The organism is Luteimonas notoginsengisoli, assembly GCF_042648885.1.
GTDB classification, from domain to species: domain Bacteria; phylum Pseudomonadota; class Gammaproteobacteria; order Xanthomonadales; family Xanthomonadaceae; genus Luteimonas; species Luteimonas notoginsengisoli.
Map to the genome: position 1 here is coordinate 887,604 of NZ_JBHRYF010000001.1, position 225,191 is coordinate 1,112,794.

Sequence of the window (225,191 nt, forward strand, 5' to 3'; positions counted from 1 at the left end):
GGCGGCCGGTGGGGTCGTTGTGCCAGATGTAGTACTGCAGGTCGAGGCTGCGCCCGGCCTTGCGCGCCGACAGCGCGCGCGAGGCGAAGGCGTCCAGTCCGTCGGGGATCAGGATGATGCCGGTCTTGCCGCCGTGCTTCGCCACCAGCGGCGCAAGCTCGCGATCCAGCGCGGTCTGCGCCGGCTGCACGGGCAGCGCGTGGCTCGGCGCGCCCACCGCGGGCGGGGTCAGGTGGTCGGCGAGCAGCCAGCCGCTGAGCACCATCAGCACCAGGGCGAACAGCCCCCACGCGAAGATGCGTCTGATTCGTGTCATCGGCCCGCCCCTGTCCAGTGACGTCCATTGTAGAAGCGCGACGGTGGCGTGGGGGTGGAGGCGGCCGTCGGCCTTTCCTTGCATCCGGCGCACGGCATCCGCGCCTGGAGGGGGCAGGGTGCCGGCCGCGCCGGGCCGGCGGCTTTGCCGCGCCGGTCGCGGTTTTCGCGACCCTGGCCGGGCATGCTCGCTGCATCGCATCGCCGCCTGTCCTCACAGGCCCGATGCCGCCGTTCCCCTTGTCGGAGGAAAGACGATGGCCATGAGCAAGCGCAAGCGGGCAAGGACCGCGCCGATGACCGGGCCGGACCGGGAGCCACCGCCGCGCGCACGCCCGCGGCTGCTCGATGCGCGCCCCGATACCGCGGACTTCCGCGACCGCATGTTCGAACCGACCCTGGTCGACGTGCCCACGCACGTGCCGCTGTCGCGCTTCATCGCGCTGGAAGTGCCGGTGCTCGACCAGGGCGACGACGGCGCCTGCACCGCGTTCGGCCTGGCCTCCGTCGCCCATACGCTGCTGCGCACGCGCGGCTCGGGCGTCGACGCCACCCGCGTCAGCACGCGCATGTTCTACGACATGGCGCGGCGCTACGACGAGTGGCGCGGCGAGAGCTACTCCGGCTCCAGCTGCCGCGGTGCGATGAAGGGCTGGCACAAGCACGGCGTGTGCTCCGAAGCCGCCTGGCCCTACACCCCGGGCATCGCGCTCGAGCCCTACACCGACGAACGCGCGCGCGATGCCCTGCGCCATCCCCTCGGCGCCTACTTCCGCGTCAACCACAAGGATCTCGTCGCGATGCACGCGGCGTTCGCCGAGGTCGGCGTGCTGTACGCGTCGTGCGCGGTGCACGAAGGCTGGATCGATCCGCCGGCGAGCGGCCGGATCGCGTGGCGACAGCAGCCGACGATCGGCTACCACGCCTTCGCCATCGTCGCCTACGACGGCGAGGGGTTCTGGTTCCAGAACTCCTGGGGCACGAAGTGGGGCCAGGGCGGCATCGGCTGGGTCAGCTACGACGAGTGGCTCGAACGCGGCACCGACGTCTGGGTGGCGCGGCTCGCGGTGCCGGTGCAGCTGCTGCGCGCGCAGTCGGCGGCGGTCAGCAACTCCTCGATCGGGCGGCAGTCGGTGGGCTATTCGCAGGCCGACCTGCGCCCGCACGTGATCAGCCTGGGCAACGACGGCCGCCTGCGCGACAGCGGTCGCTTCGGCAGCACCGTCGAGGACGTGCGCAACATCATCCGCAACGACATGCGCGAGGCCACCCGCGGCTGGAAGAAGAAGCGCATCCTGCTCTACGCGCACGGCGGACTGGTGTCGGAGGACAGCGCCATCCAGCGCGTGGCCGACTACCGCGAAACCTTGCTCGCGCAGCAGATCTACCCCCTGTGCTTCATCTGGAAGACCGACTTCTGGACCACGCTCGGCAACATCCTCCGGGACGCGGCGCGCCCGCGCAGCGAAGGCCTGATCGAGAAGGCCAAGGACCTGCTGCTCGACCGCCTCGACGACACCCTCGAACCGCTGGCCCGCAACATCGGCGGCAAGGCGCTGTGGGACGAGATGAAGGAGAACGCGCTGCTCGCCACCACCGCGGTCGCGCGCGGCACCGACGGCAAGCTGGTCGAATGCGGCGGCGCGGCGCAAGTCGCGCGGCTGCTCGACGAGTGGGCCGGCCAGGACCCGTCGGTGGAGCTGCACGTGGCCGGCCACAGCGCCGGTTCGATCCTGATGGCGCCGCTGGTGCAGCTGCTCACCTCGCGCGGCCAGATCACCGGCGGCCCGGCGCGCGGCATGCTCGGCATGGACGCCAGGCTCGCCAGCATCAACCTGTGGGCGCCGGCGGTCAGCATGGAGATGTTCCTGATGAGCTACGTGCCGGCGATCGAGTCCGGCAAGGTCGACCGCGCCTGCCTGTTCACCCTGACCGACAAGGCCGAGCAGGACGACAGCTGCGTCGGCATCTATCACAAGTCATTGCTGTACATGGTCGCGCACGCCTTCGAGGACCAGGCACGCAGCTGGATCGACCGGCGCCTGTCGCAGGGCACCCCGATCGCCGGCATGGCGCGCTTCATCGCCGCAAAGACCGCCGCCGACCAGGCCTACGGCTACGAACGCGTACACAAGCTGCTCAAGGCCGGCCGCCTGGACTGGGTGCAGTCGCCCACGGCCGGCGAGCCGGCCGGTTCGCCCAACGGCGCCGACGCCACCACCCACGGCGGCTTCGACGACGACCGCGCCACCCTGGAAGCCACCATCGCGCGCGTCCTCGGCAAGCGCGGCAGCGCGCCCGTGCAGTTCGATCTCCACCACTCCGAAGCCGGCATGCGCGCCCGCCGCGAAGCCCTCTGCCGCGCGCTGGAGGCCTGAGTGCGGGCTCGTCGACGAGCGTCGACACCCGCGCCGCAGAGGTGTCGGGATGTGCAGGGCAGTGCAGGGGAGGTCAGGGCAGGGCAGGGCAGTGCAGTGCGGGTCGGAATCAGTGGAATCGTCACACTGCCCGACAGCGTTCGCTGAACCAGCGGAGCGGCCAAAATCTTCAGATGCGTCCGGACGTCGCGGATTCCGCCGCTCCTGCATCGCCACATCCCTCGTGGGAGCGGTTTCAGCCGCGAGCTCTTGCCCGGGTTCCCCCGCCGCGTCGCAAAAACCTTCCAATCCCCGTTGCCACGCAAGACGAACGACAACCGCAACCCGTAGGAGCGGCGGAAGCCGCGAAGCCTTCCCGAAAGGCCGGCAGGTCGCAACGTCCGCCCCTCCCGCATACCCACCCCAACTTGTAGGAGCGGCTTCAGCCGCGAGCTTTTGGTCCGGCCCCGACGCCACGCCCAAACGCTCGCGGCTGAAGCCGCTCCCACAACCAGCGGCACGCCAACCCCCAAACAGGCGCTCCAGCCCCCCACGGTACAATCGCCCCATCCGTATTTTCCGTGGAGCGCGCCATGAGCACGCCAGCCGCCAACGCCCTCGAAGGCGCCAATCCTTCCGCCCAGCCGGACGCCACCCCGCTGCGCTTCGTCACCGCCGCCAGCCTGTTCGACGGCCACGACGCCGCCATCAACATCATGCGGCGCCTGATCCAGTCGCAGGGCGCCGAGGTCATCCACCTCGGCCACAACCGCTCGGTCGAGGACGTGGTCCGCGCCGCCCTGCAGGAAGACGCCGACGCCATCGCCCTGTCGAGCTACCAGGGCGGCCACGTCGAGTACATGAAGTACATGGTCGACATGCTCCGCGAGCGCGGCGCCAGCCACATCCGCGTGGTCGGCGGCGGTGGCGGCACCATCACGCCAGAAGAGATCCGCGAACTCGAAGCCTACGGCGTCGAGCGCATCTACCACCCCAACGACGGCATGAAGCTGGGCCTGGTGGAGATGATCGAGGACGTCGTCGAGCGCGTGTCCAGGGCGCGCGACGCGCGGACGCGGCAGATCGACGCCGAATCCCTCGCCGGCGCCACCAGGCCCGCGCTCGACGACGAGATCGGCATCGGCCGCATCCTCTCGGCGATCGAGGACGGCGACTTCTCCGACTCCGAACTCGCCATGCTCCGCAAGCAGTGGCAGTCCCCCGTGTCCCAGCCGCCGGTGATCGGCATCACCGGCACCGGCGGCGCCGGCAAGTCGTCGGTCACCGACGAACTGCTCAACCGCTTCCTCGCCAGCTTCCCGCGGATGCGCATCGCGGTGATCTCGGTCGACCCCACCCGCCGCCGCACCGGCGGCGCGCTGCTGGGCGACCGCATCCGCATGAACTCGCTGCGGTCCCACCGCGTCTACATGCGCTCCATGGCCACCCGCCGCCAGCACGCCGCCACGAACGTGGTGCTCAACGACGGCATTGGCTTCCTCAAGAGCCTCGGCTACGACCTGGTGATCGTCGAGACTGCCGGCATCGGCCAGTCCGACTCGGAGATCGTCGACCTGGTCGACTTCCCGATGTACGTCATGACCAGCGACTACGGCGCCGCCAGCCAGCTCGAGAAGATCGACATGATCGACTTCGCCGAGCTGATCGTGCTCAACAAGTACGACAAGCGCGGCGCGGAAGATGCATTGAGGGACATCCGCAAGCAGTGGAAGCGCAACCGCGTCGCCTTCAAGACCGCCGACGAAGACGTCCCCGTCTATCCCACCATCGCCAGCCAGTTCAACGATCCCGGCATCAGCTGGATGTTCGTCAACCTGTGCCGGCTGCTGCGGGAGAAGCTCCACCTGGGTCCCGATGCCCCTGATGGTGCCCTTGTGGGAGCGGCTTCAGCCGCGAGCTCTTCCCCACAGGCCACGCAGGATCAAAAGCTCGCGGCTGAAGCCGCTCCCACAAGAGCGGCGGGCGCGACCATCGACTGGACCCCCGCCCTCGACACCTCCCTCAAGGAACCCCGCGCCACCGTCCTCATCCCCGGCGCCCGCATCCGCTACCTCGCCGAGATCGCCGAACAGGGCCGCGCCATCAACGCCTCCATCGAAAAGCAGGCCGAAGCCGCCGACCGCGCCCAGGCCTTCTGGCAGGCCCTGCACGAACTCGGCGACGACAAGCTCCCCAGGCAGCTCGACCTCTACCACGCCGACGACCTCACCCCCGCAGCAACCCTTGTAGGAGCGGCTTCAGCCGCGAGCTCTCCCGCCCGTGTAGGAGCGGCGGAAGCCGCGACCTCTCCCAGCACCGGCAAGGGCATCGCGGCTCCCGCCGCTCCTGCGGAAGCCCAAGCGGTCGACCGCTCCCTGCTGACCCTCCGCCAGCGCTACAACGACGCCCTCCAGTCCCTGACTGCGGAAAGCCTCAAGCTCCTCCGCGACTGGCCGCAGCGCCTCAAATCCATCACCGACGACACCACCGCCTACGAAGTCCGCGGCAAGCAGATCAAGGTCGACAACTACCGCGAATCGCTCAGCCACCAGAAAGTTCCCAAGATCGCCGCCCCCACCTACAAGTCCTGGGGCGAACTGCTCACCTTCCTCGGCAAGGAAAACCTGCCCGGCAGCTACCCCTACACCGGCGGCGTCTACCCCTACCGCCGCACCGGCGAAGACCCGATCCGCATGTTCGCCGGCGAAGGCACGCCCGAGCGCACCAACCGCCGCTTCCACTACCTGTCCGTCGGCCAGCCGGCCGCGCGCCTGTCCACCGCCTTCGACTCCGTCACCCTGTATGGCGAAGATCCCGCGCCGCGCCCGGACATCTACGGCAAGATCGGCAACTCCGGCGTCAACATCCCCACGCTCGACGACATGAAGAAGCTGTACTCCGGCTTCGACCTGTGCGCGCCCACCACCAGCGTGTCGATGACCATCAACGGCCCCGCGCCGATGATCCTGGCGATGTTCATGAACTGCGCCATCGACCAGCAGGTCGAGAAATACCTCAAGGCCGACGACGCCCGCTGGGCGCAGGCGCAGAAGAAGATCGAAAAGTTCTTCGAAGGCCGCGAGCGCCCGCAGTACCACGGCGACCTCCCACCCAGCAACGACGGCCTCGGCCTCGGCCTGCTCGGCATCACCGGCGACCAGGTCGTCGACGCCGACACCTACGCCCGCATCAAGGCCGAGACGCTCAAGACCGTGCGCGGCACCGTGCAGGCCGACATCCTCAAGGAAGACCAGGCCCAGAACACCTGCATCTTCAGCACCGAGTTCGCGCTGCGGATGATGGGCGACATCCAGCAGTACTTCGTCGACTTTGGGGTGCGCAACTTCTACTCGGTGTCGATCTCCGGCTACCACATCGCCGAGGCCGGGGCGAACCCGATCAGCCAGCTCGCCTTCACCCTCAGCAACGGCTTCACCATCGTCGAGTACTACCTCGCGCGCGGGATGAAGATCGACGACTTCGCGCCCAACCTGTCGTTCTTCTTCTCCAACGGCATGGACCCCGAGTACACCGTCATCGGCCGCGTCGCCCGCCGCATCTGGGCCCGCGCCATGCGCGAGCGCTACGGCGCCAACGAACGGTCGCAGATGATGAAGTACCACATCCAGACCAGCGGCCGCTCCCTGCACGCGCAGGAGATCCAGTTCAACGACATCCGCACCACGTTGCAGGCCCTGTACGCCCTGTTCGACAACTGCAACAGCCTGCACACCAACGCCTACGACGAGGCCATCACCACGCCGACCGAGGAAAGCGTGCGCCGCGCCGTCGCCATCCAGATGATCATCAACAAGGAACTCGGCCTCAACTTCGTCGAGAACCCCTGGCAGGGCAGCTTCGCCGTCGAGTACCTCACCGACATGGTCGAGGAAGCCGTCTACAAGGAGTTCGAGGCCATCAGCGACCGGGGTGGGGTGCTTGGGGCGATGGACACCATGTACCAGCGTGGGAAGATCCAGGAAGAGTCGATGTACTACGAGCACAAGAAGCATGACGGCTCGCTGCCGCTGGTGGGCGTCAATACCTTCCTGCCGAAGGAGCATGCGGGCGAGATCGCTACCGAGATCGAGCTGATCCGGAGTACGGAAGGGGAGAAGGGGCAGCAGATCGAGAACGTGACGCGGTGGCAGCAGTCACGCAACGCGCTGGCGCCGAAAGGCGAGACGTCGCACGGGCATCTGGCGGATGCCGACGAAGAGATGTCGATGGTTCATGACGGGCATGGGCTGGGGTACCTTCAGAACACGGCGCGGGAGCGGAAGAACGTGTTCGAGGCGCTGATGGAGGCGGTGAAGACGCATAGCTTGGGTCAAATCAGCCACGCCCTCTACGACGTGGGCGGAGAATATCGCCGCAACATGTAGGTCGATTTAGAAGCGCATACGGGCAAACAATAGATGATGGGTCATGCGTGGATGGAAGAAGCTTCGTCGAGCGAGTTGTGGGGTATTTTCAAGCCGTCTGTAGTTAGAGAGCTATCTCGTGCGGAAGGGGGGGGCGAGACGCGCTCCTATCTGAAGCGTCTGCTCCTTCAGCATGGTGGGCCAAAGAGCGCGCGTGTGTCAGACGTGTATGAAACAGCTTTTGCTCACCTCTCCAGGAATCAGCCTGCCGAGTACTTCTATAAGAACGCGGTGCTGCAGCGAAATGTGCTAAGTCGTTATGGGAGTAAGCGGTCGCGCGTATTCTTTGAGTTTCGGGCGGGTACTTCCAAGCTGGATGCATTGATTGCGCGAGACTCCATGCACGCCTACGAAATTAAGACAGAGCGTGATCATTTCAGGCGTCTTCCAACACAAATTTCTGACTACCAACAGCGTTTTGCTCACGTATGGATCCTTTCCAGTGAAAAGCAGGCTGCGAGACTGGAGGGGCAAGTTTCATCGGCGGTGGGGCTTGCTTACATGTCGAGCCGACGTACATTCGAGATAGTTAGGGAGGCCTCGAGAAACACAGCCGGGCTGCGCGCTGCCGCGATCCTTGAATGCCTTCGTCGCAACGAGTACTTAAAGGTTCTCGAAGAGTTCGGGTTCTCCGGGTTAGGCCTTCCAAATACCGCGGTCTTTAGGGAGGCGATGAAGTTCTCTAGTACTTTGGATCCAGAGCAGGTCCATGAGGCTACGCTCGAGAGGTTGAAGGACCGCCCCAATGCGTTATCCGTCTCCGCGCTGGCGAAGCTGCCGTTGTATATCCGAGCGGCGGCGGTTGCTGCGCGCTGTGATGACGAAGATGTTCAAGTATTGTTGAAGAATCTTGCGTGCAAGGTCTACCAAAAGGAGAGGGCGTGAACTACTTTCCATTCTTTCGCGGTAAGCAGTTTGAACTGATCTGCATCAGAGAGAACGGTGGCCTCATCGCGCGGCAGGGGTTTACCCCCATCATCGAGCCTGTGAAGGAGGGTGCGAACGGGTTGGTACGCACGATAGAGGCGCTCAAGCGTGAGCAAGCAGGATTTCTTATTGTGGCCAACCCATCCGTAGGTCATCACGCGCCTTCGCTGCCAGATGAATTTGCCGCGCAGGTGAACGATGCAATTTCTGACTACGCACAAGGGGGCTGGATTTACCAGCTTCAAGAGGCTGATGATCTGCTGGCTGTTCGAAGTTGGCTGCAGAATTGGCCTGACTTGGCAATCCTGCATCATGGGACGATGGCGGCTAAAGACGTTGTTGAAGTGGTGACAAATCAGCAAGGACCAGATCGTAAGCATCTCTTCTTAGTTGATAAGTGCAGCCTTCGATACCGTGGCGCGTTCTCGTCGCGCCATAAGGTATTGCTCGAAGATGGTTTCAAGAAGACAAAGAACGCAGATTACCCGGACGTAGAAGTCTTTTCTGAATTGCCGGTCACGTATCAAGATCAAGGCGCGAATGGATTTGGTGATTACTTGATTGTCGGTAGTGAGTACTCGGATGGGGGCGGTGCTGCTTACGCTGTAGCGATCCATATCACCTATGCGGATCATGAGGACGATGGCGTTATCTATGTCAGGCATTTCAAGTCAGACACTAATGACACTCCTACAGATCCCGCAGGGAAGTTTCAGGAGGCTCTGGAAAAACTGATCGAGTACTGCGCGCAGCCCGGGTCAAAGATACCCGAGACAGAGGCGATTAGAGAGTTTCAGCGCCTGCATCAGCACGGCCACTTTCCAGGGCTTGGTTATGTCAAGAAGTTGAGCATGCAGCATCACCTTGAAATTATGGGGAGGTGATATGTGCTGCCCGAACTGCTTTGATGATGATTTCCTTTGTGGCTTCATTAGTGTTAATGCTGAGCGCGAAGCAGACTGCCCCTACTGCGGTAGTAGAGATGTCCCGGTTATTTCTGCGGTTCGCTTAGCGCCTTACTTTGAGCAGGTTTTAGACGGCTACGCCGTTAAAGTCGATGGTCGCCACATCTGGGAGCTATGGGCACAAGATTGGGGGATTTTTTCTGAGCGCGCGAAGGCGCAGCAAATCTCAGAAGCTGTGCTTGGGGGCCTTGCCGCAGCCACGTACGTAGCGCGAGAAAGCGCTCTTGCTCCTTCTAGTGAGATATGGGGTGATCTTCGAAAGGAGCTGCAGGAAGAGAACAGATTCTTCCCGAAGAACGCTCCCGACAAAGAATTGTTCCGAGTTCTCATGGAGAACTTGGTATGCTCAGAGCTTCCTGCTGAGTTCTATCGGGCTAGATTGATGAAAGGCGTGGTGCCGTTGCCGCTCGATGAAATGGGTGCGCCGCCTGCCGAGATTGCATCCGACGGGAGAGCCAATCCAATCGGTATCCGTTATCTGTACTTGGCAGACGATTTGGATACGGCTATTGCCGAAGTTAAACCCTCAAAGGGAGCCCTCGTATCACTGGCCACTTTCAGAGTGATTGCAGGAAGGCCGCTGGAGTTGATCGACCTAACAGATCCCTGGCTAACTATCTCTCCATTCCGAGTTTCCTCGTCGTCAATCGCTGATGTGCGTGCGTCAATGTCGTTCCTAAAGGCCTTGGGTGAAGAACTCAGCGTGCCAACGCAGCCGCATCGTGCAACGCGTGACTACCTGGCTAGTCAGTACCTATGTGAGCTAATCAAAGTTTCGGGCTACGACGGCGTTATTTACAAGAGTTCACTGGCAAATGGAAGGAACTTTGCTTTCTTTGATGTCTGTGCTTGCGAAGCCTATGGTAGCGTCGCGGTTCATAAGGTTGTTGAGGTTGAGGTGACCGCGCAGCTTATTTAGCCAATCAAAGGGGACGGAGGTAATTAAGCGGCGCTTCCCTACGCGGCTTTGAGTGGTTGCCCGAGGGTCAAGGCGTTGGCAAGCGGGCAGGGTGGGGTCGGCCCGATCCGGAGCTTGTCGATGCCCCGCCGGAAACGGGGTCAGGTTCACTTACCCGTCGGGTCCGGTCCCCGCCGCGGGCGATGGGCCGGCCGAGCGGAGGCGAGAGCTAATGGGGTCAGGTTCACTTAATTCTATCGGGGAATCGGGGGAGCTATGCGCTGGTTACTGGTGATCTTGTTGGCTGCTGCAGCGGGAGGCGTGGTTGCCGACAGCGAGCGGCAACTTGGTGCAAGAGGGGATCTGCGCGCATCACCGATGCCTCGAAGCATCGTTTCGTTGGACGCCGTCCGTGACTCAACGACGGCGGAGCAACTGCCAGTCGTCGACGAGCGCGGTCGGCGCGAATCAATCGAGGCCTTGAGCTTGCCTCCTGTCGGAATGCGGGCAATCACCTGGAAGATGGCAGCGCGTCCAGCCATTCGCCCGGTCACGTATGGGTGGGCGATCGGTTATGAGATGCAGGAGTTTCCAGGTGCAGTTGCTGCCGGTGATGTTACCGGCGATCAGTTGCTCGACATCGTGGTGACAACGGCTAGTGGCGTTGATGGGGCCTGGGGCACGGGCCTGTGGGGAACCTGCAGCATCTCCGTCTTCAGCCGCAATGCCAGCGGCACCCTCGAGTTGGTGGCGAACTATCCGCTGGCTGCGGAATGCAGGCCTGATTTCGGCGGCATTGCGCTGGGGGACTTGAATCGCGACGGGGTAATGGACGTGGCTGCCGCAACCAACGACGGCATCGCGGTGCTCGCATCCGACGGACAGGGGAATCTGAAGGTCGAGTATTCGCGCGTTGGCCGGGAGATGAATCAACTCGGTGTGATGGATGTCGATCGAGATGGAAACCTGGATGTGATCGGCATCGGTTGGGGGAGTGCCAACGGTTCAAGCATTCAGGCGACGACAATTTATTACGGCGATGGCGCGGGTGGAATTTCCGAATCCGCGGCGATGCCGTCACCGCAGCGTGGCTATAACGATCTGGCGATTGGCGACGTTGATTCCGATGGGATACCCGATCTGATCATTGCCTCAGGTGCAGATTTCGATTTTTGGGTGATTCGCCACAATGGCGTCGACGGCTTCCTGCCACCACAGCCCTATCCGAGGCCCGGCGGGATCTGGGGCACGTATTCAGTCGCCGTGGGAGACATGAATTTCGACGGGCGGAAGGATGTGATCGTCAATACCTACGCCAACAATCCGAATGCGGGCGTCTGGGTATATGCGCAAGAAGCGGACGGGAGGCTTGCTCCCCCTGCGCAGCTTGCCACCCTAGATCTTCCGGGCGAACTGGTGATTGCCGACCTCAACGGCGATCGCAGGGACGACCTGACGGTGCTGCATGCGGGCTATGACGCCGTGGGGAGCTACGTGCAGCTCGCATCTGGTGGTCTTGCCGCAGAGGTGCTGGACGAGGATCTGGCCATCCCCGATGAGATCAATCCACAGGGAATGGTCGTGGTCGACGTGACTGGCGACCGGTGCCCGGATGTGGTGTTTGGCAGGCATGACTACGGATTGATTGTCATGCCACGCGAGCAATGTGACGTCTGGTCGGCAAGAACAGGTGGGCGCTTGCCGGCTTTGCGGCACAGATAAGCACAACGGCGGAAACGGGGTCAGGTTCACTTATCGCGAATCAAAGGCAATCAAAGGGGACGGAGGTAATTAAGCGGCAGTTCCCTACGCGGACTTGAGTGGTTGCCCGAGGGTCAAGGCGTTGGCAAGCGGGCAGGGTGGGTACACCCGATCCGGAACTTGTCGATGCCCCGCCAACCCCGCCTTGAGCTTCCCGGCGTGCCGATGCACGTCACCCAGCGCGGTGTGAATCGCTGCGCGATCTTCCTGGACGACACCGACCGCCATCACTACCGTCGCCTGCTGCGCGCAGCCTGTCATGTCTATGACGTCCGGGTGCATGCCTTCGTGCTCATGGACAATCATGTGCATCTTCTGGTGTCGTCGTGTGTGGCGGGCGCGGTTTCGAAGATGATGCGAGGCGCGGGCCAGGCGTATGTGCAAGCGTTCAACGCCCGGCATGGGCGATGCGGCACCTTGTGGCAGGGCCGATTCAAGTCGTGCCTGGTCGATAGCGAGCGGTATCTGCTCACCGTGCTGCGCTATATCGAGTTGAACCCGGTGCGCGCGGCGATGGTGGCGTTGCCGGAGGACTACCGCTGGTCGAGCGTGCACACGCATCTGGGCATGGCGAACGATCCGCTTCTGACGCCGCATCCGGTCTACATGGGGCTGGGTGACGATCCGGACTCCCGTGCAGCCGTCTATCGATCCTGGCTGCGGAGCGCAATGGATGACGAGGCGCTGGCGAGCGTGAGGCGACATCTCGCGCAGGAGCGGGTTCTGGGCGACCTGCGGTTCCAGGCGATGGTGGAGAAGGCGCTCAATCGCCCGGTCATCTGCCGTCCGCGGGGGCGTCCCGCGATCGCGAAGAACCAGATGGGTTAATTACCTCCGTCCCCTTTGAGTCCCCCTTTGAGTCCTTTGAGTCGCTTGATGAGGCGCTGTGCGGGCGCCATTTTTGCGCGAAACTAACCCCATGAGCCCTCTGCGCCTCTCATTTCTCGCCGGCGGCGGCGAGGCAGGCAAACGAATGCGGTCCATGGACTGGAGCGCGACGCCCCTGGGGCCGACGGCGCGCTGGCCCGCTGCGCTGCGCACGGTCGTGGGGCTGATGCTGGCTTCCAACCAGCCGATGTACATCGCCTGGGGCCCGGAGCGCTCCTTCCTCTACAACGACCATTACGCGCCGATCCTGGGGGACAAGCATCCGGCCGCGCTGGGCCGCGACCTGCTGGTGGACGTGTGGCCCGAGATCCGCGAGCAGCTGGCGCCGCTGGTCGAGGCGACATGGAGCGGTGAGCCGGTGCAGGTGCCACGCATGGAGCTGGCACTCAACCGCAATGGCCGCGTCGAGGAAACGCATTTTTCGTTCTTCTTCGCCCCGATCCGCGAGGAGAACGGCACCGTCGGCGGGCTCTTCGGTTCCTGCAACGAGATCACCGAGCAGGTGATGGGCGAGCGTCGCCTCGCGCTCGGTATGGAGCGCCATCTGCAGGTGCTTTCCAACATGGACGAGGGCTTCGTCGTGATGGATCGCGAGTTCCGGGTGCTGGAGGTCAACGCGCAGACGGAGCGCCTGCTCGGGCGCCCGCGCGACGCACTGGTCGGCCGGGTGATCTGGGAGCTATATCCCGATACGCGCGATGCCGAGATCGGGCGCGTGTACCGGCAGGTGCTGGCCGATGGCCAGCCCGCATCGCTGGAATACCTGCATGCCGAACCGGATGGCGAGCGGATTTGGTTCGAGGTGCGCGCGTTTCCCACCGGGGAAGGGATCGCGGTCCTGTTCCGCGACATCACTGGCCGGCGGCGGGATGCGGCGCAGGCGGCGTTGGCGTCCGAGCGCGTGCAACTCGCACTGGATGCCGGCGCGATCGTTGGCACGTGGATCTGGTCAATCACCGATGACCGCCTGATCGGCGACGAGCGCTTCGCCCGCCTGTTCGGGCTTGATCCACGGCAGTGCGAGGCAGGCATGGCGCTGTCGACCGCGATGCAGCCGATCCATCCCGACGACGTGGCGCGGGTGGAGGCCGCGATCGAGGCCGCACTGGCGGGCGAAGGCGGCCGCTACCAATGCGAATACCGCGTGCGCACGCACGGGGGAAGCTACACGTGGGTGGAGGCGAACGGCCGCGTGGAACGGGATGCGACGGGCCGGCCGGTGCGATTCCCCGGCGTGCTGCGCGACCACTCGGAACGCCGCCGGGCCGAACGCGATCGCGATCGCGCAACGGCGCTGCTGCGCAGCTTCGTCGAGGCGGTGCCTGGCGTGGTCTACGCCAAGGATTCGGAGGGCCGGCTGATCCTGGGCAACCGTGGCGTCGCCGAACTGCTGGGCGTGCCGCAGGACGTGTACCTGGGGCGCACCGATCGCGAACTGCTGGCCGATGCCGCGCAGGCCGAGGCGGTGATGCGCAATGACCGCCGCATCATGGAAAGCGGCGTTGCCGAACAGATCGAGGAAGAGATCCGGCTGGCGGACGGCACCCCTGCCTGGTGGTGGTCGCACAAGGCACCGATGTTCGAGAACGGCGAGGTGGTCGGGCTGATCGGCGCATCGGTGGACATCACCGACCGCAAGCGGATCGAAGGCTCGTTGCGCCTGTCCGAGCAGCGCAATGCGCTCGCGCTGGACGTGGCGCAGCTCGGTACGTGGACCTACGTCCCGCGCACCCGGGCGCTGACCATGGACGCCCGCACGCGGCAGATCGCCGAGGTCCACCCCGGGCGCGAGGACCTGACCCTCGACCACCTCGCACGTCGCACGCATCCAGACGACTGGCCGTCCGTGCAGGCCGCGTTGCAGGCTGCGATTTCGCCCGACGGCGATGGCCAGTTCGCGCAGGAATTCCGGTTGGTGCTGCCCGATGAACGCGTGGCCTGGGTGCTGGGCCGCGGCCAACTCGTCGGCACGACCATGATCGGGACCGTGCTCGACGTGACCGAACGCCGCCGCATGATCGAAACCCTCGAGCAGGGCGACCGGCGCAAGGACGAGTTCCTGGCGATGCTGGCGCACGAGCTGCGCAACCCGCTCGCGCCGATCGGCACCGCCGCGCAGCTGCTGCGGCTGGCGCCGGGCGACCAGCGCGCGGTGGCCAGGTCGGCGGACATCATCGCGCGCCAGGTCGCGCACATGACCCAGATGGTCGACGACCTGCTCGACGTGTCGCGGGTGACCCGGGGTCTGGTGCAGGTCGACCGGGCGCCGGTGGACGTGGGCGAGGTCGCCGCTGCGGCCGTCGAGCAGGCCGAGCCGTTCCTGCAGTCGCGCCAGCACCGCTTGCTCTTCGATCCGGTGCCGGACGGCACGCTGGTGATCGGTGACCGGCATCGCCTGGTCCAGGTGGTGTCCAACCTGCTGAACAACGCGGCCAAGTACACGCCCTCGGGCGGGACGATCAGGTTGTCGGTGGAGGGTTCCGCGGACACCGTGGACATCCGCGTGACGGACAACGGCATCGGCATGGACGCGGGCCTGATACCGCATGTCTTCGACCTGTTCACCCAGGGCGAGCGCACGCCGGATCGCGCGCAAGGCGGCCTCGGCATCGGTCTGGCGCTGGTGCGCAGCATCGTGCAACTCCATGGCGGGCGGGTTTCTGCCAGCAGTGGCGGCAGCGGGCAGGGGAGCACCTTCGTGGCGACCCTGCCGCGGGTGTGCGCTCCGGCGGCGCCCGCGCAACCGACGCTCCCGGCCGGAGGCGAAGCGCGCCGCAGGAACGTGCTGGTGGTCGACGACAATGTCGACGCGGCCACCATGCTGGCCGCGGTGCTGCGGCTACTCGGCCACCACGTCACCATCGCCACCGACGGTTACGAGGCCCTTGCCAGGGCGGCCGAGCGCACGGACTGGCACGCCTTCATCCTCGACATCGGCATGCCCGACATGACCGGGCATGAGCTAGCCCAGCGCCTGCGCGAGGCCATCGGCCCGCATCCGGCACGCTTCATCGCGCTGAGCGGCTACGGGCGGGCCAGCGACGAGGCGACGTCCAGGCAGGCAGGGTTCGACCATCACCTGGTGAAGCCCGCCGATGTCGCCGAGTTGCACGCGATCCTGGCCAACGCCTGAAGTGCATGGCCCCCGCGTCGAATGCCATGGTCAGGACACTCGCTGAAGCGTCGATGCCTGCGGTAGCTCGGCTGCTGGCCAACAACCCGCGGCACCAGGAAATGTTTGGCGAAGGCTTGCTGCTCGAGCCGTTGCCGGAACCGGCATTCACTGGCCTGCTGCGGCGGCAGATGCGCATCGGCACCGTGCCGGGTGCGTACGACAACGGATGAGCCTGATCGGCGTGGGCGTTGGCGTCGCGCCGATAAGGATTGACGAGGGGAAATTCGCCTCGCCCCGTTGGCTCCGGCGCCGTAGTTCTATGGCGATGAGCAGGATGTGGAGAGGGCGGCCCATGGGATCACCGGCCGTCCACGTACTCCAACCTCAGCTGAACGCGCACCGCGGGCTCAGGCCAGAACGCCGCTATATTCCGAACTCCCCCGAAAAAGGAGAGCTGGCATGTCCCTGTCCAAACAGCACGTGGCGACTGCGCGCACACTCGGCCTGGCGCTCGTCGTCGGTCTCGGCCTCGGCGCCTGCGCCACTTACGATGACGATTTCGCGCGGGTCAACTCGCGCCTCGACCAGCTCGACACGCGAGTGCAGGGCGCGGCCCAGAGCGCCGAATCGGCCAACCAGTCGGCGCAGCAGGCCAACCAGCGGCTCGACCAGCTGGAAGGCCGCGTCCAGCAGCTCGAAACGGCGCCGGGCCGCAAGCCGCGCGGATAGCGGCTCTTCCCCTCGGCGACGAACGCCCTCAAGCGGGACCGGTGACCCATGCTGTCACCGGTCCCGGTTTCACCGGATTTGACTGAGGAACCAACCATCCGTACCTGCACGCATCCCACGATCCGGGCGGTTTCCCTCTCGCTGGCGCTGGCGTTCTCGAGCATCGGCGTGGCCAGCCCCAAGGATGCCGCCGCGCCGCCGGTCTCCGCCGTCGACCAGCTTCCGCCTGGCCAGGAGGTCTCGGACACGGTGATCGAACTCGCAGGCTGGGTGGTCGCCGCCAAGGACAGCCACGGTTATCCATTCGCGGTCATGGACAAGGCCGCCGCGCAGATCCTGGTGTTCGGGGGCGACGGCCGGCTTCGCGGCGCGGCGCCCGGGTTGTTTGGTTCGGCGGTCGGCGATCATTCCGCGCCCGGGGTTGCAGGACTCGCGCTTCGCGAGATCCCGGGCCGGGATCGCACGACGCCGGCCGGACGCTTCGTGGGCGGTTTCGGCCCGTCGATCGACGCCGGACGCGTGCTGTGGGTGGATTACGATTCCGCTGTCTCCATCCACCCGACCGCGACCGGCGTCCCCGCCGAGCGGCGCGTCGAGCGCCTGGCCTCGCCTTCGCCCGACGACAACCGCATCACCCACGGTTGCATCAACGTCTCGCCCGAGTTCTACGAACAGGTCGTCCGTCCGACCTTCGAGCGGGGCGGCGTGTTCTACATCCTGCCGGACAAGGCGTCGATCGCGGAGACGTTCCCGGAGTTCTCGCGAAAGTAGGGAACGCAGGGATCAGACCCGGCTTTCTCGGTCGAATCAAAGGGTGGAAGCGACCCACCTCAGTCCTCTATCGCGGGATATCGCAACGCGACCGTGTGCGCGAACCGCATTCTGGTCGAATCGTGGTGGACTTCCCGGCCGGCAGGAAGTCCGCACATTTGCCAATGGTGTGAAAACGCGAACGTCAAAGCGCCTGGACTCGTCCGTTCCGTCCATCCACCAGCCGGGCAGGGCGATCGCGGGGATGACGGGGATTTCGCAGCCAGGGGACCCGTCCCCAACGGGACTTGCGTACCTCGCCGGGACTGTGCGCATCTTGCGCCACCCTTCCGGCCCGGGATTTTTCCGATGCGTCCTCGCCTCCACCCGCTGGTTCTGGCTCTCCTTCTGGCGTCGCCATTCGCCGCATCCCTTGCCCACGCCGCCGACGGGCAGGCGGCAGCGACTGCCGAAACGGTGGCGGACACGCCGTCCGGGACGCCACGCGGCACCACCTTCATCCTGCCCGGCGGCTGGACCCAGCGCGTGCAGGACAATGGCGTGCTGCTGATGCCGCCTGAAGGCGACGGCTCGCGGCTGATCATCCTGGACGCGAAGGCGGCCACGGCTGACGAGGCGGTGGCCGAAGCCTGGGCCGTCCTCGGCATGACCCCGAAACTGATGGTGGCCACCGACGCCGCCGCCAGGGATGGCTGGGAAGCCCGGCGCTTCTACGATTACGACGTGGCCGCGAATGCAAAGCGCGCCGTGGGCGCCAGCGCCTACCGCAAGGGCAAGGCCTGGACTGTCGTGGCGGTCGACGTGGACCAGGCGATCGCCGAGAAGCGCGGCTCGCAATTCGGAAAGATCTCCCAGCGCCTGCAGCCGGCGGGCTATCAGCGCGAGAGCTTCGCCGGGCGCAGCGCGCACAAGCTGGACGACGCGCGCCTGCAGCAGGTCGCGTCCTTCGTCGAGGCGATGCGCCAGGACTACGACGTGCCCGGCGTGGCCATCGGTATCGTCCAGGACGGCAAGGTGGTGATGTCGCGCGGCTTCGGCGTGCGCCAGCTGGGCAAGCCCGACAAGGTCGACGGCGACACCCGCTTCATGATCGCCTCCAACACCAAGGCGCTGACCACGCTGATGCTGGCCAAGCTGGTGGATGCCGGCAAGCTGGACTGGAACGCGCGCGCCGAGGACGTGTACCCGGGCTTCAAACTGGGCGATGCGGCGACCACCGACCAGGTGCTGGTCAAGCACCTGATCTGCGCCTGTACCGGCGTTCCGCGCCAGGATTTCGAGTGGCTGTTCGAAGGTGAGAAGCAGACGCCCGGAACGGTCATGGCCACGCTGGGCACCATGCAGCCAACGAGCGGCTTCGGCGAGCTGTTCCAATACTCCAACCCGATGGCCGCCGCGGCCGGTTACATCGGCGGCCAGGTCGCCTATCCCGGCACCGAACTCGGCGCCGGTTACGACAAGGCGATGCAGTCGCTGGTGTTCGATCCGCTGGGCATGCAGGACACCACCTTCGACTACGCCAAGGCGCAGACCGGCGACTATGCCGCGCCGCATGGCTACGACATCGGCCACGAAGTGGAAGTGATGGGCATGGACCTGAACAACACCATCGTCGCCTCGCGCCCGGCCGGCGCCGCATGGAGCACGGTCGACGACCTGCTCAAGTACGTGCAGATGGAAATCGACGGCGGTGTCCTGCCGGACGGCAAGCGTTACATCGGCGAGGCCGCGTTGATGCAGCGGCGCGAGCCGCAGATCGCGCTGGGCGTGGAGCGCAACTACGCGATGGCGCTGATGGTGGACAAGAGCGACGGCGTCACCGTGATCGACCACGGCGGCGACATGGGGGGCTTCCACTCCAACATGATGTGGTGGCCGGACCAGAAGGTCGGCGCGGTGATCCTGACCAATGCCGATGAAGGCGTGAACCTGCGTGGCCCGTTCAAGCGCCGGCTGATGGAGCTGATGTTCGATGGCGAACCGCAGGCCGAGGCCGCGGCCAAGGCCGGGGCCAAGGCCAACCGCGAGGGCTTCGACGCCTTCGTCAAGCTGCTGCAGCATCCGGCGGACGCCAAGGGCCTGGAGAGCCTGGCGCCGCGCTACCACAACGATGCCCTGGGCGAGCTTGCGGTCACCCGCAAGGACGGCAGGGCCTGGTTCGATGTCGGCGCCTTCAGTTCGGAAGTGGCGACGATGCCGCAGCCCGACGGCAGCCTGGCTTTCGTGACCATCGACCCGGTCGCGCTCGGCTTCCTGTTCGTGCGTGCGGAAAAGGACGGCGTGCGCAGGCTGGTCGTGCGCGATGGCCAGCATGAGTATGTGTTCGATGAGGTGAAGTAAGGCGGGCGCAGGCCGCTATCCTCTGCGTTTGGGTCTGGACTTCACCATGCACGCATCACAACAGCCGATGTCACCCATCGGCAAGCTCTTCGCAGTCACGGCATTGATCGAAGCTTTCACCTGGGCGGGGCTGCTGGTCGGGATGTACCTCAAGTACGGCAGCGGCACGACCGACTTGGGCGTGTGGCTGTTCGGCCGCCTGCATGGGGCCGCGTTCCTGCTGTACATCTTGGTTGCCTTCGTTGCGGGTGCCCGGTTGCGATGGCCGATGTGGGCGCTGCTGCTGGCGGTGCTGGCCGCGATCCCGCCGCTGGTGACGTTGCCGCTCGAACTCTGGTTTCGCCGCCGCGGGCTGTTGTCGGCAACAGGGGTCTGATAGAACGGCTCGCAGAGCGGAACCCGCGAGGCGGATTCCGCTCGATGCCGGTTGCTGAGAACATCGCTCGACCCTGCGTGCGTGCGCCTTCGGTGGTTCCGCTCCGCGCCTGCTCAGCCGAAAGCTACCGCCAGCAGGGCCACGAAGCCAAGCACCGCCAGCACAGCGTGGCCAGCAAGCAGGCCGGCCGGCAGCAGGCGCCGGGGCCAGGCGTAGCCCAGGTTGAGCACCGTGCCGCCGGCGGCGGCCAGCACCAGCAGGCCCAGCGCCACCCACGCCAACGTGGGCACCGGCGCGCTGAGCGATGCATAGGCCAGCAGCGTCAGCCCGGCCGCGGCCAGCAGGCCGTGCGCCATCGCCAGCCAGTTGGGCGGATTGCGCTTGCCGAACAGCCGCACCGCGGCCATCACCAGCCCGCCCAGGGCGGCCACCACGAACAGCCACGCGGACGTCTGCAACATGACGATCGGTTCCATTTCCATCTCCCTCGGCGGCGGGTGCCGCCCGGCGATCGTGGGCGCGCGCGCGTGAGTCGGGCGTATGCGTCTTCCGACCGGTCCGCGCGGAACCGGGCGCACACGCAGGGGGCGCCGGCGTTGCACGCGCAACATTCTCGACGCACGGTACGGCGAGTAAACCGATGGCACCCTTCTTTCGAATCGCGCGGTGATAGCGTGCGACACCTTCCTTGTTGTCGGATCTTGCATGTCCAGCGCTGCGCCTCACCGCCTGATCCGTCACGGCCTTGCGATCGGGCTGCTCGCGAGCGCACTCCACCTGGGGTGGGAGTACACGCACGGCGGCGTCGCCAGCCACCATCTGCTGGCGCGCGCCGACATGCCCGCGGTGTCGAACTGGTGGGGGCTGATCGTCTTGCCCTTGCTGGGATGGGCGGCATCGCGCAGCGCGCTTGGCCGCGCAGCTCGCCATGACGCCGCGCGCCGCTCGACTGCCGCCTTCTTCGGCGCCTTGATCGTAGGGCTTGCGCTGTCGCTGTCGTTCGCCGCCGGCCTGGAATCCGCGGCGTCCGCGATCTTCCTGGCGGCGCTGGGGATCGGCGTGTTCCTGCCGACCTATCGCGCCGAGTACCTGTTCGGCTTCGTGCTCGGCATGACGTTCGTGCTCGGTTCGGTGCTGCCCATGATGTTCGCGCTGGTGGGCGCAGCCATTTCGGCGGCGGCGCATTTCATGGTGCAGCCGGTGATCGCGCGATTGTGGAAAGTTGTGCGCGCCTGACGCGCGCATCGCGCTCCCCTAGCGCTGCGCGCGTTGCGGCGCCGACGGGCTGCCACGCGATGGGGCCACGATGCAGGAGAGGTGCAGGGCCGTTGATTGGACCGCCCGCCGCACCATCCCCGATCCCGTGCCCTCCAGCCTATGCGCAGCGCAGTCGCTGGCGGGACCCGGAATCCGTCTACGGCTCCGGGGCGAGTGACGACCTCCAGCCCGATCGGGTGGTCGATCCGCGCTGGCGGTAGTATCGGCACGCCGCACCAGCGGGCCTGGTCGCCCGCATTCCCGCCGCCTACCGAAGGAAACATCGATGAAGCGATTGATTGCGCTGGCTGCCGCCGTCCTCGTGGCCTGCCCGGTGGCGGCGCAGGTGCCCACCGGGAAGATGGGCGAGCTGCGTCCGGACCAGCAGCAGTTCTTCGAGCTGTACAAGGAGCTGGTGGAAACCGACACCACGGTCAGCCATGGCAACTGCACCCAGGCCGCCGGGCAGATCGCGACGCGGCTCAAGGCCGCGGGCTTCCCCGATAACCAGCTCACCCTGTTCTCGGTCCCCGAGCATCCGAAGGAGGGCGGGATCGTCGCGGTGTATCCCGGCACTTCGACCACGCTCGAGCCGATGCTGCTGCTGGCGCACATCGACGTGGTGGAAGCCAAGCGCGACGACTGGGAGCGCGACCCGTTCAAGCTGGTCGAAGAGAACGGCTACTACTACGCCCGCGGCATCGCCGACGACAAGATGATGGCGGCGACCTGGGCCGACGCGCTGATCCGCTTCCAGCAGGCAGGCTACAAGCCGGCGCGCACCATCAAGATGGCGCTGACCTGCGGCGAGGAGACCGACACGGCGTTCAACGGCGCCCAGTACCTCGCCAACAACAGGCGCGAACTGATCGATGCGGCGTTCGCGCTCAACGAAGGCGGCGGCGGCGACACCGATGGCAAAGGCCACCTCACCGCGCAGTCGATCCAGGTCGGCGAGAAGATCTACCAGGATTACAAGCTGGTCGCCACCAACCCGGGCGGGCACAGCTCGCAGCCGGTGCGCGACAACGCGATCTATGGGATGTCCGAGGCGCTGCTGAAGATCCGCGAGCACGAGTTTCCCGCCGAGTTCAACGACACGACCCGGGTTTACTTCGAGCGCGCGGGCGCCGCGCGCAGCGACGCCATGGGCGCGGCGATGGTGGCGTTGGCGAAGGATCCGGGCGATGCCGAAGCCGCCGCGGTCGTCAACACCGACAAGGGGCTGCATTCGATGCTGCGCACGACCTGCGTGGCGACCATGATCGACGGCGGCCATGCGGTGAACGCGCTGCCGCAGCGGGTGGAGGCCAACGTCAACTGCCGTCTCTTCCCCGGCCACACGCCGGCGGAGATCCAGGACCAGCTGGCCGGCGTCATCGGCGACCCGGGCATCTCGATTGAACAAGCGCGCAAGGACAAGCCGCTTGCAGAGACCCCGCCACTCGATCCGGCGATCATCGGCCCGATGGAAACGCGCAGTGCGAAATACTTCCCCGGCGTGCCCGTGATCCCCTCGATGTCGACGGGCGCAACCGACGGGCTCTACCTGTCCGCGGTGGGCATCCCGACCTACGGCGTACCGGGCATGTGGGGCGATCCCGACGGCAACGGCGCCCACGGCCTCAACGAACGCCTCGAGGTCCGCGCGGTGTACGTGGGCCGCGATTACCTGTTCGACCTGGTCAAGGCGCTGGCGAAGTAAGGCAGCGTTCGCAGACGAATGCCGGTGACAGGCCCGGATGGGCCAGATGCCGGTGCCCATTCCCGGGCAACCTGTAGTGGCCGGGGTTTCCCAGAAGATGCGCGGATGCCGGTTGACGCTCGCGGGAACAATCGCCGCACGGTCGTGGAGTACGAACGCTCCGCGCGCGAATACTTCGCCACGGTGGCAGGCAGGCCGTCGGCCAGTGCCGAAGCGCTTCGGCGTCTGGCCGCGGAGGTGGTGCCCGGCACGCGCGTGCTGGAGATCGGTTCGGGGCCCGGCTGGGATGCCGATGCCCTCGAAGCCCTGGGCATCGACGTGCACCGCACGGACGTGACCGCTGCCTTCTGCGCGCTCCAGGCCGAACGTGGCAAGCGCTGCGATTGCCTCGACCTGCTGTCGGACCCGATCGACGGGCGCTATGGCGGCGCGATGATGCTGTGCGTGCTGCAGCATTTCGAACGCGACCAGCTCTGCGGGGCGCTGCGGAAGCTGGCGACGGCGCTCGACGCGGGCGGCCCGCTGCTGCTGATGTATCCCGAAGGCGATGGCGACGTCTGGGAGCAGGGCGCCGATGGCGACTACCGGGTGATGCAATGGGCACCGGCTGCATTCGACGCGGAGCTCGCGCGGGCCGCGTTCACGCTGGGCTGGGAGCACGCCGCCGAAGGGCGGGGTGGATCATGGCGCACCGTGCTGGCGCGAAAACAGTCGGATGGGTAGGACGGAGCCCCGAAGCGAATTCCGCCAGGTATGTGGAAATCTTCATGGCAGCCCGGTCGCATGCGCTTCGGAATCGCCGTCGACGGTCTGTCCGGCCGGTGTGATCGCAGTCGCCAGGGACGCGTGCGCAGTCTAAGTGGAAATCGGACCGCGCTGTCCGCTGTGCACGTGCAGGATGTTCCCGTCGGGGTCCTTGAACCAGATCGCCGCGAAGCCGCCGCGCCTGTGTATGCCATGCTCGATGTCCATGCCCGGTTCGGGGTACTCCTCCAGCGCCACGCCGCGGCTGCGCAGCGTCGCGGCGATGGCCTCCACGTCGTCGCCGCCTGCCCAGGCCACGGCGTTGCCCGTGCTCGGTCGCAGACCCTCGGATCGATAGACCACCAGCGCGGTGTCGCCGGTCCTGTACTCGAGCACCCCATCCATGCCCTCGCCGTTCGGCTCGAGCCCCAACGTGTGGCCATAGAAACGCCGTGCGCGCTCGAGGTCGCTGATCGCGACGATGGCGCTTGAGCTCTTGTCCTTCAGCATGGGCTTTCCGGGATGTCGTCGCACCGCGCGCGTGCGGCGCTGGCGGGCCTGCGACCCTGCGCCGGCCAGCGTTGGGACTGCGTCAAGCAGGCGTTAACGTCGCGGGCGAACGTCTCAATTGGCGATCACGTACGAGTCAACTCGCCGACAAGCCATCCGTGCAGCGGATCGCGCAGCATGCCGGCGCGCTGCTGACATCGCCGGCCCGGGTTCGCTTCCCGGCATGCCAAGCGAGCGGCTTGACGCGGCTTGAACGCGGGCGTGGCACCCTGCGCGCCACCGTCCGCATGCGAGGAAGCCGTGCCATGAAGATCGTGACCAGCCTGAGTTTCCGCGGACAGTGCCGCGAGGCGTTCGAGTTCTACGCGAAGGTGCTGGGCGGCGAGGTCACCGCGGCCCATCCCTATGGCGACGGTCCGCCCGGCATGCTGGTCGACCCGAAGTACAAGGACTGGCTGATGCATTGCTGGCTGCAGGTCGGCGACCAGGCGCTGATGGGCGCGGATATGGACGAGCAGTGGGCGCCCAACATCGCCAAGCCCAGGAACGGCTTCGACGTCACCCTGCATACCGAAGATCCTGCGCAGGCCCGACGCTGGTTCGATGCGCTGGCAGAGGGAGGCACCGTGGTCATGGCGTTCGGCGAAACGTTCTGGTCGCCGGGCTACGGCAGCGTCGTCGACCGGTTCGGGGTGCCGTGGATGGTGAACACGGCGGGCAAATGACGCCGCGCCCGATGCACCTGGTGCAGCTGTTCCTGCCGTTGCACGACAACGCGGGCGCCGCGTTTCCGCGGCAGATGTTCGGCGCGGTCCGCAAGGAGTTGACCGAAGCCTTCGGTGGCGTCACCGCGTACCAGCGTGCGCCCGCGACCGGGCTTTGGGAGGACGACGACGCCACGGTGCAACGCGACGAACTGGTGCTCTTCGAAGCCATGGTCGAGGCGCTGGACCGCGACTGGTGGCGGCGCTATGCCGGCGAACTCGCCGCGCGGTTCCGGCAGGAGGAAATCCTGGTGCGGGCCCTGCCGTGCGAACGGCTGTAGCGCTGGAAAGCCGGACCTGCGCTGGGCCCGGAGGCGACGTTGCGCCCAGCCCGTGGCAAGACCGGACTCAGGACTTCGCAGCGTCGCCGGGCGCCTTGGTTTCGCGCGCCGCTGCGTGCTTGCTGCCGGCGTCCACCACCACCCGGTTGCGGCCTTCGCGCTTGGCTTGGTACATCGCCAGGTCCGCGCGTCGCTGCCAGCTGCCCGCGGATTCGCCAGGGCAATAGCTCGCGAGGCCGACCGACATGGTCACGACGCGCTCGCCGCAGCGCACTTCGGACTCCACCCGACTACGCAGCGTCTCGGCGATGCGCCGCAGTACGGTCGTGTCGGCCCCGGGCACCAGCAGCCCGAACTCCTCGCCGCCGAGGCGGAAGAAGCGGTCCTGCTTGCGGGTGTGGCGACGCACCAGTTCGGCGACCTGCACCAGGACCCGGTCGCCGGCTTCATGGCCGAAGCTGTCGTTGATCGCCTTGAAGTGGTCCAGGTCGAAGACGAGCAGCCCCACGGGCGCCCGCTCGCGTTCGCTGTCGGCCATCGCGGCCTTGAGTTCGGCCGCCATGTTGCGGCGATTGCTGGCGCCGGTGAGCGGGTCGTGCGCCGCCACGGCCTCGAGCTGGGTGCGCTGGCTTTCGCTGCGCCAGGCGAAGACGTAGGCGAACAGGCTGACCTCCACCGTCGTCACGGAGAACATGGCCTTGTGCAGCAGCGTGGCGAGCACGGAGTCGAGCATGGCGACCGAACCGATCACCAATGCCGAGAGCACCGCGGCATGGAGGCGCGGCACGAGCAGGAAATTGGCCAGCAGTACCGGGTAGACCCACAGCACGCCCGCCAGTCCCCCCAGGTAGGCGACCAGTACGCAGCCGATCGAGCACATCGCCGCCATCAGCAGCGCGGTGCGCTCGGACCTGCCGGTGCGCCAGGCGCGCAGGACCCCGAAGCCGATCGTGGTGACGATCGCCAGATCCAGGATGCCGATCAGCCGCTGCCCCGCTGCGAAGCGATAGATCGCGAACGGCGTCACGCCGATCACCACGAAGGCGCCGAAGGCGACGATCAGCGCCATCTTGAAGTCGGCGTCTTTCAGATTGCCCCGCATTGGAATCCCGCCAGTTGTCCGTCCGGCTTCGGAATGGATCCGGAAGGCCCGGGGCCTCACGGAGTGGATGCGTCGCGCCAACATGAAAGCGACGAGCCGCAGAGTCGGGGGCGACTGCGAGGGTGGTTGCCGGAAGGGTTAACGGCGCCAGCGGAGATAGCTTTAGCCCGTTTGCCAAACGGTTCAGCCTGTCAGGTCAAGGGCGGTGCCCCGGCTGCGACGGCGGGCCAGACGCGGTGGGGTGCCGCCAGGCTTGTTGTGCTTCGCAATCGTGACCGCACAGGCCCGCGGGGCTCCGCAACGAGGCGTCGACGGGGGCAGGACGCGCGCGCCTGCATCGTATGGACCCGCCCACGGCAGGCAAGCGTTTCGAGCCGCCCCCCATGCCCGGGGGCCGCCGCCCACGGCCCGGCGCGCAAGCGGTTAGGATCGCGCCACACCCTTGCTGGAGCGCGCCGCATGCATCCGTCCGTCGATCGCCGTCGTTCCACGATTCCCGCCGCGCTGCTGTGCCTGCTGCTCGGCGTGCCGCTGCTGGCCTCCGCCGCAGACGCCGACATGGCCGCGATCGAGCGCGCCGTGGCCGCGCAGCACGACGCCTCGCTCAAGCGCCTGCAGGACTGGATCGCCCTGCCGTCGATTGCCGCCGAGGACCTCAACTCGCGCGAAGGCGCCGACTACATGGCCGCGCTCGCCAGGGACGCGGGATTCCAGCAGGTCGCGGTGCTCGATACCGACGGCAAGCCCGGCGTGTTCGCCACCCTCGATGCCGGCGCGGCCACGACCGTGGGCCTGTATTTCATGTACGACGTGAAGCAGTTCGACCCGGCCGAATGGAGCTCGCCGCCGCTCGAATCCAGGCTCGTCGACAAGCCGGGCCTAGGCAAGGTGCTGATGGGGCGCGGCGCGGTGAACCAGAAGGGCCCGCAGTCGGCCCTGCTCGCCGCGCTGCACGCGATCAAGGCCGCTGGCCAGCAGATGCCGGTGAACCTGGTGCTGGTGGCCGAAGGCGAGGAGGAAATCGGCTCGCCGCACATCGGCCAACTGGTGCACCGCCCGGAAGTCGAAGCCGCGCTGCGCGACACGGTCGGCGTGTTCATGCCGGCCGCCTCGCAGGACGCCGAAGGCAACGTCACCATCAGCCTCGGCGCCAAGGGTGTGATCGAGCTGGAGCTGGTCGCCAGCGGCGAGAAGTGGGGGCGCGGGCCAAAGAAGGACGTGCATTCCTCGCTCAAGGCCATGGTCGACAGCCCGGCGTGGCGGCTGGTCAAGGCCCTCGACACGCTGGTCTCCGACGACGGCAACACCATCACCATCGACGGCTACCCGAAGGCGCCGCCGATCAGCGCCGAACACAAGGCGATGATCGCCGCCGCCACCCGCGTGCGCAGCGAGGCCAAAAGCAAGCAGTTGCTGGGCGTGGAGCGCTGGATCGACGACCTCCCTTGGCAGCAGGCGAACGAGCGCCTCGTCTCACAGCCCACGGTCAACATCGAAGGCCTGGTGGCCGGCTACACCGGTCCGGGCGGCAAGACGGTGCTGCCCGGCCGCGCCGTGGCCAAGCTGGACCTGCGCCTCGTGCCGGGCATGAAGCGCGACGATGCGGTCGCCGCGCTCAAGGCACACCTGGCCAAGCGCGGCTACGGCGACATCGAGGTCAACGTCAGCGGCGGCTACGACGGCACACAGACCCCCGCCGATGCACCGTTGATCCACGCGCAGCGCGCGGTGCTCGAACGCCGTGGCATCAAGCCGCTGCTGTGGCCGCGCAACGCCGGCTCGTATCCGGGCTTCGTCTTCACCGATCCGCCGCTGGGCCTGGCCTCCGGACACTTCGGACTGGGCAACGGCGGCGGCGCGCACGCCCCCGACGAGTACTACCTGATCGAATCCAGCAACCCCGCGGTCGAAGGCTACGACGGCGCGGTGATGTCGTTCGTGGAATACCTGTACGAACTCGGCAAGTAGCACTTCGGTCGCCGTTCGTTCGCGGGACAGGAGAACGCACGCAAGGCGCTCACGGAATCAGGCTGGGTTCCGGGGCGCCACTTCCGTGCCCGGGGTTGTCGCTGCGGCCGGCGCGCGACGCGCTCACTCCATCTCCGGATTCCGCATCGGCCGAACCCTGGCCAGGTCGGTGCCCGATTCGATCGCCTGGTGCCGATTCTCCTGGCAGCAATGCGTCGGCGCGGGCCGGACGGCCATCTGTGCGGTACGCACGCGCGGACGCAGGGCTCATCGGAAGGCGAGCTTGGCGCCGCCGCGGCCGGGGCGACAACATCGTGGCCGGCCTCGCTGGCCATGCGACGCCTACAGGAGCCTTCGCAGCGCCGTCGACGTCCTGGTTGGGCCGGCCCGCCGCGTCGGTTAACGTGTCCGCCATCCCATGCGAGGAGCACCACGATGCGCGATGCCTGGTCCCGGCGCGATGTGCTGGCCGCGATGGCGGCAGGCACCGCCTGCACGCTGATGCCCACGAGGCTGCCCGCGCGCGCCGCGCCGGAGGCAACGGCAGGCGGCATGGCGCTGCGTGACGTGCTGCTGGTCGACGGCAGCGGCCAGTCCGGCCGACACACTGACGTGCTGGTGCGCGGCGACCGCATCGAGCGCATCGGCCGCGTTTCGGACGCGGACGCAAAGGGCCTGCGCATCGTCGACGGGGGCGGCCGCGTGCTGGCGCCGGGCTTCATCGACCTGCACACGCACGGCAACCCGCTCGAGGACGCGTACACACAATTCCTGGCGATGGGCGTGACCACCATCGTGCTGGGCCAGGACGGCGGCAGTGCGTCGCTGCCCGGCGCCGATCACGCCGCCGACAGCCTGCCGTCGTGGATGGATGCCGTCGCGCGTGCCACGCCGGACGTCAACGTCGCCACGCTGTCCGGCCACGGCACGCTGCGCCGCCGCGCCGGCATCGACGACGGCACGCGCCGGCCCAGCGCCGCCCAGCTGGCGCGGATGCAGGCGATCCTCGGGCACGACCTGCAGGCGGGCGCATTCGGCCTGTCCACCGGGCTGGAGTACGTGCCCGGCCGCTACGCGGACATGCGCGAACTCGCGGGCCTCGGCCCGGTGATCGCCCACTTCGACGCCGTGGCGATGAGCCACATGCGCTCCGAGGATGCCGACGACGTGCGCGATTCGATCCGCGAACTCGTCGCCGCCAGCGGCCCGGCGCGCGCGCACGTCTCGCACCTGAAGATGGTCTACGGCAAGGGCGCAGCCGCCGCCGAAGAACTGCTCGCCTTCCTGCAGTCGCTGCGCACGCCCACCCAGCCGCTCACCGCCGACGCCTATCCCTACGAGGCCAGCTACACGGGCGTGGCGATCGTGTTTCCGGAATGGGCGCTGCCGCCCACCGACTACCCCACCGTGCTGCAGACGCGCCGCGAGGAGCTGCGTGCCTACCTGCAGCAGCGCATGGAGAAGCGCAACGGCCCCGACGCGCTGCTGTTCGGCACCGGCCCGCACGCCGGCAAGACGCTGAAGCAGGTGGCGGCCGAGCAGGGCAAGCCGTTCGCCGACGCGCTGCTCGACATCGGCCCCGGCGGCGGCCAGGCCGCCCACTTCGTCATGGACCGCGCGCTGCAGGACCGCCTGCTGCTCGACCCGCACGTGGCCCTGTGCACGGACGGCTCGCCCGGCGGCAGCCACCCGCGCTCGGCCGGCACCTACGCCAAGTGGATCGAGGAGTTCGTGGTCAGCCAGCCACGCGTGAAGCTGGAGGAAGCCGTGCGCAAGGCGACCTCATATCCCGCCTCGATCCTGCGCCTGCCCGACCGCGGCACGATTCGCGAGGGCGCGAAGGCCGACCTGGTGCTGTTCGATCCGGCCAGGGTGCATGCGAAGGCGGACTATGTGCATCCGACCCTGCAGGCCGAAGGCTTCGACCTGGTGGTGGTGAATGGGCAGGCGGCGTTCGAGGGTGGCGAGGCTGTTCAGCGGGCAGGACGGCTTTTGCGACGAGGTGGTTGAAGCTCGCAGGGCGGAACCCGCGAAGCGGATTCTGCAAGATGTCCGGACGTTGCCGATATCGCTCGGTCCTGCACACGCGGCGAGCTCGGCGGTTACGCCCTATCGGCCTAATTCAGTCGTTGGCGTCACGGCCTGGGAGGCCCGGGCCGCCGACGATGCACGCAGAAGACCAAGAACTGGGTCAGGGTCACTTTTCGATCGCCAATGCAGCAACAAGGCTGGAATGGAGAGGTCGTAACCTGATGCGTCGCTGTCGAGAGCCAAGTTGCGCAAGGGTTTTTCCTCAGCTATGGCCAGAGAAGTGTCAGATCCGCTTTGGATCCCAATCAGGCAGGGCTGTCGTTTCGACCGTCTTTCCCTGATGCTGCGCCGTGGGGACGAATACGTCGTCGTGCAGTGTAAGCATTGGAATGCTTTCCAGGTCACGCATACCGACGTGCACCAGCTGCTCGGCATCATGGTCAACGAGAGCGCGACCGGCGCCATCCTGGTCAGCAGCGGCGAGTTCACGCGCTACGCGCGGGAGTCGGCTGCAAAGCTTGGGCATGTGTGGCTTATCGATTGAGATGAGTTGCGGCGCATGGTTGGTCCGATTGCGGAGTCAGAGGCGCCGCGTCGGGCTGTGGCGACATCCCGGCCAACGGGTGATTCGCTCGCGACAGTCGTTGGCGAACGCCTGCTTTCGGCGGCCGAAGACAGGATCCGAGGGCGCCGACGGGAAGGATCACCATATGAGCTGATGCTGCGCTTGTTCTTTGCCTTGATCGCCCTGGCAGTGCTATGGGCTTTTGTCCAAGGTATGTTGAAGGCGGTGTCCACAGCGCTGGTACGCCCGATTGCCACGAAGCGTGCGCCCGCGCCTGAGTTGTCTCCCGGGCTGCCGAAGCCGTCAGTCGCTCCATACCAACCGCGCACGCAGGCGACATCTGAGCCGGGACCGTTGATGCGCGAGCGCTCCGAGGCGGAACGGCGTGAGGCCAAGCGCCAAGCCGATGAAGCGGCCAAAGTTATTGAGGCGTCGACGCCTGAGATGTAGGCCGACGGTGGGACAAGATGGGCGAGGTGACGTGGCCCCGCGCATTTGGAGGCCTTCGGTCGGGCAATGAGCGCTGCGTGTGGAAGCTTGCGAAGGCAGCCGACACGGGGACGCTCCGTGGATTGCTTGTCGGAATCTCCGTCAACTTTTCGCGGAAACATCCACCCGGCCAACGTGCAGCCGCGAACTCCCGTCTGGCAGCTGGCTAGGGCAGCCTGGCGCCCACCTTTTACACCCCCGGCTTGGGCACGCGCACCACGTCGCGGATCCCGCGCAGGGGCTCGGGATCGGTGAGCCCGTCGCCGGCGCGGCGCGGCGTGTCGACGCGCGCTGCGGTGCGCTCGGCGGCGTCGCTGAGCACCACGATGCTGATCCGCCGGTTGACCGGATTGTCGGGGTCAGCCTTGTACAGCGGCACCGAGGAGGCCAGGCCGACGACGCGCGCCAGCCTGCCGTCGGACAGTCCGCCGGCGACCAGCGCGCGCCGCGCGGCGTTGGCGCGCTCGGTGGACAGCTCCCAGTTGCCGTAGCCGTCCGCCGCGCCATAGGGACGGGTGTCGGTGTGGCCGGAAATGGCGACGCGGTTGTCGACCCGCTCCAGGTACTGCGCCAGCTCCTCCAGGATGTTGCAGGTGTAGTCGCGCAATCGCGGCGACCCGAGATCGAACATCGGGCGATTGTCGGCATCGACGATCTGGATACGCAGCCCTTCGGGCGTGATGTCGATCAGCAGCTGGTCCTTGAACGGTGCCAGCGCCTGGCTGCTGGCGATGGCCTTTTCGAGCGCGCGCTTGAGGTCCTCCAGCTGGCGGCGGTCGCGCTGGTCGGCTTCGCGCTGCGCGGCATCCTCGGTGGCGGGGCCTGCCTTCTGCGCGCCCGCACCGGGGGGATTGCGCACGTTGTCGAACATCCGAATGGGCATGTCGCCGGCGCCGCCCGGCCCGTTGCGCCCGGGCGCCATGGTCGCCGACTTGCCTTCCACTGCGCTCGGATTCTTGAAGTAGTCGGCAATGCCGCCGAGCTGCTCGGCCGACATCGTCGCCACCAGCCACATCACCATGAAGAACGCCATCAGCGCGGTCACGAAATCCGCATAGGCGACCTTCCAGGCGCCGCCATGGTGCGGGGCGGCGCCGCCGCGTTTCTTGCGGACGATGATGATCGGCTGTCTGTCGGCTTCGCTGGCCATGGCACACTCAGCCCTTGGCGGCGCGCAGGTCGGCTTCCAGGTCCTGGAAGCTGGGACGCACGTGCGAGAACAGGAGCTTGCGCGCGAACTCGATCGCCACCGCCGGCGCGTAGCCGCGCACCGACGCGACCAGCGCCATCTTCACCACCTCGAATGCCTTGCCGTCCTCGTGCGCGCGGTTTTCCATCGCCGTGGAGATGGGGCCGACGAAGCCGTAGGCGATCAGGATGCCGAGGAAGGTGCCGACCAGCGCCGACGCCACCTTCTCGCCGATCTCCGAGGGCGCCGCGCTGCCGACGATCGACATCGTGGTGATGATGCCCAGTACCGCGGCGACGATGCCGAATCCGGGCAGGGCGTCGGCGACGCGCTGCACCGAGTGACCTGGTTCCAGCGCCTCGTGATGGTGGGTTTCCAGCTCGTATTCGAGCAGCGATTCGAGCTCGTGCGGGCTCATGCTGCCGCTCACCATCAGCCTCAGGCAGTCGGTGATGAAGTCGAGCATGTGGTGGTCGGCCAGGACCTTGGGATAGCGCTGGAAGACCGCGCTGTCCTGCGGATTGTCGACGTGCTGTTCGATCGCGATCACGCCTTCGCGGCGCATCTTCACCAGCAGTTCGTAGACCAGCTTCAGCAGGTCCACATAATCCGCGCGCGCGTACTTGGGCCCCTTCAGCAGACCCTTGATCGCGCCCATGGCGCGCTTCATGACCTTGGGCGGCGTGGCGATGACGTAGGCGCCCAGCGCGCTGCCGCAGATCACGATCACCTCGTTGAGGTGCCACAGCGCAAGCAGCTTGCCGCCGACCATGACGAAGCCGCCTAGCACGCTGGCGAGGACGACGAGGCCGCCGATGATGAGGTACATGGGTGATGAACCGGGGAGAGAGGCTGGATGTGTTAGCGGCAAGCCGCGCGCTTCCTGTAGCGCGGCTTCCGGTGGCCCGGGTCTTGCACGGAGATCGTGGTTCGCGCGGCCTCCAGGTCGCGTCTTTTGCTGCTCACGATGTCTTGACCGCAGACGCCCGTCGCGCGTGATGATGCGCCTGGCTGTGTTCAGCCCGTCGCGGCCGGCGGCAGCAGCTCGACGATCCGCGGCGCGAGGCGGACGCCGTCGATGCGCAGTTCGCCGGCGCTGACCGGAAGCCGGAAGCGCCGGCGCCCGGCGCTGCCCGGGTTGATGTAGAGCACGCCCGCGCGCTCCTCGACCAGCGGCCGGTGCGAATGGCCGGACACCACGACGTCGATGCCGCGCGCCGAGGGATCGAGGTCCAGCTGCCTGCTGTCGTGCACCACGAACAGGCGCACGCCGCCGAGCTGCACCTCCAGCGTTTCCGGCAGCGCGCCCGCCCAGTCGCCCGTGTCGACGTTGCCGCGGATGGCGTGCAGCGGCGCGATCGCCGCGAGTTCGGCCAGCACCCGCGCATCGCCCACGTCTCCCGCATGCACGAGGTGGTCGCAGCCCTGCAGGAACGCCGCGGCCTCGGGCCGCAGCAGGCCGTGGGTGTCGGAGATCAGGCCGATGCGCATGGCTTCACCGTGGCGCATGCGGGCGCGGACCGCAACATGGCGAGCCGATCGTCCGCGGTGGGCAGGCAGCCCGTCGGGAATCCGGGCCGCTTTCCATCCAGGCCCGCAGGCGCGGCCAGGCGTGGCGACAGCTGCCTGCGATCAGCCAACGCCAGCCTTGGCGAGGGCGAGAAAAACCGCCAGCACGACGATCCAGTAAACCAGCATCATGCCCAGCTGGATGGCGATGGCTCGGATCGCCGACCAGAGGCGTGATCCCGCGAAGAACGTGGCCATCATCCACGCCGCATAGCCGATCGAGAGCACGCCTCCCGCGACGCTGTGCAGCGACAGCGCGGTCTGTGCTTCGACGCCGGCCCACTCCACCATGAAGCGCAGCGGCATCAGCGCCGTCATGATCACCAGCTGCGCGGCGAAGAGATAGGTGTTGAGGATCAGGTGCTCCGCCAGCGTCCTGCCCGCGCGCGGCCATGACGCGCGGGTGGCGAACATCATCAGCGGCAGGACAAGGGCGAACAGTGCCGTCTGGTAACGCGAGAAGAATGTCGTGAAGTCGGATCCGCTAACCCCGAAGGTGGCGAGCGATTGCTCCAATCCCCGGGCGTTCATCTCGTCGACCCCGCCTACGCTGGCAGCGGCGAAGTACAACACCAGCGTCGCCAGGAACAGGCGCAGCGGCCGCGTGATGCGCGCATCGTGCCCCTCCAGGCAGCGTCCCACCGTGGCGCCGGGCGCCGTCAGCAGGGAGCGCACCGTGTATGGCAGGCCGCGATCGAAGCCGCTGAACTCCCGCGTTGCCTCGCGCAGCAGTCCCCCTAGCGTGGGCTTCTGGATTTCCGTGGGTGCTGGCATGCCTGGCATCGCGTGTCGTGGGCTGCGGGGAGGATGCCATAGACCAGTGACGCCGCAGCGTGGGCGTTGGCTCCCAAAAGGGAAGGGCGGTGAATCTCGGAGAGCCGTGCCAAGCGCCAGGCCGGGACGCTCGCCCGAGCGTTGGTTCCGCCACGTTGAAGCAGGGCATGGACCACTACGGTCATCCAAACCCTGTCGATCGTTCGCCGGGTCTTCGACGCTCCGGTCGGCGGACGATGGCGCTATCCTCTGCGCGGGGACAACAGGGGAAGACCATGGCCGCATCGATCCGGGAGGCGCTCGCCTGCGCTGCGTTGCTTTTCGTCTGCCTGGCAGCCGCCGCCAACGATGACCTGCCGCGAGCGCTTGCCCCCGACCAGGAAGCACGCGCCATTGCCGCTGCCGAGGCCACGGGCCGCGCCATCTTCGAACACGATCGCGCCGCCGCAGTGGCCACCGATGTCGCCTTGGCGCAGCGCGCCTTCAAACGCGACCGCCGCGTGCGGGGTTGGTTGACCGAAGCCACGGAGGACGGCATCGCCGTCACCTTCATCGACCAGACCCCGAGCGCCATCTATCGGGTGCTGGTGTCGCCGGCCGGCAAGCCGGGTCCGCTGCTCGCGCTGGAAGCGCCCGAACCGCTGAGCGCCCTGGAAGCCGACGCCGCCGCGGCCCGCGCCGCCGCGTTGGCGGCTCCGATGCAGCCCTGCTCGAAACACTACAACGCCGTGGTGCTTCCCTCCGAGGCCGGGGCGGGCAGCGGCTGGATCGTCTATCTGCTGCCGGGAACCACCCGCCATGACGCCGTGCCCATCGGAGGAACGTACCGCATCGAAGTGCGGGGAGGCGCAGTCGTGTCGCAGCGTGCCTTCACTCGCAGTTGCATCGCGCTGAATCGGGGGCCGAAGGTTGGCGCCATGATGATCACCCACCTGCTCGACGCGGTGCCCACTGAAGCGCACGTGTACTGGAGTCTATGGGCCGACACGCCGATGTACGTGAGCACGCCACCCGCTGACGGCCTGTGGGCCATCGAGAGCGGCGCCATCCGGAAAATCGAGAGCGGGGACGAAGACTAGCTTTGAACGGTGCGAGTGCGGGGAACCGTGGCGCCCGCGCGCAACGGCATCGTCCGGAGCGGCAGACGGTCCAACACGTACGCTGCGTCCCGCCGTTGCGCACCGGCCGGTCCCGGGCGCGCTTCGGCAAGGAGGGCTGAGCGGTTTCGACGGGTCCAATGCGACGCGACCGCGTGGGCCGTGCCTGTGCGCTGGCGGCGTCGGGTGAGCGCCTGTCGGCCCTCGGCGCATCCAGACCATTCCGGTCGGGATCCTGTCGAAAGGAAGCCCCGCTTACGCGACGATGCTCGCGCTGCACGAGCGCGACCCACGTGAGCGATGCGACCAATCTGCCTCCGCGCGCATCCATGACAGGTCGAACCCATGGGGATGCCCGTGCGAAGGTGCCTGGAAGTCCTGTTTGCCTGCTTGCTCCTGCCCCTGCTGCCTCTCGTCGCGCACGCACGCGACGACACTTGGCTGCTCACCGTCGACCGATGGGGCAATGCCGAGTACCGGACATTGAGCATGTCGGAAGCCGGTACGCCGCTGGCAGGCGCGTTCGGCGGGCAGGCGATCCACGGCAGCCGCGAGGGCCGGCGGCTGGCGTTCACCGTGGGAGATCCGGGGTCCGGCGGCTACCGGTTCGAAGGCCTCGTGGAGGGCGGGGCACTGCTCGGCCGCATCGAATATCCCGATCCCAACGACCCGGCCGCGCGCGTCTGGCACGCGGCGCGCGGCCGCCTGCTGCAGCCGCCGCCGCCAAGCGCCAGCCAGCAACGGTTCGTGCCGGAAAATTTCTCGAACGTGTTCACGGCCGACGCCGACCCCGTGCTGGTGATCCGCCCCGGCGAAGTGGTGGCCACGTCCACGGTCGATTCCGGCGGCGTGGACCTGCATGGCAAGACGCGCGCGCTGTATGGCAACCCGCAGACCGGGCCATTCTTCGTCTGGGGCGCACGACCGGGTGACGTGCTGGCGGTGCGCATCCGCCGCCTGCGCCTCAATCGCGACTTCGCCGACAGCCTGGACGGTTTCGCCGCGCGCACGATGAGCGCCGGCATGGCCGCGCGCATGCGCGGCCTCGGCAATCGCGTGCGCTGGCGCCTGGACCGCGATGCGGGAATGGCCATGCTCGAAGACGCGCCGGCGGCGCTGAGCGACTACGCCGTGCCGGTGCGGCCGATGCTGGGCGGCCTCGGGGTGGCGCCGGATTTCGGTTTCGCGCCGTTCTCGGCCGGCGACAGCGGACGCTTCGGCGGCAACATGGATTACAACGGAATCGTGGAAGGCGCGACGGTCTACCTGCCGGTATTCCAGCCCGGCGCGCTGCTTTATCTCGGCGACGGACACGCGCTGCAGGGCGACGGCGAAACCACGCAGTGGGCGCTGGAAACATCGCTGGACGTGGAGTTCGTGGTCGACGTGCTGCCGCCGGCGCCGCTGGCCACGCCGCGAGTCGAGTCGGACGACGCCATGGCCACGCTGGGGCAGGCGGGATCGCTGGACGAGGCCGTGCGCCTGGCCACGGCCGGCATGGTGCAGTGGCTGGCGCAGGCATACGGATTGGACGACCGTGAAAGCTCGCTGGTGATCGGCACCGCGGCGGAGCTGCGCATCGCCACCCTGGCAGGGCGCAACGCCGGCGTGGTCCTGCGCGTGCCGAAGGTTCGACTGGATGCGCTTGACAGACAGGACGCGGCAGCCGCTCGCGGGACTGCCGGCGATCCGGGTTGAGAGCCGCCCTTGGCCGCCCACGCGCGGCCATGGCGATGACCGTGCCTGGACTGGCCCGGCCGCACGGCGAGTGTTCGCCGAAACCTTGCCTGTCCTCCCCGGGGCTTCGACCGATTGGGCGTAGCCGCTAAAGCCGCTCCCGGCATCGGACGATACGTACGTCGCCGAACCCGCAGCCGCGGGAATCGTTCCGTAGCGCGACTTGCAGTGGCCTTGTGACTTGGATGGGAGAGGCCTGCGCGGCCATTTCTCCGCGCAGGCCGGATGCCGGTCCATTGCGTCGATGTCATCATTCCCCGGCGCCATGACGATACCGACACGCCGCCCCGACCGCGGAGATTTCCGTGAACGCAACGACGCCGTTCGCCGACCTGGAAGTCGGCTATGACATTCCCGCGCTGCCGGGCATGGACGCCGCGCAGATCCAGACGCCGTGCCTGGTCCTCGACCTCGACGCGCTGGAGCGCAACGTCAGGAAGATGGGCGACTACGCGAAAGCGCACGGCGTGCGCCACCGCAGCCACGGCAAGATGCACCGGTCGATCGACGTGCAGAAGCTGCAGGAACGCCTGGGCGGCGCGGTTGGCGTCTGCTGCCAGAAGGTATCGGAGGCCGAGGTGTTCGCGCGTGCCGGCATTCGGGACATCCTGGTGTCGAACCAGGTGCGCGATCCGCAGAAGATCGACAGGCTCGCGCGCCTGCCGCGCCACGGCGCGCGCGTGAGCGTATGCGTGGACGAGCTGTCGAACGTGGCCGAACTCTCGGACGCGGCGCAACGGCAGGGCTCGACGCTGGAGTGCCTCGTGGAGATCGACTGCGGCGCGGGCCGCTGCGGGGTGGCCACCGGCAGCGAGGCCGTCGCGATCGCCCGGGCCATCGACGCCGCGCCGGGCCTCGGTTTCGCGGGCATCCAGGCCTACCAGGGCGCCATGCAGCACCTGGAACGCTACGAGGACCGCAAAGCCACACTCGACTTGGCCGTCGATCTGGTCAAGGCGATCGTCTAAGACCTGCACGCGGCCGGGCTGGCACCCGGGCTCGTGACCGGTGCAGGCACGGGCTCCTATCGTTTCGAATCAAATTCGGGCGTCTACAACGAACTGCAGTGCGGCAGCTACGCCTTCATGGATGCGGACTACGGGCGCATCCGCGACGAAGACGGCCAGCGCATCGACCAGGGCGAATGGGAGAACGCACTGTTCGTCCTCACCTCGGTGATGAGCCGCGCGCGGCCCGGCCAGGCGGTCTGCGACGCCGGCCTCAAGGTGCTATCGCTCGACAGCGGCCTGCCGGTCGTCCACGGCCGCGACGACGTCGCATACGTCAGCGCATCGGACGAACACGGGGTCATCGACGACCGCCACGGCGTGCTGCGCATCAACGAAAAGCTCAGGCTCGTTCCCGGGCACTGCGATCCCACCTGCAACCTGCACGACTGGTACGTCGGCGTGCGCAACGGCCAGGTGGAGGTGGTCTGGCCGGTGTCGGCGCGCGGGAAAAGCTACTGACGTTCCGCCCGGCTACGCGTCCTCTTGCGGCGTTCCCTGCGCGGGATCCGCCGCGCGGTAGGCCGGATACTCGGCGTCGTGCAGGTGCCGCAGCGCCTGCTGCATGTCGGCCGGCAGGCGGTCGTAGTCGAGGATCACCTTGTCGTCGTGGACGTCGCGCACGGCGTCGGCCGCGATGACGAAGTCGCCGCCGTTCTCGACGTTGACGACCAGGTGCGCCGAGCCCTTGATATCGCGTACCGCACCGGCGGCAGCGCGTCCTTCTCCGAGGAACACCATGAAGCCGGGTTCGATGGCCTGGGGCATGGGCGCGGTCTCCTTCGTGGGGAGTGGCAGCATCGACGCGCGGCGGTGACCACGCGGTGAATCCACATCGCAATCCCGAGCGCAGCGGCTGATCGCGCGCCGCGAAATCCGCGGCGGTCAGACGCCCGTGCGGACCTCGATGCCGAGCGCCGGCGCGATCGCCCGCATGGCCTCGTCGTCGCGGCTCAGGGTGATCCAGCCGGCGGTGGTTTCGGTGCCGGTCTCCCACAGCCACAGCGTGTAGCCGTGGGCGCGCAGCGCGTCGTAGGCGGTGCGGATGAGCGCGGTGGTGTCCGCGGCGGCGAGGAACTCGTCGTCGGTCGGATCCTCCACGCCCCAGTCGAGCTCCAGGTTCCAGCGCGAGACCAGTTCGGTGATGGCTTCCACCAGCGCGGCCGCGTCGTCGTCGTGCGCCTGGAATCCCGACTTCCAGTCGATGATGTCCTTGAGCACCCACGCCGGCTCGAACTCGTCCTCGTCCGCATCCGCCGTCGCATCCTGGTACTGGCCGAACTGCTGCAGCGCGGTCTCCTCGTCGCCCGGATTCACCAGCAGCAGCAGCTGCCACACCAGTTGCTCGGTGCCGGCGTCCTCGTCGATCGCGCCCTCGGCATCGAAGTCGTGGGCGGCGTTGGCGAAGTTGTCGTCGGCGTCGTATTCGGTGTCGGGCGCGTGCATGTCGTGGCCGGGCAGGGCGTGGACGGCAAGGATAAGCCGCGGGTCAGGCTGTCGCCGCCTGCAGCGCGGCGGCCAGCGCGGCGTCGCCGCTCACCAGGTCCTGCCAGCGCAGTTCGGTGCCCTTGCGATGGCCCTTGAGCACCAGCCGCAGGCCCTCGGGGTCGATCGTCAGGGTGTAGGTGTCGTCGCCGACCTGGAGTTCGCGGCGGATCGGCTTGTCGAGTCTGGTCATGGTCGGCTCCTGGGTCGAGAACCGGGACACTACGCCACCGGCGTGCGCTGCGCGTCAGCAAGCGGCTGCTGGCGATGCGTGTTTTGTGCTGCGAAGAACTGCCCTGCGGCCGGGTTCAGGCGCCCGGCAGCGGCAGCCGGACCACGAACTCGGCGCCCGTGCCCAGGCCGTTGCTGCGCGCCTGCACGCTGCCGCCGTGCAGTTCGACGATGTTCTTCACCAGGGCCAGGCCGATGCCCAGGCCCGTGCACTCCATGTCGCTGGCGGGGGCCTGGCTGAACATCTCGAAGATCGAAACCAGCATCCCGGGCTCGATGCCGACGCCTTCGTCCTCGATCCGCACGACCACGTTCGGGGTTTCGACCGAGGCCTTGATCCAGATCCGGTGCCCGTCGCGGGTAAACTTGATGGCATTGCCGAGCAGGTTGACGAACACCTGCTGCAGGCGCTGCGGATCGCCTTCGAAGACGATCGGCTGGCCAGGTGGCAGCAGGCGCTCGATCCGGCGGTCGGGGCGGCCTGCGCGTTCGAGCGCCGCCTCGCAGGCGGCATCGAGCACTTCCTCCAGCCGCAGGCGTTCGATGCGCAGCGCCAGCTTGCCGGTGGCCACGCGGCTCGCCTGGTCGAGATCCTCGACCAGGCGCGAGATGGCGTCGAGGCTGTCGCGCATCGCGTTCAGGTGCGCCTGCAGCTGGGGCTCGCGGGTATCGCGCTCGATCATGTCGGTGTAGAGGTAGGCCACCGACAGGGGATTCCTGACCTCGTGCGACAGGGTCGCGAGCGCGGCGATGCGCGCCTTCTCCGCGGTCTCGAGCGCTTCCACGCGGTTGCCCAGCGTGCGGAGGCGCATCTTCACGTCGGTCTGGCTGCGGAACACCTTCAGCGCGCCCGCGTTCCTGCCGTCGGCATCGCTCAGCAGCACCGTCCTGCCGGTTGCCCAGAACAGGGACCCGTCCGCGCGCATCATCCAGCGGTCGTCCTCGGAGGCGCCGCGGCTGGCGGCCACCGCGGCTTCATGCTCGGGAATGCCGAGCTCCCGATCCTCCGGGGTGAAGTAGCGATGCACGGGCTGGCCGATGATGTCCTCCTGCGGGGTGGCGAGGATTTCCGCCGCCGCGGGATTGGCCCACTGCACCGTCAGATCGGGGGCGAGAAGCAGCATGGCGTGGTCGATCGTCTGCTCGGCGAAGGCGCAGACGCATTCACGCACGGCCTGCACGTCGACCGCGTCGCCGGGCCTGGGGGGCGTTGCGCCCTGCGAGATCGGTACGGGCGTCACCGGTGGCCTCCCGCAAAGATGCCGACTATCTGCGGAGCGATGTCGAACCCGGGTGAGCGGGCCGTTCCATGCGCAGCCGATGAGTTCGCGTGACGCGGGTCGGCTCGCGGGCGGATCGGCAATGCGGCGTGCGAGCCTCAGCGCCCTCGTCCCGCGCGGTGACGCCACGCTGACGCGACCGCTGTTGTAGTGGCCGCCCCTGGAAGGCGCGCTTCGCGCACGGTGACGTCCTGGCCAGTGCTTCCGACCTGGTGGTATCGACCCCCGACGGCCTGTACTGCGCCGCGGGCGATTTCCACATCGATCCGTGGCGACCGGTGCCCAGGGCGGTGATCACCCACGGCCACGGCGATCATGCGCGCATGGGCATGGGCTGCTACCACGTGGTCGACGCCGGCCTGCCGATCCTGCGGTGGCGGCTGGGCGAACAGGACTACCGCGCGCACGCGCACGCCGAGCGTTTCGCCATCGGCGAGGCGATGGTGTCGTTCCATCCGGCAGGCCACGTGCTCGGCTCCACCCAGGTGCGCATCGAAGCGCGCGGGGAAACCTGGGTGGTTTCGGGCGACTACAAGCGCGATCCCGATCCGACCTGCCTGCCGTTCGAGGTGGTGCCCTGCGACGTGTTCGTCACCGAAGCGACCTTCGGCCTGCCCGTGTATCGCTGGCCCGCCGCGCGCGAGGTCGCCCGCGACATCGTCGCCTGGCGCGAGGAGTGCGCGGCCAACGGCGAGACCGCGCTGCTGTACTGCTACGCGCTGGGCAAGGCGCAGCGGATCCTCGCCGAACTGGGGGCGCTGACCGACCGGCCGGCGTGGGTGCACGGTGCGATCGACGCGGGCGTGCAGGTGTATCGCGCGGCCGGCGTGGCGATGCTGGACACCCGCCGCGTCGCGGACGAGCCGCGCGGGGCCGACTTGGCGGGCGAGCTGGTCATCGCGCCACCCTCGGCGGCCGGCAGTCCCTGGGTGCGCCGGTTCCGGCGCGCGCAGCAGGGCTTCGCGTCGGGCTGGATGCGCCTGCGTGGGAACCGCCGCCGGCGCAACCTCGACCGCGGTTTCGTGGTTTCCGACCATGCCGACTGGCCCTCGCTGCTGCACACGGTGCACGAGACCGGCGCGCGCCGGATCATCGCCACGCATGGCGATACCGAGGCCCTGGTCCGCGTGCTGCGCGAGTCGGGCCTGGATGCGGGCGTGTTCAACACCGGCTACGGCGAGGAGGATTGATGCGCCGCTTCGCCGCGCTCTACGAGCGCCTGGACCGCAGCACCGCCACCGGCGACAAGCGGGCGGCGCTGGTCGACTACTTCCGCGACGCGCCCCCGCACGACGCGGCGTGGGCGCTGTGGCTGCTGGCCGGCGGCAAGGTCGGCGGGGCGAAGGCGCGCATCGCCACGACCACCGAACTGCGGACCTGGATCGCCGAGGAGAGCGGCAACCCCGACTGGCTGGTGGAGGCCAGCCATCACGCCGTCGGCGACCTGGCCGAGACGCTGGCGCTGCTGCTCGATGATCCCCCCGAAAGATCCGAACAGGGCGATGCCGGCGAAGACATCGGACTGGCCGACTGGATCGAACGGCGCCTCGTGCCGGTGGCCAACGCGGATGCCGACACGCGCCGCGCCGTGGTGGTGTCGGCGTGGCGCAGCCTGCGCTTCCGCGAACGGCTGGTCTTCAACAAGCTGCTGACCGGCGCGCTGCGCGTGGGCGTGTCGTCGGGGCTGGTGCAGAAGGCGCTGGCCGACCTGTCGGGCGTGGACGTGGCGCGGATCGCGCAGCGCATGCTGGGGCGGTGGACGCCGACTGCCGGCTTCCTCCAGGACCTGCTGGCAAACGAGGACAGGCCGGGCGACGCGGCGTTGCCGTATCCCTTCTTCCTCGCCTCGCCGCTGGAATCCGCTCCGGACGCGCTCGGCGCGATCGACGACTGGCTGCTGGAGTGGAAGTGGGACGGCATCCGCCTGCAGCTGATCCGGCGCGCTGGCGACATCGCCCTGTGGTCGCGCGGCGAGGAGCGCATGGATGGACGCTTTCCCGAGATCGAATCCGCGGCCGCGCGCCTGCCGCGCGATGCGGTGATCGATGGCGAACTGCTGGCCTGGCAGGAAGGCGACCCTGCGCCGCTGCCGTTCTCGTCGTTGCAGACGCGGATCCAGCGCCTGAAACCCGGCCCCAAGACCCTCGCCGCCGCGCCGGCGCGCGTGCTCGCCTACGACCTGCTGGAGCTCGACGGCGAGGACCTGCGGGAGCAGCCACTGGCGCAGCGCAGGCGGCTGCTGGCGGAATTGATCGAGGCCGCGGACCAGCCGCAACTGCGATTGTCGTCGCGGGTGGAAGCGGACGACTGGGCGGCCGCGGCGGCCGTGCGCGACGAGGCGCGCGCACGCGGCGTCGAAGGCCTGATGCTCAAGCGCCGCGAATCGCCCTATCGGCACGGGCGCAAGCGCGGCGACTGGTGGAAGTGGAAGGTCGATCCGCTGACCGTGGATGCGGTGCTGCTGTACGCGCAATCGGGCTCCGGCCGGCGCAGCACGCTGTACACCGACTACACCTTCGCGCTGTGGGAAGGCGACGCGTTGGTGCCGGTGGCCAAGGCGTACTCGGGCCTGGACGACAGGCAGATCCTGCAGCTCGACCGCTGGATCCGCGAACACACGCTGGAACGCTTCGGCCCGGTGCGCGCGGTTGTGCCGGAGCAGGTGTTCGAGCTCGGGTTCGAGGGCGTCAACCTGTCGCGGCGGCACAAGTCGGGGGTAGCGGTGCGGTTCCCGCGGATCCTGCGCTGGCGCACCGACAAGCCGGCCGCGGAGGCCGACCGGGTGGACGCGCTGCGGGCGCTGGCGCGGTGAGCCCGGCGTCGGCTCGCGTGGCGGCGGACGCGCCGCTGCTGGCGTGGTTTGCCGCGCAGGGCTGGAAGCCCGCGCCGTTCCAGCGCGAAGCCTGGCGGCGCTGGCGGGCGGGGGAGTCGGGCCTGCTGGTCACGCCGACCGGCAGCGGCAAGACGCTGGCGGCCCTTGGCGGCCCGCTGCTGCAGGCCCTGGCGCTCGGCGACCGGCCCGCGCCCCGGCGCACGCCGGCGGGCGCCCCTTCGCGGCTGAAGCTGCTCTGGATCACGCCGCTGCGCGCGCTGGCCACCGATACGGTGCGCGCGATGCAGGTCCCGATCGATGGACTCGCGGTGCCGTGGACCGTGGCGATGCGCACCGGCGACGCCAGCGCGCGCGACCGCCGGCTCGCGCGCAAGGGACTGAGCGACGTGCTGGTCACCACGCCCGAATCGTTCGCGCTGATGCTGTCGTATCCCGATGCGGCCGGACTGCTCGCCAACGTGCGCGGCGTGGTGGTCGACGAATGGCACGAGCTGCTCGGCAACAAGCGCGGCGTGCTGCTGCAGCTGTGCCTGGCGCGGCTGCGCGCCATCGCGCCCGCCGCCCCCGTGTGGGGACTGTCGGCGACCCTGGGCAACCTCGGCGAGGCGCGCGACGTACTGCTGCCGCACGCGCCGGGCGCCGCGATCGTCTCGGCGCCGCGGCGCCGGCGGATGGTCCTGCACACCTTGCTGCCGACGCACGGCGAGCGTTTTCCCTGGGCCGGCCACCTCGGGCTGTCGCAGCTGTCGCGGGTGGCGGAGGTGCTGCAGCGGGCGCGGTCGAGCCTGCTGTTCACCAACACCCGCTCGCAGGCGGAGCTGTGGCACCGCGCGCTGCAGTCGGTGTGGCTGGACGACCCGGCAACGCTCGCGCTGCACCACGGCTCGCTCGACGCGTCGCTGCGCGCGGCGGCGGAGGCAGGGCTGCGCGACGGCAGCGTGCGCTGCGTGGTCGCCACCTCGAGCCTCGACCTGGGCGTCGATTTCCCGGCCGTCGACCAGGTGCTGCAGGTCGGCAGCCCGAAGGGCATGGCGCGCCTGCTGCAGCGCGGCGGGCGTGCGCGCCACCGGCCGGGGGAGGCGGGCGAGGTGTTCTGCGTGCCGACCCATGCGCTGGAACTGGCCGAATACGCCGCCGCGCGCGTGGCGCTGGCACACGGCCTGGTCGAGGCGCGCCCGCCGCCGCGGCTGTCGCTGGACGTGCTGGCGCAGCACTGCGTGACGCTGGCGCTCGGCGGCGGGTTCGCGCCCGATGCGCTGCTGACCGAAGTGCGCGGCACGCACGCTTTCGCAGAGCTGTCGCTGGCGGCCTGGCGGGCGGTGCTCGACTTCATCGAGCGCGGTGGCAGCGCGCTGGAACACTATCCGGACTTCCGCCGCGTGGTCCGCGACGACGACGGCATGCTGCGCGTGCACGATCGGCGCATCGCGTTCCGCCACCGGCTGTCGATCGGCACCATCACCAGCGATGGCAGCGTGCAGGTGCGATTCCTCAAGGGCGGCTACCTGGGCAGCGTCGAGGAGGCGTTCGTCGGCCGGCTCAAGCCGCGCGAACGCTTCCAGTTCGCGGGGCGCACGCTGGAGCTGGTGCAGCTGCGCGACATGACCGCCTACGTGCGCCTCGCCAGCAAGCCCGATGGCCGGGTGCCGCGCTGGCAGGGCGGGCGCATGCCGCTGTCGAGCGAACTGGGCGCGCAGGTGGAGGCGATCCTGTCCGAACCGCCGGCAAGCGCGGAGATGCAGGCGCTTTCCCCGCTGCTCGACCTGCAGGCGCGGCTGTCGGCGCTGCCCACGCCGGAGACGCTGCTGGTCGAGGCGGTGAAGACGCGACAGGGCTGGCATGTCTTCCTGTTCCCGTTCGCCGGGCGCGCCGTCCACGAAGGCATGGCGGCGCTGCTGGCGCTGCGCTGGGCGCGCGACGCGCCCAATACCTTCGGCTGGACTGTCAACGACTACGGCCTGGTGCTGACCGCGCAGCGCCAGGCGTGGCCGGATGCCGTGCTGCTGTCGCGGCTGCTGTCGCCGGAGGGCTTGCTGGACGACCTGCACGCGGGCCTCAACCTGGCCGAACTCGCGCGCCGGCAGTTCCGCGAGATCGCGCGCGTGGCCGGCCTCTTGCCGCCATCGCTGCCCGGCCGCGCGGCGCGTTCGCTGCGCCAGCTGCAGGCGTCCAGCGGATTGCTGTTCGACGTGCTCAAACGCCACGATCCCGGGCACGTGCTGCTCGCGCAGGCGGAGCGGGAAGTGTTCGAGGCGCAGCTGGAAGTGCGCGCGCTGGACGAGGCCTTGCATCGCTGCCGCAGCCGCGTGATGGACCTGCACCGCCCCGCGAGCCTGACGCCGCTGGCGTTCCCGCTGTGGGCCGACGCGATCCGCGGCCAGCTCAGCAGCGAGGACTGGCGCACGCGGGTGGCGCGCGCGGCGCTGCAACTGGAGAAGCGCCATGCCCGAGCGGCTTGACCTGCTGCTCGCGGGAGAACCGATGCAGGCGCTCGCCGATCGCGCGCTGTTCTGGCCCGCGCGCCGCCGCCTGCTGCTGGCCGACCTGCACCTGGGCAAGGGAAACATCCTGCGCGCGGCGGGCATCGCGGTGCCCAGCGGCGGTACCGGTCAGGACCTTGCCCGGCTGGATGCGCTGCTGCGGCACACGGGCGCCCGCTCGCTCTGGATCCTCGGGGATTTCCTGCACGGTGCCCGCCACGCAGGCGTCGACGCGGCCTGGCGCGCGTTGCGCGACGCGCATCCGGACGTGGAGGTCGCAGTGGTCGCCGGCAACCATGATCGCGCGCTGGCGCCAGCCGCGTTCGGGCTCGCGTCGCTGCCGGAAGACGTGCGCGATGGGCCGTTCCGGTTCCGTCATGCGCCCCTGCGCAGGCGCCAATCCAATGGTGGGCACGTGGTGTGCGGGCACCTGCATCCGGTCGTGCGTGTGCCCGGACTGCCGGGGCGCCTGCCGGCGTTCCAGCTGGAAGCCGGGCAGACCGTGCTGCCCGCGTTCTCGATGTTCACGGGCGGCGCCGAGGCCGCGAGGGACGGCGGCTGGATCGCGTGCGTGCACGGCCACCTGCTCGCGCACGCGCCCGGCTGAGATTCGCGGGAAGGCTGTCGGCCGCTTGAAGGCCAGGATGGATTTCCCGTGCGGTCGTCCGGCAATGCAGTCGACGCCGAAGTCCTGGCCGGGCACTGCGAGGCATGGACCCGGAGGTCGCTCGATCGCAGCGGAGCCGCAGCGCGTGTGCCCGCTGTCCTGGCGGTCGCGCGATCCGCCCGGCCGGCACGGTCACGTCGCGCGCATGCGCACGGGGGCATCCTTGGGTCCTGCGGCAGATGCCGCGTTCCAATCAACAGGAGGTTCCATGAGCAGCGCGCTTCGCAACAAGACGGTCGCCATCCTTGCCACCGACGGGTTTGAGCAGGTCGAGCTGACCGAGCCGAAACAGGCCGTCGAGCAGGCCGGGGCGACGACCCGGCTGCTGTCGATCAAGGACGGCGAGATCCAGGGCATGCACCACGACCGGAAGGGTGACCGCCTCAAGGTCGATGGCCTGGTCGCCGACGCGAACGTCGACGACTTCGATGCCCTGATCCTGCCCGGCGGCGTGGCCAACCCCGATGCCTTGCGCATGGACGAGGCCGCAGTGGCGTTCGTCCGGGATTTCTACCGCAGCGGCAAGCCCATCGGCGTCATCTGCCATGGGCCGTGGATCATGATCGAGGCCGACGTCGTGCGCGGCCGTCGCATGACCAGCTGGCCCAGCGTGCGCACCGACCTGCGCAATGCCGGCGCCGAGGTCGTCGACGAGGAGGTGGTCACCGACAAGGGGATCGTCTCCAGCCGCAAGCCCGATGACCTGCCGGCGTTCTGCAGGAAGATCGTCGAGGAGTTCGCCGAAGGCCGCCATGCGTCGCGCACCTGACGCGGGACACGCGGCCCTGGCGCCGCTGTTTGTTATCGGAGACTGCATATGGCACTGATCCACTCGATTCTCATGGGCGCGGTTGGCGGAATGCGCGCGGTGACGCCGCTGGCCGCCGTTGCGAACGCCGCGCGGGACGGCCTGCTGCCGCGCGGCAACGGCGCGCCACGCTGGCTGGCCAGCGGTGTCGCATCGGCCGCGACCGGCGCGCTGGCGCTGGCGGAAATGGCCGGCGACAAGATGAAGAGCGCGCCGGACCGCGTCGTGCTTCCCGGGCTGCTGGCCCGCTGCGCGACCGGCGCGATCGCGGGCGCCGCGCTGGCGCCGGTGCGGCAGCGCCGGACCGCGGCACTGCTGGGCGCGGCGGCGGCGATCGTGTCGTCCCACGTCACCTTCCGGATGCGGATGTACGCGCTGCGTCGCTACGGCCAGACGCCCACCGGCGTGGTCGAGGACGCGATCGCCGCGGCCGGCGCGGCGATGGTCATCGCGGGAGTGGCAAACGCGGCCGGCACATCGGTGGGCCGCGCTCGCTTGCGCCGCGCTTGACGGTGATTGCAACAGGCTTTTGCGTGCGATGCCGTGACGCGCGGTTAGCATGCCGATTGCGGCCGCTGCGGCGGCGATGCGCCACGGAGGCGACAGGCACGCGTTGAGCAGCATGTTCCACTCGCTCAGGAGCTACAACTACCGGCTCTGGGCCGCGGGCGCGCTGGTGTCCAACGTGGGCACGTGGATGCAGCGCATCGGCCAGGATTGGCTGGTGCTGACCGTGCTGACCGATCACAGCGCCACCGCGGTCGGCACGGTAATGGCGCTGCAGTTCGGGCCGCCGCTGGTGCTGTTGCCGCTGACCGGCTTCGCCGCGGACCACATGGATCGGCGCAAGCTGCTGCTCTACAGCCAGGCCGCCGCGGGGCTGCTGGCGCTGGGCCTGGGCTTGTTGACGTTGTCCGGCGCGGTCCAGCTCTGGCACGTGTACGGCTTTGCGTTGTTGCTGGGCTGCGTGACCGCGTTCGACGCGCCGGCGCGACAGGCGTTCGTGTCGGACCTGGTGAGCGATGACGACCTGGCGAACGCGGTGGCGCTGAACTCGGCCTCGTTCAACGCGGCGCGGATGATCGGGCCCGCGGTGGCGGGCCTGCTGATCGCGGCGGTCGGCGAGGGCTGGCTGTTCGTGATCAACGCGGGGTCGTATGCGGCGGTGCTGGGCTCGCTGTGGTTCCTGCGGGTGCGCGAGCTGCATACCGAGGCGTTGCCCGAACGCACCCGCGGCAGCCTGCTGGCCGGGTTCCGCTACGTGTGGCAGCGGCCCGACCTGGTCGCGGTGCTGGTGATGCTGCTCCTGCTCGGGACGTTCGGCTTCAACTTCGCGATCTTCATCTCGACCATGTCGGTCACGGTCTTCCACGGCGACGCGAGCCAGTACGGCTTGCTGACCTCGGCGATGGCCGCGGGGACCATGAGCGGCGCGCTGCTGTCGGCCCGTCGCCCGGTGCCGGGCATGGTGCTGATGGCGGTCTCGGCGGCGGGCTTCGGCGTCAGCGTGGCCGTGGCGGCGGTGATGCCCGGGCCGGTGCCGTTCGCGATCGTGCTGTTCTTCGTCGGCCTGGCGGCGCTCACCTTCATGACCGCCAGCAACTCGATGATGCAGCTCACCACCGAGCGCGCGATGCGCGGCCGGGTGCTGGCGCTGCGCATCGCGGTGGTCATGGGCGGCACGCCGCTCGGCGCGCCGCTGGTGGGGTGGGTGGTGGATCGTTTCGGCGCGCGCTGGGCGCTGGGCGTCGGGGCGCTGTCGGGCATTGCCGCCACCGCGGTGGCGGTCGCGTACCTGGTGCGCCACCGCGGCCTGCGCGTGTCGCGCGATGCCGGGCGGCTGCGCCTGGAACTGCAGGCCGCGCCGGCGGACGAGACCGATGTGCGGGTCGCGGCGGGCGAGCGTGTCACCTGACGGGGCGCGGCGCCCGGGTCTTGACTCGAGGTGGCGGGATGACACCAAGACCGCACGCGCGGACTGTCAGTTGAAGGCGCTTCCGACGACGTCCTCGCCGGGGCGGCTGAAGTGGTCCTGCAGGTACTTCTCGCCCTCGTCGCAGAACAGGGTGACCACGGTGGCGAAGTCCGGGTGCTGCTCGCGCACGCGCCGCGCCGCCACCAGGTGCGCGCCCGAGCTTGGGCCGCAGAGCAGGCCGTGCCCGCGCGCCAGTCGTCGCATCTCGGCAATGGCTTCCTCGCTGGACACCGACAGCGTCGCGTCCACCAGTTCCGAATGCCGGGCGAAGATGCCCGGAACGAAGCCGTCCGAGATGCCCTCGATGTGGTGCGTGCTGATCTCGCCGCACAGGATCGTCTGCGACTCCGACGGTTCCATCGCGAACAGCCGCACGCCGGGATTGACCGCCCGGAACGCCTGGCCGACGCCGATCAGCGTGCCGCCCGTGCCCACGCCCATCACCAGCGCGTCCGGCACGCGGCCCTGCAGCTGCGCCAGGATTTCCGGCCCCAGGATCTCCCGGTTCTCCTCGACGTTGAACTCGGACTCGAACTGGCGCGGCGCGAAATATCCGGGCTGCTCGCCCAGGCGACGCGCCTCGTCGAGCGCGCCGTTGACGTGGAAATGCCCGACGAACCTGACCTCCGCGCCATACGCGCGCGAAATCGCCACGCGCTCGTTCGACAGTCCTTCGGGCATGACCACGAGCATCCGGTAGCCCTTCACCGCCGCCACCATGGACAGCGCGTTGCCGGTGTTGCCACTGGTCGCCTCCACGATCGTGCCGCCGGTCTTCAGCAGGCCCTGCTGCTCGGCCTTCTCGACCATGTACCAGGCAATGCGCGCCTTGATCGAACCGGAGGGATTCATGAACTCGAGCTTGGCGAACACGCCGTCGATCTCCAGCAGCGGGGTGTCGCCGATGGCGTCGAGGATCGAACGCGAAATGCCGGAATAGCGCATCGTCAGCTCACCCTGGCGGTACCGAGCGTCCAGCCCGGGGCGTCGCTGGCCGGAAAGCTCTGATCGCCTTCCATGTCGATCAACGCATCGTCGCCAACGGCGCCGGTGTCGCGTTCAGGGATTTCCAGCAGGCCTTTCGGCCACATCGGGTTGGCTTGCGCCGGCTGCGGGCGGATCGAGGTTGCGTTCATTGCGGGCTCCTGCGGATTGCGCAGGTCCATAGATACGCCATCCCCGGCCGACGCTCCAGCGGGAAAGCCGGTGCGCTTGAGCCAGGTCAAGCCTGGCTCGAAGCCGCCGTGCGCCCGCGCCTCCCGGCCGTCTACGCGCCTGCGCAGGTCGGTTCCCGTCACCGACACGGCCGCTGGACCGCGTGGTGCAGGCCCCGCTCCGGCCAGTGCATCGTCGGCCGCGCCGGGCCCGTTCCACCAGCACCGGTAGACTGGGATCACTTCCGAGCGACTCCCTGAACGATGATCAACAACGACGTCCTGCGCAGCATCCGCTACATGCTCGACCTGAGCGACAACAAGGTCGTCGAGATCGCAGGCCTCGCCGATCCGGCGTTTGTGCTCGGCAAGGACGAGGTGCGCGCGTTCCTGCTCAAGGAAGAGGATCCGGAGTACCAGGCCTGCAGCGACGCCGTGCTCGCGCATTTCCTCGACGGACTCATCGTCCACCGCCGCGGCCGGGACGAACGCCTTCCGTCGCGGCCGGTGGAGAAGCGCATCAGCAACAACGTGGTGCTGAAGAAGCTGCGGGTCGCGTTCGAGCTCAAGGACGTGGACATGCACGAGGTGTTCGCGGCCGCGGGATTCCCGGTGTCCAGGCCGGAGCTGTCGGCGCTGTTCCGCCAGCCCGGGCACAAGAACTTTCGCCCCTGCGGCGACCAGCTGCTGCGCAATTTCCTGAGGGGCTTGACGCTGCGCGTGCGCGGAGCCTGAGGCAAGAAGGTGGCCGAAGGCGATACCGAAGCGGCTACGCGATCCGATGCGACCGCTTCGCTTCTTTCAACGCGTCCCGCAGTCCTTGCCGTTGTTCAGAAGCGCTCGCCGACCGGCAGGTAGCGCCACATCCCGACCGGCATCTTGGCCAGCGGCACCTTGCCGATGCGGATGCGCCGGATCGCCACCACCTCCAGCCCGACCTGCGCGCACATGTCGCGCAGTTGCCCGCCCTGGACGCCCTTGAGCGCGAAGCGCAGGCGGATCTCGTTCTGCCAGCTGACCTTGCACGGTGGCAGGGCGCGGCCTGCGTAATGCAGGCCGTGGTTGAGCTTGCGCAGGCCGTACGGCGCGATCTCGCCGCTGACCTCGACCACGAACTCCTGCTCGATCTCGTCGCGGTCTTCGGTCAGCCGGCGCCAGACGCGCCCGTCCTGGGTGAACACCATCAGGCCGCTGGCCTCGACATCGAGTGGCACCAGCGGCGTCAGGCGATGGAAGTGGCGCTCCAGCAGGCGCACGCCGGAGGGATCGTCGGGCCAGCGCGAGTCGGGTTGCACCAAACCCGCCGCGGCCCTGCGGCCGCTGATCGCATCGAAACCCACGGGCTTGTGCAGCAGCACCGTAGCCGGTTCGACGGCCTCCAGCTGCGCGGCGGGATCGAGCGCGACGACTTCAACCGACACCGGATGCGCCGGGTCCTCCACCACGCGCCCGTCGACCGCCACCCAGCCACCCTTGACGTACTGCTCGGCCTCGATGCGTGAGCACCGGGCGAGATCGGCGACGCGTTTCGCAAGTCGAACCGGATCGGACATGGGCCACGCCGGGAATCAGGGCCCGCAGTGTACCGAAGGCCAAAAATCATCGGTGCGGCGAGCGTCTCAGCGGGACAGGCGGCGCAGCGGTTGGGCGTTCGTGGCGAACGTGCGACGTAGCGACGGCGCGCCAGCGACGGCAGCGGATCCCTGCTTCCTCCGCGAAGGCGGGGGAGGGCCGGAAAGGCAAGCCTTCGGCAGCACGTCAGTCGCGGCACCAGCGTGCGAGCGAACCGCCTGACGGCACAGTCCGTGGCCGCCCCTACATCACCGCTGATCAAGCTCGTAGTGGATCAGCACCACGCACTGCGACGCGAACAGCATCTTCGATCCGAGCGAAATCTTCCGTGCGCCCAGGCGCTCCAGGCTGTGGAAGGTCTTCTTCGGCATCGGGATGTGGTCCGTCAGCAGGAAGCAGGGATTGCCCTCGAACGCCTGCTCGCGCATCGGCGTGCCCTTCTTGTCCATCACGAACAGCGGGTGGTCGGCGGCGAGTTCCTGCACCAGCCGCTCGAAGCTCGACGTGCGCACCGTGACTCCGGGCTCCACCGGCCGCGTTTCGTCCTTGCCCATCCCCCGCGAGGCGTCGAGCGCCTTGGCAACCTTGCCCAGCAGGGCGCGTTCGTCGAAGCCGCCGATGTCGTGCATCGAGTTGGCGTCGAAGCGGATCGTGCGCGAGAAATCCGCGGTGCTCTCCAGCACCAGGTACATCGTGACGTCGGAGCGATGCGACTGCGCCACGAACACCGCGTTCATCAGCGCATGCGCCAGGATCTCGACATGGGCTTCCGTGCCGATGGAATCGAGCAGCTTCCGGCTGTCGGTGGGCGCAGCCCGCGCTCTCAGTACGAAGGTTCGCATGGGTGTCCTGGCCGTGGGTGCGATGTGGGGGAGCGCGGGGCAATTGTCCCCGAAATGGGCGTTGCGACGCATCTGATCCGGATCCCTGCATCCGAGGGCGCGGCCTCGGGTCCTGCGTGCCGGGCGATGGACTGCGGGTTTCGCGCCATTCGATCACGACCACGCGCCTGATTTCAGGCGGTTGCGCGAGCGCATGCATCGCGAAGATCCGGCCGGACAGCTGCACGCACCAGAGCTCCGGCGTGATGTCACGAGTCGATCATGCCGCCGATGCCAACATGACCGCATGACACGAACGCATGATGCAAACCCATGGTTTTCCGAAGCGCCGCGCCTGGTTGCGGTGCGCGAATCCGAGGATTGGGACCTCATCGTCGGCCATGGCCCGGTCATCGCAACCGCGATCCACGACGGCCACCGCATGCGCCCCTCGCTGATCCCGCACCTGGCGATCAGCGAGCAGGAGCGGCGCCGGGACGAGGATCCGCTGACGGGCATGCTGACGTCCGCGGGCGACGTGCGCCTGCGGGTGCGGAGCTCGCGCTTCCAGGTCGACCTCAACCGTCCGCGCGACAAGGCGCTGTCCGACGACCCCGCCGACACTTGGGGCATCCGCTTCTGGAACGGTCGCCTGCCCGACGAAGAACTCGCCCTGGCGCACGCAGAGCACGACCGCTTCTACGCGATGGTCACCGAACTGATCGATGCGCAGGTCGCGCGCTGGGGCAGCGCGCTGCTGATCGACATCCACAGCTACAACCATCGTCGCGACGGCGCCGAAGCCGAGCCTGCCGACCCGGACGGCAATCCCGACATCGAGCTGGGCATCACCACGCTCGACCCGGATCGATGGGGCGACACGGCACGACGGTTCGCCGAAGCGCTCCGCCGCACCTGCGTCCTCGGCCGGCCGCCGGACGTTCGCGCCAACGTGCGCTATCCCACCGGCGGCCATTTTCCCGAATGGGTGTACGCCAACTGGGGCGACAAGGTGTGCACCATCTCGCCCGAGTACAAGAAGATCCACATGGACGAGTGGACCGGCCAGGTCGACATCCAGGCGCTGGAGGACTTCAGGAACGGCATGGAGCGCGCGGTGGCCGAGGTCCGCGGCGACTTCCTGCCGTGACCGGACGCCCCGTCGCCTGCAGGCCATTGCCGCCGGTGGCCGCCGCCGTGGACGAGGCGTTGCTGCGCCTGGACGCCGAAATCGACTGGCTGCTGGCGCTCAATCCGGTCGATGGCGATCGCCTCTGGGCCGCGTTCGACGCCAGTGGCCGCAAATCTCTGCCGCCGCTGCGCTACCTGGACCGTCCGCTGGACCTGGCCGCCGCGCGCGAGCGCCTGCTGGCCCTGCCGGTGGACCGGATCGAGTCCCCGCTGCTGTCGGCCCTGCTCGGCGAGAAGCAGCGCGAGCTCGAGCGCCAGGTCGAGCTGGTCCGGCTGCGAGGCACCGACGGTTTCATCAAAGCCAGCCTCGACCTGTTCGGCGAGGTGCCGCCCGCACTGCTCGGGCTCGCGCACGAGATCCTTGAAACCGTCGGCCCGGGCGTGGCGCTGGAGGCCGACGCGGGCATCGACGAGGTGCTCGAAGCGGCGCAACGGGAGTTCGACTGGTACCGGCAGCGCTGTCCTGGCTTCGTCTGCGAGATCGTGGTCAGCGACGACCTCAATTCGCTGATGATGGTGTCGCACGGCAGGTTCTACATCGATGCCGGCATCCGCGTGCCGCGCGCGCGCATCGAGCCGCTGCTGCAGCATGAGATCGGCACCCACATCGTGACCCGCCACAACGGCAGCCGGCAGGCGCTGCGGCAACTCGAAGCCGGGCTGGCGCACTACGATCCGCTGCAGGAAGGACTGGGCGTGCTGGCCGAGTACCTCAGCGGCTTCCTGCCCGGCGAGCGGCTGCGGATGCTCGCCGCGCGTGTCGTGGCGGTGGACATGGCGATGCACCGCCATGAGGCCGCCGCGATCTTCGAACGGCTCCACGAGGCCCACGGCCTGCCCACCGACGACGCGTTCGACGTCACCGTGCGCGCGCTGCGCGGCGGCGGCCTCAGCAAGGACGCGGTGTACCTGCGCGGACTGCGCGACCTGGTGCACTACCTGCGCGAGGGCGGCGATTTCGCGATGCTGTTCGTCGGCAAGTTCGCGCTGTCGCACCGCGTGGTGCTGGACCAGCTGATCGCGGAGGGCTGGGTCACCGCGCCCGAAGTGCTGCCGCGCTACTACGCAAGGCTCGCCGAGAACGACCGGCTCGACGAGTGCCGCACGCTGTCGGTCGTCGATCTCTACCACGAGGAACCCGAGGCATGACACCTCCCAGCAACAAGGCCAGTGCGGGCCGCAAGCCGAATCCCGGCGCCAAGCCGCGGGCGAAGAAGGGCGAAGGCCCGGATGCGCGTCCGATCAGGCTCGCGTTCGTGGTCAACGACGTGGCCACCGAGAAGAACAACTACACCACGATCCGCCTGGCGCGCGTGGCGATCAATCGCGGCCACGAGGTCGCGCTGGTCGGGCTCGACGGGTTCATGTACCACGCCAGCGGCAGCGTGCGCGCGCGCGCCAGCGTGCCGCGGCACAGGACCTACGCCGACGACGACGCCCTGCTCGAGGACCTGCAGGCCGACGACGCGGAGCGGAAATGGATCGACGTCGACCAGCTGGACGTGCTGATGCTGCGCAGCGACCCGGCCGAGGAGGCCGAGGACCGGCCCTGGGCATCCAACAGCGGGCTGCTGTTCGCACAGCTCGCGGCGCTGCGGCACGTCATCGTGCTCAACGATCCGGTGCACCTGACCGACGCGGCCAACAAGACCTATTTCCAGCACTTCCCGGAGCGGGTGCGGCCGGTGACCTGCATCACCCTCGACGCCGATGAGATCCGCGCCTTCATCGCCGAACACGAAGGCTACGGGGTGATCAAGCCGCTGCAGGGCTCGGGCGGTCAGAGCGTGTTCGTGATCACCCCGGATAGCGAGGGCAACCTCAACCAGATGATCGACGCGGTGACCCGCGACGGCTACGCGATCGTGCAGGAGTACCTGCCGGAGGCCGCGAACGGCGACCTGCGCCTGCTGATGCTCAACGGCCGTCCGCTGCGCGTGGAAGGCTGCTACGCCTGCATCCGGCGCTACAACGACAGCGGCGACGCGCGCAGCAACATCACCGCCGGCGGCAAGTACGAGATGGCGGTGCCCGACGAGAACGCCCTGCTGCTGGCCGAGATCGTCGGTCCCAAGCTCATCCGCGACGGCATGTACTTCGCCGGCCTGGACATCGCCGGCGACAAGATGATGGAGATCAACGTCGATACGCCCGGGGGCATCAACATGGTCGACGACCTGACCGGCATCGGCTTCAGCGAGGTCATCATCGACGACCTCGAGCGCAAGGTGCGGCTGCGCGACCAGTACGAAGGCACGCTGACCAACACGGAGCTGGCGATGATGTAGGTCGCGGGCGTCGCGTTCGGGAATGCCTTGGCGCAGCCAACGGCACAGGAGTCGTGATCGCGACTTCCAGCAGACGGGCGTTGGCCGCGCGGAGCGAGGGCCAGCACGGCGCCAGACTCGAGCAGCGAGCAGAACGCATGGGGCCCTTCGCGCGTTCGGCGCCGTGCGCTGTCGTCCTGGAGGCGGTCGCCGATGGCGTGGTGACCAACTCGTAGTGGCGGCAACTTGCGTGTGTTCACGGGAGGCATCCCCTGGAACGGCGCGTCCGCGCAGGAGGTGCCGCAGCCGCGCATGTTACGCGCCCGCTGACGAGGGTTTCACGCGCGTTCAATCCGCGAACTGTTGTGCTGGTCACCAGACTTCCATCCGGCTTGGCAGGAGAATCTCGTGCTGACACAGATCATCAAGTTCGGCGCGCTCGGGGGCGTGGGGTACGCCGCATGGCGGGCATTCAGGCGCCGGCAGCCGCCGTCGTTCTTCGCCCAGGCGCTGCAGACCGGCGCGACCGAAGTGGAAGCGGCACGTTCGGGGCAGCTGCGCGGCGCCAGCGCTGCGTTGCGCGGCTTCGCGCTGGAACTCGAGCGTGAACACGAACGGCGCAACGAGCGGCTCGTCGAAGCCTCCGGCCTGGAAATCCCGCCGCCAGGCGCGCGACAGCGGGCGACCCTGCGCAGCCTCGACCTGCACCAGGGCGCCGCCCATGACCGTGCCTGGTTGCGGCACATGAGGCGCAGCCATCGCGAGGCCATCGCGCTGTACGAGCGTGAGGTGGTTCAGGACGGCCCGGGCGCGGTGGTGGCCGTCGCGGCGCTACCGGCACTGCGCGAGCACGCACGCAGGATCGAGGAGCTGCGACGGGAGCGGGCGCAACCCGTTGGGATGCACGGAGAGCGCTGGCCTCGGCGCGACGAGCCGGCAAGCGCGACGTGGAGCGTGGCGGGCAACGAAGCGGAAGCGGGAGCGCGCGGCTGAGGCCCGTGCCGCGCAGCCGACGCGGATTGAATGACCGTGTGACGACGCGTCGCAGGGCGCCCGCGAAGCTGCGCAACTGAACGGTTCCCCGCGGCGTACACGCCGGTTTCCGGGTCGCGTAGTTAGCGTGGTGGCGGGATCGAACCGATTCCGCCAAACAACGAGCCGCTCACCCGATGAAATCCAGTCAGCAACGCTGCCCCCACGCGTTCGATCCTCCTGCCGCACCCGCGTCCCTGGCACTGGGCGCTGAATCGATCAGTGCGCGGTTCATAGACTTCGTGCGGGAGGACACCTTCCCCTGCGTGGGCGCCAAGGGCGCGCTGGCGCGGGACAACATCGAAGCGCATGAGTTCGGGCGTCTTGGCGACCGCGCCAACGACGCGCCGATGCTCGATGCGCTGGGCGACTTTGCCGCGCGGCTGGACGAGGTCGACGGCAGCGATCTCTCGATGCATTCGTTCGTCGCGCTGTTCGACGGTCCGCGCGATACCGACGAATTGCGCTTCGAGGCGCTGCTGTGGTCGCAGCTGCAGCGGCTTCACGACCTCGACGTGCGTCGTGGCACCCCCTGGGCGCAGGACGTCGACAGCGATCCGCGCAACCCGCGCTTCAGCCTGAGCCTGGCGGGTCATCCTTTCTTCGTGATCGGCCTGCATCCGGGCGCGTCGCGGCTGGCGCGCCGGTTCGCCTGGCCGGCGCTGGTGTTCAACTCGCACCGGCAGTTCGAGCGGCTGCGCGCCGACGGACGCTACGCGAAGATGCAGGCGGCCACGCGCGGGCGCGACGTCGCGCTGCAGGGCTCGATCAATCCCAACCTGTCCGATTTCGGCAACTCCGCCGAGGCCAGGCAGTACAGCGGCCGCGCGGTGGACGCGGAGTGGACGTGCCCGTTCCGGGCCAGGAGCCGGCGTTGAGCGCCACGGTCGAGATGCAGCGCATTCCACCGTGCTCGGGCCGCTCGGTGGAGCTCGAAGCGGGCGACCAGCTGGTCGTCATGGATCCGATGGGACAGCAGGTCAGCGACCTCACGGCATTCTCCCGCGAGGACCTCGACGAATACCTGTCTTCCGGTCGCTCGATCGATTACGCGTCGAAACTGTGGCTGAGCACCGGCGACGTGCTGTATTCCAATCGCAGCCGACCGATGTTCACCATCCTCGAAGACACCTGCGGCCGTCACGACTTCACCCTGACGCCGTGCTCGAAGCGGATGTTCGAACTCCTTTACGGCGAGGCCGAAGGGCGCCCCGGGTGCGAGGGCAACCTCGCGGCGGCGCTCGCGTCGTACGGGCTCGGCGTCGACCGGATCCCGGTTGCGTTCAACATCTTCATGCATGTTTCGGTCGACGCCGCCTCCGGCGCCATTGCCGTGCTGCCGCCGCTGAGCCGGGCCGGCGACTTCATCCGCCTGCGTGCCGAGATGCCGCTGGTGGTCGCGATGACGGCGTGCTCGGCCGGGCAGTCCAACAATTTCAGCTACAAGCCGATCGACTTCCGCGTCGAGCGCGCGTCCTGACCTCGCGCCAATGCATGTCTCCGCAGCGGACGGGCGACCCCTCACGCAGCGGAGACCGCCGGCCTGCGAGGCTGGGCGCGTTTCCCACGGGAGCCTTCCGATGCCCGATGCCACGCAGCTGACCGGCGAAGTTTCCAACAGCAAGGTCGCGGCCGTGTTCGCGAGCCAGACCGAGGCGAGACGCGTGGCGGCCGCGCTGACCGAGGCGCTGTCGCTGGACGCCGCGCAGGTGCAGGTCATCGCCCCGGGCGAGCCGCATCCGGGTCGCAAGCTTGAGCCCGAGCCGCGCGGCATCTGGCGCACGATCGTGCTTGCGCACCTCAAGCTCGGCGCGGCGGGCGCGGTGGCCGGGCTGCTGCTCTTCGCGGTGTTGCTGGCCGCCGGCGTGCCTTTCATTGCCAGCTCGCCGATCGCGGCCGCGCTGGTGCTCCTGTTCTTCGGCACGGTCGCCGGACTGTTGCTCGGCGGACTGGTGGCGCTGCGGCCCGACCATGACCGCTACGTGCTTGCGGCGCGTGATGCGATGTCCGAAGGCAACAGCACGGTGGTGGTGCATGCCTTCAGTGCCGGGCAGCGCGATCAGGCGGTCGAATTCCTGCGCAGCCAGGGCGGGGAAGTGACTGCCACGCTGTGACCGCAGCTGCGGGCCGCGTCGGTCGACGCCTGCGAAGCGCCATCAACCTGGTTCATTGCCATGAGGGGGCCGCATGAGTTCGTTGCCGAGGAAGAAACAGATGCTTGGCCTGTTCGGCTGGCTGGCGGTGGTCGTTGCCGCGGCTGCGATCGGCAGCGCCGCATCGATCCGCGCCGGCTCTTTTTACGCGCAGCTCGCCAGGCCGGACTGGGCGCCACCGTCGGAGATCTTTGGGCCGGTCTGGTCCGTGCTGTACGCACTGATGGGACTCGCCGCGTGGCTGGTATGGCGCGTCGATGGCTGGCGGCGGGCGCGCGTCGCGCTCGTCCTGTTCTGCGTCCAGTTGGTCCTCAATGCGTTGTGGAGCTGGCTGTTCTTCGGCTGGCACCTGGGCGCTGCGGCATTCGTCGACATCATCGTGCTGTGGGTGCTGGTCGCCGCGACGCTCGTGGCGTTCTGGCGGGTGCGGCCCCTGGCCGGCGGCCTGCTTGTTCCGTACCTGCTGTGGGTCGGATTCGCGGCGGCGCTGAACTGGTCGGTGTGGCAGCTCAATCCGCGCTGGCTGGGCTAGCCGAAGCCGGCGTTTCCACTCGTTTGGAGCGCCCGGTCCTCGGGGTCGCTCAGTGGACGGGCGGTGCGGGATTCCGTGGATCCACGTCGCCTGCCAGCGTCCAGACGACATCGCGACCCTGCGGATCGTGGCTGAGGTGGAAATACGCGGGCATGTCAGGCGCCAGGATCCTGCGTTCGCCGCCCGCGAATGCGCCGGGGGGATCGAACGGCACGATGTACAGGCCGGACGCGTCGATGCCGCGCCGGGCGCGCGTGCCTCCCAGGTCGCCGATGCCGGTGATGGTGCCGCCGCGTTCAAGCAGTGGCCGTTCGAATTCGATCAGCAGGTCCACTTTCGCCGGTGGCTGCCCGGGCAGCGCCAGGGTGCCACCGCTGATGCGCAGGTCCGGCCAGACGCTGCCGTTCTCGGGCAGTTCCTCGTAGCGTGCGCGCGGCAGGCCCGCATGCGAGCCGGTGGCGATCGCGTCCAGCGCACCGACCAGGGCGAGGAAGTTGAGCTTGCGCAGGCGCTGCTTCTGCCGGTCGCCTTCGATGCCGCCCGATTCGATGAGCACCGTGGACACGCCGGCCTTGGACGTCAGGTCGCCGAACGCGCGCGGGTTGAACGTGTCGTCCCACTTGGCGATGTGCCCGGCAATGTAGGGCTCGAGCACCGCGCGGATCGCCACGGCGACTTCGATCGCCCGCGCGCGGGTGGGGTTCACGTCGCGCGCTTCGTTGAACGCCGGCGCAAGCAGGGCAATGGCGGTGCCCCGGTCGGAATTCCCCGCCCGGTAGCCCGGCTGCTGGTCGTGCAGGTTGAAGCCGAACGCGGGCTTCAGGCGTTCGCGCAGGTCATGCAGCGCGCGGGCTTCGGGCGAGGCCAGGGCGCGCGCATCGCGGTTGATGTCGATGCCCTGCGCGTTGCGGCGCTGGAAGCGCGCGGCGCCATCGGGATTCATCACCGGCAGTAAGTGCAGGGTAGTGCCTGCGCGCAGGCGTTTCACCAGCGGATGCCCGGGATGCTCGCCCAGGAAGCGGAACAGGTCGGCCAGCGCCATCGAGGCGGTGCTTTCATCGCCGTGCATCTGCGACCAGAGCAGCACGCGCGTGTCGCCGTCGCCCCACGACACGTGGCGCAGCGGCCGGCCCTCGGCGCTGCGGCCCACCTGCTCGACGTGGAAACCGCGTGCCCGGGTCGCCAGCGGGCCGGCGACGTCCCACCAGTGCTCGGGCTGGAAGGCGCGGTCTTCGAGCCCAGCCACCCGGATGCGCTGGTCGTAGAGCGCGTCGAGGTCCTGCAGCCAGGCCGGAGGAGATGGCATGGCGTCGACCGTGGCGGGGCTGGGAGCGGCGCGGGGCTCGCTGGCTTGCGACATGGCCGGCAACAGCAGCGGCAGCAACAGCAGGGACAGCATCAGCGCGCGAGGCATGGCGTGGCCTCCTGAGGGCACACCGCATGCTCTGGGGTGGCCAGTACGTTGTCAAACCTGCTCCGGCGTGCGGCGAACCGTGTTTGCGACTGTGGTCGCCCTGCGGTTCTCGGCGACGTTCCTGCAAGGGTGGCTCGTCGCGTCCGCGCTTCTGCGCTCCTGCTTCTGCGCGATCCTTGTCATTCGTGCGTGCCGCATGCCTTTTCAGCGTTCGATCGTGGTGTCCGGTCGTGCCCCCGGCGCTCGCGCAGGCGGCGCGCGCGTGCGTTCCGCATCGCGCGACCATGCGCTAGGCTGGCCGCTCCGCATTGCAGGCATCGACATGCACAGGCGTGATTTCATCGGAGGCACCGCGCTGGCGTCCCTGCTGCCGCTGGTCGGCGGCGCCCGCGACGCGGCGGCCGCCCCCGCGCGGCAGCGGCTGCTGCCGCCGGCGCTGAACCCGGGTGACACCGTCGCGCTGGTGAGCCCGTCTTCGGCGACGGACGAACGACTGGGCCTGCAGCTCGCCGAAGAAGCCATGCAGGCGCTCGGCTTCGAGGTGAAGACCGGCCGGCACTACGCGGCCCGCTACGGCTCGCTTGCCGGCTCCGACGCGCAGCGTGCCGGGGACCTCAACGCGATGTTCGGGGACAGCTCGGTCAAGGCCATCATCTGTGTCCGCGGTGGTTCGGGCGCGGCGCGGCTGCTGCCGCTGCTCGATTACGACGCGATCCGCGCCAATCCCAAGGTGTTGCTCGGCTACTCCGACATCACGGCGCTGCACAACGGGCTCCTCGCGCAGGCCGGGCTGGTGACGTTCCACGGCCCCATCGGCGCCGGCAGCTGGAACCGCTTCAACGTCGACCAGTTCAGGCGCGTGTTCTTCCAGCGCGAACTGATGCAGTACCGCAACGTGGTCGAGGCCGGCGACGAACTGGTCCCGCGCAAGCACCGCGCGCTCACCATCACCGGCGGCAAGGCGCGCGGCGAACTGGTCGGGGGCAACCTGTCGGTGCTGGTGGCGCTGGCAGGCTCACCCTATCTGCCGGATTTCGCCGGCAAGATCCTGTTCCTCGAGGACGTGTCGGAGGCGCCATACCGCATCGACCGCATGCTCACCACGCTGAAACTGATGGGCGCGCTGGACGCCATCGCCGGATTCGTGTTCGGCGAATGCACCGACTGTGATCCCGGCGAAGGCTACGGTTCGCTGACGCTGGACCAGATCTTCGACGACCACATCAAGCCGCTGGGCATCCCGGCCTACCGCGGTGCGATGATCGGGCACATCCGCGAGCAGTTCATCGTGCCGGTCGGCGGCAAGGTGGAACTGGATGCCGACGCGGGCAGCTTCCGCATGCTGGAACCCGTGTTCCAGGGTTGAGCAGGGGAGTGCGGGAGGCGAAGCGGCTTCCGCGATCGCTGCCGGCGTGACGGCCGAACGTGCCGCGCTTGCCGCCATGCACCATTGGCGCCGAACTGCCCGCCGGCACGCCACCGGTCAACCACGACGAGAATTTTTCCTAGTGGGCGCGCGCACGGCGTGCCTGCGCGGCACCTAGAATGCCGGCAGGGGATCTCGCGGGGGCGGCGCGACACGGCAGGACTTTCCTCTGCCAGCGCCATCCCTGGTACACGCGCGGCCGCAGTCGCCGCGGGATCGATCGCAATCAGGACAGGGGACAACATGAAGAAGACCAGACCGGTGGCCACCGTGGCCGCCGTGGTCACGCTTGCCGCCATGGCATCCGTCGCCCACGCGCAGACCAAGCCGGTACAGGGCTGGCAGCCGCCGCAGCATGAGCCGGATCCGGCCAAGCGTGTGCCCGAGGCGCGGCAGACGGTGGACGGCGCAGGCTCGCCGCAGCCGTACGCGCAGCCGCAGGCCGTGCAGCCGCAGGCCGTGCAACCGCAGGCCTACGACGCCGAGCAGTCCGCGCCCGCGCGCTACGAAGACGGCCGCGGCGGCTTCTTCGTCGGCGTGCAGGGTGGCAAGGGGTGGGTGTACGAAGACGTCGACCAGTCCGCACTCGCGGTCAACGCCGGCTACCGCTGGCAGGCGGGCGCGGTGTCGCTGATCGGCGTCGAAGTGGCAACCGGCCGGCTCGACAGCACCACGGACGACGGCTGGTCTTACGAGAAGGTCGAGTACGGCAGCGTCGGCGTCAATGCGCGCTTCAACTTCGGCCGTAACAGCCCCGTGTACGGCCTGGTGCGCGCGGGCTACTGGTCGGCCGACAGCGACGCCGGCATGGAGGTCGACGGCGGCTATTTCGGCCTCGGCCTGGGCGCGGACATCAACCGCCATTTCAACCTGAGCCTGGTCTACACCAACTACGTCTACTTCGAGGACTACTACTGGGAAGGCGACGACTTCTATTACGACATCAATCGCGCCGACACGCTGATGTTCGGCGCCGAAGTGCGGTTCTAAGGCGGTGGCGGGCCCGGTGACGGGCCCGCTTCCAGCGCAGATGCCGGAGCCGTCGCTGGCCGCGTGCGAAATGCAGCCGCCTGCGCATTCAGTCACGCTCGCCCGCCCGATCGCAAACGTTCCTATGTTAATGTCCGGCTGCCGCGACGGCCGGGGAGAGCGTGATGGCCGCCGAGGCGATTGCCGTACAAACACTGCGCCGCCGCCCGCAAACCGCGGGCGTGCGGTGACCGATGCCGGGTTGGTTTCCAAGGGGAACGTGACGTGTCGAAACTGCTTGAACTGATGAGGAAGCTCGGCAGCGATGCCGGATTGGCGGCGGAATACGGAACCGATCCGGAGGGCGTGCTGAACCGCGCCGGCGTATCCGACGAGGAGCGCAGGGCGATGCTGGAGAGCGATTACGCGGCGGTCGGCAAGCTCACCGGGCTGTCCGAGGGGCAATACGCCACCAATCACACCATCAAGGCCTACGACAAGTAGTCGTCGCTCGCTATCGACAGGCGCATGCGCATGTTCCGGCCGCTCGCGAGCGCATTGCTGTGGCTGGCGTTCGCCTGCGCGCCGGCGTTCGCCGTCGATGCACCGCCCGCGGACGCCGCGGTCCTGGAAGCGAAGGTCCGGGAGATCGAGCGTCTCGCGGTCACCGCGCACTGGAGCAAGTCCGACGCGGCGATCGAGGCGCTGGAGCAGCAGGCCAGCGCGCTCACGCCGCTGCAGCGGCACCGCATCGATTTCGTCCGCCTCCGCAACCGCGCCCTTGCCGGTGACCAGCCCGCGGCGCTGAAGGGCCTGGCCGATCTGCTGAAGCAGGACCTGCCGGTGCCGCTGCGGGTGCGCGTCTACACCACCGCCACCGGCGTCGCAGCCAACCTCGAAGACTGGCCGCTGGCGTTCGCATGGCTCAACGAGGGCCTGAAGTACCTGCACGACAGCCCCGCCGAATCGGCCAGGCTGCTCGGCGCCGCGAGCTACCTGCACACGCTGGTCGGCGAGACCGGCCGCGCGCGCGAGCTGGCGCTGCAGGCGCTGGACAACGTCAAGCAGGGTAATGACCCGCGCGCGCTGTGCCTGGCCCTGAGCGACGTCGCGCTGGCCGAGGACCACGCCGGCCATTTCAGCGAGGCGGAGAAATGGCGCCACCGGCAGATCGACGCCTGCGTCCGCGCCGCCGATCCGATCTTCATCGCCAACGGCAAGTACGGCGTCGGCAAGATGGCGGCGGCCCAAGGGCACCACGACGAGGCGCTGAAGTGGGGACGCGAAGCGCTGGCGGAGTTCGAGCAGGTGGGCTTCGCGGTCGGCGCATACAGCGCCCGGCTGGTGATTGCCGAGAGCCTGATCGCCTCCAACCGCCAGCTTGATGAAGCCCAGGCGATGCTGACCGACACCCTGCGCTACTACCGGCAACAGAAATCGGACCTGGCGATTGCCGAGACCGAGCGGCTGCTGGCCCGACTGGCCGAGAAGCGCGGCGACATCGGCAAGGCGCTGTTGCACACCAAGCAGGCGATGGCGGTGTCGGAAGCGGCCGAAGTCCAGGCCCGCGAGCGCCGTCTGGCCTACCTGCAGGTGCAGTTCGACACCCGGCTGAAGGAACAGCAGATCGCGCTGCTCGAAGCCGAGAAGCAGGTCGCCGCCCTGCAGGTCACCGCGACCAAGCGCTGGCAGTGGCTGCTGGGACTTGGCATGGCAGGGCTGCTGGTCACCGCGATCCTGCTGTCGGTGCTGCTGCGCCGGTCGTTCCGCCAGCGCCGCCGCTATCGCTGGCTGTCCGAGCACGACAGCCTGACCCGGCTGTTCAACTACCAGCAGGTGCGCAAGCTGGGCGAGGCCGCGTTCGCGCGCGCCCGCGACACCGGGCGGCCGTTCACCGCCATCGTGGCCGACATCGACCTGTTCAAGCAGGTCAACGATCGCTACGGCCACGCCGCCGGCGACGAGGCACTGTGTTCGCTCGGCGCATGGATCAGTGAAGCAGTCGGCGACAATGGCATCGCCGGGCGCAGCGGCGGCGACGAATTCACCATCCTGCTCGAGGCCGACGCGGCGGAAGCCGAGGCGACGATGCAGCGCCTGCGCGCGCGGATGGAACCGATCACCGTGTTCGGGCAGACGTTCCGCATCAACATCAGTTCCGGCGTCTGCCAGGCCGGCGGCGAGGCGGCCACGCTGGAGCAGCTGGTCCACGAAGCGGACCAGGCGCTGTACCGGGCCAAGCATGAGGGCCGCGACCGCGTAGTGCGCGCGGGCGAGGGCGCGGCCACGCTGGTCCCGGCCGCGGGCCTGGTGGTGGTGGGCAGCGGAATCCAGTTCGGACGCCACGCCAGCGAGCGCTGCCTGTCGGAAATCCGCGAGGCCGAGGTGGTGTTCTGCCTGGCCGATCCGTTCGCGCTGGCGATGATCCACGACCTGCGCCCCGACGTGGTCAACCTCGGCGTGCACTACGCGCCGGGCAAGGACCGGCGCGACACCTACCGCGACATGGACGCGGCGATCATGGCGCAGCTGCGCGCCGGCAAGCAGGTCTGCGCGGTGTTCTACGGCCATCCGGGCGTGTTCGCCGACGTGCCGCACGAAGTAATGCGCAAGGCCCGCGCGGAAGGCATCCCGGCGCGCATGGAGCCGGGGATTTCCGCCGAGGCCTGCCTGTACGCCGACCTTGGCATCGATCCCGGGCACCGCGGCGTGCAATCGATGGAGGCGACCCATTTCCTCGTCTACGACCGCCGCCCCGATACCGCCGGCCTGGTGCTGCTGTGGCAGGTGGCGCTGTCGGGCGACCTGTCCTGCACCCGCCTGCATGCCGAACCCGAAGGCGTGCAGGCGCTGGTGGACCGATTGCTGCGCTGGTACCCGGCCGACCACGAAGTGATCCTCTACGAGGCCGCGCGGCTGCCGATCGAAACTCCGCGCGCCGACCGTCTCGCGCTGCGCGACCTGGCCGCCGCGCGCTACGAGGAATACACCACGCTGGTGATCCCGCCGCTGGAAGGGCCGGGCGGCAAGCCGGGCGTCGAGCAGGACCAGCTGCCCGGTTCCTGAAGCCGTGCGCTCACCGCGACTGCGGTGCAGACAACCTATTCCCGCCCTTGTCTGTCCCGCCTGCGAGGGCGCATGCGACCGCCCGTTTCGCTGGGCTTTCATTCGGGCGAAAACCGCAGCGGCGTTAGACTGCGCGGATGGATATGGCGAATAGCGCGCATGGCGAATTCAAGGTGCCCGGCGGCAAGCTGGTGGTGGTCGACCTTGCCGTGGTCGACGGACGGATGACCGCCGTGCAGGTCAGCGGGGATTTCTTCCTGGAACCGGCCAGCGCGCTGGCGACCATCGACGCCGCGCTCGAAGGCCAGCCCATCGACTCCGGCGAGGCCGCGCTGGCCGCCGCGGTGCGCGCGGCGCTGGGACCCGGGCCACAGCTGTTCGGCATCACGCCCGAAGGCGTCGCGATCGCCGTGCGCCGCGCGCTCGATGCGATCGGTCCGTGCCGCCCTGTAGGCGACATCGCGTGAGCCGCAGCGACTGGCACGACCACGCCTGGCACCTGGTGCACGCCGAGCCGCAGGCGCCCGCGCTGCACATGGCGCTGGACGACGTGATGCTCGACGACGTGTCCGCCGGGCGCCGGCCACCCACGCTGCGGATCTGGGAATGGGCCGGCCCGGCGGTGGTGATGGGCCGCTTCCAGTCGCTGCGCAACGAGGTCGACGCGCAGGCTGCGCAGCGCCTCGGCATCGAGGTGGTGCGACGGATCAGCGGCGGCGGCGCGATGTTCATCGAGCCGGGCAACACCATCACGTACTCGATCGTCGCGCCGGTGTCGCTGGTCGACGGCATGACGTTCGAGCAGGCGTACGCCTTCATGGACCAGTGGGTGATCGCGGCGCTCGACACGCTGGGGATCAAGGCGTGGTACCAGCCGCTGAACGACATCACCTCCAGCGCCGGCAAGATCGCCGGCGCCGCGCAGGCGCGGCGTGGCGGGGCCGTGCTCCACCACGTCACCATGGCCTACGACATCGACGCGGTGCGGATGCTCGAGGTGCTGCGCGTGGGCCGCGAGAAACTGTCCGACAAGGGCACGGCCAGCGCGCAGAAGCGCGTGGATCCGCTGCGCCGGCAGACCGGCCTGCCGCGCGCCGCGGTGATCGAACGCATGATCGAGACCTTTCGCGACCGCCACGGCGGACTGGTCGCCGACGTGCTGCGCCCGGACGAGCTCGAGCGCGCGCAGGTGCTGGTGCGCGAGCGGTTCGCCACGCCCGAATGGACCGCCTTGTTGCCCTGAGCGGCGCGGCGCCCGCGGGCTAACGCGGCGGCGACAGCGATCTGGTTAGCCTGCCGGTGCAATCCCGCGCCCGGCATCGCTCCGGCGCGGCATCCCGTTCCAGGCCAGGAGTACCGCCGTGACCGCTACCGTCGACCGAATGCTTGGCAGGGCGATCCATCCGTTCCACGCATTCCTGCTGGCCGCGTCCGTGCCGCTGTTCCTGGGCGCGCTGCTCAGCGACATCACCTACGCCCGCAGCTACCAGATCCAGTGGAGCAACTTCGCGTCCTGGCTGCTCGCGGGCGCACTGGTGTTCGCCGGCTGCGCCCTGCTGTGGGCGGTGATCGAGCTGTTCCGCGGCGAGCGGCGCGGCGGTCGCCCGCTGCTTGACGCGCTGCTCCTGCTGGCGACGTGGGTGCTGGGTTTCATTGATGCCCTGGTCCACGCCCGCGATGCCTGGGCGATCATGCCCGCGGCCGTGGTGCTCTCGGTGATCGTCACCGTGCTCGCCTGCGCGGCGACATGGGTCGGTCTGTCCAGGTTTCGCATCGGAGGTGCGGCATGAAACGCACGAACGCGTGCATGGTCGTCGCGCTGTCGGGGCTGCTCAGTGCATGCGGCGGCGGGGATCCCGATGCGACGCAGTACGGTGCCGATCCCAGGCTCCCGGACCAGCAGCGCGGACTGCTGCCCGACATGACGATTGCCAAGCCGGCGCAGTGGGGCGACCGCGTGCCGACCGTGCCGCAGGGCTACTCGATCGCGGCCATCGCCACCGATCTCGCGATCCCGCGCCAGACCCTGGTGCTGCCCAACGGCGACATCCTGGTCGCCGAAGGCCGCGGCGGCGGCGCCGCGAGCCTGAAACCGAAGGACGTCATCGCCGGCCGCATCAAGGCCAAGGGCAACACCTCGGTCAAGAGCGGCAATCGCCTGACGCTGCTGCGCGACGCCGACGGCGACGGCACCTACGAGCTCAGGACAGTCTTCGCCGCGGACCTCAACGCGCCCTACGGGCTCGCACTGGTCGACGGCAGCCTGTACGTCGCCAACCAGGATGCGCTGGTGCGGTTCGAGTACCGCGATGGCCAGACCAGGGCCAGCGGCGCGCCGGTCACCGTCACCGAACTGCCGTCGGCCATCAACCATCACTGGACCAAGTCTCTGGCGGCAAGCCCGGACGGCCGCTTCCTCTACGTCGGCATCGGCTCCAACAGCAACATCACCGAGCGCGGCATGGTGGCCGAGGTCGACCGTGCGCGCGTGTGGCAGGTGGATGCCGCGAGCGGCGCGCACAAGGTCTATGCCACCGGCCTGCGCAATCCGACCGCGCTCGCCACCCAGCCGGGCACGGGCGTGCTGTGGGCGGTGGTCAACGAGCGCGACGAGCTCGGCCCGAACCTCGTCCCGGATTACCTCACCTCGGTCCGCGGAGGCGGCTTCTACGGCTGGCCGTACAGCTACTGGGGCCAGAATGTCGATCCGCGCGTGATGCCGCAGGATCCCGAAAAGGTGGCGGCCGCCATCCCCCCGGACTACAGCCTGGGATCGCACGTCGCGCCCCTCGGGCTGGCCTTTTCGGCACCGGCGATGGGAGCGCGGTTCGCGGCAGGCGCGTTCGTCGGCGAGCACGGCAGCTGGAACCGCAAGGAGCCGGTCGGCTACAAGGTGGTCTTCGTACCGTTCAGCAACGGCCGCCCGTCCGGGCCGCCGGTGGACTTCGTGTCCGGTTTCCGCGGCGATGACGGCAGGACGCGCGGGCGGCCCGTCGGCGTGACCGTGGATCCGCGCGGTGCCCTCATCGTCGCCGATGACCTGGCCAACACCATCTGGCGGGTGACGCCCACGCAATAGCTGCGGGCGCGCTTCGCCGCCATCGTGATCGCTGATGCCAGGGCCGCCTGAAGCGCCGGCGGAGCGGGGCATTCAACCGGCCGGCGATGCTTCCGCGGCCGGGCGCGCGCGCTCCGCGCAGGGTGCTGCGCGGCTGGCCGTTGCCGCGTCGCCGTGCGCCAGGACTTCCTCCACCGCGCTGAACGCCGAACATCCGCCCAGTCGCTCATCCGGCATGCCGGTGGCGAACCACACCACCCCGGTGCCGCGGTCGCGATCGAGCCACAGGCCCGACTGCAGGCCGTAGGCAGACCCCGAGTGGCCGACGCGCGCCACGCCGTCGCCGAACGGATCGTCGCGGCAGCCTTCCACCGGCGTCGCCAGCGTCTGCATCGCCATCCCGTAGCGACAGAAGAAGCCGCCGTCGAGGTCGCCGACGTCCTCCTCGAAGGTGACTCCTTGCCCCGGCGCGTACTGCCACTGCGGAGCGGCCAGTGCGCGGACCGATGCCGGCGCGAGCAGGCGCACGCCGTCGATTTCGCCATCTCCCAGCAACATCCGCCCGATCCGCGCCAGCCCGTTGGCCGAGATCCGCAATCCGCCCTGTGGCGAGAACAGCGCGCCGTTGTCGCCGGCGTGCCAGCGCGCCAAGTCGCAATCGCCATCCACGGACGGTGTCACCGGGCAATCGGGCCGTTCGCCGCGCAGGTCGTCCTTTGCCGGTGCGCCCTCGCCGTCGTAGATCACCACGGCGCGCGCAATGGCGCCCTGGCTGCAGGTGTCCCAGTTGAAGCAGGCCGCGACACTGAGCGGTTGCAGCACCAGGCGCGCCATCAGCCGGTCGAAGCGTTCGCCGGTGGCGCGTTCCATCGCCTGCGCCACCAGCGGGAAGTTGAGATTGGCGTAGCGGAAGTAGGTGCCTGGCGCGTGCGCCGCGTCCCACGCGCGCGGGTCGTCGAGGATTCCGCGCACCTGGCCACCCAGCGGGATCTGCCAGTAGCCGGCCGCGTCGGTCAGGCTGGAGCGGTGCGAGAGCAGCAGGCGCAGCGTGATCGGCGTGTCGGGGAACGCCGGATTGCGCAGCGGGAAGCCGAGCAGCGTGCCGACGTCCGTATCCAGGTCGAGCTTGCCGGCCTCGACCAGCCGCATCACCCCGATCGCGGTCACCAGCTTGGAAATCGAGGCGACCCGCACCGGATCGCCGGCGCTGACGCGGCGCCCCGTCGCCTTGTCGGCCAGGCCGTGGACGCTGGTGGCGGTCACGCCGTCGCGGTCGAACGCGACGCGCACGACGGCGACGGGTTCGGCGGCCTGCGCAAAGGGCAGGGCGAGCAGCAGCGAAGCGAGCAGGAAGAGTCGGGTCATGGTCGGCATCGTAACGGCAACGCGTGCCAGAATGGCGCATGAAAACCCCTCATTCCCTGCAGGCGCTGATCGACGACGGTGTCATCGACGAGGTCGTGCGCCCGCTCAAGAGCGGCAAGGAGGCGGCCGTGTACGTGGTGCGTGGCGGCGGCGAGGTGCTTTGCGCGAAGGTCTACAAGGACATGGCGCAGCGCAGCTTCCAGCAGCGCGTGCAGTACCAGGAAGGGCGCAAGGTGCGCGGCAGCCGCGAGGCACGCGCGATCGGCAAGGCGACCCGCTACGGCCGCCGGCAGCAGGAAGAAGCCTGGAAGAACACCGAGGTCGAAGCGCTGTACCAGCTGCGCGACGCCGGCGTACGCGTGCCCGAGCCCCACGGTTTCCACCACGGCGTGCTGGTGATGGAAATGGTGACCGACGCGGACGGCTTCGCCGCCCCGCGCCTGGGCGAGTACGCGCCAACGCCGGAGCAGGCACGCAGCTTCCACGCGGAACTCGTGCGCCAGGTCGTGCGGATGCTGTGCAGCGGACTGATCCACGGCGACCTGTCGCCGTACAACGTGCTGGTGGACGCCGACGGACCCGTGCTGATCGACTTCCCGCAGGTGGTCAGCGCGGCTGGCAACAACGCCGCGCGGCAGATGTTGCTGCGCGACGTCAACAACCTCACCGCCTACCTCGGGCGCTGGGCGCCGGAACTGCTGGACACCTGGTACGGCGAGGAGATGTGGGCGCTGTTCGAGGCCGGCACGCTGCAGCCCGACACGGTGCTCACGGGCGTCTTCGAGCACGACGAACACGTGGCCGACGTTGGCGACGTGCGGGCGGCAATCGAGGAGGCCCGGCAGGAAGCGCTGATCCGCCAGCAGGGTCGCGAGGCGGCCGACGCCGAGTAAGCGCCCTCGCAGCGGTTTCGGCCGCGCTTTTCGGCTTCACCCAGGCAACGATGGGGAGCACCGGAACCCCGACGCCGCACTCGCGACTTTGCGGGTCAGCCCGTCCGCTTGGCAATCTGGTTGTCGTCGAGCCGCGCCGCCGTCAGCAACGCTGCCGCTTCATCCCGCTGTCGCGATCGGTCAGGATCTGGCCGTCGTCGGACAGGTTGAAGCGATAGGTGGCCTCGCGCGTCTTCCCTTCGCCGGTGAGCTCGGCGGTAATGGTCAGCGCGTTGCGGCCACTTTCGACCGCGACGATCGCGCCCGAGCTCTCATGGAACTTGATGCGCCAGGCGCCGATGGTGAGACGGCTTTCGTGCGCCGGCGAGTTGCACGCGCGGGTGTCGGTTGCGTATTCGCCCTGGAACTGCGCGGGTACGGTCGTTCGCGCGGGCTCTGAGTCCGAGCTTGCTGCGTCCGGCGTCGAGGTCGCGGTTGCCGGTGAGTCGGTCGATGGCGCATCGGCGGCGTCGTCGTGCGGCGCAGCGCAACCGGCGGCCAGAAGCGCAACGAGCGCGATGGTGGAAAGGCGCATCGGATTCTCCGTCTCGTGCGAAATCGTGCTGCCACGGTTGCCGAACCCGCGTGAGCGCAAGGTAGACGGCGCGTGCTGATGGTGCTGCCTGCTCGATTTCGGCACGGTCCACTCGCGGGCGAGGAGCGACTCCCCGCAGGCGGAATGCCGTCAGGCCGGGATGGCGGATGCTGGCCGCCGGACATTATTCTGCGGATACGAGCCGGGGGCTCGACCAACCGAGGGCCAACCATGGCAAAGATCACCGGTATTGGCGGCGTGTTCCTCAAATGCAGGGGCGACAGCGCCGCGCTCGCGCGCTGGTACCAGGAGCACCTGGGCCTGAGGCTGGAGGACTTCGGTGGCGCCGTCCTGCGGTGGCCGGAGGACAAGGGCGAAGACCAGGGCGTGACCGTATGGCATCTGGCCGACAGGGACAGCCAATGGTTCAGCCCCAGCGATTCGTCCTTCATGATCAATTACCGCGTCGACGACCTCGACGAGCTGCTCGAGCAACTGCGCGCGGGCAACGTCGCCATCATCGGCGGCCCGGAATCGCATGAGAACGGAAAATTCGCCTGGGTCATGGATCCGGACGGTAACAAGGTCGAGCTGTGGGAGCCGATGGCCCGGGACGGAAGCAACAAGGGAGCCTGAGCTTCCCATCGGGCCGTTGAGCTGGTTCGATACGCGGCAGGTGTGCTGCCTGGAGGCGTGCGAAGACGTTTGCCGGTAGCCGTGCGGCTCCAGGCGATCTGCGTGGGGTCAGCCGGGCCGAAAAGAGTCCTTCGCGCGCGGAAAAAATGGGCGCACTGCGTCGAATAAGGCTGAGAATGCGGCGGCAGGCATCTGCGCTGCGCGCCAAAGCGGAAAAGGCGAGTCGGACCGGACCGCTAGCGCACGATCGACGCGGCGTCCGTTGGCCGTGCATCCGGCGCCCGGATCGGATTGCCGTCGCCATCCACGACCAACCGCGCCCGTTTGCCTTGGTGGTAGAAGCTCGCGCGATACAGGCCGGCATCGTCGCCGATGCCGAGCTCGCACAGCACGGTGATCTTGCCGTGCTCCATCAACTGCCTGAAATCGGCGAGGGCCAGCCCCAGTTCACCTGCAACGAGCGCGCCGTCGATCTCGACGGCGCGCGATGGATTGAGGTCGATGGCGATGGGCTTGCCCATGCCGATGGCCCCAAGAACCTTACTCGACCGAAATCGTGCCCTTCATGAGCGCGGAGTGACCCGGGAAGCTGCAGAAGAATTCGTACGGGCCGCCATCCTTGATCTTGCTGACCGGGAAGCTCACCGAGGTGGACTGCCCGCCGCCGATCAGGTCGGTGTGGGCGATGACGCGCGCGTCGTCCGCCTTGACGTAGGCAGCGGCTGCGCCGGCGCCCATGCCGTCGGCCGCGACCGCCTGCATGTCGGCCGCCTTGGTGATCACGACGTTGTGGCCCATCGCGGCCACCGGCATCGTCCCGGTGTGCTTCAGGGTGATCTTGAATTCGCTGCACGACGCCGGAACGACGATCGACCCGACGTTGTACTGCATCGCGTCGGTGCCTTCGATCTCGGTGGCGCAGTTGGCGACGACCGCGGCCGGCTTGTCGCTGCCCGGCGCAGTCGCGGCGGGCGCGGCAGCGTCGGCGGGTGCCGTCGTGTCCTCGGGGGCGGTCGGCGCGGTTTCGACCGGGGCGGTTGCTTCCGGCGCGGGCTCGCTGGCGGCAGGCGCGGCCGCAGTGTCGGCCGAGGTGTCAGGTGCCTTGTCGCCGCAGGCGACGAGCGCGAATGCGCAGGCGGTGGCGAGGAGGGCGATGCGGGTGTTCATGGTGGAGTTCCTGGGTGTGTGTTCGCCGCGCATTATTCGCCATCGGGGCGGTCGGTGTCGTGAAATCCGCGTTTTGCGCGCGTGAGAATCGCAATCGCTTGACCGGCGTCAAGCCGGATCCCGGAGGCGGCTTGCATCATGGATTGCCGGCCGATGCCGGGACCATTCTCCCTGAGGAATCCGACATGCAGTTCGAACTGTCCACCTGCCACCACGACACCACCCAGCTTGCGGCCGCGCTGCACGCGCTCGATCCGAATGTGCGTGTCGTGCTCGATGCGGCGCACGGACACCTGGAAGTGATCTCCACCGCCACCGCCGTGCAGGTGCAGGACGTTTTGCGCGACATCGGTTGCGCGGCCCAGCCGCTGGAGCAGGACGTGCATATCAGTGGCGGAAGCACGTGCTGCGGGCAGTGTTCCTGACGTCGCACGCGCGTCGCTTCAGCGTTTCCGCGCGCTGGACCTTCCTTCGACGGTTCGGCGCACTCCAACCTGCACCCGAAAGGCAGATGCTGTCGCAGACCCCGCGTTTCGCTTCGCCGCAGGCAGGTCGACCCGCTCCTGCGTGATGCCGTGTAACGTGGATTTCGCGGAAGGCGAAGGTCCCTGACTTTCGCCGCTCCCGCAGCCGCGATGACGAGCCGGCGTCGGCCGAGTCGTGCATGGCGACCAGAACCGGCTTCACTCGCCCATGGACGGCGTCGAGCGCAGCAGTGCGGCGAACGCATCCGCTGTCATCGGCCGGGCGATCCCGAAGCCCTGGCCTGCGTCGCAGCCGGCCTCGGCCAGCCAGCGCTGGGTGGCGGCGTCCTCGATGCCTTCGGCGGCGACCGTCGCGCCCAGTTCGTGGGCCAGTCCGATGGTCGCGGTGACGATGGCCTGGTCCGAGCGCGAAGTAAGCAACGCGACCACGAACGAACGATCGATCTTCAGCTCGTCGGGGGCAAGTCGCCGCAGGTTCACCAGCGACGAATGCCCGGCGCCGAAGTCGTCCACGGAGATGCGGATGCCGTGCGCGCGCAGGCGCGGCAGGGCCTCGGCGACGCGTTCGGGCTCGCGCATCACGTCGGTCTCGGTGATCTCGAGGATCAACGCGGCGCCGTCGCCCGCACAGGCGTCGATGATCGCGTCCACCAGCTGCGCATCGGCCAGGTCATTGGCCGAAACGTTGACCGACAGGTGCAGCGGCGGCTCGACCCGCGGCCAGTGCCGTCGCTGCGCCAGGCCGCAACGCACCAGGTGCAGGGTCATCGCCGCGATGTCACCCGAACGCTCCGCCACCGGCACGAACGCATCGGGCGCCAGCGGCCCGCGGCGGGGATGGTGCCAACGCACCAGCAGTTCGGCTCCCAGCCAGCGGCCGGTGCGCAGGTCGACCTGCGGCTGGAGCATGAAGCCGAGCCGGTCGGCGGCGATGGCGTCGCGCAGTTGGGACATCAGCGCGTGCTCGTCGCCGACAGCCGCGAATGCGAGCCTGGCCGGCCGCGTTCTCCGCCGCCAGGCGTAGGTGCCGAGGCCAACCGCGAACAGTCCCGCCAGCCCGCCTGCCAGCAGCGGCCAGCGCCGCGGCCGATGCGGGTTGAGGTTGCCGATCCATTCGACGTACAGGTCGTTCTGCACGCCGTCAGCGCGCAGGCGTTCGAGCGACGCGTCGATCCGCGCCACCAGGTCGGCACGCCCACGCCGCGCCGCGAACACGTACTTGCGTTCCAGCAGCGGCGGGCTTAGCGCGATCACGTTGTCGAGCTCGAACTGGTGGATCGCGTAATAGCCGATGCCGACCGGTGCCAGCGCGTAGTCGGCATCGCCGCGCGCCACGGCGACCAGGGTGCCGGACTCGCTGGGAAGTTCGAGCAGCGTCACGCCGTGCGCGGCCTGGGCACGCATCGCCTCGGCGGCCAGGCTGGCGCGCTGCACCGCCACGCGTACATTGGCGAGCCCCTCGATCGATTCCAGCCTTGCCTGCTGACGGGTGCCGAACAGCGCGTGGTGGCGGATCAGGATCGGCTGGGTGAACAGGTAATGCTGTTCGCGTTCGGCCGACCAGAACATTGGCACGAGGTCGATTTCGCCGCGTGCCAGGCGGTCAAGCGCGACTTCCCATTCACCGAGTTCGAAGCGCGGCTCGAGGCCGAGGTCGGCTGCCACCGCGCGCGCCAGCGCGACGTCGAAGCCGTCGGCGCGGCCGTCTTCGTCGAGGAACTGGTAGGGCGGGTAGTGCGCGTCGCCGCCGATCCGCAGCGTGCCCGGCGCGCTGTCTCCCGCGAAGGCAGGCGCGGCCAGCAGCATCGACAGGGACATCGCCAATGCCAGCACCGTGAGCCACCACCGCGGGCGGCGCGGGCGCGCGCCGTGGCGCTGGTCCAGCACCCTCCCCAGGGGCTTCATGGCCTGCCATCCGCTTGGACGAGGACCCTGTTTAGCACGCCAGCGGCAGGGATGCTCGCCGGGCACCGGGCGGAGGCTGTGCTTGATGCCTTTCCGCCAAGCAGGAGCGGCTTCAGCCGCGAGCTCCTCCCGGCAGGTCGAGCCGGAGGTCCGCGCCCATGTCGCTGGACGGCGCTTCTGGCCCTGTGCCCTTCAAGCGCTAGCGCACCACCGGGTAGCCATGCCGCTCCATGATCCCGAGCACCTCGTCGAGCGGGAGCGCCGCGGCTTCGTGGCCATCGCGGCCGGTCATGGTGTCGGCATGGAACAGTGAATTGAGGATCGCCTCTTCGGTAGCCTCGATGGCGGCCATGAACAGCGGCGACATTGCGTCGTTGCGCAGCACGGCGACCTGGCGCAGCGGGCTGTCCGAATCGTGCGCGATGCGCACCCCGGGGTTGGCGGAAAACGCGATCACGTAATCGCCGCTGCCGTTCGACGCGATGCCGCCGGTGCGCGCCAGCCCGAGCATGGCGCGCTTGGCCAGTCGCTCGAGGTTGCGTGCGTCCAGCGGCGCGTCGGTGGCCACCACGATCATGCAGGAGCCGTCGGGCGAATCGTTGAGTTCGTCGCTCAGGTAGTGCTTGCCCAGGGTCTTGCCGATCGGCACGCCGTCCACGCTCAGCACGCCACCGAAGTTGGTCTGGACCAGCACTCCCACGGTGTGGCCGCCCAGCGTGGCAGGGAGCTTCCGCGACGCGGTGCCGATGCCGCCCTTGAAGCCGAACGCCATGGTGCCGGTCCCGGCGCCGACGTTGCCCTGGTGGACTTTGCCGCCGGCCGCCGAGCGGATCGCCTCCAGCACGTCGGCGCGGGTGACGTGGCGGCCGCGGATGTCATTGAGGTAGCTGTCGTTGGTTTCGCCGACCACGGGATTGACCGACTGAACGTCGGCGTTTTCGGGGAACGAGAAGGCGTGGTCGATCAGCGCGTCGGCGGCAACCGGCACACCCAGCGTGTTGGTCAGCACGATCGGCGTTTCGATGTTGCCCAGTTCCTGGACCTGCGTGGACCCGGCCAGCTTGCCGAAGCCATTGCCCACGTACACCGCGGCCGGCACCTTGTGCCGGAACAGGTTCCCCGCATGCGGCAGTACGACGGTAACCCCGGTGCGCACGCTGTCGCCGCGGACCAGCGTCTTTTGCCCCACCTCGACGCCAGGCACGTCGGTGATCGCGTTCCATTGTCCCGGCTGCAGCACGCCAGTCGCGATGCCGTGGTCGCGCAGGTTCCTGTGCTGCGCGTCCGCGGGCACGCAGGCGCACAGCAGGAGGGTGACGGCGAGCAGGCGAGGGAACATGCGGTGGCTCCGTGGCGGCGTGGTCGCTCCGCGATGGCGGAGACGGTGGTGGGCGCGCGCGTTGGCAGCGTCGCGCGCCCGGGGTCAGTTCTCCAGCAGCGGCTTGCGCGGCAGCCGCTCGTCGCGCATGGCGGCGTGGTACGCGAAGGACGCGACGATGGCCGCCGCCTGCTTCAGGTCTTCGGGTTCGATGTGGTCCCAGGTGTCCAGGTTGCTGTGGTGGACGTTGCTGAAATAGTCCAGCCGGTCCTGGATGAACTGGAAGCCCGGCAAGCCCACGCGATCGAACGAGACGTGGTCGGTGCTGCCGGTATTGCGGCTGGCCACGGTGGTGGCGCCCACGTCGTGGAACGGCGCGAGCCACGCCTCGAAGATCGGCATCGCCGCCAGGTTCTCCTGCGCATGGATGCCGCGGAAGCGCCCCGAACCGTTGTCCATGTTGAAGTAAGCCGAGAAGCGGTCGTAGTCGCGGGTTTTCTGCAGGGCGCCGGTGGATTCGCGCAGCGATGCCGGCAACGCCTTCTGCGCCGGATCCGTGGGCTCGGGATAGGCAGCGAAATGCCGGGCCACGTAGGCCTGGGACCCGATCAGGCCCTGTTCCTCGCCGCTCCACAGCGCCACGCGGATCGTGCGATGGGGCCTGGCGCCCACTGCCTTGAGGATGCGCATGGCTTCCATCATCACCGCCACGCCCGCGGCGTTGTCGGCCGCGCCGGTGCCCGCGTGCCAGGAATCCATGTGCGCGCCCAGCATCACGATTTCGCCGGCCTTGGCGCCGTGGCCCGGGATCTCGGCCAGGGTGTTGTAGCCGGGCTGGTCGGCCTCGTCGGTGAAACGCGCCTGCACGTCCACCCGCAGGCGCACCGGCTGCTTGCGCTCGACCGCGCGCACCAGCGGGTTGTAGTGCTCGGCGGCCATCGCCAGCTCCGGCACGCCGATCGGTTCGCCCGCTTTGCGCGAACCGCCACCGCCGACGCGGATGATGCCGTTGTCCCAGCCGCTGATGCTCAGCGCGGCCAGCGCGCCCTCGGCGGCGAAGAAAGCGTTGGTGGCCTTGGCCAGCGCCCTGCGCTCGCCGAACTCCTTGATTCGCTTCGCACGGTCCTTCGTCTGGTCCTTGGGCACGGCGAAGGTCTGCAGTTCGGCCAGGCCGGTGTCGTCGTGGCGTTCCGAATCGGGCTCGCTGCCGCGCTTGTATTCGCGCGCCTCGTCCAGCAGCAGGATCTTGCCGGCCAGCTTGCCTTTGTACTGGTCGAGGTCGCCTATCGCCTTGATCGTCACCCGCATCGCCTCGCCCTCGACCGGGCCAGGCGTGCCGGGCGTCCACGCCTTGGGCAGCGCGTGCAGCGGCAGCGCGCGCGGGCTGAGCATCTCCACGCTGGCGTTGCTGAATTCCCAGCCGCGGCCGAAGTCGTCGAAGGCCTCGTCGTGGACGTTGGCCAGGCCCCATTCGGTGAACTTGCCGCGGGTCCAGGCGTTGGCCCTGGCCATCTGCGGGGAGTTGGTCAGGCGCGGACCGATGGTTTCGGTGAGCTGGCTGAAGGTTTCCATCACCTGTGAACGATGGAAGGCCTCCTGGCGGATGCGGTTGACCATGTCCAGGTCCACCGGCTCCGCGGCCGCGGCCATGCCGCTGATCCCCATGCACACCAGCAACAGGCAGCGCTTGATCACCGTGTCCCCCTCGGATGGTCGCTCGACGCGAAGCCACCGAGTGTAGCGAGCCGCTTCGCCGAACTCACCGCCTTGTGTCTGGTAGCGGCTTTGCTGTGTGCAGGAATGCCGGGCGCGACGCCGCGCGGCGGCGCGGCGATAATGACTTCCTCTGTCCTGCACAACCGCGGAGAACGACACCATGACGACAGCCGGCCTTGAACCGATCGGGACGCCGCGTCAGCCGTGGGGCGACGCGGAAAGGGCGCAGTGGCGGGCGCGCCAGGTCCGCAGGCGCAGCCATGTGCAGGACGTGGCCGGCGCGATCGAGGCGCTGCGCGAGCGCTTCGACGTGGAGCAGTACGGCGAACTGGACTACGCGCCCGATGGCCGCTATCCGCTGCTCGCGGTCCGCAGCCGGAACTGGGACGACGCGCTGCCCTGCATGCTGGTGACAGGTGGGGTGCACGGCTACGAAACCAGCGGCGTGCGCGGCGCGCTGCAGTTCCTCGATGCGCATGCCGCGCGCTATGCGGGGCGCGCGAACCTGCTGGTCGTGCCCTGCGTGAGCCCGTGGGCCTACGAGCGCGTCCAGCGCTGGAACCCCGAAGCGCTCGATCCCAACCGCTCGTTCCGCGACGGCAGCCGGGCAGGGGAGTCGGCGGCGCTGATGCAGCTGGTCGCGCCGCTGCGCGGGCGCTTCCTGATGCACATCGACCTGCACGAAACCACCGACAGCGACGAGTCCGAGTTCCGGCCGGCACTGGCCGCGCGCGACGGCAAGGCGTTCGAGCCCGGCGGCATCCCCGACGGCTTCTACCTCGTCGACGACAGCGCCAATCCGCAGCCTGCGTTCCAGCAGGCGATCATCGATGCGGTAGCGCAGGTGACGCACATCGCGCCGGCCGATGCCGATGGCACGATCATCGGCTCGCCGGTTGTCGCGCCGGGCGTGATCGAATACGCGCTCGGTCCGCTGGCGCTGTGCGCGGGGATCACCGGCGCCCGTTTCACGACCACCACCGAGGTCTATCCCGACAGCCCGCGGGCAACGCCGGAGCAGTGCGATGCCGCGCAGGTGGCGGCGGTATGCGCGGCGATCGATTTCGCGCTGGAGCATGCCGGGGACGCGCGCGGGCCGGCGTGAGTCGGCCAGGCTGGAGGCGTGCGGACCGCGCGCCTCCGGGTCGCCGCGAGGGGCGGCATGCGGGTCGTGCAGGACGTCGGGCCGATGCCAAGGCGCCGAGTGACCCGCCAACAAATGCGGGGAGCGGCGAGCCGACGGCTTCCAAGTTCGTACGATCATTGAACGCCTGCGTGAATCCGCAGCAGGCGTGAGTAGTGCTGGGTCGCGCGTCAGCCTGCCGCCGCGGCCTTCGTGTTCGTATCGGCGGCCGCGGTCTTGCGCTTGGCGCCGGCCTTGGGGGCGTCGGCCTTGGCGGGGCTCGCGTCGTCCTTGGTCGTCGCGGCCTTGCGCGAGGTGGTGACATTCACGTGCATCCGCAGCGGCGTGGTGCCCAGCACTTCGACGCGGCCACCCTGTTTGCGGAAGGCCTGGAGATCGTCGGCGATGGTTTCGCTGGTCATGCTGCGGCTCTGATCCTTCGCCTTGCTCTGGCGGGCGAACAGGTGCGAGGTGCTGGTGGGGGCGATGACAGCTTTGTCGGGCTTGCTGGGCATGGTGTCTCCTTTGTGGTGTTCGCCATGGCGAGCGCGTGCGCTTGCGGGCGGTGTGCGACGGCGGCCTGGGCTGCCGTCACGGCCATGGCTCCTCGCCCAGCGGCGCAACACACACGCTATGAAGCCCCGCAGGGGCGCGGTGGCGTCGGGTAGAGCGAGGAGTGGATGTATCTTACGCAAACACCAATGAACAGGATGTTATTTTCGCCGAAATGCGGTGAAATTCTGCGATTTAGCGCCTTTCCGCGAATCTGGGCCGTCACCGATGACGAGCGCTGGCGCCTTGCGATGCCCACGAGCGCATTCAGGGATCCGCGGGCTCGGCGTAGCCGGATCCGCGTTGCGCTCGGGGGACACAGGCTCGGTGGCCGGCTGTCCCAAATGCGCGACCATGGTGAGGGTCGACCGGAGCCGGGCGCCCGTATCGCGGGCCTCCGCAGGTCGCCTGAAACCGGGTCGTCCGACAGCTGCCGCCATTTGGCTCGACCCTTGGCCGCAGCGCATTGCCCGGTACGCGAAGCGATGCGCTCTGCCGGCCTCGCGGACCGCGCTACTTTTCGAGCGCGTCCAGGGCCTGCAGCGATTCGGCCACGTGCCGGTTGGGGTTGAGCTCCGAATAGGCGTGCACGATCTCGCCCGAGGGCGCGATCACGTACGAAGTGCGGTTCGACCACCCCGGCTTCTGCTGCAGCACTGCGTCATACCGCGCCGCGATCTTCGCGCCTTCGTCCGCGGCCACCGGGAACTTGCCGCCGCAGTGTTCGGTTTCCTTTGAGAAATCGGCCAGCTGGTCGACGTTGCCGGCCGTGACGCCGATCACCGTAGCCCGGTGGGCCCGGAACTTTTCGATCGCCTGCGAGAACAGGGCTGCTTCGAGGTTGCAGCCGGGCGTGTGGGCGGCAGGGAAGAAATAGACCACGACCGGCCCCTTGGCCAGCGCTTCGGCGAGCTTGAAGGTGAAGGGCTCGCCGGCGAGATAGGCCGGCGTGGTGAAGTCGGGGGCCTGCGTGCCGGGCTTGAGCGCGGCAAAGGCGGGCGCGGCGGCCAGCGCAATGGCGCCGGCGAGGGCGAGCACGGCGAGGGTGGCGAATTTCAGGGGATTCATGGCTGCTCCTGTTGGCGCGGGTTTTATACACCCGCGGCCGTTACCCAAGGGTTGTACGAGGCGCGGGGCCGGCGTATTCGCGGCCGCCCAGACGCGCCGCGCCGCGATCGCGAGCGTTCTTGACCGGCGTCAGCGCCCCGCCAGGCGCGTCGGCCTAGGGTGCGGACTCCATATCCGGGGAGGCTGGGGCATGTCATTCGATGTCGTGGTGGTGGGTGCGGGTCCGGCGGGTCTGTGTTTCGCGCGTTCACTGGCCGGCAGCGGCCTGCGCGTCGCCCTGGTCGAACGGCAGGAGGAGGCTCTGCTGGCCGACCCGGCCGACGACGGGCGCGAAATCGCGGTGACGCACCGCTCGCGACAGCTGTTGCAGCGGCTCGGAATATGGGATCGCATCGACGCGCGCGACATTGGCACGCTGCGCGAGGCGCTGGTGCTCGATGGGGCCAGCCGCGACGGCCTGATCTTCAGCCCGGCGCTGGCGGGCGCGCAGCAGCTGGGCTGGCTGCTGTCCAACCATGCGATCCGCCGCGCGGCCTTCGCCGAAGTGGCCGCGCTGCCGGACGTCTGCCTGTTCGCCGGCGCGCGGGTGGCGTCGGTGCGCATGGAGGCCGCGGGCGCGGTCATCTCGCTGGACGGCGGCGAGACCCTGCGCGCGCAGCTGGTGGTCGCCGCCGACAGCCGCTTCTCGGAAACGCGCCGCGCCGCCGGCATCGGCGCGAACATGCATGACTTCGGCAAGACCATGCTGGTGCTGCGCATGCGGCACGAGGCCGCCCACGCGCAGACCGCGTGGGAATGGTTCGCGGCGGGCCAGACGCTCGCGCTGCTGCCGCTGCACGATCCCCACACATCCTCGGTGGTGCTGACGCTGCCGCCGCGCCGGATGCAGGCGCTGCTGGCGCAGGACGATGCGGCGCTGGGCCTGGACATGGCCAAGCGGTTCATGAACCGCCTGGGTGCAATGGAAGTGGCCGGGCCGCGCTGTGCCTACCCGCTGGTGGGGGTATACGCGCATCGCTTCGCCGCCGAGCGGTTCGCGCTGGTCGGCGATGCCGCGGTCGGCATGCATCCGGTGACCGCGCACGGCTTCAATTTCGGGCTGCTCGGGCAGGACGCCCTGGCGAGCGGCCTGCGATCCGCTCTGGCGCGGGGCGCGCCGATCTGGAGCCCGGCGCTGTTGCGCAGCTACGAGCGCCGCCACCGTGCGGCGACGCTGCCGCTGTACGTGGCGACCCAGCTGCTGGCGGGGCTGTACACCGACGACCGCCTGCCGGCGCGCGCGCTTCGCAAGCTGGCGCTGAGCGCCGGCGCGCACGTGCCGCCACTGCGGCGCATGGTGGTGGAAGGGTTGACCGCCGCCAACGACGACAGGCGACAGGCGCGGAAACGCGCGGGACGCTAGCGCCGCCGGAGCACGCCGCCGGACGCGACGACGGCCGGCCGCGAGCGGCCGGAGCGGATCCACGCGCGGGGCGGCGCGGCGCCGCTAGGAGTCATGAGAACGGCGCCAGAGCGGCGCCGGGTTCATTCGGAAGCCGGTAGCCCGGGCGAATCGCCGGTTTTCGCGGTCTGGGCCGCCTCGCGCGCTTCGCGCTTGCGTGCGTCCTTCTCGTCCTGCTTCTTCTTCTTGGCGATTTCGCGCTGTCGCTTCTCGAACGAATAGTTGGGCTTGGCCAATGGATTGCCTCGTTGCGGGGTGGGGCCATTGTACGGGTAGCCGGGAAATCGCTCCGGCGCCACTGGCAAGGCCGGTGGTTCCTAGCCGCCCAAGCCGGACGCGCGGCACGCCGCCGCTTGATCCCGACGTGTGGCCCGACTCGAGGCGCTTGTTCAGCGTTGCCTAGGGCAGCCCCCAATTGCGTCGCGCCTGGATCGCCGGCAAGGTCGACCGAGCCTGACTCCAGGCCGGCCGTCATGGCCGTCGACACGAGGAACGGAAAGCAATGGTCGTGATGATGCGCGATGGCGGGGGCTCGGTCCCGCAACAGCCGACGGTTCCACCGCCGCCACCAACGCCTGCCAACCTCGGCCGGGCCGACGCGCAGGCCGCCAATGCTTCGGTCGCCGCGATGACGCCGCAGCAGCAGGCGCAGCTGACGGGCGATGTCCAGGCCCTGCCGGTGGCCGAGCGCAACGAGCTCATCAACCAGCTCGCCACGGTGCTGGAGCCGGCGCAGCTGCGGCAGCTCGAGCCGGTGTTCGGCAGCGACGTCGTGCGCGAAGCGGTGGAGACGCGTGCCGGCGTGGTGGTGCGCGAGGAGTACGCGGCGCTGACCGGGTCCGGCGCGCCGTCGTCGAGGCCCGCGCAGCGATCCGGGCTGGACGACGGCGAACAGGCATCGCGGGCGCAGGAAGACTACGCGGACAACGTCGCCAACTCGGGCATCCTCGCAACGCTGCAGCTGTCCGACCTGATGCTCGAACATGCCGGCGACCCCGCCTACCTGTCCGAACTGGTGCGGTTGGCGAAGGATGACGGCACCCTGGGCGCGGTGGTCGATGCGCCCTATGGCGGGCTCTACCAGAAGGAAGGCGACACCTACACCTGGGATACGCCTGGCAACGATGGCGACGCGCGGCGCGAGGTCTTCGCCACCGCGATCGCCACGGCCATCGATCGCGGTGCGATCAGCGAAACCGACCTGCGCGCCCTGGCCGTGGACAGCGGAGGCTGGCAGGACGTGGCCGGGCGCATCGACGTGGCGCAGGTGGGCGCGACGGACACGACGCGGGCCACCGCCACCTCGCTCGACGACCTGCTCGGTGCGCAGGACGGCGCGCAGGAGGACGTTGACCGCCTCGACGAAGACCTGGGTGGTCTGCTTGCGCAGGCCGGGCCGATGACGCCGGAGCAGCAGGCGGCGTTCATCGAGGCGTTCCGCAACGATCCCGAACACAAGCCGACTTACGACACGCTGATCGAAAGCAGCCAGGCGCTGTCGGACTACATGTCGACGCATCGCAACGAGGTGCTCGACGCGGCCGTCCGCGATCCGGCGGTCGCAGGCCAGGTCAACGAGGCCATCGCCACCCTGGCCCGCAACGGCCACGGCGTCGAGGCGATGACGCTGCTGGCGCAGATCCAGCGGGTCCCCGATTCGGCGCTGGCCGGCGTGTTCGCCGGCTTCGACCTGTCCGGCGAGGTGCTGACCGACGCCGCTTCGTCGGCGATGTCCGAACTGCTGGCCGCCAACGACGGCAGCGTGAGCCAGGCACAGGCGCAGTTCACTACCCTGATGTCCGCGTTCGGGCAGGGCGTCCCGGCGTGGGGCGGCTACAAGGACTTCAGCGACGGGCAGAAGCTGCTCAACGATCTGGCCGGCGGCAACTACAGCGCGCTCGATCGCTACAAGCTGCAGTGGGACAGCTCGAGCCCGCTCTTCCGCGCCTTCGCCGCGGCGGGCGTGGTCGCCGGCGCGGTGTCGGCGGCCAATGCCGGCAACAGCGAGGAATACCTGCTTGCGATCGGCGGGCTGGCGCAGTCGGGCGAGAACGGCGCGCGGCTGCTGGCCGGTGCAATGGACGCGCTTGCCGAAAGCGGCCGCCTGGCGCAGTACTCGGGTACGTTCGCCGGTGCCGCCGGTTTCGCCGCGCGTCTGGCGCCTGCGCTGGGCCTGATCGCCAGCAGCGCTTCACTGGTCAACAGCATCCAGGAAGCATCCGACGGCAACGTCGGCTACGCCATCGCCGCGTTCGGCGACGTGCTCGGCGTGCTCGGCAGCGCGCTGGAGTTCACGCCGGTGGCGCCGGCCGGTTTCATCGTGTCGGGCATCGGCGCGATCATTTCCGGCGTCGGCTCGTTCGTCGGCGAACTCATCAACGGCAACGAACGCCGCGAGCAGATCGAGGGATACCTGGTCGAGGCCGGGGTGGATCCGCAGATCGCCGACGAGATGGCCAGCCGCGGTTCGGACCTGTTCGACATGGCCGAAACCCTGGACATGTCGGCCGAGGACATCCAGGCGCTGCTGGTGGCGCATCCCGAGGTCGCGCTGTCGGCCGGGCACGTGGGCATCATCACCCGCGCCGCCGAGGCCTGCGGCCTGCAGGGCAGCGAGGTGTTGGGCTTCGTCGACAAGTTGGCCGGCGACAACGCCGATTTCGCGTGGGACCTGTTCGGGATCGTCTCGGCCCTGCCCACGTCCGACACGCAGGCGCAGGCGTTCCTGCGCAGCTACATCGAGAACAACTACGACTCCGCCATCGAATACGCGCAGGCGCAGTCGCCGGAGCTGTTCGGCGCGGCCGCGGAGGAACGCGAGGCCGCGGTGCGCGACTACGAGAGCGACGGGTTCACGCCGAGCTACGCGCTCGCGCTGGGCAATCGCCTGATCGACAACACAGACCCGGCGTATCGCGCCGAGATGATCGGCCGGCTGGCCGCGGACGGCCGGCTGGAGGTGTTCGCGGAGGAACTCGGACCGTACGGCGGGGACTGGGCGGAGGCGTCGCGCGCGGCCATTTCCGACGCGGTCGCGGCCGGGACGATCACGCAGGAACAGGCGGACGCGGCGCTCGGGCATTTCTGATGCGCGGCGGGTGAGGGTGGCGCCGCCGCGCGGCGGGGAGCCGTCGCGATCAGTCGCGATCGGGCGCGCCGAGCGGGAACAGGCTCCGGTAAGGCCGTGCTTCGTCGACCGCGCGCGCAAACGAGGGGCGTGCCAGCAGCCGCTTGCGGTAGGCGATCACGTTGCCGAACGCCGCGTCGATGCGATGCGTCCAGTCGGCATAAAACAGAAACGGTGCGGCGCCGCAGTCGGCAAGGCTGAAGCGGTCGCCCGCCGCCCACTCGCGGCCCGCCATCACGCGGTCGAGCCAGCGGTAGGCGATGTCGAGCATCGCCCTCGCGTCCTCCACGCCGCGGATATCGCGCTCGGCCTCAGGCCGCAGGCTGTCGAACACGATCTTCTGCTGCGGGGTGGACACGTAGTTGTCGAAGAAGCGATCCATGGCCCGCACGTCGAGCGCGGCGCGCGGATCCTGCGGAACCAGGGTCACCGGCCCCGGATGGTGCAGGCCGAGGTGCTCGATGATGATGCTGGCCTCGGGGATGCTCCGGCCAGCATCGACCAGCACGGGGAATTTCCGCAGCGGCCACAGCGCGGCGAACTCGGCCAGCACCTGCGGGTGCTCCGCGGACAGCAGGCGGCATTCGAAGGGCGTGTCGTTTTCGTAGAGGGCCACCAGAACTTTCTGGCAGTAGGAGGAGAAGGGGTGGGCGTAGAGCCGCAGGGGCTGGGCGCTTTGGGTCATGGCGTGGCTCCGGTTGCGACGGCGCGGGCAGCGCCGCCTCTCGATCCATCGACGAACCGAAAGCGCGGGAATCGACATCGATACTGGCAACATCGGCGTCCGCACGCTCGGCGAATGCGGGCCTCTGGCGGCATCGCGGATGTCGCGGCAGGCGTGAGCATGGACGGAAGGCCGCGACCGGTCGCGCGCACGGTCGTCGTTTAACCGTCAACCAACGCCATCGCGTGCACCATCGGATTGCATCACAGGGGCAAGAGATGACCTATCGGCTCTACTACTGGCCCGGCATCCAGGGGCGCGGCGAGTTCGTCCGCCTGCTGCTGGAGGAAGCCGGCGCGGCATACATCGACGTCGGCAACGACGAGGAAGCGGGCGGGCTGGAAGCGGTGCAGGCGCTGCTGGCCGCGCCCGATGCGGTACATCCGCCGTTCGCGCCGCCGGTGCTGGTCAGTGGCAAGGTCGTGGTGGCGCAGGTGGCCGCGATCCTGCAGTTCCTCGGCCCGCGGCTCGGCCTGGTGGCCTGCGACGCCAACGCCGCGCTGTGGACGCACCAGCTGCAGCTGACCATCGCCGACATCGTCGCCGAGGCGCACGACACGCACCATCCGGTGGATGGCGGCGACTGGTACCGCAACCAGAAGCCGGAGGCGCTGCGGCGCGCGCGGGCGTTCCGCGAGGCGCGGATGCCGAAATTCCTGGGCTGGTTCGAGCAGGTGCTGGCGCGCAACCCCAAAGGACCGGAGCATCTGGTCGGCGCCCGGCTGTCGTACGCGGACCTGTCGCTGTTCCAGCTGGTGGAAGGGCTGCGTTACGCCTTTCCGAGGGCGATGGGCGGACTGGAGCGCGACATTCCCGGCGTCATCGCGCTGGCCCAGCGCGTCGCCGCGCGGCCGAAGGTGTCTGCCTACCTCGCTTCACCGCGACGCCTGCCGTTCAACGAGGAAGGAATCTTCCGCCACTATCCGGAGCTTGATGGCTGAGTGCCGGGGTCAGCGCGCCGCTTCGCACGTGCCGTCGCGCACCGGGGCCGTGGCAGACGGGTCGGCGCCATCGTCGCGGATCGGCGTGGCCACGCGGTTACGGCCCGCGTCCTTGGCGTTGTAGAGCGCGGTGTCGGCCGCGACCATCCAGCGGCGCAGCGACATGCCGGCGCTTGCCGTGGCGACGCCCAGGCTTACTGTGCAGTGCAGGCCGGGCGCGGCGACGAACGACAGTGCGCCGACCTGGCGGCGGATCGATTCGGCGATCGCCAGCGCCCGCGGCTCGTCGACTTCCAGCGCCAGCGCGAATTCATCGCCGCCGTAGCGCACGGCGTGGCCGTGGTCGCCGATGCAGTCGCGCAGCACGGCGGCGACCCCGCGCAGCACGTCGTCGCCCACGGCATGCCCGCGCCCGTCGTTGGCGGCCTTGAAACTGTCGATGTCGACCATGACAAGCGTGGCCGGGCCGAGCCCCGTGTGCCGCCGCTCCAGCACGCGCTGCGCGTGTTCTTCCCATTGGCGGCGGTTGTCGAGCCCCGTCAGCGGATCGGTGCGGCTGAGTTCGTCCAGGCGCTGGTTCTGGTAATGCACGCGACGCACGAGGCGATAGCCGTTGAGGCTGACCGCGACCGTGTGGATGAGCAGGATCGGCATGCAGGCGATGATCACCGGCATGCTGGTCGCCGGTGCGAACGCGAATCCGGTCAGCACGCCGCCGAGCACGATGGCCCCGAGCATCCCCGGCAGCGACCTCAGCCACAGGCCGCGGATGCCGGTATTGATCTTGTCGACCACGGCGAGCGTCGCGATCAGCGCGCTGGGCAGCAGGTTGAAGTGCATCAGCGGCACCCACAGGCCGGCGATGGCGGAATCGATCAGCAGGTTCTGGCGCTCGGTGCGGTCCGGATCGCGGCTGCGCCACGAACGCCACAGCGCCAGCTGCGGCCACAGCAGGCCGGTGAACAGCAGCAGGACCCACGAAGCGATGCTGTCCTGCTGCTGCGCGAGCACGACGCCGACCGGCAGCGACGACAGCGCCATGCCGAGGATGCGGAAGGGATACACCGTGCGATACAGCGGCTGGCGGGGCCGGCGAAGGCTGCGTGGCGCACTGCTGTGGTCTTGTGGATTCCCGCTGGCCCGCGTCATGCAGGTCACGCCCCGAATTGCAGTCCGGCCATCATAGCCATGCGACGGCTCCGCTGCCGGGCGCCCGGCCGGGAATATTTCCTGTGCTGGCAAGCCGGCTGACGGACGGACACGCACGGGATCGGTCGGGGACTTGACCCGGATCAGCGACGCCACGCGCGGGCTTCCGCACGATAGGGAGCATCACCGGAGGCCTTCCATGGAATTCCATGTCCAGTTGAATGCGGCGCGCCCCGACCTCGACAGGTTCGACGACGCCATCCGCGACGTCGACCCCGCCGCGGTGTTCGACGTCGATGCGAGCGGAGCGGTGCTGCGCGTGGCCGCGGCGGTGCAGGCCTCGGAGCTGGTCGCGCTGCTGGCGCAAGCCGGGTATCCGGTCGCCGCCGCGCAGGTCAGGCAGCTGCCGTCGATCTGCTGCGGGGGTTGCAGCGGCTGAGGGCCATCGCGACGGGCTCCGCTTCCGTCGAGGGCTACTGCGTGGGCACGATCGGCGGTGCAGGGGGCGCAGCGCTGGCGGGGAGGCGCCCCAGATCGAGGCCGCCGCTGTCGCGGTGCAGCCGTCGCAGCCGTTCGCCGAGCAGGGTGACGTTCGCTTCGATCGCGGCCAGCCTGGCCTGCTGTTGCGTGGGCAGCAGTGAGCGCGCTTCGCTACGCAGGCGTTGGTCGTGTTCGCGCAGCTGCTCCGCCCGGCGCACAGCTTGCGTTGCCAGCGTTTCGCGCTCCGCGCGCTGCGGCAGTCCGTAGCCGTCGGACAGCAGCTGCGCCGGATGGCTGAACACCCCTTCGAGCGCCAATATCGCGCGCAGCCGTGCGCGCGCCGCGTCGCCAGCTTCATTTCCGTTCCGGTCGCGATCGCCTGTCGCGTGGCGTCCCAGCAGGCGCTTGAGCGCGTCGCGCGCCCGCAGTTCCTCGCGGCGCTGCGCGGCCTGTTCCAGCAGCAGCAGCGCGGCGCTCGTGCGCAGGTCACCGCGCTCGAGCCAGGGCGCGCGGTCGGCGGGGGGCAGGTCGAGCCAGCCCTCGACGCTGGGCTGGGGCAGTCGCAGTGCACCCCGGGCGACGTCGAACATCGCCTGGTAGTGCGCGTTGGCCGAGGCGAAGCGATAGCCCAGGCGCAGGGCGGCGTCCGGATCGTCCAGGACCGACGCATCGGCGACGCCGGCGCGCTCGAGTCGTCGCAGCAGGCTGGTCGGGGTGATGCTGGAAAGAGGCTGCGCGGCAAGCCGCGGGATGCCGTCGTGCAGCAGTTTCCAGGTCTCCACCGCGCAATTGTTGGTGAGGAAGTAGTAGCGGCCGTCGTAGCTCCAGTGCACGCGCGCGGCGCGTTCGAGCAATGCGGCGATCTCGTCCTCGCTCAACCGCAGGGGAATCGACTGCAGGCCGCGCAGCTGCACCTTCGTGTATTCGTCCACCACCTGCTGCAGCGGCAGCAAGAACAGCCGCGACGGATACGAGCCGGTCAGGCCACGCCAGCTCGACACCTGCACGTCGTCCACGAAGGCGCGGAACGAGAGCACCCGATGGTAATGCAGGTCGAGCCGGCACTCCGGTCCGCGCGGTCGCTCCGGGGCGCACACCACCAGGCGCAGCATGCCGTGGCCCCAGCGGCTCATCGCCTCGTCGTTGCCTTCGGCCAGCAGGTAGTCGACCGCGTAAACGCGTGCTGGGTCGAGTTCGAGCAGCGGCTTCTGGCCCGCGTCGGCATCCGGCTGCAGGTAGGGCAGGCCGGCTGCGCAATCGGCGTGTGGCGGGGCGTCGCCGAAACGGTCGGCGAAGTAGCGGTACAGCGCCGGCCGGCGACAGGCATAGGCCGGGTCGAGCACGAAATACTCCAGGTTCACCGCGACGAATTCGGCGGGGCTTTCGAGCTCATATCGGTCCGGGCTGCGGTCGGTGAATGCATTGCGCGAGGTGCGCAGCCCGAGCCGCAGCGGGGCGACTTGCCAACCCGCCAGGTCGAGCAGTCGCGGATCGCGCGACATACGCCCAGCCGGCGAACGGTCGAGGAAGTGCGCGAGCTCGTGGACGACGGCCGCCAGCGCCGCGCGGGTCGCCGGATCGTCGCCGGCGGCATCGGCGGGCCGCGCCATCCAGTCGTCGAGCAGGGCGCGGCGCAGCAGCAACCGGTCGCCGCGCGCGCGACCGTGGACGGCAGGCGGAAGGTCCTGGCGCCATTCGACCGGGATGCGGCGGTCGACCGCTTCGATCCAGGCGCGAGGCAGGCGCCCCAACGCGCCATCGATCACCTGCCGCGAGGCGATTGCCTGCTCCGGCGACAGCGCGTCGTCCTGGAGGTCGAGCCGCAGGGAAGCCTGCGACGGCAGTGCGCAGGCAAGCAGGCTGGCTGCCCACCAGCGCAGCGGGGGCCGGCGTTGCCGGGTCCGCGGTCGCGATGCGCTTGGATGGGTTGCGAGGATTCGGACAGCAAGCGCCGGCGGCGCCATGGCTTACCGGGCCAGGATGGCCTGCGCGAGTTCCATGTCGCTGGCCTGGCGCGCCGCGGCGCTGTCTTCGCGCAGGTGCTGCATCGCCGCTTCAAGCACTACGCCGCGGATGCGACCGTCGCTGGCAACGAAGCCTGCCGCATCGTCGCGCGCCTGGAGCACGATCTTGTCGTCGCCGGACGAACTGCCGGAAGAGCCGGAAGACCCCGCCGACGAAGCCCCGGCCGAGCTGCCGGCGAAGCTGCCCGCCACGGCCGGCGCGATGGAAAACGCCGCCAGGGCGCAGAGCAGGAGCAGTCGGTTCATGGTTCGGAATCCCGGAATAGGCGCGGGAATAGTACCGGCCCTGCGCAGCCCGTGCACGATCGACGGGAGCTTGAAATCGTTCATCGCCGCTTCGATATGGTGGAACTCCCCTCGAATGGGCATGCAGGAGGCGACATGGCAACCGGTTGGGCAGGCGACGGCGCAGTGCAGGACCAGATCGATGCCACCGTCAAGGACGCGATCAAGCGGGTGCGCAGCCAGCTGTCGCAGGGGCCGGGGCTGAGCCACTGCGAGGAATGCGATGCGGCCATTCCGGAGGCGCGGCGCAAGGCCGTGCCCGGCGTGCGTCTGTGCGTGGCTTGCCAGGAGGCGCGTGACGCCGAAAACAGCGCCGCCGCCAGCGGCTACAACCGTCGCGGCAGCAAGGACAGCCAGCTGCGCTGAAGCGCTGCGGCACGATCGATCCTGGAGCAGGCATGCCGCCGCTGTCGCCACCGATCAATGCAGACCCGCGCCCCATCGCGCCGGAGAAACCCTTCCCCTGCGATTGCTGCGAAAGCGGCTGCGATCGCTGCGTGTTCGAGATCTATGCCGAGGAGATGGCCGGATACGAGCAGCGGCTGGCCGCTTGGCGGGAACGCAACCCGGGGGTCGATCCGAAATAGGTGCGAAGGGTGTTGTCATCGCGTCGACGATCTCGCCGGGCAAATCGCACGGCCGCTGTCATTGGTGTCGCGAACCTGGGTATCACAGCGTGCGGGTCGGGTTTTATTCAAAGCCCGCAAGGCCGGCCGCGCCTCACCCCGCAGCGGGCTCGTCCACCTTCTTGAGCACACGGGTCACGCCCAGCACTTCCACGTGGCCTCCGGCCTTCTCGAAATCCGCCAGGTCGGCGGAGATCCGGTCGCTGGTCAGGCGCTTCTGCATGTTGCCGTCCGCGGCGTCGCGTGGGGTGCGGCGGATGCGCGCCTTGGGATCTTGCTTGGGGGTGGCCATGCCGAATGCCTGCTCCGGTAGAGATGCGCGCTGGATGCGCCATGTGGAAACGCGTCGTGGTTCCGCTGCCGAAGGGCGCGCTCGACCGCTCGATCCTGCGCGCGGCTGCGTTACCGAGGTGTTATTCGTCCCGAAGCGTGAGCGGGATTCCACGCAGCATCTGGTCGCGGTAATTGGCGCGTTCGTCGCGGCAGTAGGGGCTGCCCATGGCGAACTTGCGGCAGATGGCCGGACGCTGTTCGTAGATCGAGCAGCACATGCGGCCGTGGTCGACGGCGACGCACCAGCCTTCTTCGTCGCGCGCCATTACTTCCAGTCCATGCGACGTATGCGTGGTGAGGTGGCGCGGGATGCTGTCTTCCGGCATCACCACCACCGTCAGGCGGCAGCAGACCGCATCGCAGCTGGTGCACGACACCGACGGGTCGACGCTTTCCGCGTAGGCATCTTCGGAGACGAGCGGGAACGCGGTCACGTTGCGCTCCGCGCGTGGGCAGCGGCGGTCCGCGAGTAGCTGAGCAGTCGTCCGCGGTACGGCGGCAAGTCGTCGGCGTTCATCCGGCAACGCTGTTCGGCAAGCACATAGCCCTGCGTCGTCAGCGCGCGCGTGAACGGTGCGCTGTTGCCGCGTCCCGGGTCGGTGATCAACACCTCTGACACGCTGTGCGCGTGCCGCGGCAGCAGCGCCGAGAGACGCACGGCGTGGTCGCGTTCGTAGAGGATGTCGCTGCCGATGATCAGGTCGAAGCGGCCGAGGGTTTCGTTCGGCGTATCCCAGCGCAGCGTGCGGTAGGGCACTGCGGGCATATCGTTCAGCGCGGCATTGTAGGACAGGAACGCTTCGGCCAGCGGATGGTAGTCGCTGGCGACGACGTCCGCGCCGCGATGCCGCAGTACCAGGCTGGCAAGTCCCAGCCCGCAGCCCAGTTCCAAGACGCGTTTGCCCGCGACATCGTGCGTGGCCATCGCTTCGGCCAGCAGCCGGCCGGCGGGCCAGACGTGGCCAAACAGGCTCCATTGGGCCGACGAGATGCCGAGCCTTTGGGCGTTGTGGTCGGGATCGGCGAACTGCTGGAGGTCCACGAGCGACCGGATGCGGTAGTCGTGGTCGCCGAGACGGAGGGTGCGGATATGGGTGTCATAGCCCGGCATGGGCGCTCCCGGACAAGCGTCATCCCCGCAAGGGGATGCGGACGCGGAGAAAGGAGCGAGACGGCGACGGGAATCGGTCGGGCGCAGCGCGCGAAACAACCTGGAACCGCAACCATGCTACCCCATCGGCCTGAAGGCGGCTTGACCGCTGCGTGCAGCGTGCGATGAGAGCTGCGCATCGCGAGGTGAATGCGCGACAGCTGGGCACGCGATGAACACGCATCGTGCGCAGCTTTCGCTGGCGGCGTTGCTGCCGCTCTCTGCGATCACGCCCGGCATCGCCGCTTGCGCGGGCTTTGCCTCGCTCGCCTAAGATGGAGTGACAGCGCCCATTCCCCGCAGCCATGCCGCACGCGACTCCCCTGGTCCTCCCCGAGACCCAGCTAGCCGAACTGGCGACCGCGTACGCCACGCCGCCGCGGGCGTACCACGACTTCGGCCACGTGCGCGAAGTGCTCCGCCACCATGCCGATGTCGCCTCAGGTCCGGGCTGGGCGCAGCCGGAGGAAACCCGCCTGGCCGTGCTCTACCACGACGCGATCTACGAAGCGGGTCGCAGCGACAATGAAACGCGCTCGGCGGAGATGGCCGTTGCCGCGATCGCGCGCTGGCTGCCCGCGGCCGGCATCGACGCCGCACGCGTCGCCGAGCTGATCGAGCTCACCGCCCGACATGGCGAGCTCGTTCCCGAAGCCTTCGGGAGCGGCGCCATCGCCGCTGACACCCGCCATTTCCTCGACTGCGACATGGCGATCCTCGGCGCCGAACCCGACGTGTTCGACGCCTACGATCGCGCCATCGCCGCGGAGTACCGCGGCAAGGTGCCGTCGTGGCTGTTCCGGCTCAACCGCCGTCGTTTCCTCAAGTCCGTGCTCGGCAAGCCGCGGATCTATCTCAGCGCGTACTTCCACGAACGCTACGACGCGCGGGCACGCGCCAACCTTCGTCGCGCCGTCAACGAGAAGCGCTGACGATGCTCGGCGAACCCGACGTCGACTTGCACACGTCGCGCCTGCACCTGCGCGCCCTTTCGTCGTCCGATGAGCTGTTGTATTGCGGCCTCTACACCGATCCGCATGTGATGCGCCACGTCGCCGCACCGTTGTCGCCCGAGGCCGCAAAACGCGCATTCAGCGCCGTGCTGGAGCAACTCGCTGCCGATCCGCCCAAGGCGCGCTACTGGGTCTTGGGTTCGCATGAGGGGCTGGGCGACCTGGGCCTGATGGCCTGGGTGCCGGATCCGGGCGACGCGGGGTCGGCTGAGGTTGGCGTGGTGCTGGCAGCGCCTGCCGCGTGCCGGGGCTATGCCGCCGAAGCCATCGCCGCGCTGGCCAACGCGGTCTTCTCCTGGCCTGCCGCGCGCCGGCTGTGGACACGCCACGCCCGCGACAACGGGCCTGCGGTCGGCCTGATGCGAAAACTCGGCTTCCTGCCCCTGGTCGCCGATGGCCCGTCGTCGGAACTGCGCTGGCACCTGGAGCGGGACGCGTGGCTGGATCGGTGCGCGCCGGCTTTTGCATCCCACCCGGGCAACTGCTAGATTCCAGCCGGTTACCGGGGGACGGTATGGCGGCAGGGAAGGGAAGCTTGTCCTGCGTGGGCGTGGGCATGATGCTCGGCGCCCATATCGGCCCGCGCGCGCGCGCCACCATCGAGCAGGCCGACGTCGTGTTCGGCGCGGTCTCCGATCCGCTGGTCGAACTGTGGCTGCAGCAGATGCACGGCGACGTGCGCAGCCTGCAGCCGTATTACGCGGAAGGGAAATCCAGGCACGACACCTATCGCGAGATGATCGAGGCGATGCTGGCCGAGGTGCGTGCCGGCCGGCAGGTCTGTGGCGCGTTCTACGGTCATCCCGGGGTGTTTGCGCGCGTGCCGCACAAGGCCATCGCGCAGGCGCGCGCCGAGGGATTCGAGGCGCACATGGAGCCCGGGGTGTCTGCCGAGGACTGCCTGTACGCGGATCTGGGGATCGATCCGGGCGATGTCGGCTGCCAGCACTACGAGGCCAGCCAGTTCCTCTTCTATCGTCGCCGCGTCGACCCGTCCGCGTACCTGGTGCTCTGGCAGGTGGGCGTGGTGGGCGATCGCACGGTGACGCGCTTCAACACCGGGCCGGCCTACCGCCGGCTGCTGGTCGAGCGCCTTGCCGAGGACTATCCCGCCGGACACGTCGTGACCCTCTATGAGGCCGCGACGGTGGCGATTGCTGCACCACGGATGGAACAACTGCCGCTGTCGCGACTGGCAGAGGCCGACTTGCGCATGCAAACCACGATGGTGGTCCCGCCGGCCGTCGCACTGCGGCGGGACGAAGCGATGATGGAGAAGATCCGCCGCCTGGACGATGGAGTCCAGGCCCGGGTCGAACGCGCCCGGACAGGAGAAGAAGATGCTGCATCCGATGACCACGTCGACACGCCGCGGGGTGATGCCGCCATCCCGCCGCACCTGCCATCCCGCGCGGCAGCCGACCGGCATGCCGGAGACCATTCGATCGCTTGAGCAGTTGGGCCGGGCCCCGGTCCTCCTGCGGATCCCGGGGGAGAGGGCCCAGGCTTCCGGCGCTGCTGCACCGGCGTCCCCGGCGCTTGTGCGTGAGGTGGAGGCGTTGCGCCATTCCGAAGGCGCGCCTGGACCGATGCGTTGCCTGATCGCCACGCCCGATTGATCCGTTTCGCCAAGCGTTCCACCACCACGAGGGGAAAGATCCATGACCGAAGCAATCAGCTTTCTGGAGAAGCTGGGTTCGAATCCGGCACTCGTTCGCCCGGGATTCGCCGCCCAGGAGGATGCGCTGGACGCGCTGGCTTGCCGGAAACAGCAGCGCGCGCTGCTCGATCGGGACGTGCAGGCGTTGACCGTGCTCCTGGAAGGTCGCGCCAGCATGGCCATGGCGATCGCAACGCCGGACAACGGCGATGAACCGCAGCAAGCGCCGGAGCGCCATGGCGACGAGCCTGCGGAACCCGAAGAGTTCCCACCGGAAAGAAACAGGCCCGACTAGGTCCTGGCTGGAGGACGCATGTTCGCATCCAGATGCTGCGCGGTACTGGTGATGCTCCTGCTTGGCCTGTCGACGGCCAATGCAGCGCAGCGGACCGACTTCGCCCAGGCCTTGCGGGAAGCCGATGCGATCCGGACGTCCGATGCCGCGCGATTCAGCGCGCTGGTCCTCGAACTGAAGACTGTCGAAGAAGAAGCCACCCCCGCGCAGCGCCAGTACCTGCAGCTGCTGGAAGCGTATCGATTGCTCGCACGCGGCCAAGTCTCTGACAGCGTGGGCGTGCTCGACAAGCTCCTGGGCAGCAAGGACATGGAGATTGCCCTGCGCGTGCGGGCTAGCGCTCTGCTCGTCAATACGTATGCGCTGTCGCGCGACTTCACTGCCGGCCTGAAGCAGATCGATCGCACCACGGCCCTGCTCGACCAGGTGAAGGACAAGGCGATCCGCCACCAGGCGATGATCGCGGCCGCGATCCTCTACAACCAGGTCGGGCAGTTCGGCCTGGGGATGCGGAATGCGGAAGCCGTCCAGGAGGACGAACCGGGCAGTCGTTTCCTCTGCATGGCGGCGCAGCTCAAGACGGAAGCCTCCCTGGGGCTGGACAAGACGCTTCCCGACGAGGACTACAACAAGGCCATCCACCTGTGCGAGTCGATCGGCGAACCGATCATGGCCAACCTCACGCGGAGCTACCTGGCCAAGAAGTGGTTTTCCGAAGGCAAGCCAAACGCCGCGATCGAACTGCTGGAAGAGCACCTGGGCGAAGTCGAGGCCACCCGCTATCCCTACCTGATCGGGGAATTCAATTCCCTGATCGCCAAGTTCCGCCTGGCTGGCGGCGACCTGGCCCTGGCCGAGCGCCACGCGCATGCCGCGATCAAGCAGGGCATCGGGTTTCCCAGCACCAAGCCGCTGGTCACCGCTTACCGGGTGCTCTATTCGATTGCCGAAATCCAGGAGAAGCCCTACGACGCGCTGATGTACTACAAGCGCTACGCCGAGGCCGACAAGATCTACCTGGACGAGGTCAAGGCCCGGGAAATGGCCTACCAGCTGGTGCAGCACGAGACGCAGGCGCAGGCCCAGGAAATCGAACTGCTCAACAAGCAGAACGAGGTGCTGCAGTTGCAGCAGCGCGTGAACGAGCAGAAGGCCCAGTCCTCGCGCTTGCTGATCCTGCTCCTGGTCGTGCTGGTCGGTTCGATCAGCTACTGGGCGTTCAAGACCAAGCGCGTGCAGATGTCGCTCAAGCGGATGGCCGAGACCGATGCGCTGACCAGCATCTGCAATCGCCACCATTTCAACCAGCAGTCCACGCACACGCTGGCGCATGCGGCGCGCCAGGGCGAGGATGTCGCGCTGGTGATGTTCGACCTCGACCACTTCAAGTCGATCAACGACCGCTTCGGGCACGATACCGGCGACTGGGTGCTGAAGCGCGTCTCCGAACACTGCCTGGCGTTCTGCCGGCGGGTGGACCACCTGGGACGGATCGGCGGCGAGGAATTCGCGATCCTGCTGTCCGGCTGCGACCTGCGCGGGGCCAAACGCGTCGCCGACGACTGCCGCGTGCGCATCGCGAGCATCGACACCCAGCCCAGCGGCCACAGTTTCCTCATCACCGCCAGTTTCGGCGTGACTGCGTCCTCGTTGTCCGGTTACGACCTGGCCAAGCTGCTCTCGCACGCCGACAAGGCGCTGTACCGCTCCAAGCGCGAGGGCCGGAACCGGGTGTCGACCTTCGATGGCGACGTGCAGCCCTGGACGCAGCTGCAGGTGGTGGCGGCGGGTGATCCGACGGCACACGGAATGGCGACGCCCGAGGTGGCGTCGGATCGACCCTTTCGAAACCTGATCTCCTGATCCCTCCGCGCTGCGATCCTGCCGTCGTCGCGCCCGCCTCGCGGGCGGTGCCGGCGCTATAGAATGGCGCATGGCCAAATTGCTCCTGAACCTGCGCCACGTGTCCGACGACGAGGCAGCGGACGTGCGCGCATTCCTCGAGGCGAATGCGATCGCCTTCTACGAGACCCAACCCAGCCGCTGGGGGATTTCGAACGGCGGCATCTGGGTGGAAGACAACGGCCAGATCGCCGAGGCCAAGCGGCTGATGGCCGATTACCAGAAGCAGCGCCAGGCCCGTGTCCGTGCCGAGCGCGAGCAGGCGGTGCGCGATGGCAGCGCCGAGACCTTCGCCGACATCGTCCGCGAACAGCCGCTGCGGGTGCTGCTGACGTTGCTGGCGATCGTGTTCCTGCTGGCGCTGGTCGCCCTGCCGGTCTGGCTGCTGCACCATTGAGCGGCGCACGGCAAGCCGGGGCTCGCCCGGGTGGGCACCTACTCCATGCGCTGACATAGTCCACGGCCGCATCGCCCGGCAGCGCCGGCGCTGCGCAGCGACGACAGTTGCGATCGGTCGCCGTGGCGGCCCCGTCGCTCCCGCGGTAGTGGCGAAACGAGCCGGCTAACGCCGGATGAACATTCCATGCTTAAGATGACGGGTCTTTTGCCGTCGTGTTCCGGGGATCGAGATCCATGCGTTGTTCCAGTTCCGGTAGCCGCCTTGCGCTGCCATTGTTCGCGGCGGCCGCGCTCCTGCTCGCGGGCTGCTCGCGCAGCGAGCCCGCGTCCACGCCCACCGTCCAGCCGGAGGCGAACACCGCGCCGGCGCCGCCGGCGATCCCGCAGCACGATCCGGCCAGCGCGCCGGTCGAACGCGCGGCTCCGCCGACCCTGCAGGCGGTCGCGCTGGGCGAGTTCGCGGCCAGCAATCCCGCGGCGGAATCGGCCACCGGCACGTTGACCATCGCCGATGGCGAAATCGTCGGCTCGAATGGCGCCAAGTTCACCACCGAGCGCGTGGCCCTGGTCAACGGCGACGACCAGTACACCGCCGGCGCGCGCTTCGCCGACGCGATGATGATCGAGCCGCGCCAGCAGGTGGAGCTGCGTCACGTGGTCGAGGAAACGCCGCCCACCGACGCATCCGGCAACGCCTTCTGCGGCACGCTCAAGACCGGCCACCTGGCGATCGCCAAGGTCATGGACGGCGATGTGGAACAGGTGAAAGTGCTGGCGTTGAGCGGGCAGGGGTTGCCGGCGGCATCGGCGACCGACGTCTCCGCCTGCGCGATGGCGGAATACCGCTCCTTGCCGAAGCAATGACGAAGTGCGCCGGCGCGTGCCGGCGCTTCGCACCGTGACTGCGAATCGCGTGGACGGCCTGGCGGCCAGCCGCCTGCAGCTTCCCGCCGGCCCCTGGGCGACGTTGATCGATGGCCTGTGCGCGCGCTTTCCGGCGGTATCGCGCGAGCAGTGGCATACGCGCTTCGAGCGCGGTCACGTGCAGGACCGCGAAGGCAACCCGCTGCAGCCGATGCAGCCATATCGCGTCGGCCTGGAAGTTCGCTACTTCCGTGAAGTGGTGGACGAAGCGCCGATCCCGTTCCGCGAAGCGGTGCTGCACGCCGACGACGATCTCTGGGTGGTCGACAAGCCGCACTTCCTGCCGGTGGTGCCGGCCGGGCGCCATGTGGCCGAAACGCTGCTGGCGCGCCTGCGGATCGCGTCGGGCAATGCCGACCTGGTGCCGCTGCACCGCATCGACCGCGCTACCGCGGGGCTGGTGCTGTTCTCGGCGCGTCGCGAAACGCGGGCGCGCTACCAGGCGCTGTTCCGCGATCGCGCGATCGGCAAGGTGTACGAAGCGCTGGCACCGGGGCTGCCGGCGCTCGCGTTCCCTGTCATCCGCCGATCGCGGCTCGTGCCTGGCGAGCCCTTCTTCCGCATGCGCGAAGCCGACGGTGAGGCGAACAGCGAGACGCGCGTCGACGTCATCGCGCGCGGCGGCGACCACTGGCGGTACCGGCTGCAGCCCGTGACCGGCAGGAAGCACCAGTTGCGGGTGCACATGGCCGCGCTGGGGGCGCCGATCGCCAATGACACGGTCTATCCGGACCTGGGGATGAACGTCGATCCGCTCGACTATTCGCGTCCGCTGAAACTGCTGGCGCGCCAGCTGTCGTTCGTCGACCCGTTGACCGGACTGCGGCGCGAATTCACCAGCGGGCTTGAGCTCTGAGGCACGGCGCAGGCGATGCATCGCCGTGCACATCGCCGCGAGGCGCTGTCACGTCGTGGCGATTCGCGTGCCCCGCGCAAGCCACGCCACCGCGCCTGCTCCCGCGCGCTTGCCGCTGGCGAAGCAGGCGGTGAGCAAATAGCCGCCGGTCGGCGCTTCCCAGTCGAGCATTTCACCGGCGCAGAACGTGCCCTCCGGCACCGCATGGGCGCGCGGCGCCAGCATCAGCGCGTCATCGAGCGCTTCGAGCCGCACCCCGCCGGCGCTGCTGATCGCCTCGGCGATCGGGCGGGGCGCAGCCAGGACCAGCGGCAATCGCTTGATCGTGGCCGCCAGCGTCGCGGGCTCTTCCATCGCATCGCGGTCGAGCACTTCGCGCAGGAGGCCCGATTTCACGCCGGACAATCCGGCCTGGCGCCGGATGTGTTCAGCGAGGCTGCGGCCGAGCCTTGGCCTGGACAGGGCATCGCGCAGCCGCGCCTGGCCGCGGCCGGGCGCCAGGTCGAGATGGAGCAGGGCGTGGCCGTCGCGCGCGATGGCGTCGCGCAGGTCGGCCGACAGCGCATAGACCAGGCTGCCTTCAATGCCGGTCTGCGTCACCACGCACTCGCCCTGCCGCGTGTGCTCCTGGCCGGCCGCATCGTGCCAATGGGCGATCACCGGCTTCAGCGGCGCGCCGGCATGGCGCTGGGCGAAATGCTCGCTCCAGCCGCTGTCGAAGCCGCAGTTGGCCGGGCGCAGCGGCGCCACATCCACGCCGCGATCGCGCAGCACCTCCTGCCACGCGCCATCCGAGCCGAGCTGTGGCCAGCTGCCGCCGCCGAGCGCGAGCACGCTGGCCCCCGCGTGCATGGTGCGCTCGCCTTCGGGTGTGGCGAAGCGCAGCGCGCCGCGGTCATCCCAGCCCAGCCAGCGATGCTGGACGTGGAAGCGTACGCCCTGGTCGCGCAGGTGGCGCACCCAGCCGCGGAGCAGCGGCGCGGCCTTCAGGTCGGACGGGAACACCCGCCCCGAACTTCCGACGAAGGTCTCCACCCCAAGTCCACGTGCCCATGCACGCACGGCGTCGGCATCGAAGTCGCGCAGCCAGGCCGCGACCTCGCGTTCGCGCTCGCGGTAGCGATGCGCAAACATCGGCATCGGCTCGGAATGGGTGAGGTTGAGCCCGCCCTTGCCGGCAATCAGCACCTTGCGGCCGACCGAGCCCTTGGCGTCGAACAGGTCGACTTCCACCCCGGAGGCCCGCGCGACCTCGGCGGCCATCAGTCCGGCCGGGCCGCCGCCGACCACGGCAAGCGTGCTCACGCGACTTCCCCCGCCGCATGGCCCGACGCCCACGCCCACTGGAAGTTGTAGCCGCCGAGCCAGCCGGTGACGTCGACCACTTCGCCGATGAAGTACAGCCCGGGCACCAGCCTGGACGCCATCGAGCTGGACGACAGCTCGCGCGTGTCGACGCCGCCCAGGGTAACCTCGGCGGTGCGATACCCCTCGGTGCCGCTGGCCGTGATCGGCCAGTGGTGCAGCTGGGCGGCGACGTCGCGCAGCTCGGGATCGTTGTACTGGCGCATCGGGCGATTGGAAAACCACGCCTCGCACAGGCGCTGGGCAAATCGCTTCGGGAGCTGCTCGGACAGTACGGTCTTGAGCTCCGCGGCCGGTCGCGACGCGCGCTGCTCGCGCAGGAAGGCCTCGGCGTCCAGCGATGGCAGCAGGTCCAGGCGCAATGCGTCGCCGGGCTGCCAGTACGAGGACACCTGCAGGATCGACGGCCCGCTCAGGCCACGGTGGGTGATCAGCATGAAGTTGCGGAACGACTGGCCGTTGCTCGTCGCCTCGATCGGCAGCGATACGCCGCTGAGGTCCTGCAGGCGCTCGGAATGAACGCCGCTGAGCGTGAGTGGCACCAGCCCGGCGCGCGTGGGCAGTACCGTGTGACCGAACTGCCGCGCCAACTGGTAGCCAGAACCGCTGGCGCCCATGCTCGGAATCGAAAGCCCGCCGCTGGCCACCACCAGCGACGCCGCGGTGAACGGTCCGCGCGCGGTGCGCAGGGCGAATCCGCCTCCGTCCTGGGCGCGCACGTCCTCGATGCTGCAGCCCGCTTCGATGCGCACCCCGGCCGCCTCGCATTCGTCGAGCAACATGCGCACGATCTGCTTCGAGGACCCGTCGCACAACAGCTGGCCAAGCTCCTTCTCGTGGTAGGCGATGCCGTGGCGCTCGACCATGGCGATGAAATCCGCGGGCGTGTAGCGCGCCAGCGCCGACTTGCAGTAATGCGGATTGGCGGACAGGAAATTCGCCGGCGTGGCGCCCGTATTGGTGAAGTTGCAGCGTCCGCCGCCGGACATCAGGATCTTCTTGCCGACCTTGTTGGCGTGCTCGACCACCAGCACCCGCCGCCCGCGGCGCCCGGCGGTGGAGGCGCACATCAGCCCGGCCGCGCCTGCGCCGATCACGACGACGTCGAAGGCTTCCGCCATCGCGTTCAGTGCGCGCGCGCGGCGGGCGCCATGCGCACGCTGGATTCCACGGTCAGCGCGACGCCTTCGCCGTAAAGCTCGAACTGGCCGTCCTGCACCATGCACTGCAGGCGCATCGTGCGGTTGGCGAGCGCGCCCAGCGCCGCGACCGTGGCGCTGCCGATGTCGAGCACGGTGAGGTTGCCGATGCGGGCCAGCGCGCCGCGGTGCTTGTCCCACCAGATGTCCGAGCCGCGTCCGCCGTAGTTGACCACCACCACCTCGCGTGCGCGGCCGCAGGCCTTGCGGATGCGCGCCTCGTCGGGCTGGCCGAGGTCGATCCACAGGTCGATCTCGCCGCTGAGCGACCTGCGCCACAGGTCCGGTTCGTCGTCGCTGGACAGGCCGCGGCCGAATTCGAGCGCATCGTCGGCGTACAGCGCGAACGCCAGCAGCCGCACCATCAGGCGCTCCTCGGTTTCGGAAGGATGCTGGGCCAGGGTCAGCGCATGGGTGGCGTAGTAGTGCCGGTCCATGTCGCTGATCTGCAGTTCGGCCTTGTAGATGGTGGATTTGAGTGCCATGCGACCCGTGCGAGGCGATTGCCGGCGCCTAGTGTAGGCGTCCGCCGCCGCGGGCGTTGGCGGGGAGACGCGCTCCGCTCGCTGCGGGCGTGCGTGGAGGTTCGGGACCACGGCCGCGCATTCCGTAGAATGCGGCCATGCTCACCAACATCGCCGCCTATCACTTTGTCGCCATCGAAGAGCCGGAAGCGCTCGCCGCCCGCCTGCGGGCGTGGGCCGAAGCCGGCGCCCTGCTCGGCACCGTGCTGGTGGCGGGCGAGGGCATCAACCTGTTCCTCGCCGGGCCGCCGGCCGGCATCGAGGGGTTCCTGGCGCAGGTGCGCGCCGACCCGCGCTTCGCCGAACTGCAGGTGAAATACAGCCGCAGCGTCGCGCAGCCGTTCGCGCGGCTGAAGGTGAAGGTGAAGCAGGAAATCATCAGCTTTCGCCGCGACGACGCCTCGCCGCTGCGCGGACGTGCGCCCGCGGTGCAGCCCGCCGATCTCGCACGCTGGATCGCGCAGGGCCACGACGACGACGGCCGACGGCTGTTGCTGCTCGACACGCGCAACCGCGAAGAGGTGGGGCATGGCACGTTCGCCGGTGCGCTGGCATTGCCGATCGACAACTTCACCGAGTTGCCCGATGCGCTCGCGCCGCATCGCGAAACACTCGCCGACGCCACCGTGGTGAGCTTCTGCACCGGCGGCATCCGCTGCGAGAAGGCCGCGCTGTGGATGCAGGCCGAAGGCATGGACAACGTGCTGCAGCTCGACGGCGGGATCCTGGGCTATTTCGAGCAGGTCGGCGGCCGGGGCTTCGATGGCCGCTGCTTCGTGTTCGACGCGCGTATCGCGCTCGATCCGGCGCTGCAGCCGCTGGTCGACGTCGGCATCGAGGAGGCGGCATGAGCTGGCTTGCGCTGCTGCTGGTGCCGCTGGCGCTGTACCTGGCCTACAAGCTGGTCAGCGTGGCGCTGAAGCTGGCCCTGGCGGTGGCGGTGCTGGTTGCCGTCTACTGGTGGGCTGCCCCGTACATGGGCTGGCCCACGGTGCCGGACCTGTTCCACGTCTTCGGCCCGGATCTCGAGGGCCGCCGCATCGAAGAGCTGGCTGATCCCGCACGGCTGGCCAAGGAGGCGACCGGCAAGGTCGTCGAGGGCGTGGTGGACGAGGTCGTCGCGCGCAGCGGGGGCGAGCGAGCCGCATCCGGGGAGCCGCCGGCGGCCGAGCCGGAATTGCCCGCGCCGTCGACGGCGGAGCCGGCAATGCCTCCTGCGCAGGAATCGTCGACGGAGGATGCCGGCACGCCGGACAGGCCCTGATCTCGACTCGTCAATCCGACGCGTCCTGCAGGGATCGCCATTCCCAAGCGCCGGTGAGGTGGCGGGGTGAGCTACTCGAGGCGGCGGGGAATCAACGCGGCGGTCGCTTCGGTCCCGGGCGGCGCGCGGCCTGCGGTTTGGCGCGTGGCTTGCCCGCGAACGGGCGCTTGCCGTGCGGCGGCGGGGCCCCGGTGTCCGCGGCGTCGGCGCGGCGCATCTTCAGCGACTGGCCGGAGACGTAGACGCGCTTGAGGTGTTCGAGCAGCTCGCGCGGCATGCCTTCGGGCAGGTCGACCAGGCTGTAGTCGTCGCGGATGTCGATGCGGCCGATGTAGCGGCTTTCCAGGTCCGCCTCGTTGGCGATCGCGCCGACGATGTTGCCCGGCTGCACGCCGTGGACATGTCCCACTTCGATGCGGAAGGTCTCCATCGGGAAATCGTCGCCGCCGCGCGACGGGCGCGGCGCGGGTTCGCGGCGCGGTGCGTCGTCGTCGAAGAACGCCGCTTCGGCGGCATTCGCGGGCGGGCGGGGCGCATGGGTGTCCTGCACGTGGCGTTCCCCTTCGTGGATGCGTGCGGGGCCCGCATTGGGCGGCTGCCCTTGCGCGTCGTTGCCGCGGAAGCCGGAAGCACCTTCCGAGGGCCGACCATCCGCAGGCCGCCGCGCCGGATGCGCGGACGTTGCCGGGTTCGCGTTCGACCAGCCCTCGGCCTGTCGAGAGTCGCGGGGATGGCGCTGGGGCGCGCGATCCTCGCGATGCCGCGGCGCACGATTGTCGCGATGGTGCGCGCGGTCCGCGGGGCGGTCCCCGCGTTCGTGCCCGCGCTCGTGCCCGCGTTGCGCGGGGGCCTCCCACCGCGGCCTGTCCGGCGGCGCCTGCAGCAGCAGCGGCGTCTTGCCCTGCACCAGCTGCGCCAGCGCAGCGGCGATCTCCACCGCCGGCACGTTGTGCTCGCGTTCGTAGCGCTCGACCAGCTCGCGGAACAGGGGCAGGTCGCTGCTCTCCAGGGCGACGTCGATCCGGTCGAGGAACTTGGCGACCCGCTGTTCGTTGACCGCCTCCACGCTGGGCAGCGCCATCTGCTCGATCGGCTGCCGGGTGGCGCGCTCGATCGCGCGCAGCATGCCGCGCTCGCGCGGGGCAACGAACAGGATCGCCTCGCCGCTGCGTCCGGCGCGGCCGGTGCGGCCGATGCGATGGACGTAGCTCTCGGTGTCGTAGGGGATGTCGTAGTTGAGGACGTGGCTGACCCGGTCCACGTCGAGGCCGCGCGCCGCCACGTCGGTGGCCACCAGGACGTCGAGCTGGCCGTCCTTGAGCCGCTGGATGGTGCGCTCGCGGATCTTCTGATCGACATCGCCGTTGATCGCGGCTGCCGACAGCCCGCGCGCGGCGAGTTTTTCCGCCAGTTCCTCGGTCCCGAGCTTGGTGCGGGCGAACACGATCATCGCGTCGAAGGGCTCGGCCTCGAGGATGCGCGTGAGCGCGTCCAGCTTGTTGACCCCGCTGACCATCCAGTAGCGCTGGCGGATGTTGCGCGCGGTGGACGTCGCCGACTTGATCGCGATCTCCACCGGGTCCTTGAGGTAGGTCTGGGCGATGCGCTTGATCTGCACCGGCATCGTGGCCGAGAACAGCGCCACCTGGCGGGTCTCGGGGGTCTTCTTCAGCACCGTCTCGACGTCGTCGATGAAGCCCATGCGCAGCATCTCGTCGGCTTCGTCCAGCACCAGGCAACGCAGCTCCGACAGGTCCAGCGAGCCGCGGCTGAGATGGTCGATCACCCGGCCCGGCGTGCCGACGACGACGTGCACGCCGCGGCGCAGCGCGCTCAGCTGCGGGCCGTAGCCCTGGCCGCCATAGATCGGCAGGACCGAGAACCCCGGAATGTGCGCGGCGTACTTCTGGAACGCTTCGGCAACCTGGATCGCCAGCTCGCGGGTCGGCGCCAGGACCAGGGCCTGCGGCTTGCCGGCCTGCGCAACGGCCTGGGCCAGGATCGGCAGCGCGAACGCCGCGGTCTTGCCGGTGCCGGTCTGGGCCTGGCCGAGCACGTCGCGCCCGGCCAGCAGCGGCGGGATGGTGGCGGCCTGGATCGGCGAGGGCGACTCATAGCCAACCGCCGAGAGCGCCTGCAGCAGCGTGTCGGGCAGGCCCAGGTCGGTGAATTTGGGGCCCGGGGCGGGCGTGGCGTCGGCGCTGGTCATGGGAGTCTCGGGGTTCGATGCTGTGGGGACGCGCCGGCGGGCCCGGCTCCAGAGGGAGCAGGCGAGCGGGAAGGCGGTCGAAGGAGGACGCGGGGCGTTCGGGATCGACGCGCCTGCCGGCGCAGGCGCAAGTGTGCAGTTTAACTGGACAAGGGCTCGTCAACGGCCGACCGCCTGCTGCGGGGCCCGCCAACGAGCGCCGCAGCCGCGCCCCGTTGGCGTATCGACCGTCGCCACACGCTTTTGCGACCGGCCTCGATCGCAGGAGCGCCGCGGGGGCAGGGTGGGGCGTTGACGGGTCCCGGCACGCGACCGAATAAGCTGATGGCATGACCCTGCCTGCGCTGCGCTTCGACAACGCCTTCCTGCGAGAACTTCCGGGTGACTCCGACGCGGGACCGGGCGTGCGCCAGGTCCACGGCGCGCTGTGGTCGCGGGTGGATCCGGAACCGGTCGCCGCGCCCCGGCTGCTGGCGTATTCGCGCAACATGGCGCAGCGGCTGGGTTTCGGGGTCGCGGACCTGGCTTCTTCGGACTTCGCGTCGGTGTTCGGCGGCAATGCGCTGTTGCCGGGCATGGCGCCGTACGCGTCCAACTATGGCGGCCACCAGTTCGGGCACTGGGCCGGGCAGCTGGGCGACGGCCGCGCGATCACGCTGGGCGAAGTGCTCGATGCCGACGGCGCGCGCCACGAGCTGCAGCTCAAGGGCGCCGGCCCGACGCCGTATTCGCGCCGCGCGGACGGTCGCGCGGTGCTGCGCTCTTCGATCCGAGAATTCCTCTGCAGCGAGGCGATGCACCACCTCGGCGTACCGACCACGCGCGCGCTGTCGCTGGTGGTGACTGGCGACCAGGTGGTGCGGGACATGTTCTACGACGGCCATCCGCGCGCGGAGCAGGGCGCCGTGGTGTGCCGGGTCGCGCCGTCGTTCCTGCGCTTTGGCAGCTTCGAGCTGCCGGCTTCGCGCGGCGACGCGGGGCTGTTGCGGCAGCTGGCGGAGTTCTGCGTGTGGCGTGATTTCCCCGAGCTGCTGCCCGGACCGTCCGGCGCCCCGCTCGCCGAGATGCGTGCAGTCGGGGCATTCACCGAAACGCTGTTCGGCGACTGGTTCGCGCGGGTCTGCGAGCGGACCGCGGCGACGGTGGCGCACTGGATGCGCGTGGGGTTCGTCCACGGCGTGCTCAACACCGACAACATGTCGATCCTGGGCCTGACCATCGATTACGGCCCCTACGGCTGGATCGACGCCTACGACCCCGAATGGACCCCCAACACCACCGATGCCCAGGGCCGGCGCTACCGCTTCGGCTGGCAGCCGCAGGTGGCCCACTGGAACCTGGCGCGGCTGGCGCAGGCACTGTCGCCGCTGTTTGCAGGTTCGGAGCGCCTGCAGGATGGGCTGGACCTGTACGCGGCCGCCTACGCGCACCACGAGCGCGACAACACCGCGCGCAAGCTGGGCCTGGCCGAATGCCGCGACGCGGATGTCGATCTGATGCGCGCGCTGCAGGCGCTGATGCAGGACGTGGAGATCGACATGACGCTGTGGTTCCGTGCGCTGGCCGACGTCGATGCGGATGCGCCGTCGCTCGCCCCCATGGACAGCGCCTTCTACGACGCGGCGAAGCGGGAGGCCTCCGAAGCTGCGCTCACGGACTGGCTGCTGCGCTATGCCGCGCGGCTGCGCGACGACCCGCTTTCGCCACAGGCAAGGCGCGAGCGCATGCACGCCGCAAACCCGCGATACGTGCTGCGCAACTACCTGGCGCAGCAGGCGATCGACCGGGCGGAGCAGGGCGATGCCGGCGGCGTTGTCGAACTGCTCGAGGTCATGCAGCGGCCCTACGACGACCAGCCCGGCCGCGAGGCTTTCGCACGGAAGCGCCCGGACTGGGCGCGCGACCGTGCCGGCTGTTCAATGCTGTCGTGCAGTTCGTAGCCGGAATACCTGCGAGGCGTTGGCCGATCATGGGCCGTGATGGGTTGCCCAGCGCTCCAGCCCAGGCGATCAGCTCTTCTCCTGCTTGCGGGAGAAGGTCTCCCTGGGAACGGGCGATGCCGCGCCAGCCCAGCCAAGCAGCGCGGGGCGGAGCGTTGAAGGCGTTTCGGCGCGTGCAACTGTTGGCCGGGCTTCGCAACGGCTGGCTGACGCTCTTCCGGGAAAGACAGCAAAGGCAGCTCACTTCGTTCGCGCCCTCATCCGCCTTCGGCACCTTCTCCCGGAGGCGGGAGAAGGCCTGCCTCAGGCAGCTGCCGTCGACGCTTTTACCGAGCACTTCCCCAACATCAATCCCCAATCCGAAAGAAAGCCGGCTCAATGGCCGGCTTTCTTTTCCTTCTTCGCCGCGCGCTTTTCCTTCAGCGTCTTCTCCGGCTTCTTCTTGTCTTCCTTCTTCTTGTCCAGGCTCTTGGCCATGGCGATCTCCGCTGGTGGGTGGTCGACGCCGGGCAAATGTACGCCGCCGCGCGCCGCTAGCATAGGGCTTGGCGGCGCTGGCCATTACACTATGCGCATGCCCCTGATCTCCCTGAATGCCGTCGATTACAGCGTCGGCGGCCCCCTGTTGCTTGAACACGTCGACCTGGCCATCGAAGCCGGCGAGCGAATTGCCCTGATCGGTCGCAACGGCGCCGGCAAGTCCACCCTGCTGCGCCTGCTCGACGGTGAAATCAAACCCGACGATGGCGAAGTCCGCCGCGAGGGCGGGGTGCGCGTGGCGCGCCTGGAACAGGAGGTGCCCGCCGGCGCGGAAGGCAGCGTGTTCGACGTCGTGGCAGCGGGACTGGGCGGGCTTGGCGCCGACCTGGCCGAATTCCACCGCCTTGCCCACGCCGAGGACATCGACATGGCCGCACTGGCGGCGGTCCAGGGCCGGATCGAGGCGGCCGACGGCTGGCGGCTCGACCAGCGCGTGGTGGAAACCCTGACCCGGCTCGAACTCGACGGCGATGCGGCCTTCGCGCGCCTGTCCGGCGGCATGAAGCGGCGCGTGCTGCTGGCGCGCGCGCTGGTGTCGGCGCCCGACGTGCTGCTGCTCGACGAACCGACCAACCACCTCGACATCGCCGCGATCGACTGGCTGGAAGGCTTCCTAAAGGGCTGGGCCGGCGCGCTGGTGTTCATCACCCACGATCGCCGCTTCCTGCGTGCCCTGGCGACCCGGATCGTCGAGATCGATCGCGGCCAGGTCACCAGCTGGCCGGGCGACTGGGACAACTACCTGCGCCGCAAGGAGGAGCGGCTCAACGCCGAGGCGCAGGAAAACGCGCGCTTCGACAAGATGCTCGCGCAGGAGGAAGTCTGGATCCGCCAGGGCATCAAGGCCCGTCGCACCCGCGACGAAGGCCGCGTGCGCAGGCTCGAGGCGATGCGGGTCGAGCGCGCGCAGCGCCGCGAGCAGACCGGCAACGTGCGCATGGACACCGCGCAGGCCGGCGCCTCGGGCAAGAAGGTCATCGAGGCCAAGGCGGTGTCGTTTTCGTTCGGCGATCGCGCGCTGGTGCGCGATTTTTCCACCACCATCATGCGCGGCGACCGCATCGGCCTGATCGGCGCCAACGGCAGCGGCAAGACCACCCTGCTCAAGCTGCTGCTGGGCGAGCTGCAGCCGCAGGCGGGCGAGATCCGCGTCGGCACGCAGCTGCAGATCGCCTATTTCGACCAGTACCGCGCCACCCTGCGCGAGGACTGGAACGCGCTGGAGAACGTGGCCGAGGGCCTGGAATTCGTCGAGGTCGGCGGCAAGCGCAAGCACGTGATCGGCTACCTGCAGGATTTCCTGTTCACGCCCGAGCGCGCGCGGGCGCCGATCACCCGGCTGTCGGGCGGCGAGCGCAACCGCCTGCTGCTGGCGAAACTGTTCGCGCAGCCGTCCAACCTGCTGGTGATGGACGAACCGACCAACGATCTCGACGTCGAGACGCTGGAGCTGCTGGAAGAGCTGCTGGCCGAGTACCCCGGCACGCTGCTGCTGGTCAGCCACGACCGCGACTTCATCGACAACGTCGTGACCTCGACCCTGGTGATGCAGGATGGCGGGGAGGGACGCATCGGTGAATATGTCGGCGGATACAGCGACTGGGTCCGCCAGGGCCAGTGGCGGACGCGCCAGGACCAGGGCGCCGGACAGTCGCCGGGGGATCCGTCGGGCGCCACTGCGGCAAAGCCACCCGCGCCGGACGCCATCGCGGTGCCCGCCAGCGACAAGCGCAAGCTCGGCTACAAGGAAGCGCGCGAGCTGGAGCAGTTCCCGGCGCTCATCGAGGCGCTGGAAACGCGAATCGCCGCGCTGACCGCGGCGATGAACGAGCCGGCCTTCTACCAGCGCGACAGCGCGGCGATCAACGCCCACAACGCGGCGGTGGCCGAGGCGCAGGCCGAACTCGACGCAGCCTACGCGCGCTGGGAGGCGCTGGAAGGCTAGCTCGAACCGCCAGCACGCCCACCTGCGCATGGCCAGCTGGCCCGCGTTGCGAAGGGCATCCACGCAGGCACGCGTTGCACCTGGAACGGCCGCCCTGCGACCATCGACGAACACGCCGGCGCTGTCGGCGCCGGAGACGCCATGATCACCGTCCACCACCTCGAGAACTCCCGTTCGCAGCGCGTGCTGTGGCTGCTGGAGGAACTCGGCCTCGAGTACGAGGTCATTCGGTACCAGCGAGACCCGAAGACACTGCTGGCGCCGCCGGCGCTGCGCGCGATCCATCCGCTGGGCAAGTCGCCGGTGGTGGTGGACGACGGCGACGTGCTGGCCGAGTCCGGCGCGATCATCGAAACCCTGGTCGAGCGCCACGACGCCGCGCATGCGCTGGCGCCGCCGCCCGGCAGCCGCGAGCGCCTGCGCTGGCGCTACTGGCTGCATTACGCCGAAGGCTCGGCGATGCCGCCGCTGCTGCTGTCGCTGGTGTTCGCGCGCGTGGCAAGGGCGCCGATGCCGTTCTTCGCCCGCCCGGTCGCGCGTGGGATCGCCGCGAAGGCCATGGCCGGCTTCATCAGGCCGCAGCTCAAGCTCCACGCCGATTACCTCGAGGCGGAGCTGGCCAAGGGCGACTGGTTTTGCGGATCGCGATTCAGCGCGGCCGACGTGCAGATGAGCTTCCCGGTCGAAGCGCTGGCCACTCGATTTGGTATTGATGGCTTTCCGCGATTGCACGACTGGCTGCAGCGCTGCCACGCCCGCCCCGCCTGGCAGCGCGCATTGGCGCGTGGTGGCCCGTACGAATTGCTGGGCTGATCGCTCCGGCTCGCCGGCGTTCACGCGAGCCGCGCGTGCTTCGTGTTCCCGTATCCCCACTCGACAGACGTGCAAGCGCGCTGCATGCGTCTGCACGCTTGGTCGAGGCCGGATGCTGCATGGAGGCCAGAAACGGGCTGAACGCTGGCCTGCAGCCTAGTGCAGCGTGACGAAGCGCGGGGTTGCCGTACCTTGGGCGCAGGTATGCTCGCGCCCTTGAACAACGCTCACAGGGGCAACGACCACGTATGGGCTTCGTCGAATCCCAGCTGACCAATTCGGGGGACCGGAAGTTCATTGGCCGGACCCTTCGGCTGCGCGCGCTCGGACTCGCCGTGGGCGCGCCCGCGGTCGCTTCGGTCCTGTACGAGATCCACGCGCCGACGTGGGCCTGGATCCTGCTGGCGGTTCATACGCTTTTGTGGCCGTACCTGGCCTGGTGGCGGGCGCGACGCAGCAGCGATCCACGCGGAAAGGAGTTCGGCCACCTGATCTTCGACTCCGCGATGGGCGGTGCGTGGATCGCGATCATGGAGTTCAACCTGGTCCCCAGTGCGTTGCTGGTGACGATGCTCACGATCGACAAGATCAGCGCGGCCGGCTGGCGTTTCACTGCGCGCACCGTCCCGGCGCAGGCGATCACCTGCATCGTCGTGTCGGCGCTGCTGGGCTTTCCCGTCCGCCTCGAGAGCAGCATGTTCGTCATCGTCGCGTCGCTGCCGTGCATGTTCGTCTATCCGTTGGCGCTCAGCACGATGACCTTCGCGCTGGGCTATCGCGTGTCGCTGCAGAACCGCCAGCTTCAGCGGCTGAATCGAAGCGATGCGCTCACGGACCTGCCCAACCGGCGCCACTGGGACGAAGCCGCGGCCAGCGAACTCGCGCGCTACCTGCGCTCGCGGCGTCCGGCGGTGGTGATGATGATCGACGTCGACAATTTCAAGAAGGTCAACGACGGCTACGGGCACGCAGTGGGCGACGAGGTCCTGCGCTGCGTGTCCGCTGCGTTGCAGTCATCCCTGCGCGAAATCGATACCCCGGCACGCTATGGCGGCGACGAATTCGCGGTGCTTCTGACCGAAACCGACATCCGCGGCGCCCGTGAGATCGCCGAACGCATCCGCATGCGCTTCCTGGAACTGCGCGGCGAGGCCGCCGCTGCGCAGCGCTGCACGCTGAGCATCGGCCTGGCCGCAGCCGAGCGCGTGATGGTCGGCGTGGACGACTGGGTGCGGCGCGCGGACGCCGCCATGTATGGCGCCAAGACCGCTGGCGGCGACCGGGTCAACGTGGCCTGAGTCGCGGCCAGCGCGTTGTCCCGCGTGCCGGCTTTCCAGTTGGAGCCGGTTGGATGGTCCGGGCGACGCACCTCACGCCGGCAGCCTGATCGGTTTGCATGCGCGCGTTGAAACTCCACGGCGACGACCATCGCTGACCGGCGAAAGGCTGACCGGGCGACGTCAGGGGTGAGCGGCTACTTCGGGCGACCGGGATTCGAGTCGTGGGACGTCGCGCGAGCGCTTATTCCGGTCCCGTGCTTCGCCGGTTCCGCGAACCGGAACTTGACCAGGACGCCGTAGTGGTCGGACGCGAGGGTGCCCTCGGCGTCCGGGTCGTCGAGGATGACCCGCGCCTGCAGTGGCACGAACGCCTCGCGCTGCAGCAGCACCTGGTCGATGTGCCGCGGCGGGTATTGCGCGAGATCCAGGGTGGCGTGCGCGCGGTCACCCGGTGCCATGCCCGGGTGCATCGCGGCATACGCATCGAGGAAGTCGCCGAGCAGCGGCTGCAGCTCCGGCGCATCCATCGACGCGTTGAGGTCTCCGGCCAGCACTGATGGCGCATCGCCGGCGGTGCGGGCGATGTAGGCCAGCGCATCGCGCACCTGGGTGGCGCGGATCGCGCCGCCCTGTTCGGTCCAGTGCAGATGGGTGTCGTAGACGTTGACCTGGCGCCCGTCGACGGCGACGCGGACGCGGACGATGCTGCGGAAGTCGTCCAGCGGCAAGAGCGCCTTCCAGTCGTGGGCGAGGATCGGGTGGCGGCTGAGGATCGCGTTGCCGAAGCGCTGCGGCCTGGAATCCGCATCGACCGAGGCGAACACGTACTCGTAGCCCAGCGCTTCGGCGAGCGTGCGGGCCTGGTTGGGCAAGCCGTCGCGCTGCAACACCTCCTGCAACGCGATCACGTCCGGGCGCAGCTCGCGCAGGCGGGCGACGATCAGCTTTTCGCGCTTTGGCCAGTCACCCTTGTCGTGCCAGAGGTTGAGGGTGACCAGGGTGAGTTCCGGCGCGGCCGCGTCGGCGCGTGTCTTCGGGCCGGCGGACGTGGCGCAGGCGGCCAGCAGGAGCAGGAGCGCTGGCGCAAGCAAGCGTGCGAGGGAAGGAGCGGAGAAGACGTGCATGGAAGCCTCCGGGCCACGCGTTCGGCAGCAGGCCCGATTGTCGCGCAAGGCGTGGAACGCGGTGTCGGCCGGCGGGGTGCAGCAGAAAACGAAGCAGAGGCCCCGGCAGGAAACGCACGCACCGAGCGCAGGCGGTCGCCATGGAGGCGTCGACGGTGGGCCCGAGCTTCGAGCCCCACCGTATGCACGGGAGCGGCTTCAGCGGCGGGCCCTATCCCGCGCTGGAGCCGTCCTGCAGGAGCTCGCGGCTGAAGCCGCTCCCACGAGTGTCAGGATCTCAGGCGCGATTTCTCCCCCACTCCGGCCAGCCGCGCCTCAATGCGTTGCCGGCACCCTGGCGGTCCGCAGCACCGGATACAGGTTGTAGCGCTCGTCCCATGACGGATGCAGGCGGTAGAAGAAGTCGAGCCGCGCGCGCGGGTTGGCGGCGAAGTCGGCGTCGTCCCGCAGCTTCTGCTCGAAGCGCGCCCGCAGCGCCGGATCCTTGGCCAGCATCGCGCGCGCGACCTCCTCGGCCACGTAGGGCTCCATGTATTCCTTGCGCTCGAAGGCGTTGTTGAATTCGCCCCAGGCCGCCAGGGCGTCGGGCGCCTGCGGCTCCAGCAGCGCCATCACCAGGCGCGCCTTGGGCTGGGCGATCGGCACGAACAGCGCGCCGGCGGCGACGTCCCGTGTTTCGGGCTTCCAGGCGCCTTCCAGCGCCAGCCGCTGGTGGCCTTCGACCGAGGTCGCGTCGAACGTGGCCTGCCCAGCACGAAACGCCTCGACTTTCGCCGCCGGCAGGGCCGCATCCAGCCTGCGGAAGTCGACGCCATGCTGCGCCAGCTTCGCCCCGACCCACGCCGCGTGCGCGGCGGGCACGAGGTAGCCGCCCTTCGGCGCCGCGACGCTGCGTCCGGGCACGATCTCGTCGCGCAGCGGCAACCTCCACAGCTGCGGCGTGTTCTCGTCGTAGTGCGTCATCAGCGTGCCGGAAATGTCCGACAGCGTGCGGGTGTAGGCGTAGCCGAGGAAATCGACCGTGCGCACCTTGTCGGTCGCCTTCCAGTCCAGCGCCACCGGCTTGCCGCCCAGCTTCGTCGCGCGCCCGTCCGCCGCGTGCGCATCGCGCAGCCAGTCGCTGCCGTGTCGCGCGATCTGGTCGAGCACGGCGACGATCGTGTCGCGGGTGATCTTCACCCGGACCGGATATTCCTTCCACGAATGGGTTTCGACCAGCAGGCCGAACCGGTTGCGCAGCTGGAAATAACCGTGCGAGAAGCGCGGCGGTGCGACGCCGTCGACGAAGCCGGATGCCGGATCGTCCTCGACCACGAACGACGGGTAGAACGTCAGCGGGTGCGCGCCCTGCGCCGCGACCGCGTCGACGAGGGCACCGCGCAGTGCGAGGCCATCCTTGCGCAGCTGCATGTCGCCGGCGTGCACCGGCTCGATCTGGTAGGAGACGTCGTGGCGGAACTTGGCGCCGTCGGTCACGTGCAGGTCGACGTAGAGCAGCGGGTCCCAGGCCTGCACCAGCGCCAGCATGGCCTGCATTTCGGGCGCATCGGCTTTCAGGTAGTCGCGGTTGAGGTTGTAGTTCTGCGCGGTCGTGCGCCAGCCCATTTCCTCCGGGCCGCGCTGGTTGGGACGGTTCCAGCGACCGAAGCGTTCGTGGCCGTCGATGTTGAACACCGGTACGAACAGCAGCACTTGCCGCTCCAGCGCGCCGGGCGCGGCTTCGCCATCGAGCACCTGGCGCAGCGCGAGGAAGCCGGCATCCTTGCCGTCGGATTCGCCGGCGTGGATGCCGCCCTGGACCAGCAGCACCGGGATGTCCTTCGCGCGTGCCTGTTCCGGGGTGAACGCGCCGCTGCGGGTGGCCACCAGCGCCTTCATCGGCCGGCCTTCGGGCGTAGTGCCGAAATCGACGCAGCGCACCGCATCCGGATGGCGCTGCGCGAACGCGTCGCACAGGCGGATCACCTCGTCGTAGCGGCCGGTGCGGGCGAAATCCGAACGCTCCGATACCGTATCCAGCGGCGTGTCCTGCGCGTGCGCCGCCGGCGCAAGCAGGGCGAGGGCAAGGAGCAGGGCGACGGAGCACGGCAGCAGGCGCATGTTCGGGACCAGGTCGGGCGGAACGTGGATGATGCCGCAATGCAGCCCCGCCGGCAGCGCTTTTCCCGGCTTGGCGAGTGGAATGTCGGGATTGGCGCTGCCGGACGACGCTTTGCGGATCGAGCCCGAAGCCTTCCATAATCCGGCGGCCACTTCCGACGGAGCCCAGGCATGCACACGCTCTACTACTCACCGGGCGCCGCCAGCATGGTGGTGCATTGGCTGCTGCTGGAACTCGGCATCGCCCACGAGCTGTCGCTGGTCGACTTCGAATCGCGCGCGCAGAAGTCCCCGGCCTACCTCGCGCTCAACCCCTGCGGCGTGGTGCCGACGCTGGTGATCGATGGGCGTCCGCATACCGAGGCGGCGGCGCTGCTGGTGCATCTGGCCGACACGCACCCGGCCGCGCGGCTGTCGCCACCGGTCGATGCGCCGCGGCGCATGGAGTTCCTTGGGTGGATGTTCCACCTGGCCAACGTGGTGCAGCCCCTGTTCCGGATGTGGTGGTATCCGCACGAGCCGGCGGGCGGCGACTGCGAGGAAGCGGTCCACGCCGCCACGCGCGCGCGCATCGAAGCCGAGTGGGCGCTGCTCGATGCCCATCTCGGAAGACAGGGGCCTTACCTGCTCGGCGAGTACCCCTGCGCCGCCGATTTCTACCTGACCATGCTGATGCGCTGGTCGCGCAACATGCCGAAGCCGGCCACGGCGTGGCCGCATCTGGAGGCGCTGGCCGGCCGCATGAAGGCCTTGCCCTCGTTCCGCGCGCTGTACGAGCGCGAGGGCCTGGCGGAGTGGGCATGAGGCGCGCGCGCCGGCGGGGCGGCACCATCGGTTAGGCTTGCCCCTTGCCCAAACCAAGAATCCCGGATGACCTCACCCGCCGCGGCCACCGCCCGCCCGAAACTGCCCCGGCAGATCCCGTACATCATCGGCAACGAAGGCTGCGAGCGCTTCAGCTTCTACGGGATGCGCAACATCCTGGTGCCGTTCCTGATCAGCAGCCTGCTGCTGGCCTACCTGCCCGAGTCCGAGCGCGGCGGCGCGGCGAAGGACATCTTCCACACCTTCGTCATCGGCGTGTATTTCTTCCCGCTGCTGGGCGGCTGGATCTCCGACCGCTTCTTCGGCAAGTACAACACCGTGCTGTGGCTGTCGCTGGTGTATTGCGCCGGCCACGCCTGCCTCGCGCTGTTCGAGGACAGCCGCACGGGCTTCTATGCCGGACTGTTCCTGATCGCGCTGGGCTCCGGCGGCATCAAGCCGCTGGTGTCCGCGTTCGTCGGCGACCAGTTCGACCGTACCAACAAGAGCCTGGCCAAGATCGTCTACGACGCCTTCTACTGGACGATCAACCTCGGTTCGTTCTTCGCCTCGCTGCTGATGCCGATTTTCCTGCGCGAATACGGGCCGAGCGTGGCCTTCGGCATCCCGGGCGTGCTGATGCTCATCGCCACGATCATCTTCTGGAGCGGGCGCAAGAAGTACGTGCACGTGCCGCCGGCGCCGGCGGACCCGCATTCGTTCCTGCGGGTGGCGCGCACGGCGCTGTTCGCGCACGCGCCGGGGCAGGGCAGGGCCGGGCTGGTGGTGTTCGCGGTCGGCGCGGCGCTGGCCGTGGCGGCATTGGCCTGGCTGGTCCGCGACGACTTCGTGATCGCGGTCCTGCTGGCGTTGGGCCTGCTGCTGGCGTTCGGCGGCCTGGGCGCGTCGATGCAGCTTGATCGTGCCCGCGGCGTGCATCCGCAGCACGCCATCGAAGGCGTGCGCGCGGTGCTGCGGATCCTGATCGTGTTCGCGCTGGTCACGCCGTTTTGGTCGCTGTTCGACCAGAAGGCCTCTACCTGGGTCATCCAGGGCGGGGCGATGACGATGCCGCACGACCAGTGGTGGTGGCCGAGCTGGCTGGTCAAGGCGCCGGCGCAGATGCAGGCGTTGAACCCGCTGCTGGTGATGCTGCTGATCCCGTTCAACAACCTGGTGCTGTTCCCGGCGCTGCGGCGGATGGGGCTGGAGATCACGTCGCTGCGGCGGATGGGCGCGGGCATCGCGTTCTCCGGGTTGGCGTGGATCGTCGCGGGCATGATCCAGCTGGCGATCGATGGCGGCGATGCGGTCTCGATCGCATGGCAGATCGCGCCGTACGCGCTGCTGACCCTGGGCGAGGTGCTGGTGTCGGCGACCGGGCTCGAATTCGCCTACAGCCAGGCGCCGCCGTCGATGAAGGGCACTATCATGAGCTTCTGGCTGCTGTCGGTGTCGTACGGCAACCTGTGGGTGCTGATCACCAACGCCGCGGTGCGCAACGAGGCTGTCACCACGCAGATCGCGGGCACCGGCCTGACCGAGAACGCGTTCCTGATGTTCTTCTTCGCCGTGTTCGCGCTGCTCACCGCGCTGGTGTTCGCACTGTACGCCAGGCGCTACCCGATGCAGGACAACTACCGGACCGCCTGATGACCCTCTCGATCACCCTCGTCATCGTCGTCGCGACCTGCCTGGTCTCGTGGTTTGCGTTCAACAACCGGCAACTGCTCGATCGCCTGATCCTGTGGCCGCCCGCGGTCGACAGGTCGAAGCAGTACGACCGGCTGGTCACGCACGGCTTCATCCATGCCGACCTCGGCCACCTGCTGTTCAACATGATCACGCTGTTCTTCTTCGGCCGGCCGGTCGAGCAGGTGATGGTCGAGCGGATCGGCGCGGTTGGCTTCGTGCTGTTCTACCTGTCGGCGATCGTGGTCGCGATCCTGCCCACGTACCTGAAGCACCGGCATGACGCGCAGTACCGGAGCCTCGGCGCCTCGGGCGCGGTGTCGGCGGTGCTGTTCGCCTTCATCCTGATGGCGCCCTGGACCGGGATCTACATCTTCTTCATCCCGATTCCGATCCCCGCGATCCTCTATGCCGTGTTCTACGTCGGCTACAGCATCTGGATGGACCGGCGCGGGACCGACAACGTCAACCACAGCGCCCATCTCTGGGGCGCAGGCTATGGCGTGCTGTTCGCGCTGGTGATGGAGCCCGGATTGCTGGCGCACTTCCTGTCCGAGCTGGCCAATCCGACCTTCGGCTAGCGTCGCCGGCTTTCGGATCAGGCGGCGGCGGTCTGGACCTGGATCGCCCCGACCCGATGCACGGCTTGGGCGCCGCCGCCGTAGGCCTGTTCCAGCCGCCCGTAGATCATCGAATCGAGCTGGCTGTATTCGCAGTTGTCGGTGTCGCCGTTGCGGGCCAGCTCGAACAGCCGGGTGACCGCCTCGTGTTCCGCGTTCTCACTCTGGTCGTACATGTCGATTTCCTCCCCCTGTTGTCCAGAAGGAAGCAGCAAGCGTGCCAATCGCCTGGCCTGCAGCCGCCGCGGCCGGCACATGACGCAGGGTGTCAGCAATCCGCGTAGTGCGGCCGCTGAATGACAACCCGAGGCGCGCCGTCCCGCTCACCTAGCGTGAATGAGCCGGGTGATATGCCTTGGGAATCGACCATCCGAAACCCGAGACGGAGGAAACATGGCGACCACCAGGCGCACAGCGAAGCGGACCAAGGCAGCGGGCGACCAGACCGACGGCGGAAACCGCCGGACCCCGGCGGCGAAGACGACGCCGATCCGCACCGGCCCGGCCCGACAGGGCATGCGCAAGGCCGAGAAGAAGTCGGCGGCGAAGAACGTCGGCGATCGCCAGGTCGTCGGTCGCGGTGGCAGGACGCCGCGCGGCGTCGATCCGGCGGGCAAGGCCGGGTCGAAGAGGATCGCAGCAAAGAAGGCGGGGGCGAAGAAAGCCGCAGCGAAGACCGCCGGGACCAGGAAGGCCGCAACCAAGAAGGCCTCGAAGAACACTGTGACGAAGAAGGCTGTGACGAAGAAGGCTGCTGCGAAGAAGGCGTCCACGAAGAAGACCGCGACCGCGAAGGTCGCCACCAGAAGGGCTGCCACCGGGAAAACCGCGGCAAAGAAGGCCACGGCCCGAAAGGCCGCCACCACGAAAGCAGCGACCAGGAAGTCCCCGGCCACAAAGGCCGCCAGGACGAAGAGCGCAGCCGGCAAGGCAACGACCAGAAAGGCGGTCGCGAAGCAGTCGACGGGCGGGCGCGCGGCCAAAAAGGCTGTGGCGAAGACTGCGCCCCGTCGGACGCCAGCGAAAAAGACGGCCGCGGACCAGTCCGCCGCAAGACCTTCCGCGAAGAAGACCCTCAAGAAGGCCGCGGCCGCATCGGCCCCCGGGAAGCGCGCCGGCAAGGTCGCGAAGCGGCCGGCGGGCACGGCATCCGCCACGACCGCGCGCAAGGGCGCCGCCGAGCGGCCGCAACGCGCGACGGGCAGGAAGAAGGCGCCAGGCATCACGCCCGAGCAGGCGCTGGAAAACACCCGCAAGCTGCTCGAGGCCAAGCAGGAACACGACCGCCAGACACCGGCCTGGCAGCAGCTCGACGGCAGCCATGCCGCTACCGTGCACGACGGCTACCAGTCTGACGAAGCGGCGGCCAAGGCCACCGAGCTGCATGCCGCCGAGAGCCGATTGCAGGGAACCCAGGGCAGCATCAGCACGCAGGACCGGCATAACCAGGGCAAACGAGACAGCCGCTGAGCGGCAACAGGAGCCACGTGTTGAATACCGACGCCATCCGCCAAGACGAAGGCCGCAAGCGATTCACGGTGGAAGAGGAGGGCAGCGAAGCCTTCGTCGAGTACGCACGCGAGGGCGATGTGCTCGTGATCGTCCATACCATCGTGCCAAAGGAGATGGGAGGGCGCGGCATCGCGGGCCGGCTGGTGGAAGCCGCGCTCCAGCATGCCCGGGAGCACGGTTTGAAGGTGCGCCCGGACTGCTCGTACGCCGAGGCGTACCTGCGCAAGCATCCCGAGCACGCCGGTCTGCTGGCGCCGGCATGAGCCGGCGCCGTTGCCTCCGCCTGCGACGGAGGGCGTGGGGCGGATTTAATTCCTCGACGGCGACGTCGCCGCGTCACCGGCACCGGGTGCAATGGTCTGGCCCCTGACCGGCTCGCCGCGTTCGACGGCTTCACCATCGGCGATGTAGTGCTCGAAGAACGCGGGCAGACCGTTGCCCTGGCCGAATTCCGGCGCGTCCTGCAGATGGAAGTGCAGATGCGGTTCGCTGGTATTGCCGCTGTTGCCGCAACGACCGAGCTCCTGCCCCGCGACCACGCGCTGTCCCGCCTTCACCGCGACGCTGCCCTGGCGCAGGTGGGCGAGCATGGCGTATTCGCCGTTTCCAAGGTCGAGCATGACGTGATTGCCGGCGATCGCTTTCGTGTTGCGCGTGCCAATCGCTTGGTCGGGCAGCCCGTCGACCGCTTCGAGCACGGTGCCGTCGGCTGGCGCGAGGATCTTCTCGTTCCAGCAGTAGTAGTCCTCGAGCGCTTGGCCGTCGCCGCGGTGGCTGCTGTCGCCGACGACCTTGAGCAGGTCGTAGGCGAAGCGCTGGCCGGGCGTGGCAGCGTGGTAGTTCTGCGCGATGTCGTGGCCACCCCAGACGACGTACCAATGGCCGTCGAACGGCAACCGCAGGCGCGTCCTGGTCTGGTAATCCAGATAGGGCGAAGGCGCGGCCTCAGGCGTCGCCCCGGGCTTGGCTTGGACCGAGAAGCCGGCCACCTGGCCGGTGTCGTCCATGGCCCACTGCATCAGGATCGGCGTCGGCAGCCTGCTCCAGCGGGCGGTGCGCAGGTAGACGTGCGCGCCCGGTTCGGCGGCGGTGGATGATTCATCGATCACCGCCTGTTCCTCGCCCAGGTCGCGCGTGACCTGCGCGCGGAAGTCGGCGAGCGCCACCGCATTGCCCAGGGCCGCTTGCATCTGCGGCGACATGCGCGCCCAGACTGCGTCGGTCTCGCCCTGCAGGAACAGCCGCGACAGCTCGCGCCCGGCCTGCATCGCGGGTTCGTCCTGCGGTACGGCGTCCGTGGTGACGGCGGGCGGGTCGGATTGCGAATGGCCGGGCATCGAGACCGCGGCCAGCAGCACGGCGAGGCCGGCGGACAGGATATGGGTGGACATCAGCAAGTCTCCTCAGTTGTCTGGATCGGGGGCGGAATGAATCAGGGCCGCGATCTGCAGGCGGTAGCGCTGCAGCGCTTCGCGGCCAGCGTCGGTGATGGCGACGCGCGTCAGGGGCCGCTTGCCGCGGAAGCTCTTGTCGACCGCGACCAGTCCGCCAGCTTCCAGCTTCGACAGATGGCTCGACAGGTTGCCTTTGCTGAGCCGGCACACGGTTTCGAGGAAGCCGAACTCGACCAGCTCCGCGCTGCCGAGCACGGTCAGGATGGCCAGCCGCGCCGGCTCGTGGACCAGCCGGTCGAGGGCGAGGACCGCGTCGATGGCGTCCTGCGTGTCGCTTTTCATGCGGAGCGGCCGGGCGTGCGGCCGGGGTCGCTCAGGCCGAGTTCGTCGCGCAGCTGGAGGTAATCGCGATGCTCACGCCAGCCGGTGGTGACCGCGATCGCGGCATAGATCGCGGCGATCAGGATCCAGTACCACGGGTAATGCAGGCCCACGATCACGACCGCGGCCTGGCAGACCAGCAGCACGCCGACCAGGAAATCGCCGACCGACCAGAACCAGCGCGCGGCGACCAGCGGCATCGCCGCCACGATCGCGATGTAGGCGATTCCCGGCCACTGCCAGGCGCGGGTGCCCGCGGTCCACGCAACGCCGGCGATGATCAGCAGCGACATCGCCGCCAGGTACGCCACCATCCAGCGGCGCATGCGGCGCTGCTTGTCCGACAGCCGCTCGCGCGCCGCCCCCGCGCGCTGGTAATAGAAGGCGCGCAGCAACTCCTTCGACAGCAGCCACGCGAGCGGCGCGCCGACCAGCAGGTAGCGCAGGGCAGGGGTCAGTTCGACGGTCGCGCCGACCACGAACGTGGCCAGGCAGAGCACGCCCCCGATCACCAGGCTCAGGCCGCCGGCGCTGCGCGAGTAGCGGGCATAACGGCTGGTGTTCTCGGCGAGGCGGGACAGGTCGGCGGCGTCTTGCATGGCGGTGGCTCGGTGGAAGTTGCAAACAGGTTTGCACTGCAAACCTGACGTGTCAAGCCTTCGCGGCATCGATTCGGAGGGAAGGACCGGGTCGCCCGTGCCGCGACGCGGCCAATCTGCGAGACTGCGCGCCCGCCGCCTTGCCCGATTCGATGCGACTCAACAAGCACATCAGCGACACCGGTTTCTGCTCGCGCCGCGAGGCCGATCGGTTGATCGGCGAGGGCCGCGTCACCGTCAATGGCCAGCGCGCGCGGGTCGGGGCCGAGGTCGGCGAGGGCGACGAGGTGAAGGTCGACGGCCAGGCGCTGCGCGCGCGCAGCGCGGCCAAGGGCCAGCGCCGGCACGTCTACATCGCGCTCAACAAGCCTGTCGGCATCACCTGCACCACCGAGTCCGCCGTGCAGGGCAACATCGTCGACTTCGTCGGCCACGAGCAGCGGATCTTCCCGATCGGCCGCCTGGACAAGGATTCGGAGGGGCTGATCCTGCTGACCAGCAACGGCGACATCGTCAACGCCATCCTGCGGGCGGAAAACAAGCTGGAGAAGGAATACCTGGTGGCGGTGAACCATCCGGTGACCGACGAATTCCTGCGCGGCATGGCCCGCGGCGTGCCGGTCCACGGCCAGACGACGTTGCCCTGCAAGACCGGCAAGCTCGGCAAGTTCGGCTTCCGGGTGGTGCTGGTGCAGGGGTTGAACCGCCAGATCCGGCTGATGGCCGCGCACTTCAAATTCCGGGTCAAGCAGCTGGTGCGGGTCCGGATAGGGAGCGTGAAGCTGGGGCGCCTGAAGCCCGGCCAATGGCGGAATCTCAGCGACGCCGAGCTGCAAGGCCTGTTGCCCCGGCGGGAGGACTGGTAGCCCGCGATGGCGGTTCGTCGGACAGGGCAGGAGTTCCGTTCCCTGGCGGCGAGACGGGTGCCGGAACCCGCCGCCAGCGCTGATTCCGCGTCCGCGTCGGGCCGCCGGGATGGCCCCCGCCGACCCCGGTCAACCTCGGGTAAACCCCATTCACACTTCTGGCCAAAAGTGCGGTAAGGTGCGCGCACTGTTCAAAGCCGGGATCACGGTACATCGTGGTTTCGATGCGGTAGATCTGCCGATCCGCTCCATCGCTTCGCGTTACCCCTTGCTGACACAGTCGCGGATCCGCCTGAAACGGACCGTGTATCCCCAAAAAAACTGTTTCAAGGAGTAACACATCATGTCCGATCGTCAGACCGGTACCGTCAAGTGGTTCAACGACGCCAAGGGCTTCGGCTTCATCACCCCGGAAAGCGGCCAGGACCTGTTCGTCCATTTCCGCTCGATCCAGGGCAGCGGCTTCAAGTCGCTGCAGGAAGGCCAGAAGGTCTCGTTCAAGGTCGTGCAGGGCCAGAAGGGCCTGCAGGCCGACGAAGTGCAGGCCCTGTAAGCCAGCACCAAGTCAGTCGCAACACCAGAGCCCCGGGCGGAAACGCCCGGGGCTTTTTCGTATGCGGCACGAAGTCCGCGCCAGGCGAATGGGGCGGTGCATCGCGCGCGTCCATCCCGGCGTCACATCACGGCTCCTAGACTCCGGTTTTCCGGGTAGCCCGGCGCCACATCCACGGGGAACGATTGCCATGAAGCGTTTGTCGACCTGCTGCCTGCTGCTCCTGCTCGCCGCCTGCCAGCGCGAGGCGGACGCGCCCCGGTCGCCTTCCCCGGAAACGCCCGCGACGCCGGCGGCAGAAGCACCGGCTGCCAAGCCGGAAGGCCAGGTCGAACTTGCCGACAGGATCGAGCGCGATCAGCGCTACCTCATCGGCATCAGCTATCCACCCAACATCAACCAGTATCCGGGCCTGGCGGCAGAACTGCAGCGCTATTCGCAAGCCGCGGTCGACGAGCTGATGCAGGCGGTCGACGGGCTGGGCGGCGAAAAGCCGACCGCGCCGTACGACCTTTCCCTCGCCTTCGACATGCTGGCCGAGACCCCGCAGATCGTCGCCGTCGCGGCCACCGGCAGCAGCTATACCGGCGGCGCGCACGGCAATCCGCTGGTCGCGCGCTTCGTCTGGTTGCCACAGCGCAAGGAGCTGCTGCGGCCCGATCGCCTGATCACCGGCAGCGCCGGATGGCAGGCCGTGTCCGACGCGGTGCGGGAACAGCTGCACGCGGCGCTGTCGCAGCGGATCGATGGCGACGACACGGAACCGGCAGAGCGCGCGGAACTGCTCAAGTCCGGGCTCAAGATGATCGATGAAGGCACAGCGCCGGATGCCGGCAACTTCGCCCAGTTCGAACCGGTGCTCGACGCGACGGGCCACGTCACCGCGCTGCGTTTCGTGTTCCCTCCCTACCAGGTGGGGCCGTACTCCGACGGCGTGCAGACCGCCGAAGTGCCCGCCGGCCTGTTGCTCCCGCACGTGGCCCAGCCCTACCGCGGAATATTCGCCGCCCCGGCCGCCTAGCGCGCGGCGTGCGCCCCCGCCACGCTGTGTTGCACCGGTTGTCGTGACGCGGCACCGACGGCGACGGTAATCTTGGGCCAAGGCTTTCCGGACAGAGAGGCATGTCCGCAACGCATCCATTCCGCGATCGATTGCAAGCCCTGCTGGCCGACGCCGACGTCCGCATCGACGGCGACCGCGACTGGGACATGCAGGTCCACGATCCGCACCTGCCGGCGCGGCTGGTGGCCGGGGGCTCGCTCAAGCTCGGCGAGAGCTACATGGACGGCTGGTGGGACGCGCGGTCGCTCGATGGCCTGCTCTTCCACTTGCTCGACGCCCGCATCGAGGAGCGAGCCCCGAGCCCGGCCGACATCAAGGACGCGCTGCGCGCGCGGCTGTTCAACCTGCAGGCCGGCCGTCGCAGCTACGAAGTGGGCAAGCGCCACTATGACCTGGGCAACGATCTCTACCGCGCGATGCTCGGCAAGCGCCTGGTCTACAGCTGCGGCTACTGGCGCCAGGCCGACGACCTCGACCACGCGCAGGAAGCCAAGCTCGACCTGATCTGCCGCAAGCTCGGATTGCGCGAGGGCATGCGCGTGCTCGACATCGGCTGCGGCTGGGGCGAGGCGCTGAAGTTCGCGGCCGAGCGCTACGGCGTCAGCGGCGTGGGCATCACCATTTCCCGCGAACAGGCGGTGTTCGCGCGCGACCTGTGCGCCGGGCTGCCGGTCGAGATCCGCGTGCAGGACTATCGCGAGGTCGACGAGCGCTTCGACCGGGTCCTGTCGGTGGGCATGTTCGAGCACGTCGGCTTTCGCAATTACCGCCGCTTCTTCGAGGTCGCGCGGCGCTGCCTGGGCGACGACGGCCTGTTCCTGCTGCACTGCATCGGCAACAACAGGTCGGTGACGCACACGGACCCGTGGATCGCGAAGTACATCTTCCCCAACTCGATGCTGCCGTCGGCGGCGCAGATCGCCGCCGCCACCGAGGGTCTGTTCGTGACCGAGGACTGGCACAACTTCGGCGCCGACTATGACCGCACCCTGCAGGCCTGGCGGGCCAACATCGAACCTGCCTGGGATACGCTGCCGGCGCATTACGATGAGCGCTTCCGGCGCATGTGGCGCTACTACCTGGCCGCGTCGATGGCCAGCTTCCGGGCGCGCCGGATCCAGCTCTGGCAACTGGTGCTGTCTCCGCGCGGCGTGCCGGGCGGATACATCGCGCCGCGCTGAAGCGGCGCATCGTGCAAAGCCGGTCGCCGTCGACCCGCGCGCCGGCTTTGCGTCGCACGCCGCGTTTGCGGATCATCCCACGCAGTTCGCAGTTCGCAGTCGCCAGTCACCGGCCCACCTCCACAACACGGAAAACACCCATGCGCCATTCCGACATCGCGCTCGCCATCATCGGCGGCACCGGCGTGTACCAGTTCGCCGGCCTGCAGGACATCGAGCCCCACCAGCCGGTGACGCGCTACGGCGCGCTGTCCGGACCAGTGCGCGTGGGTACGCTGGCGGGCCAGCGCGTGGCGTTCCTCGCGCGCCACGGCGAAGGCCATTCGGTGCCGCCGCACCGGATCAACTACCGGGCCAACCTCGCGGCACTGCAGGCGCTGGGCGCAACGCGCGTCCTCGCGCTCAACACCGTCGGCGGGATCACCGAGCGTTTCGGTCCGCGGGTGCTGGCGTGCCCCGACCAGCTGATCGACTACACCTGGGGCCGGATCTCCACGCTGAGCGAGGAAGAGGGCACCGAAGTGCTGCACGTCGATTTCGGCGAGCCGTACGCGCCAACGCTGCGCGCGCGCGTGATCGAAGCGGCGCGCGCCGCCGGCGTTGGCCTGGTCGATGGCGGTTGCTACGGCGCCACCCAGGGACCGCGGCTGGAGACCCGCGCCGAGATCGCGCGCATGCGCCGCGACGGCTGCGATCTCGTCGGCATGACCGGCATGCCCGAGGCCGGACTCGCCCGCGAATTCGGCCTCGAGTACGCCTGTCTGGCCATCGTCGCCAACTGGGCGGCGGGCGCGGGGCCGGTGGTGGACGAGGTGATCACGCTGGAGGAAGTGCTCGCCAACGTCGCGGCGGCCTCGTCCGGGCTGCCGGCCCTGGTCACGGAAATGCTGTCGGGGTGATTGCAACCATCGGGCTTGCTTTGCATACTCGCGCCGTGTGCCCAGGGGACCGCAAGGGGGCGCACGCACATCGCATCCAGACGAGGTAGGGAGAGTCATGCAATACGGCACAGTGAAATGGTTCAACGACGCCAAGGGTTTCGGCTTCATCGCACCCGAGGACGGCAGCGCGGATGTTTTCGTGCACTTCTCGGCGATCGAATCCAAGGGCTTCCGCAGCCTGCAGGAAGGCCAGCGCGTCAGCTATGAGGTCACGCAGGGTCCGAAGGGCGCACAGGCCGCTGGCGTACAGCCGGTCGAAGCCTGATCCACGCGTACCGCGAGTTTTGAACCCCGCCCCGTGGCGGGGTTTTTTTCGCCCGGCGTGCGCGTTGCCGATGGCTCGTCACGCTGACGCCATGGCTCTGCAAGGACCGCTGCATTGACGCCGCGACACATCGCCATCGTCGGTTACGGCACCGCCGGCCAGGCGGCCGCGGTACTGCTGTCGCGCGACGGGCACCGGGTCGAGGTGTTCGAACAGGCACCTCAGCCGGGCCCGGTCGGTGCGGGTTTCCTGCTGCAGCCGACCGGGCTGCAGGTGCTGTGGTCGATGGGCCTGCTGGATGCGGCGCTCGCGCATGGCGCGCCGGTGCGTCGCCTGTATGGCGAAACGCCCAGCGGGCGCGGGGTGATGGACATGCGCTACTCCGGGCTGGATGCGCGACTGCGTGGGCTGGGCATGCAGCGCGGGGCGCTGTTCACGCTGCTCGCCCAGGCATGGCCCGGTTTCGACTCGATGCATCGCGGGACCCGGATCGCGGCGATCGATGGCGGCACGCATCGCATCCGCGACGCGGAAGGCCGCTGGCACGGGCGGTTCGACATGATCATCGTGGCCGACGGCTCGGCCTCCGCCCTGCGCAGCCAAGTAGCGGTCTCGGGCCTCGATCGGCCGTATCCCTGGGGCGCGCTGTGGTGTCTGGTCCCGCGCGGCGACTGGCCGTGGCGGGACGAACTGCGCCAGCGCTACGTCGCGGCCCGGCGCATGATCGGGCTGTTGCCGGTCGGCACGCGCCCGGGGGATGACACGCCGCGCCTGAGCTTCTTCTGGAGCATGCGCACCGCCGAATTCGACGCATGGCGGACGGGCGGGATGGCGGCGTGGCGCGACGAGGTCCGGGCAATCTGGCCCGAAGCGCTCGATCTGCTGGGAGAAGCGTCGGAAACTACCTTGGCGCGCGCCAGCTATCGCGACGCGGTGCCGCGGCGCTGGCATCGGGGGCGCGTCGTGCTGCTCGGAGACGCGGCGCACGCGATGAGTCCGCAGCTGGGGCAGGGCGTCAACATGGCGTTGATGGACGCGCTGTCGTTGCGCGATGCGCTGCGGTCCCATGACGATATCGAAGCCGCACTGGCAGTCTACGAGCGCGAGCGCCGTCGCCATGTCCGCGTCTACCAGTTCTGGAGCCGCTGGCTGACGCCGCTGTTCCAGTCCGACCGCGACCTGGTCGCACGCCTGCGCGACGCCGCGTTCCTGCCGATGGGCCGAATGCCCGGCGGCCGTGGCCACATGCTGCGCGTGCTGAGCGGCACGCAGCATGGCCTGTTCGGCCGGCTGGGCCTGCAGGGGGGATTCATCGAGGCACTGGCGGCAGGCGAAGAGGCCTGACTGCGCGGGTGCATCAATTGGGCCAGAATCGGGCCTCGCATCGAGGGCGCCGCCATGGAGCGTTTCAGGACCCACACGGTCGACAATCAGCCGCCTGAGTTCGGCCCGCGCGATCTGTGGCGGGACGACGTCGCGCTGCGCGAAGCCGTGGCGCGCGAGGGTGGTGGAGCGCACGCCGATCGCATCGCGCGCTACGGCGTGCTCGCCGGTGGCGAGCTGTACGCACTGTCATTCGACGCCCATCGCGACCGGCCGCGCCTGCGCAGCCACGACCGCCTCGGGCACCGCATCGACAGCGTCGAGTTCCATCCCAGCTACCACCGCATCATGGCCGCGGCGGTCGACCAGGGGGTGGCCGGCCTGTCGTGGGCCGACGCCGCGCCGGGCGCGCACGTCGCGCGCGCGGCGCTGTGCTACCTGCACAACCAGGCCGAGCCGGGCACCAGCTGCCCGCTCACCATGACCCATGCCGCGGTGCCGGCGCTGCGGCACGCGCCGGCATTGCGCGAATGGGCGGACAAGGTCGCCGCCTGCCGCTACGACCCGCGCGACGTCGCCATCGGCGACAAGCCCGGCGTGACCCTGGGCATGGGCATGACCGAGAAGCAGGGCGGCAGCGACGTGCGCGCCAACACCACGACCGCCACGCCGCTTGGCGGCATTGGCGACGAATACGCGCTGGTCGGGCACAAGTGGTTCTTCTCGGCGCCCATGTCCGATGGCTTCCTGGTGCTCGCGCAGGCGCCCGGCGGACTGAGCTGCTTCCTGTTGCCGCGACGGCTCCCGGACGGGGCGAAGAACGCCTTCGCGCTGATGCGCCTGAAGGACAAGCTCGGCGACTGGAGCAATGCCTCGGCCGAGGTCGAGTTCATGGAGGCCCGTGCGTGGCGCATCGGCGATGAGGGGCGCGGCATCGCCACGATCCTGCAGATGGTGATGCTGACGCGCCTGGACTGCATGCTCGGCTCGGCGGCGCAGATGCGCATGGCATTGGCGCAGGCGCTGCACCACACGGCCCATCGGATCGCCTTCGGCAAGCGGCTCATCGAGCAGCCGCTGATGCGCAACGTGCTGGCCGACCTGGCACTCGAATCGGAGGCCGCGCTGGTGCTTTCGATGCGGGTGGCGCGCGCGGTCGATGCATCGCCGGGCGACCCGCGCGAAGCCGCGTTCGCGCGCATCGCCACCGCGATCGGCAAGTACTGGATCTGCAAGCGCACGCCCGCCTTCGTCAACGAGGCGCAGGAGTGCCTGGGCGGCGCCGGCTACATCGAGGAGTCGATCCTGCCGCGGCTCTACCGGCAGGCTCCGCTCAATTCGATCTGGGAGGGCAGCGGCAACATCCAATGCCTGGACGTGCTGCGCGCGCTGGGACGCGAGCCCGGCTCCGCGGACGCGTTGCTCGCGGAGCTTGAATCGGCAGCGGGGCGCAACGACGACTATGACGCCGCAGTTGCGGCGTTGGGCGAATCATTGCGCAACCCGACCGGTGAATCCGGCGCGCGACTGCTGGTCGAACGCCTGGCGCTGGCCTTGCAGGCCGCGACGCTGCTGCGCGCGGACAGTCCGCTGGCCGACGCGTACTGCAGCAGCAGGCTTGGCGGAGCGCATGGCCTGGCATTCGGCACCCTGCCGACAAGCATCGACCACGGCCTGCCGATCGAGCGCGCCTGGCCGCGTTGAAGCCCGTCGCGGTTGGCGATCCGCGCAGCCGGGGCTGCGTGCGGCGCCGGCTTGCGCGGCTGGCACTCAGCCCGCGAGCCGGCTCGCGAATGCCTGCCACTGCGAAGTCTGCGACAGCGCCAACCGCAGCGGCCGCGACACCGCGACCAGCGCAGCGCCCCATGCGAAGGCCGGGTGCAGGCGCCGGCGCGCGATCGTGTCCCATGCCACGCAGGCCAGCACCAGCGCCGCGGTGATCAGGAAGAACGCGACCATGCCGCCCTGTTGCAGCAACGGCAGCGGGATCCGCGCGATCGGGGCGGTCAGCAGGCCCACGCATGCGAGCAGCATCAGCCGCTTGGGGATGTCGCCGCGCCGGCGGAACCAGAGCGCGGCACCGACAAGGAGCGCGAACACCAGCATGTCGCCGAGCGGCACCTGTTGCCGGAATGCCTGATCGCGACAGCGCGGGGACCAGGCGCAACCGATCGCCGGCCGGCGGGTTCCGCCGGGCCGGCGCAGCGGTGGAGAACCCGGGACCGGCTAGTCCAGGAACTGCAGCCGCGCCAGCTCCGCGTAGAGGCCGTCCTGTGCGATCAACTCGTCGTGGGTGCCCTGGGCAATGATCCGGCCGCGGTCCATGACCACGATGCGGTCGGCCTTGAGCACGGTGGCCAGGCGGTGCGCGATCACCAGCGTGGTGCGGCCTTCCATCAGCCGCTCCAGCGCCTGCTGCACGGCGCGCTCGCTCTGCGCATCGAGTGCGGAGGTGGCTTCGTCGAGGAGCAGCACCGGCGCGTCCTTGAGCAGCGCCCGGGCGATGGCGATGCGCTGCTGCTGTCCGCCCGACAGCCGCGCGCCGCGTTCGCCGAGCTGCTCGTCGTAGCCGGCGGGCAGCACCGAGAGGAACTCGTGCGCCTCGGCCGACCTTGCCGCGGCTTCCAGCTCGGCATCGCTGGCCTCCAGCCGGCCGTAGCGGATGTTGTCGCGCGCGCTGCTGGCGAAGATCGCCGGCTGCTGCGGGACCAGCGCGACGGTGCCGCGCAATTCGGCCGGATCGAGCGTGCGGATGTCCACGCCGTCGAGCTCGATGCGACCGGACTGCGGATCGTGGAAGCGCAGCAGCATCGAGAACACGGTGCTCTTGCCGGCGCCCGACGGGCCCACCAGCGCCACGGTTTCGCCGGGGGCGACCTGCAGGCTGAAGTCTTCCAGCGCCGGCGCATCGGGGCGCGACGGATAGTGGAACGTAACGCCGTCGAAGCGCAGGGCACCGCGTACCGGTACCGGCAATGCGTGCGGCCGTGCCGGTGCGGCGATGGCCGGGCGTTCGTCGAGCAGTTCGCCGATCCGGCCCATGCCGCCAGCCGCCTTCTGCAGCTCGTTCCAGGTCTCGGCGAGCGCGCCAACCGAGCCTCCGCCGAGCACCGCGTACAGCACGAACTGGCTCAGCGTGCCGACCGTGAGCCGGCCGTCGATCACGTCGTGGGCGCCCGACCACAGCACCAGCGTGATCGCGCCGAACACCAGCGAGATCGCCATCGCGGTGACCAGTGCCTGCATCCCGATGCGGCGGCGCGCGGTGGCGACCGAGGCTTCGATCGCGGTGGCGAAGCGGCCGCGTTCGTACGGCTCGCGTGCGTGCGCCTGCACGGTCGGGATCGCGCCGAGCGTTTCGCTGGCCAGCGCGTTGGCGTCGGCGACACGGTCCTGGCTCTGCCGCGAGATCTTGCCGAGCCGACGCCCGCCGAGCACCAGCGGCAGCACGCACAGCGGGATGCCGACCAGCGTGTACGCCGCCAGGCGCGGACTGGTCGCCACCAGCATCGCCAGGCTGCCGATCACCATCACCACGCTGCGCAGGGCGACGGAGACGGTCGAACCGACCACGCTGCGCAGCAGTTCGGTATCCGCGGTCAGGCGCGACACCAGCTCGCCGCTGCGGCTGCGCTCGAAGAACGCCTGATCGAGACCGACGAGGTGCGAATACAGGCGTTCGCGCAGGTCGGCGACCACGCGCTCGCCGAGCAGCGAAACGAAGAAGAAGCGCGCGGCGGTGGCGATCGCCAGCGCCAGCGCGACCGCAAACACCAGCGCGAAGGTGGCGTTGACGTTGCCGCCGCCCGAGAAACCGTGGTCGATCATCCGCCGCACCACCAGCGGCAGGCTCAGCGTCGCGGTGCTGGAAGCCGCCAGCGCCACCAGCCAGGCCACCAGCAGGCCTTTCTGGCGCATGACGAAAGGCCACAGCGCGCGCAGGCTGCCGAGTCGGGGCTTGGGCTTGCCGCGGGCGTCCTGCGGCGGCCGGGTATCCGGCGCGTCGCCGGGGTCGATGTCCTGCTCTGGAATGTCAGCCATCAGCCATTGTCGTCGATGCGCACCCGGTTACGGGTGGCGTCGCGCAGGCGCAGTTTCAAGGCGTCGACCTCGTCGCGAGGCAAACGCACCAGCAGGCGGACTCCGGTGGGGTCGAAAGTTTCGGCCAGTTTTTCGGCGCAGGCCGCGGCGATGGCCGCATGCACGTTGCCCAGGTCATCGAATGGCGCATGCAGCGCGACCTCGCGCAGGTCGACCAGCGCGATGCGTTCGGCGCCGCGCAGGCACTCGGCCGCGGCGCCGCCGTAGGCGCGTACCAGTCCGCCCGCGCCGAGCTTGATGCCGCCGAACCAGCGCGTGACCACGACCGCCACGCGGTCGATGCCCTGGCCGTCGATGGCGGCGAGGATCGGGCGCCCGGCGGTACCGGCCGGTTCGCCGTCGTCGCTGGAACGGTAGTCGTCGCCGATGCGCCAGGCCCAGCAGTTGTGGCTGGCGTCGGCGATCGATGCCGCCGCCAGCGCCTGCATCGCCTGGGCGGTGCTTTCGACCGGAACGGCATGGGCCAGGAAACGGCTGTGCTTGACCTCGATCGCGTGCGTCGCGGGGGCTGCCAGCGTATGCAGGCTCACGGTCGCCCGATCATTGGGCCAGCAGTGCGCGCAGGTCGTCGGGCAGGGCGGCCTTCGGGTAGCGGCGCTGGTATTCGCGCAGGCTGTCGCGCGCAGCGTCCGTCCTGCCCTCGGCGATAAGCTGGCGCACGCGCTGCAGCCAGGCTTGCCGGACCTGCGGGGAGTCGACCGAGGCCGGTGGCTGGTCGTCGAGCGGCTGGTCGCCGGCGTAGTCGGCGTCGCCGCGCTCGTCCTCTTCGGCGCGTGCGCCGCTGACTTCGACGTGGCCCAAGGCGCTGGCGTCGGCAGCGGCCGCCGCATCGGCCTGCCTGGCAGGCTGCGTGGTGGTGCCGGAGGCGACCTGCGCCGCGGGCGCGCCTCGGGCCGCCGTTTCCGAAGCCTTGGCCCGCTGCGCGCGTGCCTTGTCCTCGAACTCGACAGCGGGCCGGGCCGGTGCGCTGCCGGCAACCGGTCGCGGCGGCAAGGCGGCGGCGCGCGCCGCCGGCGCAGGTGGGGCGGGCGCAGGCGGGGGCGGGGCAGGTGGCGCCAGCTGCCGCAACTCGACGGGTGGGGAAGGCGTGCCCATCGGCGACGGCTCGTCGAACACCACCGGTGGCTCGGCAGGCGCCGGCGGCTCGGATGCGAACGTCTTCGGCTGCGCACCCGCTGTGGTCCGGGCTTCCGCGGACCCTCCGGTTTCGGCAGGAGTGGGTTCCATCATCGGCACGGCGGACGCGGAAGCGGCGCTGTCGGCTGCCGCCGGCGCGGCTTCAGCGACCGGCTGCGCCACGACGCGCGCGGCCTGCTGCGCCGGGCGCGGCGCCGCATCAGCGGAAGGTCCCGACGCGGCGCGTGGCGCTTCGGAATAATCCACCTGCAGCTCGTCGACCGGACGCAGCTGCCAGGCCAGTCCGCCGACGATGACCAGCGTGGCGGCAGCGCCGAAGGCCACTGGCCAGCGTCGCGGCCTGCGTCGCGGCGGACGATGCGCGGGAGCGGCCGCGGCCGCACGGAGCGCTCCGTCCGCCGCATGCGCAGCGGCGAGGATGCGCGCGTCGAGCGCCGGTGAAGGCTCGCCTTGTGGGCCGAGGCGGGCAAGGCGATCGGCCAGCGCGCGCTCCTCGGGCGTGAGTGCGTCGTCGCGGTGGTGCGGAGCTCCGGATCCGATGCTCATCCGGCGTCCCCCAGGCGCGCGCGCAGCTTGTCCATCGCGTAGCGCAGGCGCGATTTCACCGTTTCCCGGCCGACGCCGGTGATGGCACCGATCTCTTCCAGGGTCAGCTCCTGTTCCAGGCGCAGAAGGATCACCTCGCGCTGCTCTTCCGGCAGCTCGTCCAGCGCCAGCTGCATGCCCCGGCGCTGCTCGAACTCGGACAGTGTGCGTTCCGGCGTGTCGGGATCGGGTATGCGCGCGGTGCGCTCGTCGGCGTTCTCCGGCGCCGGCGGGCGGTACTGCTGGGACCGCCAGTGGTCGGCGATGCGGTTGTGGGCGATCCGGTACAGCCAGGAAGAAAACGAGGCCTCCGGTGTCCAGCCCGCGCGGGCCGCGATCACGCGTTGCCAGATGTCCTGGAACAGGTCGTCGGCCAGCGCGCCGTCGCGCAGCTGGCGCAACAAAAAGCGGTACAGGCGGGTGCGGTGGCGCGCGTAAAGCTGCTCGAACGCGGTCGTCCGCCCGGCCGCGTACGCCAGCATCAGCGTCTCGTCGCTGGCCTCGTCGCTGGCTTGGGCATCCGGGGTGGCGACATCGTTCATTGGCGGCAGGTTAAGCGCTGCCGCCGCGCAGGAGAAGCCCGGCGCCGGCCCACGACGCCGGATCGCGACCGCGTTCATGTGGACGCACCGTTCATTCCGGAAACAAACGACCATGGGCGCGGGCCGGGGTTGCCGGCAATGGAAAAAGCGCCCGTTATCCTGAATGATGGCGGGCGGGGAAACAGCGGCGTGCGAACCTTGGTGCAGACAACGAGAACCGCGGCGCCGGAAGGCGGGGCTTCCGGCCTTGCCGACCTGCTGGCCGCGACGCTGCCCACCGGATCCAGGCTTGCCGTGGCGTGGAGCGACGTGCGCATCGACGGCGGGCTCTCGCACACCGCCGACGCGCCAGCGGCCCTGGTCGCCCGGGCCCGCGACTCGCTCGAGCATGTCGTGCCCGACGGCGTGGACGCCGAGGTCATCGATGCGTGGAGCGATGCCGGCACGCGCATCGCCCTGGCTGCCCGCCTGTCGCAGCCGCTGGCGCCGGAATCGCGCAAGCCCTGGCTCGAACTCGCGCGCCGCACGATCGGCGCCACGCTTGCCGCTGCACAGGCCCAGACCCGGATCGAATCGCTGCAGAAATCCGAGCGCCTGCAGCAGGCGCTGTACGAGATCGCCGACCTGGCCGGGTCCGGGCTGGAAATGCAGGACATGCTCGGGCGCATCCACGACGTGGTCGGCGGGCTGATGCCGGCCGAGAATTTCTACATCGTGCTGTACGACGACATCCGCGAAACGCTGCGCTTCCTGTACTTCGCCGACCAGCGCGACCCTTACGTGGCCCAGCCCGACGAGGAGCTGCGCCTGGACTCGATGGACAACAGCCTGACGGTGGCCCTGCTGCGGCACGGGCAGCCGCTGTTCGGACCGTCAAAGGAAATCCGCAGCAAGCTCGGGGTCCCCACCGACCAGAACCATGGCCCGGACAGCGCCGACTGGCTCGGCGTGCCGATGCGACGCGAGGGGCGCGTCAGCGGCGCGATCGTGGTGCAGAGCTACCTGCAGGCCTCGCGCTACACGCATGAGGACCGCACCCTGCTGGAGTACGTGGCCCAGCACATCCTGACCGCGCTCGACCGGCGCCAGGCGCGCGAACAGCTCGAGCGCCGCGTCGACGAGCGCACCCGCGAGCTGCAGCAGGCGAACATGGTGCTGCAGGCCGAGATCGTCGAGCGCCAGCGCGCCGAGAAGCTGCAGCGGGCGCTGTACCGGATCACCGAACTGTCGGTCACCGCGGGCAGCCTGGAGCGCTTCTATGCCGACGTGCATTCGATCGTCGACGAGCTGCTGTACGCGCGCAACTTCTACATCGCGCTGCTGTCGGCCGACGGCGAGCACATCGAGTTCCCGTACTCGGTCGACGAGCGCGACCGCAGCCGCGAATCCCGCCACCTTGCCAGGGGCCTGACCGAATTCGTGCTCTCGACGGGGGCGCCGCTGCTGGCCGACCGCGCGACCATCGCCGACCTCGAGGCCAGCGGCGCGGTGCGCAGCTTCGGGCCGCTGGCCCACTGCTGGCTCGGCGTTCCGCTCAAGCGCGAGGACGCGGTAGTCGGGGCGATCGTCGTGCAGAGCTACACGGCGGACATCAGCTTCGTTCCCCGCGACCAGGCGCTGCTGACGTTCGTCGCCCACCACATCGACGGTGCGCTTGCGCGCAAGCGCGCGCAGGAACACCTCAAGGCCGCGCACGCCGAGCTCGAGTTCCGCGTCGAGGCGCGCACCGGCGAGCTGGAGAACGCCAACCGCGAGCTGCGCGCGCAGATTGGCGAGCGCGTGCGCGCCGAGCAGCGGCTGACCCACCAGGCCCGGCATGACAGCCTCACGGGCTTGCCGAACCGCGTCCTGATGCTCGAGCGGCTGGACGCGGCGATCGCCCGGATGAGCGACCCGCAGCGGCAGCGTTTCGTCGTGCTGTTCCTCGACCTGGATCGCTTCAAGCTGGTCAACGACAGCGCCGGGCACGCGGCGGGAGACGAGATGCTGGTCGAAGCCGGCCGCCGCATCGCGGGATCGCTGGGCGAGGGGACCCTGGTCGCGCGACTGGGTGGCGACGAGTTCGCCGTGCTGGTGGAGGAGGTCGGCGACCACGCGGCCGCCGAGTCGCTGGCCGCCACCTTGCTGGAAGAGCTCGGCAAGCCGATGTGGATCGCGGGACGCGAGCTGTTCCCCTCCGCCAGCATCGGCATCGCCTTGTGGGAGCCGCGCTACCTGCAGGGCGAGGACATGCTGCGCGACGCCGATGCGGCGATGTATCGCGCCAAGGCGCACGGCCGCGACCGCAGCGCGCTGTTCGACGAGGAGATGCGCGCCGAGGCCACGCGCCTGCTGGACCTGGAGGCGGACCTGCGCCGCGCGATCCTGGCCGACGCGTTCGTGCCGCACTTCCAGCCCATCGTGCGCCTGTCCGACGGCGAGGTGGTCGGCAACGAGGCGCTGCTGCGCTGGAACCACGAGTTGCACGGTCCGCTGCCGCCGGGGGCGTTCATCGGCGTGGGCGAGGACAGCGGGCTGATCGAGCAGGTCGACTGGCTGATGTACCGCCGCGTGTTCGACTGGATGACCCGGCACCGCCACGGCTACGTCTCGATCAACGTCTCGCCGCGCCACTTCCATTCCGAAACGTTCGCCGAACGGCTGCTGCAGATGCTCGACGACGCCGGCGCCGACCCGAGCCGGCTGCGGATCGAGATCACCGAAGTCGCGCTGCTCGACGACGCGCCGCGCATCCTGCGCATGCTCAACGGGCTGCGCAATCGCGGGGTGCTGGTTTTGCTGGACGATTTCGGCACGGGTTTCTCCGCGCTGTCGTACCTGCACCGGTTCCCGATCCAGGCGCTGAAGATCGACCAGAGCTTCGTCGCCGGTCTCGGCGGCGAGATGCACGCCGAAAGCCTGGCGCTGGTGCGCGCAATTCTCGCGCTGGCCGGCACGCTGGGCATCGACGCGATCGGCGAGGGCATCGAGACGGCGGCGCAGCGCGACATCCTGCGCCAGCTGGGGTGCGAGTTCGGGCAGGGCTACCTGTATGGACGGCCCTCGCCCGAGGCGCGCGGCTAACCTGAAGGCCCAAGCGTAGCCGGGGTGGCCGGGCAAGCCACTTTCTTTGCTTGCCCAACGAAGCCCGCAGAGAAGGACACCCCGCCTGCGCTGCGCAGGTCAGGGTGTGCTTGCGACACGCTGCTCCCCATCTCTCGAATCCCTGGTGGGAGGCGCCTTCGCCCGCCGGCCGCTAGTCGGCCACCACCGCCTCGCGCCGATCCGCATCGACGAGCGCCTGCGCAGTTTCGACCAGTCCGACGAACTCCGCCCGCTGCGGGTTGCCATCCTGCACGCCGCGCGCATTGCGCAGGATCTCGTCCCAGCTCCAGCCGCCGATCCGGGTGCCGCCGCGCAAGGCGTCGGCGTAGGCGGCGACGGTCGCGGCGAAACGCAGGGTGTCGCTGGGCGTCGTCCGCAGTGAGGAACGCGCGATCGGCGTGGTGATCAGGCGGCTGCCATCTTCGCCGGGCCGCTTGTAGCGCAGGCGGAGATGGGCGACCTCTTCCGCGCGCGTCCCGCTCGGCCGTGCCCCGGCGGGTCCGGATGCGGCGCCGTAACGCAGTACCGGCAGCTGTTCGGCGCCGGAACCCACCGGCGTGATCTCGTACAGCGCGGTGACCTCATGGCCGGCGCCGATGTCGCCGGCGTCGACCTTGTCGTTGGCGAAATCCTCGTTGCGCAGCACCCGGTTCTCGTAGCCGACCAGCCGGTACTCGGCGACCAGCGCGGGATTGAACTCGACCTGGATCTTGACGTCGCGGGCGATGGTCAGCAGCGTCGATCCCATTTCCTGCACCAGCACCTTGCGTGCCTCGGAGAGGCTGTCGATGTAGGCATGGTTGCCATCGCCCACGTCGGCCAGCTGTTCGGCCAGGGCGTCGTTGTAGTTGCCGCGGCCGAAGCCGAGCGTGGTCAGCGCGATGCCGGCCTTGCGCTGGTCGGCGACCAGCGTTTCCAGCGCGCCCTGGTTGACCGTGCCGACGTTGAAGTCGCCGTCGGTGGCGAGGATCACGCGATTGACGCCGCCTTGCACGTAGCCCTGCTTCGCCATCGCGTAGGCCAGGCGGATGCCGTCGCCGCCGTTGGTACTGCCACCTGCTTCGAGGCGCTCGAGCGCGGCGAGGATTTCCCCGCCACGGTCGCCGGACGTCGGCGCCAGCACCAGCCCGGCCGAGCCGGCGTAGACGACGATGGACACGTGGTCCTGCGGACGCAACTGGTTAACCAGCTGCTTCATCGACTGCTTCAGCAGCGGCAGCTTGTCCGGGGTGTTCATCGATCCGGACGTGTCGATCAGCAGCACCAGGTTGGCCGGCGGCAGCGTCGCCTTCGGTACGTCGTAGCCCTTGATGCCGATCATCAACAGCTGGCGCTTGCCGTTCCACGGCGCCGGCGCGAGCTCGGTGGTCACGCGGAACGGCACATCGAGCGAATCCGGCCCGGCGTGGCCGTAGCGGAAGTAGTTGATCATCTCTTCGGCGCGGACCGCGTCGACGGGCGGCCTCGTGCCCTCTTGTAGCATCCGGCGCACGTTGGCGTAGCTGCCGGTGTCGACGTCGATGGAGAACGTCGAGACCGGCTGTTCGCTGGTGCGATGCACGGGATTGTCCTCGCGGACGGCGTACTTCTCGGTGTCGGCCGGCTGCGGGCTTGGAATCTGCACAAGCGCGGGGGAGGATGCGTACGCGCCCATCGCCGCGACGTCGGCCAAGGCGATCGGCGCGGACGCGGCTTGCGTGCGTCGGTGCAGGCTGGCCTGGGCAGATCGACCCGCAGTCGCTTTTGCTTCTGCTGCCTCCTGCGGCGGCGGCGAGGGCGGCATGGGCCACGCGGCGGCTTCAGCGCCGGGCGCAGGGCGCGCCTCGTCCTGGCTGACGGTGGAACATCCGGCGATGGCCATCGTGCCGAGCAGGGCGGAAGCAAGAACGTGGCGTTGCATGTGGGCGTCTCCCGTGGTGGTCACGACGGGCAAACGCGCCGCTCGGACGGTTGGGGTTAAGCGCGAAGTCGGCGGATGCGGCAGCGTCGCCATGGCGACCATGCGGAGTAGGCCACCGCGCCCGCACATGGCCGGCAGGGCGGACTGCGTTGCGGCTTGCGTGACCAGCACGCGGAACGCGGCCTTCAGGGTCGACACTCGATGCGTGCCCGGGTTTGCACCACTTGTCCCGTCGAAATCCCATCGGTCACGGTGACATCCCGGACTGTCGCCGCCTTCGCCGAAGGAGGAAAACAACGCTGCGGTGGCGGATGACACGCGTCCACCGCCGCAACATTCCTCAGTTCCCCCGCGAGGTGTGCCGTGAGATCGCTTCCCTGCTTCAACCGCCGCAGCCTGCTCGCCCTCGTCGTCGCCGCGGCGATGGCGGCCGCGGCCACGCCAGCCGCCCTTGCCGCTGCTGCCCAGGGCGGGGACGGTCCGCGCTACCTGGTTTACGTGCCTTCGCGCTCGGCCGCGGTCGACCATGCGGCCAACGTGCGTGCGTTCGAGGACAACGGGTTCACCGTGGTCACGCTCGCCTATGCGGGCGAGGACGCATTGGGCTATGCCCGTCGCGTGCGCGACGAAGTGCACGGGCTGATCGCCACCGGTGTCGATCCCGATGCGATCACCGTCGTCGGTGCTGGCACCGGCTCACCGGTCGCCGCGCTTGTCTCGGCGACCAGCGCCGACCGCCGCATCCGCTACGCACTGCTCGGCAACTGCGACGAGCGCCTGGCCGACGCCCCCGGCTTCCACATGAGCGGGCGGGTGCTGGGGATTCGCGATGCGGGCGACCGGGCTTCGCAATCCTGCAGGCGACTTTGGCAGGACTCCCCCAAGCTCGTCGAGCGCCGTGACGTGGTGCTGCACACCGGTCATGGCGCGACGCTGTTTGACGCGCCGCGCGCGCAATGGATCGTGCCGCTGGCCGAATGGAGCCGCGGCGGACACGTGGCGGTGGGCGAGATGAAGGTCGCGGCGATGCCCTGAAGGTCGCGTCGCGGGCAAGTCGCGTCGCTGTGCGACCGGCGCCGCACGCAGCGCCGCCTTTGGCCTCACGCCGGGTCGCGGATCACCAGCAGCCTCGGCTCGGTCATGTCCTCGATGGCGTAGCGCACGCCTTCGCGACCGAGGCCCGAATCCTTGACCCCGCCGTAGGGCATGTTGTCGACGCGGAAGCTGGGCACGTCGCCGATCACGACGCCGCCCACATCGAGGCGATCCCAGGCACGCATCGCGTGGGCAAGACTGCCGGTGAACACGCCGGCCTGCAGGCCGAACTCGCTGTCGTTGACCCGTGCCAGCGCGTCGTCGAAGTCCTCGAACGACTCCACCCCGGCCACCGGCCCGAAGGCCTCCTTGCGGTACAGGTCGGCGTCGTGCGGCACGTTCTCCAGCAGCGTGGCCGGCAGCATGTTGCCCTTGCGGTCGCCGCCTGCAAGCAGCTTCGCGCCGCCCTTCCTTGCGGCCTTGATCCAGGACTCGACGCGTTTGGCCGCCTCCTCGTCGATCATCGGGCCGATGAAGGTCTTCTCCTTGCGCGGATCGCCCATGTCCAGCTTCGCCACCGCCGCCTTGAGCCTGCGACGCAGCTCCGCATAGACGTCGGCATGGGCGAAGATGCGCTGCACGCCGATGCAACTCTGCCCGGACTGGTAGTAGGCGCCCGACACGATGCGCTCGACCACGATGTCGAGTTCGAGGCCCGGATCGCGGTCGACGATGCAGGCGGCGTTGCCGCCCAGTTCGAGCACCACCTTCTTCTTGCCGGCACGGGCCTTGAGGTCCCAGCCGACCAGCCCGCCGGTGAAGCTGAGCAGCCGGATGCGCTCGTCCTCGACCAGCAGGCCGGCGTCGTCGTTGCTGCACGGCAGGATCGAGAAGGCGCCTTTCGGCAGGTCGGTTTCGGCCAGCACCGCGCCGATGATCAGCGCACCGATCGGCGTCTTCGCCGCCGGTTTCAGCACGAACGGGCAGCCGGCGGCGATTGCCGGCGCCACCTTGTGTGCCACCAGGTTGAGCGGAAAGTTAAACGGCGTGATGAAGGCGCAGGGCCCGACCGGAACCCGCTTCACCATGCCGCGATAGCCGCGCGTGCGCCTGGAGATTTCCATGTCGACGATTTCGCCGCCCAGGCGGGTGGCTTCGCCGGCGGCAATCCGGAAGGTGTCGATCAGCCGCGTCACTTCGCCGCGGGCGTCCTTGATCGGCTTGCCGGCTTCGATGCACAGGGCGAGCGCGAGTTCCTCATGGCGTTCGGTGAAGCGGGCCACGCAGTGTTCGAGCACGTCGCGACGCGCGTCGTGCGCAAACGCAGCCATCGCCGGCGCGGCCTTGGTGGCCGCCGCGATCGCCTTTCGCACCGTCGCGGTGTCGGCGAACGCCACGCGCGTCGCACGCTTCCCGGAGTATTTGTCCAGCACTTCCAGGTCGGTGTTGGCGGCGACCGCCTTGCCTGCGAGGTAATAGGGATAGGTCTTGTCGAGCATGGCGATCTCCTTTGCCCCAGCATCCCGTGGCCCGCGTTAACGCCGGGTTTGCAGGCGTGTCGTTGCGGCTGCTTGCACGATCGATTTGCAACACGGCTTTGTAGGAGCGGCTTCAGCCGCGAGCTCTTGCTCTTTACCTGCGAAGGCGGGCAGGGTCGCGCCTCCCTCGCAAAGGCATGGGGGAGGCCAGGTTTGCTCCCTCCCCTGCGAAGGCAGGGAGGGCCGGGGAGGGGTGCCTTCGGGATCAGCCCGAACCGTGACCACCCCGTCCCCACGTCCCCAGCCTTCGTAGGGGGAGGAACCACGGCAAAGCTCGCGGCTGAAGCCGCTCCTGCAAGAGCGTTGCCCACACGACGCTCTGCAGCTGCACTTGCACGGCTGCTAGGAAGAACCGGCCCCTTCGACGCGCACGCGCAGCGTGCCGTCGGCCAGGCGCGCATCCAGCGGGTCGCCGACCCGCGCGTCGCCCAGCGTGCGCACCACGCGCCCGTCCTCGTGCTGAAGGATTGCGTAGCCGCGCGCGACCGTGGCCAGCGGGCTGACGGTTTCGAGCGAGCGCGCCAGGCCACGCAGGCGCAGGGCATCGCGCTGCAGTCGCCTGGCAATCGCCGCCTGCGGCCGCGGATGCAGCATGGCCAGGCGTTCGCGCAGCGCGGCCAGCCGGCGTCGGGGCGCCATCGCGCGCAGCACCGCTTCGGCATGCCGCAGGCGCGCCCGCCTGCGCTCTTCGCGCGCATTGAAGGTGCTGACCAGCCGCTGCATGGCGACCTCCTGCCGCGCCCGCAGCTGCTGCAGCCGCGCCTGCGGGCGCAGCGCGTTGAGCCGCAGCGCCGCGCGGTCGGCACGCTGCATGGCGTCGCGCAGGCGCCGCAGGTGATGGGATTGCAGGCGCTGCTGCAGCGCGCGCAGGCGCGCGACCAGATCGGCGCGCTCGGGCACCAGCAGCTCGGCGGCCACCGATGGGGTGGGTGCCCGCAGGTCGGCGGCGAAGTCGGCGAGGGTGAAGTCGGTTTCGTGGCCCACCGCCGACACCACCGGCACCGTCGACGCGGCGATCGCCCGCACCAGCGCTTCGTCGTTGAACGACCACAGGTCCTCCAGCGAGCCGCCGCCGCGTGCCACCAGCAGCGCGTCGAAGCGCCCGCTGGCCGCCGCGCGCTGCAGCATCGACACCACCTGCGCGGCGGCGGTGGCGCCTTGGACCTGCACCGGCAGCACCTCGACCTCCAGCAGCGGAAAGCGCCGCGCGAGCACGCTCAGCACGTCGCGCACAGCGGCGCCGGAAGGCGAGGTGAGCACGCCCAGGCGGCGCACGTAGGCGGGCAGGGGGCGCTTGCGCGCGGCGTCGAACAGGCCCTCGGCCTGCAGTTTGGCCTTCAGCTCGTCGAACGCCCGCCGCAGCGCGCCTTCGCCGGCTTCCTCCATCGAATCGAGGATCAGCTGGTAGTCGCCGCGCGCCTCGTACAGCGTGAGACGGCCGCGCGCGAGCACCCGCTGCCCGTCGCGCGGCTGGAACCGCAGCCACTGGCTCTTGGGCTTGAACAGGGCACAGCGCACCTGGGCGCGCGCGTCCTTGAGCGTGAGATAGACATGTCCCGACGCGGGCCGCGACAGGTTGCAGATCTCGCCCTCCACCAGCACCAGCGGAAAGGCGTCCTCCAGCAGGTTGCGCGCCAGCACGTTGAGCTGGCTCGGGGTCAGGACGTTATCGGTCGGCGCGGGCATGGGCACAGGATACCGGCCCGTGTCGCACGGCCGGAGAAATGGCGCCACGCGCGTGGAAGCAGCCCCGCCACTGCGCCGTGCGCGTGTCGGAAGCTTCGAGGCTGACCGCGCTCCTGGCGCTTGCCAGCCCTAGGCAGCGATTGCGACCAACGGCGCGGTTGGCAGGGCGCGTGCTGCGATTCGGCGCCAGCAGCGAGCCCGTACGCGTCGGGCCGCACCGGCGCAACGGGCCAACGCCGATCGGCCACCACGCCGCCAAGTCCGCCAGACCGACTAAAATGGCGCCATGAATGCAGATCCCGCCGCCGTCCACGCCATCGTCCAACCCCTGTCGGGCTGGGCGTTCGGCCCCGCGCCGCGCCGCGGCACCCGCCAGGTGCGGGTCGGCAACGTCCTGGTCGGCGGCGACGCGCCGGTGGTGGTGCAGTCGATGACCAACACCGACACCGCCGATGTCGCCTCGACGGTGAAGCAGGTCGCCGAGCTGTGGCGCGCCGGGTCCGAGGTGGTCCGCGTCACCGTCAACAATCCCGAATCCGCCAATGCGGTGCCGCGCATCGTCGAGAAGCTGGCGATGATGGGCATCGAAGTGCCGGTGGTCGGGGATTTCCACTACAACGGCCACCAGCTGCTCGCCAACGAGCCGGCCTGCGCCCAGGCGCTGGCCAAGTACCGCATCAACCCCGGCAACGTCGGCTTCGGCAAGAAGCGCGACACCCAGTTCGCGCAGCTAATCGAGTTCGCGCTGCAATACGACAAGCCGGTGCGCATCGGCGCCAACTGGGGCTCGCTCGACCAGTCGCTCGCCACCCGGCTGATGGACGAGAACGCGCTTCGCGCCGATCCCTGGGACGCCGGCCGCGTGCTGCGCGAGGCGCTGATCCGCTCGGCCCTGGACTCGGCCGCGCGCGCGGTGGACCTGGGCCTGCCGGCCGACCGCATCATCCTCAGCTGCAAGGTCAGCGGCGTGCAGGAGTTGATCGCCGTCTACCGCGACCTCGCCCAGCGCAGCGACTTCGCCCTGCACCTGGGCCTCACCGAGGCCGGCATCGGCAGCAAGGGCATCGTCGCTTCGAGCGCCGCGCTGGCGGTGCTGATGCAGGAAGGCATCGGCGACACCATCAGGATCTCGCTCACGCCCGAGCCCGGCGCATCGCGCACCCAGGAAGTCGTCGTCGCCCAGGAACTGCTGCAGACCATGGGCCTGCGCGCGTTCACCCCGATGGTCACCGCGTGCCCCGGCTGCGGCCGCACCACCAGCGAGTTCTTCCAGGAGCTGGCCAAGGTGGTGCAGGAGCACGTGCGCGCCAGGATGCCCGAGTGGAAGATCACCCATCCCGGCGCCGAGCACATGACGCTGGCGGTGATGGGCTGCGTGGTCAACGGCCCCGGCGAATCGCGCCACGCCGATATCGGCATCTCGCTGCCCGGCACCGGTGAGGCGCCCGCCGCGCCGGTGTTCATCGACGGCGAAAAGTCCGTGACCCTGCGCGGCGCCAACATCGCCCACGAGTTCGTCGATCTCATCGACGGCTACGTCGAACGTCGCTACGGCCGTGCCGCCCAGCCGGCCTGAGCCGCCGATCGAACGCCCGTCGCGCGCGCTGCGCGAGGAGACCCGTGCCGGCGCCTCGTTCCTGCGCCGCCACGGCTGGCCGCTGCTGCTGCTGTTCGCCGGCCTGCTGCTGCCGCTGTGGGGATTCGCCGAACTGGCCGACGAGGTGCGCGAGGCCGAAGGCTTCCCCTTCGACGAGCCCATCCTGCTGGCCGCCAACGCGATGGCCCGCTCGGGCTTCGACCAGCTGTTCCTGCTGTTCTCCGCGACCGGCTACCTGTACGGCGTGGTGCCGGTCGATATCGCCCTGGTGCTGGCGCTCGCGCTGCGTCGCCGCTACCGCGAAGGCGTGTTCGCCGCCGTCGCCACCGGCGGCTCGGCGCTGCTCAACCTGGCCGCCAAGCAGGCCTTCGCCCGCGACCGTCCCAGCCTGTGGGAATCGATCGCGCCCGAGCACAACTACAGCTTCCCCAGCGGCCACGCGATGGGCTCGATGACCCTGGCCGTCGTCCTCGTGCTGCTGGCCTGGAACACCCGCTGGCGCTGGCCGGTGTTCGCCGCCATGGCCGTGTTCGTGCCGATGGTCGGCCTGTCGCGCGTGTACCTGGGCGTGCATTACCCGTCCGACATCCTCGCCGGCTGGGCCGCGGCGGTGGCGTGGACGGCGGGGGTGTACCTGATGGTGTTTCGGTGGGGAGGGCGGCCTTGGCGCAATGGCGCCGACGTCGTGCAGTAACCGGACCAGCGTCACAACCCGCTGCAGCAGTTGGCGCAATCGCGCTGGCTAGCCGTGCCCGGCATTGAAAGCTGCAAGCCCCGACGCTTACAGTTCAGGCAGGGATGAATCGGGGGCGTGGCCGGGATGCTGCGAAAGCTGTCGTTGTTTGCCTTGTCCGCGCTGGCCGTGTCGTTGCCGGCCTCGGCGCTGGATATCGAGCGCATCGAACTCAAGTCCGGGATCGGCCAGCCGTTGCTCGCCGAAATTCCGGTGGTCTCGGCGGACCGGGATGACCTTCGAAAACTGCAGGCGCGGCTGGCGTCGCCGGCCACGTTCGCGCGCATTGGCCTCGAGCGCCCGCGTGGCGTGGTGGCGAGCCTGCAATTCCAGGTGGCGCGCAACGCAGGCGGAAAGCCGGTCATCCGGGTTACGAGCGCCGCGCCGGTCGAACAGGAGTTCCTGACGTTCCTGATCCAAGTGGACTGGGGCGACGGGCGCATGGTGCGCGAATATTCCGTGTCGCTGTCGGCGCCGGACGCGATTGCGTCGCCGATGCCGCCACCGGTTGGGTTGCCGGAGGCCGGCGCGCCAGGCCTCATTGCGCGCGCTGCGCCGCCGGTGGCGATTCCATTGGCGGCGGATGTCGATGCCGGCGTGCCCAACGCATCGCGCGTTCCGGCGCAGCCGGTTCCGCTGGCCGCGGGGGCGACGGTGAAGCGGTCCGCACCGTCGCCCAACGTTGCGACAAAACTGGCCGCCAACGTTGCGACAAAAGCGGCTGCGGCAACGCCCGCGCCGCGCACTTCTTCCCGGACGCCAGCGACACCGGGCCCCGCACGCGCGCCATCCCCCGGCGACTATGGTCCGGTCCGGACCGGCGACATGCTGTCGAAGATCGCGCGCGACTATGTCGACGATCGGCACGATTTGAACCAGGCGATGCTGGCCCTGCTTCGGGTCAACCCGGGCGCATTCATCGGCGGCAACATCAACCTTCTCCGGCAGGGCAGCATCCTGCGCGCGCCCGCGGAAGCCGAGCTGTCGGGGTACGACGCCGCTGAAGCGGCCGCAATGGTCCAGGAACACATCCGCAGTTGGCGCGAAGGCAAGCCCGTTCCCCAGCAGCCGTCGGCGTTGCCGACGCTGGCGGAAGCCCCGTTACCGCCCGCGATGAAAGCGCCCGTGCCACGCGTCGCGCCCGCGCGCCTCGAAATATCGCCGGCGCCTGATGAGGTCGAACGCATGGCTGCGCTGCAATCGGGCGCCGCGCGCGATGGGACCGGGGATGTGCTCCTGAAAGTGGCTGCGGCATCCGCCGAATCGCAGGCCATGCGCAGCGCGGAATTCCGGAAATTGCGCGCACGCATCGCAGAGCTGGACCAGCTGCAGCGCGAGCAGCAGGCGGTGCTCTCCCTCAAGGATGCCGAACTGGCGGCGCGGCCCGCGGAACGTGTCGCGGCGTGGCCTTGGCTGGCCGCGGCTTTCGCGGTCCTGCTTCCACTGGCGTGGTGGCTGGGACGGCGTGGCGCAGGAGCGCGAATGCTCGCTGCCAGCGGCCCCAGCCCGCTTGTTGCGAACGCCGGTGAGGCAGGACGCGACAGCGGGTACGGCAAAGACGCGAACGGCCCGCAAACCGATGGGGTGGGGCGCCCGCATTCGTCCGCACCTGCCTGGCATCCGGGAATCCGTGATGCGGCACTGGAAGGTCCCTGATGCGCTCAGGGGCGACGCGGACCGCCGGAGCCCGAGGGAGTGCGCGATGAGCGAACACGCGCATCCGATCCAGACGATGGGCGGCTACCAGCTCGTTGCACTGACGACAGGCGAGACCTACGACCCGCGCGACGTCATCGCCTTCGTGGTCATGACGATGTCGGGCGCACGGCTGCATTACGAGCACACGCTCGAGGACGCGAGGGCTTGGCTGGAGCGGCTGGTGGCCGAGGACGTGGCGTCGCCGCGCAAGCTCCGGCCGCGGTCGCGGAAAGCGCGGACTCCACGTTAGCGCCCAGGTTCGGCACCAACGTAAAAGGGGAAGGGATCAGCATGCAGTTCGAACGGAAGAAACTCGGCTTCGCGCTGTTCGTCACGGTGCTCGCACTGGCGGCGGGCGCCTATCTGTCCGGCTTCCTGGCGCTTCTCTTTCTCGAACTCAACACCAATGCGGCCGGGCTCGGAACCTACTACGCCTATTTCAAGGCACTGGGCATGCCGCAGGTGGCGCCCTATGCCGGGCGGATCAGAATCGCGGGCTACGTCGGCTTCGGCCTGCCGCTGCTTGCCTGCGCCGCGCTGCTGGTGCTGATCCTGAGGCCGTCGAAGCAGTCCCTGCACGGCAATGCGCGCTTCGCGACTGCCGGTGACCTCGCGAAGCACGGTCTGTTCAAGGAGTCGGACACCGGCCTGATCGTCGGCAAGCACAATGGCAGTCTTCTGCGCCTGGGCGGGCAGCAGTTCGTGATCCTGGCCGCGCCCACCCGCTCGGGCAAGGGCGTCGGCATCGTCATTCCGAACCTGCTCGACTATCGCGAATCAGTCGTGGTGCTGGACATCAAGCAGGAGAACTTCGAGCTGACCAGCGGCTGGCGGGCCTGAGCGTCATGGTCGCCATCGCGCTGAAGATGGTGCTGGCTGTGTCGGCCGCCTTCTGGGTCGGCAAGTTCACCGGGGCTTCCACGGAAGGCGTCAACAGCATGGCGTTGCAGCAAGGCGGACTCGGCTTGATCCTGACGGCTCTGATCGTGACCGCTCCGCCGATGGCCGCAGCCTTCTTCCAAGGCATGCTGGGCGCATTCACCCCATATACCGCCTTCAGCAGTGATGGTGGCGCCAGTGCCTCGCGAAATGGTCGTTGGGGGGGCGGCAACAGTTTCCCGCCGGGACATGGTGGGAATCCGGGTGGGGTGCAGCCGACGTCACAGAATAATCAGCATACTTCTCAAGGCGGGGGGCACAACACCAGTAGCTATGCATCGAGCGTCAGTAGTCGAATGTCCGGTGCGGATAATTCAAGTTCTGCTCAGCATGTTGTACCTAGGAGAGATTTCAAGCCATCGGAGATATGACATGAGGGCTGTTCTTTCAATTATATTCACGCAATTGCTAACTATCGCTAGCAGTGGCGCATGGGCGCAGACAGCATGCCCGCAAGGGGTTGCTTCCGGTAGTGCGCAGTGCGGGCCGTCAACCATGATTGAACCGGCTTCCACTATTGCACCTCCTGCCTCCCAGATCCGATGGGCTGATAGCTGGGGTGGAATGGCCTCAGACGTTGAGAATGGAATTTCCGGGATCGTTACAGACCTGCCAAGCAAACGGCGTGCGAAGCGTGCCGCTATCGAGGAATGCAAGGTTCGCGGCGGCGTGGAGTGTGTGGTTGCTATCACGTACAAAAATCAATGCCTTGTAGTGGTGGACGGGAACAAGAGTTACATTGTGAGTTCTCCTACAATCGGGCGGGCCACGAGGCTGGCTATGCAAGATTGTGTGAAGGGTGGCGGAACTGATTGCCATGTTTACTATTCTGGATGCAGCACAGCCAAGAGAATTCAGTGATACATCTGATGTCCTGATTTAGCGTCGACGTTAAGAGTGAATGTTTTTTCGCGACATCATGGACGGATGACTTATGGGGGCGCCGACGGGTGTCAACAGCATGGCGTTGCATGTGGGTGGACTGATGTGTGGCTCCTACCAATGGCCGCAGCCTTCTCCATCTCTGATAATGGAGTGACGCGTCTTGGTGAGCGGGTATCGTAAGAGCTTAGGCCTGCGTTGCATGCATTAGCATTTTCAAGCATCGATTCGATCGATGTCGGCGAGAGCCAGAATGCTTTACAGGACTAGATCAAGCGCCTCGCTTTCCGGAGCCGTCGATTTGACACCCGGTCGGCAGACCATACCTAGGAAAGATTTCAGAACAACAGAGGTGTGGGATGAGAAGTGAGGTCATCGTTGCAGCGATTCTGCTAGCACTATGCGATGCTGCATTTGCACAAACAGCATGCCCGCAAGGTGTTGCTGGAGGTAGTGCGCAGTGTGGTCCGTCATCGCTGGTAGACCCCAGTGATTCTTCTTACGGCTCTAGTGCGCCATCCTTACCTCAAGAGAAATGGGCCGATAGTTGGGGGGCAATTGCCGCCGATGGAAATGGCGTTGTGGGAATCGAGACGGATTTTCCAAGCAAGCGAAAAGCCAAGAAGGGGGCAGTTGCCGAGTGCAAGAAGCGTGGAGGAGGAAATTGCAAGGTGTGGCGCACTTTCGTGAATCAATGTGCGGCCGTGATCGCTGGAGAAGGACTTTCGGCGACGGCCAGTGCTCCAACTAAGAGGGAGGCTATCGATCTGGGGATGGAACATTGTCGCGGGGATGGCGGAGGGGATTGTCGTTTGTACTGGTCTGGCTGTAGTCATGCTTGGAGGGTTTGGTAGTTGAGGGGAGCGCGCTTTCGGTAGCCCCTCGCTTCTAGTAGCGACTTGATCTGGAGTTGAGTCGCCCCGAATCGGTGTGCATCTGTAGCACACGCTGACTTAAATCCAGTGGCGTGATTGAGCATCGCTCGATCGATGAAGGTGGCGGCGAGGGCTTGTTCTCAGGCGCGAAGCGCCAGCTTCTGGCCCAACTGTACGTGGACTTCGGCAGACAGATTGCCAGCCAGCTCGGCCACCCCCTCCGGCAGCAGCACGATCACCGTCGACCCATAGTTGAACCGCGCCATTTCCTCGAACCGCTCCAGCATGATCGGCTCGCCCTCGTCGCCGGTGCGGTAGTCCTTGACCGTGATGGTGCCGCCGTAGGCGGGGATCTCTTCGCCGCTCCAGACGGTTTCCACGCCCGAGACCAGTAGGGCGCCGACCAGGACCACGGCCATCGGGCCGAAGTCGGTGTCGAAGTGGCAGACCAGGCGCTCGTTGCGGGCGAACAGGCGCGGGATGCGGCGCACCGCGTCCGGGCCCACCGAGAACAGGCGCCCGGGTACGTGCACGGTTTCGCGCAGGGTGCCGGTCCAGGGCATGTGGACGCGGTGGTAGTCCTTCGGCGACAGGTAGACGGTGGCGAACAGGCCGTTGGCGAACGGTTCGGCGGCGTCCTCGTCGCCGAGCAGTTCGGCGGCGGTGAACGACTGGCCCTTGGCCTGGAAGATGCGGCCGTTGTCGATGCGGCCGCACTGGCTGATGCGGCCGTCGGCGGGCATCAGCAGGGCGCGCGGGTCGGGGTCGGCCACGCGCACGCCTTCCTTCAGGCCGCGGGTGAAGAAGGCATTGAACGTGGGGTAGGCCTCCGGGTCCGGGTGCATGGCTTCGGACAGGTCCACGCCGAACTTGCGCGAGACCGTACCGATCAGCCAGCGCTTGAGCCGGACGTTGTCGGAGTACGCCAGGCGGCGCGCCAGCGAGGACAGCAGGCGGTGGGGCAGGACGTAGGTGAGGCTGGTGACGAGGCTCATGGGGGGTGTTGTATCCGAAATACGAGCAGACGGGCGTGGGGGCGGTGGGTGTTGTGTTGGGGCGCGGAGGAATTGGCGACTGGCGGTCGTGCGTGCTGTTCCAGTGTGGCGATGCCGCGGGTTGGCTGGCGGGGCGAATCGGAACGATGAAGGCTGGCGCGTGCACGTGCCGTGGCAGGCGCGATGCCGGTGGAACCGGCCAGGAACAATCTCGGCAGAACGCGCCGCTGCAACAGCTCGCCCGAAGCCGCTCCCACGAGGAGCTCGCGGCTGAAGCCGCTCCTACAAGAGGCCCGGAGGTCGCCAGCCTGCCCGTGGAAGGAGTGCATCGTTGGGAGCGATGCCAAACCCGGTGCGACGGCACCCCTTTCTCAGGTGCCCGGCACCTCGGGCTTGCGCACCTGCAGCGGCTGAGACCGGGCCGCGCTATTTGAAGGAGGCCTGGCTCAAGGCGGCGAGGTCGGCGGCGATGGCCTTGGGCTGCAGCGGCGGCTGGATGATGCCGGCCATGCGGCCCTGCGGGTCGAGCACGGCGAGCGTGGCCGAGTGGTCGATGGTGTAGCTGTCGGCCGGGGCGCCTTCGGCGGCCGGGACCTTGGCGAACACCAGCGACAGCGAGCGGGCGAAGTTCTCCAGCGCGGGCACGTCGGCGGTCGCGGCGAGGGTGTCGCGGTGGAAGGCATGGGCGTACTCGCCGATGCGGTCGGGGTCGTCGCGCTCGGGGTCGACCGAGACGAACAGCACCCGCGGCCGGGTCGATTCGGGCAGCGCTTCCCACTGCTTCTGCGCCTGCGCAAGTTCGGTGAGCGTGGTGGGGCAGACGTCCGGGCAATAGGTGAAGCCCAGGAACACCAGCGTCCAGTGGCCCTTGAGCTCGCCCGGCACCAGCGGGGTGCCATCGGACTGCCGCAGCGCGAACGCGGGCAGCTCGCGCGGCTGCGGCAGCAGCGTGGTCGTCTGCATCGCCGGTCCGGTGGGCGCCGGCGCGGCGAAGAACTTCTGCGAGGCCAGCAGGCCGAGGCCGGCGGCGACGGCGATGACCAGGACGATGAGGGTGGTGCGATTGAACATGGCGGCGGCGCTTCTTCACGCGATACTTGAAGTGCGGCCATGATAACCGCGCCACCGTTATACTTCCCGGCCCGGCCGACCTGCCGTGCGCGCCCGCCGCCATGACCGACGAACTGCATACGATCATCGACCTGATCCGCTACGGCGCCAGCCGTTTCAACGCGGCGGGGCTGACGTTCGGCCACAGCTACGACAACGCGATCGACGAGGCCACCCAGTTGGTGCTGCATGCGCTGCACCTGCCGCACGACCTCGGCCCGGCCTACGGGCAGGCCCACGTGACGCTGGCGGAGAAGGAAGAGGTCCTGGCGCTGTTCCTGCGCCGGATCGAGGAGCGCATCCCGGCGTCCTACCTCACCGGGGAAACCTGGTTCGCCGGCCTGAGCTTCCGCAGCGACCCACGCGCCCTGGTCCCGCGCTCGCCGATCGCCGAACTGATCGAGGCCGGCTTCGAGCCCTGGCTGGGCGGGCGCGAGGTGCGCCGTGCGCTGGACCTGTGCACCGGCTCGGGCTGCATCGCCATCGCCATGGCGCACTACAACCCGGACTGGCAGGTGGACGGCGCCGACCTGTCCGACGACGCGCTGGCGCTGGCCGCCGAGAACAAGGCGCGGCTGCAGACCGACAACGTCAAGCTGATCAAGTCCGACCTGTTCTCTGGCCTCTCTGGGCGCCATTACGAACTGATCGTCACCAATCCGCCCTACGTCACCAATGACGAGACCGACGCGCTGCCCCAGGAGTATTCGCACGAGCCGGAGATGGGCCTGCGCGCGGGCGACGACGGCCTGGACCTGGTGCTGCGGATCCTGCGCGACGCGCCGCTGCACCTGAGCGAGGACGGGCTGCTGGTCTGCGAGGTGGGCGAATCCGAGCGTGCGCTGGTGAAGCTGCTGCCGGACGTCGAGTTCGCCTGGATCGAGTTCAAGGTCGGGCAGATGGGCATCTTCGCGGTGGAATGCGCGGAACTGATTGCCCACCACCCGCGCATCCGCGAGCTGGCCGCCGCACGCGAGCCGCGGCCGGCGGAGGCGTCGGGCGCGCTGTTTTGAGCGCCGCGGAGCCTCGTGCGGTCTTGCTTTCCCCCCCTTTGAAAAAGGGGGGCAGGCGGAATTTGCTTTGTGCTGAAGGGCCAGAGCAAATCCCCCCCAGCCCCCCTTTTTCAAAGGGGGGAGCAAAAGCAGGGGAGTGGGCTTGAATACGTTCGGCCATCTGTTCCGCGTCACCACCTTCGGCGAATCGCACGGGCCGGCGATCGGCTGCGTGGTGGATGGCTGCCCGCCTGGCATCGCGATCGCGCCGGAGGACTTCGCCCACGATCTCGCCCGCCGCGCCACGGGCCGCACCCGCCACACGTCGGCGCGGCACGAGGCCGACGCGATCGAGATCCTGTCGGGCGTCTACGAAGGCCGCACCACCGGCACGCCGATCGCGCTGCTGGTCCGCAATACCGATGCGCGCAGCAAGGACTACGACCGCATCGCGCAGCAGTTCCGGCCCGGCCACGCCGACTACACCTACTGGCAGAAGTTCGGCACCCGCGATCCGCGCGGCGGCGGGCGCTCGTCGGCGCGCGAGACCACGATGCGCGTGGCGGCCGCGGTGATCGCGAAGAAATGGCTGGCCGAACGCTACGGCGTGCGCGTGCGCGGCCACCTGGCGCAGATCGGCGACGTGCTGCCGCGCGCCCATGACTGGCGCAATCCGGACTGGAGCGCGGTCGAGGCCAATCCGTTCTTCTGGCCCGATGCGGCGCAGGTGCCGGAACTCGAAACCTTCATGGATGCGCTGCGCAAGTCCGGCGATTCGGTCGGCGCGCGCGTCGCCGTGTTGGCCGACGGCGTGCCGCCCGGCTGGGGCGAACCGGTGTACGGCAAGCTCGACGCGGAGCTTGCCGCGGCGATGATGTCGATCAACGCGGTCAAGGGCGTGGAGATCGGCGACGGGTTCGCGTCGGTGGCGGCCAAGGGCAGCGAACACCGCGATGCGATGACGCCCAATGGATTCGAGTCCAACCACGCCGGCGGGATCCTGGGCGGCATCTCCAGTGGCCAGCAGGTCGTCTGCTCGGTGGCCTTCAAGCCGACCTCGAGCCTGCGGCTGCCGGTTGATGGCATCGACGTTGAAGGCCACGCGGTGGAGATCGTCACCACCGGCCGCCACGATCCTTGCGTCGGCATCCGCGCCACGCCGATCTGCGAGGCGATGCTGGCGCTGGTGCTGATGGACCACGCGCTGCGGCACCGGGCGCAGTGCGGCGACGTGGGCGACGTTGCACCGCGGATCCCGGCTTGAAGCGAAGCTTGGCCGTCGCTGGCGTGCCGCAAATCGTGGCCGCAGGCTGGCCGACTCCTGAAGTTGCAATCCACAGCCACCTGGCCAACATCGCGCGCGGCGGGCTGATCGATGAAGGCGCGCTGGCGACGCCGCCTTGCGGCGTTCGCCTCGCGACGGCAGGGCCGGACGTGTTCGAAGGCCAACCGACAGTCACCTCGCGCCCGCTGGCGCACGGCAACGTGGTGCCAGAGCCGCGCATCGCCGGCGCAACTCTCTCGACGCGGCGCGCAATGGTGGCACCGGCAGTGGATAATCCCGTCGCGGCGATGGGATTCAGGCCGGGCGCGGGCAGTTCGCCGAGCGCGATCGCCGCGAAACAGGCTTCCCGGTAGGAGCGGCTACAGCCGCGATCTCTTTCGCCCGGCCGTTGCCGGAGCGAAGGTTAGCGGCTGAAGCTGCTCCTGCAAGGACATTGCATGCAACAACATCGGCCCGACGGCCGGCAGGAACAATCGATGGGCAGGCAGTACAAGGTTGCGGTCGTGGGTGCCACCGGCGCGGTGGGCGAGGTCATGCTGGCGGTGCTCGAAGAGCGCGGCTTCCCGATCGGGGAGCTGGTCGCGCTGGCCAGCGAACGCTCGGTCGGCACCAAGGTGGCGTTCGGCAACCGCCAGCTGCAGGTGCAGGACCTGGCGAGCTTCGACCCGGCGGGCGTCGAGATCGCGCTGTTCTCCGCCGGTGGCGCGATCTCGAGGGAGTACGCGCCCAGGTTCGCCGCGGCCGGCGCGGTGGTGATCGACAACTCCTCGGCCTTCCGCCAGGACGCCGACGTGCCGCTGGTGGTGAGCGAGGTGAACCCGGAAGCGGCAAAACATCGCCCGCGCGGCATCATCGCCAACCCCAACTGTTCGACCATGCAGCTGCTGGTCGCGCTGGCGCCGATCCACCGCAAGGCGGGGATCGAGCGGATCAACGTCGCCACCTACCAGTCGGTCTCGGGCACCGGGCGCAAGGCGCTGGAAGAGCTCGGGCGGCAGACAGCGGGACTGCTCAACTTCCAGACGGTGGATCCGGAGGTCTATCCGGTGCAGATCGCCTTCAACGTGATCCCGCACGGCGGCGACTTCACCGACAACGGCTACACCACCGAGGAGATGAAGCTGGTCGACGAGACCCGCAAGATCCTCGGCGACGATACGATCCGCGTGAATGCCACCGTGGTGCGGGTGCCGGTGTTCTACGGCCATTCCGAGGCGGTGAACATCGAAACCCGCGACAAGCTGACCGCCGCCGAGGCGCGCCAGCTGCTGCAGTCGGCGCCGGGCGTGGAAGTGGTCGACGAGCCGGTCGATGGCGGCTATCCGACCCCGGTCACCCATGCTTCCGGCCACGACCCGGTGTACGTCGGGCGCATCCGCGACGACCTCTCGCACGAGCGCGGGCTGAACCTCTGGGTGGTCTCGGACAACATCCGCAAGGGCGCGGCGCTCAACGCGGTCCAGATCGCCGAGCTGGTGGCCGGTGAAGGCTGAAGCGTTGCGGATCGACGGGCGCGGCGGCTAGAGTCGGGCCATGAACCGGGGGAATGGCGTGACCAGGACACTGCACAAGGCGTGCCTGCCGTGGCTGGCGCTGCTGCTCATCGCGCTGGCGATGCCGGCGTTTGCGCTGGGGCTCGGCCAGATCACGGTCAAGTCGCAGCGCGGCGAGCCGCTGCTGGCGGAAATCGCGATCGTGTCCAACGATCCGGGCGAGCTCGAGAACCTGCAGGTCCGGCTGGCATCGCCGGAGACCTTCGCGCGGGTGGGGCTGGAGCCGCCCGGCGGCACGGTGACCGGGCTGCAGTTCCGCGTCGCCCTGGATCCGCAGGGCAGGCCGGTGATCCGCGTCACCAGCGCCGCGCCGGTGGACGAGTCGCTGCTGACCTTCCTGCTGGAAGTGGATTGGGGACAGGGGCGGCTGGTGCGCGAATACTCGGCGCTGCTCGACGCGCCGCGAACGGTTTCCGCGCCCGCGCAGCCGCCGATCGAGGCGCCGGTCGCCGCGCCGGGCAATGCCATCGTGCGCGAGCCCGTCGCACCGGCCCCGGCCCCTGCGCCGGAACCGCCGCCGGCCGCCGCGCCGACGCCCCAAACCGCGCAGCCGGCCGCGCAGCCGGCTACGCCGGTGGCCACGGAGCAGGCCAGCGAGGCGCCTGCGCCGGGGAACGCGATCGAGCCGACCGCGGTCCCGGTTCCGACGCCGGCAGCGCAGTCCGCACCGCGCGCGCAGCCGGTTGCCGCGACCCCGGGGGAATACGGACCGGTCCGGATGGGCGACACGCTCGGCAAGATCGCGCGCTCGGTCGATCCCGATGGCCACTCGCTGGACCAGGTGATGCTGGCGCTGCTGCGCGCCAATCCCGACGCGTTCATCCAGGGCAACGTCAACCTGATCAAGGCCGGCGCGGTCCTGCGCGTGCCCGGTTCGTCCGAGCTGTCGCAGTACAGCGCGCGCGAGGCGCGGGCGATCGTGCACGAGCAGATCGGGCAGTGGCGCGAGATGCGCAAACCGGCGACGCAGCCCGCGGCCGTCGCCGCCGGTGATGCAGCCGAGGCGGACGGCGCCCCGGCGGCCGCCGGATCCGCCGCGCGTACCGCGGACGCGCGGCTGGAAATCGTACCGCCGTCCAGCAAGGACGCGCGGCAGGCGGGAACACGATCCGGCACCCAGGCCGGCGGCGAGGGCGACATGCTGCAGGAACTGCAACAAACCAAGGAAACCCTGGCGGCGCGCGACGCCGAAGTGCAGGACCTCAAGACGCAGGTCGCGGAACTGGAGAAGCTGCGCCAGGACCAGCAGCAGCTCATCGCACTGAAGGACAGCAAGCTGGCCGAGACGCAGCAGGCCCTGGCCGCGCGCCAGGCCGAGGCGGCCACGCAGGCGCCTTCGACCGCGACGGCCCAGGGCGGCACGCCGGTCTGGCCGTGGGCGCTTGGCGCGCTGCTGGTGGTGGCGCTGCTGGCGTGGCTGCTGATGCGGGGCAAGGCTCCCGCGCCGAAGCGTCCCGCGTTCGACACTTCGCGGCTCGCGGCCGGGATTCCTTCGCCGGTGGTGACGAAGCGGCCCGAGGCCGCAGTCGTGCCCGCCGCACCGGCGCCATTGGAAGCCGCAGGTTCGCCGACCTGGCATGCCGGGGCAGCAACGCCTGCCGCGGCCGCGCCAAAGCCCCCGCCAGCGGTGGATCCGGCGCCGGCGCCCGTGCGTACGCCGGCTCCCCCGGCACCCGCCGCAGCGGCCCCGGTTGATGCGGCGGTCGATGAGGACGAGCCGGCGGCCGTCGGCCACGACCGCATCGAACTGGCACGCGCCTATATCGAGCTGGGCGACGTGGACACCGCGCGCGGCCTGCTGCAGGAAGTGGCCGACGGTGGCGACGCCGCGGCGCGCGGCGAGGCGGCGCGGCTGCTGCGCGAGCTGGTCTGAGGCGGCCGGCGGGCCACGTGCGGTACGCGCTCGGCGTCGAGTACGACGGCAGCGGCCTGTTCGGCTGGCAGCGGCTGGGCAAGCCCGGCGTCGAAGCGGTGCCGACCGTGCAGCAACTGCTGGAACAGGCGCTGTCGTCGGTCGCCAACGCGCAGGTCGACACCGTGTGCGCCGGACGCACCGACGCCGGCGTGCACGCGCGCTGCCAAGTGGCCCATTTCGACAGCGACGCTGCGCGCGAACCGCGCGGATGGATGCTCGGCGCCACCTCGCGCCTGCCGCAGGCGGTGTGCGTGCGCTGGTGCGTGCCGGTGGCCGATGGGTTCAGCGCCCGGTTCTCGGCGCGCGCAAGGCGTTACCGGTACAGCATCCTGAACCGCCCGATGCGGCCCGCGCTCGGCCGCCAGTACCTGTCGTGGGTGCGCCAGCCGCTCGACGCCGAGGCGATGCATCGCGCGGCGCAGGCATTGCTCGGGGAGCAGGATTTCTCCGCCTTCCGCACCGTGCACTGCCAGGCCGCGCATGCGCGCCGCGACCTGCAGCACATCCGGGTCGCGCGCGACGGCGAATACGTGCACGTCGACGTGCAGGCCAACGCGTTCCTGCACCACATGGTGCGCAACATCGTGGGATCGCTGCTGCTGGTGGGGCAGGGGATCCAGCCCGAGTCGTGGATGGCGACGCTGCTCGCCGGCCGCGACCGGACCGTCGCCGGTCCGACCGCCCCGCCCGGCGGGCTGGTGTTCGTGGGGCCGCTGTATCCGGCCGAGTGCGGCCTTCCCCCGGAAGTGACGCTGCCGGCATGATCGCGCGCGCGGCATTGCACGCCGCTGGCACGCCCGAGCGGGTACGCTAGCCGACCGTTCCCGATCCCCGACCCGGCAATGTCCCGCACGCTGTTTCGAACCCGCATCAAGTTCTGTGGCATGACCCGGCCTGGCGACGTGCGCCTGGCCAGCGAACTGGGGGCCGACGCGGTGGGCTTCGTCTTCGCCGAAGGCAGCCCGCGGAAGATCCACCCCAACGAGGCGCGGGCGATGCGCAATGCGCTGGCGCCGCTGGTCGATGCCGTGGCGGTGTTCCGGGACAACGGCGCCGACGAAGTCCGTGAAGTCGTGAAACAGGTCCGCCCGTCGCTGCTGCAGTTCCATGGCGACGAGGACGACGCGTTCTGCCGCGGCTTCGGCGTGCCCTACATCAAGGCGATCGCCATGGGCGACGCGCTCGTCGGCGATGCGATGGCCCTGCAGGTGCGCTATTCCGGCGCGGCCGCGTTCCTGTTCGACAGCCACGGTGGAGGCACCGACGGCGGCAGCGGCCGCAGCTTCGACTGGTCGCGGATCCCGAAGGGGCTGGTCAGGCCGGTGATCGTGGCCGGCGGCATCGACAGCGGCAACGTGTTCGATGCGATCGTGCGGACCCTGCCGTGGGGCGTGGACGTGTCCAGCGGCATCGAGGCGTCCGTCGGCATCAAGGACGGCGATCGCATGCGTGCGTTCGTCGAGGAAGTGCGGCGCGCCGACTGCCACGTCGAGCCGGACATCGACATCGGCGGCGCCGCCGCGGCCCGCGCCAACGGGATCGGAAAGTGAGCGCGCCGCGCCACTCTGTGGCGGCGGACCTCGCCGACGCGATCGATTACCACGCCTGGCCGGACGCCAGTGGCCATTTCGGCCGCCACGGCGGACGCTTTGTTGCCGAGACCCTGATCGCGCCGCTGGAGGAACTGGCCGCGGCCTATGACGCCGCGCGCGTGGACCCCGCGTTCATCGAAGCCTTCAACCAGGACCTGGCCCACTACGTCGGCAGGCCCAGTCCGATCTACGAGGCGGCGCGTCTTTCCGCCCATGTCGGCGGCGCGCGCATCCTGCTCAAGCGGGAGGACCTCAACCACACCGGTGCGCACAAGATCAACAACACCATCGGCCAGGCGCTGCTGGCAAGCCGCATGGGCAAGACCCGGATCATCGCCGAGACCGGCGCCGGCCAGCATGGCGTCGCATCGGCCACGGTCGCCGCGCGCCTGGGCCTCGAATGCGTGGTCTACATGGGCGCGACCGACATCGAGCGGCAGAAGATCAACGTCTACCGCATGCAGCTGCTGGGCGCGACAGTGGTACCGGTGACCAGCGGTTCGGCGACGCTCAAGGACGCGCTCAACGAGGCCATGCGCGACTGGGTCACCAACGTGCGCGACACCTTCTACATCATCGGCACGGTTGCCGGTCCCGACCCGTACCCGCGCATGGTGCGCGACTTCAATGCCGTGGTCGGGCGCGAGGCGCGCGCGCAGATGTTGGCCGAACATGGTCGGCTGCCGGACGCGGTCACCGCCTGTGTCGGCGGCGGCAGCAACGCCATCGGCATTTTCCACGCCTTCCTCAACGACCGTGGCGTGCGCATCGTCGGCGCCGAGGCGGCGGGCGAGGGCATCGCCAGCGGTCGCCACGCGGCGTCGCTGCAGGCAGGTCGCGTCGGCGTGCTGCACGGCAACCGCACCTACGTGCTGTGCGACGACGATGGCCAGATCACCGAGACGCACTCGGTGTCCGCGGGCCTGGACTATCCCGGGGTCGGCCCCGAGCACGCCTTCCTCAAGGACACCGGCCGCGCCGAATACGTGGGCGTCACCGACGACGAGGCGCTGGCCGCATTCCACCTGCTGGCGAAAACCGAAGGCATCCTCGCCGCCCTCGAATCCAGCCACGCCATCGCCGAGGCGATCGCGCTGGCGCGCGAGATGCCGAAGGACGCGATCGTGCTGTGCAATCTGTCAGGCCGCGGGGACAAGGACGTACACACCATCGCTGCGCGCGAAGGCATGGGTTTGTGACGCCCGCCCCTTCGAGGGGACTGCTGGAGAGCGAAGGGCGTTTCCTCCGGCTGCCACGAAGCCCATCCATCCCGGCCTTCCCCTTGATGGGGAAGGAGAAAAGCCAATGAACCGCATCGACAGCACATTCGCCCAGCTCAAGGTCTCCGGCCGCAAGGCGCTGATCCCGTTCGTCACCGCCGGCGATCCGTCGCTGGAAGCACTGGTGCCGGTGATGCATGCGCTCGTGGATGCCGGCGCGGACGTGATCGAGCTGGGCGTGCCGTTTTCCGACCCGATGGCCGATGGTCCGACGATCCAGCGCAGCTCCGAGCGTGCGCTGGGGCGCGGCGCCGGGCTTGCCTATGTGTTCGACAGCGTGCGCGCATTCCGTCAGCGCGACGGCGCGACGCCGGTGGTGCTGATGGGCTACCTCAATCCGGTGGAAGTGCGCGGCGCGGAAGCGTTCGCGAAACAGGCCGCGGGCGCCGGCGTCGACGGGGTGCTGCTGGTGGACCTGCCGCCCGAGGAAGCCGGCGGCTTCCGCGAGGCTTTTGCCGCGCACGGCGTGGCGCTGGTGCTGCTGGCCTCGCCGACGACCACCGATGCGCGGCTCGAAGCGCTGTGCGCACAGGTGCAGGGCTACCTCTATTACGTCAGCTTCGCCGGGGTCACCGGTGCCTCGGACCAGCTCGACCCGGACATGGCCTCGGCGCGCCTGCGCACGATCCGTGCGATGAGCGGCGCGCCGGTGGTCGTCGGCTTCGGCATCCGCGACGCCGCCAGCGCCGCCGCGATGGCCGCCGATGCCGATGGCGTCGTGGTGGGCAGCGCCCTGGTGGCGGCCATGGCCGATGCCGACAGCCCGGCGGACGCCGCGGCGCGGGCCGGCGCCTTCCTTTCGCCCCTGCGCACGGCGCTGGACGGTGCCGGCGGCGCCGGGCCGGCCGGCCGCGTGCGCTAGACTTTCACGCCTGACGCGGCCACGGCCGCCCAACGGCAACCCGATCGCATGTCCTGGCTGAAAAAAGTGATGCCCGCCCGCATCCGCACCGAACCCGGCGCTCCGAAGAAGCGCAGCGTCCCCGAGGGACTGTGGGAGAAGTGCGATCGCTGTGGCTCGGTGCTGTACCGGCCCGAACTCGAAGAGAACCTCGAGGTCTGCCCGAAGTGCAATTTCCACATGGCGATCCGCGCCCGCGTGCGGCTGCGCGGATTCCTGGATGCCGGCAGCACGCAGGAGATCGGCGCCGCGCTCGGCCCGACCGACGTGCTGAAGTTCAAGGACCAGAAAAAGTACGCCGACCGGATCAAGGCCGCGCAGAAGAGCACCGGCGAGCGCGATGCGCTGGTGACCCTGCAGGGCACGCTCAAGCGGCAGCCGCTGGTGGCGAGCGCCTTCGACTTCGCCTTCATGGGCGGCTCGATGGGATCGGTGGTGGGCGAGCGCTTCACCCTGGGCGCCGAGCGCGCGCTGGAGATCGGTTCGCCGTTCGTGTGCTTTTCGGCCAGTGGCGGTGCGCGCATGCAGGAAAGCCTGTTCTCGCTGCTGCAGATGGCCAAGACCTCGGCGGCGCTGGCGCGCCTGCGCGCGGCGGGACTGCCGTACATCTCGGTGATGACCCATCCGACCACAGGCGGCGTCTCGGCATCATTCGCGATGCTTGGCGACATCAACCTGGCCGAACCCGAGGCGCTGATCGGCTTCGCCGGCCCGCGGGTGATCGAACAGACCGTGCGCGAGACCCTGCCGGAGGGCTTCCAGCGCTCGGAGTTCCTGCTCGAGCATGGCGCCATCGACCAGATCTGCGACCGCCGCGAACTGCGCGACCGGATCGCGGCGTTGCTCGCGTTGTTGATGCGACAGCCGCAACCGGAAGACGACGTGGTGGTGGACGCATGAGCAGGAAGTATTTCGGCACCGACGGCATCCGCGGCCGGGTCGGCGAGGGCGTGATCTCGGCCGATTTCGTGCTGCGCCTGGGCAACGCCTATGGCCACGCGCTGCGCGCCACCAAGGCGGCCGCGGGCGAGAAGCGCGGCGGCGAGTGGCGCAAGCCGCAGGTGATCATCGGCAAGGACACGCGGATCTCGAACTACATGTTCGAAGCCGCGCTCGAGGCCGGACTGTCGGCTGCCGGCGTCGACGTGCAGCTGATGGGGCCGATGCCGACCCCGGCGGTGGCGCACCTGACGCGCTCGTTGCGCGCAGACGGCGGCATCGTCATCTCCGCCTCGCACAACCCGCACTACGACAACGGCATCAAGTTCTTCTCGGCGGAAGGCGAAAAGCTGGACGACGCGACCGAGCTGGCCATCGAAGCGGCGCTGGACAATCCGTTCAGCACGGTGTCGTCCGAGCTTCTGGGCAAGGCGGTCCGCACGCGGGATGCCGTGGGCCGCTACGTGGAAGCGTGCAAGAGCTCGGTGTCGCGCAACTTCGACCTCGGCGGCATGCGTGTCGTGGTCGACTGCGGCCACGGGGCCACCTACCAGATCGGCCCGATGGTGCTGCGCGAGCTCGGCGCGCGGGTGGATGCGATGGGCGTGGATCCCAACGGCCTGAACATCAACGACGGCGTCGGTTCGATGCATCCCGAAGGGCTGGCTGCGCGGGTGCGCGAGACCGGTGCCGAACTGGGCATCGCCTTCGACGGTGACGGCGACCGCGTCCTGTTCGTCGACGGGAATGGCGAAGTGCGCGACGGCGACGACCTGCTGTTCCTGCTCGCCAGCGACTGGAAGGCCAGCGGGCGGCTGCACGGCCCGGTCATCGGCACCCTGATGAGCAATTTCGGCTTCGAGCGCGCGCTTGGCGAGGCCGGGATCGGATTCTTCCGGGCCAGGGTCGGGGACCGCTACGTCCACCAGGCGTGTATCGAGCACGGCAGCAACCTCGGTGGCGAGGCTTCGGGCCACCTTTTGTGCCTGGACCGGGCGACCACAGGCGACGGCATCGTCAGCGCGCTGCAGGTGCTGGAGGTGCTGCACCGGCGCGGGATCACCCTGCAGGAAGGATTGCGCGGCATGGAGAAGGTGCCGCAGAAAACCATCAACGTGCGCTATTCCAACGGCGCCAGACCCGCCGAGGCCGACAGCGTGAAAGCCGCCCTGGCGGCCGCCCAGGCCAGTGTCGCCGGGAGGGGGCGCGCGTTCCTGCGCCCTTCCGGCACCGAGCCGGTGGTGCGGGTCACGGTCGAGGCCGACGACGCCGCGCTGGTGCAGTCGACGCTCGAGGCGCTCGCCGACGCGGTGCGCGCCGCCGCCTGACGCTCCGGAGCGCGCGCGAGCGGGCAGGCACCTGCGGCCTGGACTAACCTATCGCCCAAGGCGCGCCACGCTTCCCGCCTGACCGCGCGCATCGCGCCCACGTTTCCCGCCAGCCTCTCGCGGAGGCTGGGAACCCCGACAAGAGCCATCGCATGCCAGCCCGAATCCCCACGCTCGATATCCGCCGATTCACCCATCCGCGCAACCCGGAGGATCGCCAGGCCTTCGTCGACGAGCTCGGCGCCGCTTACCGCGAATGGGGCTTCGCCGGCATCCGCAACCACGGCATCGCGCAGCCGCTGATCGACGATGCGTACGCGGTGTTCAAGGCGTTCTTCGCGCTGCCCGAGGACACCAAGAAGCAGTACCACGTGGCCGGCGGCGGTGGCGCGCGCGGCTACACGCCGTTCGGGGTGGAGACCGCCAAGGGCGCCCAGCACTTCGACCTCAAGGAGTTCTGGCACATCGGCCGCGAGATCCCGGACGACTCCAGGTACCGCGACGTGATGCCGCCCAACCTGTGGCCTTCCGAGGTCGACGGGTTCCGCGAGAAGGGCTATGCGCTGTACCAGGCGCTCGACCAGCTCGGCGCGCAGGTGCTGTCGGCGCTGGCGCTGCACATCGGCCTGCCCGAGCGCTGGTTCGCCGACAAGACCGATTCGGGCAATTCGATCCTGCGCCCGATCCACTACCCGCCGATCACCGCCGACGACGTCCCCAACGAGCGCGCCGGCGCCCACGAGGACATCAACCTGATCACCCTGCTGGTCGGCGCCAGCGCCGCGGGCCTGGAAGTGCTGTCGAAGCAGGGCGACTGGGTGCCGTTTACCTCAGACGCCGACACCATCGTGGTCAACATCGGCGACATGCTGCAGCGCCTGACCAACCACGTGTATCCATCGACCACCCATCGCGTGGTCAATCCACCGGGCGACCAGGCGCGGCAGCCGCGCTACTCGGTGCCGTTCTTCCTGCACCCCAACCCGGACTTCCTGATCGACGTGCTGCCGTCGACCATCACCGTCGACAACCCGAGCCGCTATCCCGAGCCGATCACCGCGCAGGGCTACCTCGAGGAGCGGCTGCGCGAGATCAAGCTGAAGTAGCGACCAGGGCTGGGTGTCGCTTCCAGGAGCCGACATCCGCTGCGGGTTTTCCCGATCTGGATTTTGGCGGAACTCACGGCTGCAGCGGCTCCTGCACGGTGCCTGCGCGCTGCTGGGGCGACTCGGCTCCGACACCCATCGGCTATCCTTGTGCGTCTTTCCACAGGAGTCGCCCGATGCGCCGCAGGATCGTCGCCGGAAACTGGAAGCTGCATGGCAGCCGTGCCTTCGCCTCCGAGCTGCTCGATGGCCTGGCCGGGGGGCTGCCGGTGGCCGGCGTTGACATCGTGGTGTTGCCGCCGCTGCCTTACCTGGGCGATCTGATCGAGGATTTCGAGGGCCGGGGCATCGGGTTCGGCGCGCAGGACGTGAGCTGCAACCAGAAGGGCGCATACACCGGCGAGGTGTCGGCGGCGATGATCGCCGACGTGGGCGCGACCTATGGCCTGGTGGGCCACTCCGAGCGCCGCCAGTACCACCAGGAAGACAGCGCGCTGGTGGCACGCAAGTTCGCCGCCGCCAAGGCCGCCGGACTGGTGCCGATCCTGTGCGTGGGCGAGACCCTGGAGCAGCGCGAAGCGGGGCAGACCGAATACGTGATCGCCAGCCAGCTCGAACCGGTCTTCGCGCTGGCCGGTCCCCGGGCCCTGGAAGGCGCCGTGGTCGCCTACGAGCCGGTCTGGGCGATCGGCACCGGGCGCACGGCGAGTCCGGAGCAGGCCCAGGCCGTGCACGCATTCATCCGTGGCGAGGCCGCGGCGCGCGATGCTACAATCGCCGGCTTGCTACCGCTGCTGTACGGCGGCAGCGTGAAGCCCGACAACGCGGCCGAGCTGTTTGCGCAGCCGGACGTCGATGGCGGGCTGATCGGCGGGGCCTCGCTCGTTGCCGCCGATTTCCTGGCCATCGCCAAGGCGGCGGCTTCCTGAATCCCTCGAGCGGCTCCCTTCCGGGAACCCATCACCTGAGTCCTTCCGATGTTGATGTCGATCCTCAACGTGTTCTTCGTGCTGATCGCGATCGCGATGATCGCGCTGATCCTGATGCAACGCGGCGCTGGCGCGCAGGCCGGTTCGGGCTTCGGCGGCGGCGCTTCGGCGACCGTCTTCGGCGCCCAGGGCTCCTCGAACTTCCTGTCCAAGGCCACCAAGTGGCTGGCGATCGCGTTCTTCGCGATCACGCTGTTCATGGCCTGGCACGCGACCCACAGCGCGCAGCCGGGCGCGGCGCAGCAGGATCTGGGCGTGATGTCGCAGGCGCCGGCCGCACCCGCGCCCGCCGGCGACCTCGCGGTGCCCGCCGCGCCATCGCCGGCCGTTCCGTCGGCGCCAGCGCAGCCCGCCGATACAACGCCGGCGCAAACGCAATCACAACCGCCTGCGCAGACGCAACCGGTTCCGCAAGGCGATTGAGACACTTACAATGCCGGTGTTTCGCGGCCTGAACGTCGCGCGGAACGTGAAAGATTTGCCCAGGTGGCGGAATTGGTAGACGCACTACCTTGAGGTGGTAGCGGCTTAGGTCGTGGGGGTTCGAGTCCCCCCTTGGGCACCACGAGCGGAAGGCCTGCGCAGGAAGAGGCAGGTTCCTGGCCTGGGGCGGTTGTCACGCCGCCCCGGCTAGAACCCGTGCACCATGCCCGGGCTTTCCACCAACGCTCGCTTCGTGCAGGACGCGCGCAGCGGCAACCTGGATTCCGGCGTGACGCGGGATCCGAGCAATGGCCGTTCGCGGTCAGTAGCCGAGAGAAACACGCGTGCTGGCCGAATACCTGCCGACCCTGCTGTTCCTTTTCGTTGCCACGGGCATCGGCATCGCCCTGATCGTGATCGGCAACCTGATCGGGCCCAAGCGGCCGACGGCGGAGAAGCTCTCGCCGTACGAATGCGGCTTCGCCGCGTTCGAAGACTCGCGGATGCAGTTCGACATCCGCTACTACCTCATCGCCATCCAGTTCATCGTCTTCGACCTGGAAATCATCTTCATCGTCCCCTGGGCTACCGTGTTCCGGCAGCTCGGCGTGCTCGGCCTGATCGAGATGGGCATCTTCGTGGGCATGCTGCTGCTCGGTTTCATCTACGTGTGGAAGAAGGGAGCCCTGGAATGGGAGTGATCCAGTCCATCCAGAAGGCGGCGGATTTCGTCAGCAATCCGCTGCCCGAAGGCCGAGTCGACGACATCCTGCGGCCGGAGGGCGACAACCCGCTCACCGAGCGCGGTTTCGTCACCACCAGTTCCGACGTGCTGCTCAACTGGGCGCGCACTGGCTCGATGTGGCCGATGACCTTCGGCCTGGCGTGCTGCGCGGTCGAGATGATGCACGCCGGCGCCTCGCGCCTGGACCTGGACCGGTTCGGCGTGGTGTTCCGCCCTTCGCCGCGCCAGTCCGACGTGATGATCGTCGCCGGCACCCTGGTCAACAAGATGGCCCCGGCGCTGCGCAAGGTCTACGACCAGATGCCCGACCCCAAGTGGGTGATCTCGATGGGCAGCTGCGCCAACGGTGGCGGCTATTACCATTATTCGTACTCGGTGGTGCGCGGCTGCGACCGCATCGTGCCGGTCGACATCTACGTGCCCGGCTGCCCGCCGACCGCCGAGGCGCTGGTCTACGGCATCCTGCAGCTGCAGAAGAAAATCCGTCGCGCGACCAATTTCGGCGAGAACAAGACGGGGCTTCGCAATGGCTGAGCACGTCGGTCCCGGGCTCGCCGGCCTCGAACCGGCGACGGCGTTCGTCGATCGCCTGCGCGCCCGCTTTGAAGGCGCGGAAATCGCCGTCGCGATGTCGCGCGGCGAGGTCGGCATCGTCTTTACGCCCGGCGAATGGCACGACGGTTGCCGCGCGCTGCGTGACGAGTTCGGTTTCGAGATGCTGGTCGACCTGTGCGGCGTGGATTACCTCGGCTACGGCAGCGACGAGTGGGATACCGAGGTGTCATCGGAAGGCTTCAGTCGCGGCGTGGAGGGCAGGGGACCCGGTCGCTTCAAGTACGGCGAACGACCCAGCCAGCAGGCGGCGCAGCCCGATGCCGTGGAAATCACCCCGGTCCCGCAGCGTCGCTATGCCGCGGTCGCGCAGTTGCTTTCGGTCGCGCACAACCGGCGCGTGCGCGTGACGTGCTTCGCAGCCGACGACAGCCTGCCGATCGTGGCCTCGGTCACCGACCTGTGGCCCGGCGCCAACTGGTTCGAGCGCGAGGCGTTCGACATGTTCGGGATCGTCTTCCAGGGCCACCCTGACCTGCGCCGGATCCTCACCGACTACGGTTTCGTCGGTCATCCGTTCCGCAAGGATTTCCCGCTGATCGGCAACGTCGAAGTCCGCTACGACGCCGAGAAACAGCGCGTGGTGTATGAGCCGGTCACCTCGGTCGAGCCGCGTGTCGGCGTGCCGCGCGTGATCCGCGACGATGCGCGCTACGCCACCGCCATCGGCGAGGACCACGACCTCAAGGTCCACAGCGGCATCGGCCCGGCTGACGCAGGAGCCGCGAAATGAGCGCCCATCCGCACGTCTCCAGCACGCCCTTCGCCAGCAACGTGGCCGAGGCGCGGCAGGAGATCCGCAACTACACCCTGAACTTCGGCCCGCAGCATCCGGCCGCGCACGGCGTGCTGCGCCTGATCCTGGAGATGGACGGCGAGGTGGTGCAACGCGCCGACCCGCACATCGGCCTGCTCCACCGGGGCACCGAGAAACTCGCCGAATCCAAGCCGTTCAACCAGTCGATCGGCTACATGGACCGACTCGACTACGTGTCGATGATGTGCAACGAGCATGCCTACGTGCGCGCGATCGAGACCCTGATGGGGATCGAGGCGCCGGAGCGCGCGCAGTGGATCCGGACCCTGTTCGACGAAGTCACGCGCATCCTCAACCACCTGATGTGGGTGGGTTCGAGCGCGCTCGACCTCGGCGCGATGGCGGTGTTCCTCTACGCGTTCCGCGAGCGCGAGGAACTGATGGACGTGTACGAGGCGGTGTCGGGCGCGCGCATGCACGCGACCTACTATCGTCCCGGCGGCGTCTACCGCGACCTGCCCGAGCGCATGCCGCAGTACCGCGAGTCGAAGTGGCGCAAGGGCGCTTCGCTCAAGCGCTTCAACGCCTGGCGCGAAGGCTCGATGCTCGACTACCTGGAAGCCTTCGCGAAGGATTTCCCGGGCCGCATCGACGAATACGAAACGCTGCTCACCGACAACCGCATCTGGAAGCAGCGCACCGTCGGCATCGGCGTGATCCCGCCGGAAAAGGCGATGGCCTGGGGCATGACCGGCCCGATGCTGCGCGGTTCGGGCGTGGCCTGGGACTTGCGCAAGAAGCAGCCCTACGCCAAGTACGCCGAAGTCGATTTCGACATCCCGGTGGGCGTGACGGGCGACTGCTATGACCGCTACCTGGTGCGCGTGGCCGAAATGCGCCAGTCGGTGCGGATCATCGAGCAGTGCGTGCGCTGGCTGAAGGTCAATCCCGGCCCGGTCATGCTCGACAACTACAAGGTGTCGCCGCCCTCCCGCGAGGAGATGAAGGACGACATGGAAGCGCTGATCCACCACTTCAAGCTGTTCTCGGAAGGCTACTGCGTGCCGGCCGGAGAGACCTACTGCGCGGTCGAGGCGCCGAAGGGCGAGTTCGCCTGCTACCTGGTCTCCGACGGGGCCAACAAGCCGTTCCGCGCGCACCTGCGCGCGCCGGGCTTCGCCCACCTGTCGTCGATGGACGAGGTGGTGAAGGGACACATGCTGTCGGACGTGGTGGCGATGATCGGGACCTACGACATCGTGTTCGGAGAGATCGACCGATGAGGGCGACAGGCAATTTCGAGAATGCGCGCAACGTCGACCCGATGGTCGCGCTGTCCGACGACGTGCGCGCGCACATCGACCACTGGGTGGCCAAGTTCCCGCCGGACCGCAAGCGTTCGGCGGTGATCCAGGGCCTGTTCGCCACCCAGCAGGCCAACGGCGGCTGGCTGAGCGACGAGCTGATCGCCGCGGTGGCCAAGTACCTGGGCATCCCGCCGGTGTGGGCGTACGAAGTCGCGACGTTCTACTCGATGCTCGAGACCGCGCCGGTGGGCCGCAACAACGTTGCGTTCTGCACCAACATCAGCTGCTGGCTCAACGGTGCCGGCGACCTGGTGAAGCACGCGGAACAGAAGCTCGGCTGCAAGCTGGGCGAATCCACCGCCGACGGCCGCGTCTACCTCAAGCGCGAGGAAGAATGCGTGGCCGCGTGCTGCGGTGCGCCGGTGGTCGTGATCAACGGCCATTACCACGAGAAGCTCGACGCGGCGAAAGTCGACGAGCTGCTCGACGGACTGAAGTGAGGCTGGACGCAGGCATGGCGCAACATCACTCCCACGTCTCCGAAGGCTACGGCCCCGTCGGCCCCGCGCCGAAGGAGCACCAGGCCGTCTACACCACGCTGCACTTCGACAAGCCGTGGTCGTACGAGAACTATCTCAAGACCGGCGGCTACAGCGCGTTGCGCAGGATCCTGGAAGAGAAGATCGCGCCGGCCGACGTGATCGAAATGGTCAAGCAGTCGGGCCTGCGCGGCCGCGGCGGCGCCGGCTTCCCGACCGGCCTGAAGTGGAGCTTCATGCCCAAGGGCACGGGCATGCAGAAGTACATCCTCTGCAACTCCGACGAATCCGAGCCGGGCACGGCGAAGGATCGCGACATCCTGCGCTACAACCCGCATGCGGTGATCGAGGGCATGGCGATCGCCTGCTACGCCACCGGCAGCACCGTGGCCTACAACTACCTGCGCGGCGAGTTCCACCACGAGCCGTTCGAGCATCTCGAGGAAGCCACCGCCGAGGCCTACGCCAACGGCTGGCTGGGCAAGGACATCCTCGGCAGCGGCATCGATGTCGACATCTACAACGCGCTCGGCGCGGGCGCCTACATCTGCGGCGAGGAAACCGCGCTGATGGAGTCGCTGGAGGGGAAGAAGGGGCAGCCGCGCTACAAGCCGCCGTTCCCGGCCAACTTCGGCCTGTTCGGCAAGCCGACCACGATCAACAACACCGAGACCTACGCCTCGGTGCCGGCGATCGTGCGCAACGGCGCGGAGTGGTTCCTCAACCTGGGCAAGCCGAACAACGGCGGCTGCAAGATCTTCTCGGTCTCCGGCCACGTCGCGCGGCCGGGCAACTACGAGATCCGCCTGGGCACGCCGTTCGCGGAACTGCTGGAAGTCGCCGGCGGCATGCGTGACGGCCGCAAGCTCAAGGCCGTGATCCCCGGCGGCTCGTCGATGCCGGTGCTGCCGGGCGACACGATGATGCAGCTGACCATGGACTACGACAGCCTGCAGAAGGCGGGTTCGGGCCTGGGCTCGGGCGCGGTGATCGTGATGGACGAGACCGCCTGCATGGTCCGCGCCTGCCAGCGCATCTCGCGCTTCTACTTCCAGGAAAGCTGTGGCCAGTGCACGCCCTGCCGCGAGGGCACGGGCTGGATGTACCGCATGCTGACCCGCATCGTGGATGGCCAGGCCACCCTGGACGACCTGCAGATGCTGCGCGCCGCGGCGGGGCAGATCGAAGGCCACACCATCTGCGCCTTCGGCGAAGCCGCCGCATGGCCGGTGCAGGGATTCCTGCGCCATTACTGGGACGAATTCGAGTACGCGATCGTGAACGGACGCTTCCTGGTCGACGACCAGCGCGCAGGCACCGTCGTCGCGAAGAAGGTGGCCGCGTGAGCGCACAGCCCGTCAACCCGAACCTGCCGCCGGACCAGGTCACCGTCTTCATCGACGGCGTCGAGCTGGCCGCGCCCAAGGGGTCGATGATCATCCAGGCCGCCGACAAGGCCGGCATCCCGATTCCGCGCTTCTGCTACCACGACAAGCTCGCCATCGCGGCCAATTGCCGCATGTGTCTGGTCGACGTGGAAAAGATGGGCAAGCCCGCGCCGGCGTGCGCCACGCCGGTGATGGACGGCATGAAGGTGGCCACCCGCAGCGAGAAGGCGCTCAAGTCGCAGCGCAACGTGATGGAGTTCCTGCTGATCAACCACCCGCTCGATTGCCCGGTCTGCGACCAGGGCGGCGAGTGCGAGCTGCAGGACCTGTCGCTGGGCTACGGTCGATCGGTGTCGCGCTTCGTCGAGCGCAAGCGCGTGGTCGCCGACGAGGACATGGGTCCGCTGGTCGCCACCGACATGACCCGCTGCATCCACTGCACGCGCTGCATCCGCTTCACCGCCGAGATCGCCGGCACCTACGAGCTTGGCGGCATGCTGCGCGGCGAGAGCCTGCAGATCGGCACCTACGACGGCAAGCCGCTGACCACGGAGCTGTCGGGCAACGTCATCGACGTCTGCCCGGTGGGCGCGTTGACCAACAAGGTGTTCCGCTTCCGCGCACGCCCCTGGGAGCTGATCGCCAAGGAGTCGGTGGGCTACCACGATGCGCTGGGCAGCAACCTGTTCCTGCATGCGCGCCGCGGCGACGTGATGCGCGCGGTGCCGCGCGACAACGAAGCGGTCAACGAGTGCTGGCTGTCGGACCGCGACCGCTATTCACACCAGGGCCTGCATGCCGAAGACCGCGCAGTGCAACCGCTGGTGCGCGATGCGGGCAGCGCGTCCGGCGAGGGTTGGCGCGAGACTTCATGGGAAGAGGCCCTGTCCAGGGCGGCGCAGATTTTGCGGGAGAACGGCGCCGACGACCTCGGCATCCTGGTCCATCCGTCGACTTCCAACGAGGAAGGCGCATTGCTGGCCCGCCTGGCCGAGGCGCTCGGAACCGGGAACCTCGACCACCGCATCGCCCAGCATGACCTGTCGGACGGCGCCCGCGCCGAACCGTTCGGCATGCCGGTCGCGGAGATCGAGAACGCCGATGTGATCCTCATCGTCGGCAGCCAGCTGCGCCATGAGGTGCCGCTGCTGCACCAGCGCGTGCGCAAGGCCTGGACGCGCGGCGCGAAAGTGCACGTGATCAATCCGGTCGATTTCGATTTCGCCTTCGAGATCGCCGGCAAGCAGATCGTCGCGCCGTCCCGCATCGCCGACGCGCTGGGTTCGGCTGCGCTGGCCGAGGCGTTCACGGGCGCGACCCGCGCAGTCGTCATCGTGGGCGGCGTCGCCGAGAACGGCGTGCATGCGGCCGCGATCCGCACGGCCGTCGCGCAGTTCGCGCGCGCGAACAATGCCGCGTTGTGCCGGATTCCGCAGGGTGCCAACGCGCTTGGCCTGGCGCGCCATGGCGTGCTGCCCGCTTCGCGCGACGCCAATGCCATGCTCGCGCAGCCGCGCGGTGCGTACATGATCTACGGCATCGAGCCGGGCCTGGACTTCGCCAGCCAGGCCAATGCGCTGCAGGCGCTCAAGGGCGCGCAGGTCGTGGCTTTCAGCCAGTTCGCCTGCAGCTCGACGCGCGCGATCGCCGACGTGATCCTGCCGATCGGGGCACTGCCCGAGATCGACGCCACGCTGACCAACCTGGATGGTCGCGACCAGTCCGCGGTCGCCTCCGGCAAGCTGCCGGGCGAGGCGCGCGCCGGCTGGCGCGTGCTGCGCGCGCTGGCAGGCGAGCTCGGGGCCGCCGGTTTCGAGTTCACCGATCTTGCCGGCGTCCGCGCCGTCATGGCTCCGAAGGAGGTCGTGGTGGCCAGTTCGGCCGCGCCGGCGACCACCGGAGACGGCTTCGAACTCGCCGTGTCCGATGCGATCTATCGCGTCGATGGCGTCACCCGCCGCGCTGCCGCGCTGCAGGCGCACCCGCTGACCGTCGGTCCGCGCGTCACCCTGCATCCAAAGGATGCCGCGGCCACCGGCCTGGCCGACGGCGCGATGGCGAAGCTGTCCAACGCCAGCGGCACGGCGACGCTGCAGGTGGTGCTCGACGATCGCGTCGCTGCCGGTTCGGCCTGGGTCGAGCGTGGCTACGGCGTCACTGCCGGGCTCGCGGCCGGTGACGTCCGGGTGGTGGCCGCATGAACACCGCGTCCTTCCTCTCCGACCTGCTGGGCCCCCTGCATGACGGGCTGCTGTCGCTCGGCGCCATCGGCCTGGTCGTCTGGATCGTGCTGAAGATCCTCGCGATCGCGGTGCCGGTGATCCTGGCGGTGGCGTTCTACGTGGTCTGGGAGCGCAAGCTGATCGGATGGATGCACGTGCGCCACGGACCGATGTACGTCGGCCTGGGGGTGTTCCAGGCCTTCGCCGACGTGTTCAAGCTGCTGTTCAAGGAAGTCATCCAGCCCACCAATGCACAGCGCGTGCTGTACATCCTCGCGCCGCTGATCACCCTGGCACCCGCATTCGCGGCGTGGGCCGTGGTGCCGTTCGACGCGCAGCTGGTGCTGTCTAACGCCAACGCCGGCCTGCTGTACCTGCTGGCGATGACGTCGCTGGGCGTGTACGGCGTGATCATCGCCGGCTGGGCATCGAACTCGAAGTACGCCTTCCTCGGCGCGATGCGCTCGGCTGCGCAGGTGATCAGCTACGAGATCGCGATGGGCTTCGCGCTGGTCGGCGTGATGATCGGCGCGGGCAGCCTGAACATGACGCAGATCGTGATGGCGCAGGCCGGCAACGGCGGCTTCACCGAATGGTTCTGGCTGCCGATGCTGCCGCTGTTCGTGGTCTATTTCGTGTCCGGCGTGGCCGAGACCAACCGCGCGCCGTTCGACGTGGTGGAAGGCGAGTCGGAAATCGTCGCCGGGCACATGGTCGAATACTCGGGCGCCGCGTTCGCGCTGTTCTTCCTGGCCGAGTACGCCAACATGATCCTGGTCAGCTTCCTGGCCTCGATCTTCTTCCTCGGCGGCTGGCTTTCGCCGCTGCACGGCTGGGGCGTCCCGCTGCTGTCGGTCGACGGCTGGTGGTGGCTGTTCCTCAAGGTCGGCTTCTTCGCCAGCTGCTTCATCTGGTTCCGCGCCACGTTCCCGCGCTACCGCTACGACCAGATCATGCGGCTGGGCTGGAAGGTGTTCATTCCGCTGAGCATCGCGTGGATCGCGGTGACGGCGCTGATGGCGTACTACGGCGTGTTCGAGGCCGGCCAGTGAAGGACATGACAGTGATGGGCAAGTTGACGTCCTGGTTCAAGGGCCTGCTGCTGCTGGAGCTGTTGTCCGGCATGTGGCTGACGCTCAAGTACCTGTTCAAACCCAAGTACACGCTGATGTACCCGATGGAAAAGACGCCGCAGTCGCCGCGCTTCCGTGGGCTGCATGCGCTGCGCCGTTATCCCAACGGCGAGGAGCGCTGCATCGCGTGCAAGCTGTGCGAGGCGGTCTGCCCGGCGCTGGCGATCACCATCGATTCGGAGCAGCGTGCGGACAACACCCGCCGGACCACGCGCTACGACATCGACTTGTTCAAGTGCATCTACTGCGGCTTCTGCGAGGAATCCTGCCCGGTCGACTCGATCGTCGAGACCCACGTGCTCGAATACCACTTCGAGAACCGCGGCGAGAACGTCGTCAACAAGCAGCAGCTGCTGGCCATCGGAGACCGGCTCGAAGCCGAGATCGCCGAGCGCCGCGCCGCCGACGCTCCCTTCCGCTGAGGACCGCATGGACTTCACACTACTTGCCTTCCTCGCCTTCGCCGTCGTGACCGTGGTCGCGGCCGGCGCGGTGATCAGCGTTCGCAGCCCGGTACACGCCGCGCTGTGCCTGGCGCTGACATTCTTCACGGTCGCCTGCACCTGGATCCTGGCCGACGCGGAGTTCCTCGGCATCGCGCTGGTCGTGGTCTATGTCGGCGCGGTGATGGTGCTTTTCATGTTCGTGGTGATGATGCTCGACATCGACGAAGTGAAGATGCACGAGGGCTACGTGCGCTACCTGCCGGTCGGACTGCTGGTGGCGGTGGTGATGCTGGTCGAGATCCTGATGCTGATCGGCATCAAGGCGCGCGCGACCCCGTTCGGCGTGGATGTCGCGGCCGCGGCCGGCGTGCCGAACATCGAGTGGCTGGCCGGGAGCCTGTTCACCGGCTACCTGCTGCCGTTCGAGGTGGCTGCGCTGATCCTGACGGTGGCGGTGATCGCGGCGGTCACGCTGACCCTGCGCAAGCGCGAAGGCACCAAGCACCAGGTCCCCAGCGCGCAGTCGCGGGTGAAGGCGGCCGATCGCTTCCGCATGGTGCGGATGGATGCCACCCGGCCGGCGCCCGAGGCGCCCCAGTCGCCGCCGGCCGGCGAAGCCAGCGGGGAGGGCGGTTGATGGACATGTTCATGCAAGGCCTGTCGCTGGGCCACTATCTTGCGCTGGGCGCCGCGCTGTTCTGCATCAGCGTCGCGGGCATCTTCCTCAACCGCAAGAACGTGATCATCCTGCTGATGTCGATCGAGCTGATGCTGCTCTCGGTCAACATCAACTTCGTCGCGTTCTCGCGCGAGGCCGGCGATGCCGCAGGGCAGGTGTTCGTGTTCTTCATCCTCACCGTGGCCGCGGCCGAGGCCGCGATCGGCCTGGCGATCCTGGTCACGCTGTTCCGCAACCGGCGCACGATCAACGTGGCCGAAATCGACACCTTGAAGGGCTGAGTGATGCCGGGCATGGAATTCGTGATCTCGAAAACGGTTCTGCTGGCAGTCGTGCTGGCGCCGCTGATCGGCGCGATCGTGGCCGGCCTGTTCGGCCGCCAGGTCGGTCGCGCCGGCTCGCATTCGATCACCATTCTCGGCGTGGCCGCGAGCTGCGCGCTGTCGATCTACGTGCTGTGGCAGCTGGTCGGGCAGGGCGCGGCGCCGTTCAACGAGAACGTCTACACCTTCTTCCAGGTCGGTTCGATCGATGCCCACGTCGGCTTCATGGTCGACAAGCTGACCGCGATGATGATGGTCGTGGTGACCTTCGTCTCGCTGCTGGTGCACGTCTACACCATCGGCTACATGGCCGACGACCCGGGTTACCAGCGCTTCTTCAGCTACATCAGCCTGTTCACGTTCTCGATGCTGATGCTGGTGATGTCAAACAACTTCATGCAGCTGTTCTTCGGCTGGGAAGCGGTGGGTCTGGTGTCGTACCTGCTGATCGGCTTCTGGTTCAAGCGGCCGACCGCGGTGTTTGCCAACCTCAAGGCGTTCCTGGTCAACCGCGTCGGCGACTTCGGCTTCCTGCTGGGAATCGCCGGCGTGCTGTACTGGTTCGGCACCCTGGACTACGCGACGGTGTTCGCCAACGCCGTCGACAAGATCGGTGGCGGGCAGATGGTCGCGATCATTCCCGGCTACGAGTGGTCGGTCGCCACGGTGATCTGCATCTGCCTGTTCGTCGGCGCGATGGGCAAGTCGGCGCAGGTGCCGCTGCACGTGTGGCTGCCCGACTCGATGGAAGGCCCGACCCCGATCTCGGCGCTGATCCACGCCGCCACGATGGTCACCGCCGGCATCTTCATGGTCGCGCGCATGTCGCCGCTGTTCGAGCTCAGCGAGACCGCGCTGAACTTCGTGCTGTTCATCGGCGCCACCACCGCCTTCTTCACCGGCCTGATCGGCATGGTGCAGAACGACATCAAGCGCGTGGTCGCGTATTCGACGCTGTCCCAGCTGGGCTACATGACCGTGGCGCTGGGCGTATCGGCCTACAGCGCCGGGGTCTATCACCTGATGACCCACGCTTTCTTCAAGGCGCTGCTGTTCCTGGCCGCCGGCTCGGTGATCATCGGAATGCACCATGAGCAGGACATGCGCCGCATGGGCGGCCTGCGCAAGTACATGCCGGTCACCTACTGGACGATGCTGATCGGCACCCTGGCCCTGGTCGGAACGCCGTTTTTCAGCGGGTTCTATTCGAAGGACGTGATCATCGAGGCCGCCGGGCACCATGCGCACGAGTCGGGCAACTGGATCGCGACCTACGGCTACTGGGCGGTGCTGCTGGGCGCCTTCGTCACCTCGTTCTACAGCTTCCGCCTGCTGTACCTGACCTTCCATGGCAAGGAGCGCTTCCGCGACGCCCACGCCACCGGTGGCGGCCACGATGCCCACCACGACGACCATGGCCATGGCGCGCACGAGCCGCACGAGTCGCCGTGGGTGGTGACGGTGCCGCTGGTGCTGCTGGCGATCGCCTCGATCGGCGTCGGCTTCGTCACGCTGGGGCCGATGCTGTTCGGCACCGACGTCATGGGCCACGTGAAGCAGCTGCCGTTCTTCCTCGGTTCGATCGACGTGGCCGGGCCGCGCGACGTCGTCGCGATCCTGGCGGCCGAATGGCACGGGCCGGTAAAGTTCGCCCTGCACGGGCTCATGGCGCCGCCGTTCTGGCTTGCCCTGGCAGGCTTTGTCGTGGCGACCGTGATGTACGTGCTCAAGCCCGACCTGCCTGCAAAGGCGGCGCGCGTCTTCGCCCTGCCGATCCGCGTCCTGAACAACAAGTACGGAATGGACGATCTGTGGATCAAGGGTTTTGCCGGCGGCAGCGTGCTGCTGGGCAAACTGTCGCGCCGCAACGACGAGAAGGTGATCGATGGCGCCTTCGTCAACGGCAGCGCGCGTCTCGTCGACCTGTTCTCGGGCGTGCTGCGGCGCACCCAGTCCGGACTCCTCTACCACTACGCCTTTGCGATGATTCTCGGCCTGATCGTGCTGCTGGCCGCGCTCATCCGCTACTGGCGCTGAACGCCACGGATAAGAACAAGTGTCGAACTGGCCCCTCCTGAGTCTGTTGATCTGGCTGCCGATCATTGGCGGCGGACTGGTGCTTGCGCTGGGCAACCAGCGTGCGAGTGCCGCGCGCTGGCTGTCACTGCTGATCGCGCTGGTGACGTTCGTGCTCAGCATCCCGTTGTTCACCGGCTTCGACTACGCCAACGCCGGCCTGCAGTTCATCGAGCGTCGCGAGTGGATTCCGGCCTACGACATCCAGTACCACCTGGGCGCGGATGGCATCTCGATCGCGCTGGTGATCCTGACCACGATCACCACGGTGCTGGTGCTGATCGGCGCGTGGGGCTCGGTGGCCAAGCGCGTGAGCCAGTACTTCGCCACGATGCTCATCCTCGAAGGCGTGATGATCGGCGTGTTTTGCGCGGTCGACTCGATCCTGTTCTACGCCTTCTTCGAGGGCATGCTGATCCCGATGTTCATCATCATCGGCGTTTGGGGCGGGCCGCGCCGCGTCTACGCGGCGATGAAGTTCTTCCTGTACACGTTCCTGGGCTCGGTGTTCATGCTGGTCGGGCTGATCTACCTGTACCTGAAGGGCGGCAGCTGGCAGATCCCGGACCTGGTGCAGCTGTCGCTGACGGCGACCGAGCAGGCGTGGCTGTTCTTCGCGTTCCTGATCGCGTTCGCGGTCAAGGTGCCGATGTTCCCGGTGCATACCTGGCTGCCTGATGCGCACGTCGAGGCGCCGACCGGCGGTTCGGTGGTGCTGGCGGCGATCATGCTGAAGATCGGCGGATACGGCTTCCTGCGCTTCAGCCTGCCGATCGTGCCCGACGCCAGCCATGAGTTCGGCTGGCTGATGATCGCGCTGTCGCTGATCGCGATCGTCTACGTGGGCATGGTCGCGCTGGTGCAGGACGACATGAAGAAGCTGGTGGCCTATTCGTCGATCGCGCACATGGGCTTCGTGACCCTGGGCACGTTCATCGCCCTGGCGCTGGTCCGCGACGCGCAGAACGTCGACGTGGCGCGGCTCGGACTGCAGGGCGCGATGGTGCAGATGGTGTCGCACGGCTTCATCTCGGGCGCGATGTTCTCCTGCATCGGCGTGCTCTACGACCGCATGCATACGCGCCGGATCTCGGACTACGGCGGCGTCGCCAACGTGATGCCCTGGTTCGCGGCGTTCTGGATCTTCTTCTCGATGGCGAACTCTGGCCTCCCCGGCACCAGCGGTTTCGTCGGCGAGTTCATGATCATCCTGGCCAGCTTCCAGCAGCATCCGCTGATCGCGTTCGCCGCGGCGACCACGCTGATGATCGGCGCCGGCTACTCGCTGTGGCTGGCCAAGCGCGTGATCTGGGGCGAGGTGGGCAACGCCCACGTCGCCGAGCTGAAGGACATCGACGGCCGTGAATGGATCGTGCTCGGCGTGTTCGCCGCCGGCGTGCTGCTGATCGGCCTGTGGCCCAAGCCGCTCACCGACCTGATGGAACCCTCCATCGCGCAACTGGCGGCGCAGCTCGCCGCAAGCAAGCTTTGAGGACGATGTCGCGATGATTCCTGGCGTACCGATGGAAGCAACGATGGCCCCGCAGGTCCGCACCCTGGCGGACATCGCGCCGCTGGCGCCCGAGCTGCTGGTGATCGTGGGCGCGTTCGCGCTGCTGATGCTGGACCTGTTCCTGGACGAGCGACGCCGCATCGTCACCCACGCGTGCGCGATCGGCGTGCTGCTGGTGGCGGCATGGATGGTCGCCACCGGCGTGGGCGGGCAGGGCGCGGTGATGCACGACATGTTCGTCCGCGACGGCGTCGCCGACGTGCTCAAGATCTCGCTGCTGCTGGTGTCGGCAACTGCGCTGGGCTACATGTGGACCTTCATGCGCGAGCGCGGCCTGTACAAGGGCGAGCTGCCGGTGCTGGTGCTGTTCGCGACCGCGGGCATGATGCTGCTGGTCTCGGCCGGCAACCTGACCATGGTCTACGTCGGCCTCGAACTGCTGGCGCTGAGTTCCTATGCCCTGGTGGCGATCGACCGAGACAGCCCGCTGTCGTCGGAAGCGGCGATGAAGTACTTCGTGCTGGGTGCGCTGGCCTCGGGCATGCTGCTGTACGGAATGTCGCTGCTGTACGGCGCCACGCACTCGCTGGACCTGGCCACGATCCACGCCACCGCCGGCGCGCTGTCGGGCGACGACCGCGTGCTGATGCTGACCGGCACCGTGTTCCTGGTCGTCGGCATCGCGTTCAAGTTCGGCGCGGCGCCGTTCCACATGTGGCTGCCCGACACCTACCACGGCGCGCCGACGCCGATCTCGCTATTCATCGGCTCGGCGCCGAAGCTGGCGGCGTTCGGCATGACCTACCGGCTGCTCGAATCAGGACTCGCCCCCGCTGGCGACCAGTGGCATGTGCTTCTGGCCGGCCTTGCGGCGCTGTCGCTGGCGATCGGCAACGTGGTGGCGATCGCCCAGACCAACCTCAAGCGCATGCTGGCGTATTCCACTGTCTCGCATGTTGGGTTCATCTTCCTCGGCTTCGCCGGCGGTGGCGCCGAGGGCTATGCCGCGGCAATGTTCTATGCGATCAGCTACGCCATCATGGCCGCGGCGGGATTCGGCGCCATCGTGATGCTCTCGCGCAACGGTTTCGAGGCCGACCGGATCGAAGACTTCAAGGGGCTCAATGCGCGCAGCCCGTGGATGGCGGCGCTGGTGCTGTGCGTGATGGCGTCGATGGCCGGCGTGCCGCCGTTCCTCGGCTTCTGGGCCAAGCTGGCCGTGCTGCGCGCGGCAATCAACGGCGACATGCTGTGGCTGGCCATCGTCGGCATCGTGTTCGCGGTGATCGGCGCGTTCTACTACCTGCGCGTGATGAAGGTGATGTACTTCGACGAGCCCGAGGGCGAGCCGATCCAGGTCCGTCCCGGGCGCCCGCTGCAGGTGGTCTTTTCGATCAACGCGATTTCGCTGCTGGTACTGGGCTTCGCCTGGAGTCCGCTCATGGCGTGGTGCCAGCGGGCCTTCGGAATCTAGCGCGACGAAGCTGCGCCGAATTCCTTCCCCTTCATGCAAGGGGAGGGTGGGGGACGGCACGGGTTTCCGGCCAGCTGGCTGGACAGTGTCTTTATCCGGGGCTCCAGGCACGCTGCGGACGTGCCTCGCGCTCGATCGGCGCACTCACCCGCGCAGGCAAGGCGCTCCGAGCCTTGCCCGCCCTCGGAAAAACCCGACGCGCTGACGCGCGGCACTTCTCGGGGTTGCAATAAATTCCCGAAGTCACCATAATTCCGCTCCTGATGCGGGGTGGAGCAGTCTGGCAGCTCGTCGGGCTCATAACCCGAAGGTCGCAGGTTCAAATCCTGCCCCCGCTACCAGCTTTTCGCGATCGACGAAAAGCCTCCACGGAGGCTTTTTTTGATGGCGGCAAGTCGGGCTTGATCGAGGCAGGCTTCATGCCTCGGTGCCGAAATCCAGTGGTATCGGACAAGGGGCCCATTGGGCCCTTTGTCGTTTTTCGGGGCCCTTCCGCGACGCACCGGCATGCAGGCAGCAGGATCTTCACGGAACAGATGACCGACAAGGCAACCCAAATCGCGACGCTCCTGGCACCGACCGTCCGCTCCCTCGGGGTGGAACTGCTCGGCGTCGAGTACCTGCCGGCCCCGGGCAGCGCGGTGTTGCGCCTTTACATCGATGTTCCCGGCGAGGATGCCGCGGACGAGCGCCAGGTTGGCATCGAGGATTGCGAGGCGGTGAGCCGGGAAGTGTCTGCCCAGCTCGACGTCGAGGATCCGATCAGCGGCAATTACACCCTGGAAGTCTCTTCCCCCGGCGTCGACCGGCCATTGTTCTCGCCGGCGCAGTTCGCACGGTTCGCGGGCGAGCGCGCCAAGGTGACGCTGAAGCTGCCGCAGGACGGGCGCCGCAGGCTGCAGGGCACGATCGTCGCGGTGGAAGGCGAGCGCATCGCCTTCGACGTGGACGGCACGCCCGTGGAGGTCGGCTTCGACAACATCGACAAGGCGCGCCTGGTCCCGGACTGGGTGGCGCTGGGCCTGGCGCCCGCGCAGGACAAGTCCGGGCGCGACGCGCGCCCGGGCAAGCAAGCGAAGAACAAACCCACAGGCAAACGAACCAACAAGACGGCGGCGGAAAAACCGTCCCCCGCGGAGTGAGAATCAGATGAGCAAGGAACTGTTGCTGGTCGTGGATGCGGTCGCCAATGAGAAGGGCGTGCCGGAGTCCGTGATCCTCGAGGCGATCGAAGCGGCGCTGGCCACGGCGGCCAAGAAGCGCTATCTCGAACAGGACGTGCTGACGCGCGTCGAGATCGACCCCAAGGACGGCAACTACCAGACGTTCCGCCGCTGGGAAGTGGTGGCCGACGACGTGGTGATGGAATCGCCGGACCGCCAGATCCGCCTGATGGATGCGCTCGACGAGAGCGAAGGCGCCGAGGTCGGCGACTACATCGAGGAACAGATCGACAACGTCGATTTTGGCCGCATCGCCGCCCAGGCCGCCAAGCAGGTGATCGTGCAGCGCGTGCGCGAGGCCGAGCGCGCGCAGGTCGTCGATGCCTGGAAGGATCGCGTCGGCGAGCTGGTGACCGGCATCGTCAAGCGCGTCGAGCGCGGCAACGTCTACGTCGACCTGGGCGGGAATGCTGAAGCCCTCATCCCCAAGGACAAGGCGATCCCGCGCGACATCGTGCGCGCCGGCGACCGAATCCGCGGCTACCTGTACGACGTGCGTACCGAACCGCGCGGCCCGCAGCTGTTCATCAGCCGTGCCGCGCCCGAATTCATGATGGAACTGTTCAAGCTCGAAGTGCCGGAAGTGGGCCAGGGCCTGGTCGACATCAAGGCCTGCGCACGCGACCCGGGCGATCGCGCCAAGATCGCCGTGCTGGCCTACGACAACCGCACCGATCCGATCGGCGCCTGCATCGGCATGCGCGGTTCGCGCGTGCAGGCGGTGAGCAACGAGCTCAACGGCGAGCGCGTCGACATCGTGCTGTGGTCGGACAACCCGGCGCAGTTCGTCATCAACGCGATGGCGCCTGCCGAGGTGCAGTCGATCGTGGTCGACGAGGACAAGCATTCGATGGACCTGGCGGTCGCCGAGGACCGGCTCGCGCAGGCGATCGGCAAGGGCGGCCAGAACGTGCGCCTCGCCAGCCGCCTGTCGGGCTGGCAGCTCAACGTGATGACCCAGGACCAGGTCGCCGAGAAGTCGGAGGCCGAACAGGCCGCCGCCCGGGCGCTGTTCCAGGACAAGCTCGAGGTCGACGAGGAAATCGCCAACATCCTGGTCACCGAAGGCTTCAGCACGGTCGAGGAAATCGCCTATGTCCCGGTCGGCGAGCTGCTGGCGGTCGAGGGCTTCGACGAGGACATCGTCGAGGAACTGCGCGCCCGCGCCCGCGACGCGCTGCTCAACGACGCGCTCGCGGTCGAGGAAGAGCTCGACGAGAACGCGCCCGCGGAAGACCTGCTGGCGCTGGAAGGCATGGACGAGGAGACTGCCTTCGCGCTGGCGTCGCACGGCGTGCGCACCAGCGAGGAGTTGTCGGACCTGGGCGCGGACGAAGTAGTCGAGTTCGGCATCGAGGGCGTGGATGAAGCGCGTGCCGCGGCGCTGATCCTGGCCGCGCGCGCGGAGGAAATCGCGAGGCTGGAGCGCGAAGGCTGATCGAATGGGGCCGGCTGGCGCGTCGCGCCGCCGGACCGGTTCGCGATCGCCCGGGCACGGAGGCCCGGACAGGCCTCCCGCGGGAAGCCCAAGTCAGGCCAGGGAAGGTGGCAGCGGAGGCAGGAGAAGCCGGTCCGGTGGAAGGCCGCCATGCGTGGCGCCACCCCGGGACGTTTTCCCCACAGCAGTAGAATCGTTCCATCACGCGCAGGGCCCCGGCCCCCGCCAAGGACACGGAAAACCGAATGTCGCAGCAAACCACCATCCGCAAGCTTGCCGCACTGGTGAACACACCGGTCGAGAAATTGCTGGAGCAGCTGGCCGAGGCCGGCATGAGCTTCAACGATCCGGACCAGGTCGTCACGAGCACCGAGAAGGTCAAGCTTCTGGGCTTCCTGCGCCGCACCCATGGCAAGGCCGACAAGCCTGCCGAGGAAGCGGTCGTGCCGAAGAAGATCACCCTAAACCGCAGCCGCAAGCAGGAACTCACCGTCGGCGGCGGCAAGAATCGCGCCACGGTCGACGTCGTCGTGCGCAAGAAGGTCACCCTGGTCAAGCCGGGCGACGCCGCCGCGGCCGAGCCGCAGGCGCCGCCGACCGACGAGCGCGCGGAGATCCTGCGCAAGCTCGAGGAATCGCGCCTGCGCAACCTGACCGAGCAGCAGCGCCTGGCTGAAGAAGACAAGCGCCGCGCCGACGAGGCCGCCGAACGCAAGCGCCAGGAGGAAGCGGAAGCCGCGCGCCTGCGCGCCGAAGCCGAACTGGCCGCCGCCGTGCCGTCCGAGGAAGATGCGGCCGCGCGCAAGCCGCACGGCCACGGTCATCCCAAACCGGCCGCGCCGCGTGCCGATGACCGGGCCGGGCACAAGCACAAGACGCGCGGCTCGCACGCGATGGTCGCCGGTGTCGAGGACGACGAGAGCGCCGCGCGCTTCGCCGGCCAGCTGCATCTGAGCGCCGCCGATCGCGCGCGCCGCACCACCGCACGCCCCAAGGCGCGCTCCACGCGCCAGAACCGGGACCAGGCCCGGACCGGCACCGGTTTCACCCGGCCGACGGCACCGGTGGTGCGTGAAGTGGCGATCGGCGAGGCGATCACCGTGGCCGACCTCGCCCAGAAGCTGGCGATGAAGGGCGGCGACGTGGTCAAGGCGCTGTTCAAGATGGGCGTCATGGCGACGATCACCCAGACCATCGACCATGACACCGCGGTGCTGGTCACCGAGGAACTGGGACACACCGCCGTGCGCGCCGACGCCGACGACGCCGAGACCGAGCTGCTCGCACACGTGGAAGACACGCAGGGCGACCGGCAGCCGCGTCCGCCCGTGGTCACGATCATGGGCCATGTCGACCATGGCAAGACCTCGCTGCTCGACTACATCCGCCGCACCAAGGTCGCGTCCGGCGAGGCCGGTGGCATCACCCAGCACATCGGCGCGTACCACGTGCAGACCGACAAGGGCGTCATCAGCTTCCTCGACACCCCCGGCCATGCCGCCTTCACCTCGATGCGCGCGCGCGGCGCCAGGCTCACCGACATCGTGGTGCTGGTGGTCGCGGCCGACGACGGCGTGATGCCGCAGACGATCGAGGCGATCCAGCATGCCCGCGCCGCCGCCGTGCCGCTGATCGTGGCGATCAACAAGATCGACAAGTCCGAAGCCGATCCTTCGCGGATCAAGAACGAACTGCTCGGCCAGGAAATCGTCGCCGAGGATTTCGGCGGCGATACCCAGATGGTCGAACTCTCGGCGAAGACCGGCGATGGCGTGGACACGCTGCTCGACGCGATCTCGCTGCAGGCCGAAGTGCTCGAACTCAGGGCCATGGCCGAGGGTCGCGCCAGCGGCGTGGTGATCGAATCCTCGCTCGACAAGGGCCGCGGCCCGGTGGCGACGGTGCTGGTGCAGCAGGGGTCGCTGCAGAAGGGCGACTACCTGGTCTGCGGCGTGCAGTACGGTCGCGTGCGCGCGCTGTTCGACGAGAACGGCCAGCAGGTGCCCAGTGCGGGCCCGTCGATCCCGGTGCAGGTGCTCGGGCTATCCGGCGTGCCGGACGCAGGCGACGATTTCGTCGTCGTCGAGGACGAGCGCCTGGCCAAGGACGTTGCCCAGCAGCGCGATGCCAAGCGCCGCGAGACGCGCCTGGTCGGCCAGGCCGGCAACCGCATGGAAGACATCATGGCGCAGATGGGCGCGGGCGAAGCCCAGCTCAGCCTGCCGCTGATCATCAAGGCCGACGTGCAGGGTTCGGTGCAGGCGCTGCGTGAATCGCTGACGGCGCTGTCCAACGAGCAGATCCGGATCAACGTGCTCGCCGCCGGCGTCGGCGGCATCACCGAATCCGACGCGCAGCTGGCCGCGACGTCCAAGGCCACGCTGATCGGTTTCAACGTGCGTGCCGATGCCTCGGCGCGCAAGGTGATCGAGGGCAATGGCGTCGACCTGCGCTACTTCTCGATCATCTACGACGTGATCGACCAGGTGAAACAGGTGGCATCCGGCATCCTCGGAGTCGAGATCCGCGAGGAGATCATCGGTACCGCGGAAGTGCGCGACGTGTTCCGCAGCTCGAAGTTCGGCGCGGTTGCCGGCTGCATGGTCGTGGAGGGCGTGGTCAAGCGCAACAAGCCGATCCGCGTGCTGCGCGACAACACCGTGGTGTTCGAAGGCGAGCTGGAATCGCTGCGCCGCTTCAAGGAGAACGTCGACGAGGTGCGCAACGGCACCGAGTGCGGCATCGGCGTGAAGCAGTACAACGACGTGCAGGCAGGCGACCAGATCGAATGCTTCGAGCGCATTGAAGTGCAGCGCACGCTCTGATGCCGCAGAAGTCCTTCCATCGCACCGACCGCGTTTCAGCCCAGCTCCGTCGCGAGCTGGGTTCGCTGGTGCGCGAGGCCGTGGCCGAACACGGCCTGCCGTCGGTCAGCGTGTCGGACGTTGAGGTCACCCGCGACCTGGCGCATGCGAAGGTGTTCGTCACCGCGCTGCAGCCCGAGCGCGCGGCTGAAGCGATGAAGGGGCTCAAGGCGGTTGCGCCGGAAATCCGCTATAGGCTCGCGCGCGCGGTGAACCTGCGCCACGTGCCGGAGCTGCATTTCCACTACGACGACTCCGTCGATCGCGGCGAACGCATCGACAACCTGCTGCGCGACCTGCCGGATACCGGCGACGACAGCTGAGCTGTTTCGCCGAGGCGAATCGCGGGAGCGGCTTGAGCCGCGAGCTTTTCGCCGCTTCGCCGATGTTGAAGAGAACTCGCGGCTGAAGACGCGCCCACCAGCGTGTCCATGGCGGCCGGCAAGAATTCGCGGCTGAAGCCGCTCCTACAAGGGCTTGCAGGCGCGAGCATGCCGCGATGCCACGACCCTACAATGCCCGCATGAGCAAGCCGCCACGCACGCGATTCCGCAGCCTCGACGGCATCCTGCTACTCGACAAGCCGCGCGGCCTGAGTTCGAACCAGGCGTTGCAGCGCGTGCGCCACCTGTTCCGCGCGCAGAAGGCCGGGCACACCGGCAGCCTCGATCCGCTGGCCACCGGCCTGCTGCCGGTGTGTTTCGGCGAGGCCACCAAGATCGCCGGCGGCCTGCTGGGCGCGCGCAAGGCCTACGACACGGTGGCGCGGCTGGGCATCGTCACCGACACCGACGACGCCGAGGGCCAGCCGCTGCGCGAGCGGCCCGTGCCCGCGCTGTCCATCGACGCCATCGACACCGCCCTGCGCGCGCTCACCGGCCGCATCCGCCAGCGACCGCCGATCTACTCGGCGCTCAAGCGTGGCGGCGAACCGCTGTATGCCAAGGCGCGTCGCGGCGAGGTCGTGGAGGTCGAGGAGCGCGAGGTCGACGTGCATGCCTTCGAGCTGCAGGCCGCCGCCGACCTGCTCGATGCCGGGCAGCCGCTGCTGCGCCTGCACGTCGAATGCGGCTCGGGCACCTACGTGCGGGCGCTGGTACGCGACCTCGGTGAGGCGCTGGGCTGCGGCGCGCACGTCGCCGAGCTGCGCCGGCTGTGGGTCGATCCGTTCCGCGAACCCAAGCTGTGGACGCTGGACGACCTGCAGGCGCTGGCTGGGCGCGGCGAGCGCGGGCTCGATGCCTGCCTGCTGCCCGTGGAAAGCGGCATGGCGTCCTGGCCGGAAGTCGAGGTCGACGCGGCCCAGGCGGCGCGCCTGTCCTACGGCCAGCAGGTGTCCGGCGGGTTTCGTCCGCCCGGCCCGGTGGCGATCTTCGATCCACGGGGCCGTGCGCTGGGCCTGGGCGAGGTCGATGGCGACGGACTTCTGCGCCCGCAACGCCTGTTCAGCTGGGCCTGCACCCAGCCGGACGTGCCGGCTGCCGGGGCACGCTGAGCTTGTGACCGCCGCCGCCAAGCGCTACAATTTTGCGGCTTTTTCAAGCACTTTCGCACCATCCATCCCGCAAACGGCGAGCCGAGCGGGGCGTGCACCATGCCAGGGCATGGCGCCGCGTTCCTGCAAGCCACGCATCTACCCCGAGGCAAACACCCGATGTCCATCGACACCAGCACCGTCATCAACGAACACAAGCGCGGCGACAATGACACCGGTTCGCCGGAAGTCCAGGTCGCCCTGCTCACCGCCCGCATCGTGCACCTGACCGAACACTTCAAGGCCCACAAGCACGACCACCACAGCCGTCGTGGCCTGCTGAAGATGGTGAACCGCCGCCGCAGCCTGCTCGATTACCTGCACCGCAAGGACGTCGCACGCTACAAGTCCCTGATCGAGAAGCTCGGCCTGCGCCGGTAATCACGGACAACACCGCGGCGCAGCAATGCGCCGCGGTTCTTTTTTTGGATCGCTTCGCGCGGTCCGCCCGGCGCGGGCAAGGGTCCGCGTCCGGTCCATCGCAAGAGTCCTCCAAGGAATTCACACGTGGCAAAAGTTACCAAGAGCTTCCAGTACGGCAAACAGACGGTCACGATCGAGACCGGTGAGATCGCGCGTCAGGCCGGCGGCGCCGTCATGGTGTCGTGCGACGGCACCGTGCTGCTGGTCAGTGCGGTCGCCAACAAGACCGCGCGCGAAGGGCAGGATTTCTTCCCGCTCACCGTCGACTACCAGGAGAAGTTCTACGCCGGCGGCCGCATCCCGGGCGGCTTCTTCAAGCGCGAAGGCCGCCAGACCGAGAAGGAAACGCTGATCTCGCGCCTGATCGATCGCCCGATCCGCCCGCTGTTCCCCGACGGCTTCCGCAACGAAGTGCAGATCATCGCCACCGTGATGTCGATGAACCCGGAAGTCGATGGCGACATCCTCGCCCTGATCGGCGCGTCCGCCGCGCTGTCGCTGTCCGGCGCGCCGTTCGACGGCCCGATCGGCGCCGCGAAGGTCGGTTACAAGGACGGCCAGTACCTGCTCAACCCGTCGAAGACCGAACTGGTCGACTCGAAGCTCGAACTCGTCGTCGCTGGTACCGCCAACGCGGTGCTGATGGTCGAGTCCGAAGCCCAGGAGCTGTCGGAAGACGTGATGCTCGGCGCCGTGATGTTCGGCCACCAGCAGATGCAGGTCGCGATCGCCACGATCAACGAACTGGTCGCCGAAGCCGGCAAGCCGAAGTGGGAATGGTCGGCGCCCGCGGCCGACGAAGGCCTGGTCAATGCGATCCGCACCGCCGTTGGCGAGAAGCTGGCCGAAGCCTTCCAGGTGCGCGACAAGCTCGAGCGCAAGGATGCGATCTCCACGCTCAAGAAGTCGATCCTGGCCGCGATCGCCCCCGAAGCCGAAACCAAGGCCTGGGCACCGGGCGCGCTGTCGAAGGAATTCAGCGAGCAGGAATACCAGACCATGCGCGACTCGGTCCTCAAGACCAAGGTCCGCATCGATGGCCGCGCGCTCGACACCGTGCGCCCGATCGCCTCGCGCGTCGGCGTCCTCCCGCGCGTGCATGGCTCCTCGCTGTTCACCCGCGGCGAGACGCAGGCGATCGTCGCGGTCACCCTCGGTACCGCGCGCGACGGCCAGATCATCGATGCCGTTTCCGGCGAGTACAAGGAACACTTCCTGTTCCATTACAACTTCCCGCCCTATTCGGTCGGTGAAGCCGGCCGCATGATGGGCCCGAAGCGTCGCGAGATCGGCCACGGCCGCCTTGCCAAGCGCGGCGTGCTCGCCGTGATGCCGACGATGGAAGAGTTCCCGTACACCATCCGCGTGGTCTCCGAGATCACCGAGTCCAACGGTTCCTCGTCGATGGCGTCGGTCTGCGGTTCGTCGCTGGCGCTGATGGACGCCGGCGTGCCGATCAAGGCACCGGTCGCGGGCATCGCGATGGGCCTGGTGAAGGAAGGCGACGACTTCGTCGTGCTGTCCGACATCCTCGGCGACGAGGATCACCTGGGCGACATGGACTTCAAGGTGGCCGGTACCGCCAACGGCATCTCGGCGCTGCAGATGGACATCAAGATCCAGGGCATCACCGAGGAAATCATGAAGGTCGCGCTGGCCCAGGCCAAGCAGGGCCGCCTGCACATCCTCGGCGAAATGGCCAATGCGCTGACCGCGCCGCGCCCGGAGCTTTCGGACTTCGCGCCGCGACTGATCACCATCAGGATCCACCCCGACAAGATCCGCGAAGTGATCGGCAAGGGCGGCTCGGTGATCCAGGCGATCACCAAGGAAACCGGCACCCAGATCGACATCCAGGACGACGGCACGATCACCATCGCCTCGGTCGACGCCGCCGCCGGCAAGGCCGCCAAGGACCGCATCGAGCAGATCACCTCCGACGTCGAGCCGGGCCGTATCTACGAGGGCAAGGTCGTCAAGCTGATGGACTTCGGCGCCTTCGTCACGATCTCCCCCGGCAAGGACGGCCTGGTGCACGTGTCGCAGATCTCCAACGAGCGCGTCGAGAAGGTGTCCGACAAGCTGAAGGAAGGCGACGTGGTCAAGGTCAAGGTGCTGGAAGTCGACAAGCAGGGCCGTATCCGCCTGTCGATGAAGGCCGTGGAAGAAGGCGAGGGCGTGTCAGCCGAGTAAGCCGGCGCGACATTGCTGCACGACATCGAAAAGCGGGCTTCGGCCCGCTTTTCTTGTTCGCCCGATTCCGGCGACAGCCTCCTGCCTCTCGTCCGATCACGCGCCTCGCCGCGGCCTGACGGGTCCGACGCGACCTGCAGGCCACGCCAGGCTATCGGATCGCAGGTTTGTCGGAAAACCGGGCTGCATGCTTTTTTGCTGTGGAACCGCCGTGCAGCGAACGCCGGATGCGAATGCCCTTGGGTGCGAAATCAAGGGGGAGGCGTCGGCAGTACGCCGACGCCGGAGGACATTCGCACCCAAGGGCATTCGCATCCGGCCCCCAGTCATTGCAGACGCAGCGCTTTTCCCTCGATCGGCAGAAGAACCCTTTTCTGTGCACGCTCGCCACCCGCGTAGGTGGGTATCCATGGGCCTTCGCGGTCGTCTGTGAAGCTCGCGGCTGCGGCCGCTCCCAAACGACTCGTCCTGGAGCGTAGTCATCTTTCAGAACGTGCCAGTCGATTCGGGCTGCTACAGTCGCGGCCAACGCAACCTCGGAGAGCGGGCATGGCGGCAGGAGCACTGGAACTCGAAACCTTCGTCCGCGAGGCGCTATTGCGAGGGCAGTCGCGCGAAGCGATCACGCAGGCGCTGGCCGCGGCCGGATGGAGCGAGGCGCAGACGCGCGACGTGCTGCTCGCGTACGCCGATGTCGATTTTCCCGTACCGGTACCGCGCCCGCGTGCGTCGCTGTCGGCGCGCGAGGCATTCCTGTACCTGGTGCTGTTCGCCTCGCTGTACTACGCGGCATTTCACGTCGGCAGCCTGCTGTTCGACCTCATCAACGCCGCCTTCCCGGATGCCGCCTCGGGGCGCAGCTACGACATGTTCGGCTCCTCGATGCGCTGGTCGACGGCCTCGGTGATCATCGCGTTCCCGGTCTTCGCCTGGCTGGCGCGGCATCTTGCGCGCGAGGTGGAACGGCAGCCGATCAAGCGGCTCTCGCCGGTGCGGCGCTGGCTGACCTACCTGACCCTGTTCCTGGCTGCCGTCGCGCTGATCTGCGACGTCACTACCCTGGTCTACAACCTGCTGGGCGGCGAGCTGAGCGGGCGGTTCGTGCTCAAGGTGCTGGTGGTCGGCGCGATCGCCGGTGGCGCGTTCGGTTACTACCTGCACGACCTGCGGCGCGAAGAGGTGGCGGCATGAGCGCCCGGCCCGTCGGAACCTGGCTGATGGTGCTGGCCGGCGTCGTAGTGCTGGCCACGGTCGCGGGCGCGGTCGCGGTGATGGGTTCGCCGGCCGAGCAGCGTCGCATGCGCATCGACGAGCGGCGCGTGGAAGACCTGCAGCGGATCGAAGCAGCGGTGCGGGCCTACCACGCCGAAGTGCGGGCGCTGCCGGAGACGCTGGACACGCTCGACGCGCGGCCGGGCGTCGCACTGGACGCCTTCGATCCCGAAACCGCATCGCGCTACGACTATCGCAGGACGGGCAACAACGCGTTCGAGCTGTGCGCGACCTTCGCCACCGACACCGCGGCGGGACGGCCCGGGCGACGCTGGCAGGAGCCACGCTGGGTCCACGGTGCCGGACGCCACTGCTATGCGTTCCGCATCGAGGACAAGCACGCCGGGGCATGACGCGGCGCGGCGTTGATTGCATCGCCGCAGTCTTACTTGCGGTCGGGCGCCAGGAGCGCGCGCGGCCGACGGTCCCGGCCCTTCATTCGCACAGGCGCTGAAAGCCGCTCTCGCATATCCGGGGACGGGATGGAGCGCTTTGCCCCGATACACAACATCGTTGTATATTTCGCGCCCGTTGCGAGGCGCGTGACCGATGCTTGGCAAGCCACAGTACGTCGCCCTTTCGGAATTCCGTTTCCGGCTGGCGCAGTTCCTGCATTTCAGCGAGGCGGCGGCGCGCGCGGAGGGCATCACGCCGGCGCAATACCTGCTGCTCCTGCACGTGCAGGGTTTCCCGGGTCGGGCCTGGGCCACCGTCGGTGAACTGGCCGGGCGCCTGCAGGCCAGCCACCAAGGCACCGCGGCGCTGGTGCAGCGCTGCGAGCGCAACGGACTGGTCGTCAAGCGCCGCGGTCGCAGCGATGCGCGCTGCGTCGAGATCCGCCTGACGCCGCGCGCGCGCAGCCTGGTGCGGCGGATCGCGCGGTGCCACGCGCAAGCGCTGGCGCAGATGGACGTGGTCTTCCGCGCCGCCAGCAGCGCGGGCGACAGCGTTACCCGCCCGCCACGCCGCAACGCACGCAACCTGGACTAGGGAGGACACGCCATGCACAAGCGCGATTTTTCCGGCAGCAACCGCCTGTTGCTGCTGTCCGCTTTCGCGGTGGTGATCGGCGGCCTCAGCACGCTCGGCGCGTGGCTGCTGCTGGCGATGATCCGATTCTTCACCAACCTGTTCTTCTACCAGACGCTGTCGCTGGCGCAGTCTTCGCCTGCCGATAACACGCTCGGCGCCTGGGTGATCCTGGTGCCTGCGGTCGGCGGACTGATCGTCGGGCTGATGGCGCGCTATGGCAGCGACAAGATCCGCGGCCACGGTATTCCCGAGGCGCTGGAGGCGATCCTGTTCGGCAAGAGCCAGATGTCGGCGAAGGTCGCGGTGCTCAAGCCGCTGTCATCGGGCGTGGTGATCGGCAGCGGTGGGCCGTTCGGCGCCGAGGGCCCGGTGATCATGACCGGCGGCGCGGCGGCGTCGCTGCTGGCGCAGGCCTTCCACCTGACCTCGGCCGAGCGCAAGGCGCTGCTGGTGGCGGGTGCCTGCGCGGGCATGACCGCGGTGTTCGGCACGCCCCTGGCGGCGATCCTGCTGGCAGTGGAACTGCTGTTGTTCGAACTGCGCCCGCGCAGCCTGCTGCCGGTGGCGCTGGCGTGCACCGTGGCCGGCTTCCTGCGGCCGCTGTGGGCCGAACCAGGACCACTGTTCGCGATGCAGACGCCCACCGTGGACACGATCGCGCTGGTGTCGTGCGTGGCGGCCGGGCTGGCCTGCGGAATGCTCTGCACCGCGATGAGCAGCATCCTGTACAAGGTCGAGGATGGCTTCGGGCGCCTGCCGATCCACTGGATGTGGTGGCCGGCGCTGGGCGGGGTGGTGGTCGGCCTCGGCGGCTGGCTCGAGCCGCGCGCGCTTGGCGTGGGCTACGACGTGATCGGCGATCTGCTGGCCAACCGCCTCGCGCTGCAGGTGGTGCTGGCGCTGGTGCTGGTGAAGGCGGTGATCTGGGTGGTCGCGCTGGGGTCGGGCACCTCCGGCGGCATCCTCGCGCCGCTGCTGATGATCGGCGCGGGCCTGGGCTGCGTGCTGGGGCCGTGGTTGCCCGGCGGCGATGTGCGGCTGTGGGCGCTGGTCTGCATGGCCGCAACGCTCGGCGGCACGATGCGCGCGCCGTTGATGGCGGTGGTGTTCGCGTTCGAGCTCACCTGGGACACCAACGCGCTGCTGCCGACGATCCTCGGCTGCGTGGTCGCGTACGGTTTCTCGGTGGTGGCGATGCCGCGCTCGATCCTGACCGAGAAGATCGCCCGCCGCGGCCTGCACGTGTACCGCGAATACGGCGTCGATCCGCTGGAACGGCATTTCGTCAGCGAAGTGATGACCACGACCGCGATCGCCATCCAAGCGACGCGGCCGGTGCCCGAGGTGCAGGCGCGATATTTCGGCGCGGGCCAGAAGCACCGTGCCTACCCGGTGGTCGACGGCGAACGCCTGGTGGGCATGCTCGACCGGGACGACCTGCCGCCGGACGTGCTGCAGGACGACGCGCAGCCGGTCGCCGAGCTGCTGCAGGGCGTCGCCGTCCCGCATGCGCTTGCCCAGGAAACCTGCCGCGCGGTTGCTTCGCGCATGGCCGCGCTGGGACTGCAACGGCTGCCGGTAGTGGAGTCCGAACAGTCGCAAACGTTGGTCGGCGTGGTCAGCCGCAGCGACCTGCTGAAGCCCGCGCGCCAGCTGCACGAGGAAGAGTCGCGGCGCGAGCGTTTCCTGCGTCGCTAGCGTCGCCGGGTCATCGCCATCCGGTTAATCGACTTTCCACGCCGAACTCGAACCTCTTCATCGTCATTCCCGTGAAGCGGGGGAAGGGCCTCGCGATGCTGCAGGCGGATCTCCGGCAGTTCTGCTCCCGCGCTGATCGTCATCCCGCGAGTCAGGCGAAGCGCGACGCCCATTGCGTCATTTGGCAGGAGCGCGCGCAGCGCGAGTCACGTGCGGCCATCGATCCGCGCCCTCGATCGCAAAGCTAGGGACGCCCGACATCGGACCGCTGAAGCCCCGCTTTTGCCGGAATGACGGCATGATTCATACCTTCCAGGCGCGCATCGGCTCAGGCCCTGCACGCCGCCACCAAGGAGCCCGCGGCCGTGGACGAGGAACTGCTGCTGTTTACCGTGCTGGACATGGCGGGCACGTTTGCCTTTGCCATCAGCGGCGCGGTCGCTGCCCGGCAGAAGAACCTCGACCTGTTCGGCATCATCGCGATCGCCTACATGGTGGCCTGCGGCGGCGGCATCCTCCGCGACGTCTGCATCGGCGCGATCCCCCCGGCGGGGCTGGCCGACTGGCGCTACCTGACGCTGGCCGTGATCGCGGCCGCGCTGGCGATGGTGGCGTATCCGCTGCTGCAGCGGCTGGACCACCCGGTGCAGATGTTTGACGCGCTGGGCTTGAGCTTCTTTGCCGTGTTCGGCGCCCACAAGGCGCTGCTGTTCGGGCACAACGCGCAGGTCGCGATCGTGCTGGGCATCGTCAGCGCCGTCGGCGGCGGCGCGATGCGCGACGTGCTGCTCAATCGCACGCCGCTGATCCTGCGCAAGGAAATCTACGCATCCGCCGCGCTGGTCGCGGCCGTGGTGCAGGTCAGCGGCGAGCGGACGAGCTTGCCGATCCAATGGGTGCCGTGGGTGGGCATCGTGCTGTGCTTCGGCCTGCGCTACCTGGCGATGCGGTACCACTGGAACCTGCCGCGCTTCTCGCGAAGCGAGCGCTAGGCGCGGTGCGCCCTGGATTCAGCGCCGCAATCTTCGGGGAACGACGCTCGCGCTCCGGGTCGCTGACGGTTCGATGCGATCGCACTCTGCCCTGAGGGTCTCCGGACAAGCCGTTGTTCGGGACGCGGCGCGCGGGTCTGCGTCGACCCGGGCTCATCGATCGGCAACCGGGTCCCGACGTGCATGTCGCGATCCCGGTATGCGCGATCGCTGAGCCCGGTCGACGCGGCTGACCAACGTCAAGCGCACTCGGCACGAACCCGAGGGGCGAACTGCGCTCAGCGCGCGCGACGGGTCAGCGTGCGGTCGATTCGGCCGCGCTTCTGCCAGCCAGGCGTTTCCTCTGCGGTCGAACTGCCAACCGGTCGCAGCGACTCGCCGTAAGCCGGCTGCGGGATGTCCGGCAGGCGCGCGGGGGGCAGCGAGGCTGCCGCCATCGATGCGCCCACGTACTGCGGCGTCATGTCGCTGCCCTGCACGATGCCCAGCGGCGAGTATCCCGAATAGCCCGGGAACACCGCGCCGATGCGATTGTTGCCCATGCGCCGGATCAGCAGCTCCGACAGCACGCGACGGAAGTCGGTGGTGACCGGCACGTCGCCGAAGTAGGGCGACAGGATCTCGGGATCCAGTCCCTTCCAGCTGCCGTAGAGCTTGCGCCCGTTCACCGCGCCGCCCAGCACCAGCAGTGGATTGCCGTAGCCGTGGTCGGTGCCGCGGCTGCCGTTCTGACGCACGCGGCGGCCGAATTCGGACTGCACCACCACCGTCACCCTGCCGATCTCGCCGCCCGCCTTGAGTTCGCCGTAGAACGCGGCGAGCGCCTGCGAAAGTTCCGCGATCCGGTCCTGGTAATAGTGATAGCCGGCGCCAGCGGTGCCCTGGCCATCGTGCGTGTCCCAGCCGCCGAGGTCGACGGCGGCGTAGCGCATGCCGAGATTGAAGCGCACCGACTGCGCGACGGTCCACAGTTGCCGCGCGAAGTTGCCGGTCGGCCAGCTGGCGGGCAGGTCGCCATAGGGCTGCCCGGCAATCACGCGCAGCGAGGCATCCGCCGCGCGGCCCGCGCCCTCCAGGCCGGTCTTGCCTTTCCACAGCGTCGCGAGGGTTTCGTTGACGCCCTTCAGGCCCGCCGGCGAGTCCGCCCGCGTCTTCTGCCACGCCCACGCGCCGGAATTGAGCGCGAAGTCGGACGGGCTGCCCATGGTCAGGGATTCCGTTGCGCCGAGCAGGTTGGTCGGGGTGCGGCTGTTGACCGCCAGCGCCGGCATCACGGCGTTACCCGGCGTGCCGGGCTGCGAATCCCAGGCGCGGGTGATCCAGCCGCTGCCGATCCCGTGCTGCCCGGGCGTGCCGAGGTCGAGGTACAGCTGGGCGTCGAAATGGCTGCGCGTGACCGTCGTCAGCAAGCCGCAGCCGTGCACGATCGCAAGCTTGCCGTCGGTCCAGATGTCATGCAGCCCGGTGGCCGACGGGTGCAGGCCGAATCCGGTGGCCGCGCCGCCGGCGAGCGTCAGAGGCAGCGCGCCATAGGCGCCGGAGGCGGCGATCGACAGGTCGGGGCGCGCTTCCTCATAGAAGCCGCGGTCGTTGCCCGAAACCGGCGGCACCAGGTTGAGCCCGTCGATGCCGCCGCGCAGGAAGACATGCACGATCGTGTCGTAGGTATTGGCCGCGGCCTGTGCGGGGTCGGAGAACAGCAGCGACGGCCCCGCCACGGCGCCGACGGCCGCGGTGGCGCAGCAGCCCTTGAGGAACTCGCGGCGGTGCAGGAGGAGGCGGTCTTGCGGGGAACGGGGCATGGCGGTCTCCTCAGCGGGCCAGGAATTCGGGCGACATCAGGACCAGCGACACCATCGACCGCAGGCGCTGCTGGTTGTAATGCTTCTTCAGGTCGTTGCCCGACCAGGCATCGGTGTCGGCGATGACGTCGGCCGCGGCGCCGTTCTGGCGCATGAAGTCGACCAGCACGGTGCGCCGGGCGGGCAGGTAGCCCAGCAGGCGCTTGCACCAGAAATCGACCAGCGCGGTCGAGGTCCACGTCGTCACCCCGCTGCGCGTGGCGGCGAGGATCGGTAGCAGCGGCGTGTCGCCATCCCTGGTTTCGGTCAACCAGTTGAGCAGCTTCCAGGTCATGCCCAGGCTGTTGGACCCGGACCAGGCGACCGCCGTGTCCGGGTAGCCGTTCGGCGCGGGCCAGTCGTAGGGCGTGTGCCCGGTGAAACCCATGCGCCACGAGAACTCGTCGCTCTTGTCGTCGCCCACGCCCGGCGTCCAGTTGCTGCCCGACAGGCGCAGCGCCGCGGCCACGGCCTCGAACGGGCGCCGCCGCTTTTGCCCCCAGTCGTTGAATGCCGCGTCCGAGAGCAGGATATGGCGCAGCGTGCGCTTGATCTGGTCCGGCTTCTGCCAGTTGGCGCGGAATACCGCGGCCGCGCTGTCGACCAGCTGCTGGCTGGGCCTGTCGGCGCAGAAGCGGCGGATCAGCTTGCGGCAGATGAACTTCGCCACCCGCGGATGGCTGGCGAGGCGGTCCAGGATGTCGCGGCCGTCCTTCAGCGCGGGCTGCTCGGGATTGAGGAACATGCCCAGCGGGAACTTCGGTCCGGCGTCGTGCCAGCTCGAACGGTAGGCGAACGTCCCATCGTCCTCGGTCGGGAATTCCCAGTGCCCGTCCTTCACCGTCCAGCCGGTGAACGCGGCCGCGGCTTCGTAGACGTCGACGTCGGTGTACCCGATCGGATACGAGGGGTCCTCGGGGCAGGGTGGCACCTTGAACGGATCGACGAACCCCAGGTAGTTCTCGCTGCCGAAGGTATGCAGCTCCATCAGCTCGCGGGCGAAGTTCTCGTTGGGGCCGGCGCGCGTGTTGGAACGGTTGTCGAGGAAGTACAGCATCGCCGTGCTCTGCGCGACGGCTTCAAGCATGGTGCGGAAGTTGCCGAACGCGTTGGCGCGGATCACGTCGCGGTCGTAGTGCACGTAGACAGGCCCGGCCGAATAGTCGGTGGCCATGACGTTGAAATGGTCGTGCCAGAACGTCACCAGCAGCTCGCGCAGCTGCCGCTTCGAATAGACCGCGCGCACCAGCGAGGCGCGCTGGATTTCCCATGCCGGGCGCATGCGCACTTCCCACGCCGGATCGCCCTGGACGTGGTCAGTCCACAGCTGCTGCAGGCTCTTGCCGAGCGTGCTGTAGCCGGCCGACGCGAGGCGCGATTCGACCGCGCTGTCGTCGATCGCTTCCCAGGCAAGCTGGCGGTCGACGTATGCGGTCATGCGCGCGGTGTCGGTGCCGCCCAGCGCATTGAACGCGGCGATGTCTGCAGCGGTGGCACCGTAGCTCATGTTGCCCAGCGCGCGGATCGCCAGGGACGGTTTCGGCAGGGTGATCCGCGCCGGGGCCGACATGCCGCCGAGCGACGGCGCGCCGGAGGATCCGGGCGGCGCACTCGCGGCGAGGCCGGCATCGTCGGCACCGTCGAAGAGCAGCGGCGTGATCGCGTTCGACACCGTGGCGCGCGACGGCGGCGCGGCGAATGCACCGCCGGCGTGCATCGAGGTGTTGCGCCCCGCGGAGGGCATGGCCTGGTAAGGCAGGGGCGCGCCGCGTCCGTAGCGCTGCGCGAGCACCTCGCGCGCGTGCGCCTCATCGACCTGGCGCCGGGCGCTGGCCACCCGACGCTGCCCGGGTGGCGGGGCAGCCGTTGGCGAAGCGGCCGTCGACGCTCCGGCATCCCGGACCGACGCCTCCGCGAGGAAATCGGCGGGCGCCGGACATTGCAGGCCCGCGGCGTCCAACAGGCTCGCGGTCGGCGTCGCGCTGTGCGACATCGGATCAGGCATGGCTTTTTCCCCGGAAACTCCCCTGTCGGCGAAGTATGGGGGGATTTCCAGCCGCGGGTGTGACCGCCTTCGCAGAGTCCCTGCCTCCCTGCCTCGCACCGGTCGGTCAAGTAGCTCATGACCACCGCGAAGCCGGAAACGCGGCCCAACGGGCCTGTCCACGGCGCCGCCCGGGCATTGGTGTCGAAGGACGATGCCCGGATGCTGTTGATCCGCGGAGTGCCGGCAGCGCAACCATGGTGAAGGTGAACGCGCAGCGCGATCGCGCTCGCATCGATCCCGCCGGGGCAGGCGCTGCCAGCGGGCAAGTCCAGCCCCTGCATCCCGCGGACACGCCCGATCTGGCAGCCTCTGGGCTTCCGATACGAGGAGCCGACCATGCAGCGCCCCCGCCACTTCTCGATGCTGCGCGATTTCCAGCTCGCCGACTGGTTCACCCTGGCCAACGCCTTCTGCGGCACCGGCGCGATCTTCGCGGCGATGCGCTTCCTGCTTGAGGGCGGCACCTCGGCCGACGGTCGCAGCGACCTGCTGGTCGGCATGGCGCTGATCCCGCTGGCCTTCATCTTCGACGCGCTCGACGGCCGCATCGCGCGCTGGCGCAAGGTCGCGTCCACGCTCGGTCGCGAACTCGATTCGTTGGCCGACGTGATCTCGTTCGGCGTCGCGCCCGCGGCGCTCGGCTACGCCTGCGGCATGCAGGGGGGCTGGGACTGGGTGGTGCTGAGCTACTTCGTCGGCTGCGGCGTCAGTCGCCTGGCGCGCTACAACGTCACCGCCGAAACGCTGGCCGACGGCGGCGACAAGGTGAAGTATTTCGAAGGCACGCCGATCCCGAGCAGCCTGGCGATCGTGATCCTGCTGGCCGTGGCCGCGTACCAGGGCAGCATCGGCGATGGACTGTGGCTCGGCGCGTGGCAGCTGGGCCCGTGGCAACTGCATCCGCTGGTCCTGGTGTACGCGCTGTCCGGCTCGCTGATGATCAGCAAGACCCTGCATATCCCCAAGCCCTGAGCGGCCGGGACGGTCATGGCGCGTTGCTATGATCGTGGCTGGATCCGGGAGGAAAGCGATGCGCGACGACGGGCAGGATGGCGGCACGAAGCCGGGCGGTGCTGGCGCCGGGCAGGGCTTCGATGCCCTGGCGCGTCAATACTGGAATGCCTGGGGCGAAGCCTTGCGCAGTGCGACGCCGGGCGCCCCGCAGGCCGGCGCACAGCCGTGGCAGGACGCGATGGACTGGTGGGGTCGCTTCGCCCCCGGTGGCGGCCAGGCAGGCCACGACACCTTCGATCGGTTCAACGGGCAGGCCCGGCAGTGGTTCGGGCAGATGCAGCAGCTCGCGGCGCAATTCGGCGGCCAGCAGGCCAGCGCCTCCGAGGTCGCGGCGGCGTGGAAGCGCGCGATGGACGCGGCCGGCGGCAATCCTTTCGGCGACCTGATGCGCGGGATGCGTGGGCCGGGGCTGCAGGGCTTCGAACAGTGGCTCGACCAGGCCCGGCCCTGGCTGGATGGTCTGCGCAGCGAGGCCACGTCGTGGCTGCACGTGCCCGCTTTCGGTTTCGCCCGCGAGCACCAGCAGCGCTGGCAACAGCTGGCGCTGGCGATGGCCGACTACCAGCAGTGCACGCAGGCCTACGACGAACTGATGCGCCAGGCCACGCGCGACGCATATGGGATCTTCGAGGAGAAGCTGGCCGAGCGCGAAGAGCCGGGCCGGCAGATACAGTCCGCGCGCGCGCTGTTCGACCTGTGGGTGGATGCCGCGGAAGAGGCCTACGCGAAGACCGCGCTGTCGCCTGCGTTCCGCGAGGTCTACGGCAAGCTGGTCGACGCGCAGATGCGGGTGCGCGGCGGCGTGCAGCGCGAAGTGGAACAGGCCAGCGCGCTGTTCGGTATGCCGACGCGTACCGAGCTCGACGGCGCGCACCGCAAGATCGTGGAACTGGAGCGGCAGATGCGACGACTGCGTGATCGCATCGAGGGCGGGCAGGGCAGCAACGATACCGTCGCCCCGGTCCGTGCAGCGGCGAAGAAACCCGCGGCGGGTACGTCGAAGGTGAAGAACGCCGCCGCAGCGAAACCGGCGGCGGGCAAACCCGCCGCGAAGGCAGTCTCGCCCGCCGAGGCAAGCAGGTCGGCCAATGCCAGGGCCGCGAAGGGGAAGCGCTGACATGGCCGGACCGCTCGACATCACCCCCGACCGGCTGGCGGCCGAGGCGTCGGCCTTCCAGCAGAAGCTGGTGGCCGGCATGCAGACGCTGCGCGAAGTCGATGACGTCGACTACGGCGCGACCGACAAGGAAGAAGTCTGGCGTGACGGCAAGGTCGTGCTGTACCGCTACAGGGGCGAAGGCAAGCCCACCGCGGAGGTGCCGCTGCTGATCTGCTATGCGCTGGTCAATCGGCCGTACATGGTCGACCTGCAGTCCGACAAATCCATCGTCCGCAACCTGCTGGCGCGCGGCGAGGACGTCTACATCATCGACTGGGGCTATGCCGACCGCTCGGACCGCTTCCTCACGCTGGAGGACTACATCGAGCGTTTCCTCGGCGGCGCCGTCGACCACCTGCGCGACGCGCACGGCCTGGACGCGGTCAACCTGCTCGGCATCTGCCAGGGCGGCGCGTTCTCGCTGTGCTACGCGTCGCTGCATCCGGGCAAGGTGCGCAACCTGGTCACGATGGTCACGCCGGTCGACTTCCACACCGACGACAACATGCTGTCGAACTGGACCCGGGGCATGGACGTGGACCTGTTCGTCGACACGCTGGGCAACGTGCCGGCCGACCTGATGAACCTGTGCTACCTCACGCTCAAGCCGTGGCGGCTGTTCGCGCAGAAGTACGTGGGGCTGGTCGACATCCTCGACGACAGGCGCGCGGTGGAGGATTTCCTGCGCATGGAGAAGTGGATCTTCGATTCACCCGACCAGGCTGGCGAGGCGTTCCGCCAGTTCGTCAAGCAGTTCTACCAGGCCAACGGGTTCGTCAACGGCGGCATCGTGATCGGCGATCGCGAAGTGCACCTGGGCCTGGTCGAGATGCCGGTGCTCAACATCTACGCAGAGCAGGACCACCTGGTGCCGCCGACCGCTTCGAAGCGGCTGAAGGAACTGGTCGGCAGCCAGGACTATTCAGAACTCTCGTTCCGCGGCGGCCACATCGGCATCTACGTATCCAGTCGTGCGCAGAAGGAAGTGCCCGGCACGATCCACGAGTGGCTCGCGGCGCGTTCGCGCCTGGCTTGATGCAGGTGCCCGGGCGGCGCCCGGTCGCTCGGCGCGCATGGGCGCTGCCCCGGTGGCGGGGCGGATTTGCAAGCGTGATTCCGCGGGATCGGGCGCCGCCTGCGTGTCGACGATGCTTAACGGGCGGCGCGCTAGACTCGCGCCATCCACTACCACCAGACCCCGATGACTCAGACGCAGCGCTTCACCCGATCGATCCACGACCGCGTCCTCGCCGGCGTCGTGGGCGGCATCGCCCACCGCTTCGGCTGGAACCCGACGCTGTTGCGGGCCATCTACGTCATCCTGTCGGTGGCGTCGGCAGCGTTCCCCGGCATCCTCGTCTACCTGATCCTGTGGCTGTTGATGCCCGAAGGCAACGATTGAACGCAGCGCAGGTCGCGGCGCGCATGCCGCGGGCGGCGCTGCGCATGCTGCAGGCGGCGGGCGTCGCGTGGACGCTGCCGAACACGATCGCCGGGCTGGTGCTTGGCATCGTCGGTCTTGCCTTTGGCGCGCACCTGCACGCGCGCCGGCGTGACCTGGCCATCGTGTTCCACCGCTGGCCCTGGGGCCCGGGCGGTGCGTTGACGCTGGGGAACGTGATCCTGCACACCGGCGACACGCTCGATTCGTCGTGCCTGACCTATGCCCAACGCGACGGCGAGGGCGAGGAAGCATCGATTGTCCTGGCCGACCACGAGCGCGCGCATGTGTTCCAGTACATGGTGCTGGGTCCGTTGTTCCTGCCGCTGTACCTCGCGGCAGGCGGCATCAGCGCACGCAACCGCTTCGAGCGCGCCGCCGATCGCTATGCCAGTTCCGGGCAGGGCTGGTGGCCGTGGTAGCCACGCGCGCGAGGGCCCTGCGGCGATGTGCCGACGAACGGTCGGCATCTTTTACATCCCGGTAACGGTGGTCGCGGTAACCTGCCTGCGTCGAAGAAAAAGCGGAAGGCGCAAGCCGGAAGCAATCGCTTCGGCAACAGAAGGCTCAGCCGCTCGGAGAAATCCGGAAGACTGGGCCTTCTACTTTTTGTGCAATGCAAAAAGTCGGCACGCCGCGGTGCGCCATTTTTTGCTTCCGGGGCGATGCTCCGGAAGCGGTGCACGCTGGCGTCGAAGTGCGTGCGCCGCCGCACGCCGCAGCCGCGATCGTGTCGATCACCGCCCGTGTGAATACGCGCGGCCGGCGCATGCGCTAGGCTCGCGCCAGCGAGGGAGGACCGCGCATGATCCGAGACGAGTTCCGGGCACTGACGCCCTGGTCGTTTTTCCTGCCGATCGCGCTGGCAGTGATGCTGGGCGTGCTGGTTGCCCACGCGCTGATCGCCGCGTTCTCGGGCAGCGGAGGCGACGCCGATGCATCCGCCGCGCAGCTGGCTGCCTTGACCGCGGATGCCGGCGAGCCGCAGGCCGACAGTTCGAACGCCTCGTCAGCGACCGGCCGCAACGGCCGACCGGTCGTGGCCAAGACGGTAGCTGTGCTGGCGCCCGTGAGCCTGCCCGGGCCGAGCAGCGCGCGGCGGGACGGAGAAGCGCGCGCCTGCATTGGGGGCACCATCGCGATGCGTGCCGAGAACGGCTGGGAACAGGAAGTGGTGGAAGACGCGCCGGCACGCTGCAGGGCGAGTTCGCGCTGAGCGGTCGCCCGGTTTCGTGCGCCGACGCTCAGGCGTTGCGCGGCGCTGCCAGGGGCAAGCTGACCAGGCTTTCCCCGAGCGGCGCCGCGTCCGGCCCGAAGCGCCGTTCCGCGAACACGACTGCGTCCCTGCCCACCAGCACCACGGTGCTGCAGCGCGTGCCATAGCGCTCGCCGCGCACGAACGGCGGCGACAGCATGCGCTCCAGTTCCAGCCCGACGCCGGTGTCCGGCAGGCCCTCGTCCGGCGCGATGCTGGTGTCGGCGAGCGCATCGAGCAGGGGTTCGATCATGTCGGCGTCGGTCGTTTCCGCCATGGAGGCCGGCGATCGCAGCCACGCTTCGAGCGCGCGCGTGGCGTGGGTACTCTTCGGCCAGGGCGCATCGAACGCCCCGTTCGACATCGCGTGCAGCCCTGGCGCCACCGGACCGCTGGCGAAACCCGGATGGTTGCTCGCGAAGCCCAGCGAAGTTCCGTCCCACGCCAGCAGGTTGAAGCGGCCGAATTCCGCGGCGATGGGTGCCAGCGATGACAGCCCCGCGCCTGCCGGGGATTCGCCGCGGACGAAGTCGCGCACCAGTGCGCCTCGGGATCGCGGCGCGGTTTCGCCGGCGATGCCGGCACGCACGTTGGTCACCGCCGCCAGCCGGCCGCGCGTGGAAACCTGCAGCCAGCCGCCACCCTGGACGAGGTCGCGGCCGCCGTAGACGTCGGGCGCATCGGGATCGAATCCCGCCGCCGCGGTCCGCCGTGCGTGGGCTTCATCGCGGTTGGCGATGAGCGCGAGCGGGAAGCGCGGATGCACGCGCCAGGCGATGGCGATCAGGCACATGGGGCGATGCTAGCGCAGCTGCGGGTTCAGGCGCTGCTGCGCAAGTTGACGCGCGCGGACAGCTGGGCGGCGGATTCCCTGCGTTCGCTGTAGCGGTCCACCAGCCACGGGCTGATGTCGCGGGTCAGCAGGGTGAACTTGACCAGCTCCTCCATTACGTCGACCACGCGGTCGTAGTACGCCGAAGGCTTCATCCGGCCGGCCTCGTCGAACTCCTGCCAGGCCTTGGGCACCGACGACTGGTTGGGGATCGTCAGCATCCGCATCCAGCGACCGAGCACGCGCAGCTGGTTGAGCGCATTGAACGATTGCGACCCGCCGGAGACCTGCATCACCGCCAGCACCTTGCCCTGGGTGGGGCGGATCGAGCCCTCGGTGAGCGGGATCCAGTCGACCTGCGCCTTCATGATCCCGGTCATCGCGCCATGGCGCTCCGGCGAACACCACACCATGGCCTCCGACCAGCGCACGAGATCGCGCAGTTCCTCCACCTTCGGATGCGTGGCCGGCGCGTCGTCCGGCAGCGGCAGGCCGGCGGGATCGAACAGTTTGGCCTCGGCGCCCAGCGCTGTGAGCAGCCGCGCGGCTTCGAGCGCCAGCAGCTTGCTGTACGACCGGGTGCGCAGTGAGCCGTACAGCAGCAGCACCCGGGGCGGATGCGTCGCGTTGCCGATCGCTGCGAAGCGCTCCGGCCCTGCACGTTCCAGCAGCGCGGTGTCGACGTTGGGCAGTGTGATCGATTCAGACAACGCGGTTCCCTTGTGCATCGATGACCACTTCGCCGTCTTCCTTCGCGAACGGGCCGCGCTGCGGCGACGGCAGCAGGTCGAGCACGGCTTCCGAGGGCCGGCACATCCGCGTGCCGAGCGGCGAGACCACGATCGGCCGCTGGATCAGGACCGGGTGTTCGAGCATCGCGTCGATCAGTGCGTCGTCGCCCAGCGAGGGATCGTCGAGATGCAGCTGGGCGTAGGCCGCTTCCTTCGCGCGCAGTACATCGCGTGCAGGGACGTCCATCGCCGCGATCATGCCGGCCAGCGTCTCGCGGTCGGGCGGGTCCTTGAGGTACTCGATCACCCGCGGCTCGATGCCGGCGTTGCGGATCAGCGCGAGCGTGTTGCGCGAAGTGCCGCAGGCGGGGTTGTGGTAGATGGTGATGTCATTCATGGATGGGGCTCCGGGATTTCGGTTGCATGTTCCTGCGCTTGTTCGTACCAGCCACGGGTGCGATTGACCACGTGGACGACCAGCAGCATGACCGGGACTTCGACCAGCACGCCGACCACCGTGGCGAGCGCGGCGCCTGATTTGAGCCCGAACAGGCTGATCGCGGCGGCTACGGCGAGTTCGAAGAAATTCGACGCGCCGATCAGCGCGGACGGACATGCGACGCTGTGCGGTTCGCCGGCCCGGCGATTGAGCCAGTACGCGAGCCACGCGTTGAAGAGCACCTGGATCAGGATCGGCACCGCGAGCATGGCGATCACCAACGGCTGCCGAACGATTGCCTCGCCCTGGAATGCGAACAGAAGGACCAGCGTCAGCAGCAGCGCGCCGATCGACATCGGCGCAACCCGCTTCAACATGCGATCGAACACCGCTTGTCCACGGCGCAGCAATGCACGGCGAACCAGCTGCGCGATGACCACCGGCACCAAGATGTACAGCACTACCGATGTCAGCAGCGTGTCCCAAGGCACGGTGATTGACGAGATGCCCAGCAGCAGGCCGACGATAGGGGCGAAGGCGAACACCATGATCGTGTCGTTCAAGGCCACCTGCGACAGCGTGAACAGCGGGTCGCCGCCCGCAAGCCGGCTCCAGACGAAGACCATCGCCGTGCACGGCGCCGCAGCCAGCAGGATCAGGCCGGCGATGTAGCTGTCGAGCTGGTCGACCGGGAGCCAGGCCGCGAAGACATGGCGCACGAACAGCCAGCCGATCAGCGCCATCGAAAACGGTTTGATGGCCCAGTTGACGAACAGGGTCACGCCGATCCCGCGCCAATGCCTGCCGACCTGGCCGAGTGCGCCGAAATCGACCTTGAGCAGCATCGGGATCACCATCACCCAGATCAGAACGCCCACGGGCAGGTTGACCCGGGCGATCTCCATGCGGCCGATCGACTCGAAAACGGCCGGGCCGATCTGGCCAAGCGCGATGCCCGCGACGATGCAAAGCAGCACCCAGACCGAGAGGTAACGGTCGAACACGCTCATTGCGGCGACGGGCTTCTCGCCAGCGGCCATGTCGCGCTGCATGCTGGTCATGGTTTCACTGCTCGCCGATTTCGCGCAGCTTGCCCTGTGCGGCAAGGCGATCGAGCTTGTCCAATGGCAATGCGATCAGCAACTCGACGCGCCGGCGCAGCGTCGCGAAAGCAGAGACGAACGCGCGCCTGCGCCTGTCCTCGCTGTCGTCGACCGCGGCCGGATCGGGCACGCCCCAGTGTGCGACTGCAGGGTGGCCGGGCCACACGGGGCAGGATTCACCCGCGGCGTTGTCGCAGACGGCGATCACCATGTCCATTTCCTGCGCGCCCGCTGCTGCGAATTGGTCCCAGTTCTTGCTGCGCATGCGCTCCTGGTATCCGAGCGGTTGCGCCAGTTCTGCAGCCTCGGGCTGGACTTTTCCGCCCGGACGACTGCCGGCGCTGAACGCCCGAAAGCGATCTTCGCCGAGCATGTTGAGCAGCGCCTCGGCCATGATGCTGCGCGCGGAATTGCCGGTACACAGGAACAGCACGTTGCAGACACGTTGATTCATTGCCGGGGCTCAGGCAGTCAAGGTATCGAGGTTGCTGTCGCCGGCAGCCGTCGTGGCGCACGGCGCGCCCCCGCAGCAGTTCTCGGTGAGGAAGGTGATCAACGCATCCATCTGGTCGAAGTCCGCGCTGACCCGGATGCTGCGTCCCTCCCGCAAGTCGGAGACCAGCCCGGCCGCGCGCAGGATGTTGAGGTGGGCGGTCAGCGTTGCCGGCGGGATGTCGAGCCGGTCACGCAGTTCGCCGACCGCCAGGCCCGCCGGCCCAACCTGCACCAGGGCGCGGAACGCGGCGAGCCGGTGCTGGTGCGACAGCGCGTTCAGGGAGGCGAGGGCGGCTGCGGATTCCATGATTCGAATATTCCGGAAACATGGAATTAAAATCAAGCCCTGGCTTCGGGACCGTTTGACCTTTGCCTAAACGAAGGATGAACACAACCGAAGGGCGTTCCGCCGATCGTCGATGTCGTCCGCCGCGAAACGACGATCTCGCAAGACTGTCTGCGGCGAACGCTCTCCGGGCATCGCGCCATCACAGTCGAACCGCATCCTGTCCAGCAACCGCCCAAGCGAGGAACGACCATGAGTTATGTCGACGGTTTCGTATTGCCCGTGCCTGAAAAGAACCTGGCCGCCTATCGCCGCCTGGCCCGCAAGGCCGGGGCGATCTGGAAGGCACATGGCGCACTGGAGTACATGGAATGCGTGGCCGACGATGTCCAGCCCGGCAAGCACACCTCGTTCCCGCAAAGCGTCAAGCTCAAGGCAGGCGAGGTCGTGGTGTTTTCCTGGATCGTCTACGCCTCGCGCGCGCAGCGCGACCGGATCAACAAGAAAGTCATGGCCGATCCGCGCTTGGCGAACCTGGGGCCCAAGGACATGCCGTTCGACGGCAAGCGCATGTTCTTTGGCGGCTTCAAGCCGATCGTGGCACTTTGAGGAGGACGACGATGGAAATCCGGAATCGCTTTGCCTTCGGGCCGCTCGCGCTTGTCGCGCTGCTCGCGGCCAATGGCCTGGCCGCGGCGGCCACCGTCAACTACGAGATCGATCCCGAGCACACCTATCCGAGCTTCGAGGCGGACCACATGGCGGGCCTGTCGGTGTGGCGTGGCAAGTTCAACCGCAGCAGCGGCAAGGTCGCGCTCGACAAGACGGCGGGGACCGGATCGGTGGACGTGGTCATCGACGTGGCCAGCATCGATTTCGGCCACGACGTGCTCAACGAACATGCGCGGGGCGCGGAGCTGTTCGACGTGGCGAAGTACCCGCAGGCGACCTACAGCGGCCGGCTCGAAGGCTTCGTCGATGGCAAGCCGACACGCGTGGCCGGCGAGCTGACCCTGCACGGGGTGACCCGTCCGGTCGAGCTGAAGCTCAACAGCTTCAAGTGCATGCCGCACCCGATGCTCAAGCGCGAGGTGTGCGGCGCCGACGCGCTGGCCACGATCCAGCGCGACGAGTTCGGCATGCCGGCCGGCAAGGATTATGGCTTCAGCATGGCGGTGACGCTGCGGATCCAGGTCGAGGCGATCGCGGAGGAAGCGGCGGCGGCAGGCTCGCAGTAGCCCGGAAAGCAGCGCCTCGCCCCCCGTGTGGTTTGCGACGGGCTGGCCAGTCGTTCCATCGGTGTCGGGCGAAAAGCCGCGCCCTCATCCGGCGCTTTCGCGCCCTCTCCGCCCGGCGGGAGAGGGCGGGTGCGGATCTCGCAGCGTGATGTGAAAGCGTTGCAGGACAAACGATGCACGGTCGCCGATAGCGGCGCTGCTATGCGCAAGCGCGGGCCTTGGCCAGCAACAACTCGCGTTCGCGCGCGTTGCGGGTCAGTTCGGCGGCGCGTTCGAACTCGACGCGTGCCTCGGCCTGGCGGTCGAGCTGGCGCAAAAGCTCGCCACGCACGCTCGGCAGCAGGTGGTAGTGCTGCAGGCTGCGCTCGTCCGCCAGCGCGTCCACCGCGGCGAGCCCCGCGGCGACTCCGGAGGCCATCGACACCGCCACCGCCCGGTTGAGCGCGACCACGGGCGAGGGCATCACCTGCGCAAGCGCATCGTAGATCGCGACGATGCGCGGCCAGTCGGTCGATTCCATGTCTTTCGCGCGCGCGTGGCACGCGGCGATCGAAGCCTGCAGCGCATACGCGCCGCGCGCGCCGCCAAGCCTGGTCGCCCGGTCGAGCGCGGCCAGCCCGCGATGGACCAGCAGCTGGTCCCAGTGGGCGCGATTCTGGTCGGCGAGCAGCACCGGTTTGCCATTCGACCCCACGCGTGCATTGGCGCGCGAAGCCTGCAGTTCCATCAGCGCGAGCAGGCCGTGCACTTCCGGCTCGAGCGGCATCAGTCCGGCCAGGATGCGGCCCAGCCGCAATGCTTCCTCGCACAACGCAGGGCGCAGCCAGTCGTCGCCGGCGGTCGCCGCGTAGCCCTCGTTGAAGACCAGGTAGATCACTTCCAGGACCGAGGCCAGGCGTTCGAACCTGTCGTCGCCACGCGGCACCTCGAAGGCCACCTGCTTCTCGGCGAGCGTCCGCTTGGCGCGCACGATGCGCTGGGCCATGGTCGGTTCGGGCACGAGGAAGGCGCGCGCGATCTCGTCCGTGGACAGGCCGCCGAGCAGGCGCAGCGTCAGCGCGACGCGCGCCTCGCGCGGGAGCACCGGGTGGCAGGCGGTGAACACCAGTCGCAGCAGGTCATCGCCGATGTCGTCGTCGAGCCTGTCTTCGAATCCGGACCTGGCCATGTCCTGCTGCTGCTCCTCCAGTTCGCGCGCGATCTCCGCGTGCTTGCTCCACTGCAGCTTGCTGCGCCGCAACCGGTCGATGGCGCGGTGCTTGGCGGTGGCCATCAGCCAGGCGGCAGGATTGTCCGGCACCCCGGTTTCGGGCCAGCGCTCCAGCGCCGTGACCAGCGCGTCCTGCGCCAGCTCCTCGGCCAATCCGATGTCGTGGACCATGCGCGCCAGCGCGGCAATCAGCTTGGCCGATTCGATGCGCCACACCGCTTCGATCGTGCGATGGATGTCGGTCGTCGTCATGGCGGTGGATGACAGCACCGCCGCTCCCGCGGTGCAAGTGCAGCGGGCGTCATTGCCCGCTTTCGATCCGCTTGCGCAGGCGTTCCTCCTGCTCGCGCGCCTCGGGCGTGAACTGTTCGCCGAAGTCCTCCGCTTCGAAGACCGGGCGGATCTCCACCTCGAAGTCGTCGCCTTCGGGGTTGGGAATGCGGCGCGCCCATTCCACTGCCTCGGCCATCGACCTGACCTGCCAGAGCCAGAAGCCTGCCACCAGTTCCTGGATTCCGGCGAAGGGCCCGTCGGACACGACCGGCGCGGCGCTGCCCGAGAAGCCGACCCGCACGCCACGCGAGCTCGGATGCAGTCCTTCACCGGCCAGCATGACGCCGGCGTTCACCAGTTCTTCGTTGAAATGGCCCATCGCCGTCAGCGTGCGCTCGCCCGGCATCACGCCGGCCTCGCTATCGCGGTTGGCTTTCATGATCACCATGCAGCGCATCTGTGCTCTCCCGTCAGGTGGAGCAGGCTGCAGTCCGGGGCGGGCATGCGGTCGCCGTGCTCTCCCGGATACGACGAAGCACGTGCGCGGGGATCGACATCGCGCCAGCCTGCCGCGCCCCGACCGCGGCAGCAGTCGATGGCTCAGTCGTCGGGCTGGGGCTCGACGTCCCCGTCGCGACAGCCCTTGCGCGCACGTTCCTTGCGGGCGTTCCTGGCGAGTTCGGCGAAGCGCTGGCGCTGCTTCTCCACCGCGTCATCGTCCAGCTCCTCGAGGGCGAGCAGGGTATTGTTCGCCGAAGCCGTGGCGCGGATCAGCTCGTCGATCTTGATGTGCAGCGCCTCGGTATCGCGGTTCTGCGTGTTCTGGATCAGGAACACCATCAGGAAGGTCACGATGGTGGTGCCGGTGTTGATCACCAGCTGCCAGGTGTTGTTGAACTGGAAGATCGGCCCGGTCAGCGCCCAGACCACGATCAGGGTAGCCGCGAGTGCGAAGCACAGCGGCCTGCCGGTGAAGCGCGCCGCGGACTGCGCGAAGCGGGTGAATGCGGTGGAGAACTTCATGCGCGCCTCGTAGCCGATGAGCGTTGCGGGAAAGCGGCGATGCCGGGACCGATACAGCTCACCCGCGCGGCCCACCCATCACGGGCAGGACGACGCCGTTGACGTAGGAGGCGGTCACGGGAGAGGCGAGGAAGACATACGCCGGGGAAATTTCCTGCGGTTGGGCGGGCCGCCCCATGTCGCTTTCCTTGCCGAACTCCGGAATCTCCTTGGCGGGCTTGTCGGCCGGGTTGAGCGGTGTCCAGACCGGGCCCGGGGCCACCGCATTGACGCGGATGCCTCGGCCCAGGAGGTTGGAGGCCAGCGACAGCGTGAATGCGTGGATCGCGCCCTTGGTTGCGGAATAGTCGAGCAGACCGGGATTGCCGAAGATGCCGGTTTCCGAGCCGGTGTTGATGATGCAGGCACCTTCTTCCATGTGTTCCAGGGCCGCGCGGGCCATGTTGAAGTAGCCGCCGATGTTGGTCCGCAGCGTTTCCTGCAGGCGCGCGTCGGTGATGTCCGCGATGTCCTTGGCGTGCAGCTGGAACGCGGCGTTGTTGACCAGCACGTCGAGCCGGCCCAGGGCCTTGACCGCCTTGCGCACGGCTGCGTCGCAGAAGGCCGGGTCGCCGACGTCGCCGGCCTGGAGCACGCAACGTCGGCCTTCGGCTTCGACGCAGCGCTTGGTTTCCTTCGCATCGGCGTGTTCGTCGAGGTAGAACACCGCCACGTCCGCGCCTTCGCGCGCGAACAGCACCGCTACCGCGCGGCCGATGCCTGAATCGCCGCCGGTGATGATGGCCGCCATGCCCTCGAGCTTGCCGCTACCGACATAGTCGGGCGCGAGGAACCGCGGCTGCAGCTCCAGCTCGTGTTCGTTGCCGGGCTTGGCCAGGTGCTGGGCAGGCATCGGATTTTCCGGCTGCTTGCGAGTGCCGGCCTGCACGACCTTCTTCGTCGCCGCCTTTTTTGCGGGCTTCTTTTTTGCCTTCGCGTCCGCTTGCGCCTGCATCGCCCGCTGGCGTGCCGCGGCGCTGGCGCCTGCCTTTGCGGGTCTTGCCTTTGCCGTCGCTGCCATGCCTGCGTCTCCGACGTTTCGATGCAAGGACGTTAGATTGGAGCGCGTCGTTGCGACGTGACCTGTCGCGACGACGCGCGTGATGTCATTCCGGAGTCTTGGCCGGGATGAACGGCGAGGCCGGATCGCTGGCGGGGAAGGTCTCGTCGAGCGCCTCGTCCTGGTTGTCGCTTTCGTGCTGCTTGCGATGCTTGCGATCCGCAGGCGTTTCGGGCGGACACTCGCTGCCCTGGGGCGGTGGGTCCTTGCGATCGCGGATGATGTTCATGCTTGGCTCCGATGTTCGGGGCCGGCGAATGCAACTGCGCGTGCCGGCCATGCGCGACGGTCCGCCCAACGGCGACCCGGGCATCAATATCTCCCGGGCACCGTTGGCGCGATGTCAAAAGTTCATCGGCGATGCGAACGCCGGCGTGCACCGGTGGCGGGGTTCAGGATGTCGCCGATGCGGACAGTCGCGTGCCCCGGGCGACGCGCCAGCCGATGACCGCCGCGCCGAGCAGGACCGCGGATGCGATCAGGAACGCGGTGCCCGGATGCGGGAACCAGGCTTCCGGGCCAACCGATACCGCATACACCGCGCCGAAGAACAGCGGCGACAGCACGCCGGCGATCGCGCCGACGCTGTTGTTGGCGCCCTGCAGCTGGCCCTGTTCCGATTCCGACACGCGCCTGGTCATCAACGACTGGAGGGTCGGCATCGCCAGTCCCCCCAGCGCGTTGGGCAGCATCGCCAGCGCAAACAGCAGTCCGGTCGGCGCCAGGCCCATGCAGGCGATGCCGACCGCGCCGAAGCACAGTCCGGTGATCATCACCCGGCGATCGCCATGGCGCTTCACCGCGGGGCCGACCAGCACGCCCTGCACCAGCATGTCGAGCACGCCCACCGTCGCCAGCAGCACGCCCACCTGCCACGGACTCCAGCCGTAGCGGTAGCCGGCATAGAGCACGAACACCGCGGAGAACACGTGGTGCGCGAAGTAGAGCAGGAAGTTGACCCCGGCAAGCCCGGTCAGCTCGGGGTGCGAGCGCAGGAGGCGCAGCGCGCCCAGCGGATTGGCGCGCTTCCAAGAAAACGCCATGCGCTTGTCTGGCGGCAGCGACTCGGGCAGCACGAAGGCGCCGTACAGGAAGGCGACGCCACTGAGTGCCGCGGCGGCCCAGAACGGCGCTCGCGGCGACCATTCGCCCAGTACGCCGCCCAGCAAGGGGCCTGCGACGAAGCCAGCGCTGAAGGCCGCGCCAATGAGGCCGTATCCGCGGGCGCGATGCTCGGGCTCGGTGATGTCGGCCATGTAGGCGAACGCGGTCGTGAAACTGGCCGAGGTCACGCCGGCGATGATCCGGCCCAGGGCCAGCCACCAAAGGTCGGGGGCCACCGCCATGAGCACATAGTCGATCGCCAGGCCCGCGGTGGAGATCAGGATCACCGGACGCCGGCCGTGCTGGTCCGATAACGAGCCGATGACAGGCGAGGCGACGAACTGCATCAGCGCCCAGAGCGCGACGAACACGCCATTGATGATGCCGGCGCGCGCATTGGAGCCGGTGAACTGTTCGATCAGCGTGGGCAGCACCGGGATGACGATGCCCATCGACAGGACATCGAGCATGGCGGTGACGAGGATGAAGGCGATCGCGGCCTTGCTGGCGCGGAAGGCGACAGGGGACATGGGTCTGGTTTTCCGGGATATGCGCCGGCTTGTCGGCGCAGCGTGCGGATGCACGGCGGACTCCGCGCGGCGGCGGAGATGCAGTGGACGTTCCCGGCCCGTGGGGCAGGGGGAAGCGAGGCTTCAGGTGTTGGCGACAATCCGCATGGTTGCTGCCCCTTGGCGAACAAGGGGCGCGATGCTACACGATGGCGGGATGGGCCCGCCACAGGCGCGCGCGGCGGTGTCCACGCGGGGATGGTGCGTGCCAGGGCGATTGGCCGATACGAGTCGCGCGCGACGCGGATCCGTGACCGGCCGGTGGAACCAGGGCTGGCTCAGCGCAGCCCGCTCTTGCGCTTGGCATCAAGCCACTTGAGTGCGTGCGCGGGCTTGTAGCTGTCGAGCCACGAGAACAGCCCGTCGATGTCGTCGCCGTGCCACAGGTCGGCGCGCTGGTCCGGATGCAGGAAGCGTTCGGCGACCATGCGGTCGATCATCGCCAGCAGCGGATCGTAGAAGTCGTCGACGTCGAGGAACGCGCATGGCTTCTCGCCTAGCCCGAGCTGGCGCCAGGTGAGCATCTCGAACATCTCGTCGAGCGTGCCGAAACCGCCGGGCAGGGCGACGAAGGCGTCTGACAGGTCGAACATGCGCGCCTTGCGCTCATGCATCGAGCCGACGACCTCCAGCTTGGTCACGCCGTGGTGCGCGACTTCCAGGTCCACCAGCTGCTGCGGGATCACGCCAATGACCTCGCCACCACCTTCCAGCACCGCGTCGGCGACGATGCCCATCAATCCCACGTTGCCGCCGCCGTAGACCAGCGCCAGGTTCTCCCTGGCCAGGCGCAGGCCCAGCGCACGCGCGCGCTGCGCGTAGGCGGGGCGGATGCCGGCGTTGGAGCCGCAGTAGACGCAGATGCTTTTCATGGGGCGGGAATATGGAATGAGGAATGGGGGATGCTGGAGCAAAAGCCCCGATCCGATGGCGGAATACTCGTGCGCTTCGCCTTGCCCGTGTCATTCCGAACGCAGTGAGGAATCTTGGCCTGTCGAGGGTGGATCTCTCGCTGCGCTCGAGATGACAAGCCTGATTCTCCTCTCACCCGGCTTTCGCCCCAGCCCCCAAGTTGGGGGCGGTTCGCGCCGAAGGCGCGAAGGGGCGGGGATGGCGGCATGCTTTGGGGTCCTTGATTTGCATGGCAAATCATGGGTGCAAGGCGAACGTCAGTTCGCCTTGTGGATCGCCCGCTTGTCCACCGCCATCGCCGCGTCGTGGATCGACTCGGACAGGGTCGGGTGGGCATGGCAGATGCGCGCGAGGTCGTCCGCGGAGCCCTTGAACTCCATGGTGAGCACGCCTTCGTGCACCAGTTCGGACACGCCCACGCCAACCAGGTGCAGGCCGAGCACGCGGTCGGTCTCGGCGTGCGCGATCACCTTCACGAAGCCGGCCGGTTCGGCCATGGCCACGGCGCGGCCGAGCGCGGCGAACGGGAAGCTGCCGGTCTTGTACGGCGTGCCGTCTTCCTTGAGCTGCTGCTCGGTCTTGCCGACCCAGGCGATCTCCGGCTCGGTGTAGATGACCCAGGGGATGGTGTCGTAGTTGACGTGGCCGGGCAGGCCGGCGATCAGCTCGGCCACCGCGATGCCTTCCTCGAAGCCCTTGTGCGCCAGCATCGGACCGCGGACGCAGTCGCCGACCGCCCAGACGCCATCGACCCCGGTGTGGCAGTGCGCGTCGACCTCGATCACGCCGCGCTGGTCGAGCTTCACGCCGGTGCCTTCGGCCAGCAGGCCGCGGCTCGCGGCGCGGCGGCCGACGGCGACCAGCAGCTTGTCGAAGGTGATCGTCTGCTCGCCGTCCTTGTCGGTGTAGGTGACGACGACTTCCTTCTTCTTGCCCTTGCCGGTGACTTCGGTTCTGGAAACCTTGGCCCCCAGGCGGATGTCCAGGCCCTGCTTCTTGAATTCGCGCGCGGCGGTCTTGGCAACCTCGGCGTCGGCGGCGGCAAGGAAGTCGGGCAGGGCTTCGAGCACGGTGACCTCGGCGCCCAGGCGCTTCCACACGCTGCCCAGTTCCAGCCCGATCACGCCGGCGCCGATCACGCCCAGGCGCTTGGGCACCTCGGTGAAGTCGAGCGCGCCGACGTTGTCGACGATGTATTCGCCGTCGAACTTCGCGAACGGCAGCTCGATCGAGTCCGAGCCGGCCGCGAGGACGACGTTGGCGGCCTTGAGCTCGACCTCGGATCCGTCATGCTGCTTGACCTTCACCACGTTGCCCGGCTGCAGCTGGCCGAAGCCGTAGAAGGCCGTGACCTTGTTGGCCTTGAACAGCGCCGCGATGCCGCCGGTGAACTGCTTCACGATGGCGTCCTTGCGGCCGACCATCTTGGCCACGTCCATCTTCGCGTCCTTGAAGCTGATGCCGTGCTGGTCGAACAGGTGACCCATGTTCCAGTACTGGCGCGAGGAGTCGAGCAGCGCCTTGGACGGGATGCAGCCCACGCGCAGGCAGGTGCCGCCGAGCGCCGGCTTGCCGTCCTTGCCGAGCGCGGCATCGATGCAGGCGACCTTCATGCCCAGCTGCGCGGCGCGGATCGCGGCGTGGTAGCCGGCGGGGCCGCCGCCGATGACGACGACGTCGAAATTCAGTTGTTCGCTCATTGCGTGGTCCTTGTTCCTGGTTCCCTCCCCGTCAAAGGGGGAGGGTTAAGGTGGGGATGGGTTGCCTTCCGGCGCGGACGGGGAAACCCGTCCCCATCCCGGTCTTCCCCGTGGAGGGGAAGCAGACAGTCACATGCCAAGCAGCATGCGGTGCGGATTCTCGAGCTGGTTCTTGATGTCGACCAGGAACAGCACCGCGTCCTTGCCGTCGATGATGCGGTGGTCGTAGCTCAGCGCGATGTACATCATCGGGGCGGCGACGACCTGGCCGTTCTCGACGATCGGGCGCTCCTTGATCGTGTGCATGCCCAGGATCGCCGACTGCGGCGGGTTGACGATCGGCGTCGACATCAGCGAACCGAAGGTGCCGCCGTTGGTGATGGTGAACGTGCCGCCCTGCAGGTCCTCGAGCTTCAGGCCACCCTCGCGCGCGGCCCTGGCGTAGCCGTCGATGCCCTTTTCGACATCGGCGAACGACATCCGCTCGACGTTGCGCAGCACCGGCGTGACCAGCCCGCGGTCGGTGGACACCGCGATCGAGATGTCGGCGTAGCCGTGGTAGATGATGTCCTCGCCGTCGACCGAGGCATTGACCGCCGGGTACTTCTGCAGCGCGCTGGCGGCGGCCTTGGCGAAGAAGCTCATGAAGCCGAGCTTGATGCCGTTGGCCTTCGTGAAGTCGTCCTGCAGCGCCTTGCGCATGGCCATGACGTTGGCCAGGTTGACCTCGTTGAAGGAGGTGAGCATGGCAATCGAGTTCTTCGACTGCATCAGGCGCTCGGCGATGCGCTTGCGGATGCGGGTCATCGGCACGCGCTCTTCCGGACGGGCGCCGCCGGACACGCCGGCGGTCTTGCCGCTGGCGTAGTTGACGATGTCTTCCTTGGTCACCGCGCCGCGGCGGCCGGTGCCTTCGACCTGGGCCGGATCGACGCCTTCCTTCACCGCGGTGAAGCGTGCGCCGGGCGGGAGGTCGCCTGTATTCGCCGAAGCGCCCGGCTTGCCGGCGGTGGACTTGGGCTGGACCTCCTCGGCGCCCGCGGCGGGCTTCTGCGGCGTGGTGGCCGGGGCGTCCGTCTGCTTGTCGTTGGCCGGCTTCTCGGCCTTCGCGTCCTGCTTCGGAGCTTCGGCGGCGGCGCCTTCCTCGATCACCGCGATGACCTGCTGGCTGGTGACGGTGGCGCCTTCCTCGAACCGGAGTTCCTTGATCACGCCGTCGACGGTCGAAGGGACCTCGAGCACGACCTTGTCGGTTTCGAGGTCGACCAGGTTTTCGTCGCGCTTGACCGCATCGCCCACCTTCTTGTGCCACGACGCGATGGTGGCGTCGGAAACGGATTCGGGAAGGACCGGGACTTTGATTTCGGTGGCCATGGTGGGCGGAGTCCTGATGGAAACGTTGAAAGGGGAGGTCGAAAGGGGAAGACGGGCTACTCGGCGGCGACTTCGCCGTCGAGCGGGTTGACCAGCGCGTCGGCCACCAGCTGCTTCTGCTCGACGACGTGGTCGTTGAAGTGGCCGACCGCGGGCGACGGCGAGCGCGAACGCCCGGCGTAATGCAGCGACTGCCCGGCTGCCAGGCAGGCGACCAGGTGGTGGCGGATCTGGTACCACGCGCCCTGGTTGTGCGGCTCTTCCTGGCACCAGACGACGTCGGCCGCCTTGGCGTAGCGCTTGAGCTCGGCGGCAAGCAGTTCGCGCGGGAACGGATACAGCTGCTCGACGCGGATCAGCGCGACGTCGTCGGCCTCGCGCTTGTGCATGTCTTCGAGCAGGTCGTAATAGACCTTGCCCGAACACAGCACCACGCGCCTGGCCTTCTTGGGGCTGCTGGTGCTGTCGGCGATCAGGTGCTGGAAGCTGCCCTTGGCCAGTTCGTCCAGCGACGACACCGCCAGCTTGTGGCGCAGCAGCGACTTGGGCGTCATCACCACCAGCGGCTTGCGCGTGTCCATGCGCATCTGCCGGCGGATCATGTGGAAGGCCTGGGCCGGCGTGGTCGGCACGCAGACCAGCATGTTGTCCAGCGCGCACAGCTGCAGGAAACGCTCCAGGCGCGCCGAGCTGTGTTCCGGCCCCTGGCCCTCGTAGCCGTGCGGC

At 68.7% G+C, this 225,191-nt stretch carries 214 protein-coding genes, 2 tRNA genes and 4 pseudogenes (2 of these 220 cut by a window edge); 148 read left to right on the forward strand and 72 right to left on the reverse strand.

The genetic code is table 11. The annotated features are described in order from the left end of the window. A protein-coding gene (locus tag ACFOM9_RS04120; RefSeq protein ID WP_386706427.1) for a phospholipase D family protein crosses the window boundary here: on the reverse strand, window positions 1–316 show its 5' portion. 1,244 nt of this gene lie to the left of the window's left edge; the window shows 316 of its 1,560 coding nt (coding positions 1–316); it begins with the start codon at window positions 314–316; the stop codon falls past the left edge of the window. Window positions 317–578: 262 nt separating this feature from the next. Between ACFOM9_RS04120 and ACFOM9_RS04125 the strand changes: the two genes are divergently transcribed. From ACFOM9_RS04125 to ACFOM9_RS04185, 13 genes are all read left to right on the forward strand, one after another. Further along, window positions 579–2,693 (forward strand): C1 family peptidase, encoded by a 2,115-nt coding sequence (locus ACFOM9_RS04125; RefSeq protein WP_386706429.1) that lies wholly within the window; start codon window positions 579–581, stop codon window positions 2,691–2,693. A 572-nt stretch (window positions 2,694–3,265) separates the two neighbouring features. Continuing rightward, window positions 3,266–7,057 carry a methylmalonyl-CoA mutase family protein gene (locus ACFOM9_RS04130; protein ID WP_386706431.1) on the forward strand — a complete coding sequence of 1,264 codons (3,792 nt, stop codon included), beginning with the start codon at window positions 3,266–3,268 and terminating at the stop codon, window positions 7,055–7,057. A gap of 51 nt (window positions 7,058–7,108) precedes the next feature. After that, complete coding sequence (locus tag ACFOM9_RS04135) at window positions 7,109–7,981, forward strand: sce7726 family protein (RefSeq protein WP_386706433.1); 873 nt, start codon at window positions 7,109–7,111, stop codon at window positions 7,979–7,981. Continuing rightward, complete coding sequence (locus tag ACFOM9_RS04140) at window positions 7,978–8,907, forward strand: sce7725 family protein (RefSeq protein ID WP_386706435.1); 930 nt, start codon at window positions 7,978–7,980, stop codon at window positions 8,905–8,907. The genes ACFOM9_RS04135 and ACFOM9_RS04140 overlap by 4 nt, the downstream gene beginning before the upstream one ends. Beyond that, on the forward strand, window positions 8,888–9,907 hold the full coding sequence (locus ACFOM9_RS04145) for an RES family NAD+ phosphorylase (protein WP_386706436.1): 1,020 nt from the start codon (window positions 8,888–8,890) through the stop codon (window positions 9,905–9,907). The genes ACFOM9_RS04140 and ACFOM9_RS04145 overlap by 20 nt, the downstream gene beginning before the upstream one ends. 255 nt (window positions 9,908–10,162) lie before the next feature. After that, window positions 10,163–11,608 carry an FG-GAP repeat domain-containing protein gene (locus ACFOM9_RS04150; RefSeq protein WP_386706438.1) on the forward strand — a complete coding sequence of 482 codons (1,446 nt, stop codon included), beginning with the start codon at window positions 10,163–10,165 and terminating at the stop codon, window positions 11,606–11,608. 165 nt (window positions 11,609–11,773) lie between these two features. Beyond that, on the forward strand, window positions 11,774–12,475 hold the full coding sequence (locus ACFOM9_RS04155) for a transposase (RefSeq protein ID WP_386706440.1): 702 nt from the start codon (window positions 11,774–11,776) through the stop codon (window positions 12,473–12,475). 91 nt (window positions 12,476–12,566) lie between these two features. Then, window positions 12,567–15,668: a PAS domain-containing protein gene (locus ACFOM9_RS04160; protein WP_386706442.1), complete on the forward strand. Its 3,102-nt coding sequence runs from the start codon at window positions 12,567–12,569 to the stop codon at window positions 15,666–15,668. Window positions 15,669–15,694: 26 nt separating this feature from the next. Then, a complete protein-coding gene (locus ACFOM9_RS04165) occupies window positions 15,695–15,880 on the forward strand; it encodes a hypothetical protein (RefSeq protein WP_386706444.1) in 186 nt (61 codons plus the stop codon). A gap of 229 nt (window positions 15,881–16,109) precedes the next feature. Beyond that, the gene (locus ACFOM9_RS04170) at window positions 16,110–16,379 is read left to right on the forward strand and encodes a hypothetical protein (RefSeq protein ID WP_386706446.1); all 270 of its coding nucleotides are present in this window, start codon (window positions 16,110–16,112) and stop codon (window positions 16,377–16,379) included. Window positions 16,380–16,520: 141 nt separating this feature from the next. After that, on the forward strand, window positions 16,521–17,150 hold the full coding sequence (locus ACFOM9_RS04175; RefSeq protein ID WP_386707323.1) for a hypothetical protein: 630 nt from the start codon (window positions 16,521–16,523) through the stop codon (window positions 17,148–17,150). Window positions 17,151–17,498: 348 nt separating this feature from the next. After that, the gene (locus ACFOM9_RS04180) at window positions 17,499–19,490 is read left to right on the forward strand and encodes a serine hydrolase domain-containing protein (protein WP_386706448.1); all 1,992 of its coding nucleotides are present in this window, start codon (window positions 17,499–17,501) and stop codon (window positions 19,488–19,490) included. A gap of 67 nt (window positions 19,491–19,557) precedes the next feature. Continuing rightward, window positions 19,558–19,866, forward strand: coding sequence for a DUF3817 domain-containing protein (locus ACFOM9_RS04185; protein WP_386706450.1), 309 nt, complete (start codon window positions 19,558–19,560; stop codon window positions 19,864–19,866). A gap of 113 nt (window positions 19,867–19,979) precedes the next feature. On the opposite strand, the gene ACFOM9_RS04190 is transcribed toward ACFOM9_RS04185, so the two are convergent. Then, entirely contained in the window at window positions 19,980–20,342 is a 363-nt protein-coding gene (locus ACFOM9_RS04190) for a hypothetical protein (RefSeq protein WP_386706452.1), read from the reverse strand. Window positions 20,343–20,571: 229 nt separating this feature from the next. Between ACFOM9_RS04190 and ACFOM9_RS04195 the strand changes: the two genes are divergently transcribed. The 3 genes from ACFOM9_RS04195 (at window position 20,572) to ACFOM9_RS04205 (ending at window position 23,551) form a co-directional block, all read left to right on the forward strand. After that, entirely contained in the window at window positions 20,572–21,102 is a 531-nt protein-coding gene (locus ACFOM9_RS04195) for a hypothetical protein (RefSeq protein ID WP_386706454.1), read from the forward strand. A gap of 307 nt (window positions 21,103–21,409) precedes the next feature. Next, window positions 21,410–22,828: a M20/M25/M40 family metallo-hydrolase gene (locus tag ACFOM9_RS04200; RefSeq protein ID WP_386706456.1), complete on the forward strand. Its 1,419-nt coding sequence runs from the start codon at window positions 21,410–21,412 to the stop codon at window positions 22,826–22,828. A gap of 105 nt (window positions 22,829–22,933) precedes the next feature. Continuing rightward, on the forward strand, window positions 22,934–23,551 hold the full coding sequence (locus ACFOM9_RS04205; protein ID WP_386706457.1) for a class I SAM-dependent methyltransferase: 618 nt from the start codon (window positions 22,934–22,936) through the stop codon (window positions 23,549–23,551). 132 nt (window positions 23,552–23,683) lie between these two features. Here the strand turns inward: ACFOM9_RS04205 and ACFOM9_RS04210 are convergent, their stop codons facing one another. Next, window positions 23,684–24,082 (reverse strand): VOC family protein, encoded by a 399-nt coding sequence (locus tag ACFOM9_RS04210; protein WP_386706459.1) that lies wholly within the window; start codon window positions 24,080–24,082, stop codon window positions 23,684–23,686. 305 nt (window positions 24,083–24,387) lie between these two features. Here ACFOM9_RS04210 and ACFOM9_RS04215 point away from each other — a divergent pair, with 305 nt between their 5' ends. Then, on the forward strand, window positions 24,388–24,807 hold the full coding sequence (locus tag ACFOM9_RS04215) for a VOC family protein (RefSeq protein WP_386706461.1): 420 nt from the start codon (window positions 24,388–24,390) through the stop codon (window positions 24,805–24,807). Beyond that, a complete protein-coding gene (locus ACFOM9_RS04220; protein WP_386706463.1) occupies window positions 24,804–25,127 on the forward strand; it encodes a hypothetical protein in 324 nt (107 codons plus the stop codon). Before ACFOM9_RS04215 ends, ACFOM9_RS04220 begins: the two co-directional genes overlap by 4 nt. Before the next feature lie 67 nt (window positions 25,128–25,194). Here ACFOM9_RS04220 and ACFOM9_RS04225 read toward each other — a convergent pair whose 3' ends face one another. After that, the gene (locus ACFOM9_RS04225; protein ID WP_386706465.1) at window positions 25,195–26,229 is read right to left on the reverse strand and encodes a GGDEF domain-containing protein; all 1,035 of its coding nucleotides are present in this window, start codon (window positions 26,227–26,229) and stop codon (window positions 25,195–25,197) included. A 459-nt stretch (window positions 26,230–26,688) separates the two neighbouring features. On the opposite strand from ACFOM9_RS04225, the gene ACFOM9_RS04230 reads away from it, so the two are divergent. The 4 genes from ACFOM9_RS04230 (at window position 26,689) to ACFOM9_RS04245 (ending at window position 31,243) form a co-directional block, all read left to right on the forward strand. Further along, window positions 26,689–28,197: a M20/M25/M40 family metallo-hydrolase gene (locus ACFOM9_RS04230; RefSeq protein WP_386706467.1), complete on the forward strand. Its 1,509-nt coding sequence runs from the start codon at window positions 26,689–26,691 to the stop codon at window positions 28,195–28,197. A gap of 435 nt (window positions 28,198–28,632) precedes the next feature. Beyond that, entirely contained in the window at window positions 28,633–30,207 is a 1,575-nt protein-coding gene (locus ACFOM9_RS04235; protein WP_386706469.1) for an N-acyl-D-amino-acid deacylase family protein, read from the forward strand. Between the two features lie 361 nt (window positions 30,208–30,568). After that, the gene (locus ACFOM9_RS04240) at window positions 30,569–30,772 is read left to right on the forward strand and encodes a restriction endonuclease (RefSeq protein ID WP_386707326.1); all 204 of its coding nucleotides are present in this window, start codon (window positions 30,569–30,571) and stop codon (window positions 30,770–30,772) included. A 174-nt stretch (window positions 30,773–30,946) separates the two neighbouring features. Beyond that, complete coding sequence (locus ACFOM9_RS04245) at window positions 30,947–31,243, forward strand: hypothetical protein (protein ID WP_386706471.1); 297 nt, start codon at window positions 30,947–30,949, stop codon at window positions 31,241–31,243. Between the two features lie 229 nt (window positions 31,244–31,472). Here ACFOM9_RS04245 and motB read toward each other — a convergent pair whose 3' ends face one another. From motB to ACFOM9_RS04265, 4 genes are all read right to left on the reverse strand, one after another. Continuing rightward, on the reverse strand, window positions 31,473–32,432 hold the full coding sequence (motB, locus tag ACFOM9_RS04250; protein ID WP_386706473.1) for a flagellar motor protein MotB: 960 nt from the start codon (window positions 32,430–32,432) through the stop codon (window positions 31,473–31,475). Between the two features lie 7 nt (window positions 32,433–32,439). Beyond that, a complete protein-coding gene (gene motA, locus ACFOM9_RS04255) occupies window positions 32,440–33,300 on the reverse strand; it encodes a flagellar motor stator protein MotA (RefSeq protein ID WP_386706475.1) in 861 nt (286 codons plus the stop codon). A gap of 188 nt (window positions 33,301–33,488) precedes the next feature. Next, window positions 33,489–33,962, reverse strand: coding sequence for a metallophosphoesterase family protein (locus tag ACFOM9_RS04260; protein ID WP_386706477.1), 474 nt, complete (start codon window positions 33,960–33,962; stop codon window positions 33,489–33,491). A 141-nt stretch (window positions 33,963–34,103) separates the two neighbouring features. After that, on the reverse strand, window positions 34,104–34,814 hold the full coding sequence (locus ACFOM9_RS04265) for a DUF3667 domain-containing protein (RefSeq protein WP_386706479.1): 711 nt from the start codon (window positions 34,812–34,814) through the stop codon (window positions 34,104–34,106). A gap of 275 nt (window positions 34,815–35,089) precedes the next feature. On the opposite strand from ACFOM9_RS04265, the gene ACFOM9_RS04270 reads away from it, so the two are divergent. From ACFOM9_RS04270 to ACFOM9_RS04285, 4 genes are all read left to right on the forward strand, one after another. Then, the gene (locus tag ACFOM9_RS04270) at window positions 35,090–35,893 is read left to right on the forward strand and encodes a hypothetical protein (protein ID WP_386706481.1); all 804 of its coding nucleotides are present in this window, start codon (window positions 35,090–35,092) and stop codon (window positions 35,891–35,893) included. A 408-nt stretch (window positions 35,894–36,301) separates the two neighbouring features. After that, the gene (locus tag ACFOM9_RS04275; RefSeq protein WP_386706483.1) at window positions 36,302–37,609 is read left to right on the forward strand and encodes an acetamidase/formamidase family protein; all 1,308 of its coding nucleotides are present in this window, start codon (window positions 36,302–36,304) and stop codon (window positions 37,607–37,609) included. Window positions 37,610–37,953: 344 nt separating this feature from the next. Next, on the forward strand, window positions 37,954–38,616 hold the full coding sequence (locus tag ACFOM9_RS04280) for an alanine racemase (protein ID WP_386706485.1): 663 nt from the start codon (window positions 37,954–37,956) through the stop codon (window positions 38,614–38,616). Between the two features lie 33 nt (window positions 38,617–38,649). Further along, window positions 38,650–39,117, forward strand: coding sequence for a hypothetical protein (locus ACFOM9_RS04285; RefSeq protein WP_386706487.1), 468 nt, complete (start codon window positions 38,650–38,652; stop codon window positions 39,115–39,117). 12 nt (window positions 39,118–39,129) lie between these two features. On the opposite strand, the gene ACFOM9_RS04290 is transcribed toward ACFOM9_RS04285, so the two are convergent. The 4 genes from ACFOM9_RS04290 to ACFOM9_RS04305 all read right to left on the reverse strand — a co-directional run bounded on the left by ACFOM9_RS04290 (window position 39,130) and on the right by ACFOM9_RS04305 (window position 41,612). Continuing rightward, the gene (locus tag ACFOM9_RS04290) at window positions 39,130–39,423 is read right to left on the reverse strand and encodes a hypothetical protein (RefSeq protein ID WP_386706489.1); all 294 of its coding nucleotides are present in this window, start codon (window positions 39,421–39,423) and stop codon (window positions 39,130–39,132) included. Window positions 39,424–39,540: 117 nt separating this feature from the next. Beyond that, complete coding sequence (locus ACFOM9_RS04295; RefSeq protein WP_386706491.1) at window positions 39,541–40,101, reverse strand: DUF6630 family protein; 561 nt, start codon at window positions 40,099–40,101, stop codon at window positions 39,541–39,543. A 43-nt stretch (window positions 40,102–40,144) separates the two neighbouring features. Then, a complete protein-coding gene (locus ACFOM9_RS04300; RefSeq protein WP_386706493.1) occupies window positions 40,145–40,333 on the reverse strand; it encodes a hypothetical protein in 189 nt (62 codons plus the stop codon). Window positions 40,334–40,448: 115 nt separating this feature from the next. Then, the gene (locus tag ACFOM9_RS04305; RefSeq protein ID WP_386706495.1) at window positions 40,449–41,612 is read right to left on the reverse strand and encodes a PAS domain-containing sensor histidine kinase; all 1,164 of its coding nucleotides are present in this window, start codon (window positions 41,610–41,612) and stop codon (window positions 40,449–40,451) included. Window positions 41,613–41,863: 251 nt separating this feature from the next. On the opposite strand from ACFOM9_RS04305, the gene ACFOM9_RS04310 reads away from it, so the two are divergent. The 7 genes from ACFOM9_RS04310 (at window position 41,864) to ACFOM9_RS04340 (ending at window position 50,354) form a co-directional block, all read left to right on the forward strand. Next, complete coding sequence (locus ACFOM9_RS04310; RefSeq protein ID WP_386706497.1) at window positions 41,864–42,841, forward strand: ligase-associated DNA damage response exonuclease; 978 nt, start codon at window positions 41,864–41,866, stop codon at window positions 42,839–42,841. Next, a complete protein-coding gene (locus ACFOM9_RS04315; protein WP_386706499.1) occupies window positions 42,841–44,463 on the forward strand; it encodes an ATP-dependent DNA ligase in 1,623 nt (540 codons plus the stop codon). The genes ACFOM9_RS04310 and ACFOM9_RS04315 overlap by 1 nt, the downstream gene beginning before the upstream one ends. Next, entirely contained in the window at window positions 44,460–46,943 is a 2,484-nt protein-coding gene (locus tag ACFOM9_RS04320; RefSeq protein ID WP_386706501.1) for a ligase-associated DNA damage response DEXH box helicase, read from the forward strand. The genes ACFOM9_RS04315 and ACFOM9_RS04320 overlap by 4 nt, the downstream gene beginning before the upstream one ends. Continuing rightward, entirely contained in the window at window positions 46,927–47,571 is a 645-nt protein-coding gene (gene pdeM, locus ACFOM9_RS04325) for a ligase-associated DNA damage response endonuclease PdeM (protein ID WP_386706503.1), read from the forward strand. Before ACFOM9_RS04320 ends, pdeM begins: the two co-directional genes overlap by 17 nt. 268 nt (window positions 47,572–47,839) lie before the next feature. Next, window positions 47,840–48,400, forward strand: a complete 561-nt coding sequence (locus ACFOM9_RS04330; protein ID WP_386706505.1) for a type 1 glutamine amidotransferase domain-containing protein — start codon at window positions 47,840–47,842, stop codon at window positions 48,398–48,400. 48 nt (window positions 48,401–48,448) lie between these two features. Next, window positions 48,449–48,949 (forward strand): DUF4126 domain-containing protein, encoded by a 501-nt coding sequence (locus ACFOM9_RS04335; RefSeq protein ID WP_386706507.1) that lies wholly within the window; start codon window positions 48,449–48,451, stop codon window positions 48,947–48,949. Between the two features lie 112 nt (window positions 48,950–49,061). Then, window positions 49,062–50,354 carry an MFS transporter gene (locus ACFOM9_RS04340; protein ID WP_386707328.1) on the forward strand — a complete coding sequence of 431 codons (1,293 nt, stop codon included), beginning with the start codon at window positions 49,062–49,064 and terminating at the stop codon, window positions 50,352–50,354. 66 nt (window positions 50,355–50,420) lie between these two features. Here ACFOM9_RS04340 and ACFOM9_RS04345 read toward each other — a convergent pair whose 3' ends face one another. Together ACFOM9_RS04345 and ACFOM9_RS04350 are read right to left on the reverse strand one after the other, a co-directional pair. Continuing rightward, window positions 50,421–51,359, reverse strand: a complete 939-nt coding sequence (locus tag ACFOM9_RS04345) for a PLP-dependent cysteine synthase family protein (RefSeq protein WP_386706509.1) — start codon at window positions 51,357–51,359, stop codon at window positions 50,421–50,423. A gap of 2 nt (window positions 51,360–51,361) precedes the next feature. After that, entirely contained in the window at window positions 51,362–51,640 is a 279-nt protein-coding gene (locus ACFOM9_RS04350; RefSeq protein ID WP_386706511.1) for a hypothetical protein, read from the reverse strand. Window positions 51,641–51,832: 192 nt separating this feature from the next. Between ACFOM9_RS04350 and ACFOM9_RS04355 the strand changes: the two genes are divergently transcribed. Next, a complete protein-coding gene (locus ACFOM9_RS04355; RefSeq protein ID WP_386706513.1) occupies window positions 51,833–52,303 on the forward strand; it encodes a YehS family protein in 471 nt (156 codons plus the stop codon). A 95-nt stretch (window positions 52,304–52,398) separates the two neighbouring features. Here the strand turns inward: ACFOM9_RS04355 and ACFOM9_RS04360 are convergent, their stop codons facing one another. Then, on the reverse strand, window positions 52,399–53,121 hold the full coding sequence (locus tag ACFOM9_RS04360; protein ID WP_386706515.1) for an rRNA pseudouridine synthase: 723 nt from the start codon (window positions 53,119–53,121) through the stop codon (window positions 52,399–52,401). Window positions 53,122–53,388: 267 nt separating this feature from the next. Continuing rightward, window positions 53,389–53,982, reverse strand: a complete 594-nt coding sequence (trmY, locus tag ACFOM9_RS04365) for a tRNA (pseudouridine(54)-N(1))-methyltransferase TrmY (protein WP_386706517.1) — start codon at window positions 53,980–53,982, stop codon at window positions 53,389–53,391. Between the two features lie 286 nt (window positions 53,983–54,268). On the opposite strand from trmY, the gene ACFOM9_RS04370 reads away from it, so the two are divergent. The 8 genes from ACFOM9_RS04370 to ACFOM9_RS04405 all read left to right on the forward strand — a co-directional run bounded on the left by ACFOM9_RS04370 (window position 54,269) and on the right by ACFOM9_RS04405 (window position 61,136). Continuing rightward, on the forward strand, window positions 54,269–55,111 hold the full coding sequence (locus ACFOM9_RS04370; protein ID WP_386706519.1) for an N-formylglutamate amidohydrolase: 843 nt from the start codon (window positions 54,269–54,271) through the stop codon (window positions 55,109–55,111). After that, on the forward strand, window positions 55,108–56,301 hold the full coding sequence (locus tag ACFOM9_RS04375; RefSeq protein WP_386706521.1) for a flavohemoglobin expression-modulating QEGLA motif protein: 1,194 nt from the start codon (window positions 55,108–55,110) through the stop codon (window positions 56,299–56,301). The genes ACFOM9_RS04370 and ACFOM9_RS04375 overlap by 4 nt, the downstream gene beginning before the upstream one ends. Then, window positions 56,298–57,440: an ATP-grasp domain-containing protein gene (locus ACFOM9_RS04380; RefSeq protein WP_386706523.1), complete on the forward strand. Its 1,143-nt coding sequence runs from the start codon at window positions 56,298–56,300 to the stop codon at window positions 57,438–57,440. Before ACFOM9_RS04375 ends, ACFOM9_RS04380 begins: the two co-directional genes overlap by 4 nt. 387 nt (window positions 57,441–57,827) lie before the next feature. Continuing rightward, window positions 57,828–58,412, forward strand: a complete 585-nt coding sequence (locus ACFOM9_RS04385) for a DUF4142 domain-containing protein (RefSeq protein WP_386706524.1) — start codon at window positions 57,828–57,830, stop codon at window positions 58,410–58,412. A gap of 176 nt (window positions 58,413–58,588) precedes the next feature. Next, entirely contained in the window at window positions 58,589–59,329 is a 741-nt protein-coding gene (gntA, locus tag ACFOM9_RS04390; protein WP_386706526.1) for a guanitoxin biosynthesis heme-dependent pre-guanitoxin N-hydroxylase GntA, read from the forward strand. Then, window positions 59,326–59,931 carry a DUF1989 domain-containing protein gene (locus ACFOM9_RS04395; RefSeq protein WP_386706528.1) on the forward strand — a complete coding sequence of 202 codons (606 nt, stop codon included), beginning with the start codon at window positions 59,326–59,328 and terminating at the stop codon, window positions 59,929–59,931. The genes gntA and ACFOM9_RS04395 overlap by 4 nt, the downstream gene beginning before the upstream one ends. A gap of 100 nt (window positions 59,932–60,031) precedes the next feature. Then, window positions 60,032–60,565, forward strand: coding sequence for a hypothetical protein (locus ACFOM9_RS04400; protein WP_386706530.1), 534 nt, complete (start codon window positions 60,032–60,034; stop codon window positions 60,563–60,565). 73 nt (window positions 60,566–60,638) lie between these two features. After that, on the forward strand, window positions 60,639–61,136 hold the full coding sequence (locus ACFOM9_RS04405) for a TspO/MBR family protein (protein WP_386706532.1): 498 nt from the start codon (window positions 60,639–60,641) through the stop codon (window positions 61,134–61,136). Between the two features lie 49 nt (window positions 61,137–61,185). Here the strand turns inward: ACFOM9_RS04405 and ACFOM9_RS04410 are convergent, their stop codons facing one another. Continuing rightward, window positions 61,186–62,550 (reverse strand): M14 family zinc carboxypeptidase, encoded by a 1,365-nt coding sequence (locus tag ACFOM9_RS04410; protein ID WP_386706534.1) that lies wholly within the window; start codon window positions 62,548–62,550, stop codon window positions 61,186–61,188. 322 nt (window positions 62,551–62,872) lie between these two features. Here ACFOM9_RS04410 and ACFOM9_RS04415 point away from each other — a divergent pair, with 322 nt between their 5' ends. From ACFOM9_RS04415 to ACFOM9_RS04450, 8 genes are all read left to right on the forward strand, one after another. Further along, window positions 62,873–63,916, forward strand: coding sequence for a S66 peptidase family protein (locus ACFOM9_RS04415; protein WP_386706536.1), 1,044 nt, complete (start codon window positions 62,873–62,875; stop codon window positions 63,914–63,916). Between the two features lie 303 nt (window positions 63,917–64,219). Beyond that, on the forward strand, window positions 64,220–64,966 hold the full coding sequence (locus tag ACFOM9_RS04420; RefSeq protein WP_386706538.1) for an outer membrane protein: 747 nt from the start codon (window positions 64,220–64,222) through the stop codon (window positions 64,964–64,966). A 264-nt stretch (window positions 64,967–65,230) separates the two neighbouring features. Further along, window positions 65,231–65,449 (forward strand): hypothetical protein, encoded by a 219-nt coding sequence (locus ACFOM9_RS04425; protein WP_386706540.1) that lies wholly within the window; start codon window positions 65,231–65,233, stop codon window positions 65,447–65,449. 30 nt (window positions 65,450–65,479) lie between these two features. Continuing rightward, the gene (locus ACFOM9_RS04430) at window positions 65,480–68,011 is read left to right on the forward strand and encodes a diguanylate cyclase (RefSeq protein WP_386706542.1); all 2,532 of its coding nucleotides are present in this window, start codon (window positions 65,480–65,482) and stop codon (window positions 68,009–68,011) included. A gap of 137 nt (window positions 68,012–68,148) precedes the next feature. Then, window positions 68,149–68,478 carry a biotin--protein ligase gene (locus ACFOM9_RS04435; protein WP_386706544.1) on the forward strand — a complete coding sequence of 110 codons (330 nt, stop codon included), beginning with the start codon at window positions 68,149–68,151 and terminating at the stop codon, window positions 68,476–68,478. Continuing rightward, window positions 68,475–69,254, forward strand: a complete 780-nt coding sequence (locus tag ACFOM9_RS04440; RefSeq protein ID WP_386706546.1) for a lipoate--protein ligase family protein — start codon at window positions 68,475–68,477, stop codon at window positions 69,252–69,254. Before ACFOM9_RS04435 ends, ACFOM9_RS04440 begins: the two co-directional genes overlap by 4 nt. Before the next feature lie 139 nt (window positions 69,255–69,393). After that, window positions 69,394–69,801, forward strand: coding sequence for a DUF2231 domain-containing protein (locus tag ACFOM9_RS04445; RefSeq protein WP_386707331.1), 408 nt, complete (start codon window positions 69,394–69,396; stop codon window positions 69,799–69,801). Next, a complete protein-coding gene (locus ACFOM9_RS04450) occupies window positions 69,798–71,090 on the forward strand; it encodes a PQQ-dependent sugar dehydrogenase (protein WP_386706548.1) in 1,293 nt (430 codons plus the stop codon). Before ACFOM9_RS04445 ends, ACFOM9_RS04450 begins: the two co-directional genes overlap by 4 nt. Before the next feature lie 72 nt (window positions 71,091–71,162). Here ACFOM9_RS04450 and ACFOM9_RS04455 read toward each other — a convergent pair whose 3' ends face one another. After that, a complete protein-coding gene (locus tag ACFOM9_RS04455) occupies window positions 71,163–72,434 on the reverse strand; it encodes a serine hydrolase domain-containing protein (RefSeq protein WP_386706550.1) in 1,272 nt (423 codons plus the stop codon). A gap of 38 nt (window positions 72,435–72,472) precedes the next feature. Here ACFOM9_RS04455 and ACFOM9_RS04460 point away from each other — a divergent pair, with 38 nt between their 5' ends. Next, entirely contained in the window at window positions 72,473–73,327 is an 855-nt protein-coding gene (locus ACFOM9_RS04460) for a PA4780 family RIO1-like protein kinase (protein ID WP_386706552.1), read from the forward strand. 142 nt (window positions 73,328–73,469) lie between these two features. Here ACFOM9_RS04460 and ACFOM9_RS04465 read toward each other — a convergent pair whose 3' ends face one another. Then, window positions 73,470–73,901, reverse strand: a complete 432-nt coding sequence (locus ACFOM9_RS04465) for a hypothetical protein (protein ID WP_386706553.1) — start codon at window positions 73,899–73,901, stop codon at window positions 73,470–73,472. Window positions 73,902–74,132: 231 nt separating this feature from the next. Between ACFOM9_RS04465 and ACFOM9_RS04470 the strand changes: the two genes are divergently transcribed. Next, window positions 74,133–74,537, forward strand: a complete 405-nt coding sequence (locus tag ACFOM9_RS04470; RefSeq protein WP_386706555.1) for a VOC family protein — start codon at window positions 74,133–74,135, stop codon at window positions 74,535–74,537. A gap of 236 nt (window positions 74,538–74,773) precedes the next feature. Here the strand turns inward: ACFOM9_RS04470 and ACFOM9_RS04475 are convergent, their stop codons facing one another. Both ACFOM9_RS04475 and azu read right to left on the reverse strand, forming a co-directional pair. Further along, complete coding sequence (locus ACFOM9_RS04475; protein ID WP_386706557.1) at window positions 74,774–75,058, reverse strand: DUF6522 family protein; 285 nt, start codon at window positions 75,056–75,058, stop codon at window positions 74,774–74,776. 19 nt (window positions 75,059–75,077) lie between these two features. Continuing rightward, a pseudogene (gene azu, locus ACFOM9_RS04480) lies at window positions 75,078–75,479 on the reverse strand (azurin); the annotation flags it as partial. A 323-nt stretch (window positions 75,480–75,802) separates the two neighbouring features. Here azu and ACFOM9_RS04485 point away from each other — a divergent pair. Further along, window positions 75,803–76,129, forward strand: a complete 327-nt coding sequence (locus ACFOM9_RS04485; RefSeq protein WP_386706559.1) for a hypothetical protein — start codon at window positions 75,803–75,805, stop codon at window positions 76,127–76,129. 258 nt (window positions 76,130–76,387) lie between these two features. Here the strand turns inward: ACFOM9_RS04485 and ACFOM9_RS04490 are convergent, their stop codons facing one another. From ACFOM9_RS04490 to ACFOM9_RS04500, 3 genes are all read right to left on the reverse strand, one after another. Continuing rightward, window positions 76,388–78,094, reverse strand: coding sequence for an EAL domain-containing protein (locus ACFOM9_RS04490; RefSeq protein WP_386706561.1), 1,707 nt, complete (start codon window positions 78,092–78,094; stop codon window positions 76,388–76,390). Window positions 78,095–78,293: 199 nt separating this feature from the next. After that, on the reverse strand, window positions 78,294–79,433 hold the full coding sequence (locus tag ACFOM9_RS04495; protein ID WP_386706563.1) for a DmpA family aminopeptidase: 1,140 nt from the start codon (window positions 79,431–79,433) through the stop codon (window positions 78,294–78,296). A gap of 84 nt (window positions 79,434–79,517) precedes the next feature. After that, the gene (locus ACFOM9_RS04500; protein WP_386707334.1) at window positions 79,518–81,077 is read right to left on the reverse strand and encodes a M20/M25/M40 family metallo-hydrolase; all 1,560 of its coding nucleotides are present in this window, start codon (window positions 81,075–81,077) and stop codon (window positions 79,518–79,520) included. A 211-nt stretch (window positions 81,078–81,288) separates the two neighbouring features. Between ACFOM9_RS04500 and ACFOM9_RS04505 the strand changes: the two genes are divergently transcribed. Further along, a complete protein-coding gene (locus ACFOM9_RS04505; protein WP_386706565.1) occupies window positions 81,289–82,233 on the forward strand; it encodes a M14 family metallopeptidase in 945 nt (314 codons plus the stop codon). Between the two features lie 209 nt (window positions 82,234–82,442). On the opposite strand, the gene ACFOM9_RS04510 is transcribed toward ACFOM9_RS04505, so the two are convergent. Both ACFOM9_RS04510 and ACFOM9_RS04515 read right to left on the reverse strand, forming a co-directional pair. Continuing rightward, window positions 82,443–82,766, reverse strand: coding sequence for a hypothetical protein (locus ACFOM9_RS04510; RefSeq protein ID WP_386706567.1), 324 nt, complete (start codon window positions 82,764–82,766; stop codon window positions 82,443–82,445). 550 nt (window positions 82,767–83,316) lie between these two features. Then, window positions 83,317–83,871 (reverse strand): peroxiredoxin, encoded by a 555-nt coding sequence (locus tag ACFOM9_RS04515; RefSeq protein WP_386706569.1) that lies wholly within the window; start codon window positions 83,869–83,871, stop codon window positions 83,317–83,319. 190 nt (window positions 83,872–84,061) lie between these two features. Here ACFOM9_RS04515 and ubiM point away from each other — a divergent pair, with 190 nt between their 5' ends. Next, window positions 84,062–85,273, forward strand: a complete 1,212-nt coding sequence (ubiM, locus tag ACFOM9_RS04520) for a 5-demethoxyubiquinol-8 5-hydroxylase UbiM (RefSeq protein WP_386706571.1) — start codon at window positions 84,062–84,064, stop codon at window positions 85,271–85,273. 122 nt (window positions 85,274–85,395) lie between these two features. On the opposite strand, the gene ACFOM9_RS04525 is transcribed toward ubiM, so the two are convergent. Beyond that, window positions 85,396–85,548 carry a hypothetical protein gene (locus ACFOM9_RS04525; RefSeq protein ID WP_386706573.1) on the reverse strand — a complete coding sequence of 51 codons (153 nt, stop codon included), beginning with the start codon at window positions 85,546–85,548 and terminating at the stop codon, window positions 85,396–85,398. A gap of 266 nt (window positions 85,549–85,814) precedes the next feature. Between ACFOM9_RS04525 and ACFOM9_RS04530 the strand changes: the two genes are divergently transcribed. Continuing rightward, window positions 85,815–88,400 carry a hypothetical protein gene (locus ACFOM9_RS04530; protein ID WP_386706574.1) on the forward strand — a complete coding sequence of 862 codons (2,586 nt, stop codon included), beginning with the start codon at window positions 85,815–85,817 and terminating at the stop codon, window positions 88,398–88,400. A gap of 49 nt (window positions 88,401–88,449) precedes the next feature. Here ACFOM9_RS04530 and ACFOM9_RS04535 read toward each other — a convergent pair whose 3' ends face one another. Next, window positions 88,450–89,202, reverse strand: coding sequence for a glutathione S-transferase family protein (locus tag ACFOM9_RS04535; RefSeq protein ID WP_449284260.1), 753 nt, complete (start codon window positions 89,200–89,202; stop codon window positions 88,450–88,452). 179 nt (window positions 89,203–89,381) lie between these two features. On the opposite strand from ACFOM9_RS04535, the gene ACFOM9_RS04540 reads away from it, so the two are divergent. Next, window positions 89,382–90,104 (forward strand): glutathione S-transferase, encoded by a 723-nt coding sequence (locus tag ACFOM9_RS04540; protein WP_386706576.1) that lies wholly within the window; start codon window positions 89,382–89,384, stop codon window positions 90,102–90,104. Between the two features lie 9 nt (window positions 90,105–90,113). Here ACFOM9_RS04540 and ACFOM9_RS04545 read toward each other — a convergent pair whose 3' ends face one another. Further along, complete coding sequence (locus ACFOM9_RS04545; RefSeq protein ID WP_386706579.1) at window positions 90,114–91,169, reverse strand: sensor domain-containing diguanylate cyclase; 1,056 nt, start codon at window positions 91,167–91,169, stop codon at window positions 90,114–90,116. A gap of 283 nt (window positions 91,170–91,452) precedes the next feature. Between ACFOM9_RS04545 and ACFOM9_RS04550 the strand changes: the two genes are divergently transcribed. Next, window positions 91,453–91,692: a hypothetical protein gene (locus tag ACFOM9_RS04550; RefSeq protein WP_386706581.1), complete on the forward strand. Its 240-nt coding sequence runs from the start codon at window positions 91,453–91,455 to the stop codon at window positions 91,690–91,692. A 34-nt stretch (window positions 91,693–91,726) separates the two neighbouring features. Here ACFOM9_RS04550 and ACFOM9_RS04555 read toward each other — a convergent pair whose 3' ends face one another. Both ACFOM9_RS04555 and ACFOM9_RS04560 read right to left on the reverse strand, forming a co-directional pair. Beyond that, window positions 91,727–93,697, reverse strand: coding sequence for a DUF7844 domain-containing protein (locus ACFOM9_RS04555; RefSeq protein WP_386706584.1), 1,971 nt, complete (start codon window positions 93,695–93,697; stop codon window positions 91,727–91,729). 3 nt (window positions 93,698–93,700) lie between these two features. After that, window positions 93,701–94,003: a DUF2388 domain-containing protein gene (locus ACFOM9_RS04560; RefSeq protein WP_386706587.1), complete on the reverse strand. Its 303-nt coding sequence runs from the start codon at window positions 94,001–94,003 to the stop codon at window positions 93,701–93,703. A 135-nt stretch (window positions 94,004–94,138) separates the two neighbouring features. Between ACFOM9_RS04560 and ACFOM9_RS04565 the strand changes: the two genes are divergently transcribed. After that, on the forward strand, window positions 94,139–94,408 hold the full coding sequence (locus tag ACFOM9_RS04565; protein ID WP_386706590.1) for a DksA/TraR family C4-type zinc finger protein: 270 nt from the start codon (window positions 94,139–94,141) through the stop codon (window positions 94,406–94,408). 32 nt (window positions 94,409–94,440) lie between these two features. Continuing rightward, on the forward strand, window positions 94,441–94,629 hold the full coding sequence (locus ACFOM9_RS04570; protein WP_386706593.1) for an oxidoreductase-like domain-containing protein: 189 nt from the start codon (window positions 94,441–94,443) through the stop codon (window positions 94,627–94,629). A gap of 133 nt (window positions 94,630–94,762) precedes the next feature. Here ACFOM9_RS04570 and ACFOM9_RS04575 read toward each other — a convergent pair whose 3' ends face one another. The 3 genes from ACFOM9_RS04575 to ACFOM9_RS04585 form a co-directional block, all read right to left on the reverse strand. Beyond that, the gene (locus ACFOM9_RS04575; RefSeq protein ID WP_386706596.1) at window positions 94,763–94,960 is read right to left on the reverse strand and encodes a hypothetical protein; all 198 of its coding nucleotides are present in this window, start codon (window positions 94,958–94,960) and stop codon (window positions 94,763–94,765) included. Window positions 94,961–95,081: 121 nt separating this feature from the next. Then, window positions 95,082–95,378 (reverse strand): YkgJ family cysteine cluster protein, encoded by a 297-nt coding sequence (locus ACFOM9_RS04580; protein ID WP_386707340.1) that lies wholly within the window; start codon window positions 95,376–95,378, stop codon window positions 95,082–95,084. Between the two features lie 53 nt (window positions 95,379–95,431). Next, window positions 95,432–96,112, reverse strand: a complete 681-nt coding sequence (locus ACFOM9_RS04585) for a class I SAM-dependent methyltransferase (protein ID WP_386706599.1) — start codon at window positions 96,110–96,112, stop codon at window positions 95,432–95,434. A 344-nt stretch (window positions 96,113–96,456) separates the two neighbouring features. Here ACFOM9_RS04585 and ACFOM9_RS04590 point away from each other — a divergent pair, with 344 nt between their 5' ends. The 8 genes from ACFOM9_RS04590 to ACFOM9_RS04625 all read left to right on the forward strand — a co-directional run bounded on the left by ACFOM9_RS04590 (window position 96,457) and on the right by ACFOM9_RS04625 (window position 103,200). Continuing rightward, window positions 96,457–97,083, forward strand: coding sequence for an HD domain-containing protein (locus tag ACFOM9_RS04590; RefSeq protein WP_386706602.1), 627 nt, complete (start codon window positions 96,457–96,459; stop codon window positions 97,081–97,083). A gap of 2 nt (window positions 97,084–97,085) precedes the next feature. Next, window positions 97,086–97,652 (forward strand): GNAT family N-acetyltransferase, encoded by a 567-nt coding sequence (locus tag ACFOM9_RS04595; protein WP_386706605.1) that lies wholly within the window; start codon window positions 97,086–97,088, stop codon window positions 97,650–97,652. 56 nt (window positions 97,653–97,708) lie between these two features. After that, window positions 97,709–98,617, forward strand: coding sequence for an SAM-dependent methyltransferase (locus tag ACFOM9_RS04600; RefSeq protein WP_386707343.1), 909 nt, complete (start codon window positions 97,709–97,711; stop codon window positions 98,615–98,617). 208 nt (window positions 98,618–98,825) lie between these two features. Further along, on the forward strand, window positions 98,826–99,119 hold the full coding sequence (locus tag ACFOM9_RS04605) for a hypothetical protein (protein WP_386706608.1): 294 nt from the start codon (window positions 98,826–98,828) through the stop codon (window positions 99,117–99,119). An 18-nt stretch (window positions 99,120–99,137) separates the two neighbouring features. Next, entirely contained in the window at window positions 99,138–100,982 is a 1,845-nt protein-coding gene (locus ACFOM9_RS04610; RefSeq protein WP_386706611.1) for a GGDEF domain-containing protein, read from the forward strand. 70 nt (window positions 100,983–101,052) lie between these two features. Beyond that, window positions 101,053–101,418 carry a DUF6164 family protein gene (locus ACFOM9_RS04615; protein ID WP_386706614.1) on the forward strand — a complete coding sequence of 122 codons (366 nt, stop codon included), beginning with the start codon at window positions 101,053–101,055 and terminating at the stop codon, window positions 101,416–101,418. 236 nt (window positions 101,419–101,654) lie between these two features. Further along, window positions 101,655–102,284: a hypothetical protein gene (locus ACFOM9_RS04620; RefSeq protein ID WP_386706617.1), complete on the forward strand. Its 630-nt coding sequence runs from the start codon at window positions 101,655–101,657 to the stop codon at window positions 102,282–102,284. Window positions 102,285–102,318: 34 nt separating this feature from the next. Continuing rightward, window positions 102,319–103,200 carry a pseudouridine synthase gene (locus ACFOM9_RS04625; RefSeq protein ID WP_386706620.1) on the forward strand — a complete coding sequence of 294 codons (882 nt, stop codon included), beginning with the start codon at window positions 102,319–102,321 and terminating at the stop codon, window positions 103,198–103,200. Between the two features lie 48 nt (window positions 103,201–103,248). On the opposite strand, the gene ACFOM9_RS04630 is transcribed toward ACFOM9_RS04625, so the two are convergent. Genes ACFOM9_RS04630 through ACFOM9_RS04640 form a run of 3 tightly spaced genes read right to left on the reverse strand, consistent with a single transcriptional unit; the run spans window position 103,249 to window position 106,249 of the window. Then, on the reverse strand, window positions 103,249–104,505 hold the full coding sequence (locus ACFOM9_RS04630) for a TIGR03862 family flavoprotein (protein WP_386706623.1): 1,257 nt from the start codon (window positions 104,503–104,505) through the stop codon (window positions 103,249–103,251). Then, on the reverse strand, window positions 104,502–105,686 hold the full coding sequence (locus ACFOM9_RS04635) for a BaiN/RdsA family NAD(P)/FAD-dependent oxidoreductase (protein WP_386706626.1): 1,185 nt from the start codon (window positions 105,684–105,686) through the stop codon (window positions 104,502–104,504). Before ACFOM9_RS04635 ends, ACFOM9_RS04630 begins: the two co-directional genes overlap by 4 nt. A gap of 5 nt (window positions 105,687–105,691) precedes the next feature. Beyond that, window positions 105,692–106,249: a YaeQ family protein gene (locus ACFOM9_RS04640; RefSeq protein WP_386706628.1), complete on the reverse strand. Its 558-nt coding sequence runs from the start codon at window positions 106,247–106,249 to the stop codon at window positions 105,692–105,694. Between the two features lie 137 nt (window positions 106,250–106,386). Between ACFOM9_RS04640 and ACFOM9_RS04645 the strand changes: the two genes are divergently transcribed. Together ACFOM9_RS04645 and ACFOM9_RS04650 are read left to right on the forward strand one after the other, a co-directional pair. Further along, complete coding sequence (locus ACFOM9_RS04645; protein ID WP_386706631.1) at window positions 106,387–107,139, forward strand: sulfurtransferase; 753 nt, start codon at window positions 106,387–106,389, stop codon at window positions 107,137–107,139. Beyond that, window positions 107,136–107,552 carry a hypothetical protein gene (locus ACFOM9_RS04650; protein ID WP_386706634.1) on the forward strand — a complete coding sequence of 139 codons (417 nt, stop codon included), beginning with the start codon at window positions 107,136–107,138 and terminating at the stop codon, window positions 107,550–107,552. Before ACFOM9_RS04645 ends, ACFOM9_RS04650 begins: the two co-directional genes overlap by 4 nt. Before the next feature lie 91 nt (window positions 107,553–107,643). Here the strand turns inward: ACFOM9_RS04650 and ACFOM9_RS04655 are convergent, their stop codons facing one another. Beyond that, on the reverse strand, window positions 107,644–109,761 hold the full coding sequence (locus ACFOM9_RS04655; protein WP_386706637.1) for a DEAD/DEAH box helicase: 2,118 nt from the start codon (window positions 109,759–109,761) through the stop codon (window positions 107,644–107,646). A gap of 329 nt (window positions 109,762–110,090) precedes the next feature. Here ACFOM9_RS04655 and ACFOM9_RS04660 point away from each other — a divergent pair, with 329 nt between their 5' ends. From ACFOM9_RS04660 to ACFOM9_RS04680, 5 genes and pseudogenes are all read left to right on the forward strand, one after another. After that, window positions 110,091–111,701 carry a protein adenylyltransferase SelO gene (locus ACFOM9_RS04660; protein WP_386706640.1) on the forward strand — a complete coding sequence of 537 codons (1,611 nt, stop codon included), beginning with the start codon at window positions 110,091–110,093 and terminating at the stop codon, window positions 111,699–111,701. Between the two features lie 574 nt (window positions 111,702–112,275). After that, a pseudogene (locus tag ACFOM9_RS04665) lies at window positions 112,276–113,853 on the forward strand (ATP-binding cassette domain-containing protein); the annotation flags it as partial. A gap of 105 nt (window positions 113,854–113,958) precedes the next feature. Continuing rightward, a pseudogene (locus ACFOM9_RS04670) lies at window positions 113,959–114,186 on the forward strand (ABC transporter ATP-binding protein); the annotation flags it as partial. A 141-nt stretch (window positions 114,187–114,327) separates the two neighbouring features. Further along, entirely contained in the window at window positions 114,328–114,999 is a 672-nt protein-coding gene (locus tag ACFOM9_RS04675; protein ID WP_386706643.1) for a glutathione S-transferase, read from the forward strand. 248 nt (window positions 115,000–115,247) lie between these two features. Then, on the forward strand, window positions 115,248–116,297 hold the full coding sequence (locus ACFOM9_RS04680) for a diguanylate cyclase (RefSeq protein WP_386706646.1): 1,050 nt from the start codon (window positions 115,248–115,250) through the stop codon (window positions 116,295–116,297). Window positions 116,298–116,473: 176 nt separating this feature from the next. Here the strand turns inward: ACFOM9_RS04680 and ACFOM9_RS04685 are convergent, their stop codons facing one another. Both ACFOM9_RS04685 and ACFOM9_RS04690 read right to left on the reverse strand, forming a co-directional pair. Continuing rightward, entirely contained in the window at window positions 116,474–117,403 is a 930-nt protein-coding gene (locus ACFOM9_RS04685; RefSeq protein WP_386706649.1) for an endonuclease/exonuclease/phosphatase family protein, read from the reverse strand. 315 nt (window positions 117,404–117,718) lie between these two features. Further along, the gene (locus ACFOM9_RS04690; protein ID WP_386707346.1) at window positions 117,719–119,503 is read right to left on the reverse strand and encodes a M14 family metallopeptidase; all 1,785 of its coding nucleotides are present in this window, start codon (window positions 119,501–119,503) and stop codon (window positions 117,719–117,721) included. A 171-nt stretch (window positions 119,504–119,674) separates the two neighbouring features. Here ACFOM9_RS04690 and ACFOM9_RS04695 point away from each other — a divergent pair, with 171 nt between their 5' ends. The 3 genes from ACFOM9_RS04695 to ACFOM9_RS04705 all read left to right on the forward strand — a co-directional run bounded on the left by ACFOM9_RS04695 (window position 119,675) and on the right by ACFOM9_RS04705 (window position 122,580). After that, window positions 119,675–120,307 carry a glutathione S-transferase family protein gene (locus tag ACFOM9_RS04695; RefSeq protein ID WP_386706652.1) on the forward strand — a complete coding sequence of 211 codons (633 nt, stop codon included), beginning with the start codon at window positions 119,675–119,677 and terminating at the stop codon, window positions 120,305–120,307. Window positions 120,308–120,373: 66 nt separating this feature from the next. Beyond that, a complete protein-coding gene (locus ACFOM9_RS04700; RefSeq protein ID WP_386706655.1) occupies window positions 120,374–121,960 on the forward strand; it encodes a POT-type proton-dependent oligopeptide transporter in 1,587 nt (528 codons plus the stop codon). Then, on the forward strand, window positions 121,960–122,580 hold the full coding sequence (locus tag ACFOM9_RS04705) for a rhomboid family intramembrane serine protease (protein WP_386706658.1): 621 nt from the start codon (window positions 121,960–121,962) through the stop codon (window positions 122,578–122,580). The genes ACFOM9_RS04700 and ACFOM9_RS04705 overlap by 1 nt, the downstream gene beginning before the upstream one ends. 17 nt (window positions 122,581–122,597) lie before the next feature. Here the strand turns inward: ACFOM9_RS04705 and ACFOM9_RS04710 are convergent, their stop codons facing one another. After that, the gene (locus tag ACFOM9_RS04710; protein WP_386706661.1) at window positions 122,598–122,795 is read right to left on the reverse strand and encodes a hypothetical protein; all 198 of its coding nucleotides are present in this window, start codon (window positions 122,793–122,795) and stop codon (window positions 122,598–122,600) included. A gap of 217 nt (window positions 122,796–123,012) precedes the next feature. Between ACFOM9_RS04710 and ACFOM9_RS04715 the strand changes: the two genes are divergently transcribed. Further along, the gene (locus ACFOM9_RS04715) at window positions 123,013–124,089 is read left to right on the forward strand and encodes a hypothetical protein (RefSeq protein ID WP_386706664.1); all 1,077 of its coding nucleotides are present in this window, start codon (window positions 123,013–123,015) and stop codon (window positions 124,087–124,089) included. 20 nt (window positions 124,090–124,109) lie between these two features. Next, a complete protein-coding gene (locus ACFOM9_RS04720) occupies window positions 124,110–124,394 on the forward strand; it encodes a GNAT family N-acetyltransferase (protein WP_386706667.1) in 285 nt (94 codons plus the stop codon). 45 nt (window positions 124,395–124,439) lie between these two features. On the opposite strand, the gene ACFOM9_RS04725 is transcribed toward ACFOM9_RS04720, so the two are convergent. The 3 genes from ACFOM9_RS04725 to ACFOM9_RS04735 are packed head-to-tail and all read right to left on the reverse strand — an operon-like array spanning window position 124,440 to window position 126,505. Then, entirely contained in the window at window positions 124,440–125,522 is a 1,083-nt protein-coding gene (locus ACFOM9_RS04725) for a M23 family metallopeptidase (RefSeq protein WP_386706669.1), read from the reverse strand. Between the two features lie 12 nt (window positions 125,523–125,534). Further along, window positions 125,535–125,867, reverse strand: a complete 333-nt coding sequence (locus ACFOM9_RS04730; protein WP_386706672.1) for a transcriptional regulator — start codon at window positions 125,865–125,867, stop codon at window positions 125,535–125,537. Continuing rightward, a complete protein-coding gene (locus tag ACFOM9_RS04735; RefSeq protein ID WP_386706675.1) occupies window positions 125,864–126,505 on the reverse strand; it encodes a hypothetical protein in 642 nt (213 codons plus the stop codon). The genes ACFOM9_RS04730 and ACFOM9_RS04735 overlap by 4 nt, the downstream gene beginning before the upstream one ends. Window positions 126,506–126,657: 152 nt before the next feature. Between ACFOM9_RS04735 and ACFOM9_RS04740 the strand changes: the two genes are divergently transcribed. The 8 genes from ACFOM9_RS04740 to ACFOM9_RS04775 all read left to right on the forward strand — a co-directional run bounded on the left by ACFOM9_RS04740 (window position 126,658) and on the right by ACFOM9_RS04775 (window position 134,401). Further along, window positions 126,658–127,371, forward strand: a complete 714-nt coding sequence (locus ACFOM9_RS04740) for a pseudouridine synthase (RefSeq protein WP_386706678.1) — start codon at window positions 126,658–126,660, stop codon at window positions 127,369–127,371. A 343-nt stretch (window positions 127,372–127,714) separates the two neighbouring features. Then, complete coding sequence (locus ACFOM9_RS04745; RefSeq protein ID WP_137265674.1) at window positions 127,715–127,924, forward strand: cold-shock protein; 210 nt, start codon at window positions 127,715–127,717, stop codon at window positions 127,922–127,924. 190 nt (window positions 127,925–128,114) lie between these two features. After that, window positions 128,115–128,945, forward strand: coding sequence for a DUF3298 and DUF4163 domain-containing protein (locus ACFOM9_RS04750; RefSeq protein ID WP_386706682.1), 831 nt, complete (start codon window positions 128,115–128,117; stop codon window positions 128,943–128,945). Window positions 128,946–129,046: 101 nt separating this feature from the next. Then, on the forward strand, window positions 129,047–130,168 hold the full coding sequence (gene cfa, locus ACFOM9_RS04755; protein WP_386706685.1) for a cyclopropane fatty acyl phospholipid synthase: 1,122 nt from the start codon (window positions 129,047–129,049) through the stop codon (window positions 130,166–130,168). A 140-nt stretch (window positions 130,169–130,308) separates the two neighbouring features. Continuing rightward, on the forward strand, window positions 130,309–131,067 hold the full coding sequence (locus ACFOM9_RS04760) for an S-methyl-5'-thioinosine phosphorylase (RefSeq protein WP_386706688.1): 759 nt from the start codon (window positions 130,309–130,311) through the stop codon (window positions 131,065–131,067). A gap of 97 nt (window positions 131,068–131,164) precedes the next feature. Then, window positions 131,165–131,374, forward strand: a complete 210-nt coding sequence (locus tag ACFOM9_RS04765; protein WP_386706691.1) for a cold-shock protein — start codon at window positions 131,165–131,167, stop codon at window positions 131,372–131,374. Window positions 131,375–131,488: 114 nt separating this feature from the next. Continuing rightward, window positions 131,489–132,718 carry an FAD-dependent oxidoreductase gene (locus ACFOM9_RS04770; protein ID WP_386706694.1) on the forward strand — a complete coding sequence of 410 codons (1,230 nt, stop codon included), beginning with the start codon at window positions 131,489–131,491 and terminating at the stop codon, window positions 132,716–132,718. A 54-nt stretch (window positions 132,719–132,772) separates the two neighbouring features. Next, on the forward strand, window positions 132,773–134,401 hold the full coding sequence (locus ACFOM9_RS04775; protein ID WP_386706697.1) for an isovaleryl-CoA dehydrogenase: 1,629 nt from the start codon (window positions 132,773–132,775) through the stop codon (window positions 134,399–134,401). A gap of 66 nt (window positions 134,402–134,467) precedes the next feature. Here the strand turns inward: ACFOM9_RS04775 and ACFOM9_RS04780 are convergent, their stop codons facing one another. The 5 genes from ACFOM9_RS04780 to ACFOM9_RS04800 all read right to left on the reverse strand — a co-directional run bounded on the left by ACFOM9_RS04780 (window position 134,468) and on the right by ACFOM9_RS04800 (window position 139,062). Beyond that, complete coding sequence (locus ACFOM9_RS04780; protein ID WP_386706699.1) at window positions 134,468–134,797, reverse strand: hypothetical protein; 330 nt, start codon at window positions 134,795–134,797, stop codon at window positions 134,468–134,470. Window positions 134,798–134,923: 126 nt separating this feature from the next. Next, complete coding sequence (locus ACFOM9_RS04785; RefSeq protein ID WP_386706702.1) at window positions 134,924–136,738, reverse strand: ABC transporter transmembrane domain-containing protein; 1,815 nt, start codon at window positions 136,736–136,738, stop codon at window positions 134,924–134,926. Continuing rightward, on the reverse strand, window positions 136,738–137,328 hold the full coding sequence (locus tag ACFOM9_RS04790) for an IMPACT family protein (RefSeq protein WP_386706705.1): 591 nt from the start codon (window positions 137,326–137,328) through the stop codon (window positions 136,738–136,740). Before ACFOM9_RS04790 ends, ACFOM9_RS04785 begins: the two co-directional genes overlap by 1 nt. Before the next feature lie 10 nt (window positions 137,329–137,338). After that, complete coding sequence (locus ACFOM9_RS04795; RefSeq protein WP_386706708.1) at window positions 137,339–138,481, reverse strand: hypothetical protein; 1,143 nt, start codon at window positions 138,479–138,481, stop codon at window positions 137,339–137,341. Beyond that, entirely contained in the window at window positions 138,478–139,062 is a 585-nt protein-coding gene (locus ACFOM9_RS04800) for an RNA polymerase sigma factor (protein ID WP_386706711.1), read from the reverse strand. Before ACFOM9_RS04800 ends, ACFOM9_RS04795 begins: the two co-directional genes overlap by 4 nt. Before the next feature lie 201 nt (window positions 139,063–139,263). On the opposite strand from ACFOM9_RS04800, the gene ACFOM9_RS04805 reads away from it, so the two are divergent. Next, window positions 139,264–142,125 (forward strand): EAL domain-containing protein, encoded by a 2,862-nt coding sequence (locus tag ACFOM9_RS04805; RefSeq protein WP_386706714.1) that lies wholly within the window; start codon window positions 139,264–139,266, stop codon window positions 142,123–142,125. Between the two features lie 172 nt (window positions 142,126–142,297). Here ACFOM9_RS04805 and ACFOM9_RS04810 read toward each other — a convergent pair whose 3' ends face one another. Beyond that, window positions 142,298–144,046 carry a YfbK domain-containing protein gene (locus ACFOM9_RS04810; protein WP_386706717.1) on the reverse strand — a complete coding sequence of 583 codons (1,749 nt, stop codon included), beginning with the start codon at window positions 144,044–144,046 and terminating at the stop codon, window positions 142,298–142,300. Between the two features lie 363 nt (window positions 144,047–144,409). Between ACFOM9_RS04810 and ACFOM9_RS04815 the strand changes: the two genes are divergently transcribed. After that, complete coding sequence (locus tag ACFOM9_RS04815; RefSeq protein ID WP_386706720.1) at window positions 144,410–145,081, forward strand: hypothetical protein; 672 nt, start codon at window positions 144,410–144,412, stop codon at window positions 145,079–145,081. A gap of 65 nt (window positions 145,082–145,146) precedes the next feature. Here the strand turns inward: ACFOM9_RS04815 and ACFOM9_RS04820 are convergent, their stop codons facing one another. Further along, entirely contained in the window at window positions 145,147–146,580 is a 1,434-nt protein-coding gene (locus tag ACFOM9_RS04820) for an aldehyde dehydrogenase family protein (RefSeq protein ID WP_386706723.1), read from the reverse strand. 381 nt (window positions 146,581–146,961) lie between these two features. After that, complete coding sequence (gene xseA / locus ACFOM9_RS04825) at window positions 146,962–148,305, reverse strand: exodeoxyribonuclease VII large subunit (protein ID WP_386706726.1); 1,344 nt, start codon at window positions 148,303–148,305, stop codon at window positions 146,962–146,964. A gap of 286 nt (window positions 148,306–148,591) precedes the next feature. Here xseA and ispG point away from each other — a divergent pair, with 286 nt between their 5' ends. The 8 genes and pseudogenes from ispG to ACFOM9_RS04865 all read left to right on the forward strand — a co-directional run bounded on the left by ispG (window position 148,592) and on the right by ACFOM9_RS04865 (window position 155,008). Then, window positions 148,592–149,881, forward strand: a complete 1,290-nt coding sequence (gene ispG, locus ACFOM9_RS04830; RefSeq protein ID WP_386706729.1) for a flavodoxin-dependent (E)-4-hydroxy-3-methylbut-2-enyl-diphosphate synthase — start codon at window positions 148,592–148,594, stop codon at window positions 149,879–149,881. Between the two features lie 7 nt (window positions 149,882–149,888). Beyond that, window positions 149,889–150,596, forward strand: a complete 708-nt coding sequence (locus ACFOM9_RS04835; protein ID WP_386707348.1) for a phosphatase PAP2 family protein — start codon at window positions 149,889–149,891, stop codon at window positions 150,594–150,596. A gap of 126 nt (window positions 150,597–150,722) precedes the next feature. Continuing rightward, a complete protein-coding gene (locus ACFOM9_RS04840; RefSeq protein WP_386707351.1) occupies window positions 150,723–152,291 on the forward strand; it encodes a type IV pilus assembly protein FimV in 1,569 nt (522 codons plus the stop codon). A 46-nt stretch (window positions 152,292–152,337) separates the two neighbouring features. After that, window positions 152,338–152,583 (forward strand): hypothetical protein, encoded by a 246-nt coding sequence (locus ACFOM9_RS04845; protein ID WP_386706731.1) that lies wholly within the window; start codon window positions 152,338–152,340, stop codon window positions 152,581–152,583. 41 nt (window positions 152,584–152,624) lie between these two features. Further along, window positions 152,625–153,170 (forward strand): annotated as a pseudogene (locus ACFOM9_RS04850) (type IV secretory system conjugative DNA transfer family protein); the annotation flags it as partial. Window positions 153,171–153,178: 8 nt separating this feature from the next. Continuing rightward, window positions 153,179–153,643: a hypothetical protein gene (locus tag ACFOM9_RS04855; protein WP_386706734.1), complete on the forward strand. Its 465-nt coding sequence runs from the start codon at window positions 153,179–153,181 to the stop codon at window positions 153,641–153,643. Window positions 153,644–153,836: 193 nt separating this feature from the next. Beyond that, a complete protein-coding gene (locus tag ACFOM9_RS04860; RefSeq protein ID WP_386707354.1) occupies window positions 153,837–154,133 on the forward strand; it encodes a DUF4189 domain-containing protein in 297 nt (98 codons plus the stop codon). A 380-nt stretch (window positions 154,134–154,513) separates the two neighbouring features. Continuing rightward, a complete protein-coding gene (locus ACFOM9_RS04865; protein ID WP_386706737.1) occupies window positions 154,514–155,008 on the forward strand; it encodes a DUF4189 domain-containing protein in 495 nt (164 codons plus the stop codon). A gap of 161 nt (window positions 155,009–155,169) precedes the next feature. On the opposite strand, the gene asd is transcribed toward ACFOM9_RS04865, so the two are convergent. Both asd and ACFOM9_RS04875 read right to left on the reverse strand, forming a co-directional pair. Then, entirely contained in the window at window positions 155,170–156,024 is an 855-nt protein-coding gene (gene asd / locus ACFOM9_RS04870; RefSeq protein ID WP_386706740.1) for an archaetidylserine decarboxylase, read from the reverse strand. Window positions 156,025–156,450: 426 nt separating this feature from the next. Then, complete coding sequence (locus tag ACFOM9_RS04875; protein ID WP_386706743.1) at window positions 156,451–157,095, reverse strand: SCO family protein; 645 nt, start codon at window positions 157,093–157,095, stop codon at window positions 156,451–156,453. Window positions 157,096–157,196: 101 nt separating this feature from the next. Here ACFOM9_RS04875 and prmB point away from each other — a divergent pair, with 101 nt between their 5' ends. The 42 genes from prmB to ACFOM9_RS05085 all read left to right on the forward strand — a co-directional run bounded on the left by prmB (window position 157,197) and on the right by ACFOM9_RS05085 (window position 201,320). Beyond that, a complete protein-coding gene (gene prmB, locus ACFOM9_RS04880; RefSeq protein ID WP_386706746.1) occupies window positions 157,197–158,147 on the forward strand; it encodes a 50S ribosomal protein L3 N(5)-glutamine methyltransferase in 951 nt (316 codons plus the stop codon). A 136-nt stretch (window positions 158,148–158,283) separates the two neighbouring features. Beyond that, entirely contained in the window at window positions 158,284–159,390 is a 1,107-nt protein-coding gene (aroC, locus tag ACFOM9_RS04885) for a chorismate synthase (RefSeq protein ID WP_386706749.1), read from the forward strand. 8 nt (window positions 159,391–159,398) lie between these two features. After that, a complete protein-coding gene (locus ACFOM9_RS04890; RefSeq protein WP_386706752.1) occupies window positions 159,399–159,764 on the forward strand; it encodes an NAD(P)-dependent oxidoreductase in 366 nt (121 codons plus the stop codon). A gap of 123 nt (window positions 159,765–159,887) precedes the next feature. Then, window positions 159,888–160,904, forward strand: coding sequence for an aspartate-semialdehyde dehydrogenase (locus tag ACFOM9_RS04895; protein ID WP_386707357.1), 1,017 nt, complete (start codon window positions 159,888–159,890; stop codon window positions 160,902–160,904). Between the two features lie 58 nt (window positions 160,905–160,962). Continuing rightward, complete coding sequence (locus tag ACFOM9_RS04900) at window positions 160,963–162,837, forward strand: FimV/HubP family polar landmark protein (protein WP_386706755.1); 1,875 nt, start codon at window positions 160,963–160,965, stop codon at window positions 162,835–162,837. 17 nt (window positions 162,838–162,854) lie between these two features. Beyond that, window positions 162,855–163,643 (forward strand): tRNA pseudouridine(38-40) synthase TruA, encoded by a 789-nt coding sequence (truA, locus tag ACFOM9_RS04905; protein WP_386706758.1) that lies wholly within the window; start codon window positions 162,855–162,857, stop codon window positions 163,641–163,643. 78 nt (window positions 163,644–163,721) lie between these two features. Continuing rightward, window positions 163,722–164,429, forward strand: coding sequence for a phosphoribosylanthranilate isomerase (locus tag ACFOM9_RS04910; RefSeq protein WP_386706761.1), 708 nt, complete (start codon window positions 163,722–163,724; stop codon window positions 164,427–164,429). Window positions 164,430–164,470: 41 nt separating this feature from the next. Then, a complete protein-coding gene (gene trpB / locus ACFOM9_RS04915) occupies window positions 164,471–165,670 on the forward strand; it encodes a tryptophan synthase subunit beta (RefSeq protein WP_386707359.1) in 1,200 nt (399 codons plus the stop codon). A 106-nt stretch (window positions 165,671–165,776) separates the two neighbouring features. After that, a complete protein-coding gene (gene trpA, locus ACFOM9_RS04920) occupies window positions 165,777–166,613 on the forward strand; it encodes a tryptophan synthase subunit alpha (protein WP_386706764.1) in 837 nt (278 codons plus the stop codon). A gap of 48 nt (window positions 166,614–166,661) precedes the next feature. Next, a complete protein-coding gene (gene accD, locus ACFOM9_RS04925; protein WP_386706767.1) occupies window positions 166,662–167,552 on the forward strand; it encodes an acetyl-CoA carboxylase, carboxyltransferase subunit beta in 891 nt (296 codons plus the stop codon). Then, a complete protein-coding gene (gene glmM, locus ACFOM9_RS04930; RefSeq protein ID WP_386706770.1) occupies window positions 167,549–168,919 on the forward strand; it encodes a phosphoglucosamine mutase in 1,371 nt (456 codons plus the stop codon). The genes accD and glmM overlap by 4 nt, the downstream gene beginning before the upstream one ends. Window positions 168,920–169,071: 152 nt before the next feature. Beyond that, window positions 169,072–170,025, forward strand: a complete 954-nt coding sequence (locus tag ACFOM9_RS04935) for an isopenicillin N synthase family dioxygenase (RefSeq protein ID WP_386706772.1) — start codon at window positions 169,072–169,074, stop codon at window positions 170,023–170,025. 176 nt (window positions 170,026–170,201) lie between these two features. Then, on the forward strand, window positions 170,202–170,954 hold the full coding sequence (gene tpiA / locus ACFOM9_RS04940; RefSeq protein ID WP_386706775.1) for a triose-phosphate isomerase: 753 nt from the start codon (window positions 170,202–170,204) through the stop codon (window positions 170,952–170,954). Window positions 170,955–171,002: 48 nt separating this feature from the next. Beyond that, window positions 171,003–171,437, forward strand: a complete 435-nt coding sequence (gene secG / locus ACFOM9_RS04945) for a preprotein translocase subunit SecG (RefSeq protein ID WP_386706778.1) — start codon at window positions 171,003–171,005, stop codon at window positions 171,435–171,437. A 57-nt stretch (window positions 171,438–171,494) separates the two neighbouring features. Next, window positions 171,495–171,579 (forward strand) — tRNA-Leu (locus ACFOM9_RS04950). A 202-nt stretch (window positions 171,580–171,781) separates the two neighbouring features. After that, on the forward strand, window positions 171,782–172,138 hold the full coding sequence (locus tag ACFOM9_RS04955) for an NADH-quinone oxidoreductase subunit A (RefSeq protein WP_386706781.1): 357 nt from the start codon (window positions 171,782–171,784) through the stop codon (window positions 172,136–172,138). Then, window positions 172,129–172,716 carry a NuoB/complex I 20 kDa subunit family protein gene (locus ACFOM9_RS04960; RefSeq protein ID WP_386706784.1) on the forward strand — a complete coding sequence of 196 codons (588 nt, stop codon included), beginning with the start codon at window positions 172,129–172,131 and terminating at the stop codon, window positions 172,714–172,716. The genes ACFOM9_RS04955 and ACFOM9_RS04960 overlap by 10 nt, the downstream gene beginning before the upstream one ends. Further along, a complete protein-coding gene (locus ACFOM9_RS04965) occupies window positions 172,709–173,527 on the forward strand; it encodes an NADH-quinone oxidoreductase subunit C (protein ID WP_386706787.1) in 819 nt (272 codons plus the stop codon). Before ACFOM9_RS04960 ends, ACFOM9_RS04965 begins: the two co-directional genes overlap by 8 nt. Further along, window positions 173,524–174,834 (forward strand): NADH-quinone oxidoreductase subunit D, encoded by a 1,311-nt coding sequence (locus ACFOM9_RS04970; protein WP_386706790.1) that lies wholly within the window; start codon window positions 173,524–173,526, stop codon window positions 174,832–174,834. The genes ACFOM9_RS04965 and ACFOM9_RS04970 overlap by 4 nt, the downstream gene beginning before the upstream one ends. After that, the gene (nuoE, locus tag ACFOM9_RS04975; protein WP_386706793.1) at window positions 174,831–175,358 is read left to right on the forward strand and encodes an NADH-quinone oxidoreductase subunit NuoE; all 528 of its coding nucleotides are present in this window, start codon (window positions 174,831–174,833) and stop codon (window positions 175,356–175,358) included. The genes ACFOM9_RS04970 and nuoE overlap by 4 nt, the downstream gene beginning before the upstream one ends. 14 nt (window positions 175,359–175,372) lie before the next feature. Beyond that, a complete protein-coding gene (gene nuoF / locus ACFOM9_RS04980; RefSeq protein ID WP_386706796.1) occupies window positions 175,373–176,743 on the forward strand; it encodes an NADH-quinone oxidoreductase subunit NuoF in 1,371 nt (456 codons plus the stop codon). After that, window positions 176,740–178,986: an NADH-quinone oxidoreductase subunit NuoG gene (gene nuoG, locus ACFOM9_RS04985; RefSeq protein ID WP_386706799.1), complete on the forward strand. Its 2,247-nt coding sequence runs from the start codon at window positions 176,740–176,742 to the stop codon at window positions 178,984–178,986. The genes nuoF and nuoG overlap by 4 nt, the downstream gene beginning before the upstream one ends. Further along, window positions 178,983–180,059 carry an NADH-quinone oxidoreductase subunit NuoH gene (gene nuoH / locus ACFOM9_RS04990; protein WP_386706802.1) on the forward strand — a complete coding sequence of 359 codons (1,077 nt, stop codon included), beginning with the start codon at window positions 178,983–178,985 and terminating at the stop codon, window positions 180,057–180,059. Before nuoG ends, nuoH begins: the two co-directional genes overlap by 4 nt. Window positions 180,060–180,073: 14 nt before the next feature. Then, on the forward strand, window positions 180,074–180,562 hold the full coding sequence (nuoI, locus tag ACFOM9_RS04995) for an NADH-quinone oxidoreductase subunit NuoI (protein ID WP_386706805.1): 489 nt from the start codon (window positions 180,074–180,076) through the stop codon (window positions 180,560–180,562). A gap of 7 nt (window positions 180,563–180,569) precedes the next feature. Then, window positions 180,570–181,223, forward strand: a complete 654-nt coding sequence (locus tag ACFOM9_RS05000; RefSeq protein ID WP_386706808.1) for an NADH-quinone oxidoreductase subunit J — start codon at window positions 180,570–180,572, stop codon at window positions 181,221–181,223. Between the two features lie 5 nt (window positions 181,224–181,228). Then, window positions 181,229–181,546, forward strand: a complete 318-nt coding sequence (gene nuoK, locus ACFOM9_RS05005) for an NADH-quinone oxidoreductase subunit NuoK (protein WP_386707361.1) — start codon at window positions 181,229–181,231, stop codon at window positions 181,544–181,546. 12 nt (window positions 181,547–181,558) lie between these two features. Further along, window positions 181,559–183,625: an NADH-quinone oxidoreductase subunit L gene (nuoL, locus tag ACFOM9_RS05010; protein ID WP_386706811.1), complete on the forward strand. Its 2,067-nt coding sequence runs from the start codon at window positions 181,559–181,561 to the stop codon at window positions 183,623–183,625. Between the two features lie 19 nt (window positions 183,626–183,644). Beyond that, window positions 183,645–185,156: an NADH-quinone oxidoreductase subunit M gene (locus ACFOM9_RS05015; RefSeq protein WP_386706814.1), complete on the forward strand. Its 1,512-nt coding sequence runs from the start codon at window positions 183,645–183,647 to the stop codon at window positions 185,154–185,156. Window positions 185,157–185,187: 31 nt separating this feature from the next. After that, complete coding sequence (gene nuoN, locus ACFOM9_RS05020) at window positions 185,188–186,651, forward strand: NADH-quinone oxidoreductase subunit NuoN (protein ID WP_386706817.1); 1,464 nt, start codon at window positions 185,188–185,190, stop codon at window positions 186,649–186,651. Window positions 186,652–186,915: 264 nt separating this feature from the next. Further along, a tRNA-Met gene (locus ACFOM9_RS05025) sits at window positions 186,916–186,992 on the forward strand. Window positions 186,993–187,187: 195 nt separating this feature from the next. Then, window positions 187,188–187,793, forward strand: coding sequence for a ribosome maturation factor RimP (gene rimP, locus ACFOM9_RS05030; RefSeq protein ID WP_386707364.1), 606 nt, complete (start codon window positions 187,188–187,190; stop codon window positions 187,791–187,793). 7 nt (window positions 187,794–187,800) lie between these two features. After that, window positions 187,801–189,312 carry a transcription termination factor NusA gene (gene nusA, locus ACFOM9_RS05035; protein ID WP_386706820.1) on the forward strand — a complete coding sequence of 504 codons (1,512 nt, stop codon included), beginning with the start codon at window positions 187,801–187,803 and terminating at the stop codon, window positions 189,310–189,312. Window positions 189,313–189,557: 245 nt separating this feature from the next. Next, a complete protein-coding gene (infB, locus tag ACFOM9_RS05040) occupies window positions 189,558–192,137 on the forward strand; it encodes a translation initiation factor IF-2 (protein WP_386706823.1) in 2,580 nt (859 codons plus the stop codon). Further along, entirely contained in the window at window positions 192,137–192,499 is a 363-nt protein-coding gene (gene rbfA, locus ACFOM9_RS05045; RefSeq protein WP_386706826.1) for a 30S ribosome-binding factor RbfA, read from the forward strand. Before infB ends, rbfA begins: the two co-directional genes overlap by 1 nt. A gap of 200 nt (window positions 192,500–192,699) precedes the next feature. Next, window positions 192,700–193,671 (forward strand): tRNA pseudouridine(55) synthase TruB, encoded by a 972-nt coding sequence (truB, locus tag ACFOM9_RS05050; RefSeq protein ID WP_386706829.1) that lies wholly within the window; start codon window positions 192,700–192,702, stop codon window positions 193,669–193,671. Window positions 193,672–193,830: 159 nt separating this feature from the next. Beyond that, window positions 193,831–194,091, forward strand: coding sequence for a 30S ribosomal protein S15 (gene rpsO, locus ACFOM9_RS05055; protein WP_386706832.1), 261 nt, complete (start codon window positions 193,831–193,833; stop codon window positions 194,089–194,091). 126 nt (window positions 194,092–194,217) lie between these two features. Continuing rightward, window positions 194,218–196,326 (forward strand): polyribonucleotide nucleotidyltransferase, encoded by a 2,109-nt coding sequence (pnp, locus tag ACFOM9_RS05060; protein WP_386706835.1) that lies wholly within the window; start codon window positions 194,218–194,220, stop codon window positions 196,324–196,326. A gap of 549 nt (window positions 196,327–196,875) precedes the next feature. Continuing rightward, window positions 196,876–197,517: a DUF5671 domain-containing protein gene (locus ACFOM9_RS05065; RefSeq protein ID WP_386706838.1), complete on the forward strand. Its 642-nt coding sequence runs from the start codon at window positions 196,876–196,878 to the stop codon at window positions 197,515–197,517. Beyond that, the gene (locus ACFOM9_RS05070; RefSeq protein ID WP_386706841.1) at window positions 197,514–197,951 is read left to right on the forward strand and encodes a hypothetical protein; all 438 of its coding nucleotides are present in this window, start codon (window positions 197,514–197,516) and stop codon (window positions 197,949–197,951) included. Before ACFOM9_RS05065 ends, ACFOM9_RS05070 begins: the two co-directional genes overlap by 4 nt. Before the next feature lie 196 nt (window positions 197,952–198,147). Beyond that, window positions 198,148–198,588 carry a MarR family winged helix-turn-helix transcriptional regulator gene (locus ACFOM9_RS05075; RefSeq protein WP_386706844.1) on the forward strand — a complete coding sequence of 147 codons (441 nt, stop codon included), beginning with the start codon at window positions 198,148–198,150 and terminating at the stop codon, window positions 198,586–198,588. A gap of 12 nt (window positions 198,589–198,600) precedes the next feature. Then, on the forward strand, window positions 198,601–200,328 hold the full coding sequence (locus ACFOM9_RS05080) for a chloride channel protein (protein WP_386706847.1): 1,728 nt from the start codon (window positions 198,601–198,603) through the stop codon (window positions 200,326–200,328). 365 nt (window positions 200,329–200,693) lie between these two features. Beyond that, on the forward strand, window positions 200,694–201,320 hold the full coding sequence (locus tag ACFOM9_RS05085; protein WP_386706850.1) for a trimeric intracellular cation channel family protein: 627 nt from the start codon (window positions 200,694–200,696) through the stop codon (window positions 201,318–201,320). A 278-nt stretch (window positions 201,321–201,598) separates the two neighbouring features. Here the strand turns inward: ACFOM9_RS05085 and ACFOM9_RS05090 are convergent, their stop codons facing one another. Next, window positions 201,599–203,122: a DUF1501 domain-containing protein gene (locus ACFOM9_RS05090; RefSeq protein WP_386706853.1), complete on the reverse strand. Its 1,524-nt coding sequence runs from the start codon at window positions 203,120–203,122 to the stop codon at window positions 201,599–201,601. Window positions 203,123–203,132: 10 nt separating this feature from the next. Then, complete coding sequence (locus ACFOM9_RS05095) at window positions 203,133–205,166, reverse strand: DUF1800 domain-containing protein (RefSeq protein WP_386706856.1); 2,034 nt, start codon at window positions 205,164–205,166, stop codon at window positions 203,133–203,135. A gap of 378 nt (window positions 205,167–205,544) precedes the next feature. Between ACFOM9_RS05095 and ACFOM9_RS05100 the strand changes: the two genes are divergently transcribed. The 6 genes from ACFOM9_RS05100 (at window position 205,545) to ACFOM9_RS05125 (ending at window position 210,038) form a co-directional block, all read left to right on the forward strand. Further along, complete coding sequence (locus ACFOM9_RS05100; RefSeq protein ID WP_386706859.1) at window positions 205,545–206,180, forward strand: CDP-alcohol phosphatidyltransferase family protein; 636 nt, start codon at window positions 205,545–205,547, stop codon at window positions 206,178–206,180. Window positions 206,181–206,238: 58 nt separating this feature from the next. After that, window positions 206,239–207,339 (forward strand): class III poly(R)-hydroxyalkanoic acid synthase subunit PhaE, encoded by a 1,101-nt coding sequence (gene phaE / locus ACFOM9_RS05105; RefSeq protein WP_386706861.1) that lies wholly within the window; start codon window positions 206,239–206,241, stop codon window positions 207,337–207,339. 1 nt (window position 207,340) lies between these two features. After that, window positions 207,341–208,417: a class III poly(R)-hydroxyalkanoic acid synthase subunit PhaC gene (locus tag ACFOM9_RS05110; RefSeq protein WP_386706864.1), complete on the forward strand. Its 1,077-nt coding sequence runs from the start codon at window positions 207,341–207,343 to the stop codon at window positions 208,415–208,417. 165 nt (window positions 208,418–208,582) lie between these two features. Continuing rightward, complete coding sequence (locus ACFOM9_RS05115) at window positions 208,583–208,783, forward strand: PspC domain-containing protein (protein WP_386706867.1); 201 nt, start codon at window positions 208,583–208,585, stop codon at window positions 208,781–208,783. Between the two features lie 23 nt (window positions 208,784–208,806). Next, entirely contained in the window at window positions 208,807–209,244 is a 438-nt protein-coding gene (locus ACFOM9_RS05120; protein WP_386707367.1) for a hypothetical protein, read from the forward strand. 383 nt (window positions 209,245–209,627) lie between these two features. Continuing rightward, entirely contained in the window at window positions 209,628–210,038 is a 411-nt protein-coding gene (locus ACFOM9_RS05125) for a hypothetical protein (RefSeq protein WP_386706870.1), read from the forward strand. Window positions 210,039–210,066: 28 nt separating this feature from the next. Here ACFOM9_RS05125 and ACFOM9_RS05130 read toward each other — a convergent pair whose 3' ends face one another. The 6 genes from ACFOM9_RS05130 to ACFOM9_RS05155 are packed head-to-tail and all read right to left on the reverse strand — an operon-like array spanning window position 210,067 to window position 213,984. After that, the gene (locus ACFOM9_RS05130) at window positions 210,067–210,870 is read right to left on the reverse strand and encodes an NRDE family protein (protein ID WP_386706873.1); all 804 of its coding nucleotides are present in this window, start codon (window positions 210,868–210,870) and stop codon (window positions 210,067–210,069) included. 26 nt (window positions 210,871–210,896) lie between these two features. Further along, a complete protein-coding gene (gene arsH / locus ACFOM9_RS05135; protein ID WP_449284261.1) occupies window positions 210,897–211,607 on the reverse strand; it encodes an arsenical resistance protein ArsH in 711 nt (236 codons plus the stop codon). 4 nt (window positions 211,608–211,611) lie between these two features. Next, window positions 211,612–212,037: an arsenate reductase (glutaredoxin) gene (arsC, locus tag ACFOM9_RS05140; RefSeq protein WP_386706879.1), complete on the reverse strand. Its 426-nt coding sequence runs from the start codon at window positions 212,035–212,037 to the stop codon at window positions 211,612–211,614. Further along, window positions 212,034–213,089 (reverse strand): ACR3 family arsenite efflux transporter, encoded by a 1,056-nt coding sequence (arsB, locus tag ACFOM9_RS05145; protein ID WP_449284262.1) that lies wholly within the window; start codon window positions 213,087–213,089, stop codon window positions 212,034–212,036. The genes arsC and arsB overlap by 4 nt, the downstream gene beginning before the upstream one ends. 55 nt (window positions 213,090–213,144) lie before the next feature. Further along, the gene (locus ACFOM9_RS05150; protein WP_386706882.1) at window positions 213,145–213,636 is read right to left on the reverse strand and encodes an arsenate reductase ArsC; all 492 of its coding nucleotides are present in this window, start codon (window positions 213,634–213,636) and stop codon (window positions 213,145–213,147) included. A gap of 9 nt (window positions 213,637–213,645) precedes the next feature. Continuing rightward, the gene (locus ACFOM9_RS05155) at window positions 213,646–213,984 is read right to left on the reverse strand and encodes an ArsR/SmtB family transcription factor (protein ID WP_386706885.1); all 339 of its coding nucleotides are present in this window, start codon (window positions 213,982–213,984) and stop codon (window positions 213,646–213,648) included. 231 nt (window positions 213,985–214,215) lie between these two features. Here ACFOM9_RS05155 and ACFOM9_RS05160 point away from each other — a divergent pair, with 231 nt between their 5' ends. Together ACFOM9_RS05160 and ACFOM9_RS05165 are read left to right on the forward strand one after the other, a co-directional pair. After that, window positions 214,216–214,572 carry a DUF1428 domain-containing protein gene (locus tag ACFOM9_RS05160; protein ID WP_386706888.1) on the forward strand — a complete coding sequence of 119 codons (357 nt, stop codon included), beginning with the start codon at window positions 214,216–214,218 and terminating at the stop codon, window positions 214,570–214,572. Between the two features lie 11 nt (window positions 214,573–214,583). Then, complete coding sequence (locus ACFOM9_RS05165) at window positions 214,584–215,201, forward strand: YceI family protein (protein ID WP_386706891.1); 618 nt, start codon at window positions 214,584–214,586, stop codon at window positions 215,199–215,201. Between the two features lie 199 nt (window positions 215,202–215,400). On the opposite strand, the gene ACFOM9_RS05170 is transcribed toward ACFOM9_RS05165, so the two are convergent. The 10 genes from ACFOM9_RS05170 to ACFOM9_RS05215 form a co-directional block, all read right to left on the reverse strand. Then, window positions 215,401–216,663 carry an RNA polymerase sigma factor gene (locus tag ACFOM9_RS05170; protein WP_386706894.1) on the reverse strand — a complete coding sequence of 421 codons (1,263 nt, stop codon included), beginning with the start codon at window positions 216,661–216,663 and terminating at the stop codon, window positions 215,401–215,403. Between the two features lie 49 nt (window positions 216,664–216,712). Continuing rightward, window positions 216,713–217,141 (reverse strand): YciI family protein, encoded by a 429-nt coding sequence (locus ACFOM9_RS05175; RefSeq protein WP_386706897.1) that lies wholly within the window; start codon window positions 217,139–217,141, stop codon window positions 216,713–216,715. Between the two features lie 143 nt (window positions 217,142–217,284). Continuing rightward, the gene (locus tag ACFOM9_RS05180; RefSeq protein WP_386706899.1) at window positions 217,285–217,707 is read right to left on the reverse strand and encodes a low affinity iron permease family protein; all 423 of its coding nucleotides are present in this window, start codon (window positions 217,705–217,707) and stop codon (window positions 217,285–217,287) included. Window positions 217,708–217,765: 58 nt separating this feature from the next. Further along, the gene (locus ACFOM9_RS05185) at window positions 217,766–218,767 is read right to left on the reverse strand and encodes an SDR family oxidoreductase (protein WP_386706902.1); all 1,002 of its coding nucleotides are present in this window, start codon (window positions 218,765–218,767) and stop codon (window positions 217,766–217,768) included. 85 nt (window positions 218,768–218,852) lie between these two features. Then, on the reverse strand, window positions 218,853–219,035 hold the full coding sequence (locus ACFOM9_RS05190; protein ID WP_386706905.1) for a hypothetical protein: 183 nt from the start codon (window positions 219,033–219,035) through the stop codon (window positions 218,853–218,855). A 163-nt stretch (window positions 219,036–219,198) separates the two neighbouring features. Beyond that, the gene (locus ACFOM9_RS05195) at window positions 219,199–220,440 is read right to left on the reverse strand and encodes a TCR/Tet family MFS transporter (RefSeq protein WP_386706908.1); all 1,242 of its coding nucleotides are present in this window, start codon (window positions 220,438–220,440) and stop codon (window positions 219,199–219,201) included. Between the two features lie 317 nt (window positions 220,441–220,757). After that, window positions 220,758–221,351 (reverse strand): LOG family protein, encoded by a 594-nt coding sequence (locus ACFOM9_RS05200; RefSeq protein WP_386706911.1) that lies wholly within the window; start codon window positions 221,349–221,351, stop codon window positions 220,758–220,760. Window positions 221,352–221,648: 297 nt separating this feature from the next. Then, window positions 221,649–223,091 (reverse strand): dihydrolipoyl dehydrogenase, encoded by a 1,443-nt coding sequence (gene lpdA / locus ACFOM9_RS05205; protein ID WP_386706914.1) that lies wholly within the window; start codon window positions 223,089–223,091, stop codon window positions 221,649–221,651. A 129-nt stretch (window positions 223,092–223,220) separates the two neighbouring features. Then, entirely contained in the window at window positions 223,221–224,465 is a 1,245-nt protein-coding gene (sucB, locus tag ACFOM9_RS05210) for a dihydrolipoyllysine-residue succinyltransferase (RefSeq protein WP_386706917.1), read from the reverse strand. Between the two features lie 56 nt (window positions 224,466–224,521). After that, window positions 224,522–225,191, reverse strand: partial view of a 2-oxoglutarate dehydrogenase E1 component gene (locus ACFOM9_RS05215; protein ID WP_386706920.1) — the final stretch only. Its footprint extends 2,159 nt past the window's final position; only the last 670 of its 2,829 coding nucleotides appear in the window; the start codon falls outside the window, past its right edge — the gene reads right to left on this strand; it ends in the stop codon at window positions 224,522–224,524.

Bases quoted from the DNA above. Each gene is read 5' to 3' on its own strand.
- ACFOM9_RS04125 (WP_386706429.1), top strand. From the start codon at position 579: ATGAGCAAGCGCAAGCGGGCAAGGACCGCGCCGATGACCGGGCCGGAC.
- ACFOM9_RS04130 (WP_386706431.1), top strand. From the start codon at position 3,266: ATGAGCACGCCAGCCGCCAACGCCCTCGAAGGCGCCAATCCTTCCGCC.
- ACFOM9_RS04135 (WP_386706433.1), top strand. From the start codon at position 7,109: ATGGAAGAAGCTTCGTCGAGCGAGTTGTGGGGTATTTTCAAGCCGTCT.
- ACFOM9_RS04150 (WP_386706438.1), top strand. From the start codon at position 10,163: ATGCGCTGGTTACTGGTGATCTTGTTGGCTGCTGCAGCGGGAGGCGTG.
- ACFOM9_RS04155 (WP_386706440.1), top strand. From the start codon at position 11,774: ATGCCCCGCCAACCCCGCCTTGAGCTTCCCGGCGTGCCGATGCACGTC.
- ACFOM9_RS04160 (WP_386706442.1), top strand. From the start codon at position 12,567: ATGAGCCCTCTGCGCCTCTCATTTCTCGCCGGCGGCGGCGAGGCAGGC.
- ACFOM9_RS04165 (WP_386706444.1), top strand. From the start codon at position 15,695: ATGGTCAGGACACTCGCTGAAGCGTCGATGCCTGCGGTAGCTCGGCTG.
- ACFOM9_RS04170 (WP_386706446.1), top strand. From the start codon at position 16,110: ATGTCCCTGTCCAAACAGCACGTGGCGACTGCGCGCACACTCGGCCTG.
- ACFOM9_RS04180 (WP_386706448.1), top strand. From the start codon at position 17,499: ATGCGTCCTCGCCTCCACCCGCTGGTTCTGGCTCTCCTTCTGGCGTCG.
- ACFOM9_RS04185 (WP_386706450.1), top strand. From the start codon at position 19,558: ATGTCACCCATCGGCAAGCTCTTCGCAGTCACGGCATTGATCGAAGCT.
- ACFOM9_RS04190 (WP_386706452.1), bottom strand. From the start codon at position 20,342: ATGGAACCGATCGTCATGTTGCAGACGTCCGCGTGGCTGTTCGTGGTG.
- ACFOM9_RS04195 (WP_386706454.1), top strand. From the start codon at position 20,572: ATGTCCAGCGCTGCGCCTCACCGCCTGATCCGTCACGGCCTTGCGATC.
- ACFOM9_RS04200 (WP_386706456.1), top strand. From the start codon at position 21,410: ATGAAGCGATTGATTGCGCTGGCTGCCGCCGTCCTCGTGGCCTGCCCG.
- ACFOM9_RS04205 (WP_386706457.1), top strand. From the start codon at position 22,934: ATGCCGGTTGACGCTCGCGGGAACAATCGCCGCACGGTCGTGGAGTAC.
- ACFOM9_RS04210 (WP_386706459.1), bottom strand. From the start codon at position 24,082: ATGCTGAAGGACAAGAGCTCAAGCGCCATCGTCGCGATCAGCGACCTC.
- ACFOM9_RS04215 (WP_386706461.1), top strand. From the start codon at position 24,388: ATGAAGATCGTGACCAGCCTGAGTTTCCGCGGACAGTGCCGCGAGGCG.
- ACFOM9_RS04220 (WP_386706463.1), top strand. From the start codon at position 24,804: ATGACGCCGCGCCCGATGCACCTGGTGCAGCTGTTCCTGCCGTTGCAC.
- ACFOM9_RS04225 (WP_386706465.1), bottom strand. From the start codon at position 26,229: ATGCGGGGCAATCTGAAAGACGCCGACTTCAAGATGGCGCTGATCGTC.
- ACFOM9_RS04230 (WP_386706467.1), top strand. From the start codon at position 26,689: ATGCATCCGTCCGTCGATCGCCGTCGTTCCACGATTCCCGCCGCGCTG.
- ACFOM9_RS04235 (WP_386706469.1), top strand. From the start codon at position 28,633: ATGCGCGATGCCTGGTCCCGGCGCGATGTGCTGGCCGCGATGGCGGCA.
- ACFOM9_RS04240 (WP_386707326.1), top strand. From the start codon at position 30,569: ATGCTGCGCCGTGGGGACGAATACGTCGTCGTGCAGTGTAAGCATTGG.
- ACFOM9_RS04245 (WP_386706471.1), top strand. From the start codon at position 30,947: ATGCTGCGCTTGTTCTTTGCCTTGATCGCCCTGGCAGTGCTATGGGCT.
- motB (WP_386706473.1), bottom strand. From the start codon at position 32,432: ATGGCCAGCGAAGCCGACAGACAGCCGATCATCATCGTCCGCAAGAAA.
- motA (WP_386706475.1), bottom strand. From the start codon at position 33,300: ATGTACCTCATCATCGGCGGCCTCGTCGTCCTCGCCAGCGTGCTAGGC.
- ACFOM9_RS04260 (WP_386706477.1), bottom strand. From the start codon at position 33,962: ATGCGCATCGGCCTGATCTCCGACACCCACGGCCTGCTGCGGCCCGAG.
- ACFOM9_RS04265 (WP_386706479.1), bottom strand. From the start codon at position 34,814: ATGCCAGCACCCACGGAAATCCAGAAGCCCACGCTAGGGGGACTGCTG.
- ACFOM9_RS04270 (WP_386706481.1), top strand. From the start codon at position 35,090: ATGGCCGCATCGATCCGGGAGGCGCTCGCCTGCGCTGCGTTGCTTTTC.
- ACFOM9_RS04290 (WP_386706489.1), bottom strand. From the start codon at position 39,423: ATGCCCCAGGCCATCGAACCCGGCTTCATGGTGTTCCTCGGAGAAGGA.
- ACFOM9_RS04295 (WP_386706491.1), bottom strand. From the start codon at position 40,101: ATGCACGCGCCCGACACCGAATACGACGCCGACGACAACTTCGCCAAC.
- ACFOM9_RS04300 (WP_386706493.1), bottom strand. From the start codon at position 40,333: ATGACCAGACTCGACAAGCCGATCCGCCGCGAACTCCAGGTCGGCGAC.
- ACFOM9_RS04315 (WP_386706499.1), top strand. From the start codon at position 42,841: ATGCGCCGCTTCGCCGCGCTCTACGAGCGCCTGGACCGCAGCACCGCC.
- pdeM (WP_386706503.1), top strand. From the start codon at position 46,927: ATGCCCGAGCGGCTTGACCTGCTGCTCGCGGGAGAACCGATGCAGGCG.
- ACFOM9_RS04330 (WP_386706505.1), top strand. From the start codon at position 47,840: ATGAGCAGCGCGCTTCGCAACAAGACGGTCGCCATCCTTGCCACCGAC.
- ACFOM9_RS04335 (WP_386706507.1), top strand. From the start codon at position 48,449: ATGGCACTGATCCACTCGATTCTCATGGGCGCGGTTGGCGGAATGCGC.
- ACFOM9_RS04340 (WP_386707328.1), top strand. From the start codon at position 49,062: ATGTTCCACTCGCTCAGGAGCTACAACTACCGGCTCTGGGCCGCGGGC.
- ACFOM9_RS04345 (WP_386706509.1), bottom strand. From the start codon at position 51,359: ATGCGCTATTCCGGCATTTCGCGTTCGATCCTCGACGCCATCGGCGAC.
- ACFOM9_RS04355 (WP_386706513.1), top strand. From the start codon at position 51,833: ATGATCAACAACGACGTCCTGCGCAGCATCCGCTACATGCTCGACCTG.
- ACFOM9_RS04360 (WP_386706515.1), bottom strand. From the start codon at position 53,121: ATGTCCGATCCGGTTCGACTTGCGAAACGCGTCGCCGATCTCGCCCGG.
- trmY (WP_386706517.1), bottom strand. From the start codon at position 53,982: ATGCGAACCTTCGTACTGAGAGCGCGGGCTGCGCCCACCGACAGCCGG.
- ACFOM9_RS04370 (WP_386706519.1), top strand. From the start codon at position 54,269: ATGACACGAACGCATGATGCAAACCCATGGTTTTCCGAAGCGCCGCGC.
- ACFOM9_RS04380 (WP_386706523.1), top strand. From the start codon at position 56,298: ATGACACCTCCCAGCAACAAGGCCAGTGCGGGCCGCAAGCCGAATCCC.
- gntA (WP_386706526.1), top strand. From the start codon at position 58,589: ATGAAATCCAGTCAGCAACGCTGCCCCCACGCGTTCGATCCTCCTGCC.
- ACFOM9_RS04400 (WP_386706530.1), top strand. From the start codon at position 60,032: ATGCCCGATGCCACGCAGCTGACCGGCGAAGTTTCCAACAGCAAGGTC.
- ACFOM9_RS04405 (WP_386706532.1), top strand. From the start codon at position 60,639: ATGAGTTCGTTGCCGAGGAAGAAACAGATGCTTGGCCTGTTCGGCTGG.
- ACFOM9_RS04410 (WP_386706534.1), bottom strand. From the start codon at position 62,550: ATGCCTCGCGCGCTGATGCTGTCCCTGCTGTTGCTGCCGCTGCTGTTG.
- ACFOM9_RS04415 (WP_386706536.1), top strand. From the start codon at position 62,873: ATGCACAGGCGTGATTTCATCGGAGGCACCGCGCTGGCGTCCCTGCTG.
- ACFOM9_RS04420 (WP_386706538.1), top strand. From the start codon at position 64,220: ATGAAGAAGACCAGACCGGTGGCCACCGTGGCCGCCGTGGTCACGCTT.
- ACFOM9_RS04430 (WP_386706542.1), top strand. From the start codon at position 65,480: ATGTTCCGGCCGCTCGCGAGCGCATTGCTGTGGCTGGCGTTCGCCTGC.
- ACFOM9_RS04435 (WP_386706544.1), top strand. From the start codon at position 68,149: ATGGATATGGCGAATAGCGCGCATGGCGAATTCAAGGTGCCCGGCGGC.
- ACFOM9_RS04445 (WP_386707331.1), top strand. From the start codon at position 69,394: ATGCTTGGCAGGGCGATCCATCCGTTCCACGCATTCCTGCTGGCCGCG.
- ACFOM9_RS04450 (WP_386706548.1), top strand. From the start codon at position 69,798: ATGAAACGCACGAACGCGTGCATGGTCGTCGCGCTGTCGGGGCTGCTC.
- ACFOM9_RS04455 (WP_386706550.1), bottom strand. From the start codon at position 72,434: ATGACCCGACTCTTCCTGCTCGCTTCGCTGCTGCTCGCCCTGCCCTTT.
- ACFOM9_RS04460 (WP_386706552.1), top strand. From the start codon at position 72,473: ATGAAAACCCCTCATTCCCTGCAGGCGCTGATCGACGACGGTGTCATC.
- ACFOM9_RS04465 (WP_386706553.1), bottom strand. From the start codon at position 73,901: ATGCGCCTTTCCACCATCGCGCTCGTTGCGCTTCTGGCCGCCGGTTGC.
- ACFOM9_RS04470 (WP_386706555.1), top strand. From the start codon at position 74,133: ATGGCAAAGATCACCGGTATTGGCGGCGTGTTCCTCAAATGCAGGGGC.
- ACFOM9_RS04475 (WP_386706557.1), bottom strand. From the start codon at position 75,058: ATGGGCAAGCCCATCGCCATCGACCTCAATCCATCGCGCGCCGTCGAG.
- ACFOM9_RS04490 (WP_386706561.1), bottom strand. From the start codon at position 78,094: ATGAAGCCCCTGGGGAGGGTGCTGGACCAGCGCCACGGCGCGCGCCCG.
- ACFOM9_RS04495 (WP_386706563.1), bottom strand. From the start codon at position 79,433: ATGTTCCCTCGCCTGCTCGCCGTCACCCTCCTGCTGTGCGCCTGCGTG.
- ACFOM9_RS04500 (WP_386707334.1), bottom strand. From the start codon at position 81,077: ATGGGGATCAGCGGCATGGCCGCGGCCGCGGAGCCGGTGGACCTGGAC.
- ACFOM9_RS04505 (WP_386706565.1), top strand. From the start codon at position 81,289: ATGACGACAGCCGGCCTTGAACCGATCGGGACGCCGCGTCAGCCGTGG.
- ACFOM9_RS04510 (WP_386706567.1), bottom strand. From the start codon at position 82,766: ATGCCCAGCAAGCCCGACAAAGCTGTCATCGCCCCCACCAGCACCTCG.
- ACFOM9_RS04515 (WP_386706569.1), bottom strand. From the start codon at position 83,871: ATGAATCCCCTGAAATTCGCCACCCTCGCCGTGCTCGCCCTCGCCGGC.
- ubiM (WP_386706571.1), top strand. From the start codon at position 84,062: ATGTCATTCGATGTCGTGGTGGTGGGTGCGGGTCCGGCGGGTCTGTGT.
- ACFOM9_RS04530 (WP_386706574.1), top strand. From the start codon at position 85,815: ATGGTCGTGATGATGCGCGATGGCGGGGGCTCGGTCCCGCAACAGCCG.
- ACFOM9_RS04535 (WP_449284260.1), bottom strand. From the start codon at position 89,202: ATGTCGATTCCCGCGCTTTCGGTTCGTCGATGGATCGAGAGGCGGCGC.
- ACFOM9_RS04540 (WP_386706576.1), top strand. From the start codon at position 89,382: ATGACCTATCGGCTCTACTACTGGCCCGGCATCCAGGGGCGCGGCGAG.
- ACFOM9_RS04550 (WP_386706581.1), top strand. From the start codon at position 91,453: ATGGAATTCCATGTCCAGTTGAATGCGGCGCGCCCCGACCTCGACAGG.
- ACFOM9_RS04555 (WP_386706584.1), bottom strand. From the start codon at position 93,697: ATGGCGCCGCCGGCGCTTGCTGTCCGAATCCTCGCAACCCATCCAAGC.
- ACFOM9_RS04560 (WP_386706587.1), bottom strand. From the start codon at position 94,003: ATGAACCGACTGCTCCTGCTCTGCGCCCTGGCGGCGTTTTCCATCGCG.
- ACFOM9_RS04565 (WP_386706590.1), top strand. From the start codon at position 94,139: ATGGCAACCGGTTGGGCAGGCGACGGCGCAGTGCAGGACCAGATCGAT.
- ACFOM9_RS04570 (WP_386706593.1), top strand. From the start codon at position 94,441: ATGCCGCCGCTGTCGCCACCGATCAATGCAGACCCGCGCCCCATCGCG.
- ACFOM9_RS04575 (WP_386706596.1), bottom strand. From the start codon at position 94,960: ATGGCCACCCCCAAGCAAGATCCCAAGGCGCGCATCCGCCGCACCCCA.
- ACFOM9_RS04585 (WP_386706599.1), bottom strand. From the start codon at position 96,112: ATGCCGGGCTATGACACCCATATCCGCACCCTCCGTCTCGGCGACCAC.
- ACFOM9_RS04590 (WP_386706602.1), top strand. From the start codon at position 96,457: ATGCCGCACGCGACTCCCCTGGTCCTCCCCGAGACCCAGCTAGCCGAA.
- ACFOM9_RS04595 (WP_386706605.1), top strand. From the start codon at position 97,086: ATGCTCGGCGAACCCGACGTCGACTTGCACACGTCGCGCCTGCACCTG.
- ACFOM9_RS04605 (WP_386706608.1), top strand. From the start codon at position 98,826: ATGACCGAAGCAATCAGCTTTCTGGAGAAGCTGGGTTCGAATCCGGCA.
- ACFOM9_RS04610 (WP_386706611.1), top strand. From the start codon at position 99,138: ATGTTCGCATCCAGATGCTGCGCGGTACTGGTGATGCTCCTGCTTGGC.
- ACFOM9_RS04615 (WP_386706614.1), top strand. From the start codon at position 101,053: ATGGCCAAATTGCTCCTGAACCTGCGCCACGTGTCCGACGACGAGGCA.
- ACFOM9_RS04620 (WP_386706617.1), top strand. From the start codon at position 101,655: ATGCGTTGTTCCAGTTCCGGTAGCCGCCTTGCGCTGCCATTGTTCGCG.
- ACFOM9_RS04635 (WP_386706626.1), bottom strand. From the start codon at position 105,686: ATGGCGGAAGCCTTCGACGTCGTCGTGATCGGCGCAGGCGCGGCCGGG.
- ACFOM9_RS04640 (WP_386706628.1), bottom strand. From the start codon at position 106,249: ATGGCACTCAAATCCACCATCTACAAGGCCGAACTGCAGATCAGCGAC.
- ACFOM9_RS04645 (WP_386706631.1), top strand. From the start codon at position 106,387: ATGCTCACCAACATCGCCGCCTATCACTTTGTCGCCATCGAAGAGCCG.
- ACFOM9_RS04650 (WP_386706634.1), top strand. From the start codon at position 107,136: ATGAGCTGGCTTGCGCTGCTGCTGGTGCCGCTGGCGCTGTACCTGGCC.
- ACFOM9_RS04655 (WP_386706637.1), bottom strand. From the start codon at position 109,761: ATGACCAGCGCCGACGCCACGCCCGCCCCGGGCCCCAAATTCACCGAC.
- ACFOM9_RS04660 (WP_386706640.1), top strand. From the start codon at position 110,091: ATGACCCTGCCTGCGCTGCGCTTCGACAACGCCTTCCTGCGAGAACTT.
- ACFOM9_RS04675 (WP_386706643.1), top strand. From the start codon at position 114,328: ATGATCACCGTCCACCACCTCGAGAACTCCCGTTCGCAGCGCGTGCTG.
- ACFOM9_RS04680 (WP_386706646.1), top strand. From the start codon at position 115,248: ATGGGCTTCGTCGAATCCCAGCTGACCAATTCGGGGGACCGGAAGTTC.
- ACFOM9_RS04685 (WP_386706649.1), bottom strand. From the start codon at position 117,403: ATGCACGTCTTCTCCGCTCCTTCCCTCGCACGCTTGCTTGCGCCAGCG.
- ACFOM9_RS04690 (WP_386707346.1), bottom strand. From the start codon at position 119,503: ATGCGCCTGCTGCCGTGCTCCGTCGCCCTGCTCCTTGCCCTCGCCCTG.
- ACFOM9_RS04695 (WP_386706652.1), top strand. From the start codon at position 119,675: ATGCACACGCTCTACTACTCACCGGGCGCCGCCAGCATGGTGGTGCAT.
- ACFOM9_RS04700 (WP_386706655.1), top strand. From the start codon at position 120,374: ATGACCTCACCCGCCGCGGCCACCGCCCGCCCGAAACTGCCCCGGCAG.
- ACFOM9_RS04705 (WP_386706658.1), top strand. From the start codon at position 121,960: ATGACCCTCTCGATCACCCTCGTCATCGTCGTCGCGACCTGCCTGGTC.
- ACFOM9_RS04710 (WP_386706661.1), bottom strand. From the start codon at position 122,795: ATGTACGACCAGAGTGAGAACGCGGAACACGAGGCGGTCACCCGGCTG.
- ACFOM9_RS04715 (WP_386706664.1), top strand. From the start codon at position 123,013: ATGGCGACCACCAGGCGCACAGCGAAGCGGACCAAGGCAGCGGGCGAC.
- ACFOM9_RS04725 (WP_386706669.1), bottom strand. From the start codon at position 125,522: ATGTCCACCCATATCCTGTCCGCCGGCCTCGCCGTGCTGCTGGCCGCG.
- ACFOM9_RS04730 (WP_386706672.1), bottom strand. From the start codon at position 125,867: ATGAAAAGCGACACGCAGGACGCCATCGACGCGGTCCTCGCCCTCGAC.
- ACFOM9_RS04735 (WP_386706675.1), bottom strand. From the start codon at position 126,505: ATGCAAGACGCCGCCGACCTGTCCCGCCTCGCCGAGAACACCAGCCGT.
- ACFOM9_RS04740 (WP_386706678.1), top strand. From the start codon at position 126,658: ATGCGACTCAACAAGCACATCAGCGACACCGGTTTCTGCTCGCGCCGC.
- ACFOM9_RS04745 (WP_137265674.1), top strand. From the start codon at position 127,715: ATGTCCGATCGTCAGACCGGTACCGTCAAGTGGTTCAACGACGCCAAG.
- ACFOM9_RS04750 (WP_386706682.1), top strand. From the start codon at position 128,115: ATGAAGCGTTTGTCGACCTGCTGCCTGCTGCTCCTGCTCGCCGCCTGC.
- cfa (WP_386706685.1), top strand. From the start codon at position 129,047: ATGTCCGCAACGCATCCATTCCGCGATCGATTGCAAGCCCTGCTGGCC.
- ACFOM9_RS04760 (WP_386706688.1), top strand. From the start codon at position 130,309: ATGCGCCATTCCGACATCGCGCTCGCCATCATCGGCGGCACCGGCGTG.
- ACFOM9_RS04765 (WP_386706691.1), top strand. From the start codon at position 131,165: ATGCAATACGGCACAGTGAAATGGTTCAACGACGCCAAGGGTTTCGGC.
- ACFOM9_RS04775 (WP_386706697.1), top strand. From the start codon at position 132,773: ATGGAGCGTTTCAGGACCCACACGGTCGACAATCAGCCGCCTGAGTTC.
- ACFOM9_RS04785 (WP_386706702.1), bottom strand. From the start codon at position 136,738: ATGGCTGACATTCCAGAGCAGGACATCGACCCCGGCGACGCGCCGGAT.
- ACFOM9_RS04795 (WP_386706708.1), bottom strand. From the start codon at position 138,481: ATGAGCATCGGATCCGGAGCTCCGCACCACCGCGACGACGCACTCACG.
- ACFOM9_RS04800 (WP_386706711.1), bottom strand. From the start codon at position 139,062: ATGAACGATGTCGCCACCCCGGATGCCCAAGCCAGCGACGAGGCCAGC.
- ACFOM9_RS04810 (WP_386706717.1), bottom strand. From the start codon at position 144,046: ATGCAACGCCACGTTCTTGCTTCCGCCCTGCTCGGCACGATGGCCATC.
- ACFOM9_RS04820 (WP_386706723.1), bottom strand. From the start codon at position 146,580: ATGCTCGACAAGACCTATCCCTATTACCTCGCAGGCAAGGCGGTCGCC.
- xseA (WP_386706726.1), bottom strand. From the start codon at position 148,305: ATGCCCGCGCCGACCGATAACGTCCTGACCCCGAGCCAGCTCAACGTG.
- ispG (WP_386706729.1), top strand. From the start codon at position 148,592: ATGAATGCAGATCCCGCCGCCGTCCACGCCATCGTCCAACCCCTGTCG.
- ACFOM9_RS04840 (WP_386707351.1), top strand. From the start codon at position 150,723: ATGCTGCGAAAGCTGTCGTTGTTTGCCTTGTCCGCGCTGGCCGTGTCG.
- ACFOM9_RS04845 (WP_386706731.1), top strand. From the start codon at position 152,338: ATGAGCGAACACGCGCATCCGATCCAGACGATGGGCGGCTACCAGCTC.
- ACFOM9_RS04855 (WP_386706734.1), top strand. From the start codon at position 153,179: ATGGTCGCCATCGCGCTGAAGATGGTGCTGGCTGTGTCGGCCGCCTTC.
- ACFOM9_RS04860 (WP_386707354.1), top strand. From the start codon at position 153,837: ATGGCCTCAGACGTTGAGAATGGAATTTCCGGGATCGTTACAGACCTG.
- ACFOM9_RS04865 (WP_386706737.1), top strand. From the start codon at position 154,514: ATGAGAAGTGAGGTCATCGTTGCAGCGATTCTGCTAGCACTATGCGAT.
- asd (WP_386706740.1), bottom strand. From the start codon at position 156,024: ATGAGCCTCGTCACCAGCCTCACCTACGTCCTGCCCCACCGCCTGCTG.
- ACFOM9_RS04875 (WP_386706743.1), bottom strand. From the start codon at position 157,095: ATGTTCAATCGCACCACCCTCATCGTCCTGGTCATCGCCGTCGCCGCC.
- prmB (WP_386706746.1), top strand. From the start codon at position 157,197: ATGACCGACGAACTGCATACGATCATCGACCTGATCCGCTACGGCGCC.
- ACFOM9_RS04895 (WP_386707357.1), top strand. From the start codon at position 159,888: ATGGGCAGGCAGTACAAGGTTGCGGTCGTGGGTGCCACCGGCGCGGTG.
- ACFOM9_RS04910 (WP_386706761.1), top strand. From the start codon at position 163,722: ATGTCCCGCACGCTGTTTCGAACCCGCATCAAGTTCTGTGGCATGACC.
- trpA (WP_386706764.1), top strand. From the start codon at position 165,777: ATGAACCGCATCGACAGCACATTCGCCCAGCTCAAGGTCTCCGGCCGC.
- accD (WP_386706767.1), top strand. From the start codon at position 166,662: ATGTCCTGGCTGAAAAAAGTGATGCCCGCCCGCATCCGCACCGAACCC.
- glmM (WP_386706770.1), top strand. From the start codon at position 167,549: ATGAGCAGGAAGTATTTCGGCACCGACGGCATCCGCGGCCGGGTCGGC.
- ACFOM9_RS04935 (WP_386706772.1), top strand. From the start codon at position 169,072: ATGCCAGCCCGAATCCCCACGCTCGATATCCGCCGATTCACCCATCCG.
- tpiA (WP_386706775.1), top strand. From the start codon at position 170,202: ATGCGCCGCAGGATCGTCGCCGGAAACTGGAAGCTGCATGGCAGCCGT.
- secG (WP_386706778.1), top strand. From the start codon at position 171,003: ATGTTGATGTCGATCCTCAACGTGTTCTTCGTGCTGATCGCGATCGCG.
- ACFOM9_RS04960 (WP_386706784.1), top strand. From the start codon at position 172,129: ATGGGAGTGATCCAGTCCATCCAGAAGGCGGCGGATTTCGTCAGCAAT.
- ACFOM9_RS04965 (WP_386706787.1), top strand. From the start codon at position 172,709: ATGGCTGAGCACGTCGGTCCCGGGCTCGCCGGCCTCGAACCGGCGACG.
- ACFOM9_RS04970 (WP_386706790.1), top strand. From the start codon at position 173,524: ATGAGCGCCCATCCGCACGTCTCCAGCACGCCCTTCGCCAGCAACGTG.
- nuoE (WP_386706793.1), top strand. From the start codon at position 174,831: ATGAGGGCGACAGGCAATTTCGAGAATGCGCGCAACGTCGACCCGATG.
- nuoF (WP_386706796.1), top strand. From the start codon at position 175,373: ATGGCGCAACATCACTCCCACGTCTCCGAAGGCTACGGCCCCGTCGGC.
- nuoH (WP_386706802.1), top strand. From the start codon at position 178,983: ATGAACACCGCGTCCTTCCTCTCCGACCTGCTGGGCCCCCTGCATGAC.
- nuoI (WP_386706805.1), top strand. From the start codon at position 180,074: ATGGGCAAGTTGACGTCCTGGTTCAAGGGCCTGCTGCTGCTGGAGCTG.
- ACFOM9_RS05000 (WP_386706808.1), top strand. From the start codon at position 180,570: ATGGACTTCACACTACTTGCCTTCCTCGCCTTCGCCGTCGTGACCGTG.
- nuoK (WP_386707361.1), top strand. From the start codon at position 181,229: ATGTTCATGCAAGGCCTGTCGCTGGGCCACTATCTTGCGCTGGGCGCC.
- nuoL (WP_386706811.1), top strand. From the start codon at position 181,559: ATGGAATTCGTGATCTCGAAAACGGTTCTGCTGGCAGTCGTGCTGGCG.
- nuoN (WP_386706817.1), top strand. From the start codon at position 185,188: ATGGAAGCAACGATGGCCCCGCAGGTCCGCACCCTGGCGGACATCGCG.
- rimP (WP_386707364.1), top strand. From the start codon at position 187,188: ATGACCGACAAGGCAACCCAAATCGCGACGCTCCTGGCACCGACCGTC.
- nusA (WP_386706820.1), top strand. From the start codon at position 187,801: ATGAGCAAGGAACTGTTGCTGGTCGTGGATGCGGTCGCCAATGAGAAG.
- infB (WP_386706823.1), top strand. From the start codon at position 189,558: ATGTCGCAGCAAACCACCATCCGCAAGCTTGCCGCACTGGTGAACACA.
- rbfA (WP_386706826.1), top strand. From the start codon at position 192,137: ATGCCGCAGAAGTCCTTCCATCGCACCGACCGCGTTTCAGCCCAGCTC.
- truB (WP_386706829.1), top strand. From the start codon at position 192,700: ATGAGCAAGCCGCCACGCACGCGATTCCGCAGCCTCGACGGCATCCTG.
- rpsO (WP_386706832.1), top strand. From the start codon at position 193,831: ATGTCCATCGACACCAGCACCGTCATCAACGAACACAAGCGCGGCGAC.
- ACFOM9_RS05065 (WP_386706838.1), top strand. From the start codon at position 196,876: ATGGCGGCAGGAGCACTGGAACTCGAAACCTTCGTCCGCGAGGCGCTA.
- ACFOM9_RS05070 (WP_386706841.1), top strand. From the start codon at position 197,514: ATGAGCGCCCGGCCCGTCGGAACCTGGCTGATGGTGCTGGCCGGCGTC.
- ACFOM9_RS05075 (WP_386706844.1), top strand. From the start codon at position 198,148: ATGCTTGGCAAGCCACAGTACGTCGCCCTTTCGGAATTCCGTTTCCGG.
- ACFOM9_RS05080 (WP_386706847.1), top strand. From the start codon at position 198,601: ATGCACAAGCGCGATTTTTCCGGCAGCAACCGCCTGTTGCTGCTGTCC.
- ACFOM9_RS05090 (WP_386706853.1), bottom strand. From the start codon at position 203,122: ATGCCCCGTTCCCCGCAAGACCGCCTCCTCCTGCACCGCCGCGAGTTC.
- ACFOM9_RS05095 (WP_386706856.1), bottom strand. From the start codon at position 205,166: ATGCCTGATCCGATGTCGCACAGCGCGACGCCGACCGCGAGCCTGTTG.
- ACFOM9_RS05100 (WP_386706859.1), top strand. From the start codon at position 205,545: ATGCAGCGCCCCCGCCACTTCTCGATGCTGCGCGATTTCCAGCTCGCC.
- phaE (WP_386706861.1), top strand. From the start codon at position 206,239: ATGCGCGACGACGGGCAGGATGGCGGCACGAAGCCGGGCGGTGCTGGC.
- ACFOM9_RS05110 (WP_386706864.1), top strand. From the start codon at position 207,341: ATGGCCGGACCGCTCGACATCACCCCCGACCGGCTGGCGGCCGAGGCG.
- ACFOM9_RS05115 (WP_386706867.1), top strand. From the start codon at position 208,583: ATGACTCAGACGCAGCGCTTCACCCGATCGATCCACGACCGCGTCCTC.
- ACFOM9_RS05120 (WP_386707367.1), top strand. From the start codon at position 208,807: ATGCCGCGGGCGGCGCTGCGCATGCTGCAGGCGGCGGGCGTCGCGTGG.
- ACFOM9_RS05125 (WP_386706870.1), top strand. From the start codon at position 209,628: ATGATCCGAGACGAGTTCCGGGCACTGACGCCCTGGTCGTTTTTCCTG.
- ACFOM9_RS05130 (WP_386706873.1), bottom strand. From the start codon at position 210,870: ATGTGCCTGATCGCCATCGCCTGGCGCGTGCATCCGCGCTTCCCGCTC.
- arsC (WP_386706879.1), bottom strand. From the start codon at position 212,037: ATGAATGACATCACCATCTACCACAACCCCGCCTGCGGCACTTCGCGC.
- arsB (WP_449284262.1), bottom strand. From the start codon at position 213,089: ATGAGCGTGTTCGACCGTTACCTCTCGGTCTGGGTGCTGCTTTGCATC.
- ACFOM9_RS05150 (WP_386706882.1), bottom strand. From the start codon at position 213,636: ATGAATCAACGTGTCTGCAACGTGCTGTTCCTGTGTACCGGCAATTCC.
- ACFOM9_RS05155 (WP_386706885.1), bottom strand. From the start codon at position 213,984: ATGGAATCCGCAGCCGCCCTCGCCTCCCTGAACGCGCTGTCGCACCAG.
- ACFOM9_RS05160 (WP_386706888.1), top strand. From the start codon at position 214,216: ATGAGTTATGTCGACGGTTTCGTATTGCCCGTGCCTGAAAAGAACCTG.
- ACFOM9_RS05165 (WP_386706891.1), top strand. From the start codon at position 214,584: ATGGAAATCCGGAATCGCTTTGCCTTCGGGCCGCTCGCGCTTGTCGCG.
- ACFOM9_RS05170 (WP_386706894.1), bottom strand. From the start codon at position 216,663: ATGACGACGACCGACATCCATCGCACGATCGAAGCGGTGTGGCGCATC.
- ACFOM9_RS05175 (WP_386706897.1), bottom strand. From the start codon at position 217,141: ATGCGCTGCATGGTGATCATGAAAGCCAACCGCGATAGCGAGGCCGGC.
- ACFOM9_RS05180 (WP_386706899.1), bottom strand. From the start codon at position 217,707: ATGAAGTTCTCCACCGCATTCACCCGCTTCGCGCAGTCCGCGGCGCGC.
- ACFOM9_RS05185 (WP_386706902.1), bottom strand. From the start codon at position 218,767: ATGGCAGCGACGGCAAAGGCAAGACCCGCAAAGGCAGGCGCCAGCGCC.
- ACFOM9_RS05190 (WP_386706905.1), bottom strand. From the start codon at position 219,035: ATGAACATCATCCGCGATCGCAAGGACCCACCGCCCCAGGGCAGCGAG.
- ACFOM9_RS05195 (WP_386706908.1), bottom strand. From the start codon at position 220,440: ATGTCCCCTGTCGCCTTCCGCGCCAGCAAGGCCGCGATCGCCTTCATC.
- ACFOM9_RS05200 (WP_386706911.1), bottom strand. From the start codon at position 221,351: ATGAAAAGCATCTGCGTCTACTGCGGCTCCAACGCCGGCATCCGCCCC.
- lpdA (WP_386706914.1), bottom strand. From the start codon at position 223,091: ATGAGCGAACAACTGAATTTCGACGTCGTCGTCATCGGCGGCGGCCCC.
- sucB (WP_386706917.1), bottom strand. From the start codon at position 224,465: ATGGCCACCGAAATCAAAGTCCCGGTCCTTCCCGAATCCGTTTCCGAC.